205 protein-coding genes, 1 tRNA gene and 1 pseudogene are annotated in these 181163 nt (G+C 67.0%); 54 read left to right on the top strand and 153 right to left on the bottom strand.

All coding sequences use genetic code 11. From position 1 onward, the window contains the following. Nucleotides 1–395: 395 nt before the first annotated feature. The 35 genes from TL10_RS06505 to TL10_RS06345 all read right to left on the bottom strand — a co-directional run bounded on the left by TL10_RS06505 (nucleotide 396) and on the right by TL10_RS06345 (nucleotide 19211). Nucleotides 396–1088, bottom strand: coding sequence for a hypothetical protein (locus TL10_RS06505; RefSeq protein WP_043984974.1), 693 nt, complete (start codon nucleotides 1086–1088; stop codon nucleotides 396–398). After that, on the bottom strand, nucleotides 1085–1480 hold the full coding sequence (locus TL10_RS06500; RefSeq protein ID WP_131630692.1) for a hypothetical protein: 396 nt from the start codon (nucleotides 1478–1480) through the stop codon (nucleotides 1085–1087). The genes TL10_RS06505 and TL10_RS06500 overlap by 4 nt, the downstream gene beginning before the upstream one ends. A gap of 46 nt (nucleotides 1481–1526) precedes the next feature. After that, nucleotides 1527–1862 (bottom strand): hypothetical protein, encoded by a 336-nt coding sequence (locus tag TL10_RS06495; protein ID WP_131630691.1) that lies wholly within the window; start codon nucleotides 1860–1862, stop codon nucleotides 1527–1529. Then, nucleotides 1859–3244, bottom strand: coding sequence for a hypothetical protein (locus TL10_RS06490; RefSeq protein ID WP_043984971.1), 1386 nt, complete (start codon nucleotides 3242–3244; stop codon nucleotides 1859–1861). The genes TL10_RS06495 and TL10_RS06490 overlap by 4 nt, the downstream gene beginning before the upstream one ends. Next, nucleotides 3241–3615, bottom strand: a complete 375-nt coding sequence (locus TL10_RS06485) for a hypothetical protein (RefSeq protein ID WP_043984970.1) — start codon at nucleotides 3613–3615, stop codon at nucleotides 3241–3243. The genes TL10_RS06490 and TL10_RS06485 overlap by 4 nt, the downstream gene beginning before the upstream one ends. 231 nt (nucleotides 3616–3846) lie before the next feature. Beyond that, complete coding sequence (locus TL10_RS06480; RefSeq protein ID WP_234711379.1) at nucleotides 3847–4173, bottom strand: hypothetical protein; 327 nt, start codon at nucleotides 4171–4173, stop codon at nucleotides 3847–3849. Between the two features lie 198 nt (nucleotides 4174–4371). Beyond that, entirely contained in the window at nucleotides 4372–4635 is a 264-nt protein-coding gene (locus tag TL10_RS06475; RefSeq protein WP_423136058.1) for a WhiB family transcriptional regulator, read from the bottom strand. Further along, the gene (locus TL10_RS06470) at nucleotides 4632–4901 is read right to left on the bottom strand and encodes a B-box zinc finger protein (RefSeq protein WP_043984967.1); all 270 of its coding nucleotides are present in this window, start codon (nucleotides 4899–4901) and stop codon (nucleotides 4632–4634) included. The genes TL10_RS06475 and TL10_RS06470 overlap by 4 nt, the downstream gene beginning before the upstream one ends. Beyond that, the gene (locus TL10_RS06465; RefSeq protein ID WP_052506321.1) at nucleotides 4898–5221 is read right to left on the bottom strand and encodes a hypothetical protein; all 324 of its coding nucleotides are present in this window, start codon (nucleotides 5219–5221) and stop codon (nucleotides 4898–4900) included. Before TL10_RS06465 ends, TL10_RS06470 begins: the two co-directional genes overlap by 4 nt. Next, nucleotides 5218–5595 carry a hypothetical protein gene (locus TL10_RS06460; protein WP_043984966.1) on the bottom strand — a complete coding sequence of 126 codons (378 nt, stop codon included), beginning with the start codon at nucleotides 5593–5595 and terminating at the stop codon, nucleotides 5218–5220. Before TL10_RS06460 ends, TL10_RS06465 begins: the two co-directional genes overlap by 4 nt. Then, on the bottom strand, nucleotides 5592–5831 hold the full coding sequence (locus TL10_RS06455) for a glutaredoxin family protein (RefSeq protein ID WP_043985006.1): 240 nt from the start codon (nucleotides 5829–5831) through the stop codon (nucleotides 5592–5594). Before TL10_RS06455 ends, TL10_RS06460 begins: the two co-directional genes overlap by 4 nt. Nucleotides 5832–5836: 5 nt before the next feature. Further along, nucleotides 5837–6088, bottom strand: coding sequence for a hypothetical protein (locus TL10_RS06450; protein WP_043984965.1), 252 nt, complete (start codon nucleotides 6086–6088; stop codon nucleotides 5837–5839). Further along, entirely contained in the window at nucleotides 6088–6282 is a 195-nt protein-coding gene (locus TL10_RS06445; RefSeq protein ID WP_131630689.1) for a hypothetical protein, read from the bottom strand. Before TL10_RS06445 ends, TL10_RS06450 begins: the two co-directional genes overlap by 1 nt. A 64-nt stretch (nucleotides 6283–6346) precedes the next feature. Further along, entirely contained in the window at nucleotides 6347–6664 is a 318-nt protein-coding gene (locus TL10_RS06440) for a hypothetical protein (RefSeq protein ID WP_043984963.1), read from the bottom strand. Further along, nucleotides 6661–7257, bottom strand: coding sequence for a hypothetical protein (locus TL10_RS06435; RefSeq protein WP_043984962.1), 597 nt, complete (start codon nucleotides 7255–7257; stop codon nucleotides 6661–6663). The genes TL10_RS06440 and TL10_RS06435 overlap by 4 nt, the downstream gene beginning before the upstream one ends. Then, nucleotides 7254–7622, bottom strand: coding sequence for an ASCH domain-containing protein (locus tag TL10_RS06430; protein WP_043984961.1), 369 nt, complete (start codon nucleotides 7620–7622; stop codon nucleotides 7254–7256). The genes TL10_RS06435 and TL10_RS06430 overlap by 4 nt, the downstream gene beginning before the upstream one ends. After that, nucleotides 7622–10306, bottom strand: a complete 2685-nt coding sequence (locus tag TL10_RS06425) for a DNA methyltransferase (protein WP_082067861.1) — start codon at nucleotides 10304–10306, stop codon at nucleotides 7622–7624. Before TL10_RS06425 ends, TL10_RS06430 begins: the two co-directional genes overlap by 1 nt. Beyond that, complete coding sequence (locus TL10_RS06420; RefSeq protein WP_157850355.1) at nucleotides 10303–11154, bottom strand: helix-turn-helix domain-containing protein; 852 nt, start codon at nucleotides 11152–11154, stop codon at nucleotides 10303–10305. Before TL10_RS06420 ends, TL10_RS06425 begins: the two co-directional genes overlap by 4 nt. Next, nucleotides 11142–11525 carry a helix-turn-helix domain-containing protein gene (locus TL10_RS06415; protein WP_043984959.1) on the bottom strand — a complete coding sequence of 128 codons (384 nt, stop codon included), beginning with the start codon at nucleotides 11523–11525 and terminating at the stop codon, nucleotides 11142–11144. Before TL10_RS06415 ends, TL10_RS06420 begins: the two co-directional genes overlap by 13 nt. Further along, complete coding sequence (locus TL10_RS06410; RefSeq protein ID WP_043984958.1) at nucleotides 11522–11758, bottom strand: hypothetical protein; 237 nt, start codon at nucleotides 11756–11758, stop codon at nucleotides 11522–11524. Before TL10_RS06410 ends, TL10_RS06415 begins: the two co-directional genes overlap by 4 nt. Then, on the bottom strand, nucleotides 11755–11925 hold the full coding sequence (locus tag TL10_RS31185) for a hypothetical protein (RefSeq protein WP_157850354.1): 171 nt from the start codon (nucleotides 11923–11925) through the stop codon (nucleotides 11755–11757). The genes TL10_RS06410 and TL10_RS31185 overlap by 4 nt, the downstream gene beginning before the upstream one ends. A 2-nt stretch (nucleotides 11926–11927) precedes the next feature. Beyond that, nucleotides 11928–12770, bottom strand: a complete 843-nt coding sequence (locus TL10_RS06405) for a DUF2303 family protein (protein WP_043984957.1) — start codon at nucleotides 12768–12770, stop codon at nucleotides 11928–11930. Nucleotides 12771–12808: 38 nt separating this feature from the next. Then, nucleotides 12809–13147 (bottom strand): YfdP family phage-associated protein, encoded by a 339-nt coding sequence (locus tag TL10_RS06400; RefSeq protein WP_043984956.1) that lies wholly within the window; start codon nucleotides 13145–13147, stop codon nucleotides 12809–12811. Nucleotides 13148–13177: 30 nt separating this feature from the next. Further along, nucleotides 13178–14236, bottom strand: a complete 1059-nt coding sequence (locus tag TL10_RS06395; RefSeq protein ID WP_043984954.1) for a recombinase RecT — start codon at nucleotides 14234–14236, stop codon at nucleotides 13178–13180. Then, complete coding sequence (locus tag TL10_RS06390) at nucleotides 14233–15177, bottom strand: YqaJ viral recombinase family protein (RefSeq protein ID WP_043984952.1); 945 nt, start codon at nucleotides 15175–15177, stop codon at nucleotides 14233–14235. Before TL10_RS06390 ends, TL10_RS06395 begins: the two co-directional genes overlap by 4 nt. Beyond that, nucleotides 15174–15791, bottom strand: a complete 618-nt coding sequence (locus tag TL10_RS06385; protein ID WP_043984950.1) for a hypothetical protein — start codon at nucleotides 15789–15791, stop codon at nucleotides 15174–15176. The genes TL10_RS06390 and TL10_RS06385 overlap by 4 nt, the downstream gene beginning before the upstream one ends. A 140-nt stretch (nucleotides 15792–15931) precedes the next feature. Further along, entirely contained in the window at nucleotides 15932–16156 is a 225-nt protein-coding gene (locus tag TL10_RS30875) for a hypothetical protein (protein ID WP_131630688.1), read from the bottom strand. A 47-nt stretch (nucleotides 16157–16203) separates the two neighbouring features. After that, nucleotides 16204–16545 carry a hypothetical protein gene (locus TL10_RS06380; protein ID WP_052506320.1) on the bottom strand — a complete coding sequence of 114 codons (342 nt, stop codon included), beginning with the start codon at nucleotides 16543–16545 and terminating at the stop codon, nucleotides 16204–16206. After that, nucleotides 16542–16832, bottom strand: coding sequence for a hypothetical protein (locus tag TL10_RS06375; protein ID WP_043984948.1), 291 nt, complete (start codon nucleotides 16830–16832; stop codon nucleotides 16542–16544). Before TL10_RS06375 ends, TL10_RS06380 begins: the two co-directional genes overlap by 4 nt. A gap of 88 nt (nucleotides 16833–16920) precedes the next feature. Then, complete coding sequence (locus tag TL10_RS06370) at nucleotides 16921–17145, bottom strand: hypothetical protein (RefSeq protein ID WP_043984944.1); 225 nt, start codon at nucleotides 17143–17145, stop codon at nucleotides 16921–16923. Between the two features lie 24 nt (nucleotides 17146–17169). After that, the gene (locus tag TL10_RS06365) at nucleotides 17170–17460 is read right to left on the bottom strand and encodes a hypothetical protein (protein WP_043984942.1); all 291 of its coding nucleotides are present in this window, start codon (nucleotides 17458–17460) and stop codon (nucleotides 17170–17172) included. After that, nucleotides 17457–17618: a hypothetical protein gene (locus TL10_RS31180; RefSeq protein ID WP_157850353.1), complete on the bottom strand. Its 162-nt coding sequence runs from the start codon at nucleotides 17616–17618 to the stop codon at nucleotides 17457–17459. The genes TL10_RS06365 and TL10_RS31180 overlap by 4 nt, the downstream gene beginning before the upstream one ends. A gap of 25 nt (nucleotides 17619–17643) precedes the next feature. Next, a complete protein-coding gene (locus TL10_RS31540; RefSeq protein ID WP_202813116.1) occupies nucleotides 17644–17808 on the bottom strand; it encodes a hypothetical protein in 165 nt (54 codons plus the stop codon). A 223-nt stretch (nucleotides 17809–18031) separates the two neighbouring features. Next, nucleotides 18032–18889 (bottom strand): phage antirepressor KilAC domain-containing protein, encoded by an 858-nt coding sequence (locus TL10_RS29465; protein ID WP_082067860.1) that lies wholly within the window; start codon nucleotides 18887–18889, stop codon nucleotides 18032–18034. A 58-nt stretch (nucleotides 18890–18947) separates the two neighbouring features. Then, on the bottom strand, nucleotides 18948–19211 hold the full coding sequence (locus TL10_RS06345; protein ID WP_043984940.1) for a helix-turn-helix transcriptional regulator: 264 nt from the start codon (nucleotides 19209–19211) through the stop codon (nucleotides 18948–18950). A 508-nt stretch (nucleotides 19212–19719) separates the two neighbouring features. Between TL10_RS06345 and TL10_RS06340 the strand changes: the two genes are divergently transcribed. The 3 genes from TL10_RS06340 to TL10_RS06330 all read left to right on the top strand — a co-directional run bounded on the left by TL10_RS06340 (nucleotide 19720) and on the right by TL10_RS06330 (nucleotide 21699). After that, nucleotides 19720–20394 carry a hypothetical protein gene (locus TL10_RS06340; protein ID WP_043984939.1) on the top strand — a complete coding sequence of 225 codons (675 nt, stop codon included), beginning with the start codon at nucleotides 19720–19722 and terminating at the stop codon, nucleotides 20392–20394. A gap of 673 nt (nucleotides 20395–21067) precedes the next feature. Continuing rightward, nucleotides 21068–21274 carry a hypothetical protein gene (locus tag TL10_RS06335; protein ID WP_043984938.1) on the top strand — a complete coding sequence of 69 codons (207 nt, stop codon included), beginning with the start codon at nucleotides 21068–21070 and terminating at the stop codon, nucleotides 21272–21274. After that, nucleotides 21271–21699, top strand: a complete 429-nt coding sequence (locus TL10_RS06330) for a hypothetical protein (protein WP_043984937.1) — start codon at nucleotides 21271–21273, stop codon at nucleotides 21697–21699. The genes TL10_RS06335 and TL10_RS06330 overlap by 4 nt, the downstream gene beginning before the upstream one ends. A gap of 88 nt (nucleotides 21700–21787) precedes the next feature. On the opposite strand, the gene TL10_RS06325 is transcribed toward TL10_RS06330, so the two are convergent. The 4 genes from TL10_RS06325 to TL10_RS06310 form a co-directional block, all read right to left on the bottom strand. Beyond that, nucleotides 21788–22165, bottom strand: a complete 378-nt coding sequence (locus TL10_RS06325) for a hypothetical protein (RefSeq protein WP_131630686.1) — start codon at nucleotides 22163–22165, stop codon at nucleotides 21788–21790. Further along, entirely contained in the window at nucleotides 22162–22653 is a 492-nt protein-coding gene (locus TL10_RS06320; protein ID WP_043984934.1) for an ImmA/IrrE family metallo-endopeptidase, read from the bottom strand. Before TL10_RS06320 ends, TL10_RS06325 begins: the two co-directional genes overlap by 4 nt. An 85-nt stretch (nucleotides 22654–22738) precedes the next feature. Beyond that, on the bottom strand, nucleotides 22739–23908 hold the full coding sequence (locus TL10_RS06315; RefSeq protein ID WP_043984933.1) for a tyrosine-type recombinase/integrase: 1170 nt from the start codon (nucleotides 23906–23908) through the stop codon (nucleotides 22739–22741). 90 nt (nucleotides 23909–23998) lie between these two features. Next, nucleotides 23999–24081 (bottom strand) — tRNA-Tyr (locus TL10_RS06310). A 114-nt stretch (nucleotides 24082–24195) separates the two neighbouring features. Between TL10_RS06310 and TL10_RS06305 the strand changes: the two genes are divergently transcribed. Continuing rightward, complete coding sequence (locus TL10_RS06305; RefSeq protein WP_043401524.1) at nucleotides 24196–24687, top strand: YajQ family cyclic di-GMP-binding protein; 492 nt, start codon at nucleotides 24196–24198, stop codon at nucleotides 24685–24687. 3 nt (nucleotides 24688–24690) lie between these two features. Here TL10_RS06305 and TL10_RS06300 read toward each other — a convergent pair whose 3' ends face one another. Next, nucleotides 24691–25113, bottom strand: coding sequence for a lipoprotein LppJ family protein (locus TL10_RS06300; protein ID WP_231575693.1), 423 nt, complete (start codon nucleotides 25111–25113; stop codon nucleotides 24691–24693). 91 nt (nucleotides 25114–25204) lie between these two features. Beyond that, complete coding sequence (locus TL10_RS06295) at nucleotides 25205–27052, bottom strand: alpha/beta hydrolase (RefSeq protein ID WP_423136057.1); 1848 nt, start codon at nucleotides 27050–27052, stop codon at nucleotides 25205–25207. A 121-nt stretch (nucleotides 27053–27173) separates the two neighbouring features. Between TL10_RS06295 and TL10_RS06290 the strand changes: the two genes are divergently transcribed. Beyond that, nucleotides 27174–28199: an NAD(P)H-dependent glycerol-3-phosphate dehydrogenase gene (locus tag TL10_RS06290; protein ID WP_043401519.1), complete on the top strand. Its 1026-nt coding sequence runs from the start codon at nucleotides 27174–27176 to the stop codon at nucleotides 28197–28199. 25 nt (nucleotides 28200–28224) lie between these two features. Here TL10_RS06290 and TL10_RS06285 read toward each other — a convergent pair whose 3' ends face one another. From TL10_RS06285 to TL10_RS06270, 4 genes are all read right to left on the bottom strand, one after another. Then, the gene (locus TL10_RS06285) at nucleotides 28225–28782 is read right to left on the bottom strand and encodes a hypothetical protein (protein ID WP_231575692.1); all 558 of its coding nucleotides are present in this window, start codon (nucleotides 28780–28782) and stop codon (nucleotides 28225–28227) included. Between the two features lie 49 nt (nucleotides 28783–28831). After that, a complete protein-coding gene (locus tag TL10_RS06280) occupies nucleotides 28832–29128 on the bottom strand; it encodes a hypothetical protein (RefSeq protein ID WP_043984928.1) in 297 nt (98 codons plus the stop codon). A gap of 139 nt (nucleotides 29129–29267) precedes the next feature. Continuing rightward, nucleotides 29268–30839, bottom strand: coding sequence for a sensor histidine kinase (locus TL10_RS06275; protein ID WP_234711383.1), 1572 nt, complete (start codon nucleotides 30837–30839; stop codon nucleotides 29268–29270). Nucleotides 30840–30858: 19 nt separating this feature from the next. Then, nucleotides 30859–31641 (bottom strand): response regulator transcription factor, encoded by a 783-nt coding sequence (locus TL10_RS06270; protein ID WP_043984926.1) that lies wholly within the window; start codon nucleotides 31639–31641, stop codon nucleotides 30859–30861. A 464-nt stretch (nucleotides 31642–32105) separates the two neighbouring features. Between TL10_RS06270 and TL10_RS06265 the strand changes: the two genes are divergently transcribed. Then, nucleotides 32106–34283 carry a SulP family inorganic anion transporter gene (locus TL10_RS06265; protein WP_043984925.1) on the top strand — a complete coding sequence of 726 codons (2178 nt, stop codon included), beginning with the start codon at nucleotides 32106–32108 and terminating at the stop codon, nucleotides 34281–34283. An 84-nt stretch (nucleotides 34284–34367) separates the two neighbouring features. Here the strand turns inward: TL10_RS06265 and TL10_RS06260 are convergent, their stop codons facing one another. The 3 genes from TL10_RS06260 to grcC1 all read right to left on the bottom strand — a co-directional run bounded on the left by TL10_RS06260 (nucleotide 34368) and on the right by grcC1 (nucleotide 37336). After that, entirely contained in the window at nucleotides 34368–35078 is a 711-nt protein-coding gene (locus TL10_RS06260; RefSeq protein WP_082067865.1) for a DUF1326 domain-containing protein, read from the bottom strand. A 286-nt stretch (nucleotides 35079–35364) separates the two neighbouring features. Further along, nucleotides 35365–36228, bottom strand: coding sequence for a zinc metalloprotease HtpX (htpX, locus tag TL10_RS06255; protein WP_043401512.1), 864 nt, complete (start codon nucleotides 36226–36228; stop codon nucleotides 35365–35367). 100 nt (nucleotides 36229–36328) lie between these two features. Continuing rightward, entirely contained in the window at nucleotides 36329–37336 is a 1008-nt protein-coding gene (gene grcC1, locus TL10_RS06250) for a nonaprenyl/(2E,6E)-farnesyl/geranylgeranyl diphosphat synthase (protein ID WP_043401510.1), read from the bottom strand. Between the two features lie 21 nt (nucleotides 37337–37357). On the opposite strand from grcC1, the gene menJ reads away from it, so the two are divergent. Beyond that, the gene (gene menJ / locus TL10_RS06245) at nucleotides 37358–38578 is read left to right on the top strand and encodes a menaquinone reductase MenJ (protein WP_043401507.1); all 1221 of its coding nucleotides are present in this window, start codon (nucleotides 37358–37360) and stop codon (nucleotides 38576–38578) included. Here menJ and TL10_RS06240 read toward each other — a convergent pair. The 4 genes from TL10_RS06240 to TL10_RS06225 all read right to left on the bottom strand — a co-directional run bounded on the left by TL10_RS06240 (nucleotide 38571) and on the right by TL10_RS06225 (nucleotide 41685). Then, a complete protein-coding gene (locus TL10_RS06240; RefSeq protein WP_043401505.1) occupies nucleotides 38571–39629 on the bottom strand; it encodes an alpha/beta hydrolase in 1059 nt (352 codons plus the stop codon). The genes menJ and TL10_RS06240 overlap by 8 nt on opposite strands. 78 nt (nucleotides 39630–39707) lie before the next feature. Continuing rightward, nucleotides 39708–39989: a pyrimidine/purine nucleoside phosphorylase gene (ppnP, locus tag TL10_RS06235; protein ID WP_043401503.1), complete on the bottom strand. Its 282-nt coding sequence runs from the start codon at nucleotides 39987–39989 to the stop codon at nucleotides 39708–39710. 53 nt (nucleotides 39990–40042) lie between these two features. Next, nucleotides 40043–40978 (bottom strand): CobW family GTP-binding protein, encoded by a 936-nt coding sequence (locus TL10_RS06230; protein ID WP_043984923.1) that lies wholly within the window; start codon nucleotides 40976–40978, stop codon nucleotides 40043–40045. A 2-nt stretch (nucleotides 40979–40980) separates the two neighbouring features. Continuing rightward, nucleotides 40981–41685 carry a demethylmenaquinone methyltransferase gene (locus TL10_RS06225; protein ID WP_043985000.1) on the bottom strand — a complete coding sequence of 235 codons (705 nt, stop codon included), beginning with the start codon at nucleotides 41683–41685 and terminating at the stop codon, nucleotides 40981–40983. A 57-nt stretch (nucleotides 41686–41742) separates the two neighbouring features. On the opposite strand from TL10_RS06225, the gene TL10_RS06220 reads away from it, so the two are divergent. Further along, nucleotides 41743–42567, top strand: a complete 825-nt coding sequence (locus tag TL10_RS06220; RefSeq protein WP_043401500.1) for an SDR family oxidoreductase — start codon at nucleotides 41743–41745, stop codon at nucleotides 42565–42567. 13 nt (nucleotides 42568–42580) lie between these two features. Beyond that, nucleotides 42581–42859 (top strand): hypothetical protein, encoded by a 279-nt coding sequence (locus TL10_RS06215; protein ID WP_043401498.1) that lies wholly within the window; start codon nucleotides 42581–42583, stop codon nucleotides 42857–42859. Between the two features lie 180 nt (nucleotides 42860–43039). Here TL10_RS06215 and TL10_RS06210 read toward each other — a convergent pair whose 3' ends face one another. Next, nucleotides 43040–44167 carry a glycosyltransferase family 4 protein gene (locus tag TL10_RS06210; RefSeq protein ID WP_043402130.1) on the bottom strand — a complete coding sequence of 376 codons (1128 nt, stop codon included), beginning with the start codon at nucleotides 44165–44167 and terminating at the stop codon, nucleotides 43040–43042. Between the two features lie 122 nt (nucleotides 44168–44289). Here TL10_RS06210 and TL10_RS06205 point away from each other — a divergent pair, with 122 nt between their 5' ends. Next, a complete protein-coding gene (locus TL10_RS06205) occupies nucleotides 44290–44964 on the top strand; it encodes a DsbA family protein (protein WP_043984922.1) in 675 nt (224 codons plus the stop codon). Here the strand turns inward: TL10_RS06205 and TL10_RS06200 are convergent. The 12 genes from TL10_RS06200 to TL10_RS06145 all read right to left on the bottom strand — a co-directional run bounded on the left by TL10_RS06200 (nucleotide 44961) and on the right by TL10_RS06145 (nucleotide 59009). Beyond that, entirely contained in the window at nucleotides 44961–45464 is a 504-nt protein-coding gene (locus TL10_RS06200) for a DUF3592 domain-containing protein (RefSeq protein WP_377042034.1), read from the bottom strand. The two genes, TL10_RS06205 and TL10_RS06200, sit on opposite strands and share 4 nt — an antisense overlap. Further along, nucleotides 45461–47110 (bottom strand): 2-succinyl-5-enolpyruvyl-6-hydroxy-3-cyclohexene-1-carboxylic-acid synthase, encoded by a 1650-nt coding sequence (menD, locus tag TL10_RS06195; protein ID WP_043984920.1) that lies wholly within the window; start codon nucleotides 47108–47110, stop codon nucleotides 45461–45463. The genes TL10_RS06200 and menD overlap by 4 nt, the downstream gene beginning before the upstream one ends. 21 nt (nucleotides 47111–47131) lie before the next feature. Further along, nucleotides 47132–47938, bottom strand: coding sequence for an alpha/beta fold hydrolase (locus TL10_RS06190; RefSeq protein ID WP_043984919.1), 807 nt, complete (start codon nucleotides 47936–47938; stop codon nucleotides 47132–47134). Between the two features lie 22 nt (nucleotides 47939–47960). Continuing rightward, complete coding sequence (locus TL10_RS06185; RefSeq protein WP_043401491.1) at nucleotides 47961–48674, bottom strand: DJ-1/PfpI family protein; 714 nt, start codon at nucleotides 48672–48674, stop codon at nucleotides 47961–47963. A gap of 10 nt (nucleotides 48675–48684) precedes the next feature. Then, entirely contained in the window at nucleotides 48685–49662 is a 978-nt protein-coding gene (locus tag TL10_RS06180) for a GlxA family transcriptional regulator (RefSeq protein WP_110788976.1), read from the bottom strand. A gap of 59 nt (nucleotides 49663–49721) precedes the next feature. Beyond that, nucleotides 49722–50036, bottom strand: a complete 315-nt coding sequence (locus TL10_RS30565; RefSeq protein WP_052506318.1) for a heavy-metal-associated domain-containing protein — start codon at nucleotides 50034–50036, stop codon at nucleotides 49722–49724. Between the two features lie 73 nt (nucleotides 50037–50109). After that, complete coding sequence (locus TL10_RS06170) at nucleotides 50110–54261, bottom strand: AMP-binding protein (protein ID WP_043984917.1); 4152 nt, start codon at nucleotides 54259–54261, stop codon at nucleotides 50110–50112. Continuing rightward, nucleotides 54248–54493 carry an acyl carrier protein gene (locus tag TL10_RS06165; protein ID WP_043984916.1) on the bottom strand — a complete coding sequence of 82 codons (246 nt, stop codon included), beginning with the start codon at nucleotides 54491–54493 and terminating at the stop codon, nucleotides 54248–54250. The genes TL10_RS06170 and TL10_RS06165 overlap by 14 nt, the downstream gene beginning before the upstream one ends. Then, nucleotides 54486–55979 (bottom strand): fatty acid--CoA ligase FadD10, encoded by a 1494-nt coding sequence (fadD10, locus tag TL10_RS06160; RefSeq protein ID WP_192830191.1) that lies wholly within the window; start codon nucleotides 55977–55979, stop codon nucleotides 54486–54488. Before fadD10 ends, TL10_RS06165 begins: the two co-directional genes overlap by 8 nt. A 26-nt stretch (nucleotides 55980–56005) precedes the next feature. Then, complete coding sequence (locus TL10_RS06155) at nucleotides 56006–56557, bottom strand: FcoT family thioesterase (RefSeq protein ID WP_043984915.1); 552 nt, start codon at nucleotides 56555–56557, stop codon at nucleotides 56006–56008. After that, the gene (gene scoE, locus TL10_RS06150; protein ID WP_043401479.1) at nucleotides 56554–57423 is read right to left on the bottom strand and encodes a (3R)-3-[(carboxymethyl)amino]fatty acid oxygenase/decarboxylase; all 870 of its coding nucleotides are present in this window, start codon (nucleotides 57421–57423) and stop codon (nucleotides 56554–56556) included. The genes TL10_RS06155 and scoE overlap by 4 nt, the downstream gene beginning before the upstream one ends. A gap of 149 nt (nucleotides 57424–57572) precedes the next feature. Then, nucleotides 57573–59009, bottom strand: a complete 1437-nt coding sequence (locus TL10_RS06145; protein ID WP_043984997.1) for a PPE family protein — start codon at nucleotides 59007–59009, stop codon at nucleotides 57573–57575. A 170-nt stretch (nucleotides 59010–59179) separates the two neighbouring features. Between TL10_RS06145 and TL10_RS06140 the strand changes: the two genes are divergently transcribed. After that, the gene (locus TL10_RS06140; RefSeq protein ID WP_043984914.1) at nucleotides 59180–59989 is read left to right on the top strand and encodes a class I SAM-dependent methyltransferase; all 810 of its coding nucleotides are present in this window, start codon (nucleotides 59180–59182) and stop codon (nucleotides 59987–59989) included. Nucleotides 59990–59996: 7 nt separating this feature from the next. On the opposite strand, the gene TL10_RS06135 is transcribed toward TL10_RS06140, so the two are convergent. Both TL10_RS06135 and TL10_RS06130 read right to left on the bottom strand, forming a co-directional pair. Further along, nucleotides 59997–60956, bottom strand: a complete 960-nt coding sequence (locus tag TL10_RS06135; protein WP_043984913.1) for an o-succinylbenzoate synthase — start codon at nucleotides 60954–60956, stop codon at nucleotides 59997–59999. A gap of 12 nt (nucleotides 60957–60968) precedes the next feature. Continuing rightward, nucleotides 60969–61802, bottom strand: a complete 834-nt coding sequence (locus TL10_RS06130; protein WP_043984912.1) for an alpha/beta fold hydrolase — start codon at nucleotides 61800–61802, stop codon at nucleotides 60969–60971. A gap of 84 nt (nucleotides 61803–61886) precedes the next feature. Here TL10_RS06130 and TL10_RS06125 point away from each other — a divergent pair, with 84 nt between their 5' ends. After that, complete coding sequence (locus tag TL10_RS06125) at nucleotides 61887–62543, top strand: TetR family transcriptional regulator (RefSeq protein WP_043401475.1); 657 nt, start codon at nucleotides 61887–61889, stop codon at nucleotides 62541–62543. A gap of 56 nt (nucleotides 62544–62599) precedes the next feature. On the opposite strand, the gene TL10_RS06120 is transcribed toward TL10_RS06125, so the two are convergent. Beyond that, on the bottom strand, nucleotides 62600–64174 hold the full coding sequence (locus TL10_RS06120) for a long-chain-fatty-acid--CoA ligase (protein ID WP_043401474.1): 1575 nt from the start codon (nucleotides 64172–64174) through the stop codon (nucleotides 62600–62602). Nucleotides 64175–64204: 30 nt separating this feature from the next. Next, the gene (locus TL10_RS06115; RefSeq protein ID WP_043984911.1) at nucleotides 64205–65815 is read right to left on the bottom strand and encodes an amidohydrolase; all 1611 of its coding nucleotides are present in this window, start codon (nucleotides 65813–65815) and stop codon (nucleotides 64205–64207) included. 95 nt (nucleotides 65816–65910) lie between these two features. Between TL10_RS06115 and fadD8 the strand changes: the two genes are divergently transcribed. Beyond that, nucleotides 65911–67512, top strand: a complete 1602-nt coding sequence (gene fadD8 / locus TL10_RS06110; RefSeq protein WP_043401469.1) for a fatty-acid--CoA ligase FadD8 — start codon at nucleotides 65911–65913, stop codon at nucleotides 67510–67512. A 56-nt stretch (nucleotides 67513–67568) separates the two neighbouring features. On the opposite strand, the gene TL10_RS06105 is transcribed toward fadD8, so the two are convergent. Next, on the bottom strand, nucleotides 67569–68255 hold the full coding sequence (locus TL10_RS06105) for a FadR/GntR family transcriptional regulator (RefSeq protein WP_043401466.1): 687 nt from the start codon (nucleotides 68253–68255) through the stop codon (nucleotides 67569–67571). A gap of 47 nt (nucleotides 68256–68302) precedes the next feature. On the opposite strand from TL10_RS06105, the gene TL10_RS06100 reads away from it, so the two are divergent. Then, entirely contained in the window at nucleotides 68303–69571 is a 1269-nt protein-coding gene (locus tag TL10_RS06100; protein WP_043984910.1) for a CynX/NimT family MFS transporter, read from the top strand. Here TL10_RS06100 and TL10_RS29460 read toward each other — a convergent pair whose 3' ends face one another. Then, nucleotides 69572–70300, bottom strand: coding sequence for a hypothetical protein (locus TL10_RS29460; RefSeq protein ID WP_131630685.1), 729 nt, complete (start codon nucleotides 70298–70300; stop codon nucleotides 69572–69574). A gap of 71 nt (nucleotides 70301–70371) precedes the next feature. Between TL10_RS29460 and TL10_RS06090 the strand changes: the two genes are divergently transcribed. Further along, nucleotides 70372–70824, top strand: a complete 453-nt coding sequence (locus tag TL10_RS06090) for a nitroreductase family deazaflavin-dependent oxidoreductase (RefSeq protein ID WP_043401463.1) — start codon at nucleotides 70372–70374, stop codon at nucleotides 70822–70824. Nucleotides 70825–70898: 74 nt separating this feature from the next. On the opposite strand, the gene TL10_RS06085 is transcribed toward TL10_RS06090, so the two are convergent. Next, nucleotides 70899–71174, bottom strand: coding sequence for a hypothetical protein (locus TL10_RS06085; RefSeq protein WP_043401461.1), 276 nt, complete (start codon nucleotides 71172–71174; stop codon nucleotides 70899–70901). Between the two features lie 99 nt (nucleotides 71175–71273). Here TL10_RS06085 and TL10_RS06080 point away from each other — a divergent pair, with 99 nt between their 5' ends. The 5 genes from TL10_RS06080 to TL10_RS06060 all read left to right on the top strand — a co-directional run bounded on the left by TL10_RS06080 (nucleotide 71274) and on the right by TL10_RS06060 (nucleotide 74809). Next, nucleotides 71274–72191 (top strand): 1,4-dihydroxy-2-naphthoyl-CoA synthase, encoded by a 918-nt coding sequence (locus TL10_RS06080; RefSeq protein ID WP_043401459.1) that lies wholly within the window; start codon nucleotides 71274–71276, stop codon nucleotides 72189–72191. A gap of 131 nt (nucleotides 72192–72322) precedes the next feature. Then, nucleotides 72323–72784, top strand: a complete 462-nt coding sequence (locus TL10_RS06075; protein WP_043984908.1) for a DUF4383 domain-containing protein — start codon at nucleotides 72323–72325, stop codon at nucleotides 72782–72784. Nucleotides 72785–72803: 19 nt separating this feature from the next. After that, nucleotides 72804–73451, top strand: coding sequence for a 5,6-dimethylbenzimidazole synthase (gene bluB / locus TL10_RS06070; protein WP_043401454.1), 648 nt, complete (start codon nucleotides 72804–72806; stop codon nucleotides 73449–73451). A gap of 91 nt (nucleotides 73452–73542) precedes the next feature. Beyond that, nucleotides 73543–74415 carry an SDR family oxidoreductase gene (locus tag TL10_RS06065; protein ID WP_043984906.1) on the top strand — a complete coding sequence of 291 codons (873 nt, stop codon included), beginning with the start codon at nucleotides 73543–73545 and terminating at the stop codon, nucleotides 74413–74415. 4 nt (nucleotides 74416–74419) lie between these two features. After that, on the top strand, nucleotides 74420–74809 hold the full coding sequence (locus TL10_RS06060) for a VOC family protein (protein ID WP_043401450.1): 390 nt from the start codon (nucleotides 74420–74422) through the stop codon (nucleotides 74807–74809). A 38-nt stretch (nucleotides 74810–74847) separates the two neighbouring features. Here the strand turns inward: TL10_RS06060 and TL10_RS06055 are convergent, their stop codons facing one another. The 3 genes from TL10_RS06055 to TL10_RS06045 are packed head-to-tail and all read right to left on the bottom strand — an operon-like array spanning nucleotide 74848 to nucleotide 76728. Then, nucleotides 74848–75156, bottom strand: a complete 309-nt coding sequence (locus TL10_RS06055; RefSeq protein WP_043401448.1) for a DUF3349 domain-containing protein — start codon at nucleotides 75154–75156, stop codon at nucleotides 74848–74850. A gap of 10 nt (nucleotides 75157–75166) precedes the next feature. Beyond that, nucleotides 75167–75448 carry a hypothetical protein gene (locus TL10_RS06050; RefSeq protein ID WP_043401446.1) on the bottom strand — a complete coding sequence of 94 codons (282 nt, stop codon included), beginning with the start codon at nucleotides 75446–75448 and terminating at the stop codon, nucleotides 75167–75169. A gap of 32 nt (nucleotides 75449–75480) precedes the next feature. After that, a complete protein-coding gene (locus TL10_RS06045) occupies nucleotides 75481–76728 on the bottom strand; it encodes an inorganic phosphate transporter (protein WP_043401445.1) in 1248 nt (415 codons plus the stop codon). A 274-nt stretch (nucleotides 76729–77002) separates the two neighbouring features. Here TL10_RS06045 and TL10_RS06040 point away from each other — a divergent pair, with 274 nt between their 5' ends. From TL10_RS06040 to TL10_RS06030, 3 genes are all read left to right on the top strand, one after another. Then, nucleotides 77003–77341 carry a DUF3349 domain-containing protein gene (locus TL10_RS06040; RefSeq protein WP_043984905.1) on the top strand — a complete coding sequence of 113 codons (339 nt, stop codon included), beginning with the start codon at nucleotides 77003–77005 and terminating at the stop codon, nucleotides 77339–77341. Then, nucleotides 77338–78486, top strand: a complete 1149-nt coding sequence (gene menE, locus TL10_RS06035) for an o-succinylbenzoate--CoA ligase (RefSeq protein ID WP_082067857.1) — start codon at nucleotides 77338–77340, stop codon at nucleotides 78484–78486. The genes TL10_RS06040 and menE overlap by 4 nt, the downstream gene beginning before the upstream one ends. Before the next feature lie 133 nt (nucleotides 78487–78619). Continuing rightward, nucleotides 78620–80293: a DUF4407 domain-containing protein gene (locus TL10_RS06030; protein ID WP_157850351.1), complete on the top strand. Its 1674-nt coding sequence runs from the start codon at nucleotides 78620–78622 to the stop codon at nucleotides 80291–80293. A gap of 55 nt (nucleotides 80294–80348) precedes the next feature. Here TL10_RS06030 and TL10_RS06025 read toward each other — a convergent pair whose 3' ends face one another. Genes TL10_RS06025 through TL10_RS06015 form a run of 3 tightly spaced genes read right to left on the bottom strand, consistent with a single transcriptional unit; the run spans nucleotide 80349 to nucleotide 82623 of the window. After that, complete coding sequence (locus TL10_RS06025) at nucleotides 80349–81473, bottom strand: NAD(P)H-dependent flavin oxidoreductase (protein WP_043984904.1); 1125 nt, start codon at nucleotides 81471–81473, stop codon at nucleotides 80349–80351. 49 nt (nucleotides 81474–81522) lie between these two features. After that, complete coding sequence (locus tag TL10_RS06020) at nucleotides 81523–82299, bottom strand: S-methyl-5'-thioadenosine phosphorylase (protein ID WP_043984903.1); 777 nt, start codon at nucleotides 82297–82299, stop codon at nucleotides 81523–81525. Nucleotides 82300–82302: 3 nt separating this feature from the next. Continuing rightward, complete coding sequence (locus tag TL10_RS06015; RefSeq protein WP_043984902.1) at nucleotides 82303–82623, bottom strand: hypothetical protein; 321 nt, start codon at nucleotides 82621–82623, stop codon at nucleotides 82303–82305. 35 nt (nucleotides 82624–82658) lie between these two features. Between TL10_RS06015 and TL10_RS06010 the strand changes: the two genes are divergently transcribed. Next, a complete protein-coding gene (locus TL10_RS06010; protein WP_043984901.1) occupies nucleotides 82659–83531 on the top strand; it encodes a 1,4-dihydroxy-2-naphthoate polyprenyltransferase in 873 nt (290 codons plus the stop codon). A 14-nt stretch (nucleotides 83532–83545) separates the two neighbouring features. Here TL10_RS06010 and TL10_RS06005 read toward each other — a convergent pair whose 3' ends face one another. Continuing rightward, nucleotides 83546–83854: a DUF4229 domain-containing protein gene (locus TL10_RS06005; RefSeq protein WP_043401436.1), complete on the bottom strand. Its 309-nt coding sequence runs from the start codon at nucleotides 83852–83854 to the stop codon at nucleotides 83546–83548. Between the two features lie 49 nt (nucleotides 83855–83903). Here TL10_RS06005 and TL10_RS31415 point away from each other — a divergent pair, with 49 nt between their 5' ends. Then, nucleotides 83904–84047 (top strand): hypothetical protein, encoded by a 144-nt coding sequence (locus tag TL10_RS31415; protein WP_192830187.1) that lies wholly within the window; start codon nucleotides 83904–83906, stop codon nucleotides 84045–84047. Nucleotides 84048–84055: 8 nt separating this feature from the next. On the opposite strand, the gene TL10_RS06000 is transcribed toward TL10_RS31415, so the two are convergent. From TL10_RS06000 to TL10_RS05950, 11 genes are all read right to left on the bottom strand, one after another. Then, complete coding sequence (locus TL10_RS06000; protein ID WP_043984899.1) at nucleotides 84056–85117, bottom strand: MinD/ParA family ATP-binding protein; 1062 nt, start codon at nucleotides 85115–85117, stop codon at nucleotides 84056–84058. A 2-nt stretch (nucleotides 85118–85119) separates the two neighbouring features. Further along, nucleotides 85120–86088 (bottom strand): c-type cytochrome biogenesis protein CcsB, encoded by a 969-nt coding sequence (gene ccsB, locus TL10_RS05995; protein WP_043401432.1) that lies wholly within the window; start codon nucleotides 86086–86088, stop codon nucleotides 85120–85122. Beyond that, entirely contained in the window at nucleotides 86085–87695 is a 1611-nt protein-coding gene (gene resB / locus TL10_RS05990) for a cytochrome c biogenesis protein ResB (RefSeq protein WP_082067855.1), read from the bottom strand. Before resB ends, ccsB begins: the two co-directional genes overlap by 4 nt. After that, entirely contained in the window at nucleotides 87692–88480 is a 789-nt protein-coding gene (locus TL10_RS05985) for a cytochrome c biogenesis CcdA family protein (protein ID WP_043984898.1), read from the bottom strand. Before TL10_RS05985 ends, resB begins: the two co-directional genes overlap by 4 nt. Beyond that, nucleotides 88477–89055, bottom strand: a complete 579-nt coding sequence (locus TL10_RS05980) for a TlpA disulfide reductase family protein (RefSeq protein ID WP_043984897.1) — start codon at nucleotides 89053–89055, stop codon at nucleotides 88477–88479. The genes TL10_RS05985 and TL10_RS05980 overlap by 4 nt, the downstream gene beginning before the upstream one ends. 29 nt (nucleotides 89056–89084) lie before the next feature. Continuing rightward, complete coding sequence (locus tag TL10_RS05975) at nucleotides 89085–89693, bottom strand: histidine phosphatase family protein (protein ID WP_043401427.1); 609 nt, start codon at nucleotides 89691–89693, stop codon at nucleotides 89085–89087. Continuing rightward, nucleotides 89690–90994 carry a glutamate-1-semialdehyde 2,1-aminomutase gene (hemL, locus tag TL10_RS05970; RefSeq protein ID WP_043402106.1) on the bottom strand — a complete coding sequence of 435 codons (1305 nt, stop codon included), beginning with the start codon at nucleotides 90992–90994 and terminating at the stop codon, nucleotides 89690–89692. Before hemL ends, TL10_RS05975 begins: the two co-directional genes overlap by 4 nt. Before the next feature lie 74 nt (nucleotides 90995–91068). Then, a complete protein-coding gene (locus TL10_RS05965; protein WP_052506315.1) occupies nucleotides 91069–92517 on the bottom strand; it encodes a cytochrome P450 in 1449 nt (482 codons plus the stop codon). Nucleotides 92518–92536: 19 nt separating this feature from the next. Next, nucleotides 92537–93187, bottom strand: a complete 651-nt coding sequence (locus tag TL10_RS05960) for a TetR/AcrR family transcriptional regulator (protein ID WP_043984896.1) — start codon at nucleotides 93185–93187, stop codon at nucleotides 92537–92539. 82 nt (nucleotides 93188–93269) lie between these two features. Next, nucleotides 93270–93656, bottom strand: a complete 387-nt coding sequence (locus TL10_RS05955; protein WP_043401421.1) for a pyridoxamine 5'-phosphate oxidase family protein — start codon at nucleotides 93654–93656, stop codon at nucleotides 93270–93272. Nucleotides 93657–93683: 27 nt separating this feature from the next. Beyond that, nucleotides 93684–95012 carry an aspartate aminotransferase family protein gene (locus TL10_RS05950; protein ID WP_043984895.1) on the bottom strand — a complete coding sequence of 443 codons (1329 nt, stop codon included), beginning with the start codon at nucleotides 95010–95012 and terminating at the stop codon, nucleotides 93684–93686. Nucleotides 95013–95132: 120 nt separating this feature from the next. Between TL10_RS05950 and TL10_RS05945 the strand changes: the two genes are divergently transcribed. Beyond that, nucleotides 95133–95513 (top strand): nitroreductase family deazaflavin-dependent oxidoreductase, encoded by a 381-nt coding sequence (locus tag TL10_RS05945; RefSeq protein WP_043984990.1) that lies wholly within the window; start codon nucleotides 95133–95135, stop codon nucleotides 95511–95513. Between the two features lie 36 nt (nucleotides 95514–95549). Here the strand turns inward: TL10_RS05945 and TL10_RS05940 are convergent, their stop codons facing one another. Beyond that, nucleotides 95550–96041 (bottom strand): MarR family winged helix-turn-helix transcriptional regulator, encoded by a 492-nt coding sequence (locus TL10_RS05940; RefSeq protein ID WP_043984894.1) that lies wholly within the window; start codon nucleotides 96039–96041, stop codon nucleotides 95550–95552. A 172-nt stretch (nucleotides 96042–96213) separates the two neighbouring features. On the opposite strand from TL10_RS05940, the gene TL10_RS05935 reads away from it, so the two are divergent. Next, complete coding sequence (locus tag TL10_RS05935) at nucleotides 96214–96630, top strand: DUF5313 domain-containing protein (RefSeq protein ID WP_043401414.1); 417 nt, start codon at nucleotides 96214–96216, stop codon at nucleotides 96628–96630. A 98-nt stretch (nucleotides 96631–96728) separates the two neighbouring features. On the opposite strand, the gene TL10_RS05930 is transcribed toward TL10_RS05935, so the two are convergent. Then, entirely contained in the window at nucleotides 96729–97115 is a 387-nt protein-coding gene (locus tag TL10_RS05930; RefSeq protein ID WP_043984893.1) for a carboxymuconolactone decarboxylase family protein, read from the bottom strand. Between the two features lie 116 nt (nucleotides 97116–97231). Here TL10_RS05930 and TL10_RS05925 point away from each other — a divergent pair, with 116 nt between their 5' ends. Beyond that, entirely contained in the window at nucleotides 97232–97576 is a 345-nt protein-coding gene (locus TL10_RS05925; protein ID WP_043984892.1) for a DUF485 domain-containing protein, read from the top strand. Then, complete coding sequence (locus tag TL10_RS05920) at nucleotides 97573–99204, top strand: monocarboxylic acid transporter (RefSeq protein WP_043401406.1); 1632 nt, start codon at nucleotides 97573–97575, stop codon at nucleotides 99202–99204. The genes TL10_RS05925 and TL10_RS05920 overlap by 4 nt, the downstream gene beginning before the upstream one ends. An 11-nt stretch (nucleotides 99205–99215) precedes the next feature. Here TL10_RS05920 and TL10_RS05915 read toward each other — a convergent pair whose 3' ends face one another. Next, nucleotides 99216–99767, bottom strand: a complete 552-nt coding sequence (locus tag TL10_RS05915; protein WP_043401404.1) for a DUF5994 family protein — start codon at nucleotides 99765–99767, stop codon at nucleotides 99216–99218. 520 nt (nucleotides 99768–100287) lie between these two features. Between TL10_RS05915 and TL10_RS05910 the strand changes: the two genes are divergently transcribed. Further along, nucleotides 100288–101031, top strand: a complete 744-nt coding sequence (locus tag TL10_RS05910) for a TetR/AcrR family transcriptional regulator (RefSeq protein ID WP_043401402.1) — start codon at nucleotides 100288–100290, stop codon at nucleotides 101029–101031. Between the two features lie 25 nt (nucleotides 101032–101056). Next, entirely contained in the window at nucleotides 101057–102166 is a 1110-nt protein-coding gene (locus TL10_RS05905) for a fatty acid desaturase family protein (protein ID WP_043401400.1), read from the top strand. A 115-nt stretch (nucleotides 102167–102281) separates the two neighbouring features. On the opposite strand, the gene TL10_RS05900 is transcribed toward TL10_RS05905, so the two are convergent. The 13 genes from TL10_RS05900 to TL10_RS05840 form a co-directional block, all read right to left on the bottom strand. Next, a complete protein-coding gene (locus tag TL10_RS05900; RefSeq protein ID WP_043401398.1) occupies nucleotides 102282–102899 on the bottom strand; it encodes a maleylpyruvate isomerase family mycothiol-dependent enzyme in 618 nt (205 codons plus the stop codon). An 85-nt stretch (nucleotides 102900–102984) separates the two neighbouring features. Continuing rightward, the gene (locus TL10_RS05895) at nucleotides 102985–103596 is read right to left on the bottom strand and encodes a TetR/AcrR family transcriptional regulator (RefSeq protein ID WP_043401395.1); all 612 of its coding nucleotides are present in this window, start codon (nucleotides 103594–103596) and stop codon (nucleotides 102985–102987) included. After that, nucleotides 103586–104455, bottom strand: coding sequence for an oxygenase MpaB family protein (locus TL10_RS05890; RefSeq protein ID WP_043984891.1), 870 nt, complete (start codon nucleotides 104453–104455; stop codon nucleotides 103586–103588). The genes TL10_RS05895 and TL10_RS05890 overlap by 11 nt, the downstream gene beginning before the upstream one ends. Before the next feature lie 39 nt (nucleotides 104456–104494). Further along, the gene (locus TL10_RS05885; protein WP_043984890.1) at nucleotides 104495–105706 is read right to left on the bottom strand and encodes an acyl-CoA dehydrogenase family protein; all 1212 of its coding nucleotides are present in this window, start codon (nucleotides 105704–105706) and stop codon (nucleotides 104495–104497) included. A gap of 10 nt (nucleotides 105707–105716) precedes the next feature. Beyond that, nucleotides 105717–105959 (bottom strand): hypothetical protein, encoded by a 243-nt coding sequence (locus TL10_RS05880; RefSeq protein WP_043401388.1) that lies wholly within the window; start codon nucleotides 105957–105959, stop codon nucleotides 105717–105719. Further along, nucleotides 105956–106456 (bottom strand): transport-regulating membrane protein Mce1N, encoded by a 501-nt coding sequence (locus TL10_RS05875; protein ID WP_043401386.1) that lies wholly within the window; start codon nucleotides 106454–106456, stop codon nucleotides 105956–105958. The genes TL10_RS05880 and TL10_RS05875 overlap by 4 nt, the downstream gene beginning before the upstream one ends. Further along, nucleotides 106453–106854 (bottom strand): hypothetical protein, encoded by a 402-nt coding sequence (locus TL10_RS05870; protein WP_043401384.1) that lies wholly within the window; start codon nucleotides 106852–106854, stop codon nucleotides 106453–106455. The genes TL10_RS05875 and TL10_RS05870 overlap by 4 nt, the downstream gene beginning before the upstream one ends. A gap of 53 nt (nucleotides 106855–106907) precedes the next feature. Further along, nucleotides 106908–107387, bottom strand: a complete 480-nt coding sequence (locus tag TL10_RS05865) for a hypothetical protein (protein ID WP_318259845.1) — start codon at nucleotides 107385–107387, stop codon at nucleotides 106908–106910. Beyond that, entirely contained in the window at nucleotides 107384–108364 is a 981-nt protein-coding gene (gene hemB, locus TL10_RS05860; protein ID WP_043401382.1) for a porphobilinogen synthase, read from the bottom strand. The genes TL10_RS05865 and hemB overlap by 4 nt, the downstream gene beginning before the upstream one ends. A gap of 84 nt (nucleotides 108365–108448) precedes the next feature. Beyond that, entirely contained in the window at nucleotides 108449–110134 is a 1686-nt protein-coding gene (locus TL10_RS05855) for a bifunctional uroporphyrinogen-III C-methyltransferase/uroporphyrinogen-III synthase (RefSeq protein WP_043401379.1), read from the bottom strand. A gap of 3 nt (nucleotides 110135–110137) precedes the next feature. Beyond that, nucleotides 110138–111097 (bottom strand): hydroxymethylbilane synthase, encoded by a 960-nt coding sequence (gene hemC / locus TL10_RS05850; RefSeq protein ID WP_043401375.1) that lies wholly within the window; start codon nucleotides 111095–111097, stop codon nucleotides 110138–110140. 6 nt (nucleotides 111098–111103) lie between these two features. After that, entirely contained in the window at nucleotides 111104–112474 is a 1371-nt protein-coding gene (locus TL10_RS05845; protein ID WP_043401372.1) for a glutamyl-tRNA reductase, read from the bottom strand. A gap of 201 nt (nucleotides 112475–112675) precedes the next feature. Next, nucleotides 112676–112945 (bottom strand): glutaredoxin family protein, encoded by a 270-nt coding sequence (locus TL10_RS05840; protein ID WP_043401369.1) that lies wholly within the window; start codon nucleotides 112943–112945, stop codon nucleotides 112676–112678. 33 nt (nucleotides 112946–112978) lie between these two features. On the opposite strand from TL10_RS05840, the gene TL10_RS05835 reads away from it, so the two are divergent. Beyond that, entirely contained in the window at nucleotides 112979–113854 is an 876-nt protein-coding gene (locus TL10_RS05835) for an HAD family hydrolase (protein WP_043401366.1), read from the top strand. A gap of 47 nt (nucleotides 113855–113901) precedes the next feature. Beyond that, nucleotides 113902–114432, top strand: a complete 531-nt coding sequence (locus tag TL10_RS05830) for an FAS1-like dehydratase domain-containing protein (RefSeq protein WP_043401363.1) — start codon at nucleotides 113902–113904, stop codon at nucleotides 114430–114432. 21 nt (nucleotides 114433–114453) lie between these two features. On the opposite strand, the gene TL10_RS05825 is transcribed toward TL10_RS05830, so the two are convergent. From TL10_RS05825 to TL10_RS05795, 8 genes are all read right to left on the bottom strand, one after another. Next, nucleotides 114454–115512 carry a lysophospholipid acyltransferase family protein gene (locus TL10_RS05825; protein WP_043984889.1) on the bottom strand — a complete coding sequence of 353 codons (1059 nt, stop codon included), beginning with the start codon at nucleotides 115510–115512 and terminating at the stop codon, nucleotides 114454–114456. Between the two features lie 33 nt (nucleotides 115513–115545). Continuing rightward, the gene (locus tag TL10_RS05820; RefSeq protein ID WP_043401358.1) at nucleotides 115546–116664 is read right to left on the bottom strand and encodes an SDR family oxidoreductase; all 1119 of its coding nucleotides are present in this window, start codon (nucleotides 116662–116664) and stop codon (nucleotides 115546–115548) included. Between the two features lie 48 nt (nucleotides 116665–116712). After that, nucleotides 116713–116814 carry a 30S ribosomal protein bS22 gene (locus tag TL10_RS30025; protein ID WP_003402602.1) on the bottom strand — a complete coding sequence of 34 codons (102 nt, stop codon included), beginning with the start codon at nucleotides 116812–116814 and terminating at the stop codon, nucleotides 116713–116715. A 227-nt stretch (nucleotides 116815–117041) separates the two neighbouring features. Beyond that, nucleotides 117042–117266 carry a cell division/environmental response transcriptional regulator gene (locus TL10_RS05815; protein ID WP_029105159.1) on the bottom strand — a complete coding sequence of 75 codons (225 nt, stop codon included), beginning with the start codon at nucleotides 117264–117266 and terminating at the stop codon, nucleotides 117042–117044. Between the two features lie 139 nt (nucleotides 117267–117405). Further along, nucleotides 117406–118269, bottom strand: a complete 864-nt coding sequence (gene proC / locus TL10_RS05810) for a pyrroline-5-carboxylate reductase (protein ID WP_192830186.1) — start codon at nucleotides 118267–118269, stop codon at nucleotides 117406–117408. Between the two features lie 29 nt (nucleotides 118270–118298). Next, nucleotides 118299–119144, bottom strand: a complete 846-nt coding sequence (locus tag TL10_RS05805; protein ID WP_043401352.1) for a sugar phosphate isomerase/epimerase family protein — start codon at nucleotides 119142–119144, stop codon at nucleotides 118299–118301. Nucleotides 119145–119155: 11 nt separating this feature from the next. Continuing rightward, nucleotides 119156–120286 (bottom strand): Rv0497 family membrane protein, encoded by a 1131-nt coding sequence (locus TL10_RS05800; RefSeq protein WP_043984887.1) that lies wholly within the window; start codon nucleotides 120284–120286, stop codon nucleotides 119156–119158. Next, nucleotides 120283–121269, bottom strand: a complete 987-nt coding sequence (locus TL10_RS05795; protein WP_043402100.1) for a Ppx/GppA family phosphatase — start codon at nucleotides 121267–121269, stop codon at nucleotides 120283–120285. The genes TL10_RS05800 and TL10_RS05795 overlap by 4 nt, the downstream gene beginning before the upstream one ends. A gap of 49 nt (nucleotides 121270–121318) precedes the next feature. Here TL10_RS05795 and TL10_RS05790 point away from each other — a divergent pair, with 49 nt between their 5' ends. Beyond that, nucleotides 121319–122146: a DUF3109 family protein gene (locus TL10_RS05790; protein WP_043984987.1), complete on the top strand. Its 828-nt coding sequence runs from the start codon at nucleotides 121319–121321 to the stop codon at nucleotides 122144–122146. A 16-nt stretch (nucleotides 122147–122162) separates the two neighbouring features. On the opposite strand, the gene regX is transcribed toward TL10_RS05790, so the two are convergent. The 6 genes from regX to TL10_RS05760 all read right to left on the bottom strand — a co-directional run bounded on the left by regX (nucleotide 122163) and on the right by TL10_RS05760 (nucleotide 128304). Beyond that, nucleotides 122163–122849: a two-component sensory transduction protein RegX gene (gene regX, locus TL10_RS05785; protein ID WP_043401347.1), complete on the bottom strand. Its 687-nt coding sequence runs from the start codon at nucleotides 122847–122849 to the stop codon at nucleotides 122163–122165. After that, entirely contained in the window at nucleotides 122846–124063 is a 1218-nt protein-coding gene (locus tag TL10_RS05780; RefSeq protein WP_043984885.1) for a sensor histidine kinase, read from the bottom strand. The genes regX and TL10_RS05780 overlap by 4 nt, the downstream gene beginning before the upstream one ends. A 125-nt stretch (nucleotides 124064–124188) precedes the next feature. After that, nucleotides 124189–124932 carry a phosphoglyceromutase gene (locus tag TL10_RS05775; RefSeq protein WP_043984884.1) on the bottom strand — a complete coding sequence of 248 codons (744 nt, stop codon included), beginning with the start codon at nucleotides 124930–124932 and terminating at the stop codon, nucleotides 124189–124191. A gap of 166 nt (nucleotides 124933–125098) precedes the next feature. Continuing rightward, the gene (locus TL10_RS05770) at nucleotides 125099–125605 is read right to left on the bottom strand and encodes a type III secretion system chaperone family protein (RefSeq protein WP_043984883.1); all 507 of its coding nucleotides are present in this window, start codon (nucleotides 125603–125605) and stop codon (nucleotides 125099–125101) included. Then, nucleotides 125602–126888 (bottom strand): D-inositol-3-phosphate glycosyltransferase, encoded by a 1287-nt coding sequence (gene mshA, locus TL10_RS05765; protein ID WP_043401337.1) that lies wholly within the window; start codon nucleotides 126886–126888, stop codon nucleotides 125602–125604. Before mshA ends, TL10_RS05770 begins: the two co-directional genes overlap by 4 nt. A 141-nt stretch (nucleotides 126889–127029) precedes the next feature. Next, complete coding sequence (locus TL10_RS05760; RefSeq protein WP_043984882.1) at nucleotides 127030–128304, bottom strand: ROK family transcriptional regulator; 1275 nt, start codon at nucleotides 128302–128304, stop codon at nucleotides 127030–127032. A 195-nt stretch (nucleotides 128305–128499) separates the two neighbouring features. Here TL10_RS05760 and TL10_RS05755 point away from each other — a divergent pair, with 195 nt between their 5' ends. After that, nucleotides 128500–129261 carry an SDR family oxidoreductase gene (locus TL10_RS05755; protein WP_043984881.1) on the top strand — a complete coding sequence of 254 codons (762 nt, stop codon included), beginning with the start codon at nucleotides 128500–128502 and terminating at the stop codon, nucleotides 129259–129261. 103 nt (nucleotides 129262–129364) lie between these two features. On the opposite strand, the pseudogene TL10_RS05750 reads toward TL10_RS05755, so the two are convergent. Together TL10_RS05750 and TL10_RS05745 are read right to left on the bottom strand one after the other, a co-directional pair. After that, nucleotides 129365–130702 (bottom strand): annotated as a pseudogene (locus TL10_RS05750) (L,D-transpeptidase); the annotation flags it as partial. After that, a complete protein-coding gene (locus tag TL10_RS05745) occupies nucleotides 130678–131736 on the bottom strand; it encodes a UDP-N-acetylmuramate dehydrogenase (protein ID WP_043401327.1) in 1059 nt (352 codons plus the stop codon). The pseudogene TL10_RS05750 and the gene TL10_RS05745, both read right to left, overlap by 25 nt. A 26-nt stretch (nucleotides 131737–131762) precedes the next feature. On the opposite strand from TL10_RS05745, the gene TL10_RS05740 reads away from it, so the two are divergent. Genes TL10_RS05740 through TL10_RS05720 form a run of 5 tightly spaced genes read left to right on the top strand, consistent with a single transcriptional unit; the run spans nucleotide 131763 to nucleotide 136200 of the window. Next, complete coding sequence (locus tag TL10_RS05740; RefSeq protein ID WP_043401325.1) at nucleotides 131763–132269, top strand: DUF2505 domain-containing protein; 507 nt, start codon at nucleotides 131763–131765, stop codon at nucleotides 132267–132269. Between the two features lie 21 nt (nucleotides 132270–132290). Next, entirely contained in the window at nucleotides 132291–133148 is an 858-nt protein-coding gene (locus tag TL10_RS05735) for a class I SAM-dependent methyltransferase (RefSeq protein WP_234711378.1), read from the top strand. 10 nt (nucleotides 133149–133158) lie between these two features. Continuing rightward, complete coding sequence (locus tag TL10_RS05730; protein ID WP_043984880.1) at nucleotides 133159–134358, top strand: glycoside hydrolase family 3 N-terminal domain-containing protein; 1200 nt, start codon at nucleotides 133159–133161, stop codon at nucleotides 134356–134358. Nucleotides 134359–134386: 28 nt separating this feature from the next. Beyond that, complete coding sequence (locus tag TL10_RS05725) at nucleotides 134387–135217, top strand: carbon-nitrogen hydrolase family protein (protein WP_043984879.1); 831 nt, start codon at nucleotides 134387–134389, stop codon at nucleotides 135215–135217. Continuing rightward, on the top strand, nucleotides 135214–136200 hold the full coding sequence (locus TL10_RS05720; protein ID WP_043984877.1) for an LmeA family phospholipid-binding protein: 987 nt from the start codon (nucleotides 135214–135216) through the stop codon (nucleotides 136198–136200). Before TL10_RS05725 ends, TL10_RS05720 begins: the two co-directional genes overlap by 4 nt. 61 nt (nucleotides 136201–136261) lie before the next feature. On the opposite strand, the gene deoC is transcribed toward TL10_RS05720, so the two are convergent. The 6 genes from deoC to TL10_RS05690 all read right to left on the bottom strand — a co-directional run bounded on the left by deoC (nucleotide 136262) and on the right by TL10_RS05690 (nucleotide 140367). Further along, nucleotides 136262–136942, bottom strand: coding sequence for a deoxyribose-phosphate aldolase (gene deoC / locus TL10_RS05715; RefSeq protein ID WP_043401319.1), 681 nt, complete (start codon nucleotides 136940–136942; stop codon nucleotides 136262–136264). Continuing rightward, complete coding sequence (locus tag TL10_RS05710; protein ID WP_052506322.1) at nucleotides 136942–137364, bottom strand: DUF2599 domain-containing protein; 423 nt, start codon at nucleotides 137362–137364, stop codon at nucleotides 136942–136944. Before TL10_RS05710 ends, deoC begins: the two co-directional genes overlap by 1 nt. A gap of 12 nt (nucleotides 137365–137376) precedes the next feature. Beyond that, complete coding sequence (locus TL10_RS05705; protein WP_043401317.1) at nucleotides 137377–137661, bottom strand: DUF2516 family protein; 285 nt, start codon at nucleotides 137659–137661, stop codon at nucleotides 137377–137379. A 42-nt stretch (nucleotides 137662–137703) separates the two neighbouring features. After that, nucleotides 137704–138390, bottom strand: coding sequence for a heparin-binding hemagglutinin (locus tag TL10_RS05700; protein WP_043984876.1), 687 nt, complete (start codon nucleotides 138388–138390; stop codon nucleotides 137704–137706). Nucleotides 138391–138423: 33 nt separating this feature from the next. After that, nucleotides 138424–138879, bottom strand: a complete 456-nt coding sequence (locus TL10_RS05695) for a helix-turn-helix transcriptional regulator (protein ID WP_043401313.1) — start codon at nucleotides 138877–138879, stop codon at nucleotides 138424–138426. Between the two features lie 108 nt (nucleotides 138880–138987). Further along, a complete protein-coding gene (locus TL10_RS05690) occupies nucleotides 138988–140367 on the bottom strand; it encodes a DUF445 domain-containing protein (RefSeq protein ID WP_192830183.1) in 1380 nt (459 codons plus the stop codon). Between the two features lie 59 nt (nucleotides 140368–140426). Between TL10_RS05690 and TL10_RS05685 the strand changes: the two genes are divergently transcribed. The 3 genes from TL10_RS05685 (at nucleotide 140427) to TL10_RS05675 (ending at nucleotide 142970) form a co-directional block, all read left to right on the top strand. Beyond that, nucleotides 140427–141131, top strand: coding sequence for a TetR/AcrR family transcriptional regulator (locus TL10_RS05685; RefSeq protein WP_043401309.1), 705 nt, complete (start codon nucleotides 140427–140429; stop codon nucleotides 141129–141131). A 5-nt stretch (nucleotides 141132–141136) separates the two neighbouring features. Next, on the top strand, nucleotides 141137–141997 hold the full coding sequence (locus TL10_RS05680) for a polyphosphate kinase 2 family protein (RefSeq protein WP_043401307.1): 861 nt from the start codon (nucleotides 141137–141139) through the stop codon (nucleotides 141995–141997). A 109-nt stretch (nucleotides 141998–142106) separates the two neighbouring features. Continuing rightward, complete coding sequence (locus TL10_RS05675; protein WP_043984875.1) at nucleotides 142107–142970, top strand: endonuclease domain-containing protein; 864 nt, start codon at nucleotides 142107–142109, stop codon at nucleotides 142968–142970. A 100-nt stretch (nucleotides 142971–143070) separates the two neighbouring features. Here TL10_RS05675 and TL10_RS05670 read toward each other — a convergent pair whose 3' ends face one another. From TL10_RS05670 to TL10_RS05655, 4 genes are all read right to left on the bottom strand, one after another. Continuing rightward, complete coding sequence (locus TL10_RS05670; protein ID WP_043401302.1) at nucleotides 143071–143946, bottom strand: cyclopropane mycolic acid synthase family methyltransferase; 876 nt, start codon at nucleotides 143944–143946, stop codon at nucleotides 143071–143073. A 165-nt stretch (nucleotides 143947–144111) separates the two neighbouring features. Beyond that, on the bottom strand, nucleotides 144112–144972 hold the full coding sequence (locus TL10_RS05665) for a 3-hydroxybutyryl-CoA dehydrogenase (RefSeq protein WP_082067854.1): 861 nt from the start codon (nucleotides 144970–144972) through the stop codon (nucleotides 144112–144114). 161 nt (nucleotides 144973–145133) lie between these two features. Then, complete coding sequence (gene aceA / locus TL10_RS05660; RefSeq protein WP_043401298.1) at nucleotides 145134–146426, bottom strand: isocitrate lyase; 1293 nt, start codon at nucleotides 146424–146426, stop codon at nucleotides 145134–145136. A 265-nt stretch (nucleotides 146427–146691) separates the two neighbouring features. Then, nucleotides 146692–147546, bottom strand: a complete 855-nt coding sequence (locus TL10_RS05655; protein ID WP_043984873.1) for an acyl-[acyl-carrier-protein] thioesterase — start codon at nucleotides 147544–147546, stop codon at nucleotides 146692–146694. A gap of 125 nt (nucleotides 147547–147671) precedes the next feature. Between TL10_RS05655 and ramB the strand changes: the two genes are divergently transcribed. From ramB to TL10_RS05630, 5 genes are all read left to right on the top strand, one after another. Further along, a complete protein-coding gene (ramB, locus tag TL10_RS05650; RefSeq protein ID WP_043984872.1) occupies nucleotides 147672–149090 on the top strand; it encodes an acetate metabolism transcriptional regulator RamB in 1419 nt (472 codons plus the stop codon). A 38-nt stretch (nucleotides 149091–149128) separates the two neighbouring features. Next, on the top strand, nucleotides 149129–149422 hold the full coding sequence (locus tag TL10_RS05645) for a type VII secretion target (RefSeq protein WP_082067853.1): 294 nt from the start codon (nucleotides 149129–149131) through the stop codon (nucleotides 149420–149422). A 5-nt stretch (nucleotides 149423–149427) separates the two neighbouring features. Further along, on the top strand, nucleotides 149428–151020 hold the full coding sequence (locus TL10_RS05640) for a DUF4185 domain-containing protein (RefSeq protein ID WP_052506314.1): 1593 nt from the start codon (nucleotides 149428–149430) through the stop codon (nucleotides 151018–151020). 54 nt (nucleotides 151021–151074) lie between these two features. After that, nucleotides 151075–151569, top strand: a complete 495-nt coding sequence (locus TL10_RS05635) for a hypothetical protein (RefSeq protein ID WP_131630683.1) — start codon at nucleotides 151075–151077, stop codon at nucleotides 151567–151569. 126 nt (nucleotides 151570–151695) lie between these two features. Beyond that, complete coding sequence (locus TL10_RS05630) at nucleotides 151696–152121, top strand: hypothetical protein (protein WP_131630682.1); 426 nt, start codon at nucleotides 151696–151698, stop codon at nucleotides 152119–152121. On the opposite strand, the gene TL10_RS05625 is transcribed toward TL10_RS05630, so the two are convergent. Beyond that, nucleotides 152101–153432 (bottom strand): phosphatase PAP2 family protein, encoded by a 1332-nt coding sequence (locus TL10_RS05625; protein ID WP_234711377.1) that lies wholly within the window; start codon nucleotides 153430–153432, stop codon nucleotides 152101–152103. The two genes, TL10_RS05630 and TL10_RS05625, sit on opposite strands and share 21 nt — an antisense overlap. 130 nt (nucleotides 153433–153562) lie before the next feature. On the opposite strand from TL10_RS05625, the gene TL10_RS05620 reads away from it, so the two are divergent. Beyond that, the gene (locus TL10_RS05620; protein ID WP_043984868.1) at nucleotides 153563–154111 is read left to right on the top strand and encodes a carboxymuconolactone decarboxylase family protein; all 549 of its coding nucleotides are present in this window, start codon (nucleotides 153563–153565) and stop codon (nucleotides 154109–154111) included. A 14-nt stretch (nucleotides 154112–154125) separates the two neighbouring features. Here the strand turns inward: TL10_RS05620 and TL10_RS05615 are convergent, their stop codons facing one another. The 3 genes from TL10_RS05615 to TL10_RS05605 all read right to left on the bottom strand — a co-directional run bounded on the left by TL10_RS05615 (nucleotide 154126) and on the right by TL10_RS05605 (nucleotide 156337). Next, nucleotides 154126–154335, bottom strand: coding sequence for a hypothetical protein (locus TL10_RS05615; protein ID WP_308204067.1), 210 nt, complete (start codon nucleotides 154333–154335; stop codon nucleotides 154126–154128). 67 nt (nucleotides 154336–154402) lie between these two features. Beyond that, on the bottom strand, nucleotides 154403–155809 hold the full coding sequence (gene lpdA, locus TL10_RS05610) for a dihydrolipoyl dehydrogenase (RefSeq protein ID WP_043984980.1): 1407 nt from the start codon (nucleotides 155807–155809) through the stop codon (nucleotides 154403–154405). 54 nt (nucleotides 155810–155863) lie between these two features. Next, nucleotides 155864–156337, bottom strand: a complete 474-nt coding sequence (locus TL10_RS05605) for a DUF779 domain-containing protein (protein ID WP_043401279.1) — start codon at nucleotides 156335–156337, stop codon at nucleotides 155864–155866. Between the two features lie 137 nt (nucleotides 156338–156474). On the opposite strand from TL10_RS05605, the gene TL10_RS05600 reads away from it, so the two are divergent. Further along, entirely contained in the window at nucleotides 156475–158460 is a 1986-nt protein-coding gene (locus tag TL10_RS05600; protein ID WP_043402068.1) for a prolyl oligopeptidase family serine peptidase, read from the top strand. Between the two features lie 68 nt (nucleotides 158461–158528). On the opposite strand, the gene TL10_RS05595 is transcribed toward TL10_RS05600, so the two are convergent. From TL10_RS05595 to TL10_RS05565, 7 genes are all read right to left on the bottom strand, one after another. Beyond that, nucleotides 158529–159410 carry a hypothetical protein gene (locus tag TL10_RS05595; protein WP_043984866.1) on the bottom strand — a complete coding sequence of 294 codons (882 nt, stop codon included), beginning with the start codon at nucleotides 159408–159410 and terminating at the stop codon, nucleotides 158529–158531. 28 nt (nucleotides 159411–159438) lie between these two features. After that, on the bottom strand, nucleotides 159439–160305 hold the full coding sequence (gene ppk2, locus TL10_RS05590; protein ID WP_043401274.1) for a polyphosphate kinase 2: 867 nt from the start codon (nucleotides 160303–160305) through the stop codon (nucleotides 159439–159441). 58 nt (nucleotides 160306–160363) lie between these two features. Further along, nucleotides 160364–161881, bottom strand: a complete 1518-nt coding sequence (locus TL10_RS05585) for an aldehyde dehydrogenase family protein (protein WP_043984865.1) — start codon at nucleotides 161879–161881, stop codon at nucleotides 160364–160366. Between the two features lie 88 nt (nucleotides 161882–161969). Further along, the gene (locus TL10_RS05580; RefSeq protein ID WP_043401269.1) at nucleotides 161970–162533 is read right to left on the bottom strand and encodes a phosphatase PAP2 family protein; all 564 of its coding nucleotides are present in this window, start codon (nucleotides 162531–162533) and stop codon (nucleotides 161970–161972) included. Continuing rightward, complete coding sequence (locus TL10_RS05575; RefSeq protein ID WP_043984864.1) at nucleotides 162530–163063, bottom strand: mycothiol transferase; 534 nt, start codon at nucleotides 163061–163063, stop codon at nucleotides 162530–162532. The genes TL10_RS05580 and TL10_RS05575 overlap by 4 nt, the downstream gene beginning before the upstream one ends. Then, complete coding sequence (locus TL10_RS05570) at nucleotides 163064–163447, bottom strand: VOC family protein (protein WP_043984863.1); 384 nt, start codon at nucleotides 163445–163447, stop codon at nucleotides 163064–163066. Nucleotides 163448–163529: 82 nt separating this feature from the next. Further along, nucleotides 163530–164135 (bottom strand): hypothetical protein, encoded by a 606-nt coding sequence (locus TL10_RS05565; RefSeq protein ID WP_043984861.1) that lies wholly within the window; start codon nucleotides 164133–164135, stop codon nucleotides 163530–163532. 134 nt (nucleotides 164136–164269) lie between these two features. Here TL10_RS05565 and TL10_RS05560 point away from each other — a divergent pair, with 134 nt between their 5' ends. Both TL10_RS05560 and TL10_RS05555 read left to right on the top strand, forming a co-directional pair. Next, nucleotides 164270–166006 (top strand): N-acyl-D-amino-acid deacylase family protein, encoded by a 1737-nt coding sequence (locus TL10_RS05560; protein WP_043984860.1) that lies wholly within the window; start codon nucleotides 164270–164272, stop codon nucleotides 166004–166006. 25 nt (nucleotides 166007–166031) lie between these two features. Then, nucleotides 166032–166382: a pyridoxamine 5'-phosphate oxidase family protein gene (locus TL10_RS05555; protein WP_043984979.1), complete on the top strand. Its 351-nt coding sequence runs from the start codon at nucleotides 166032–166034 to the stop codon at nucleotides 166380–166382. A gap of 526 nt (nucleotides 166383–166908) precedes the next feature. On the opposite strand, the gene TL10_RS05550 is transcribed toward TL10_RS05555, so the two are convergent. From TL10_RS05550 to TL10_RS05510, 9 genes are all read right to left on the bottom strand, one after another. Next, nucleotides 166909–167898 carry a tetratricopeptide repeat protein gene (locus tag TL10_RS05550; protein ID WP_234711376.1) on the bottom strand — a complete coding sequence of 330 codons (990 nt, stop codon included), beginning with the start codon at nucleotides 167896–167898 and terminating at the stop codon, nucleotides 166909–166911. Then, the gene (locus tag TL10_RS05545) at nucleotides 167898–168941 is read right to left on the bottom strand and encodes a vWA domain-containing protein (RefSeq protein ID WP_043984858.1); all 1044 of its coding nucleotides are present in this window, start codon (nucleotides 168939–168941) and stop codon (nucleotides 167898–167900) included. The genes TL10_RS05550 and TL10_RS05545 overlap by 1 nt, the downstream gene beginning before the upstream one ends. Beyond that, nucleotides 168938–170002: a hypothetical protein gene (locus TL10_RS05540; protein WP_043984857.1), complete on the bottom strand. Its 1065-nt coding sequence runs from the start codon at nucleotides 170000–170002 to the stop codon at nucleotides 168938–168940. Before TL10_RS05540 ends, TL10_RS05545 begins: the two co-directional genes overlap by 4 nt. Then, nucleotides 169993–170466, bottom strand: coding sequence for a hypothetical protein (locus TL10_RS05535; protein ID WP_043984855.1), 474 nt, complete (start codon nucleotides 170464–170466; stop codon nucleotides 169993–169995). Before TL10_RS05535 ends, TL10_RS05540 begins: the two co-directional genes overlap by 10 nt. Further along, nucleotides 170456–171355 carry a DUF58 domain-containing protein gene (locus TL10_RS05530; protein WP_043984854.1) on the bottom strand — a complete coding sequence of 300 codons (900 nt, stop codon included), beginning with the start codon at nucleotides 171353–171355 and terminating at the stop codon, nucleotides 170456–170458. Before TL10_RS05530 ends, TL10_RS05535 begins: the two co-directional genes overlap by 11 nt. A 5-nt stretch (nucleotides 171356–171360) precedes the next feature. Beyond that, nucleotides 171361–172371, bottom strand: coding sequence for an AAA family ATPase (locus TL10_RS05525; protein WP_043984978.1), 1011 nt, complete (start codon nucleotides 172369–172371; stop codon nucleotides 171361–171363). Beyond that, nucleotides 172368–173627 carry a DUF4878 domain-containing protein gene (locus tag TL10_RS05520; protein WP_043984853.1) on the bottom strand — a complete coding sequence of 420 codons (1260 nt, stop codon included), beginning with the start codon at nucleotides 173625–173627 and terminating at the stop codon, nucleotides 172368–172370. The genes TL10_RS05525 and TL10_RS05520 overlap by 4 nt, the downstream gene beginning before the upstream one ends. A 165-nt stretch (nucleotides 173628–173792) precedes the next feature. Continuing rightward, complete coding sequence (gene groL, locus TL10_RS05515) at nucleotides 173793–175418, bottom strand: chaperonin GroEL (protein WP_043401237.1); 1626 nt, start codon at nucleotides 175416–175418, stop codon at nucleotides 173793–173795. 207 nt (nucleotides 175419–175625) lie between these two features. After that, nucleotides 175626–176186 (bottom strand): TetR/AcrR family transcriptional regulator, encoded by a 561-nt coding sequence (locus tag TL10_RS05510; protein ID WP_043402066.1) that lies wholly within the window; start codon nucleotides 176184–176186, stop codon nucleotides 175626–175628. A gap of 102 nt (nucleotides 176187–176288) precedes the next feature. Between TL10_RS05510 and TL10_RS05505 the strand changes: the two genes are divergently transcribed. After that, on the top strand, nucleotides 176289–177194 hold the full coding sequence (locus TL10_RS05505; RefSeq protein WP_043984852.1) for an SDR family NAD(P)-dependent oxidoreductase: 906 nt from the start codon (nucleotides 176289–176291) through the stop codon (nucleotides 177192–177194). A gap of 77 nt (nucleotides 177195–177271) precedes the next feature. Here TL10_RS05505 and TL10_RS31935 read toward each other — a convergent pair whose 3' ends face one another. Next, complete coding sequence (locus TL10_RS31935; RefSeq protein ID WP_267884328.1) at nucleotides 177272–177658, bottom strand: pentapeptide repeat-containing protein; 387 nt, start codon at nucleotides 177656–177658, stop codon at nucleotides 177272–177274. Between the two features lie 773 nt (nucleotides 177659–178431). On the opposite strand from TL10_RS31935, the gene TL10_RS31175 reads away from it, so the two are divergent. Then, the coding region (locus TL10_RS31175) for a PGRS repeat-containing protein (RefSeq protein WP_338048637.1) at nucleotides 178432–181163 on the top strand (2732 nt) is incomplete at its 3' end.

Raw genomic sequence — 181163 nt, 5'->3', positions numbered from 1 at the left:
ACCATCTGCCTGGCCCGCCGCCGCGTGAACGTCCTCTACGCACTCATTCGTGACAACCGGACCTGGGAACCCGACGCGCATCAAATCGCCTCTGCAGCGGCTTGACAACGTCATTGAGAGTCCTTTCGTGGTGCCGGGCTCGCGGGTTGGGCCGTGGTCGCCGTGGCCGGTGAATTGGTAGGTGACTTCGGGGCCGTGGCTGTTGGTGCGGTCGATTCGATACCAGGACCGCATTGGCCGGCCGAGGCCGAGTCCGATGAGGTCGGGGAATTCTTCGGCGGTGATTTTCTCGGCGCATTCGGTTGCGCCGTCGTGGATTCCGCCTCCTCGGAAGTGGCGGTGTCCCTTGCAGTTCGGGTTGCCTTTGGGGCAGTTGGGGGTTGGGAATGTGGCCATCAGCGCCGGCCTCTCCGGCGGGGTTCGGCGAACACTCCGTGGACCGGGTCCAGGTCGTACTTGGTGAAGTCGAATTCTGGGCGCTCCGGAAGCGGGTGCGCGGGTGCGTTGAATTCGTCCCAGTGTTGTCGGATCAGCGCTTCGGACGGGCTGGCATACCTGAAGAATGGATGTGGGCTGTGCGGGAATTGCAGTGGCGGCCGCTGCATTTCGTAGTGCCAGTTGTGCGGACCCGGCGTCCAGGTGAGATCGTGGAATGCGGCTGGCTGGGTGGGGTCTTTGCACCATCCGCGCTGGGGCGGAGTTTGTTGGTACCAGTCGCCGACAGAGAGATTCCACGACGGCCACACCTGGAGGAATGCCTGTCCGGTTGCGGCGAGCGCTGCGGCGACCTGTTCCATCTGTGCGCGGAATCGGGCTATCGCGTCCGTGTCGATGCTGGCGATGATGCGGACGAATACCTCGCGGTGTGGCCGGAGGCCCCAGGGGTCCTGCATCGGACCGATGAAGGTGGAACCCTCGCACATCACGGCGGAGTACCCCCATCGGTTGATGGGTAGGCCGTGCCAATCTCGGCCGCAGTGTGGGCATTCGGGGTATTCGGGGTCGCCGTAGTCCCATCCGTTTTCGGGTTCGCCGGCGGCGAGTTGTTCGTCGATGAGTTCGTCGATGCGGTCGATGACGTCGGTCATGAGATGAGTTCCACCCGTATGGATTGCAGGATTTCGAAGCTCTGGGCCTTGAGCTCTTCGAGTCGGACCTGTGGCGCCATGAAGGCGAGGACGTCGCGGCTGATGAACCAGCGAACGCGGCCGGAGGGTGAGACGAGGTCCCAGCCGAGGAGGTAGACGGTCTTGCCGTCCACGATGATTCGGCTGCGGCGTGCGATCCATTTGCGCCGGGCCGGGAGGTTCGGCGGCGTCGGCGGTACGGGTGGCCATCGCTTGTAGGCGATGGTGAGGGACACGTCGTCGAGGAATGCGGCGTAGGCGCGGCCGGCAGAACCTTGTCCCGATCTGCATATCGGGCACATGCAGATCCACGACAGGGTCCAGGGTGAGCTGTCGAATGGTGGATTGGTCACAGGGACAGCCCTTCTTCATAGAAGACGTAAACGCCTGTCCGCGTGGTTAACCCGGCCCTGGAGGGGTGTGGGTCGTGAATGATCTCGCCGGTCGTGGCGTCGACGAGCACTGCGTGCTGGACGTTGCGTGGGGAGCGGCCGAGGAGGATGGCGAAGCGCAGGTGAATGTCGGCGGGCAGAACACCAGGGGCAGTTCGCCTTCCTGTTCTAGCCATTGCTGTGTGGCTTCGACGTAGTCGGTGTCGTGGTCGCGCACGAAGTGCGGCACGTCGGCGATGGGCAGGGATAGTGCGTTGGCGATGCAGGCGCGCCAGCAGTCGCCGACGATGCCGGCTTCGGGGTTGCTGAGGAATTCCTGGTCTGCGAAGTTGTGGATGGTCATGCGCATTCTCCGGCGTGGATGAGTTTGCATGGCTCGCAGTACTTTTCGTTGCGACCTGCGGGTTCGATGATGGTGTCGGTGACGGTGGAGCGCGAGGACGGCGTGACGCGGTCCGCTGGCTTGGATTCGGTTTTCTTGCTGCCCTTGCGTTTTGGCTTTTCGTATCGTGGTTCGCGTTTCCATGCCCAGGCGTCTTGGTCCTGTTGGCGAAGTGTGGTGGCGTCCTTGTCGGAGGCGATTTTTCGGTCTTCGGGGGTGGCGTGGCCGGCCATCCGTGGGGTGAGTGCTCCGAGAATGAGTTTTACAGCTTCGGACTGGTTGATGACTTTGTCTGTCGCGAGGTCGTGGATGAGGTCTGTGATGCCGTCGAGGCGTGCATAGGCTTCTGCGAGTAGCCATTTCATGGTGGTGCGTGTGCGTTCTTCGTCGGTCACGAGGCCGGCGAGGAATCGGTATTCGCGTTCGGTCCATGACGATGGGCCTTTGGGTGTGCACTGGTCGTTTTCGCACGTCGAGAACGACTTTCCGGCTTCGCGGGTGATGGCCGCGCCGCAGTTCGGGCAGGGCATGGTGAGCCGGAATCGGAGTTTGGTCTGTCCGAGGTGTTGGCGGATGAGGTGGTGGGTTCGGGTGAGGCGCAGTAGTACGTCGAGGCCGGAGAGGTGCATCTCTTGGCGAGCCTGGCCGCGTGGCGCCCAGCCGCAGCATTCGTCGCAGGCGCCGGCCGCGGCGAAGGCGGCCTGCAGGCTGTTCGTGGCGTCGACGATTTCGGCATGGATGCGGGTATCGCGGGCGAGCTCGAGTGTGCGGCTGGCGGCGGCGACCTGTTCGGCGTGTGGGGCGCAGCGGCGTGGTTGGGCCCAGATCGTGACCTCCTCGGTGGGGAGGGTGGCGAGGAGTTCGATGTGGGGTTCGACGATGGCGAGGTAGGCGGCGAGGCGCTGGTGTTCGGGCGGGCGGCTGAGTTCGTGCTGGCGGTCGGCCAGGGACCCGGCCTGCGGCGGTCTGTGCGCCCCGTCGAGACGCAAACTGGGCAGTTTCCGTCCTCCGTCCGGCAGATCGGTGTTGAGGGCGTCTGAGACGCGATCAGCGGCGAATCGGGCCCACTCGACGATCTCGGTCATGAGCCGGTCGCTGGTGGAGTCGATCAGCACCACTGGTGAGGGCGTGGAGTGCACGGGTGCGCCGTCGCGGGCGCGGTGCTCGCCGAGGGTGGCGCGGAGCATCGCGTAGTCGCGTGGGAGGCGGTGGATGTCGCCGCGGTGGCCGTCGGTGCAGCCGTCGCAGAGCGCGTCGGGCTGTTCGGTGTAGGCGGGCCGGCGGGCGCCGTTCTCGATGACGGCGGCCCGGCACGCGGTGTTGGCGATGCAGGTGTGGGTCATCGGGTGGTGCCTTTCTTGGCGGCGATTTGGGCGAGTACTTCGTGGCATTTGGCCATGCCGCGGGTGTTGGTTTCGGTGTGGTCGATGTGGTCGCAGACCTGGTTGCCGCGGTAGCCCTCGTTGTTGCAGAGCGGGCAGTTGGCGATGCGGGATGCGTTGCGGCGCTTCTCGGCCTGCTCCGTCACGGTGCGCTGGTGCTGGCGGGCGGCGTTGGCTTGGTCGTTGGTCATCGGGGCATGGACAGCGCGCGTCTCGCCCAGGCGCTCGCGCTGGCGTTGCGCAGCTTCGCGCGCGGCGGCGGTGTCGCGGGCCCGGCGGTGCGAGTCGAAGTCCAGGACCGGGTCGTCGTCCTCGCCGTATCGGTCAGGCATCTGGCACCGCCTGGAGGCCGCGCGTAGCGGCGGCGGCCGGCGCCGGATTCACCTCTGCGATGGGGAGAATCTTGCTACCCCCCTGCGCGCGATTCTGAACGTGAGATCTGCTGGCAAGGTGAGTCCGTCTCCGTAAGTCCGTCCGTCCGTACGTACGTGGGAGTCCTTGGCCGGACTCCGTTTTCGCATCCGATTCGGATATCCGGTTCGGACTCCGATTCGGATATCCGGCTAGGTGGTCTTCCAGCATCCGCAGTCCTTCCCATGCCACCGAACGCAATTCGCTTTCTTCGAGGCGAGTTCGGCCCTTGACCTGCGGTCGCGGGTCTCATCATTGGATGGTTGGAACTCCATCCAGCCGTTGATCTCCCACCCGCCAGAGGGCACGGCATGCCAGAGACCGACCCTCATCAGCTCGGTCGCGTCAGCTTTGGTCGCGTGGATGAACGGCAGGCATGTCGGCGGCAGGTAGCCGTCGGTTCCGTGGGCTCCCGAGTAGCCCAGTGAGCACACGTAGGCCAGTGCAGCGCGGTGTTTCTTGCCCTCAACCAGCTGCAAAACCTTCGGATTCGAAGCGAATTGGCTGTCCAATCTGACCCATGGCAAGCCCACGTCACGTACCTCTTTCGTTGTTGGAAGCGTCTTCGGGGCAGTCGGGACGGTGGCCCTGCTCCCCTGGTGCCCAGCCGCATTCGGTGCAGCGGCCCATCGCGCGCAGCTGGGCGGGGGTAAACAGCTCGGTCATGCGCGGGTCGCTCACGATGCCTTCCTCAGCGCGCGGAGCTCGCGCTCGGTGAGGCCGCCCCAGACGCCGAACTGCTCGCAGAAGTCGAGTGCGTGGCGCAGGCATTCGGCGCGCACCGGGCAGCCGCGGCAGACCCGCTTCGCCTCCTTGGTGCTGGCCGCGTTGTTCGTGAGCGGGAACCAGACGTCAGGGTCGAGGCCTCGGCACGCCGCATACCGGCGCCAGTGCTCGCCCCGCATGGATGCTCGGCTGGGTTGTGCGACAACGGCCCTCACCCGGCGGCCTTGCGCTCGTGGTGGCGGATGCGCTGTTGTTCCTTGGCGCGCTCGTGCGCTTCGATGCACTCGTCGCAGGCCGGTTCGTTGGCCTTGATGTGCCGCCAGTAGGCGTTCTCGTGGCCGTGGGTCAGCGGCCGGCCGTTGCCCTTGCCGGGCTTGGGGCCGCTCGGCTTGGGCTTGTCGGCGTCCCGGAGTGTGGCGGCGTGCTTGTTCCAGGCGGCGCGGCGGTTGCGGCGCGCCAGGACCACCTCGAGCGTGTTCACCGTTCGGCCTCCGCCGCGGCGGCCCGCAGCAGCTGGGACACGGCATGACGCACATTGCTGCCGCCGACGTAGCTATCTGGATTGTGCTCGAACCGATCTGCCACCTGACGGAAGAACATCGCGTCGGTGTCGTGCGGGCCCTTGTGCGCGACAGTGGGCAGCTTGATTACGGCGTAGCCCGGCACCGACATCGCGGCCTCGGCCATTCGGCGCCACGCGTCGCGCTCCCGCTCGGTCAGTGTCGCCCAAGGGAACAGCTTCCCTGCGGACGTGGATTCGCAGATGGCTTGGGCGAAGGCGTCGCGGGTCTCGGTGCTCATCGGTTCTCCTCCCGCGCAAGTAGTTCCTTGGCGACCGCGTGTCCGCACGGTCCGTCGAAGAAGCCGTGTGCTTGGCAGTCGCCGTGGTGGTCGAACTGGCAGTCGTCGGGGTCGACGAGTGTCGCGAGCGCGGCGCGCAGCTGCCCGACCTCGTCGGCCTGCGCACTGGCGGGTGGGCGATGAATCGGGGTTCTCCCGTGCAGGCGGTCGCTGTCGTCTGCTGCCTTGGTGAGCAGAGCGGCCAGTCCGCGCGCCGGATCAGGTTCCAGCGTTCCTCGCGACAGGACCTGGTAGTCGCCGTTGGGTTCGGTCTTGCGACCTTCGAGGTAAACGAGGTCGTCCTGTGTGCCTACCTTCCAACCGAATTCGCTCATCGGGCACCCGCCAGTGCGTCGATGCGGTCGGGTCGGTATCCGCCCCAGGTCTGCTCGTCGCCGTCGACGGATGCGCAGACGACGGGGGCCTGGGTGATGCCGAGTTCGGCGAGCGCTTCGGCGTATTCGCCGTCGAGGATCTGAGCTTCGTGGAATTCGATGCCCAGCTTCTTCAGCCGGCGTTTGGTCGCGTCGCAGGCTGGGCACGCGGGCTTGGTGTAGACGGTTACCACCAGTGCATTCATGCTGTGGTCCCTTCGTAGTAGTCGAGTTCTGTTGCAGCGCCGGACAACTGCAGTACGTCGGCCAGCCGTCCATCGAAGACGTAGATGGGCATGTGGCTCGGGAGGCTCCACAGCGCGCCAGGACCGTTGCGAAATGAGTCCTGCCAGACAGTCGGCGGCGCGGGCCGGCAGTCGGGGCAGTCGTCGATCGCGCCGGGGTGCGCTGCCGGAAAGTGCTCAGCATCGAAGTGAAACGGCGGCCCAGCCATCAGTCGCCTTCGTTCGTGAAGTGCTGTCGGCTGCAGTTCGGGTCGTCGCAGTCGTGGCGGAAGTCCTGGCGGTGGTTGAACGACACGTCGTCGCCGCCGTCGTAGCACGAATACCGGTGGCCCGGGTCATCGTCGGTGCAGTGCGCGTCACCGGGGCCGGGGTCGCCGCATGTGTGCGGGCGGATTCTGCTCACCGGATTCTCCACGCGGTTCGGTGGTGTCGGCGTCGGTTGCGCCAGGCGACAAGGGATTCCGCGGTCATGACCGGGACTCGGCGAAGGTTCGGCAGTGGGTCCAGTGATCGGACTTGTGGCCCGATGGGAGTAGGCAAGTCCCACATTCGAATCGAACGCCGGGCTTGATCATGTTGGCGCCGTGCCACTTGTTGTCACAGGCTGCGCCGCAGACCGCCGCGTCCTCATCGAGGAACGATGCGGTCAGATCATCGCGATCGAACTGGAGCTGGCAGTCGTCGCAGGAGAAGGTGTCGCCGTCGTAGTCGGTGTCGGCGCCACATGCACCGCACACCGGGTACTGAAGCTCCGCATCGGGAAGCGCTGTCCCCGGCTCGTTCATCGGTTGCCGCCATGGATGGCGTCGTATTGGGCCATGACCCTCCGGACGTCGCCCATCGCGGTGTGCCGGTCGTACTCGTCGGGGTCGACGCCGATGGCGCGGGAGAGGTCGTTGGAGTTCCAGGGCAACGGTAGGAGCTCGTCGACCGACTTGTGGCCGAATACCGCGAACGGGGACATCAGCTCCGACACGGCACGCAGGTATCCGACGATTTGGTTCTCGATCTCGATGAGGTGGTAGTTCCAGACCTCGCCGATTCCCTTGGGGCGGAACAGTTGGTGGGCGATCCGTTCGGTGTCGAAGTTGGTGACGGCGCCGACGAGGTGCGGGCGGCCGGTGAGGAAGTTCTTCAGCACGCCGGCCGCGTCGGAGCGGGTCAGCGAGTTGTCGGTGCGGTACCGGGCGCGGTAATCGTCCTTGAACCGATCAGGGAACTTGGGGTTGCTCATCCACGGCTCGGGTTCGTGGTCGATGAAGATGTGCAGCGGGGTCTCGCTGCCGTCGGCGTGGCGGCGGATCGCGGCGAGTTCCCATATCGGGGAATCGATTTCGGTTCCGAGGGTTTCGGTGTCGAGGAAGACGATGTCGCTCATTGGGCGTTGTCCTGTCTGTCGGTTTCGATGTAGCGCCACTCGATTCGGGTGACGAGGCTGTCCGGTAGGCAGCCCTTGTGTGATGCGCAGAAGAACTCGATGAACGTGGCCGGCGACCAGTCGGGGAAGCCTTCGCGCGCGACTTCGGGCGGGGTGATGAGCCAGAGCGGTTCTCTCCGGACCGACACGATTTCGACGTCGACGATGCGGACCAGAGGCTCGCCCTTCTTGCGGCCCATCACCTTTCGACACAGGGTGAGCCGGTCGCCGTCTTTCAGGTTCAGCCAGCCCATGCGTCGGGTGACGGTCTTCGTGCGGGCGACCACCGCGGCCTCAGTGAGCGATACGGACATCAGGCGCGGCATCAGCTGGCCGCCTCGTCCAGGTCGAACAGCGACGGCATTTCCCGGTGCCGTTCCTCCGCCTGCAGGTACTTGACCGCATCGAGGAAGTAGCCCGGGTTCAGCTCGACGCCGCGCCCGCGGCGGCCATGCTTGAGGGCACGCAGCGGTACCGTGCCGAGTCCGCCGAACGGGTCGAAGACGAGGTCGCCGTCGTTGGAGTAGCGGACGATGAGCCGGTCGACGATGTCGAACTGCAGTGGGCAGATGTGCATCTGGACGTTGCGGCGCTTCTGCTCACCGTTGAGGGTGATCATTCGGTTGACGTCGTGCCACACGTCGGGCGCCCAGGAGCCGGGCGCGAGGGACATGAAGGTGGCGGGTAGCGCGCCGCGGCCGTCGAGTACTTCGCCGATCCTGATGTGCGACTCGTAGTCGTAGGTGTCCTGCAATGTGTACTGGGTGAACAGATTTGACAGCTGGTCGGGCTGCAGTTGGGTCAACTCATCCGGGGTGAGCATCCGCTCGCCGGACGACCGCCAGAATGCGTGCGCGTCGACCTGCCAGCGGGCCCGGCTGTAGTCGGCTTTGTCCTTGGAGACCGGGACGTCGGCGTAGCCGCGCGATCGGTCGGTCTGCGGCTTGTGGAACAGCAGAATGTATTCCGGTGAGCCGACGCCCATCTTGGTGGCGTCCTTGCACTGCTCGGACCAGCCGAGGCGGTAGGTCTGGTTGTTCTCGCGGACGACGTCGGTGACGACGGTGATCATGCCGAGGTAGTCGAATCCGTGCTTGCGGCCGTGGAACAGAGCTTCGGCGTGGAACGGTGAGACGGTCGGCACGCCGGCGCCGGTGACGTTTCCGAACAGGATGCGGTCCTTGACGTGGCACGCGTAGATGCGCCCGGGCCGCAGCACGCGCAGCAGTTCTGGGGTCAGGTAGTCCATCTGTGCCCAGAAGTGGTCGTTGTCGTCGGTGCAGCCCATGTCGTTGTAGCTGGGGGTGTACTCGTAGTGGTTCGAGAACGGGATGCTGGTGACGATCAGGTCGACCGAATCCGTTTCCATGGACTGTGTTTCGGGCACGCAGTCGTTGTTGGCGAACAGCCACGAGCCATCGCCGGATGATGCTTCGATGCGGTCGATACCGATGGACCGCTGCAGTGCCTCGGAGATTGCGTCGGCGTCCAGGCCGAACTCGTGGATGACGTTGGTCATGGTTCCTACCAATTCGTTGTGCTGGGACCACTTCTCTCTGATGACGCGCACGACTTCGCGTTCGGTCTCGGAGTGGATGAGATGCGCTGTGCAAGGCTCGGTTTGGCCGAACCGCTGTACCCGGTGCAGGGACTGCACGAGATCGTTGAACTTGAACGTGATGCCGATATAGGCGCAGACGTGCGCCTGCTGCAGGTTCATGCCCTGGCCGAGCATCACCGGCTTGCCGATCAGCGCGTACGTGTCTCGGTTCTTCCACTCCGACAGGCGCCGTTCCACCTCATCGGGGTCGAGTGACCCGTGCACTGACGAGAAGCTGATACCCGCTGCGCCCAGTGCCTTTTCGATCTCGCGCTGCTCGTCGTTGAGGTCGCACCAGATGACCAGCTGCCCGTCGCCGGCCGCGGCATGGTCGGTGACGATGGACATGAGCTTGTCGAGCCGGGCCGGCAGGGAGCGCCGCTTCTCGCTGGCGGCAGTGGACAGTCCGAGCGAGACCCCGCGCACCAACTGGCCCTGGCCATCGCGGTCGTAGTCGAAGTCCTCGGCCGGCGGGTCGACCTCATGCCACTGCACGTCCAGCGGCGGCAAGTCGTAGCCGGTCGCATCGTGGCCAAGATCGGCCGGCGACTGCAGGAACGCGGCCCAGGTGTTGAGCCACAACCAGAACTCCCGCTCGCGGTGCGGGTACAGAGTGAGGTTGTTGGCCTTCGTGGAGTCCCGCTGGAACCAACGAGTGAGCGCGGCGCCGGTGTCCATGATGCCGAGGTAGCCGGCGTAGTGGATCAGTTCCTTGTACCGGTTCGGAGATGGTGTCGCCGTTGCCACGAAGCGGTACGGCACCGATTCGAACAGTTCCAGGAACGACTGGTAGGTCTTGGAGCCGAACGACCGCAGCACCGATGCCTCATCGAGGCTGACGGCCGTGAACCAGTCGACGTCGACCTTGCCGTCGCGCACCGACTCGTAGTTGGTCAGGTAGATGTCGGCGTACATGTCCGGCTTGTTGAGCTCGAGCGTGGATCGGATGAACCGAACGGTGATGCCAAGCTTCTTGGCATCGTTCATGAACTCCAGCCGCACGCCGAGTGGGCAGACGATCAGCGCCCGAACGCCGGGCATGTTCGGCGAGCTCGAGCTGTGCGGCGGGTACCCCTCATGCGTGGCGTGCGCACGAAGGGTCAGCCGCAGAATCTCAAGCTGGATCACCGTCTTGCCCAGACCGAACGCGGCGAACACAGCGCGCCGGCCGCCGGCGACCGCCCACCGCACCAGATCGCGCTGATGCGGCTTCAACATCGGGTGAATGTCACCGTCAGCGATCTTGTGGCCGAACGACCGGTCCAGCTTGGCCTTGGCCGCGACGAAATGGCTGTAGGCGAGCTTGTAGCCGCGGCACCGGCACGCGACGCAATGACCGTCGACGGCGTCATGGGCGAGCTTGTTGTGGTCGCAATGGTGGCAGGGGTTGATGATGGGCCCGGTTCTCATGCGGCGCTGCCTCGTTCGCGCTTGTTGCGCTCGCCGCGGGCGAGTGACGCCAACTCGGCGCTGACGGGGAGGTCGTACCGCTGCAGTTGGCGGAGAAGGGTGTCGAACTTCATCCCCAACTTGCGGGCGATGTCGACGTCGGAAATGCCCAATTCGTGGCGCATTTCGTCATATCGGTCGAGGAACGAAACCTTCTCGCGGTCGACGGGCGCCGGCTGGGCGCCCGGGTCGTCGATGGTGTCCTCGTCCCACGCCATGGGCACGGGCCAGCGGTTGGCTGCGCCGCGCCGGCGGGACCGTGCGGACGTGCCCGGTGTGGTCTGCAGTGCGTCGAACATCGTCGCGACGTTGCGGGCAGTGACGGCCAGGACGTCGCCATCGCGAACGACGATCTTGCTCAGCGTGCTGTCGGTGATGCCGAGGCGGGCCGCGAGGTCGGATTGCGTGTACCCGTATGCGATCAGGGCCTGGAGCCGGCGGCGCGTGCCAGTCGCATCGATCGGCTGATGGTCAGCCGCGACCTCGTGCACGGCGGCCGGCGGCTGCAACGCCAGCAGCTTCTCCGCGTTCTCGACCATCGTCTTCGTGCTGCCGCGAAGGATCTTGTTGATCGACTTCCGGTTGACACCAGCTGCCGACTCCAGCGCGCGGATCGTCAGGCCAGCGGCGAGCAGCATCGTGATGTGGGCGCGGACCGGGCCGGCCGGGGTGTGCCGAGATTCGAAGCGGCCGTAGGCGGTTTGTCGGCTATGCCAGGCCATGTAGCAGGCGTGGCACATGCCGCGGCTCCGCTTCCCGTCCTTCGGCTTCTGACAGCGGGTGCAGGTGAACGTCATCAGACGCCCCACTTGTCGAGGGTCGCGATCGTCTTGCAGGGCACCACGACGTCGCATTCGCCGCACCGTTCGATGCCTGGCGGCAACACAGGCTTGTGTAGCTCCCTCAGTTTCGCTGCGTACCGGAGGGCTCGGCGGAGGCGTGCCGAGTAGGTGTCCTTGGTGATGCCGAGGCCGGCGGCGATCTCCGCCAGGGAAGCCTGGGGGTTGTCGTGTCGGGCCTTCAGCGCGTGCCAGTGGATGAACGCGGCGTCGTGGTCACGGTTGTTGGTGGGCTCGTGGCAGTTGATGACGTCGAGTGCGACACACGCCTCCGCCACGGTGCGCTCGGCCGCCGTTCTGGTGCGGGCCTGATTGGCCTTCTCGAAGTTCGGGAAATTCATCGGGGATCCTTGGGGATGAAAACTGGTCTGCGGGTGTCGGTTCGGGGCGGCCTCGTCCAGCGCACGATCGGCAGTTCGCCGGCGTAGATGACGCGGCCGCAGTGGCAGAACGTGCCCGGCCAGAGGGGGTTGAAGCAGCCGGCCGGGTGTCCGTCGTCCTGGCACCGCGCCCGGGTCTCGATGTCGGGCCCGGACGCGGGGCGCAGGGTGCGCAGCTCGAGCACCGCGGTCACGGGACCAACTCGGGTGCCGCCAGGGTGGCTCCGGTCAGGTTCCCCGCCTTGTCGCGGCAGCCGCGATACGCATGGGTGACGTTCTCGCCGGTGATGTGCCACCACTGCGAGATCGACTCCATCCAGAAGATGTCGACACCGCAGTGGCGGCAGAACTGCGCAGCCACGGTCAGCGGCCGATATTCGCGGCGTAGACCTTGGCGCCGATCTGCTCGGCGACCTGGCCGGTGACGACGTTCCAGGCGTCGCGCACGAGGTGCTCGTACGGCTGCGGGAACAGGCCCATTCGCATCTGGCCGCCGCTGATGAGCAGCCGCAGCCAGCACTTCACCGTGACCAGCGGGTAGTCCTCGAACGGCCGCGCCGCGAAGGTGATGTCTTTCGGAACCTCGAGCTCGCCGGATGACGTGGTGGACTTGCCCCGGACCGTGACCTCTTCGCTGTAGGTGAGGTTCAGGCTTCCGGTGCTGCGGTTGATCCGCGACTCGAACGATCCCTTCGAGCTGCCGCGAATGTTGTTGACGAGTTCCACCAGATCGGCGGCCGGGTGGCTGGTGATGAGGTGGCCGGCGGACTCGATGAGGTCGGCGAACTTTTCCTGGCTGTGGTATTCGCCGTCGGCAGCCTTGAAGAGGGTGTCCCAGTCGGGGTCCTTGATGAAGCGCAGGACCAGGCGGTCGTGGCGGCGGGTGTAGTCCCGCACTGCGCTGGGGTCGAGTTCGTCGTAGACCGCGGTGAATTCGCCGCGCTGGCGGTTACCCCAGACGGTCGAGACGCCTTCGATCAGCTTGCGGCGCTCGAGCTCGGCTGCGAACGAATCCTTGTCGGTGACAACGCGCTCCGGAACGGTTCTGGGCGGGAAGGCGTCCGGCGCTTCCTTGCGGATATCGATGACGCGCTGCTCGAGGTTGTGCGCGCTGTTCGCGGTCGCCAGGAACAGGGGGCCGTCGGCGCCAGTCTCGTCGATCAGTTCGACGGTGTGGTTCGGCAGTTCGATGGTGTTGTCGGGCATGGATTCGCTTTCAGTTCAGAGGGTTTGGTTGGGGGTGGTCAGCGGTTGCCGTAGAACATGCCGGCGTTGTCGCGCGAAAGGGTGCCGTCGCCGTCGGCGAAGAAGATGGTTCCGGCGGGGTCCTTGGCGGGGCTGCACGTGACGTCGGGGATGAGGGACACTGCGCCGGATTCGAGCGGCTCGACCTTGATCTTCAGGGTCACCGAGCCGCCCTTCTTCTCGGTCGCCAGCGCGGCGTCGACGACCTCGTGTAGCGCCTTGGTCAACTCGACTTGCGTTCTGCCCTTGTTCAATTGGGTGAGCACGACCAGGAATTCGGTGACATCACCGGGCTGCAGCTCGGTGCCGGTTTCCGGCTGGGCTTCGGATTCAGACATAGGTGTTGCCTTTCGGGTTGTGGCGGTTGGTTATTCGGACTGCTCGGCATTGGCCGCGGCGAGTGCTGCAGCGTTGAGGATTTCCCGGACCTGGGACTCGGTCTCGCCGGCCTTTTTCCACTCGTCGAGCTTGGTGACGACGGCCTTGAGGTCATCGTCAGAGTTGGGATCGACCGGGTGATCGAGGATCGACGCCGCGATCGTGCCGCGGTCGCCACCGTCGGCGACGTCGGCCGCGGTCCACAACTCGCCCAGGCGATCAATCCACTTCTTGCGCGCAGCGTCCGACAGTCGACCGGACGACGCCTGCGCCGCGGTGGCCGCCGCTGCAGCCGTCTCGTGCGCCACGGTGTCGGACTTCTCCGCGGCGGCGGCCTCGCGCAGCGCAGCGACACCGCCGGAGCGCTCCGACCGGACACGGACCGGCTCGACCTCACCGTCGATCACCTCATGGAACTCGGCCGGCTCATAGACCTGCGAGAAGTCTTGCGGGAACGCCGAGCGCCAGGCCGCCGCCTCGGCACACTTGCCGAGCATCGTCATTGGCTTGTCGCGCCACTGGCCGGTTGGGTCGCCGTTGCGCGTCGTCTGGACGTACTCGGCGAACTTCACGACCGACTCCGCGAATACCTCACCACCGCAGCTGATTACACACTTCGCGGCGACCGGCGGACCGTCCTCAATGAGCACGTCGCGCCAGATGCCATCCCGACCGCAGAACTGGCGATGTGCGATCGGTCGACCGACACCCTCACGCCGCGCAACTCGATGCCCAGTAACCCGGAATCCGTCGATGCCGACCTGGATCGTGTACTTGTTCTCCCAGCGCTCAGCCTCGCCGTTGTATCCGCCGACCTTGGTTCTGCGGGCGATCATGTAGATCTGCTTCTGGAATGGGTCCAGGCCAAGGCGTTTGGACGTGTGGAAGAACACGTCCAGGTCGCCGCGAGGGGCGTCGTCGATGCCGAGCTGCTTGAGGCCGGCGATCTGCGCCTCGGTGAACTCGGTCTGACTGTCGGCGATAGCGAGCGTCGTGGTCGTGGCCGTGATAATTTCCGTCGTTGCGGCGGTGGCGATTTCAGTGGTCATGCAATCTCTTCCGTTGTCGTGGACAGTTCTGGGTAGGGGTGACGCTCGAACAGCGCGTCGTAGTTCTTCTGCGCGATGACCAGAGACACGGAACCGCCGCGCCCCGGCTGACGGCCGGCAATCTTGATGCCGTCGCACACAGCGGTTTTCGCTTCGCCCATCAGCTCCAGCAGCTCCGTCTTGCGGCTGCGCGCAGTCTTCTCGGTCTGGCCCAGCTCGCGGTGCCAGTCCAGAACCTGCCGAGCCAGCGCCGGCGGGACCTCGACCTCGCTGCCGTCGATGTCCGGGTGCAGACGACGGATCGCCTCATAGCAGGACACCGAATCATCCAGCGGCGGCGGCTCATTGGCAGCCAGCGACGCAGACCAAGCAACGCAACGCTCGACGATCCAATCAGCCACGTCCTGGTCCCACTCGACGACGTAGATACGCGGCATCCCGAACTGCGGCCACAACACGAGGTCGGCCTGCTCGTGCCACCCGGTAATGAGCATCTGCGTCATCACCTGTGCCGCGTAGTCCTGCGGAACCACGCCGCTACCGTCGTCGCCCCACTCCTCAAGCGAGCGAGACTTTTTTACCTCGACGCAGCGGCGTTTGCTGCCGATCGACGCCCGCAGGTCGACCGTGGCAAGGTTGTCGAACGGCAGCGCGGTGTTGAGCATCTGCACCTCGCCGCGCGAGAGCCGCCAGCCTGTGCCGTCGGGCAGGCCACGGTTCGCCTTGTACAGCCAGTACTCGCGGGCAGCCAGCTCGACTGCGTGCCCGTAGTCGAAGTCATCCTGCTTGGCCTCGGTGATCGGCGCGGGCTCGATGATGCCGGCCATTTCGAGCCAAAGCTCGCGCTGCGACTTCCAGCGTGAAATACCCAGGATTGACGGCACTTTCGACGGCGTGATGATCTTCAGCCACTCAGGCGATCCGGGTTTGATGGCGGTCATGCCGGTACCGCCAATCCAGCGCGGGACCGCATAGTCCGCAGCGACACCTCTGAGATACCCAGGCGTTCAGCGATGTTCGCGTCTCCCCTGACCCCTATCGCGACTACGTCCTGGTATCGGTCATCGAAGGGGGCGACCGAGTTCGCCCGGTACCTCAGCTTCCGTTCGGGCTTCTCGGCCGGGTCGTCGATGTCCTCCCACGCCAACGGTGGCCACCACCCGGCGCGCTGCGCCCGCTGGCGGGATCGGCGCGCCGCCAGGGTGTCCGGCGCCGGCGTGAACATCAGCCGCCGGTACAGCGCGTCGACGTCCCGTGCGAATGCCACTGTGACAAACGGCTGGCGCATCATTCGAGGGATACGGTTCTCGTAGCAGCCGATCTCGGCCGCTAGGTCCGCTTGTGTGTGGCCCAACGCGACCAGTGCCTGGATGCGCCGCGCGGATCCGATACTTGGCACCTGACGGCCCGGACTCCACTCGAACATCGGCACCGGCTCGACGGCGAGAATCTTGCGGGCGACGTCCGACAGGACATAGGTCCGGTCTCCCCTGATGATGTGGTAGACCTCGGAAAACGCTACGTCCGCATGGTCAGCGATGCACGTCCCGCTCATCCCCGACTCACGTAGCCGATTGATGTGAGCCGCTACCAAAGCTGCTGGGACTGGCGGGTTCTGGGCGCACCAGTAATCGTGGTGCTTTTGGCACAGCCCACGCTTGGCGGCATTTCCTGAGCACTTCGGTCTGCTGCATTTCATGCCGCGGCCCCGATCAAGTGGCGCACCTTGTAGTTGGCCCAGTCGATTTCGGCGCGCCAGTCGGCCAGCTGCCGCTCGATCGCGTCTGACGCTTCTTCGCACTCTGCGTCGAAGTCGAGCAGCATGATGTCGAGGGCCACCACGGCCGAGATCACGTGATGCCGAAGTGCAACAGCCACAGCGGGATTCGAGGCAACAGCGGCGACAGCCTTCCCGAGCATCTACGACACCTCGTGCTCCCACGGCGCCATCGCCCCAGTCATCGCGCTCACCAGACCACCACCGCCGCGTTGCTGCCGCCGACGCATAGCGCCGACGTCACCACGACGCCGCTGCTGAATGCCGCCCGGTAGCCGGGCTGGCACCACATGTCGTACACGGCATCAGTGACCGGGCTGTAGGCGATGACCTCGCCATTCCCCTGGGCCAAGTACCCGCGGCGGACGTTGTCGGCGAACGCGCAACTTGTCACAGAGGTGGCCACACCAGCACGACCACTCGGGCACATCACGAACGGCGCATCAGCGCGCGCCGGGATGACCAGCAGCCCGATCATCGGGATTAGCCAGCACGTAGTCAGGCCGAGGAACAACAGCGCCTTGCGGATCATGACTGCACCGCCGCCTGGGCGACCAGTGCACGCGATCGGGCTTCACGTTCCAGCCGCTGCTGGCGCTTGGCCGGGATCGCCTCGATGCCGAGGTACACCGCACCGACCAAGGCCTTCCACTGGCCGACGGTCATCGTGACGTAGGCGAACTCGTCGAGATGGACGCGGATATTGGTCGCGTCGGAGACTGGCGAGGTGTCCTCAACGAAGTAGTTCCCACTCTCGCAGGCTTCGAACTGTTCCTCGCCGCGGGAGCCTATGGAGATTGCTACGCTGGTTGTTGACATGGGGGTTCCCTTCGATGTCGTGGCCCGTGCCGGATTCCGCCCGGCGCGGGCCTGCCTACTTCTGAAACTTGTTGTCGGCGTTGCCGAATCAGCTGGTCTTTTTGCGCGCGTCGATGACGGCTTGCCGAACGAAGCAGTCCTTGGCCTCCAGCAGCTTCCGAAGTCCGGTGGTCAGCTCGGGACCCTCGCCGAGAACGCCGACCATGAACGCAGCGACCTCGGCGAGCTCCCTACTGACGTCTTGCAGGTGCGGCGGCAGGTGGTCGAAATCGAACAGGTCGATCAGGTGCTGGGTTGACGGATGAAGTGCCACGCGTGACTCCTTGGGATTGAACCGCTACTTCTGAAACTTGTTGTCGGCCTGGACAAATCGATCCAGGTAGTACCGCTCGAAGTGGGGTTCCCCGGGGGCGGGCGCCGTAGGTAGGGGGCCGTCGCTCACCACCCCCGGGGACGGGTGCCGCCGATCGGCACCCTGCTGAAAGAACTCGAACAGCTCATCGGCCTCGCGGCCCTGCCGCTCCTCGCGGGCCAGCTGCACCCGAGCGCGCAGGTCCTCAGCTGCCGGGAGCAGGTTGTCAATGAACGCGCCGACCTGTTCAAAAGGCCACCGCAGCAGTCGGATCACAGCTGACGCCTCACCAGCTCGTCAGCGCACACCGGGGCCGGCGGCCTGATCTGGCTGCGCAGCGCGGCATGCAGATCGCGGTTCGCGCCCCACAGCAGCAGCGAAACAGCCAGCAGGACAAGAAGAGCCGCGAAGAGGAGAACAATCAGCGTCGTCACGGGCGCAGTCCGCCGATCGACGAGGTCATGCGGTCACCGGCGACTTCAACCGGCGGGCCGACCTCGCAGACAATCCGTGCAGGAAGGTGACCGGCTCGCCCGCCGCCGGCGCGGCTACAGGCTCGGACACCGGCTCCGCGACCGGGGCAGCGTCGCCCTCGAGCCACTCCTCGATGTGCTTGTCCGTCATCACAAATACGTTGCGAGACAACCGCTTACCAGGAATCTGACCTGCAGCGATACGACGCTTCAACCAACGAACACCGTCCGTCCAGCCCAACGGCTGCAGAATCTCCCGATCGACCTCTTCGAGCTGATGAACAACAATCACTTCGACCTCGGTTTCGTCTGATAGACAGGCCGTTTCGGCTTCGGAAAGTGCTGCACCTTGGGAGGCGGTGAAGAGCAGTAGGTCACGCCGCTGCCTCCCGGACGACCAGACGGGCGATAGCCTCCGCCCCGTTCGGGGTGACCTTGAGGGTGTGCATGACCTCGCCCTTGAAACGAGGCGCTTCGTGGGTCTCGATCGGCTTGAAGTACGACCGCTTGTGCGCGTACGCCGAGTAGCGTCGGCGAATCTCCACGCAGCCTTTGGATTCAGAGAACCGCCGCTCGGTCTCGACGTAGATCCAGCCCTTGTCGACGAGCAGGTCCCGAAGCCATTCCTCGCCGACGTTGTTGTTCGCGGCGACCGTGCGGAGCTTCAGGCAGTCCGTGTCCGCGACGTACAGCTCGACGTAGTTGACCTTGGGAGCGTCTTCGGCGATCTTGTCGGCCATCGCCTGGTTCTCGATGGCGAGGTTGTCGTTGCGGCGCTTGAGGATTTGGAAGGCCTCGAACAGCTTCTCGTCTTCAGTCAGGTCGCGGGCCGGCGACTCCCGCTCCGCGTCCAGGAGGTAATCACGGACCTGGCGGGCCACCTCGCTGTCGCGCAGCAACATCCCGATACGGAGCACTGCGCGCCGCGGGAACAAGCTCATCGACGGCGCGGTGCTCGGCATGCCGAGGTCTTCTGGAGTCAAGTTCAAGATGGACGTGACTTCACTGCGGCCGATCACGCGGAATCCGTCGTCGTCCAGCTCGTCGCGGTTGCGCTTGACGACCGTGAGGATGGTTTCTCGGCCTACCTCGTAGAACTCGGCGACCATCTCAGTGGTCGCGTGCGTGTCATCGGGGAGGCAGCGGAGCGCGCCGACCTTGTCGATCACGTCAGTACGGCCTGCGAGCTGATCACGCTCGTCTCTTGAGTCGGGTAGCGTCAGGTCTGACATTGGAAGCAGTTCCTTTCCGTCGGTTGGCCCTCACCCCTGGCCGGGTGGGGGCTTTCGTTTATGCCGGCTGGCGTCTGTCTGCGCAGACCGCTGACACTGCGGGCGTGCGAACTTCGTCATGGGCGATGAACAAGTCCTCCCAGTGCCGGTCGAGTCGACCGGCCAGTGCGAGCGCCAGGTCCTCGGAGATGTTCTTGAGCTGACCGGTTTCGATCTTGTGGATCGTGGTCTGCGTGCGCCGGACAAGGTGCCCGAGGTCGCGCTGCGAATAGCGCTTCTCCTTGCGGGCCCGTCTCATCGCGGCTGGGTCGCGGACTTCCATCCAGCAATCCCTCCTCAGTACGGGTGGTTTGCGTCGTGCGCGGTTCATGTTGCCTCCCAGTTTTCAACGTGTCAACTGTCTGCGCAGACGGTAGCACTGTGGTTTTCAAACCGTCAACCACTGACTTGGCTATCTGACATGCGACGATTGATCTTGTGGTTTTCACACATGAGGGCGCGTCGCTGGTACACCGAGAAACCGCTACGGAAAGTTGGCGGTCGTGAACGCACACACCCTGCGAAGCCTCCTTCTCTTAGGCCTCGACAAGCGGGCAGAGAACGGCCTGCCAACCGACTACCGAGCCGTAGAGAATGCCGTCAGGTACGAAGAAGAAGTGAGGCCCCGGGGACTATCCCTGAACCGCACAACCATCTCCCAAATCCTGGACGGCACCTACAAAAAGGCGCCCAAGGACGGAACAGTCCGAGCAATCGGGTGGCTAGCTGATGTCTCCGACGAGGTTGCGTTCACAGCTGCAGGACACCAACCGCAAAGGGTTCCATTCGCAATGGAACTCCCGCGAGGGATCGATGACCTGACAGCACCGGAACGGCGCGCGGCACTCGATGTGCTGCGCGTACTTGTGGCGCAACGACAGGAGATCAATCGACATGAGCAGTCCGAATCAGGCAACAATCATGATTCGCCCGCGGCGCCGGGAGCATCGAATGAAGCGACCGAAGACGAGAAGACATTCCTATTCAACGTGTTCCGGTACGACCCGTCCGATCCGGACGTGGTCGTCCAGGCCGCAAGCCTTGAAGCCAGTAGCGAGCGAGATGCACGCGACCAAGTGCGCTCCGGCTTGGCGCTCGCCGGCATCACCCTGCACGACAACAGCCAAGGAACAATGGTCGTCACGCACCACGGATTAGGACCGCTGCTGTTCGAAGTCGTTCGCGCAGACAAACCCGACCGGGATGAACGGGTCTTCGACAAGCTGCGCGAACTCGGGCAGGAATACGCTCGCGAACTAGACGAGAAGACCGACCCGGCTGCAGGTAGTGCTGGTTTCATCGCAACTGCGGCGGACGTGGCCGAGCAGTTCCGGAGCTACATGAATCCAGCTAACCGCGGCGCCGATTCACCGGACGAGGGTCAATCCGCGCCGGACCGGTTCCGAGACTTCAGGAGTAGGTCCAATGCCGGCCAGGTCGAACGCCCAGACAATCAGGCGCAGTAGCGGCTTCGGCCAACATTCGAATGGCTGAGCGTCGAATCTGTCCATGACGTCGTGCTGCAGGCGGGCGAGTTCGGGGTCACCGGCCACCCTTCCACCCCGTTGCTGAAGCTGCCCGGATTCGCCGGTAGAGTTTTCTTGATTCCATCGCGCGGATATATTTTCAGCGGTAACTCTGGCACCGGAGACCGGCCTGACGGTGAGCGAATATCATTGTGTTCCTACGGCTTTCGTGCGGTCGGCTTCCCCGGGGCGTAGGCGTTAATTTACCTACCTAACGTATTTATTGACAGGGAATTCCTAGCCTTTGCACAATTGTTATGAATGTTGCTGGCGCGTCGAATTTCGCTACTCAACACACCTTTATGTCCAGCCAACTTCGCAGCGTTAGCTGACCGCGCAAAACTGGGGGGGGGGTGCTCTTTTGCCGCTTTTGCCGTTCAGCAAATTCGCACGGTGCAGATCAAATCCAGGTGCGCTACCGAGTGCGCGGTAATCGCGTTCTCAGCAAGCCGGCCGTCCGCGACATCACGTTGCCACACGCAATGCCAGGAAACTCGCAACCGGAGCAGCCTATCCAGTACCGCCGGTAGCAAACTCAACCTATTGCATCCACGACGGACAGCGACCTCCTAGGATCAGCACAGATTCAGACAAGAACAAGGGGGGGGGAACCATGTTCCGCACACTCGCGCTGGCTACATCCGCTGCCGCCGCAGCAATCGCAGTTTCGGCACCCGCGCACGCCGACAACGTCGACTTCGGCACCAACCGCTCAGCTTGCCAGTCGGCAGAACAGCAGTTGCACGCCAGCGGAAACACCAGCGCGGACTGCTTCGAAACGGGACCCGGGCACTACTCCCTGTACTACAGCCGGCGATGACCGCACCGATGAAGATCGCGACCGGCGTCCTCATTGTCGCGGCAACCAGCGCCACACTGTCTCTCTCCGGATGCGGGATCGTGCGCTCGCCGGCGCCGTCGACGGTCACCGTGGTCCAGCCGGCTCCCACCACCACGACCGACCCGCAACTCGCGAAGACCGCACGCAACACCGCGCTCGGCATTCAGGTGAAGAACAGCATGCAACAGAAGTTCGACACCGACCCTCAATGGCAGCCACTGCGTCTGTCGGTCAAGTCCGTTGTCGTGGCATCGGATTCAGGCAACAGCTACAAGGCCCTCGCAACCGTCCACGCAGGCAACGGCCGCGAACAGGACGTCGCCATCCAGGTCACGTACGACGGTGACAACATGGTCTGGCAGAGCGAGCGCGGCGCATTCATTTGGGCCATCCCGGAGAACTGAGATGACCAAGGCCCCGTCCGGAGTGAAACTCCAGCGGGGCCTTCGGGTTTGATGGACTATCAGCGAGCCTGGCGTGCAACTCCGAGATCTACTTCTCATCGCCGTTCTTGGCGCCGTTCGGGAACAGGTTCCGGGTGATGACGTACAGAACGCCGATGGTCTCGACCACGACGGAAGTGAAGTAGGCAATCACTACCTTGCTGTCGATGGCATGCCACTGCGACCACATGTAGAGACCCATGCACACCGTGGCTGCGATCAGCAGGCCGGACACCGTCCGGAGGGTGAAGGTGACGATGCGGCGGCGTTGTTCCCGCGCAGTCTGCAGGTCGTGGATAGCTTCTTTGTTCTTGGCGCCATCTATATCTGGCACCGTCTCCGAGGTCACTTGGAGGTCATCGGAGCGCGTTTCATCGAACCCGTCGCCAAGGGTAGTGCCTGGCTCGTCTCCCTGCTCAATGCTCACGCCGGGCGGCGCTCCAACTTCCGAAGCCTGGTCACCATTGCGGCAGGGGACACCCCGAAGTACTTGGCCATCTGCACGTTGGAGAGTCCTTCGCGGCGTTGCCGGTCGATTTCGTCTGCCGGCATCAGGAGGTTCCCGGCGAATTCGTCGGCATAGAACTCGTGGATGTCGTACTTGGTGCCGCGCTCGTCGATGAAGGCGAAGTCGGTCTGGCCGCGGTTGATGCGTTCGACGTAGTGGCCGATCTCGTGCGCGATGGTGAAACGTTGCCGTGCTTCGTTCTCCCGCTCGTCGACGTAGATGGTCGGGATTCCCGGAGGACGCGACTGCAGCATCCCGGACACCCCGTCGCGCAGGAAGGTGCGTTCGATGAGCAGACCCATCGACTGCGCGATGCGGTCAACGTCCACGGGGAAGGAATGCAGCCAGTAGTGCTCGCCGCGCACGTCCTCCGCGTCCTTCTTGGCTTCATCGATTACAAGCGCCATCGTTGATTCACACCTCCCTCGGTGCTTCTAGTCTATCTACCTACCGGATACCCGCAGGGTACCCGGCGTGTCCGACACGAAATTTCTATGCTGGCTTCGTCGATTTGAGGATGGCGGCCATGACGTTGGCTGCGGCTTCAAACGCGGCGCGGTCGACGTCGCCGTAGAGGTTCACGGTGGTCTGAATGCTCTCGTGGCCGAGCTGCCGCGAGACGGTCGTGATCGGGACGCCGTTGGCCAGCTGCCACGAGGCGTAGGTGTGGCGCATGTCGTGCGGCGTGGGCGCCGGGTTCAGTGCCGAACGTGCGACGGCGGGGTTCCAGACGTGGTTGCGGAACGCTGGATACCGGCAGGGCCCGCCGTCGGTCTGGTTGGTGAACACCCACTCCCCCGACAGGTCCAGCTCGGCGAGGACGTCAGCGGGCACGTTGATGGTCCGCCGCGACCGCTTCGTCTTCGGCATGCCGAGCCTGTAGCCCTCTTTCGAACGCTTCCATGCCTGCCGGACCATCACGGTGTTGGTGCGCAGATCGACGTGTTTGGGCTGCAGTGCTGCGATCTCGCCCCACCGCATGCCGGAGCTGACCATGAAGGCGAGCATCGGCTGCCACGACTCGGCCGTCGCGGCGAGCAGCTGGTCGTACTCGGGCCGGGTGAGCATCCGCATGTCGTGGTCGTGGTCGACGTTGGCTTTGGGTAGCGTCCGGCCGGCGAATGGGTTCTTCGTCGCGTGCCCCTTGTCCACGGCCGCAGCGAGCGCGCCAGACATGAATCCGTGCTTGTTGGTGATCGTCTTGATCCCGTTCGGCCGTGAGCCCTTCTTGGCGGAGCCTTCGGTCTGCAGGGTCGCCACCCATGCCCTGATGTGTTCCTCGGCGAGCTTGGCTACCGGGACGGCGCCGATGGGCCGCGCTTCGATGTCACCGGCAAGGTAGGACTCGTAGTTGTCCATCACGCCCTGCTCGAGGCCGGTGAGGCTGTCGATGTAGGTGCGTACCCACTGCGCGACGGTGAGCGGCTTGCGTTCGGTGCGGGTCACCGGTTCGAGTTCGATGCCGTAGAGCTTCAGCGCCTCGTCGATGCCGCGGGCTTTCATCGCCGCGGCGAGCGCATCGGCCTCGGCCTTGTTCTCTGCGCCGACCGGGCTCCTGCTGAATGTCAGTGTGCGCTGGCGGCCATCAGTGTCGCGCCACTGCACCACGTAGCTGAAACTGCCGTCCGCGCGGGGGCGTTCACGAACCGATACGGACGCCATGACACACCCCCTGAATCGGGGGTGTGTTGGCATACGGTGTTGGCATGTGGTGCATGCTACCGAAACACCTGGTCAAACGGGTACTACTTGTGGCAGGTACAGGATTCGAACCTGTGTAGGCTTCCGCCGACGGATTTACAGTCCGCTCCCATTGGCCGCTCGGGCAACCTGCCGGGTTTGCCGCCTTCCGGGGTACCGGGTTTGGCGCGAGTAGCAGAGTACAACGAAGATGTACCGAACACGAAAACGGGACCCCCACCAGGGGCGCAGATACGGAGGGCAATCCAATGGCGGATTCATCGTTCGACATCGTCAGCAAGGTCGACCGGCAGGAAGTCGACAACGCGCTGAACCAAGCCGCCAAGGAGCTGTCCACCCGATTCGACTTCCGTGGCACCGACACCACCATCGCCTGGAAGGGCGACGAGGTCATCGAGCTGGTCAGCTCGACCGAGGAGCGCGTCAAGGCCGCGGTCGACGTGTTCAAGGAGAAGCTGGTCCGCCGCGACATCTCGATGAAGGCGTTCGACGCCGGCGACCCGCAGCCCAGCGGCAAGACCTACCGCGTCTCGGGCACGCTGCAGCAGGGCATCACCAGCGAGCAGGCCAAGAAGATCACCAAGATCATCCGCGACGAGGGCCCCAAGGGCGTCAAGGCGCAGATTCAGGGCGACGAGATCCGGGTGTCCAGCAAGAAGCGCGATGACCTGCAGGCCATCATCGCCCTGCTCAAGGGCGCCGACCTGGACGTGGCGCTGCAGTTCGTCAACTACCGGTAGCGCTCAGCCGTCGCTGTTGAGCTCTTTGGTCAAGTTGGTGCCGTTGTTCTTGCTGTCGCCATGATGGTTGGTCATGTTGCGGCATTCGCCGTAAATCTTGAACGCGAGCCGACTTTCGCCCTGGTAGTACTCGATGTTGACCGCGACGCCGTCCCGGTTGATGGTGCCGCCATACATGTGTTGGGAGGGCAGCTTGTCTGACCATCCCGACGCCAGCATGGCGGCCTTCACCTGCTCGGCATAGTCGTGACCATTGACCCCCGCCGGCAGCAACGCACTCATCTCGAGGTAGCCCTTGTTCGGCGGATCGCCGTCGTCATTGCAGAACGCGAGATAGCCGCCACCGCTAACGTCTTGCAGCCCAGCCACTTTCCGCAATTGCCGACCCGCATTGATGACCTGGGCCATGGACTCTTCATCGGTCATGGGGTGCACTGGACGATCGCTATGGGGAAGCAAGCCACATCCTCCTAACATCAGGGCACAGACGAAAGCCGCTGTACCGACGCGATATCGACTACTTGTAATCATGGTCGTTCTTCACCGTCTCACCTGGGCGATTGGATTCGGGATCCGAATATGCCGGGGTCCCGGGTATGGGGATGTCCACATGCGGCACCGGAACCTCGATACCGAACGGCAGGTTGACGTGGTCGGGTGTCGAGAAGGTCGGCCGGTGCCGGTCCTCGGCCAGTAGTCCGTCGGTCGCAAGGCGTTCGCTGTGCCCGCTGGCGATGTCGGTCATCGCGCGCAACGACTCACTGCCCATGTCGTAGTACTTCGAGTGATCATGGAAACTCCAACCGGTCTCGCCGGCCACCTCGGCCCGGAACCGGGTGGCGCCGAAGCCCTCTGCCGACGGGTCGGTCCCCAGACCGGCGACCGGCCCCAGCGGATTACCGAGCTCCGCGTTCAGCCATTGCGCCGCCCCTGGACCGCCCATACCGAGCCGGGCGACGGGATCGGTCGACGCCGCCCCGACGTACACCTGGCCGCCATTGACATGGAAGTCCGCCGCGCTGTGCGCCAAATCTGTTCCAGGACAACCGATCAACACGACATCGTTGACTTTCATGCCGCTGCCCGCACACGCGTCGGCGACGGTGGTGGATCCGTAGGAGTGCCCCATCACCGTCACATGAGAGGTGCCCAAGTGCGTGGCCGCCAGGCCGTTGACGTCGGCAGCCAGCAGGTCGCCGCCCTGCCGGGCCAGGGTCGGGTTCGCGATCCGCGGATCGGTGAAGCTGTCGGGCGCGTCGTACCCCATCCACATCATCACCGCGGTCGAGCGATTCGGGTCGGCCAGCTTCGCCTGGTCGTATACGTGGATGGCGTCGTCGTGACCGTCGGCCAACCAGCCGTCGTGGACACTGCTCCCGGTGCCCGGCACGATGACCGTGGTGTTGTTGGCAGTGTCCGGGTTGCCGAGGCAGATGGCTGCCCGCCCCTGCCCGCCGTCCGCCTCCGGTTGGTAGGCCCAGAGCATGACCGGACGTGACCTGTTGGGGTCCGTGTTCGATCCGCGCTGGTGCGCCAACCCCTCGCTGGTCCGCCGCGCGTTGTAGAACCGGGTGGCGTCGGTCTGTGTCAGCCCGTACCGGCCGGGGTCCTTGAGGACGTCGTCCTCGGAGACATGGTTGCGGTTGGCGACGTCGCGCACCCGGTTCAGGTCGTCGTTCATCACCTGCTGATTGACCGCGTCCCGAGCGCTCGCCGGGACGCCGTTGAGGTTGCCCAATTCGGGTGGGTGCCGGGCGATCAGCTGCTGCCGCTGCTCTGGAGTCAGTGCGGTCCACCATTTTTCGACGTCCTCGGGGTTGGTTCCCGGAGGCGGCATCTGGATGTCCTGCCCGCCGATGTTCACCGGCGCCGAGGGCTTCTGGCCTTGCACCGCCTGGTCGATGGCCGTCGCGGTGAGCGTGTCAGTGGTGTCGAAGGCCTTCAACTGTTCCTGGATGGACGTGGTGAAGAACTCCGCCGCCTTCTTGAGGGGCCCCAAGTCCCCGATCAACCACTGCTGCGGTGTGACCACGCCATCGTCGCTGACCGAAAACCCGAGTTGGATCGCGGTATCCACGAATTCCAGCAGGGTGCTGCGCAGCGACGTCAGCTGATTTCCGCCGTCGGTCAGCGCCTTGGTCAGCTGGTCCAGCCTGCCGCGGTAGGCCTCCTGCTCATCGATCAGCTGCTGCGCCTTGGCGACTGCGGCGTCGGCGGCCTGCCCTTGCCAGTTCGCTTTCACGTTCGCCAGCTGGCCGCGCTCGACGCCGATGACGATCTCCAGCGCGGCTGACGTGGTCCGTACCTCATCCGCGGCGTCGAGCAGAGCCTCGGGCTTGGCCGCGCGAACACGCGACACCGTCACCGTCACTGCTGCCGCACCCCCTCGGCGATCCCTCATCCGATCGTCGCACAGGTCGCGGGTACCAACCGACACAACATTCAAACCGCACCACCGACCGGACACTCCGACATAACCTGTCGCCATGGCACCAGCGCAGCGCGTACCGACCGTCGTCGTCCTCGGTGGCGGATCCTGGGGCACCACGGTGGCCTCGATCTGCGCGCGCCGAGGACCGACGCTGCAGTGGGTGCGGTCCGCGGAGACGGCGGCCGACATCAACGAAAAGCATTGCAACAGCCGCTATCTGGGCGACGGGGTGGCGCTTCCGGAATCACTGCGGGCGACCACCGACTTCTCTGAGGCCGCCAACTGCGCCGACGTCATCGTGATGGGTGTGCCGTCGCACGGCTTCCGCAACGTGCTGGGCGAGCTGGCCAAGGAACTGCGGCCGTGGGTCCCAGTGGTGTCGTTGGTCAAGGGCCTGGAGCAGGGCACCAACATGCGCATGAGCCAGATCGTCGACGAGGTGCTGCCCGGGCATCCGGCCGGGATCCTGGCCGGACCAAACATCGCCCGCGAGGTCGCCGAGGGCTATGCCGCCGCCGCCGTGCTGGCCATGCCGGATCAGCACCTGGCCGCCAATATCGCGGGCCTGTTCCGCACCAGGCGTTTTCGTACCTACACCACCGACGACGTGATCGGTGTCGAGATGGCCGGGGCGCTCAAGAACGTGTACGCCATCTCCGTCGGCATGGGGTACTCATTGGGCATCGGCGAGAACACCCGAGCGATGGTGATGGCGCGCGCGGTGGCCGAGATGTCCAAGCTGGGCGTGGCGATGGGCGGCAACCGGGACACGTTCGCGGGCCTGGCCGGCATGGGCGACCTGATCGTCACCTGTACCAGCCAGCGCAGCCGCAACCGGCACGTCGGCGAGCAGCTGGGTCAGGGCAAGAGCATCGAGGAGATCATCTCGTCGATGAACCAGGTCGCCGAGGGCGTCAAGGCCGCCAGCGTGATCATGGAGTTCGCCGAGACGCACGGGCTCAGCATGCCGATCGCCCGTGAGGTGGATCGGGTGATCAACCACGGCTGCACGGTGGCGGACGCCTATGCCGGCCTGATGCTCGAGAAGCCCGGGCACGAAGTACACGGCTCGGGCTTCTGAGTTCCACGCTCGCGCGGCCCTGCGATCAGTTCGCGTAGGGGCTGCGGTCTTTCGGCCTGTCCAGCAACGGATTCGACTCGTTGACGATGAAGCTGCCCGACGGGCTGACCACGAAACCGGACTGGTCGAAGCCGTTGACGCACGCCGTCATGGTGCCGTCGGTGCCGCAGGTGATGTTGCGGTAGCTGATCCGCGAACCGGCCGGCAATGTCTGCACCGCGCCGGGCATCTCGCCGAGGTACTTCGGGCCGTTCAGGATGTTGAACGCCGGCGCACCGAACTGACCGCCGACGACCACGTTGGAGCCTTCCGGCGCGCCCGGCAGCGGGCCGCTACAGCCGTACTCGCCTTCGTTGCGGCGCATCACGCAGGTCAGGCCGCCGGGCGCCTGGAACATGTAGAAGGAGCCGTCCTTGCTAGCGAAATTCGACGGGCTGACGGGCTTGAATCCGTTGAGGTTCGGCGCGGCGGGTCCCGGTGGCGGGGGCACCGGCTCCGGCGGCGGATCGGCCGCGGCAACGCCCGGCACCAACGAGATCGCCCACGTGGCCGCGACCGCACCGATCAGGAATCTGCTCAACACCTGATCAGAGTAGAACCCCGTCGCCATGGCTCGCAGCGCCAGCGTCAAATCACTTGCAGCCGAGGTCGACGTAAACCGTGGTGCTCTGGCCGCGCAGCTTGCCTTCCTGACTCGACAGCTCGCGGCCGTGCCGGACCGCGGTGACGGTGCATTTGTCGAGAGATCCGCTGCCGACCCGCGACTCGATCACCCGGAAGCCCTCGGTCTGCAGCCGGTGGATCGTCTGCGTCGCGGATTCCCCGGGGCCGGGCGGCACGACCGGACGAGCCGCGGCCGGTACGGCCAGCGCGACCATCAAGGCCAGGACGATTCCGGTTCCGACTGGGATCTTCGTGGGATTCTTCATGTTTTTCCCTCTCCCGCATTCAGCGCAGATTGCACTGAATCAATAACTTCGACAGTAGCCGCGAAATTGAGCGAGAAACGCATTCTCAGGTCGAACGCATACCGATACCCGCATGGATCATGCGGAATTCAGGCGAAACTCAAATAGTCGTCTCGACGGTGTGCGGGGTGTACGACTCACTCATCGTCACGTACTCGCCGACGTCCCGCAACATCGGCAACCGGACCCGGAAAGTCGTTCCCGCAGTGTTTGATTCGACTTTCACCCGGCCGCCGTGCGCTTTGACGATCGTCGACACGATCGCCAGACCGAGGCCGGTGCTACCGAGCGCGCGAGAACGCGATTTGTCGGCAACCACAAATCTGTCGAACAAATTCGGCAACAATTCTTCGGGAATTCCCGGACCGTCGTCGGCGACGGTCAGTTCCACATATCCGGGGCCCGGGGTCAAGGTCGCCGTGACCGCCGTTCCCGCCGGCGTGTGCACCCGCGCATTGGCCAGCAGGTTGCCGATCACCTGATGCAACCGCGCCGGGTCACCACGTACCCACACCGACACGTCAGGCAGGCGCGAGCGCCAGCGATGCACGGGCGACGACACCGCGGCGTCGTTGACCGCGTTGATCACCAGGTCGCACAGGTCGACATCATCGGTCTCGAGGTCCTGATGCTCCTCGAGACGCGATATCAACAGCAGGTCCTCCACCAGACCGGACATCCGCTGCGCCTCGGACTCGATGCGGGCCAGCGCGTATTCGGTGGTCTCGGGCAGTGCCGCGCTGTCCTGACGGGTCAGCTCGGCGTACCCGCGGATGGCGGCCAGCGGGGTCCGCAACTCGTGGCTGGCATCGGTGAGGAACTGCCGCGTCCGACGGTGGGAGGCGGCGAGCTCGGCCAGCGCGCTGTCGACGTTGTCCAGCAGTTTGTTGAGCGTGTCCCCCACGATGCCGACCTCGGTACGCGGATCGGTGTCCTCGGGCCGGACCCGTTCGGTGATGCGGTGGTCCTCACTACCGAACTGGCGGGTCGCGACCTTGGCCGCCGTCGAGGCCACGCGGCTCAGCGGCCGCAGCGCATAGTTCACCACCGCGATGGTGCCGACAGCCGTCAGCGCAATGGCCAGCAGCGTCATGACCGCGACCGCGACGGTCTTGCGCGCCACCACGCTGTTGGCCTCTTCCATGGACACCCCGGAGACCAGCACGTCACCGCCGCCGGCGTCCTGTCCCGCCAATCGGTACCAGCCGAGTTTCGGCAGCTTCACCGTGCGCGGTCCGAGATTCGTCCACTGCTGCCCACTGACAGCCTTGATGACGTCGGGCTGGACCGGCTTCGGTTCCCCGTCCGGGAACACCGCCGACTGCACGACGACGCCCTTGTGCACGACGGCGATGAGATTGCCCGGGGCCTGGCCACCGAAGGCCGTCAGGCCGTCCTCCCCGGCGTCGATGGGATGCGCCGGATCACCGCGCTTGATCTCCAAGCGGTCATACGAATGACCGAGAGCATCGAGCGAACGGTCCAACTCCGCGTCGCTCATCGCGGACACGTAGCTGTGCAGGCTGTACACCGACAGCACCCCGACCGCCAGCAGCACCACGGTGACCAGGGAGGTGACGCCGAGCACGAGACGCCGGCGCAGGGTCCGCGGACGCCACCACGGCACCCGAGCCGGATTTCGGGCCAGCACTCGAGTCGGGACCCGGGTCACGCGCGTCACCTCGGGCAGATTAGTCCTCCGCGTCGGCAGGGCGCAGCATGTAGCCCACGCCGCGCACTGTGTGGATCATCGGTTCACGATCGGTGTCGATCTTCTTGCGCAGATACGAGATGTAGAGATCGACGATGCTCGACTTGCCGCCGAACCCGTAGTTCCACACCCGGTCGAGAATCTCCGCGCGGGCGATGGCCCGTCGCGGGTTACGCATCAGGTACCGGAGCAGTTCGAACTCGGTGACGGTCAACGAGATCAGTTCACCGGCGCGGGTCACTTCCCGGCTGGCGCCGTTGAGCACCATGTCGCCGACCTTGAGCACTTCGTCGGACTCCGGCGCCAGGTGGCTGGACCGGCGCAGCAGTCCACGCAGCCGCGCCACGAGCTCTTCGAGGCTGAACGGCTTGGTCATGTAGTCGTCGGCACCGGCAGTCAACCCGGTGACCCGGTCCATCACGGAGTCCCGCGCGGTGAGAAATAGGGTCGGCGTGTAGCCCTCTGCCGAGCGCACCCGCTGCAGCAACTGCAGACCGTCGGTGTCGGGCAGCATGATGTCCAGCACCACGAGGTCGGGTTCCATCTCGCCGAACTTGGTCACCGCATCACGGCCGTTGTGCGCGACCTCGACTACCCAGCCCTCGTAGTGCAGGGCCATCTTGACCAGGTTGGTCAGCGCCGGCTCATCATCGACCAGCAACACCCGGATGGGGGATCCGTCGGCACGTTCCATGCGCGGCAGCTGGCCGAGCACGGCGGCCCGGGGGTGACGCTCGCGAGGTGGTACCGACATCGTCGTCATTCTTCCATTGTGTTGAGTGCACCGAAAATTGTCACTGCGTTCATACCGAGTTCAAATATTAGTCCTCGATATGACTCACGTCACTTACGCAGTCCGATGTGATGCGCGAGAATCGTTGCAATACAGCCATTTTGACTGGTCGGACCACCAATCGCCAGCATACCGGCCGCGCCGATTCCATCTGGTAGCGCAGGATTGCGAATTACTCAACCAACTGGCGCGCCAAGAAGATTTGCGTTCTCTATGGGAAGCCCCCTTCGCCTTGCGACCCCGTCCGGCGATAAATACTCTCGCACTTAGCAATTGGCGCAGACTCTCATCGGCGACCGCCAAATCAGAATGAAACATGTTGTTGCACAACATGTTTGATCGACAATGACGTCGGCGGGCGCGCGGGCCACCACTCACGCCGCGCATCTGCACATGTGTCCATCGGACAACTAACGGAGAACGGAAACCTAGGCATGCTAGAAACCGCCCCGCCGACAAAGGGACTACGCGCGATACTGCGCTACGACCTGCCGGCGTCACTCGTCGTATTCCTGGTGGCACTGCCACTGTCACTCGGCATCGCCGTCGCCTCCAACGCTCCGATCCTGGCGGGCATCATCGCCGCCGTCGTCGGTGGCATCGTCGCCGGCGCGCTCGGCGGCTCGCCGCTGCAGGTGAGCGGACCGGCCGCCGGCCTGACCGTCGTCGTCGCCGGCCTGATCGCCGAATTCGGCTGGGGCGTCACGTGCGCCATCACCGTCGGCGCCGGCATTCTGCAGATTCTGTTCGGCCTGAGCCGCGTGGCCCGGGCCGCGCTGGCGATCTCGCCGGTCGTCGTGCACGCCATGCTGGCCGGCATCGGTGTCACCATCGCGCTGCAGCAGCTGCACGTGCTGCTGGGTGGCAAGTCCAACAGCTCCGCGTGGGAGAACATCCACGAACTGCCCGCCCAGCTGACGAACATCCAGGGCGCCGGGTTCCTGCTCGGCATGCTGGTCATCGTCACGCTCGTGGCGTGGCGCTGGGTGCCGGCGCCGATCAACCGGATCCCCGGTCCGCTGGTGGCCATCGTCGGCGTCACCGCGCTGTCCGTCGCGCTGCCGTTCGACGTCAAACGCATTCAGATCAACGGCTCGCTGCTGGACTCGCTCACACTGCCGACCCTGCCCACGGGCGACTGGGACGGCATCATCGCCGGCGTGCTGACCGTCGCGCTGATCGCCAGCGTCGAGAGTCTGCTCTCTGCGGTGTCGGTGGATCGCATGCACAACGGTCCCCGCACCAACTTCGATCGTGAGCTGATCGGCCAGGGCGCGGCCAACGCCGTCTCCGGCGCCATCGGCGGCCTGCCCGTCACCGGCGTGATCGTGCGCAGCTCGACCAACGTCACCGCCGGCGCCAAGACCCGGGCTTCCGCCATCCTGCACGGTTTCTGGATCCTGTTGTTCGCGGTGCCGTTCGCCGGCCTGGCACAGCTGATCCCGACGTCGGCGCTGGCCGGCCTGCTGATCGTCATCGGCTGCCAGTTGGTCAAGAAGGCGCACATCGAAACCGCCCGGCGCACAGGCGATATCGCGGTCTACGCGATCACGATTCTCGGCGTCGTCTTCCTCAACCTGCTCGAGGGTGTGCTGATCGGTCTCGCCCTGGCCGTGGCGCTCACCGTCTGGCGCGTGATCCGGGCCAAGATCGTCACCGAGCACATCGCCGGTAACGACTGGCGCATCGTCATCGAAGGCTCCGTCAGCTTCCTGTCGCTGCCGCGCCTGACCTCGGCCCTGGCCTCGCTGCCGGCCGGCTCCGACGTCACGATCGACCTGTCGGTCGACTTCATCGACCACGCCGCGCACGAAACCATCGACGAGTGGAAGCGCCAGCACGTGGCCGGCGGTGGCTCTGTCGAGATCCACGAGCACGGCACCGTCGAAATGCACAGCGCGACTTCCGGCCCGCCCGCGCGCAGCTTCAACCCGTTCGACAAGCGGTCCGGCGTCGTCCCGTGGAAGTCGCAGACCCAGACCAACTCCGTCATGGAAGGCCTGGAGACCTACCACCGCCGCACCGCACCCGTGCTGCGTCCGCACATGGAAGAGCTGGCCCACGCCCAGAAGCCCGAGACGCTGTTCATCACCTGCGTCGACTCGCGGGTCGTGCCCAACCTCATCACCAGCAGTGGCCCCGGCGACCTGCTGACAGTGCGCAACGTCGGCAACCTGATCCCGGAGGGACGGACCGACGCGTCGATCGAGGCGGCCATTGCGTTCGCCGTCGACGTCCTGCAGGTCTCCTCGATCGTGGTGTGCGGCCACTCCAGCTGCGGCGCCATGACTGCGGTGCTGAGCAAGGATCAGGGCCAGGACGAGCACCTGCACACCTGGCTGGAGCACGGTGACGCGACGTTGCGCGCCTTCGACGAGGGCCGCCACCCCGTGGCACTGGCCGCGGCCGAGGAAGGCTTCGGCGTCATCGACCAGTTGTCGATCGTCAACGTCGCCCTCCAGGTGCAGACCCTCGCCGCCCACCCGCTGGTCCGGGACCGGCACCGCGCGGGCGAGCTCGAGGTGATCGGGCTGTTCTACGACATCGGCAGCGCGGCCGCTCTGCGGGTGACGCCGGTCGGCGTGGACCGCCTGGTCGAGGTGGCCGAGTAGTACCTGATTGATCCTGCGCCCAGGGCCGTAAACCGCGAGAGCGGCGGGCCCTGGGCGCAGTGTCATTTCCGGAACCGGTTCAGCTCAGCCGCAGCAGCACGCGCCCGACGCCTGTGCGGCGCTCGGCAATTCGACGCTGGGCAGTTCGCCGTCGGGCCGCCAGTCGAACGGGAAATGCTTGCTCGAGGCGCCGAGGTACTCGTGGGAGAAGTCGAATCCGACGGCGTCGGCCTTCTTCACCACACCCCACGTCGCCACCTGTCCCGGCCCCACTTCGGCACCCGGGGCGTTGACGGTCGTGACGCGGCGGTTCGGGTCGGCCGTCGGCCCCGTCAGCGCGTCGACCCGCACATCGACCTTGCCCGGAATCTCCGCCCGCCAGTAGGCGAGGTCGTCAGCCGCGGCGAAGTTGATCGGCGCGTACTCGATGCCCCGCAGCTCGCTGATCAGACTGCCGAACTCCCCCGGCCAACCGCCCTCGTCGCCACGGAAGATCCGCTCCAGCGCGAGGCGCTGGTCGGCGTCGGCCTTCTCGTCGATGTAGAACATCAGCTTCATGGTGGCGTCCGGGTCGCCCACCCACATATTGCCGGCGAACTCACCCAGGGCCACCACCCCGAGGCCACTCAAATCGGTTGTGCCGTAATGCCCTTCGTGCACCTGCCAGACGAGCGTGAACAGGCAGTCGCCGTACGTGGGCTCCTGCGCGAAGCTGCACGGGCAGGGCAGCTTGCAGCTGCACACATCGAACCACTCGCCGCGTAGATGCCAATCGGTCTTCGGGGTTACCGCCACCGTCATCGCTGAATCCCTTCTCGTTTCATACCCCCTGAGGGTACCTGACGCAGACGACGTTACGCAGCGATCGCAGCGCACGTCAAGTACCCCTAGGGGGTATATTGATATGAGTTTGGCGAGGCCGCGCGGAGGCCCGTTGACCCTGAAGGCACGGCGTAAAAGTGCGAGTAGCCAACGCCCCCAAGGCAAAATCAACCCGGGGTGTTCGTTGACCCTGCGGCTACGGCGTACAAGTGTGAGTAGCGACGACCCTCAGTGCGGGGTCAACGGGAGAAGCCGGGCGCTATCGCCCAGCCATGCGCTCCAGGCGCGCGATCCGGTCCTCGATGGGCGGATGGGTCGAGAACAGTTTGCCGATCTTCTCGCCGGCCCGGAACGGGTTCGCGATCATCAGGTGGGCCTGGTCGGCCAGTTGCGGCTCCGGGGGCAGCGGGGCCTGCTGCACGCCGTCGCTGATCTTGCGCAGTGCGCTCGCCAGCGCCAGCGGGTCGCCCGTCAGCTCGGCGCCCGACTGGTCGGCCTGGTACTCACGCGAGCGCGACACCGCCAGCCGGATGATCGTCGCGGCCAACGGGCCGACGATCGAAAGAACCAGCAGGACAAAGGGATTGGGACGGTCGTCACGGTCGCCACCGAACATGCCGATGAAGTAGGCGACATTGACCAGTGCGGTCACCACCGATGCCATGGCGCCCGCCACGCAGGAGATCAGGATGTCGCGGTTGTAGACATGCGACAGCTCATGCCCCAGCACCGCCCGCAGTTCGCGCTCACTGAGGAGATTCAGGATGCCCGTGGTGCAGCACACCGCGGCGTTGCGGGGATTGCGCCCGGTGGCGAAGGCATTGGGCGCGGCGGTGTCACTGATGTACAGCTGCGGCATCGGCTGCCGCGCCGTGGTGGCCAGTTCGCGGACGATCCGGTACATCGCCGGCGCCTGCATCTCGCTGACCGGCTGCGCGTGCATGGCCCGCAGCGCCATCTTGGCGCTGTTGAAGTAGACGTAGGCGTTCATGCCGATGGCGAACAGCACCGCCAGGTACATGATGTTCTTGCCGAACAGCGAACCGATCAGCACGATGAGCGTCGAGAAGCCCGCCAGCAGCGCGAACGTCTTCGCGGTGTTCGCGTGCGGATTCCACGTCATCAGCTAGCTCCTCCAGGCGCAGTCGATGCTCAGCGCAATCAACTCACTGATTTGAACGCACGGCAGCTGGTGCCTGGTTCCGCGGTGTCCCGATCGACGGTCAGCCGTGGCGGTCAGCGGTGTACTCGACCAGGTTGAGCAGCGCCAGCCGGCCGGGCAGGCCCGGCAGGTTGTTCAGCTCTGCGCGCGCGTCCGCAGCGAAGCGCTGCACGGTGCGCTTGGCCTCGACCATGCCCTCCGACGCCCGGAGCAACGCCAGCGCCTCAGCGAGGTCGGCGTCGTTGTCGATGGGCTTGGCCAGCAGCACCCGCAGCCGGTCGGCGTCGGCCCCGGTGTCGCGCAACGCGTACAGCACCGGCAGGGTGTGCACGCCTTCGCGCAGGTCGGTGCCCGGCACCTTGCCCGACTCGTCGGGGTCGCTGTCGATGTCGATGATGTCGTCGGAAATCTGGAAGACGGTGCCGACGATGCCGCCGAGCCGGCTCAGCCGCTCGATCTGCTCCTCATCGGCGCCCGAGAACGTCGCGCCGAACCGGCCGGAGGCCGCGATCAGGCACGCGGTCTTCTCGTAGACGACCTTCAGGTAGTGCTCGACGGGATCGGCACCTTCGACGGCGCCGCGGGTCTCGCGCATCTGGCCCGTCACCAGCTGGGCGAAGGTATCGGCGATGACGCGGACCGCGTCGGGCCCCAGCCGGGACACCAGACGCGAGGCGGTGGCGAACAGGTAGTCGCCGGCCAAGATCGCGATGTTGTTGCCCCAGCGGGCGTTGGCGCTGTCCGCGCCGCGTCGCACCTGGGCCTCGTCCATGACGTCGTCGTGGTACAGCGTCGCCAGGTGCACCAGCTCGATCACGGCGCCGGCGATGGAGACGTCGTCGTTGTCGGGGTTCGGCCCCAGCGACGCCGAGAGCACAGTGAACAGCGGACGGAACCGCTTGCCACCAGCCTGGAACAAGTGCTGGACCGCCTCGGCCATCAGCTCGTCGGCTTTGCCCAGCTCGGTCGACATCAGGTCTTCGATACGCGCGACCGCGTCGCGAACCTGCGCGGCAAAGGCGGCGTCACCAAAGTCCACGCCCGCGACCACTGTCGCTGGTGTCTTCATGGGTCCAACATACTGGGCGGCATGGTCGTGCACGCAGATGTGGTCGTGGTCGGAGCCGGGCCGGCAGGTTCCGCGGCTGCCGCCTGGGCAGCGCGCCGGGGCCGGGACGTCTTGGTCATCGACTCCGCGCAGTTCCCCCGGGACAAGGCCTGCGGCGACGGCCTGACTCCACGGGCCATCGCGGAGCTGCGTGAGCTCGGGCTCGGTGAGTGGCTCGAGGGCCGGGTCAGCCATCACGGTCTGCGCATGGCCGGGTTCGGCGCCCAGCGCGAGGTCCGGTGGCCCGGGCCGTCGTTCCCGGCCACCAGCAGCGCCGTGCCGCGCACCGAACTCGACGATCGGATCCGGCAGGTGGCGGCCGACTCCGGCGCGAAGATGCTGCTGGGCGTCAAAGCCGTCGACGTGGAGCACGACGCCACCGGCCGGGTGCGCACGCTGAAGCTCGACGACGGGCAAGAGATCGGCGTGGGTGAGCTCATCGTCGCCGACGGCGCCCGATCGACGCTGGGCCGGGTGCTGGGCCGGCAGTGGCATCAGGAGACGGTGTACGGGGTCGCGATCCGCGCCTACATCGAGACACCCCGGCACGCCGAACCGTGGATCACGTCGCACCTGGAGCTGCGCTCGCCCGAAGGCGAGGTGCTGCCCGGCTACGGCTGGATCTTCCCGCTGGGCAACGGCGAGGTGAACATCGGCGTGGGCGCGCTGGCCACCGAGAAGCGGCCGGCCGACGCCGCGCTGCGCCCGCTGCTCGCCCACTACACCGACCTGCGCCGCGACGAGTGGGGCTTCGAGGGTCAGCCCCGGCTGGCCAAGTCGGCGCTGCTGCCGATGGGTGGCGCGGTGTCCGGGGTGGCGGGGCCCAACTGGATGCTGATCGGCGACGCGGCGGCGTGCGTCAACCCGCTCAACGGCGAGGGCATCGACTACGGCCTGGAGACCGGGCGGCTGGCCGCCGATCTGCTGGGCTCGGGTGATCTGAGCGCGGCCTGGCCCGCGGTGCTGCAGGAGCACTACGCCGCGGGGTTCTCGGTGGCCCGCCGGCTGGCGATCCTGCTGACCGTGCCGAAGTTCCTGCCGATCACCGGACCGGTCGCGATGCGGTCGCAGTACCTGATGACGGTTGCGGTCCGGGCCATGGGCAACCTGGTGACCGAAGAGGACACCGACGCGATCGCCCGCATCTGGCGCCGAGCCGGACGGGGCTCGCGCCGGCTGGATCAGCGCAAGCCGTTCAGCTGACCGACCGCGCGAACCCGGCGATGTCGCGGATGGTGGCGGCGAAGACGTCGGGCATGGCGCCGGCCAGCAGGATGTCCCCGGCGTGGCAGGTGCCGGCCACGATCCGGCCGACGACGCTCACCCCGGCGGCCGCCAGCCTGCGGTAGTAGACCAGGCCCTCGTCGCGCAGCGGGTCGAGCTCGTTGACCGAAATGACGTGCGGCGGCAGGCCTGCCAGATCCGCGTCGGTGGCCACCCCGGCCCAGCAGGTGCCGTCCTGCGCATGCTCCTGGTTTGGGTCGTAGAGGAAACCCAGCAGGGCCAGTTGCAGACAGCTGATGAAGTACCCGTCGTTCTCGCGCAGCGACGGCAGGTCGTCGGCGTCCTCGAGCCACCGGTTGGAGATGTAGGGGCACTGGGCGTAGACGCCGGCGATCTCGTCGCCCCAGCCCTCCCGGTTGGCCTTCAGCGCCACCGTCAGTGTCAGGTTCCCGCCGCCGGACTCCCCCGACACGATCAGGTGGCTGATGCCGAGCTGGTCTTTGTTCGCCGCCGTCCACCGGACGGCCGCCGCGCAATCGCCCAGCCCGGCGGGGAACGGGTGCGGGCCGAGTGCGCCGCCGGAATTGCGGAACTCGACGCCGATGACGACGAGCCCTGCCGCCGCCAGGTTCTCGCGGAGCCGGACGTACTGGATGTCCGCGGCGCTGAGGATGGCCATCCCACCCCCGTGCAGGTGCACCACAGCGGGCAACGGACCTGCGGCCTCCGTGGGCCGGCTGATGTAGAGCGTGATCTCGTTGCCGTCGGCGCCGGTGATGGTGGTGGTCGTGCTGCTGACGCCCTCGGGCGCGGGGGCCTTCTCCCCCAACATCTTCAGGACGGCGCCGGTCCCCTGTTCGGCGAAGTTGGAGAACTCCACGAGCTGCTCGAGCGGGGAGTCGAGCGTCAGGGGCGGTTCCGGCAGTCGGCCGTCCATCCCGAACGCGGCGAGCCCTTTGACCATGCGCGGATCAGCGCGCGGGTCGGTGCCGATGGTGCAGTCAGGGTCAGCGAGGCGTCCGAAGGGCATGGGCCCATCTTGGTGCGCAAAGTGAACTTGGTCGCGATTTTGTGAAAAGTCGCGACCAAGTTCACCGTAGGCGGACGGTTACCGGTATTCGCAGAGGTACGCGGTCTCGACCTCGACGCGGACGCCGAACTTGCTGTCGGCCGGCACGGTGAATTGCGTTCCGGCGGCGAAGGTTTCCCACTCGTCGCTGCCGGGCAGCTTGACGGTCAAGCCGCCGGAGACCACGTGCATGATCTCGAGGCTGGAGGTGCCGAACTCGTATTCGCCGACGGCCATGACGCCGACAGTCGCGGGCCCCTCGGCCGGCGCGAAGGCGATCGATGCGACCTTGCCATCGAAGTACTCATTGACCTTGAACAACTGGGGCTCCTCGAACTCAGGTGAGGGGTCAGAATATCGGGCAGCCAGGCGGGCTAGTGGACCACGTATCTGTGCACCCCGAGGATCGCGTTCTCGTCGGCCGGTTCCGTGGTGCACTCGTGCAGCGCCGCGCGCACCCCGTCGATGTCCATGCCGGTGCCGATGCACACCAGCTGGGTGCCGGCGCCGCGGCGCTTCTGCAGCCGCAGCGAGCCACCGACCAGCTGCAGCAGGTACCGGTGTCCGGCCCCGAAGTCGACGAAACCCTTTGCCCGGTACAGACCTTCGGGACGGTCCCGCAGCAGGGCCAGCAGCCGGCGCGGATTCAGGTGGGCGTCGGTGGCGTATTCGACGGCCTGGTAGACGGGGTGCTCGTGGTCGTGATCGTCGTGCAGCAGCTCGTCGAACGACAGCTGGGCCTGTGGGGCGCGCTCCGGAACGTCGATGAGCAGCGTCGGGTCGATGCGCGCAAAATCGGTGAGCTGCACCGGAACTCGCGGATTTTGGGCGCGAATTCGAGCGAGCACGTCGTCGATGTCGGCGGCTTCAGAGGCACGGTTGAGCACCACCAGATCGGCCACCGGCAACCCGTGCCCGAACTCCGGTTCGCATCCGTTGACCACCAGCACCAGGCCGGCGTAGTGGAAGTCGTCCGAGCCGGCGGTCATGATGGTGCGCGCCACCGCGGGCGGCTCGGCGACGCCGCTGGCCTCCACCACGATCAGGTCGAGGGCCGGGCGCACCGCCGCCAGCTTGCCCAGCATCTCGGCGACTTCACCGTCCTCGGCGACGCAGCAGATGCAGCCGTTGGACAGCGACGCCATGGCGTCGACCTGACCGGCGACCAGCATCGCATCGATGTTGACGGAGCCGAAGTCGTTGACCAGCACACCGATTCGCGCCCCGCGGCCATTGCGCAGCAGGTGATTCAGCAGCGTGGTCTTACCGGCGCCCAGAAAGCCGGCAACAGCGAGGACGGGGATACTCAAGATCAGACGGAGAGGCCAATCGGCGGCTTCACCGCGGCGTGCAACGCGACGATCCCACCGGTCAGGTTGCGCCACTTCACCTGCGACCAGCCGGAGGCCTCGATCTGGCGCGCCAGGTCGTCCTGGTCGGGCCAGGCCCGGATCGACTCGGCGAGGTAGACGTACGCCTCGGGATTGGACGACACCGCGGTGGCCATCGTCGGGAGCGCCTTCATCAGGTACTCCTTGTAGGCCGTGGCGAACAGCTGATTGGTCGGCGTGGAGAACTCGCACACCACCAGGCGGCCGCCCGGCCGGGTCACGCGGGCCATCTCGCGCAGGCCGGCGGTGAAGTCGACGACGTTGCGCAGCCCGAAGCTGATGGTCACCGCGTCGAACACACCGTCGTCGAACGGCAGTTTGGTGGCGTCGCCGGCGACCTTCGGGACGTCCCGGGCCGCGCCGGCCGCCAGCATGCCGACCGAGAAATCGCAGGCCACGCACCACGCGCCGGACGCCGCGAGTTCGACGGTCGACACCGCGGTCCCGGCAGCCAGGTCCAGCACCTTGTCACCTGGGCCGATGCCCAGCGCCGCGCGCGTCTGCCGCCGCCAGAACCGATCCTGGCCCAGCGACAGCACCGTATTGGTGATGTCGTAGCGACGGGCCACGCCGTCGAACATCGACGCGACCTCGTGCGGATCCTTCTCCAATGACGCGCGACTCACGTGGTTGACGCTACCGGCCACGGGAATGGAACGGCCACCGCAGGGGCTGTAAGCCGCATGGGTGCAAAAGTCTGGTTCATCACGGGTACATCGCGCGGCTTCGGACGGGAGTGGACGGCTGCGGCGCTGGAGCGCGGCGACAAGGTGGCCGCGACGGCGCGGGATGTGTCGACGCTCGACGATCTGGTGGCCAAGTACGGCGACGCACTGCTGCCGATCGCGCTCGATGTCACCGACCGGAACGCCGACTTCGCCGCGGTGCAGGCCGCGCACAAGCACTTCGGCCGGCTGGACGTCGTCGTCAACAACGCGGGCTACGGCCAGTTCGGCTTCGTCGAGGAGCTGTCCGAGGCCGAGGCCCGGGATCAGATCGAAACCAACGTCTTCGGCGCGCTGTGGATCACGCAGGCGGCGCTGCCGTACCTGCGCGCACAGGGCGGCGGGCACATCATCCAGGTGTCCTCGATCGGTGGCATCAGTGCGTTCGCGGGCCTCGGCGCGTACCACGCGTCCAAGTGGGCGCTGGAGGGTTTCTCGCAGTCGCTGGCCGCCGAGGTGGAGCGGTTCGGGATTCACGTCACGCTGATCGAGCCGGGCGGCTTCTCGACGGACTGGGGCGGCGCGTCAGCGAAGCGGACCACCGAGCTCGAGGTGTATGACGGGCTGCGCGCAGACGTCGCGCGCTGGCGCGGCGAGCGCAACGCGGTTCCGGGCAACCCGGAGGCGTCGGCCGCCGCGGTGCTCAAGATCGTCGATGCCGAGAACCCGCCGCTGCGAGTCTTTTTCGGTAGTGCACCGCTGCAGATCGCCAAGGCCGACTACGAAAACCGCTTGCGCACCTGGGAAGAGTGGCAGCCCGTCTCCGAGCTCGCCCAAGGCTGAGGGGACCACCCAGATGGCGGGCCTGAAATTCGTCCGACGAGTGGACGGGTTGACCTATGAGTTCGCCGAAGACGGTGAGGCTCACGGTTTCCCGTCCTACAAGCGGGTCGATCTGGATATCTGGGTCCGACGATTGCCGCATTTTGGGTGGGCGGTGTGCTCGGAATCTGGCGCGGTGTCGAGTCGCCCGTTCGATTACGCGGGGCTCGGCTACCTACCGCCCGAGGGCGTGTGGGTGAGCCGCAAGGATGACCGCTCGTACGTCTACGACCTGGTGCGAGTGACCTCGTAGCCGGACGGCCACGGTCCGCGACGGACCCTGACCCCTCTCGCGAACGCGCGTGTCTGCGCACGGCACGCCGGTGAATGCGTGCATATTCGTCACGCTCGGCGGTCGCGAGCGTGACGCTCCCGCACACCAAATACGGCGTGTCGCAGGCAAACACGCGCGCTCGCGGGAAGAGGAAAAGCGCTAGGCAGCCAGGGCGCGGCGCTCGCCGAGGACGGCGTCGTAGTGGCCGAGGAGTTCGTCGCACACGGCGGGCCACGTGCGGCCCAGCACGCTGCGCCGCGCGGCCACCGAGTAGCGGGACCGTTCGGCCAGCAGGTGATCGACCGCGGCGGGCAGGGACGCCTCGAAATCCGGTACCGGCAACAGCAATCCGGTGTGCATGGGCGTCACCAGGTCGCGCGGACCACCCGCATCCGGGGCGATCACCGGCAGACCCGACGCCATGGCCTCCTGTACCGCCTGACAGAACGTCTCGTGCTCCCCCGGGTGCACGAAAACGTCCATGCTGGCGTACGCCGTGGCCAGCTCCTGGCCATACAGCGCGCCGGTGAAAACTGCTGTGGGCAAGAGTTTTTCGAGCTTCGCCTGGTCGATGCCGTCACCGACCACCACGAGCTGCAGGTCATTGCGGCCGGCCAGTGCGGCCAGGCGCTCGACGTGCTTCTCCGGGGCCAACCGGCCGACGAAGCCCACCACCGGCTTACCGTCGGGCGACCATTGCGCCCGCAGCGCGGCACTGCGTGCCGACGGCGCGAAGCCTGTGACGTCGACGCCGCGACCCCACTTGTGCACACGCGGAATCCGATGGGAGACAAGGTCTTCCATGGTCGCACTGGACGGCGCCAGGGTCCGGTCGGCCCGTGAGTGCAGATGCCGGTTCCAGGCCCATGCGACGTTCGTCATCACGCCGACGCCGTAGCTCTGGGCGAACCCGGCGATGTCGGTCTGGAACACCGCGACGGTCGGGATACCGAGGAAGCGCGCGGCGTGCAGTCCGCCGTAGCCCAGTAGCGCGGGCGAGGCCAGGTGCACCACGTCGGGACGAAAATCGCGCAGTACCCGCACCATTCGCGGCCGCGGCACACCCAACGGCAATGACGTCACCTTGGGGAACATGCGGGACGGGATGCGGTGCACGGGGACATCTCCGCAGAAAGCGTCGGCGGGTTCTTCGCCCCGTGGTGTGTCCGGCGCGATCACCAGCGCCTCATGGCCGTTCCGGCGGAGGTGCTCGAGCACCCGGAGCACCGAATTGGTGACGCCGTTGACATTCGGGAGAAAGGACTCCGCCACGATCGCAACTCGCACACCTGCAGGCTGGCAGCGCAGCCTGACCGTCAGGTTGCCGACAGGGGTACGCGACGCGAAGACCCGCACAACTCGGGTACCCCCGGTATCGTCTGTCGCACCGAGGCGAGAAAGGGGTCAGCATGCGTCTACCTCGGCTGATCCTCGTATTGGCCACCGTGCTGGCACTCACCGGCTGCGGCCGCACCGTCTCCGGATCGGCGTTGCAGGACCCGGATGTGCCGGGCGTCTCCCTCACCGCGGATGGCTTCGGCATCATCGCGGGCCGGCCCGACGCCCCCGCGCAGATCGAGGTGTACACCGAGCCGCAGTGCACGCACTGCGCGCACCTGCAGGACACCGACGGACCGGAGATGAAGGGCCTGATCGCCCTAGGGCTGCTGACCGTCACCTACCGCCCGGTGACCTTCTTGGACACCGCGTACGGCTATTCGGCCAAGGTGGCGGGCGCGATGTTCCTGGCCGCGGGGCACGGCACCTCGGCGCCGGCACTGCAGGCGTACGTCGCGACATTGTGGGGGCACCAGAGCCCCGGGGGTTCGGCGCCGTCCGACGGTCAGCTCGCGGGCTGGGCCGCCGACTCCGGCGTCAGCGCCGAGGCCGTGGCGAGCATCCGGTCCGGCGGACATGCCGTCGACACCGACGAGATGACACTGACCAACGAGACCCGGCTGCAGGCGATCCGCGACGGTGACGCCGGCACGCCCACGGTGTACGACCTCAGCGCCGATGCCGTGGTCGACATCCAGGAGACCGGGTGGCTGGCCAAGCTGACCGGAGGTCAGCGGACCACCTAACCCAGCCGGCGCTGTACGAGAGTCACGAGGCCGAGCAGGACCCCGGCGACCAACCAGCCCACCACGGCGATCGATCCGGCGGGGATGACGGCGAGCGACGCGTTGCGGTTCTGCACCCGCACCAGATCCGGGTTGCTGCGGTCGTATTCGACGTAGATGCGCATCCCGGTCTCCAGCTCGGACGGGTACAGCACGCCGAGTTCGGGCCGGTAGGTGACGCGGTCGGGCGTCACGAATTCGATGGTGGAGCGCCGCGGGCCGGCCGAGAGCACCTCGGCGGCCGCGGTTCCCATGTTGTGCTCGATCTGCTGATCGTTACGCCAGGCACCGAGGACCAGCAGCACCGATTGCAGGGTCACCAGGCACGCCACGATGACGATGCCGATCCGGATCCGGCGGATGGTGCGCTGCGACCGGGTCTCCTCGCCGCTGCCGACGAGCAGCGGAATCAGCTTGTCCCACAAGGTATTGGCCCGGCACCGCAGGCCCGCCCAATTCAATGGGCGCCCTTGATCGCCGCCCGTATCGAAGCGTGCAGCGACCGCAGGGAGGACCGGTCCGCCTTGACCTCAAGCACGCGCATGCCCTCGAAGGGTTCGCGCAGTACGGCGGCCAGTCCGTCGGCCTCCACCTGCCGGCACTCGACGTGGTACGCCCGGCACAGGGCCGCGATGTCGACGTCGTGCGGCGTGCCGAAGATGCGCGACGACACGTCGGAGAACCGGGGATCGCCCTGCTCCAGCAGCTCGAAGATGCCGCCGCCGTTGTCGTTGGAGACGACGATGGTCAGCGCCTTCGGCGTCGGCTCGGTGGGGCCGATCAGCAGGCCCGAGCTGTCGTGCACGAAGGTCAGGTCGCCGATGAGCGCGACGGTCCGGCCTTTGGTGTGGGCCAGCGCGGCGCCGATGGCGGTGGACACGGTGCCGTCGATCCCGGCGACACCGCGGTTGGACCGCACCGAGATGTCGTGAGAGTTCAGCCCGACGAGCGCGGCGTCACGCACCGGGTTGGAGGCGCCGAGCACCAGTTGATCGCCCGGCTGCAGGCCGTCGGCGACGGCGGCCGCCACGTGCAGGCCGGTGGTCAGTTCGTAGGCCGCGAGCTGGTCGCGCACCGCGTGCTCGGCGCGGGCGTTGGCTTCGGCGCAGCGGCGGAGCCAGTCCGGGTCCGGGGTGCCGGAGGTGATGGCCCGGGTGCCGGTGGCCTGCGAATTGCCGGACACATCGGGCCAGCGCGGCCCGGTAGTCAGGGCGTAGACGGGCACCGACGGGTCCGCGAGCAGCGCCGACACCGGCCGGTGCAGCGTGGGCCGGCCCAGCATGATCACCTGCTGCGGCCTGACCAGTGACAGGGCCAGCGGGTGCACCGGGTTGTCGGCCGGCGGTGCGGTCGGTTCAGCGACGGTCGGCAGGTGCGACAGGTTCTCGTGGCGGCCCGCACCGTGGCCGGCGATGACGAGGGTGTCGGCGGTCAGGTCGATCTCGAGCGGCTGGTCGAACGTGACCGGCGGGGTGTAGGTCCACGGCCGGCCGTCGGGACGGCCTTCAGGGCAGTACGGGGCGCCGTGCGGCACCTCGTTTTCGTCGTCGGGCACCAGCGGTTCCCGCAGCGGGATGTCGAACTGCACCGGGCCGGCATTGGCAGTGCGAGAACCCTTGGCCGCCACCAGAACTCGACAGGTGGCCGAGCGCCACTGGGCATTGGACGCGGCCACGTCGGCCGTCGGCTCGGCCAGTCCGAGGCTGATTGTCGCCCGCACCTGATTGCCGAAATAGCCCAGCTGTTCCATGGTCTGGTTGGCGCCGGTGCCCAGCAGTTCGTACGGCCGGTTGGCGCTCAGCACGATCAGCGGCACGCGGGCGTAGTTCGCCTCGATCACCGCCGGACCGAGGTTGGCGACCGCGGTGCCCGACGTCATCGCGATGCACACCGGTGCACCCTCGGCGACCGCCAGGCCGACGGCCAGGTAGCCGGCGGTGCGCTCGTCGATGCGGACGTGCAGCCGCAGGCGGCCGGCCCGGTCGGCGTCGGCCAGCGCGAATGCCAGTGGCGCGTTACGCGAGCCGGGGCACAGCACCACGTCGCGGACGCCGCCGCGAATCAATTCGTCGACGACGACCCGCGCCTGAATCGTCGACGGGTTCATTGCTACAGCGTGTCACAGGGGCTAACCGGTCGGCCCCGCCGACGTCGGGTTGGCAGCGAAGAACTCCAGCGCGGCGGCGTTCACCACATCGGGACGTTCGATGAAGCCGAGGTGGCCGGCGTCGGGGATCTCCAGGTAGCGGCCCAGCGGGATGGCGTCGGCCACCTCCTTGGACAGGTGCGGCGGCAGCACGACGTCGTCGGCGAACCCGATCACCTGAACGGGCACCGCGATCTGCCGGTAGGCCGGCAGCCGGTTGGTTTCCGGTGCGACGGCGAGTTGGGCGCGCAGGCCCGGGGTGGCCTTGGTCGGCCACATGGTGAACATCTCGATCCAGTCCTGCACGGCGCGATCGTCGTTCAGCGTCTTGGGTGAAAAGTTCTCCAGCAGGCGGTTTTTCGCGTCCACCTCGGGCGGCAGCTCGATGCCCGCGGCCAGCAACGCCCGCTCGGCTTCGCGGAAGAAGGTGCGGGCCCGGTCCTCGCGGCCACGCGTGGCCATCAGCACCGCCGAGGACACCAGCTCGGGCCGCGCGACCATGAGCTCCTGGGCGATGAACGACCCCATCGAGACCCCGACGACGCGCACCGGTCCGCCGACGACCTTGTTGATCAGCGAGGCCGTGTCGGCGACGGCCTGGTCGGTGGAGAAGCCGATGGCATTCTCGGTGGCGCCGATGCCGCGGTTGTCGAAGGTGATGCAGCGGAAGCCGGCCCGCTGGAACGCCGGCACCTGGTGCAGGTGCCAGGTGCGGCCCGCGCCGCCTCGGCCTGCGATGAACAGCACCGGCTCGCCGGTACCGCCGCGGTCGTCGAATGCCAGATTCACCCGGCCGAGGTTACTGGACCCGTCAGCGGCGGGAACGGACGCGCTTGAGGGCCTGGTCCCACAACAGCGCCGTGGTGGCCTTGAGCTGTACGGGTTTGAGCAGCTCACGCGACATCAGGGCCGTCGCGCTGGCCTTGGTGGCGGCCGATGCCTTCGACATGTGCCCGGAGTCGAACGGCGGCTGCGGGTCATATTCCATGGACAGCTGGATGGCCTTGGCCTTGTCTTCGCCGGCGATCTGGCCGGCCAGCCACAGGCCCAGGTCGATGCCGGCGGACACCCCCGCACACGTGACGATGTGCTCTCCGGCCGGCACGATCCGCTCGTCGGTGACGGGTTCGACGCCGAACGTACGTAGCAGCTGCACGGCCGCCCAGTGCGACGTCGCGCGTTTGCCGGTGAGCAGACCCGCGGAGGCCAGGATCACCGACCCCGAGCAGACCGACGCCGTCCAGGTGGAGCTCTGGTGGGCCCGCCGGACCCAGTCGAGCACCTTCTCGTCGCGGGCGTGCTCCATGGTGCTGAACCCGCCCGGAATCAGGATGATGTCGGGCGACGGGGTCTCGTCGAAGGAATGGGTGGCACCCACCAAGAGCACGCCGGAGTCCGCGGCGATGGGACCGGGCTCGTGCCAGACGAAGCGGACCTCGGTGTCGGGCAGCCAGCGCAACGACTCGTAGGGTCCGATGAAGTCGAGGGCCGTGAACCCCGGGTACAGCACGATGGCAACCTGCATGATCTCTCCTCTAGGCGAAGGTTTTGCGGTACTGGTCCGGCGAAACGCCAACGCGGCGAACGAAACTGCGGCGCAGCGTCTCGGCGCTGCCGAATCCGCAGCGGGCCGCGATGGCGGTGACGGTGTCGTCGGTCTCGGTGAGTTGCCGACGGGCCGCATCGGTGCGGACCCGCTCGACGTAGGCCGCGGGCGGCTCCCCCACCTCGGCGGTGAAGGTGCGGGTGAAGTGCCGCGGGCTCATCGCCGCGGCGCGCGCCAGCTCCGGAACACTGTGCGCGCCGGCGGGTTCGGATTCGATGAGCTCCTGCACGTCGCGAATCGGCTCGCGCTTGGCACGGGGCATCCAGACCGGCGGCGCGAACTGCGTCTGCCCGCCGGGCCGGCGCAGGTACAGCACCAGCCAGCGGGCCACGTTCTGGGCGACGTCGGTGCCGTAGTCGTCTTCGACGAGGGCCAGCGCCAGATCAATGCCGGCAGTGACGCCGGCCGCGGTCCACACCTGCTCGGAGCTGCGGACGAAGATCGGATCGGCATCGACTGCGATGCGCGGAAATTCGCGGGCCAGCTGGTCCGCCGAGGCCCAGTGTGTGGTCGCCGAGCAGCCGTCGAGCAGGCCGGCCTCCGCGGCCAGGAACGCGCCGTTGCAGACGCTGACGATCCGGCGTGCGTGCGGTGCGGCGGTACGAATCCAGTCCATGACGGCAGGGTTGCCCCGGGCCTGGTCGACCCCCATGCCGCCGGGCAGCACCACGGTGTCGATCGGTTGGCTCGGGTCCGGCGGCGGCTTCGCGACGAACTCGAGCCCAGTCAGGGTGGAGACGGGGCCGCCGTCGGCCGAGGTCAGGACCGGGGCGTAGCCCTCGTCCCCGCGTCCCATCACGGCCAGTTGCACCGTGGCCAAGGTGAACACGTCGAACGGGCCGACGACGTCGAGGGCCTGCACTCCGCGAAAGCCGAGGAGCACCACAGATCGCGTCACGCATCCCATCGTGCGCCGCCACTCCCGTGGCGTCTACGCCACGGGGCCCACAAATTAGGACAAACCGGTCAGTGGGATGAGTTCCGGCCGAGGATCCCGCCGACGAGCCGCTGCAGCGGTCCTGGAGTCGAGCTGTCGGGGGCGGCGGCGCGCGCTGCGGCGCCGTAGCCCGCTCCCACTACAACGTCACACAGCTCGGCCGCGCTGATGTCACCGTCGGTCTCGATGGTCGCGGTCTTGGTGGCGAAGCTGACCGACGCGCGCACGCCGTCGATCTTGTTGAGTGATTTCTGCACCCGCCGGGAGCACATGCCACACGACATTCCGGTGATGTCGAGATAGATGGTGCCGGTGGCCGGCGCCTCGTGCCGCGGTTCGGTCACATCGGTCAACGTCGATTCCTCACAATCTGGCGCGCGTGGCGCCCTTTCCTGATCAGTCGCCGGGCGGCGCCCATCAGTTCCTGGCAATCTCGGTGCGGTCGGATGCCAGGGCACCGCGCAGCGACGGCGGCGTGCTGATGCACTCCGCAACGGATGCGAAATCGACGTCGACAGTGGGATATTCGGCCAGATAGTCGGCATACGTCCGGCCGCGCAACCTGCTCCCCAACCCGATCCACGCATCGATCACCGCCCACCGCGACGGATTTTGGGCCGCCCACACGCTACGGTCCAGCCGGTCTTTCCACTGCGCGATATCGATGGCGTCGAACCCGAAGCCGCTGAGAAACTCTGTGTAAGGCACCTTTTCGCCGCGCAGGACCGTCAGGCCGCGTCCCAACTCGGCGGCCGGCGAGAACTCGGGCACGAGCCCGAGAATGCCGTGCGCGGCAGCCACGCCGGTGGTGACCTCTTCGGTCAAGGGCACCACCGGGCACGCACCCAACGCGGTGCAGGCATCGAGAATCGCGACCAGGATGTCGGCGGATCGCTCGAGTTGGTGGGCGTCGCCGAGTACCCTGGGCAGTCGCACGACCGCGAAGTCAAGTTCACCCGGGGTGCGTGCAACGATCAACTCCGCCAACGACTTCGAGGCGGCGTAGGGGTACGGCGCGCAGCGGGGGTCGGTCACGCGGGCCGCCGTCACGTCGGCGTTGACGACGAAGGTCGACAGCTGGACCAACCTGGTGCCGCGCCGCGCACACGCTTCGGCGATCGACGCCACCGCAGACACGTTGGCCGCTCGCAGCCGGTGATAGGGCACCAACACGTTGGTGTTGCCGATGCAGTTCACCACGGTGCCGGCACCGACGTCGTCCAGTAGGGCACCGAGTTCAGCGACGCCGAAGCCGTCTGGGCTATGCACGACGTCGACGCCGTCCACTGATCGCAGGGTGGACCACGGGTCATGTTCCGGCAGTGGCGATCTCGCGACGAATACCACGTCAGGGCAATGTTGCCCGGACTGTTTGCGGTCGAGAACCGCCCGGGCGAATCCGGTGCCCAGAATGCCCGACGCCCCGAGGACCACGAGAGTCGGTACGCCGCCACTGAGCGGGAGCCGACGGGCGGGGGCCGAACCGTGGCCCGGCTGCTGCGTCGCGGACAGATCGTGGGCGATCTCGGCCGCCGTCTCGGCGTCCATCCAGGCATCGATATCAGGCCGGGAGCCAACCACATTGGCAGCGGTGTCAGCGCTGATCAGATCGAGAATGGACAGCTGCCAATCCAGGAATCGCCGGGTGTCGGGCAGGATGCGGATCAGGTCGAGCGAACCGATACCCGCGTCCAACAGCGACCCGTCCGGCCGAATAGCGCGCCCCAGCTTCCGGCTCCACAGCTCGGCCAAGGCGGTGGCCCGGGGATCCCGATCGGCGTCGTCAGGCGCAATCTCAATTGCCGCAGTCAGTTTCGCGCGGTCCACTTTCCCGTTGGGCTGCCTCGGGATGGCCGGGACGCCGACCACCAGGAACGCCGGTACCCCGAGCGCTCTGGCGATGCTGCGGATTCGATCGGCGGCTACCCGATCGTCGTGTCCGGCACGGGTCTTTGGCGTCTGGAACCAGATGCCCAAACCGTTTCCGGCGAGTTCCACCGCAACGTCGGAAACCCCGGGGTCGGCAGACAACCGGCGCAGCAGCTCGGCGATGTCGAAGCGCTTGCCGGCGATCTTGACCACTGCGTCGCGACGCCCGGCCAGCACTGGGTAGCCGGCGCTGTCTGTGGTCACCCGGTCGCCGGTGGCGAATGCCCGGTACCGGGAGCCGTCGGGAGCCTGCACCGCGCCGAAACTCGTGCCGTCCTGGCCGAGATAGCCGGCCGATACCAACTCCCCCACCACGACGACCTCACCGAAACCGACGAACACCGAGCCAGGCACCAGCGGGTGGCCGAGCCTGGCCCGGGTGTGGTCGGGTTCATCGGCAGCGATCGGCAACTGGGTGACGACCACAGTGGTCTCGGTCGGACCATACGTCGAGATCAGGGAGATGCCCTGGCTCCCAACGGCATCCAGCCACTTGTCTACCGCGGTGGACCGGACGGCCTCGCCGCCGATGATCACCTGACGCAGTGCTGATCCACTCAGCGCCACCAGCGTCTCGTCGTCCTCACACAGCAGGTGCCAGACCGCGGTGGGCAGATCGAGAATGGTCGCGATGTGCACCGCGAGGTCGCGGGCCAGCGCCGGCAGGTCACCGGCACGCATCGCGGCGGACCGCACCACGCGCGCCCCACAAGCCAGGGCACCGAAGACTTCTTCCACGCTGATGTCCGATGTGAGCGGCGCGCACTGCAGGACGGTGTCCGCCGGCCCCCAGCCGTAGGCCTCCCGCACCGCGCCGCAGAAGGCGGCCAGCGCACCATGCGTCACCGGAACGAGTTTGGGCTGCCCCGTCGAGCCGGACGTCGGCATCACATAGGCGAGCCGGGAAGCCAGCCGGTGGTCTTGCGCGACATGGCCGATGCGGTCTTCGACGAGTTCTCTTGTCGTGCTGTCCAACTCGGCACGTTGCACACAGACGTCGACGGCGTGTGCGCGGGCACCGCAGTGCTCAGCGATGGCGTCGACCCGCAAGGTCACGTCGTCGGGCGTCGCACAGGCGCTGTAACCACAACCCGCCAAATGGCACGCGATCAGGAACTCCACCGTGCGCTGGGACTCGTCGTCGAGGAAGACCAGCACATCGCCGGGATCGGCACCGGCGCCGATGATCTCGGCGATCCACCGGTCGACGCCGGGACCCCGGCACTGCCCCAGATCCACGTCCAGGAACCAGGCGCGGGTCGCAACCGACGGGAGGAAGCGCACCCCGGTACCGGCATCGAGCCGACCGTCGGCCCTGAGGCCGAACCACTGCCCGACGGTCAACGCGAGCGGCTCGTCCCAGTGCACGTCCATCGATCGCAGTGCCGCGACGATGCGGTCAGCGATGTTCGACTCGTCGGCGCGTTCAGGTTGATCGAGTCGCGCCCAGATGGCGACGTCGATGGAGCGCTGGGCCTCATCGTGGACGCAGGCCACGGTCATCCCCTCGACCGGGCCGATATCGGTGACCACCGGAGGTTCGGACAGGTACGGCTGCAGTTCCGCCGCGCACCGGCCGCGCAGGAAATTGACCGTCAGCGCTTCGACGTGCGCGCTGCGGGTGATCGCCAGTTGCATTCGGCGATAACGCTCTTCACGAAACCAGCGGCGCCGCACAGCCTTGACGTAGCCACGATCGATCGCGGTCACCACGTCCCGGACCGAGGCGAAAGGCGGGAACCGCACCGGCTGGGCGACCGAGTTCACCAGGCAGGTGGCGACGTTCAACTCCGGAGCACCGAAGCGGTTGTCCACCGGATGCACCAGCAGGCCCTCGGTGCTCTGACGCAGGCCCGCATGCACCGCCACCGCGGCTGCGGACACCAGGATGTTCAGCGGTACCTGCTTTGCTTCGGCGAGCGCGACGATCTCGTCGTAGGCCCGCCCGGTGACCCGGCGCGATTCGCGCAAGACGCCCCGGCCGGCGGTGCCGAGTGCCGCGCCAGCCGCGCCCGGTGTGGGATTGCCGCACAACGCCTGTTCGGTCAGCTCACGATGTACCGCGGCGCCGTGGCGTTCGGTTGCCTGCGCCACCTGCGCGCTCTCGCTGCGGTGCGCCGCGTCGACTGCGTCCAAAGCCATTGCAGGACTGGGCTGTTGCCCGGGAGTACCCAGATGTCGGGCCAGGTCGGCTTCGATGATTGCCGTCGCCGCACCGTCGAGCAGGATGTGGTGGGTGTGCACGTCCATGCCCACCACCTCACCGCTGACATCGGTGTGCACGACGTAGCGCACGAGCGGCGTCTCGAGTACGCCGTCTGCCCACAGCTCCGCGGTCGCGTCGCCGACCGAGTCGGCCCGTCCTCGCACGTGAACGATATCCGGGAAACGCAGCCGGGCAGCAAATTCGGGGTACCCGTCGCCGACCACTGGTGGCATCAGGACACACAGCTGAATGGGGTTGTCCAGCACGGTTGCTTCCAGCGCGGACAGGAATGCCGCCGACGGTATCGGCCGGAACCGGTAACTCTTGCCGATCAGGTACAGCGTCGGATCCGGGTCCTGCAGCACCCCGTGGTAGATGTTCTGCTGGGAGATGCTCAGCGGAATCCGTCCGATCCGACCATCAGGCGCCGTCACGGACACCCTCCAACTCCCGGGCCCAGTCTTCGATCGTCAGCTCCTGCGCGAGGCGCTTCAACAGGTCCGATTCCCGATCCACCCCAAGGCGTTTCATCAGGAGGACGAATCGGACCGAGTCCAGCCCGAGTTCTCGCAGATCGGTGGAGTCGCCGTCGAACAGATCGGATTCGTCGATGTACAGCACGTCGGATACGGCGGCCAGCACACGTTCGCGGACGTCGTCAGCCATGGACCGCCGCTGCCAGCGCGGCCCGAATCACCTTGCCGGACTGCGTCCTCGGAATATCGGTGACCAGCGTGATGGTCGACGGTCTGGCCATCGACTCCGACTCGGCCCGATAGCGCGCCGCGATCGCTTGCTTGAGCTTACGGACCTCGCCGTCATCGAGGTCACCGGCGGGGATCACGGCCAGCCCGATCAGGGCACCGAATTCGGCATCGGGTATCTCGAAGCACGCCGCCGCGTCGACGCCGGGGACGCTCTCGGCGATCCGGTCCACCTCGTCGGGTGCGACGTTGACACCGCCGGAGATGATCATCTCCGATGACCGGCCCTTGATGTAGAAGTAACCGTCGGCACCACGGTCGAAGATGTCGCCCGTGTTGACCCAGCCGTCGACCAGCACGTCACCGGTGCGTTCGGGACTGTTCCAGTACCCCAACATGTTTGCCGGGGATTTGATCCACAGGGTGCCCGACTCACCGCCGCCGGCCAGACGCACCTCGACCCCGGGATACGGCCGCCCGACCGCGCCCGCCTCGATCCGGGCGATCGACCCCGGCGAAGTCGGCAGACACAAGGCCGTACAACCTGTTTCGCTCAGACCGAAGACCTGCGCCGTGTGAATGCCTGCGGCCTCGACGAATTGCACGTCGGCCGCGATGGCACGCGAGCCGCCGTAGCCGATCATCCGCAGCGGCGGCAGCGCCGCGCCGCTCTTCACCTCAGCCACCAGGCGCGTCAACAGAGTCGGCACCAAACAGGTCGAGGCGATCCGGTTGGTCTGGAGAATCTCTGCCAGCGACGCCGAATTCTCACCGCCGGTGACACATTCGCTGCCGTGCATCAGGCAGTTGAGGATCCACCACAGTCCGCCGATGTGACTGGCCGGCAATGGCGAGTAGGTGGCTTCGCCCGCCACCCAGCTGATCCAGGTCAGATTTTCGCGCGCCAGGATGTCGGCGACGGCGAAGAAGGTCCGGTTGGGCAGCAGCACAGCTTTCGGCTCACCGGTGGTCCCGCTGGTGAAGATCATCGCCAACGGATCATCGGCGGTGAGTTCCGGTTGGGCGACGGCGGGCAGGGTCCCGGTGTACTCGGCAATGCCATCGGTGAAGTCGACGGCGATCACCGGGACGGAGCGCAGCGTGCTCGGCAGCGCCGCGGGCGCTGTTCCCGGGGTCAGGAATGCCGCACTGGGACTGGTGATCTCACCGAAACGAGCGACCGTCACGCTCGGGACACCACGATCCACCAGCACGGCGATCGCGCCGAGTCGGGCACACGCCAACACCGCGACATAGGTCTCGGGACCGTTGTCCGACATCACCAGTACCCGGCACCCGCGAGAAACCCCGTGCGCGTGCAACTCGGCTGCCAGGCCAGTCACCAAGGCGGCGAGTTGCCCGTATTCGACGGCGCTGGTGCCGTCGCAGCGCCGCAACGCGATTGCCCGCGGCTGCTGTCGCGCTTGCGTGAAGAGCCGGCCCAGCACATTGGGCGGTTGCGTGATCATCGTGCTCACGGGATGTTGAGGATCGCGAGTTCGAACTCGCCGAAGGCGGATCCGCCGTGGTCGTCGTAAAACTCGATGGCGCAAGGGACTTTCAAGTACCGCCAAGACCGCTCGACGACCTCGATGCCCTCGCACGTCAGCCGGGCGGAGAACTTGCCCGCATCGATCTGTCGCTTGTAGCGCGACGCGGTGGACCGGATCAGCATGCTGGACAACTGGTTCTCGAAATAGTCGTCGATCGACCAGCCCCGAAACCCGTCGATCTCGCCGCGTCGCACCGCCGGCGCGAACGCGGAGTACGCAAGCTGGTTGAAGCACAGCACCAGTTCGACGGCGTTGAAATGTCCGGTGCTGCGGATGTACACCGACTCCGGAATGCTGAAATTCCCGGTCGCGTACATCGAATCGCCGGCGGCGCGGTACGTCGCGTCCGTGAGATACCGGCAACCCTTGTACGCATACGGCTCCAGCACTCTGGTCAGGAGTTCTTCCGGAATCTGCTCAGTGCCAGCCGATTCCGCCGCACCCATCGGCGAGGTCAGTTCCGTGGTGCTCATGCCGCGTGCCCCGGCGTCGCCAGACCGTCGAGCATGGTCAACCGGTACGTCGTCAGCGTCCCCGCCGCGGTGCCGTGCTTTGCCCGGTGGATCAACGCCCTGTTGTCCCACAAGATGATGTCGCCGACCTCATAGTGCTGCGCATGGATGAACGGAGATGCGAAGTCCGCGTCGAGCTGGCCGGTGGCAGCGAGGAGTTCGTGCAGTACCGACTGGTCGAGCACCTCGCCTTCGCCGTCTTCGATCTTGCTGGTGCCGGTGGAGCAGATGTAGAGGATTTCCTGGCCGGTGTGCGGGTGCCGGATCACCGTCGGCCACTTGATCGGTGGCGTCGTGCGGTTGATCTCATCCCACACCTCGCCGATCGGCTTGTAGACGTCTCCGGGGCGAATCTTGATGTGGCGCCGCGGATCATGCGTGCTGAAGGTCCCCCGCACCGGCTCCTGCTGTGCCGGCGGCAAGGATTCCCACACCTTGTTGAGGTCGATGAAGTACGTACCGCGGTCGGCTCCCGGCACCGTCAACGGCATCACCATGGAGAACGCGAACGGCTCCGGCATGAACATGTAGTCGATGTGCCAGAACGCACCCGTGCGCGGCACACCCTGACCCTCCTCCGTGGATGAGACGAAGATCTCCGGATGCTCGCTGTGGTGGTATACGGGCTCGTAGTACGTGACGATCTCACCGAGAATCCGGCCGAGCTCGATGAACTGCACCGGCGTCAGATGCAGTCCCTTCAGGACGACAAGCTTGTTCTCGTAGACGATTTCGCGGAGTTCGTCGGCCGAGATGTTGCTCAGGTTGTTCGGGTCGATTCCAACGACCTGCGCTCCGAGCCCTCGCCCCTGCACATTGAGTGTCACCGACGTACCTCCACCAAGTTTGCTGCACTGCGCTGACATGGCATTGAAATCCGTTGCCCCACAACGCAGAAGATCATTGTCGTTTCTGCCTTCAATTGATGTAGTCGCCGGGATGCGAAGAAAAGTTCCGCGCCCCTGGACAATTCGTGCTATCGCTGCTCACGCCGATCCTCCGCATCCGAGCTCCAGGTGGCCGGAAGCAGCGGGGTCGACGGGCTCCCGCCCGCCGACATCCGTTCCACCATTCCGGTCGGTGCGGCGCTCGTCGGGGTCACCACGCCGGTGAGCCCGATCGGACCGGCGCCGTGCGCACCGGCTGCGATGACGGGCGAGCCCGGCGAATTGTCTTCGGTACCAGTCATATCTGCTTTCATGTCGGGTAGTTCGTCGCGATAGCCGCGGGCTCCGCGCCGGCGTCGGCTCACCCGCCTGACCCGGTCACGGGCGACAGCTACCGCACGAGCGGCCGCCGCAGCACTGAAGCTGTCGGTGGTGATGTCGGGCGATTCGCTGCCGGATTCCGGCCCCGGCCCCACCCCGGGCCGGGGCAGCGCGGGTACCGCATAGACCACATTGGGCGCCGGCGCGGGACTACCGGCGCCAGCGGTGGTCGGCGCCGGGGCGGAAGGCCCGGTGGCCTGCGGCAATCCAACGTGGATGCCGGGGACGAGCGGGGTGGCTTGGGCACGCGCCGGGGCGGCAGGCTGGACGGCGGGGCGTTCGGCAGGCACCGGCGCGGGTTCCGCGGCCGCCGGCAGCGGCGATTTCACCAGGGCCAGCGCAGCGAGAGCACTGAGTGCCGGCGCGAAGAACGGGGCCAGCAGCAGCGCATAGGACGCGTAGTACGGGTACCAGAGCATGTCGTAGAGCGTCAGTGCCACCAGGGCCAGTACTGCGGAGGTGGCGGGGTTGAAGCCCAGCTGCTCGAAGAAGCGCGTGAAGTTCTCGAGCAGCTGGTCGACCTGGCCTGTGGTACCGAGCTGCGAGATGAATTGCCACAGGTCGCTCAGCGGTTGGCTCGGTGCGGTGGGCGGGTTCGACAGCGGGTTCCGGGCTTCCCCACCGGGCGCGACGATGCGCGGCGCCGGCTGCGCGGGCGGCACCGCCGCCGTGGCCACCTCCGTCACCGCTTGGTAGACGATCATGGTGTCGGCCGCCTGCATCCACATGCGCGCGTAGTCGGCCTCGTTGATCGCGATGGGAATTGTGTTGAGACCGAAGAAGTTCGTCGCCACCAGTGCGGCATTCGTCACATGGTTGGCCGCCAATTCCACCAGCGTCGGCATGGTCGCAACAGCGGTGCCATAGGCGGCGGCCACCGTCTCATGCTGCGCCGCTGTGGCTGCCGTCGCCACGGCAGACTCCTCCAACCAGGCCAGGTACGGCACATGCGCGGCGACGTACTGGACAGCGCTGAGCCCCTCCCAACTACTCGCGTGCACGTCGGCCAAGATGGCCGACAACTCGGCGGCCGCCTGGCTGTATTGCACGCTCAGCTGTTGCCATTGCGCGGCGGCACCCAGCAACGAACCCGGCCCCGGGCCGGCTGTCAGCAACGCCGAGTGCACTTCCGGCGGTAGCGCCAGCCAAATCGGTGCAGTCACTGATAGCTAGTCGGGCGCCGCATCGACAAAGTTCCCGGTCATCTGGTTCTGCCGAAATCTCCTATGCCACAGCCGGTATCGCGGCACTCCGGGAAATGCGGTTCTCGGGGCCGCTGCTGCCGACGCGATATCGCCGGACGTACGGTGGAGCCATGTCAGTCATCGACGCCCGCCATCTCGACGGCGTATCCGAAACCGCACTGCTCACTTTGCACCAACGCGCCACCGAGGCCTGCCGCCCCGATGGCATCATCGATGACCCGATGGCGATCGCCCTGCGCGACGGCCTCGACTACGACTACCAACATTTCGGCCGCACGCATCAGGCCACCGCGCTGCGGGCGCTGGTGTTCGACGAGATCACGCGCGACTACGTGGCGGGCCACCCGCGCGCGACCGTGGTCGCCTTGGCGGAGGGACTGCAGACCAGTTTCTGGCGCGTCGACAACGGTGAAATTACCTGGCTGTCAGTGGATTTGGAGCCGATCATCCGGCTCCGGCAGCAGTTGCTCCCGACGTCTGACCGACTCGCGCAGTGCGCTCAGTCCGCGCTGGACCACTCCTGGATGGACGTCGTCGACCCCACTGACGGCGTGCTGATCACCGCCGAAGGCTTGTTCCAGTATCTGACCGCGGACGTCGTGTTCCACCTGATCGCGGCGTGCGCCGAACGTTTCCCCAAGGGCCAGTTGGTCTTTGACAGCGTGCCCCGATTCATGAGCCGACATTCGCAGCGGCGGGGCTTCCGGCTCAGCGAGCACTACACGTCGCCCCCGATGCCCTTCTGGTTCACCGCCGACCAGTACCCGAGGCTGCGATCCATCCCCGGTGTCCGTGCGGTGCGCGAACTGCGCTATCCGGCCGGGCGGGGCAAGGTCGTGCGGTGGGTCAACCGGCAGTCCTACCGGTTGCCGGGGTTGGCCCGCTTCCGGGCACCGGTGACGCTCGTCGAATTCGGTTAGGCCGGGCCTAACCGAGCAGCGGGTAGCACTGCCGGACCCGCTCGATCCACCAGTCCCGGCGCGCGGGTGCGGCCGCCAAACCCGTCAGCCTGGCCGGGTCAGGCACCACCGGGCCGACGGGCAGGAAGCCGTCGACCGGCGGCGACACCGCGGCCACGTCTTCGACGAACAGCCCGCCGGTACCCAGCCCACACGCGTGTTGCAGCGTCGGCAGGCAGCCGGCGGCCAGCAGCCCCCGGGTCATGCCGACCCCGGAATCCAAGGCACTCGACACCACGATCGGGATGTCGATCTCCGCCGCCACCGCCAACAGTCGCGTCACGCCGCCCAGCGGCGCGACCTTGACCACCGCGACGTCGGCCGCCCGCTCACGTACGACCCGCAACGGGTCCGAGGCCTTGCGGATGGACTCGTCGGCCGCCACCGGCACGTCGACCAGACGCCGCAATTCGGCCAGTTCCGGCACCGTCGCGCACGGTTGTTCCAGGTACTCGAGTGGCCCCGAGGCGGTCAGTGCATGCGCCGCCGCCACCGCTTGCGCGACGGTCCAACCACCGTTGGCGTCCACGCGCACGACGGGCACCAGGGCGCGGACGGCTTCGACGCGCGCCACGTCGTCGGCCAACGTCTGGCCCGGTTCGGCCACCTTCACCTTGGCGGTGCGGGCGCCCGGGAAGCGGGCCAGCACCTCGGGCACCCGCGCCGCCTCGACCGCCGGCACGGTGGCGTTGATCGGGATACGGTCGCGCACCGGCACCGGCGACGGTGCGTACGCCGCCTCGATACCGGATGCGAGCCAGTGCGCCGCTTCGGCCGGGCCGTACTCGACGAACGCGCCGAACTCACCCCAGCCGCAGGGCCCGTCGATCAGCGCGACTTCACGAACGTCGATGCCGCGGAACCGGACCCGCATCGGCAGCGCGACGACGTGCAGACGCTCGAGCAGTTCGTCCAGGTCCGGCCGCATCCGCTCATTCTGTCAGTGCGCGGCCTGCCGAGAGCCGGCCGCGGCCTCGATGGCCCGGATGATCGGTTCGGGGTCCTCGATCATGGCAAGGTGCCCCGACTCGGAGAGGGTCAACGCGTGCTGCGGGGACAGCGTGGTGTTGAGCCGCGCACCTGCCGCGGCGGACAACACTCGATTCTGCGCACCCCAGATCGTGGTGATCGGCGGAAAGTCGCTGTCGGGCTCGAAGCTGTCGAGTTCGGACAGCCGGGGCAACTCGGGCAGGATCGCCGCGACGGGCCGCAGCGCGCCGGTGCTGGTCCAGCGCTGACGTAGCGGCGCGAACGTCGCGGCACTCATTCGCCGGCCCCTGACCCCGAGCTGCTCGCGAAGCACGAGCGCGGCTACCGCAGCAGGCAGGCGGATCACTCCACCAAGCGATGCAAGTGGAATCTTGCGTAGCAGCCGGGCGGCCCAGCCCGACATGGTCGGCCGCAAGGTTGCGCCAGTCAGAGGGTTCACCAGCACCAAGGCCCGGACATCCTGAGGGTTGCGGCGCGCGTAGATCAGCGCCATCGCACTGCCGAAACAATTGCCCACCAGCGTCAGGCCGCGAAGCTGGTGACTGTCGATGAATGCGGCCAGCAGCCGTTGATGGTTCTCGATCGTGTAGCCGTCGATAGGGACGTCGGACTCGCCGTAGCCCGGCCAGTCCAGGGCGTACACGCTGTTGGTCTGGGCCAACGAGTCGAACTGGGCCTGCCAGATGGTGCGGTTTCCGCCGAGGTTGTGCAGAAGAACGATCGGGTCGCCTGACCCGGCGTGGTCATATGCCATCGACAGGCCTTCCCAGCGGAACGTCGCCATGGTGTCTCCCTTGATTGAGGCTCGCGGCAGCGCTCATCAGGCCGCCATGAATGTACTTATCAGAATATTCCATGAGGTACATTTATGTCCATGGCGACCACGGATCCAGATTCCAGTCCACGCAGACGGTATGCCGCACGCCAGCCCGTCGAGGTCCGCCGAGAGCAAATCCTTGACGCCGCGTTCAGCCTCGTCGCGGAGGTCGGCTGGCCGGGTACGTCGATGGACCGGATCGCCGAACGGGCCGGCGTCGCCAAATCGGTGAGCTACAAGATCTTCGGCTCGCAGGCCGAACTGCAACTGGCCCTGATGGAACGGGCCCAACACGTCACATCGGAACGCGTGACCAATGCGATCCACGCCGCCACCGAGATCGACACCATCCCCGGGGCGGTGGCCGCCGCCTTGCACACCTACCTCGAAAGCGTCGCGAACGAGCCCGAGATTTCCCGGCTGGTGTTGCTGCCCATCGAAGGCGCGCCGAGCAATGTGCTGTCAGCCATCCGCGATGGCCGCGAACAGGTGCGGCGGCAGATCGAGTCCGCGCTCGAACATCAATTGGCCCGCATCGGCGCCGACGATATCGACGTCGAGCTGATCGCACATCTCACCCGCGACACCGCGGAGGCACTGGCCAGATTGCTGCTCGAACACCCCGAAACGTTTACGCCAGAACGCCTGATGCATTCGATTCACGCGATTGCTGAAAACGTCGGCCGCGCAGCCGGCCGCCAGGAGTGAATCCACCCGCGTCGCTTGACGTTTGACGGACCCATCCCGGTCGGCAACGCGTTGACTCACACGGTGGCGCGGTCCCGACCCTCCCAGTACGGCTTGCGGAGTTCCTTCTTCAGAATCTTGCCGGTGGGATTGCGGGGCATGTCGTCGACGAAGTCGACGGTCTTCGGGCACTTGTAGGCGGCGAGATGCTCACGGGCGAAGGCAATGAGATCCGAGTCCGACACACCTTCTCCCGAACCCTCAAGCGTCACGACGGCTTTCACGGACTCGCCCCACTTCTCGTCCGGCACACCGATGATCGCGACCTCGGACACCGCGGGGTGCTCGGCAAGCACTCGCTCCACCTCGATGGAGTAGATGTTCTCGCCGCCGGAGATGATCATGTCCTTGAGCCGGTCCTCGACGAAGATGTAGCCGTCGGCGTCGACGCGACCGATGTCACCGGTGCGGAACCAGCCCTCAGCGGTGATGGCCTCGGCGGTGGCGTCCGGCCGGTTCAGGTACTCCTTCATCAATGTCGGTGTGCGGAACCACAATTCGCCCTGCGCACCCGGCTCCACGTCTTCGAGGGTGTCGGGGTTGACCACCCGCACCTCAGCCTCGGGCACCAGCACACCGGCGCTGACCAACCGTTCCTCGTTGTCGGCGCGGTGGTCCTCGGGCATCAATCGGCTGACGACGCCGCAGACCTCGGTCAACCCGTAGGCCTGGATGAACTCGGTTTCCGGCCAGGCCTGCAACGCCTGGCGCAGCAGCGGCAGCGGCATCGGCGACGCCCCATAGGCATAGGTCTTCAAGGCGCTGAACAACTTCACCGCGTCCGGGCCGGTCTCGAGCACCTTGGCCAGCACGGCCGGCACCAGGAATGTGCGGTTGGCGCCCGCCAGGATGCCACCGGCGAGCGACGCCCCATCGGCGTCGCGCGTCATGTAACTCGGCGCCCCGTTGTGCAGCCCGTACTGCATGTACGACGAGCCGCCGACGTGGAACAGCGGCATCGCCACCAGATTCTTGTCGTCCGTGGTCATCTGCCAGCCGGAGAACGCGTTGATGGTGTGCGCGATCATGGCGGCCTGCGTGAGAGCGACGCCCTTGGGCCGGCCTGTGGTGCCCGAGGAATACATGATGATGCAGACGTCGGTCGGCTCCACGTCCGACGAGCGGCCCACCGGTGACGCGCCGGCCAGGAGCGCCTCGTACTCATCGCCGTCGCCACCCTCGGGCGTCACGCTGACGACGTGTTCGACGGTGGTCAGCTTGTCGGCGATGTTATCGACAGCTGCGCGAAGCTCAGCTCCGACGATGAGAACCTTTGCGCCGCAGTCGTTCAGCACGAAGTCGAGCTCGTCGGCGGCCAGCCGGAAATTGATGATGGCGTTGGCGGCACCCAGCGACGCCGCGGCCAGGGTCAGCTCGACGCAGGCCGGGTGGTTCTTGTCGAGGAACGCCACCACGTCACCGCGCTTGATGCCCCAGTCGGACAGCGCACCGGCCAGCCGGCGGACGCGGTCGTTCCACTGCGACCAGGTCCAGGTCCTGCCGAGGTAGGTGATCGCTTCTTCGTCTGGCTTGGTCGCTGCCCAGTGGGCAACACGTTCGTCGAGGAATCGGGGTGCCGACAATTCAGTCATGCGCTGAGCCTGCCACGTAGCGCCGTCCGGTCAGTCGGATTTGGCAAACACTTGTTGTCCCGCCAGGTAAGTCGCGAGCACGTCCAGGTCAGCGACGGCTTCGGGCGCTACCGAGCGCGGGTCGGCGGACAGCACGACCAGGTCCGCGTACTTGCCGACTTCCAGTGAACCGATCACATTGTCCGAGAACAATTGCCAGGCCGCGTCGATGGTCTGGGCCCGGATGGCCTGGTCGACGGTGAGCCGTTCCTGCGGCGCCAGCACGCGTCCGCTGGGCGCGATCCGGGTGGCCGCGACGCTGATGTTGCGCAGCGGCTCCTCGGGCGTCACCGGTGGATCGTTGTGCAGCGAGATCCGCATGCCGGTGGCCACCGCGGACCCGGCCGGCATCCACACATCGCCGCGCTCGGGGCCGAACAGCCCGTCGACGATGACGTCGCCCCAGTAGTGGATCTGGTCGACGAACACGCTGCACGTGACGCCGAGATCGTGGGCGCGCTGCAGCTGTACCGGCGTGATGGCGCCGACGTGCTCGAGCCGCAGCCGGTGATCGTCGCGCGGGCAGCGCCGCAGGGCCTCTTCGTAGATGTCCAGGATGGTGTCGACGCCGTGGTCGCCCTGCACATGGCAGGCCATCTGCCAGCCCTGTGGGAAGAACGTGTTGACGATCTCGGCGAGCTGCTCGCGCGTGTAGTTGGCGTGCCCGCACGATCCGGGCACTACGCCGATGGCGCGCGTGGCGTCGGTGTCCAGGTACGGGAAGGTCAGGTCGATGTTGCCGACCCACGGCGATCCGTCGACCCAGATCTTGATGCCGGCCTGCCGGACCATGTCGTCGCCGTTGTCGGGTGACGCATCGGTGTGCAGCGCCGCGGTGGACATCTCGTAGGTACGCAGCCGCACGGTGAGCTTGTCGCGCATCTGGTCCAGGACCGGCCGGAACATCGGGTCGAACGCCATCTCCGAACACGTCGTCAGGCCGGCCTCGTTCAACCGCGCACATTCGGCGAGCAGCAGTGCCGGGTAGTCGGTGGGCGTCATGACGCCCGTCACCAGCGGGAACACCGCGCCGGTTTCCACCGCGGTGCCATCGAGTTCGCCGTCGGCGTCGCGCCCGTACTCAGCACCGTGCGGGTCCGGTGTGTCGCGCGTCAGCCCGGCGGCCCGCGCGGCAGCGGAGTTGAAGTACGCCTTGTGCCCCGAGTTGTGCACGATCACCAGCGGACCGTCGGGCGCCGCCTCATCCAGCCAGGCGAGCGTCAGCTCCGGGAGGCCCTGCTGCAGCAGCGGGTCCCAGCCGTTCAGGTAGGCGCCGTCGGCGCCGCGGGTGGCCACCTCGGCGTGGATCGCCGCCACCACGTCGGCCGCGTTCGGCATCGTGACCGGACGGATGTCGACCATCCGCCCACCGAGGACCACCGCCTCCATCAGCGGGTGTCCGTGCGCCTCGACGAACCCGGGCAGCACGCAGCCACCGACCTCGCGGACCTCGGTGTCGGCACCGATCCACGGCTGCACGTCGGCGCGCGATCCGATGGCCACGACCCGGCCGTCGGTGACGGCGAGTGCCTCGGCGGTGGGTCGCTGCGGGTCGACGGTCAGGATGTTTCCGGCGATGACGAGATCGGCAGGGCTGGCCATGAGGTGGATGCTAGGGGGCGGCAGAGCACCCGGCACTCGATCTCAGATTTCGCGGGGCTTGACCTACGGACTAGAACACGTTCTAGTCTTAGGTCATGAGTGACGAGCTGCTTCGCCATCCCCTGCATTCCGGGCACTTGACGGTTGGCGCGTTGAAGCGCAACAAAGACAAGCCAGTCCTGTTCCTCGGCGACACCACGCTGACCGGCGGCCAGCTCGCCGACCGCATCAGCCAGTACATTCAGGCATTCGAAGCGCTCGGCGCCGGTTCCGGCGCCAGCAGCGGCCTGCTGGCCCTCAACCGGCCCGAGGTGCTGATGATCATCGGCGCCAGCCAGACGCAGGGCTACCGCCGTACGGCACTACACCCTCTCGGTTCGCTGGACGATCACGCCTACGTCCTGAGCGACGCGGGCGTCACGACCCTGATCATCGACCCCACCGAGGCGTTCGTGGAGCGCGCCATCGGGCTGCTCGAGAAGGTCCCGTCGCTCAAGCAGATCCTGACCATCGGCCCGGTGCCCGACGCACTGACCGGGTCGGCCATCGACCTGGCCGCCGAAGCCGCGAAGTACGAGCCGCAGCCGCTCAAGGCCGCCGACCTGGCCCCTGACCACGTCGGCGGGCTGACCTACACCGGCGGCACCACCGGCAAGCCCAAGGGCGTCATCGGCACGACCCAGTCCATCAGCACCATGACGACCATTCAGCTGGCCGAATGGGAGTGGCCGGAACACCCGCGGTTCCTGATGTGCACGCCGCTGTCGCATGCCGGTGCGGCGTTCTTCGTGCCGACCATCGTCAAGGGCGGCGAGCTGATCGTGCTCAAGAAGTTCGACCCCGCCGAGGTGTTGCGGGTGATCGAGGAGCAGAAGATCACCGCGACCATGCTGGTGCCGTCGATGATCTACGCGCTGATGGACCACCCCGACTCGCACACCCGGGACCTGTCCTCGCTGGAGACCGTCTACTACGGCGCCTCGGCGATGAACCCGGTGCGCCTGGCCGAGGCGATCCGCCGGTTCGGCCCGATCTTCGCGCAGTACTACGGCCAGTCCGAGGCCCCGATGGTGATCACCTACCTGGCCAAGGGCGAGCACGACGAGAAGCGGCTGACCTCGTGCGGCCGCCCGACGCTGTTCGCGCGGACCGCACTGCTCGGCGACGACGGCCAGCCGGTCAAGCAGGGCGAGGTCGGCGAGATCTGCGTGTCCGGTCCGCTGCTGTCGGGTGGCTACTGGAACCTGCCGGAGGCCACCGCCGACACCTTCAAGAACGGCTGGATGCACACCGGCGACCTGGCCCGCGAGGACGAGGACGGCTTCTGGTTCATCGTCGACCGCACCAAGGACATGATCGTCACCGGCGGCTTCAACGTCTTCCCGCGTGAGGTGGAAGACGTTGTCGCCGAACATCCTTCGATCGCGCAGGTCTGCGTGGTCGGCACCCCCGACGAGAAGTGGGGCGAGGCGGTGACGGCCGTCGTCGTGCTGCGTCCGGACGCCGACCGCTCCGACGAGGCCATCGCGAAGATGACGGCGGAGATTCAGGCCGCGGTCAAGGAGCGCAAGGGCTCGGTGCAGTCCCCGAAGCAGGTCGTCATCGTCGACGCCGTGCCGGTGACCGCCCTCGGTAAGCCCGACAAGAAGGCCGTCCGGGCGCAGTTCTGGGCCGGCTCAGAGCGCTCAGTCGGCTAGGAGTCAGTTCCGCCAGCAGACGTAAAACTGTCGTTTTCCGGAGAAAATCGACAGTTTTACGTCTGCTCGCGAGTAGATCGCAACCCGGCGAGCAGCCGGTCGAAGAGCACCGCGGCCGCGTGGGCCGCGCCTTGTGCGTCACCGGCGATGATGTGGTCGAGCAGCCGGTGATGGTCCTCGAATTCGGTCTCCACCGGCGTCTCGTTCATCACGGACACGCTCGCGGTGATGACCTCGATGAGTCCGAGGTACAGGTCGACCAGCATGGCGTTGCCCGATGCCCGCATGACGGCGCAATGGAATTCGGTGTCGGCATGGACGAATTCGTCGTGATGCCCGGCGCGCTGCTCATTGTCGCGGCCCTCCAGCAGCCGCCGCAGCGTCGTGATGTCGTCGTCGGTCCGGTTGGTGGCGGCCAGCCGGGCGCCTTCCACTTCCAGCCCGCGGCGCACCTGCAGCACGTCACGCAGTTCGTCGCTGCACAGCCGGCTCAGCGCGCCTGACATCTCGCTGGTGGCGCGGACGTAGGTGCCGTCGCCCTGCCGCACCTCGAACAGGCCGGCATGCGCCAGCGCCCGGACGGCCTCGCGCACGGTGTTGCGACCGACGCCGAGCGCTTCGACGAGGTCGGTCTCGTTCGGAATCCGATGCCCGACAGGCCATTCACCGTCGGCAACCGACGCCCGGAGCTGTTCGATGACCTGCTCGACCAAGCCGGCACGGCGAGCTGTGTTCAGCGCCACCAAATCATCCTTTCAACCAATCATAGGATGTATGTCATCATAGCAACATGAGTGCTGCCGTGAACGGATCCCAACACACCCGTTACGAAGATGAATTGGCACTCGAACTCGACGGCGCGATCGAGATCACGGATGTCCCGGCGAGCCCGAGCACCCGCGTCGCCAGCGGCGTCCTGCTGGCCCTGGCCATCGTCGTCACCGCGCTGAACCTGCGGCCGTCGGTCACCAGCGTCGCTCCCCTGCTCGGCGAGATGCGCACCGCACTCGGCGTGTCGTCGGTCTGGGCCGGCATCCTGACCACCCTGCCCGTGCTGTGCTTCGCCGCCGCCGGAGCCACCGCGCCGTGGCTGGCCAAACGACTCGGCCTGGGCCGGACCGTCACCGTCGCCCTGTTGGTCCTGGCTCTCGGCCTGGTGGTGCGCCCGTACGGCGGCGGCGGCCTGATGCTGGGCGCCACCCTGCTCGCCTCGTCCGGCGTCGCGCTGGCGAACGTGCTGATCCCGGTCGTGATCAAGAGCTCGTTCCCCGCCCGCGTCGGCCTGATGACGGGTATCTACACCAGCGCGCTGCAGGCCGGCGGTGCCTTGGGTGCCGCCGTCACCCCGGCCGTCGAACACAGCGTCGGCGGCTGGCGTCCGTCGCTGGCGCTCTGGGCGGCACTCGCGTTGGCCGCCCTGCTGCTGTGGCTCCCGGCCGCTCGCCAGCACCGCGCCGACTGGGCCGCCACCGCCGCCCAGACCACCGCGCGCCGCTCGCTGCTGCGTAACCCGCTCGCCTGGACAGTGACGCTCTACATGGGCAGCCAGTCGTTCCTGGCCTACATCATGATGGGTTGGCTCCCACAGATTTTCATCGACAACGGCATGGACAAGACCACCGCCGGCGTGATGTCCGGCGTGATGTCACTCGTCGGCGTCCCCATCGCGCTCCTGATCTCGCCGCTGGCCGCCCGCAGCACCAACCAGAGCCTGTGGAACGTCGGCCTCGGCGTGCTGGGCCTGTCCGGCGCCATCGGCTTGCTCGTCGCACCGAGCGCGGCCCCGGTCCTGTGGAGCCTGCTGGTCGGTATCGGCATGAGCGCCTTCTCGCTGGCGCTGACCGTCATCGCGCTGCGCGCCCGCAACGCCGAAGACACCGCCCAGCTCTCCGGCATGGCACAGGGCTTCGGCTACCTGTTCGCCAGCACCGGGCCGTTCCTGTTCGGACTGCTGCACGACGTCTCCGGCGGCTGGCACGTCCCGTTCGTGCTGTTCTTCAGCGTGTACGCCGTGCAGCTGACGGCCGGCTGGTTCGCCGGGCGCAACCGCTACGTGTAGCTAGTACTGCTGCGGGTAACCCGGGTAACCGGCAGGAGCGGCGGGTGTTGTCCGTCCGCTCTTCCACTGGCACCACTGCTGCGTCGAGTTCAGGGCGGCCAGCACACCGGTGACGAGCGCGAACACGATCGGCACCGCGGCGGACATCACCGACAGGCCGGCCAGGCCCTGCATCGAATCGCTGTAGCTGCCCAGCGCGGAATCCAGCCGCTTGAGAATGGTCAGCGAGGCGAACAGAGCGACCACGTTCGACAGCACCACGACCGTGCAACTGCCCATGACGATCCAGCGGCCCACCGAACGCCCGAGGATCAACAGCACACCGCCGGTCAGCAGCGCGATGGCCACGATGGTCTGCACGACGGCCATGGCACTGGTCAGGCCGATCAGACCCGACTTCATGTCGCTGGCGTAGGAACCGGACAGCGCGCTCAACGTCGCGACGCCGTACCAGCTGGAGAACGCCTGGAAAGCCGTCGACACCGCACCGAGCAGGCTCAGTACCGCGGCGATGATCGCCGTCACGCCCGACGGTCCCGACGGCCCGGCCGGCATGGGCATGCCGTAACCCGCGGGCTGCGGATACTGCGGATATTGCGGCTGCGGGTACTGCGGCTGGGGATATTGCGGGTACGGCATGCTCGGCGGCACGCCAGGAGCGCCGTACGGGTCGCCCCCATACGGTTGGCCCGGTCCGAACTGACCAGGCGGCGGCCACTGATTAGACATCGAAACCCTCCTCCAGCTGGGCGAACATAGCACGCCAGCGGGATTTCGGCGGCTCGTCTAGCCTCGAGCCCATGGCCCAGGGCAGCGACGCGAACCTCAAGCCACCATGGTGGCTCAAGCCGATGAACAAAGTGATGATGGCGGTCATGCGGGTGGTCCCGATCAAGGGTCCCGTGGTGCTGACCGTGCCGGGCCGCAAGTCCGGTGAACCGCGGTCGACGCCCATCACCCCATTCGAGGTCGATGGCCTGCGCTACGTGGTGGGCGGGTTCCCGAACGCCGACTGGGTGCAGAACGCGCGGGCCGCGGCGACTGCCACCGTCACCCAGGGCCGCCAACGCGAAGAGGTCCGCCTGTTCGAGGTACCCGCCGAGCAGGCCCGTCCGCTGTTGCGGCAGTTCCCGATCCTGGTGCCGACGGGCGTCGGGTTCATGAAGAACTCCGGCCTGGTGACCGGCCCCAACCCCGACGAATTCGAAGCGCTGGCCGGCCGCTGCGCGGTGTTCCGGTTCGATCCCGTCTAGCCACTCGACGAGCGTGGGGCTTTACGAGAAATTCTGGTCGAATTTCCTCGTAAAGCCCCACGCTCGGCGGCCGTCTAGAGGTGCGGCGCGTCCTTGATCGGGGCGTCCTGCTGGCCGAGGGTCTGGCACCACGCCAACGCTGAGGCGCGCGTGCCCGTCACCTCGAGTGACGACGGGTCGGCACCCTTGCGGTCCTTGATCATCTTGTTGACGGCCTGGTTCTGCGTCTTCTCGTCGGCTCCGACGAAGTCTTTGCACTTGGTGTCGCCGCCTTGAACGGCAGGCGAGCATCCGACCAGCACCAGTCCGGCAATGACACCTGACACCAACATTCCTGCAGACCGCTTCATCGAGGTTCTCCTATTCGGGCCGGTATCGGCCGCCTATTGTCATCTGTCTAGTACCCCTGGGTGGCGCGGCCGAAACCAGGTCGCCTCTAAGGTCGAGGCGTGAACGCAGACAATCCGTTTGACCCAGAGCTCTGGCAGCCGGTGACCGAGCTCGGTGAGCTCACCGACATCACCTACCACCGCCACGTGCTGGACGGTAAGCCGCAGCCAACGGTCCGGATCGCCTTCGACCGGCCCGACGTCCGCAACGCCTTCCGGCCGCACACCGTCGACGAGCTGTACCGCGCGCTCGACCATGCCCGGATGAGCCCCGACGTCGGCGTCATCCTGCTCACCGGCAACGGCCCGTCGTCCAAGGACGGCGGCTGGGCCTTCTGCTCCGGCGGCGACCAGCGCATCCGCGGCCGCAGCGGCTACCAGTACGCCGATGGCGAGACCGCCGAGACCGTCGACCCCGCGCGGGCCGGGCGCCTGCACATCCTCGAGGTGCAGCGGCTGATCCGGTTCATGCCGAAGCCCGTGATCTGCCTGGTCAACGGCTGGGCGGCCGGCGGCGGCCACAGCCTGCACGTGGTCTGCGACCTGACCCTGGCCAGCCGGGAACATGCCCGGTTCAAGCAGACCGACGCCGATGTCGGCAGCTTCGACGGCGGCTACGGCAGTGCGTATCTGGCGCGGCAGGCCGGGCAGAAGTTCGCCCGCGAGATTTTCTTCCTGGGCCGCGCCTACGACGCCGAGACCATGCACAAGATGGGCGCGGTGAACGAGGTCGTCGACCACAAGGACCTGGAAACCGTTGCGCTGCAATGGGCTGCCGAGATCAACGGCAAGTCGCCGCAGGCCATCCGGATGCTGAAGTACTCCTTCAACCTGATCGACGACGGCCTGGTGGGTCAGCAGATTTTCGCCGGCGAGGCCACACGGCTGGCGTACATGACCGACGAGGCGGTCGAGGGCCGGGACGCGTTCCTGCAGAAGCGCGACCCCGACTGGAGCGAGTTCCCGCGCTACTTCTGAGCCGCACCCACGGCCTCAGTGGTGCCGTGTCGGTCAGCCAGACGACACGTCGCTGTGCGCTTTCCCATGAGTGAGCTGTGTATCCGCTTGGGCGCGTATCGATGTCGGGCACCTCGCGTCAGACTGAGCACGTGAACGTCGGGGCGCGAGCGCGGATCGGCCAGTGGGCGCTGGGGGCCGAGGGCTTCGCGATGGGCGTCTTCGGCGGCGCCGGCCTGGCCTGGTCCATGGCCAACCCGCATTTCGGCGCCGCCGGCGCCCCGATCATGTGGTTGCGGGTGACTCCGCTGCACTGCTCGCTGCTGCTGGTGGTCGGCGTGCTGACGGTGTTCGCCTCGTTCGGCCGGAGAGCGGCGATGTTCAGCCGGATCGCCGCCCTCGGGTGGTTCGTCGTGACGGCGGTGTGCGTGGCGGCGACGTCCAATCACAGCCCCGGCCCACTGGGCTTCGACTCCCGCGACACCGTGCTCTACGCCGTTCTCACCGTCTACAACGTGGCGTTGGCGGCGTGGTTCGCGCTCCCCGCTCGTTCTCGCCCACGCACTCGGTCGTCCCGCCGGTTACACCACTCCGACGCCATCGGCTCCCGCTGATCCCTGTTAGCCTCCCGGGGTGAGCGAGCCGAGCTACTCCGACGTCGAACGCGCAGCCGTCTACCGGGTCATGTCCGAACGTCGGGACATGCGGCACTTCACGCCCAATTCCGAAGTGCCCGAAGATGTTCTGCGCCGCATCCTGGAGGCCGCGCACATGGCGCCGAGCGTCGGGCTGATGCAGCCGTGGCGCTTCCTGCGAATCACCGACCCGGCCATGCGGTCAGCGATCAAGGATCTCGTCGACGCCGAGCGGATCCAGACCGGCGAGGCCCTCGGGCCGCGCGAGTCTGAGTTCCTGGCGCTCAAGGTCGAGGGCATCCGCGACTGCGCCGAGCTGTTCGTGGTGGCCCTCGGCGACGATCGCGAACGCCATATCTTCGGCCGGCGCACCATGCCGCACATGGATCTGGCGTCGGTGTCCTGCGCCATCCAGAACATGTGGCTGGCCGCCCGCGCGGAAGGCCTTGGGCTGGGCTGGGTTTCACTGTTCGACCCGGCAGAGCTGGCTGTGCTCCTGGGCATGCCCGAGGGCGCCGAGCCGATCGCGGTGCTGTGCGTCGGCCCCGTGCCCGAGTTCCCGGACCGCCCCGAACTCGAGATCGTGGGCTGGACGACGGCCCGCCCGCTCGACGACCTGGTGTACACGAACATCTGGCCCGCTTGATCGCCGAGCCCCCTAAGCCAGATGTGGCGCACTCCTCAGCGCGGGCTCGTACCTCGCCCGCTTGATCGTCGTCCGCCCTAAGCTCAGGGGCGTGAGTAAGAGTCCGCTGCGCCGAGTGACCGAGGGTCTGCTGCTCGCCGGCATGCGACCACCCTTGATCGAACGATTGTCGGGCCATGGCGAGGTGGACCTGGCCGGGAAACGCATCGTGCTGACGGGGGCGTCGTCGGGCATCGGCGAGGCAGCCGCGGCCAAGCTCGCCCGATTGGGTGCGACGGTCGTCATCGTGGCCCGCCGGGCCGACCTGCTGGACAAGGTGGCCGCCCGAATCACCCACAACGGAGGCGACGCGATCGCGCGGCCGTGCGACCTCTCGGACATGGACGCCATCGACAAGCTGGTCACCGACATCGAAGCCGAACTGGGCGGCGTCGACATCCTGATCAACAACGCCGGCCGGTCGATCCGCCGGCCGCTGGCCGAATCCCTGGATCGCTGGCACGATCTCGAACGCACCATGACCCTGAACTACTACTCGCCGTTGCGCCTGGTCCGCGGCTTCGCCCCCGGCATGCTGGAGCGCGGCGACGGGCACATCATCAACGTGTCCACCTGGGGCGTGATGAACGAGTCGTCGCCGCTGTTCGCGGTGTACAACGCCTCCAAGGCGGCCCTGACCGCGGTGAGCCGCGTCATCGAAACCGAATGGGGCGCAAGCGGAGTGCACTCGACCACGCTGTTCTACCCCCTGGTCAAGACGCCGATGATCGCGCCGACCCGCGCATACGACGGGCTACCCGGGCTCTCGGCTGACGAAGCCGCCGACTGGATGATCACCGCGGCCAAGACCCGCCCGGTGCGGATCGCACCCCGGATGGCGGTGACGGCGCACGCGCTCAACAGTTTCGTGCCCGGCGTGGTCGACAAGATGATGAAACGTCAACGCGCGCAGCCGGTTGAGTGAGTCCATGGAAATCCTGGCCAGCCGCGTCCTGATCCGTCCCGTCGACTACGCGAAGTCGGTGGCCTTCTACCGCGACGCCATCGGCCTCGCCATCGCCCGCGAATACGGTGCCGGCACAGTGTTTTACGCCGGCCAGTCGCTCATCGAGCTCGCCGGCCACGGCCGCGACGGCGACGGTCCCACCGCCCCGTTCCCGGGCGCGCTGTGGCTGCAGGTGCGGGACGTCTACCAGACGCAGGCCGAACTCGAAGGCCGTGGGGTACCGATTTCCCGTGCGGCACAACAGGAACCGTGGGGCCTGCACGAGCTGCACGTCACCGACCCCGATCAGGTCACCTTGATCTTCGTCCAGGTGCCCGACACCCACCCACTACGACGAGACACCCGGAGCTAGTCGCTCCGGGTGTCTCGTGTGGTGCGTGTTGCGGCGCGTCAGCGAGCCGGCGTGGCCAGCGGCCAGCCGACCGATGCCAGCCGCGCGGACACCTGCTGGATGTCCTCTGCGCTGGGCTCCTGGTTGGTGACGTTCGCGATCGCGGCCTGAATCTCCGCCTCGGTGACCGGGTTCTCGCCGTCGTTGGTCCGCAGGATGGACCGCGCCGCGTCGACAACCTCGTCTTCGGTCAGCGAACGCTTCAGCAGCGCCAGCACCGGGTAGTAGTCCTTCGGCGGCACGCCGTCGGGGTATCCCGCCCGCAGCCACTTCAGGACATTCTCGAACAATCCGTTGGATTCGGTCATTTTCGCAGGCTCACTTCTTCAGGAAGGGGAACAGGTCGACGCCGGTGTGGTGGATGATCGTCGACCGGGTGATCCACAGGATCGCGGCCAGGACCACTGCTCCGACGAGCACGAACAGCGCCAGACCCAGGTACTTCAGGATTGGGTTGGGCGCTGCGACGGTCCCGTCGGAGTGCTCGCCGCCGGCTCCGTTGGAGTAGGCGACCAGGCCGCCCGCGAATACCGCGGGCAGGCCGGCGCCGAGGATCAGACCCACGACGAGGACCTTGAAGATGGCTTCCACGTAATTCATCAGTGATTCCTTCTCGTTCAGTTCTCGGGGAATCAGACGCCGGCGGATTCGGGCGACTTGGTGGCAGCGTCACGGACGTCGGCCGGCACCACGGAGTTGGTCGAGTCGTCCCAATCGGCGTTGACGTTGCTGCTGTCGACCTTCTGCTGCTGCGCACGCCAGTACATGAAGCCCGACAGCGCAACCAGGATGACGAAGATCGTGCCGTCGCCGATCAGAGCAGAACCGGTGGCGGACTTCAGGCCGTAGGACAGCCAGTACGACAGGGCACCGACCAGAGCCGCGGCCGGCAGCGTGATGAGCCAGGCCATGGCCATGCGGCCGGCGACAGCCCAGCGGACCGAAGCGCCCGGCTTGCCGACGCCACTACCCAGGATCGAACCCGTGGCGACGTGCGTGGTGGACAGCGCCATACCGGCGGCGCTGGAGCTCAGGATGATCGCGGCAGAGGATGCCTCGGCGGCCAGGCCCTGCGGGGACTCGATCTCGACGAGGCCCTTGCCCAGGGTGCGGATGACGCGCCAGCCGCCGATGTAGGTGCCCAGACCGATGGCGAGGGCGCAGGAGGCGATGATCCAGAACGGCAGGCCGTCCTTCTTCACGTCGCCGGTGAGGTGGCCGGTGGTGATGAGCGCCAGGGCGATGACACCCATGGTCTTCTGCGCGTCGTTGGTGCCGTGGGACAGCGCGACCAGCGACGCCGTGGCGATCTGGCCCCAGCGGAAGCCATCCTCACGGCGCTTCTTGACGACGTTGCGGGTGATTCGGTACACCAGCCAGGTGCCGACGGCGGCCACGAGGCCGGCGATGAACGGCGCCGCGACAGCCGGGATCAGCACCTTCTGGAAGACACCGGTCCAGTTGATACCCGCGGTGCCCAGCGCAGCCAGGCCGGCACCGATCAGTCCGCCGAAGAGCGCGTGCGACGAGCTGGAGGGGATACCGAACAGCCAGGTCAGGAGGTTCCACAGGATGCCGCCGATGAGGCCGGCGAAGATGATGGTGAGTCCGGTCGACGCGTCGATGGACTTGAGGAGGTGCCCGGACTTGCTGTCCTGAATCTTCAGCACCGACGTGGTGACGGTGACGGCGACCTCGACTGACAGGAACGCGCCGACCAAGTTCAGGACGCCGGCCAGCAGCACCGCGGTCTTGGGCTTCAGCGCGCCTGTGGCGATCGAGGTCGCCATGGCATTACCGGTATCGTGAAATCCATTCGTGAAGTCAAATGCCAGTGCTGTTGCGATCAACAGCCCCAGGATGACTAGCTCTGCGCTCATGTGGCTCATTCTGGTGTAACGGCCGCAATTTTGACCAGTTACGTAAGTCCCAAATTCTGACCGCGACCTGGGTGTTTCCCATGCCGCCGGAGGTGTTCATGGAGTGTTCACCTGCTAGCTTCGCCTGATTAGGCTGGCAAAGCGCTGACAGCGACGGTGCGAGTTACGGTGGCGATATGCCCACGTCACAGCCCGGGCTTAGGATTCGTTCGCGCATTTTGGGGCAACAATGCGAAAGGTTGGGCCCCTTTTCCCGAAATCTGGAGGTGACGCCATGAACGCTTTTCTCACCAAGATCGTGGCGTGGCTGCAGGCCGGATATCCCGACGGTATCCCCGCCACCGACCGGGTTCCCCTGTTGGCACTGTTGTCCCGCCGCTTGACCAACGACGAAGTCAAGTCGTTGGCACGGGTGTTGATGAATCGCGGTGAGTTCGATCAGGTCGACATCGGCGTACTGATCACGCGCATCACCGATGAGCTGCCCCGCGCCGAGGACATCGAGCGCGTGCGGGCACGGCTGGCCGCCAAGGGCTGGCCCCTCGACGACCCCCGCGATCCGAGCGATGACCGCCCCGGCGACGGAGGCCCCGGCAATGGAGACCCGACATAGGCGTCCTCCATAGCGTCGCCGTCGGTTCCGGCGATGCGGCCCTCGCCCTGATCCCCGCGTTGACGCGGGCCCTCGACGGTAGCGGCGCGCTGCTGCCGGTCCCGGCGGACGACGACCGGCAGGCCGCCCTGCTGACCGAGACGTTGCGGGCCGGCGAGCCCGTCGACGACTCCGTCGCGCTCGTGGTCTCGACATCGGGTTCGACGGGAATCCCCAAGGGCGCCTTGCTGTCCGCGTCGGCGCTGCACGCCAGCGCTGACGCCACCCACGACCGGCTCGGCGGCCCCGGCCGGTGGCTGCTCGCCCTGCCCGCCTACCACGTCGCCGGATTGCAGGTTCTGGTGCGGAGCCGGCGGGCCGGCACCACGCCGATCGCCCTGGATCCGGGATTCGACGTCAGCGAATTCCCTTCGGCAGTAAGGGCTTTGGGCTCGGTCCGGCGCTACACGTCGTTGGTCTCGGTGCAGCTGGCCAAGATTCTGGCCGACCCCGCCGCGACCGAAGCCTTGGCCGAACTGGATGCGGTCCTGATCGGGGGCGGCCCGATGCCCCCGGGACTCGGCGAAAAGGCCGCGGCCGCAGGGGTTTCCGTGGTGCGCACCTACGGGATGAGCGAGACCTGCGGTGGCTGCATATATGACGGAACACCGTTGCCCGGTGTCCGGTTGCGGATCGACGACACCGGACGGATCTCGCTCGGGGGGCCGACGGTGGCCTCCGGCTACCGCAATCCGGTCGACCCGTCTCCGTTCGTCGACGGCTGGTTCGTCACCGATGACATTGGCGCCGTGGATGATTCGGGCGTACTGCGGGTACTGGGCCGGATCGACGACGCCATCGCCACCGGCGGGCTCAAAGTCCTGCCCGCCCTCGTCGAATCGGCCTTGGCCGGCCACCCGTCCATCGCCGAATGCGCGGTGTTCGGTGTGCCCGACGAACGCCTGGGCCAGCGGGTGGCCGTGGCCGTCGTGCTCCATCCGGGTGCGGACGCCCCCACCGTCACTGACCTGCGGGAACAGGTGAGCACGGCCCTGGCCGCGACCGCCGCCCCACGGGAGGTCCATGTGCTCGATGAACTCCCCCGCCGCGGAATCGGCAAGCTCGACCGCCGCGCGCTGACGCTCAGGTACCAGAAAAACGCCTGATCGGACCGTGATGCCGGTCACAGGATCAGCGCTTGATTCGGTGACGAGCCCGGCTCTCTGGGACCCTGGAACGCGGACCGGAAGAGTTGGAGTTTCCATGCCTGCCCACAGACAGCCTGACAACCACCCTGCGGTGACCGCCCTGACTTGGTCGGGAGGTGTGCTGGCCTGGCTCGTCGCCGCCGCCGTCGCGACCCCGTCCACCGGTCTATCACTGGCCGTCGTGCTGCCTGTCACCCTGATTTTCGGCGTTCTGGTGGTCGTGGCCATCCGCAGTACGGTCGCCAGCGCCCGCGGCACGGCCGGCCGGGTGGCTCTGGCTGTCGCGATCGGCTTGCTGGTCGGCGAACTGGCCGCGATGACCCTGTTCAGCAACGCGATCTCCCAGCGCATGGACCGCGAAGCCGCGGCCCGCGCCGCGACGACACCGGCCGTCACCTCCGCTCAGGGGCAGTTGGACGCGCTGCGTGCCAGCCGCGGCACGCTCGACGCGGCCGTCGACTCCGCCCGGCAGCGTAGGGACGACGCCCAGGTCGTGGCCCGCTGCGAATACCACCCGACTCCGTCCTGCGCCCAGCAGCCGGTCACCGGCGTGCCCGGCGACGGCCAGATCACCCAGAACACCCAGGACACCCTGGCGCACGACCAGCGCGAGCTGGACGCCGCCCTCGCCGCCCGGAACGAGCAGGCCCCGACCTTCGACGCGCGGATCGCCGGTGCCGAGCACGCGGTGACGGCCGCAAGTAACGCGGCCGGTGTCGGCGCCGACCGCGGTTTCGGCGCGCGCTGGGTCGCGATGAACGGCTACACCATCGAGACGCCCGCCGCCCTGGTGGCGCGCATCGCCGTCATCGGTGTCTGTGTCCTGCTCTACCTGCTGCCGATGCTGCTGCACGCCCGGCAGGACCGGACCCTGCGCGAACGCCACGACGAGTCCCGGCTGCGGGCCGAGCTACGGGCCGAGACCGCCATCGCCGTCAAGCAGGCCGAGGTACGGGCCGAAGCCGAGATCCTGAAGGCCGAGCACCAGCTGGCCGCCATGCGTCTGGCGCTGGAATCCGATGCGGAGATCAACCGCGAATACCACCGGCAGCGCGTCGCCGAGGCCCTCACCGGCGAACCCGCACAGCACGCCCCGTCCGCCGAGGTGCTGAGGCCGGCTGCGCAGCCGCAGCCGATGTACTCGGACTGGGACGAGCTCATGGCGTTCCCCGACCCGCGGCAACGTTCGCTGGCCGCGGCGCCCGCGCCGGAGCCCGAAACCGACAGCGCCCCAGCCGAACCGATCGTCAGGGCCGAACTCGTCCCGATCGGCGACACGCCCGCCGAGAACCTGCCGGTGCCCGCGACCTCGCAGCCCGCCGGCGGCCTGTCGCTGCCGCAGCTGCCCGACCTGACCAAGGTGGCGGCCCGCCTGCTGCGTCCACTGATGGCACCCGTGGCGCCGGTCGTCGACCGCGTCATCGACACGTCGGTGCAGCAGCTGCGCTCGGCGCAGAAGGTCATCGAGGAATTCGAGGAGATCACCTTCACCCTGCGTCGCACCTCCCGCACCACCGTGAGCGACAGCGAGCAGGAGCAGTCGTCGGGCCCGCGCGTCGCCGATCAGGGCCAGGCGCTCGGACAGGGCAGCCTGCCGCGCGTCGAACCCAAGTGGGCCGCACCGCAGATGAACGCCACGTTCGCGCCGACCGCACCGCTGCGGGGCGTCGACCACACGGCGCTCAGCGGCAGCGACACCACGATCATCGACGCCGCGGACGAGCGCCGTCAGCTCCGTGAAGGTCGCCGCGCCATCGAGCCGTAACCCGCGATTTCGGCGTGATTTGTAGCGCTGACCGCAACAAATCACGCCGAAATCACTAGGGCAGGGACCGATTTAGCCGCTCGGTGGCGGTGAGGTAGTCCTCGATGAACTCGCGGACCACCTCGCGGGCGGGCTTGACCTTGTTCATCAGGCCGACGCCCTGGCCGACGAAGTAGGTCGCCAGTTGCTGGGCCCCCGGATGTCCTTGGGCGGCAAGTCGATCGATGCGTCGGATCACCGGCTCGCTCAGCATGTTCTGCAGTGGCAACGGCAGCGGTTTGCGGCCACCGTCTTTCGGCGCCCAGGCGTCGGTCCAGTCAGAAACCAGTTGGCGGGCAGGCTTTCCGGTCCGCCCCGCAGACCGCACGGTGTCGCGTGAGGTCGCGGCGAGCATCTTCTGCTTGGTGGCCGGCGCGGTCTCGGCTTCCTCGGTGGTGAGCCACACCGAACCGGTCCACGCCCCGGCGGCGCCGAGCGCGACCACGGCGGCCATCTGCCGACCGGTGACGATGCCGCCCGCCGCCAGCACGGGAGTTTCATCGCCAATGGCCGCCAACGCTTCCAAAACTTCCGGCACCACTACAAGCGTCGACACCTCGCCGCAGTGGCCGCCCGCTTCGGTGCCCTGCGCGACGATGATGTCCACCCCGGCCGCGACCTGCTTGACGGCGTGCTCCTTGGCCCCGACCAGCGCCGCCACCGGAATCCCGCGCTCGCGGCCCGCGTCGATCATGTAATCCGGCGGCACCCCAAGGGCGTTCGCGATCAGCTTGATGGGGTGGCTCATCGCCACGTCGAGCAATTCGTGCCCGGTGCTGCCGGACAGCACCGACCCGCCGGTGCGGACCCGCTCCTCGGGCTCGATGCCGTGGTCGACGAGCAACTGAGAGACGAATTCCCGGTATTCCGAAGGGATTCGGTCGGCCAGCTGGCCGTCGGAGAGGTTCTCGCCCTTGCCCTCGAATTTCGCCGGCACGATGATGTCCGCACCGTAGGGCCGGCCGCCGACGTGATCGTCGATCCAGGCCAACTCGCGGTCCAACTGCTCGGGCGTATACGCCGTCGCGCCCAGCACGCCGAAACCGCCGGCGTTGGTGACCGCGGCGACCACGTCGCGGCAGTGGCTGAAGGCGAAGAGCGGGAAATCGATGCCGAGCTGTTCGCAGATGCGGGAAGTCACCCCGTCAGTTCTGCCACCCCGACTTGACGGGTGTCAATAGCCGGTCCGATCAGGGCAGCTCAAACGGCAACGCCACCCCGGCATGGGCCAGGCAGTGGGTGCAGGTCCGTTCGGCGGGGACCGTGGCGAGAGCCTGCTGCACCAACGCCTTGAACATGGGGGTGTTCCGCTCGAACTCTGCGAAGACGTCGACCGTGGTGACGCCGGCACCGGACTCGATACCGGCGTCCAGATCGGTCACCAAAGCTATTGCCGCGTAACACATCTCGAGTTCGCGAGCCAGCACCGCCTCGGGATATCCGGTCATGTTCACCAGGGTGAACCCCTGCGTCGCGAACCACTGACTCTCGGCCCGGGTGGAGAAGCGAGGCCCCTGAATGACCACCATGGTGCCGCCGTCGACGACGCCGGGCTGCTCGGCCGCCACGGCACGCAGCGTCGGACAATACGGATCGGCGAAGCCGACGTGGATGCCACCGCCATCGAAGTAGGTGTCCTCGCGGCTGCGGGTGCGGTCCACCAGCTGATCAGGCACGACCACGGCGCCGGGGCCGAGGTCCGCGGTCAGGCTGCCGACGGCGCACGGCGCGAAAATCCGGCGCACCCCCAGAGACCGCAGCGCCCACATGTTGGCCCGGTACGGCACGGTGTGCGGCGAGTATTCGTGCTTGAGCCCGTGCCGCGGCAGAAACGCCACCTCGTGCCCGCCGACGAACCCGACGGTGATCGGCGCGCTCGGCGCGCCGTAGGGCGTGTCCACGCTGACGGTGCGCGCGTCATCCCCGAAGAACGTGTAGAAACCGCTACCGCCGATGACTCCCAGCATCCGTTATTCGGCGTCGGTCGCGGGAGCCTTGGGCGCGTCCTCGGTTTCCGGCTGCACGGCCGTGACCGGCGTCGGCGCGGGCGCCTCCGCGTCGTCGGCCTCCTCCGTGCTGTCCTCACGGTCCAGTCCCAGTTCCGCGCGGGCCCGACGGGCGCCGTCGCGGATCTCGAACGCGTCGGTGGCCAGGGCACCGATGGAACTCGCCACGTCCTTGACCGCGGTGACGACGATGTTCATGACCTCGCCGACGGTGCCGGCAACCGCTTCGACGGATTCCTGAACGACGTCTTTGCGAATCTCGTTCTTGCTGAGCCGATCCTTCATGCCGATAAGTGTAGGGGCGTGGGACGATTGCGCGCGTGGCCAGTCTTTCGCAGTGGATTGAGGGTGCCCGACCACGGACCCTCCCGAATGCCGTCGCTCCGGTGCTGGCAGGTACCGGCGCCGCGGCCTGGGTCGGCGGCGCGGTGTGGTGGAAAGCCGCTCTGGCCCTTGTGGTTTCGGTGGCATTGATCATCGGTGTCAACTACGCCAACGACTATTCCGACGGCATCCGCGGCACCGATGACGACCGGTCCGGGCCGGTCCGCCTGGTCGGCGCCAAGTTGGCTTCGCCACAGGCGGTGCTGGCCGCGGCGGTGATCAGCCTGTGCGTCGGCGCGGGAACCGGCCTGGCGCTGGCCCTGGTGAGCCAGCCGTGGCTGATCGCCATCGGCGCGGCATGTATCGCCGGGGCCTGGTTGTACACCGGCGGCACCAACCCGTACGGCTATCGGGGACTCGGCGAGGTCGCGGTCTTCGTGTTCTTCGGTCTGGTCGCCGTGCTCGGCACGCAGTACACCCAGGCCCTGCGGATCGACTGGGTGGGACTGGTGCTCGCGGTCGCGGTCGGGTCGTTGTCATCGGCGGTCCTGGTGGCCAACAACCTTCGCGATATTCCCACCGATCAGGTGTCCGGCAAGATCACCCTCGCGGTGCGGCTCGGCGATGCACGCACCCGCCGGCTGTTCCAGGTGCTGACGGCGCTGCCGTTCGTACTGACCGCGGTCCTGGCGCTCGCCACACCCTGGTGCCTGGTCGGCTTCGCGGCGGCTCCGCTGGCGGTGCGCGCGGCCAAGCCGGTGCGTTCCGGGCTCGGCGGCCGCGAACTGATCCCGGTGCTGCGCGACACCGGGCTGACGATGCTGGTGTGGGCTGCCCTGGTGACCGCGGTGCTGGTGATCAAACCGTAGGAACCGGGGCGGGGTCAGTCGCCGGAGGAATCCTCGCCGTGCAGGCGGGCCCGCAGCTGCTCGCGCTCGGCGCGGCGGCGCTCGTCGACGGCGGCGATCCCTGCAGTGGCCCGGCGGCGCAGCGGCGCGAACAGCCAGATGCCCAGCGGCATTCCCAGGACCAGCGCGAACAGCAACGCCACCATCGCCGGGAAGTTGCGGATGCCCAGCAACTGAACAACACCGAAGATCGCTCCCGCAATCGCCGCTACCAGCAGCAGGCGGGCAAGCGCGTAGAGAAAGACATCGAGCAGCAAACGTGGCCAGGATGGCGTTTCAGACACCGCACGAGTTTACCGACGGACGCGTATATTCGAACAAAGGAGGTTTTACGTGCAGTTCCTGCTCCTGATCACGCTGCTGGCGCTGTTGGTCTACGTCGGTTGGCGCGCCACTCGCGCTACCGCCGCGCGCCCGACGACCCGCGTCATCGGCCCCGACGACGATCCTGAATTCCTGCGTCGGCTCGGTTCTTAGCGCACGCGCTACAGCGACAGCGGAAATCCGTCGGCGACGGCCACGGCCAATTCCAGCAACGCATCCCGGGTGTCCAGCCGGAGCCGGTCGAGACTGATCTCCGCACCCTCCTCCAGGTGCGGATCGAACGGCACGACCTGTACCGCCCGGCACCGGCGGCCGAAGTGATCGACCACCTTGCGCAGATCGACCTTGCCGGATCGCGGACGCACCGCGTTGACCACCGCGACGGCGTTGCGCACCAACTCCTGATGGCCGTGGGCGTCGAGCCAGTCGAGCGTCGCCGCCGCGCTGCGTGCCCCATCGACCGAGCCTGAACTGATCACGACCAGCACGTCGGCGTGATCGAGCACCGCGCCCATCGCCGAATGCAGCATGCCGGTGCCACAGTCGGTCAGCACCAGCCGGTAGTACGGCTGCAGCACCGCCAGCGTGCGGGCGTAGTCCTCCGAACTGAACGCTTCCGACACCGCCGGATCGCTCTCCGAGGCCAGCACCTCGAGCTCGCTCTCGCCGCGCGAGGTGTAATTGCGGACGTCGCTGTAGCTGGAGATGCCCTCGGCGTCGCGCAGGAGGTGACGGACCGTCGCCGGCGTTTCCAGCGGCACCTTCTGGCTGAGGGTGCCGCGGTCCGGGTTGGCGTCCACCGCGATGACCCGGTCGCCGCGGATCGACGCGAACGTCGCGCCCAGCGTTGCGGTGATGGTCGTCTTACCGACGCCGCCCTTCAGGGACAGCACCGCGATCCGGTAGCAGTCCCGCAGCGGCCGGTTGATCTGCGCGGTGAGGGCGTTGCGGCGCAGGGTCAGGGGGCTCTCGCCGGGGTTGAGCAGGGTGCCCGTCGCGTAGTACAGCGCTTTACGCCAGCCGGTCGACGGCGCGCGGCTCGGCCGGCTCAGCAGTGCGACAGTGGCAGGGTCCAGGCTCCGCGGCTTGGCGGGCTTCACCGGCAGAACGGGCGTGACCGCGTGCGCGATGACGATCCGGGACTCCGGCGCCGCGGCGGGCGCGGGCACACCGACTGAATCGGCCGGATCCTTGAACCGGCCCTGAGCGCGGAACGAAGGCAAGCTCAGCCGACCCCTGCGTACGAGTGCAGGCCGACGGTCACCAGGTTGATGAAGAACAGGTTGAACACCATCGCGACGAAGCCGACGACGTTGATCCAGGCGGCCTTCTTGTCGCGCCAGCCGGCGGTGGAGCGGGCGTGCAGGTACGCGGCGTAGACCACCCAGGCGACGAACGACACCGTCTCCTTGGGGTCCCAGCCCCAGTAGCGGCCCCACGCTTCTTCCGCCCAGATGGCCCCGAAGATGACGCCGAACCCGAAGATCGGGAACGCGAAGATGGTGGTCCGGTACGCGATGCGGTCCAGGGTCTGGGCATCGGGCAGGCGCTGGATCATCCGGCCGAAGCCATTGTCGCGGTCGGCCAGCGGCGACATCTTCAGCAGGAACAGGATGCTCGCCACACCGGCGACCAGGAACACGCCGGAGCCGATGCTGACCACCGAGACGTGGATGGGCAGCCAGTACGACTGCAGCGCGGGCATCACCGGGGCGGCGTTGGTGTACAGCCACTTTCCGGAGACGGACAGCAGGATCAGTTCGGGCACCAGCACGAAGACCCACAGCGCGCGGAACTGCGGCTTGCGCAGCACAACCGCGGCGGCGATCAACCCGCAGAAGCTGGTCAGGTTGATGAACTCGTACATATTGCCCCACGGCACGCGCGTGGTGGCCAGGCCGCGCAGCACGATGCAGGCGAACAGCATCGCGATCCCGACGTACACCAGGGCGAGCCCGACGCGGCCGATGCGCTCGTCAGCCGTCCGCTCCGGCGCGTCGATCACGACACCCGGCGTCATGCTGTCGGCGCCGACGCCGGCGGCGACCAGTTCCCGATTCTCGACCTTGCGGCCACGGCTGTACGCCAGCTCGACGGCCAGCAGCAGCAGGGCACCGACCAGCACCACTACGGACGTGGTGAACGCCCAGTCCGAGTACCGGGCCAGGTCGACGTCGATGTGCTCTGTGTTCATGCTTCCGTTCCTCCCACCAGCCGCGCGGTGAGTCGCTCGAACTCGTCACCCCACCCCGAGTTGTCCGTCCGGGCCAGGCCGCCGAGCTCGACGTTGACGGTACCCGGCTGGGCCGACACGATCCGAATCCAAACGCGGTGGCGGCGCACCACCAAAGACACCAACAGCCCGGCCATCATGGTCAGCGCGAACACCAGCACCCACACCTGCGCCGGGTCGTGCGAGACCTGCACGTTGATGAACGGCACCGCGCCGTCGAACTTCACGACGGTGCCGTCGTCCAGCTTGGTCTGCTCGCCGGCCTTCAGGTTGACGCGCGCCTGCTTGGTGAGCCGCTTCTGCTCGATGAGGCTGGGGTCCAGCGAGAACAAGGATTGCGGCTTACCGCTGTCCAGGCCGCTGTCGCCGCGGTAGATGTCGATGGCCACCGCGGGCGCGTTCATCGCCGGGAAGCTCGAGGACAGCAGCTTGCCGTCGAGTTCGGCGGTCGGGGCGAACAGCCCCTGGATGGCGATCTGGTGCTTGCGCCGCTCGCGGTCGTCAGGATAGGTACCGCCCGGCGGGTCGACGCGCATGACGCCCGAGGACAGCATGGTCAGCGCGTTCTCGGGCTTCCACTGCACCGTCGACGTACGGGTCTGCCCATTCGGGAAGGTGACGGTGAAGGTCGGCGCGTAGCCGTGTCCCTGCAGGTAGATGCGCTCGCCACCGATACGCAGCGGGTGGTTGACCTCCAGCCGGTACGGCCGCCAGGTGCCGCTGACCAGGTCAGCGCCGTCCTGGTAGTCGATGTTGGCCGCGAATGCGGTGGCCTGCCCGCTGGGCAGGTACCGGGCGTCGAAGTCGTGCACGCGCAGGCAGCTGGGGTGCAGTGCGGTGCCGTCGACGACGTTGCCGGCGCGGAACGAGTCGAATGCGGCAGGCGAGGCCGAGCAGAACCCGGGCCCGCCGTCGGCGATGACGATGACGTTGCCCTCGTAGCCGAACAGCTTGCCGAACGCGATGGCGACCAGCAGGCCCAGCAGCGAGAAGTGGAAGACGATGTTGCCGAACTCGCGCAGGTAGCCCTTCTCGGCGGAAATCTCGCGAGTGCCGTCCTCCAGGGTGCGCGTGGTCTGCCGCCAGCCTTTGAGCCGCTTGGCCATCTGCTCGGCGACGGCATCAGGCTCACCGGGGACGATGGCCTCGGCGTGCTTGGGCAGCCGCGTCAGGTTCCGCGGGGCGGGCACGGGGACGGCGCGCAGGCTGCGAACGTGCTCGAGCATGCGTGGCGTCAGGCAGCCCACGAGCGAGATGAACAGCAGCACGTAGATCGAGGTGAACCAGAAGCTCGAGAACACCGAGAAGGCCTGCACCTTGTCCAGCCACGGGCCGATCGTCGGGTGCTGCGCCAGGTATTCGTCGACCTTGCTGGCGTTGAGCGAGCGCTGCGGCAGTAGTGCGCCCGGGACGGCGCCGAGGGCCAGCAGGAACAGCAGCACCAGCGCGGTGCCCATCGACGTCAGGTTGCGCCAGGTGTTGCGGAACAGCGCGACCACCCGCGAGATGGGGCCGGGGCGCCGGGTGTCGGTGCCCTGCACATCTTCGGGCGAGGAAACGTCGGTCATATCGGGAGCCTCACGTTGCTGACGAAGGCGTCGCGCACCCACGAGGTGAAGTCGTTCCACACGCCGGTGACCAGCGCGGTGCCCACCACGATCAGCAGCAGCCCGCCGAAGATCTGGATGGCGCGGGTGTGCCGGCGCAGCCAGCCCAGTCCCTGCACGGCGCGGGCCGAGCCGAAGGCCAACAGCACGAACGGAATTCCGAGACCCAGGCAGTACGCGATCACCAGGGCGATGCCGCGGGCGACGCTGGCGCCGTCACTGGCCGAGGCCACGGCGATGACGCCGGTGAGCGTCGGGCCCAGGCACGGCGTCCAGCCGAGACCGAACACCGCCCCGAGCAGCGGGGCACCCAGGACCGTCGACACCTGGCGCGGCGTGAACCGCACCTGACGCTGCAGCGCGGGCACCAGACCGATGAACACCAGGCCCATCAGCACCGTGACGACGCCGCCGATGCGTTGCAGCAGAAGCTGATTGGCGATCAGCGTGGTGGTCAGACCGAGCACCGCGACCGCGCCCATGAGGAACACCGCGGTGAAGCCCGCGACGAACAGCGCCGCCGCGCCGGCGACCCGCCAGCGCGCGGTGCGCACCTTCACCGGGCCGGTCGCGCCCGCGTCGTCCGAGTTGTCATCGACCCCGACCACCGCGGCCAGATAGGACAGATACCCGGGCACCAGCGGCACCACACACGGCGAAGCGAACGACACCAGGCCGGCCAGCACGCTCACCCCGATGGCCACCAACAGCGGTCCTGCCGCCGCGGTCTCTGCGAAGGAGGTCATGCCTTGCCCTCTTTGGCCAGCCGTTCGACGACGGGCTTGAGGTCGTCGGCCAGCAGTTCCCGCAGGAACACCGCGGCCACCCGGTGTTCGCGGTCGAGCACCAGCGTCGACGGGATGACCGTCGTCGGGTACTTGCCGCCGAACGCGATCATGGTGCGCATCGCCGGGTCGTAGATGGACGGGAACGTCACCTTGTGGTCGACGACGAAGTCGACCGCGGACTGCCGGTTGTTGTCCCGCACGTCGATGCCCAGAAAAGCCACGCCGAGACCCCTTGTGGCCTCGTACACCTTCTCCAGTTCGGAGATCTCCGAACGGCACGGGCCACACCACTGACCCCAGACGTTGATCACCACGACCTGACCCGAAAAGTCGTCCAGGGACAGGGTTTTCGACGGATCCGCGAGCGACGGCCCACGCACCGCGCCGGGCTTGCCACGGTTGGCGGGCGGGTCGTAGAAGATGTCGGTCTTGCCGCCGGGCGCCACGAATTCGAAGGTGCCGCCCTGGGCGACGGCGTCGTCACCGGTGGAGCAGCCGACGAGCAGCATGGCCGCCGTCACGACGGCCGCCATCACTCCCCCGGCACGGGCCACCAGCGAAGTCACTGTCCGGCCAGCTCCGCGTATCCCCAGCCGACCATCTCGTCGTCGTGGAAGTAGAACGACGTCACCGACGCCAGGTTGCACATCCGCCGGGTCGGGAAGTGATGCAGGTTCTTGCCCAGCATTGCCCGCCGCAGCGTCTCCACCGGCAGCTGATGACTGACGCACACCGCCTCGTGTCCGGCACCCTTGACTCGGGCCCGGTCCATCGCGGCGGTCATGCGTGCTGCGATGTGCTTGTACGGCTCACCCCAGGACGGGGTCTTCGGGTCGCGCAGATGCCACCAGTTGCGCGGGTCGCGCAGCGCGCCGTCACCGGGTGAAACTCGTTGCCCCTCAAAGACATTTTCCGACTCGATGAGTTCGTGATCGGTATCGATGGCCAGGCCGTGCCGAGCCGCGATGGGCGTCGCGGTCTCCTGCGCGCGCTCCAGCGGTGAGGCCACGACGTAGACGATGTCACGTTCGGCCAGCCAGCCCGCGACCGCTTCGGCCTGGGCCCGGCCGCGGTCAGACAGGTGGAAATCGGGCTTGCGGCCGTAGAGGATCTTGTCGGGGTTGTGCACTTCGCCGTGACGCATCACGTGCACGATCGTCTTGTCGGTCATGCGGGCTCCTGAGCTTGGGCGGCGGCGCGCGCGGCGGCGGGCAGCGCGTCGGCGATCCGGTCGAACGCAGCGTCGTCGAGTGCGGCCGAGACGAACCAGGTTTCGAAGGCACTGCACGGCGGGTACACCCCGGCGTCCAGCAGAGCGTGGAAGAAGGCCGGGTAGCGCCAGGTCTCGGTGGCCTTGGCGGACGCGAAGTTCGTGACGGGCGCATCGCCGAAGAACACCGTCAGGAAGTTCCCGGCCCGCGAAATCCGATGCGCCACAGACGCTTCGGTCAGCGCGTCACCGATGAGCCCGGAGAGCCGGTCGGCGTTCACGTCCAGCGCTCGATAGACGGCGTCGTCGGCCGCGCGCAGCGTGGCCAGGCCGGCGGCCATCGCCACAGGGTTCCCGGACAGCGTGCCGGCCTGGTACACCGGCCCCAGCGGAGCCAGGCGTTCCATCACCTCGGCGCGGCCGCCGAAGGCCGCGGCGGGCAGGCCGCCGCTCATCACCTTGCCGAAGGTGAACAGGTCGGCGGCGACGGGATCGAGGCCGTACCAACCGCCGCGGCTCACGCGGAAACCCGTCATCACCTCATCGATGATGAGCAGCGCGCCGTGCTCGGCGGTGATCTGGCGCAGCGCGGCGTTGTAGCCCTCGGCCGGCGGGACGGTGCCCATGTTGCCGGGGCTGGCCTCGGTGATCACGCAGGCGATCTGGTCACCGACGGCGGCGAAGGTCTGGCGCACGGCCTCCAGGTCGTTGTAGGGCAGCACGATTGTGTCGGCCGCGGCCGCACCCGTGACACCGGGCGACGACGGCAGGCCCAGGGTCGCGACGCCAGAGCCGGCGTCGGCCAGCAGCGCGTCGCTGTGGCCGTGGTAGCAGCCGGAGAACTTGATGATCTTGGGCCGGCCGGTGAAGCCGCGGGCCAGCCGGATGGCGCTCATCGTCGCTTCGGTGCCGGAGTTGACGAAGCGGATGCGCTCGACGGGAGCGACCCGGTCGATGATCTCGCGCGCCAGCTCCGTCTCCGCGGGCGTCGGGGCACCGAAGGACAGGCCGTTGACCGCGGTGGTCTGCACAGCCTCGACCACCGCCGGGTGGGCGTGGCCCAGGATCATCGGTCCCCAGGAGCACACCAGGTCGACGTAGCGGTTGCCGTCGGCGTCGGTCAGCCAGTAACCGTTGGCCGAGGTGATGAAGCGAGGGGTGCCGCCGACCGAGCTGAAGGCCCGCACGGGCGAGTTGACCCCGCCCGGGATCACGGTCGACGCGTCGGCGAACAGTTTCGCGGAGACGTCGGTAGAGCGCATGACCACCAGTGTCCCAGCCCCGCGCGAATGGACCAACTACAGGGTGTAGTGGTCTGGGTTCCGGGCGGGCATCGTCAGGGTGCGAGCGGCCGCAGGGTCACCGGGAAGTCATCGGTGGGCACCACGAGCGAGGTGTGGTCCCATTCGAGCTCGTAGTCCGCCGGGATCTCGAACCGATAGCGGAGCAGCATCTTGTGCAGCAGCGCCTTCACCTCGGCAGATCCGAACGTCATGCCGATGCATTTGTGGGCGCCGCCACCGAATGGCACGTACCCGAAGCGGTGTTCCTTGTGCTCGCTGCGTGGCTCTGCGAACCGGAGTGGATCGAATTCGCGCGAGTTGGTCCAGAAGTCCCCCAGCTCGTGGGTGGCGCCCGGTGCGACGGAGATCATGGTGCCTGCCGGCACGTAGTAACCGGCCAGGTCGATGTCCTCGGTGGTCTTGCGCACCATGGCGGGCACGGGTGCGACCAGCCTCATCGACTCCTTGAAGACCAGCTCCAGCGTCTCGAGCGTTTCCAGATCGTCGATCCCGATGTGGCCGGGGTCGCCGAGCACCAGCGATTCCGCGCGGCACTTGTCCTGCCACTCGGGGTGCTTGGCCAGGTAGTAGACCATCGCGGTGGCGGTGATGGTCGAGGTGTCGTGCGCCGCCATCATCAGGAAGATCATGTGGTTCACGATGTCGTCGTCGGTGAACTTCTCACCGTCCTCGGTCTCGACCCGACACAGCGTGGCGAACAGGTCGTCGTCGGCAGACGCCCGCTTGGCCGGGATCAGCTCGCGGAAGTACTTCTCGAGTTTCTGCCTGCCGATCAGCCCGCGGTTCCACCGGGTGGGCAGCAAGGGCACCGGTCGGCGGAGGTAACCCGTGCCGGCCCGCACCGCATCCTCGAAAGCTTCGATCAGCTCCTGGGATTCCGCGCTGGGCTCGGCGCCCATGAACACCCGGGTGGCGATCTCGAGCGAGGTGTTCTTGATCGCCGGATACATCAGCATCGGCCGGTCGGTCGGCCAACTGGGCAAAGTGGCGTCGATGACCGCCTGAACCTGCTCCTGGTACGCCACCAGACGGGTCCGGGTGAACGCCACCTGCATGATCCGCCGATGCAGCAGGTGTTCCTGGCCGTCGAGCAGCATCAAGCCCCGGGTGAAGAACGGGCCGATGAAGTACTCCCATCCGGCCTGGGACATGGCCTTGCTGCGGTTGGTGAGCACCTCCTGCACCGCGTCCGGGCCGAGCGCCCACACCAACCGCGTCGCGAAGGTGTGACTCCAGGTGACGGGGCCGTATTTGGCGTAGTACCGGAGTGCCGACTCCTGGCCATGCAGCAGCACCTCGACGGTCTTGCCCAGCCCTGGCAGTCCGCGCTCCCCCATCACCGGCTTCAGCCCGCTGCCCGGCGGCGGCTCGGCCAGCGGTTCCCCGGTGGTGCCGATCCGTTCGGTGAGCTCGTCCAGAAGACCAAATACCTTTGTGCCCAAAGCTTTCCGGGCATTGCCCAGGATTCCTGCCGAGGTCATGTCGCTTGTTCCTTAGGGGTTAATTGGCCATACCGAAGCGAGCGCGGGGCGAGCTGTGCAGCACGTCCGCGGTGATGCTCAAGAAGAAGTGAGTGCAGTCGTCGAGCAGTTCTTCGCAGTTCGTGGCAGGGTCGGCCATCCAGGCGGTGAGCAGTTCGACGAACCCGCCGACGAAGAAGCGCGAGATGGTCAGCAACCGGCCCGGGTCGGTACCCGGCCGCAGGTAGTCGCCGCCCAGATTCGCGATGATGGCGGCGATGCGCTCACTGGTGTCGCGACGACGTTCGGCCAGCCCGGGGCTGGCCAGCGAAAGATTGAGCACGACCCGCCCCTTGCGCGGATCCGCCGCGAAAAGGTCCACCGCGCAACGCAATCCCGCATTGACCTGACGGGACAGCTCTGACGGCGCCTGCGCGACCCTATCGAGCCCCAGCTGAATCATTTCTTCGACGATCGAGTCGTAGACGGCCACGGTGAGCGCGTCGGTATCGGCGAAGGTCTCGTAGAAATACCGCGATGACAGGTTGGCGGTCTTGCAGACCCCGCGCAGGGTGACGGCCGTCAGCCCGCCGGTGCCCAGAAGTTCCAGGCCGACATCGAGGAAACGGGCGCGACGTTCGGAGCTTCGCTCACTGGCGCTACGTCCGCCATAGCTGCGAGCTTCGGCCATTTCGCCATCTTGGCACAAGTGTGTGCAGATGGATAGACCATCTGCACACACTCGTACACAGAAACTGACGTCGGCGCGGACCCTACTGCTGCGGAGCCAGCTTGAACACCGGGTGGTCGGCGTCGTCGGGCAGTTCTTTCCAGTAGCCCTCGACGACCTTGCCGGCCAGCGGCCGGTACGCCGCGATGATCGGCGCCCGGTCCGCGACCGGAATCTCGGTGGCCAGGTAGTTCGCCTTGCCGAGCGCCACCACGGGGTTCTCCCGGACGTTCTTCACCCACGCCGACTCACCCCGGGTGGACACCAGGTACTTCACCCCGTCCACCTCCGGCACCACGACCGGGATGCGCTGCGGCAAATGGTTGGAGCTGCGGGTGACGGTCAGCGTTTCGCTGCCGCCGATGCCCGTCAGCCGCGCAATCGGGTTGAAGACGTTGACTACGAACCACGGCGGCTTGAGGTAGGCCATGAGAAAAGCGTAGAGCCAAAGCTCCAACTACACCGCGCTCAGCGCATCGTCCAGAATGTCCAGCCCGCGCTTGGCGTCGTCGATGCTGATGTTGCACGGCGGCACCAGGTGGAAGCGGTTGTAGTTCATGAACAGCAGCAGGCCGTTCTGGCGGGCGCGCGCATTGATGGCGCCCATCTCCGGCGAGCTGCCGCCGTACGGTGCCAACGGCTCCTTGGTGGCCCGGTCCTTGACCAGCTCCACCGCCCAGAACACGCCCAGACCGCGGACGTCGCCGATGATGTCGTGCTTCTCGGCCAGCGCCGCGAGGCCGGGACCGAAGACGTCGGTGCCGATCAGCTCGGCGTTCTCGACGATCTTCTCGTCGTGCATCGCGGTGATGGTCGCCACGGATGCCGCACACGCCAGCGGGTGGCCGGAGTACGTCAGGCCGCCCGGGTAGGGCTGCTCGAGGAAGCGCTCCAGGATCTTGTCGCTGACAATGACGCCGCCGAGCGGCACATAGCCGGAGTTGACGCCCTTGGCGAAGGTGATGAGGTCCGGCGTGACGCCGTAGTTGTCCAGCGCGAACCACTTGCCGGTACGGCCGAAGCCGGCCATGACCTCGTCGAGGATCATCACGATGCCGTGCTGGTCGCACAGCTCGCGCACGCCCTGCAGGTAGCCGGGCGGCGGCGGCATGATGCCGACCGTGCCGGGCACCGACTCCAGGATGATCGCGGCGAAGGCACCCGGGCCTTCGAACTCGATGACCGACTGCAGGTGCGCCAGGGCGCGCTCGGACTCTTCCTCCTGCGTCTGCGAACCGAACTGGCTGCGGTACTGGAACGGCCCGAAGAAGTGCGTGGTGCCTTCGCTGCCGTAGTCGTTGCCCCAGCGGCGGACGTCGCCGGTCAGGTTGATCGTCAGCGCGGTGCCGCCGTGGTAGCTGCGGTAGGTCGACAGCGTCTTGTAGCGGCCGGTGTACACGCGGGCCATGCGGATGGCGTGCTCGACGGCGTCGGCGCCACCGTTGGTGAAGAACACCCGGTTGAAGCCTTCGGGGGCCACCTGGCAGATCAGGTCGGCGGCGGTGGCCCGGGCCTCGTTGGCGTGCTGCGGCGCGATGGTGCACAGCTTGGCGGCCTGCTCGGCGATGGCCGCGACGACCTTGGGGTGCTGGTGGCCGATGTTGGTGTAGACCAGCTGGCTAGAGAAATCGAGCAGCCGGTTGCCGTCACCGTCGATGAGGTAGCTGCCCTCGGCGCCGGTGAAGACCAGCGGGTCGAGCTTCCCCTGGGCCGACCACGAGTGGAATACGCGGCTGCGCTCCAGGTCATAGATCCGGCGGGCGTCAGCGTTGGCGGGCGCAGGCATGCATTCCTCCTCGAAAATGAATCAGCGGGCTGGTGTGCGGCACGGCGGCATCGCCGCTACCGATCGGTAACATTACTCGCTTCCCTGGCCGCCTCCGTCACGATGGCGCACGATGAGGACATGCAGATTCCGCAATCGGTCGCCCGTTTCAACCGTCGGGTCACCAATCCCATCCAACGGCTGTGGGCCGGCCGCGCGCCGACGTTCGGCATCCTCGAGCACGTCGGGCGTAAGTCCGGCAAGACGTTCCGCACGCCGCTGACGGTGTTCACCACCGCCGACGGCTTCGCCATCCTGCTGACCTATGGTCCCGACCGCGACTGGCTCAAGAACATCACCACGTCCGGTGGCGGGCGGATAACCCGGCGCGGTCACACCGTCGACGTGGTCGATCCGCGCGTGGTGAGCAAGGAGGAAGCCGCCCCGCTCATCACCGGGTCGTTACGTAAGGTGTTTCCGCGCTTGCCTTTTGAGCAGGCGGTGCTGCTGCGGCGTGGGTAGCTACCCGGTCGGACACACCTCGACAACGATCGCCGGCTAATCCGCCGATCGTTCTGCCGGCTCGCCGGCAGCAACGGCAGCTGCGTTGATCTTGGTGAGCACAGCGTGGAGGTGCTCCAGTTCGGTCAGATCAACGCCCAGTTGCTTGACGACTGCCGGCGGGATTTTCAGTGCGCGGCGTCGTAGCGCGGCCCCTTTTGGCGTCAGTGTTATGTGTGTGGTGCGTTCGTCGGTGGCGCTGCGGGTGCGGTGGATCAGCTCAAGGGTTTCGAGGCGTTTGAGCATCGGCGAGACGGTGGCCGAATCCATCTGCAGCAACGCGGCGATCTGCTTGACGGTCAACGGATCTTGCTTGGATTTTGCGTTGTCCCACAACGCCAGCAAGACCAGGTATTGCGGATGCGTCAGCCCGAGCGGTTCGAGCAGTGGCCGGTAGATGGCAAGTACCGCACGGTTGGTGATGGCCAGCGCGAAGCAGACCTGACGCTCCAGGGCGAGAGGGTCGACGTCTTCGGAGACAGTGGACATGCCGCCCAGTTTATTACCAGTTAGGGCCCTAACATTTTGTGCCCGCTGCGTCTGCCGGAGGTCGTCATCGGCGACGCCTCCCCTAGCGGAATAATGGACTAACAGTTAGTGTACTAACTATTAGGGTGCAAATCGGATGGCACCCATCGATCTGATCGACAAAGGAGTCGTCATGGCCGCCGATCGTCCGACGTTCTGGCAGCACATCACCTACGCCTACGGGCGCCGCTTGCCGGATCACCTGCAGGACTGGGTTCGTCGCGACCTCACCGACGACGGGGCGGTACGCCGGCACATGATCCGATACGCAATCCCACCGGTCTTTGTGCTGGCTCCGCTGTGGCTGCTGCCGGCATCGGTGTATGTCCACTCCGAGATGACGCTGCCGATTTACTTCTGGGCCTTGGTGATGGCGTTCGTCCTCAACAAAGTGTGGCGCCGATACCGCCTCGCCCAACATGGCATGGACCCCAATCTGATCGACGAGATTCAGCGGCAGCAGCAGGCACAGATGCACGAGCGCTACGTCGAGCGCTACGGCCAGCGACCGGAATCGGCCAAATGGCAGGCCAACAGCCGGCCGTTCTGACGCCAGCGCGGCATCGGCCGCCCATCAGGCGATGGGCGGCCGATGCGTTTTGCTTTCGGCCACTTACCTTTTGAGTACGTGGCGCTGTTGCGCCGGGCCTAGGCAGACTCGTCCAGCACCTGCTGGACCACCCGCATCGCGCTCAGCGCCGCGGGCGCCCCGCAGTATCCCGTCGCGTGGATGATCGCTTCGACGATCTCCTCGCGGGTGAGTCCATTGTTCAGACCGCCCCGGACGTGGCCGGCGAGTTCCTCGTGGGCGCGCAGGGCCGTCAGCATGCCGAGGTTGAGCAGGCTGCGGTCACGGCGGCTCAGACCCGGCCGGTTCCACACCGCGTCCCACACGTGTTCGGTGACGAAGCGCTGGATCGGTTCCGATTCGGTGCCGCTGGTGCGGGCCAGTGCCCGGTCGACGAACTCGTCGCCCATCACCTGACGGCGGGTGGTGATTCCGGATTCGAATGCCGAAGCTGTCTCGCTACTCATCCTTGGACCGTACTTCCATCTGTTCATGCAGCGGTCCGGCGATACCGGTCGCGGGTGACCCAGCTCTCAATTAGGTTCTGCGCTATCTACTCACAGTCAACTGTCAGGAGCCCTCGGTGCCAGAAACCGACCGTCCCGAGAGGGTTGCCCCCACCGGGGAGCAGTTTCTCGCCATGCAGGCCAGCCCCGAATTCCAGGAGCTGCGTACTCGGTTGCGCCGCTTCGTGTTTCCGATGACCGCGTTCTTCCTGCTCTGGTATGCCCTTTACGTCGCGCTCGGGGCCTTCGCCCACGACTTCATGGCCACCCGGGTGTTCGGCAACATCAACGTCGGCCTGTTGATCGGGTTAGGCCAGTTCCTGACCACGTTCGTGATCACCGGGCTGTACGTGCGCTTCGCCAACCGGGAACTCGACCCACGGGCCGCCGCCATTCGCGAAGAACTCGAGGGCGTCCGATGACCACCACCGTCCTGGCCGCCCAGACCGTCGGCAATCCGGCCGCCAACATCGGCATCTTCAGCGTGTTCGTCGTCGTCACGATGATCGTGGTGATCAAGGCCAGCAAGCGCAACGCCACCGCCGACGAGTTCTTCACCGGTGGCCGCGGCTTCTCGGGCCCGCAGAACGGCATCGCCATCGCCGGCGACTACCTGTCCGCGGCCAGCTTCCTCGGGATCGCGGGCGCCATCGCGGTCTACGGCTACGACGGCTTCCTGTACTCCATCGGCTTCCTGGTCGCCTGGCTGGTGGCCCTGCTCCTGGTGGCCGAATTACTGCGCAACACAGGCAAATTCACCATGGCCGACGTGCTGAGTTTCCGGCTCAGGCAGCGGCCGGTCCGCCTGGCCGCAGCCACCTCGACGCTGACGGTGTCTCTGTTCTACCTACTGGCCCAGATGGCCGGTGCCGGCGGCCTGGTCGCCCTGCTGCTCGACGTCAACAGCCGCGCCGGGCAGTCGCTGGTGATCGCCGTCGTCGGCGTCCTGATGATCGTCTACGTCCTGGTCGGCGGCATGAAGGGCACCACCTGGGTGCAGATCATCAAGGCCGTGCTGCTGATCGTCGGCGCCGCGTGCATGACGGTCATGGTGCTGGCCAAGTTCGGCTTGAACTTCTCCGACATCCTGGGCTCGGCCCAGTCGGCGATCTCCCACGCCACCACCAAGGGCGTCTCCAGCCGCGACGTCTTGGCGCCCGGCGCGCAGTACGGCGGGTCGCTCACCTCGAAGATCAACTTCATCTCGCTGGCGCTGGCGCTGGTGCTCGGCACCGCGGGCCTGCCGCATGTGTTGATGCGCTTCTACACCGTGCCGACGGCGAAAGAGGCGCGGCGATCGGTGGTGTGGGCCATCGCGCTGATCGGCGCCTTCTACCTGTTCACCCTGGTGCTCGGGTACGGCGCGGCCGCGTTGGTCGGCCCGGACCGGATTCTCAAGGCGGCCGGCGGCGTGAACTCCGCGGCCCCGCTGCTGGCCTTCGAACTCGGCGGCGTCATCCTGCTCGGCGTCATCTCGGCGGTCGCGTTCGCGACGATCCTCGCGGTCGTCGCCGGCCTTACCATCACGGCGTCGGCCTCGTTCGCGCATGACATCTACGCCTCGGTTCTCAAGTCCCACAAGGTGACCGAACAGGAACAGGTGCGGGTCTCGCGCATCACCGCGGTCGTGCTCGGGGTGTTCGCGATCGGGCTCGGCATCCTGGCCAACGGTCAGAACGTGGCGTTCCTGGTGGCCCTGGCATTCGCCGTGGCGGCCGCGGCCAACCTGCCGACGATCCTGTACTCGCTGTACTGGAAGCGGTTCAACACCCGCGGCGCACTGTGGAGCATGTACGGCGGCCTGCTCTCGACCATCGTGCTGATCGTGTTCTCCCCCGCCGTATCCGGCAGCAAGACCGCGATGATCCCCGGCGCCGACTTCGCGTTCTTCCCGCTGGCCAACCCGGGCATCGTGTCCATCCCGCTGGCCTTCGCGCTCGGCATCATCGGCACGCTCACCTCGTCCGACACCGGGGACCCGGAGCGCACCGCCGAGATGGAGGTGCGGTCACTGACCGGGGTGGGCGCCGAGAAGGCGGTCGCGCACTGACGGCACGGAGGTTAGGCGAGAACCTGCTCAACCTGTCGGGACGCCGCGGTTCCGCCTTCTGACTCCCAACGATCTTGAGCGCCCGCCGCCTGGGTGCGCCGTTCGCGGTCGCGTGGACTGATCATGAGCAGCCCGTCGGCGGAGGCAGCGTTGCCGGTCTGGGCCGCCGCCATCATCGTGGCGTGGGCGTCGTCGGGGTCGGTGCGTGGCGGGATCACCAGCAGTATCAGCCGGTCCCGGGCGTCATCGAGGCCGAGAACTTCGATGGTGTTGACCGGCTGACGCCGATACCCGTCGAGGCGTACCGCGCGGCCACCGGTGGTGAGCTTGCGGGGCGCATTCGTCCAGGCGTTGAGGCGGTACGACACGCGGTCGATCCGGCCCAGCCGCACCGAAAGCACCGCCAACAGGTCCGGCAGCTCGACGGCCAGGTCATCGCTGTGCGGCCACCATGCCCCGTCGACGTATCCGCCATGCGGCGCTTTGGCTTTCAACCGCAGCCGCGGCGTGTTCGCCGGCACGGTGCCGTTCTGGTCATTCTTGCGAGTCGGTTGTGGCGTCATGGCGACGCTCCCTTCGTTACATCTCTGGTGTCAGCGCGATCCCATTGGGTCGTTGAGCTGTCGAGCGCGGACCAGTGCCTCGGTGTGATGACTGCCGGCCGGTCATCTCCGACTTCAGCCGGAGTCGGTACCGGCTGCTGGATGGGTGGCGCAGCGCGGTGCTGGTTGCGGTTGTTGCCCGCCGTCCACGCGAAAACCGCGGTGAGCGCCATCGCTAGCAGGACCATGAGGGACAGGAAAACTGTGTTGCTGGTAGCCATTTCGGCTCCTAGGGGTTATCGGACGAGACGTGAATGCGTCCCCGCATCACCGCCGACCGGCCGTTGACCGCGCCGGACCCCTCGGCCAGCGCGACGAGCACAGTGGCCGATCCGACGATCACGATCATGACGGCGCCTCATCCGGTGCTACGACTCCAGTGAACTCCCAGATCAGAGCTATGTCAACAGCGTAGACCTACGAGATAGGGCTACACTGAAGCGATGCCGGAGAGACGCGCACGAAGGGCGGTGCTTCACTCATGACCCCACCCTCGAGAGGGCCATCACGTCCGGGGCGAGACGCGCCCGGCGCCGACTCGCCCGCGGAGGACGGCGCGAACCGGCCGATCACCCGCGCGGCGGTCCTGAGCAGCGCCCTGCAGATCATCGACCGCGAGGGCGTTGACGCGCTGTCGATGCGCCGCCTCGGCGAGGCGGTGGGTCGCGACCCGATGGCGCTCTACCGTCATGTGCCGAACAAGGCGGCCGTGCTCGACGGGGTGGTCGAGATGGTCTTCGAGCAGCTTGCGCTCGACACCCTGGCGACGGACTGGGCTGCCGCATTACGCAAACTCGGCCACGGCTTCCGCGAATTGGCGCGCGCGCATCCCCACGTGGTGCCGCTGTTGGTCACCCGTCCCCTTGCCACACCACTCGGGATGCGGCCCCCCGGCATCCTGCGGCACCTCGAACAGGTGCTCGCACTCCTGACCCGTGCCGGGTTCAGCGGGGATGACGCACTCCACGTCTACCGGACGTTGTTCGGATTCCTGTACGGCCACGTCCTGACCGAACTGCAGGAGATCGTCGAACGTCCCGAGGAAACCGATCATGTGCTGCGGCTCGGGCTGTACCGGCTGCCGCTCGACCAATTCCCGCACTTGCGTGACCTCGCCCCGATCTGGGCCAGTTACGACGGGCGCGCCGAACTCGACCGGGGACTCGACATCCTGCTCAGCGGCCTGGGCACCCGATTCGGCGTGCCTGCGGCCGGACCCCCATAAATCACCACGAACGGAGGTGATCCCCATGGCAATCACCGAAGTAGCCGAATATGCCCATCTCAGCGAGTCGGACCTGGACGCGCTCGGAGCCGCCCTGGAGTCCATTCGTCGCGACGTCGAGAATTCGCGGGGCGCATCGGACCGGGCATACATCCAGCGCACCATCGTGTTTCAGCGCTGCCTCGAGGTCACCGCGCGGCTGGTCATCGCGGCCACCCGGGGCAAGCTGGGGTGCGCACTCGGCACCACCGCATTGGCCACGGCCAAGACCATCGAGAACATGGAACTCGGCCACAACATCTGCCACGGTCAATGGGATTGGATGAACGACCCGGAAATCCACTCCAGCACCTGGGAGTGGGACATGGCGGGCGTCTCCTCGCAGTGGCGATATGCCCACAACTACCGCCACCACGTCTTCACCAACGTCATCGGGATGGACGACGACCTCGGGTACGGCATCATGCGGGTCACCCCGGACCAGCCGTGGGGCGCCGGCAATCTGCTGCAGCCGCTACGAAATGCCTTGCTGGGCATCATGTTCGAATGGGGCATCGCGCTGCAGGGCTGGGAGTCCGAGCAACGAGGTGCGGCGACTCGCGCCGAGAAATCCGCCCTCACCCGGGCGCTGGCCCGCAAGGTCGCCCGGCAGGCCGGCAAGGACTACGTGTTCTTCCCCGCGCTGAGCCTTCGCCGATGGCGCCGCACCCTCACCGCCAACGCGGTCGCCAATCTGGCGCGCAACGTCTGGGCCTACGTGGTGATCTGTTGCGGTCATTTCGCCGACGGCACACAGAAATTCACCCCAGCGGCCTTGGACGCCGAGACCAAATCCGAATGGTATCTACGACAAATGTTGGGTACCGCGAACTTCCACGCCGGGCCGGTGCTGGCGTTCCTCAGCGGCAACCTCTGCTACCAGATCGAGCACCATCTGTTCCCCGACCTGCCGAGTAACCGCTACGCCCAGATCGCCGTACAGGTCCAGGCCGTGTGCGCCCGCTTCGGCCTGCCGTACACGACCGGTCCGCTCGCGCGCCAGTATCTCCGCACCCTGCGCACCATCGTCGCACTCGCGCTGCCGGATCGTGTTGTGTCGGGCCGTGATTGCGTGTACGCCGTCGCGCCGGGCTAACTCGCCAGGGGGTCGGTGCGATGCAGATCGCACTCGGCGTGATCGCACCGGCGTTGGTATGCCAGTCGGTTGTCCCAGCAGCAATCGGCGGCGCGGCTCGCCGCGGGCTCTCCGGCTAGTGCGCACCCAGGTTCCGGCATAACCGGTCCACACCGGGGCCGGTGAGATCAGCGAGCGCACAAGGCCGCGCGACCATCACCATCAGGAGGGCTTCCGCGGGTCCGGACGCTTCCGGCCCGCGGCCGAACGACCAGTCCAGATCGGTGGCGACCAACCGCACTCCCCTGGCCCGCCAGGCGCCGCGCAGCAGCGCCGCGTAGCGCGCGAAGTCCAGCACCGTCACCAGCCGGTCGTGCGGTATCTGGCGGGGCAGACCCAACGGTCGACGGATGTCCTGCTGGTGAATCATCCCGTCCGACAAGGCGATCCGGCCGCCGAAGCCGGTCGTCAGACCACGTGGGACGACATGCTCAGCCAACGTGGCACAGAGTTCGTCGGCGCTGCGGCCCGCGTGCCGCGCCAGCACGGCGGCATTGATCCGGGGCGGGTACAGCCCACCGCGCAGGAACTCCCGGACGGTCTCCGCGCCGCTCAACTCGTCGTAGCCGATGAGGTGGCCGACGACGTCGCGCACCCGCCACCCGGTGCACAACGACGGTTGTTCCCACTGCTCGGGCGTCAGCTGCGCCAGGAACTCGACGAGGTCCTCGCGCTCGGCACGGGCCAGCTCCATTGTCGACACGACTTACCCACTTCCCAGCGAAGGACCGGCCGAAACTGATCCAAGCATGAGATCCCGCGGTCTCCTACCGCCTGCGCTACCGCATCGACCCCGCGGCCGACTTGCCCGCCTGACCCTGCAGCGCCGGCGGCAGACTCGGCACGAAATGCCGTGCGGCAAAAGCGCGGATCTCCTCGGCGCTCTCCAGCGCCTCGACACTCGGCAACAGCAGCACCATCGCGGCGTAGCGCAGGATGGTGTCGGCCAGGTCGTTGACGGCCTGCTCGCCGATCCGGTCGGCGAACCCCTCCGGGAAGATGACGCGCAGCGCCGCCGCCATCCGGCCCACCGCAGCACCGTAGTGCTGCTGCATGAGTGCGATCACGAGCGACGGTTCATCGGTCATCATCCGGTTCAGCACCCGGTGCCGGCGGAACCGCAGGATCGACAGCGTGAACGCCTCGACATACAAATCAGATTGCGGCCCAGCGTTTTTCAGCTCGCTGGCGATATCGTCGAACAGCACGACGTTCTCGCGCTCGACGACCGCGGCCACCAGCTCATCGCGGCCCGCGAACCGCCGGTAGATCGTGGTGCGGCTGACCCCGGCCCGGCGCGCCACGTCGTCGAGCGCAACGCGGCGGAAGCCGTGCTGCTCGAATTCGATGAGCGCCGCGTCGAGGATCGCTTGCGTCGCGTCAGCGGGCACGTGCGTAACCGCTTTGCGCAAAGCTGTTGTACCGCACCGACATCGGCAATCGGTCCCACACCCAGTTCACCGGCTTGGTGCGCCAGGCGGCGGCGAACAGTTGATATGCGCGTTCCTGCCGGTCGGTCCACGGCAGCTCCAGCAGGTCCCGCGTCCGCGGCGGCATGCCGCCGGTGGTCAGGAACGCCGCGACCGGGTTGAACGCCACCGCGATCACGCGCCACACCGCCGGGTTGACGCCCTTGGGCGCCGGAAAGCCTTTGGTCACATAGCCGACGCCGTACCGCGCCGTCTTGTGCGGCACCGCGACGTCATTGATCATCCGGTCCCAGTACTCCTCGAATTCGGCGTAGGTGGCCGGCATCGGCCTGTCACTGACGCCATAGCGGCGGTACCACGTCTTGGACTCGAGGTAGATCTGTTCCTTCTCTGCGTAGCTCAGCCGCTTGACGAAGGTGTCCGCGAAGTACAGCACCTGGTCGACGAACGTCGCGTGCGCCCAGTAGTAGGTGTCGGGGTCGAGCGCGTGGTAGCGGCTGCCGTCGGGCATGTCGCCCTTGATCTCGCGGTGGTAGTCGCGGACCTGCGTTCCGGTATTGGCGTCATCGGTGCCGTACACGGTGCGAAAGATCGGCGGCAGCGAGCGCTTGACCCGCGCCGAGGTATCGGCGAAGAACACCGAATGGTCCAGCACACCCTGGCCGAGCTGGGCCAGCATGTTCTGCAGGACCGCCGGCCGGGGACCGATCAGGTACATCCGGTTGTCGCCGAAGTACTTCCACACCAGTGAGTCGGGCCCCAGAGGCAGGGCATCAACCGGTTCCGAGACCAGCTCGGACTGTTCCGCAAGTTCGGTCATGCGGAACAGTGTTACAAATTTTGCACTCTGTAACAAGAGCTACTTGAGCGGCAGCCCCGTGATCGCGCGGGACATCACGAGCCGCTGGATCTCACTGGTGCCCTCGAAAATCGTGAAGATCTTGGCGTCGCGGTGCCACCGCTCCACCGGATAGTCGCGGGTGTAGCCGTTACCGCCCAGAATCTGGATGGCCTCGTCGGTGACGTAGACCGCCGTCTCACTGGCGACCAGCTTGGCCATGGAACCTTCGGCGTTCTCGAACGGCATGTTGTTGCGCGCCATCCAGCCGGCCCGCCACACCAGCAGCCGCGCCGCGTCGACGCGGGCCTTCATGTCGGCCAGCTTGAACGCGACGGCCTGGAAGTCACCGATCTTGCGGCCGAATTGCTCGCGCTCCTGCGCGTATCCCAGCGCGTACTCGTAGGCAGCGCGGGACACGCCCAACGCCATCGCCCCCACCGTCGGCCGCGTGCGCTCGAACGTCTTCATGGCCACCTGGCCCGCCGAACTCTTGCCTTCGCGGGTGCGGGCGATCCGCTCCTCGAACTTCTCCCGGCCGCCGACGATCAGCCGGCCCGGCAGCCGGACGTCGTCGAGCACGACCTCAGCGGTGTGAGACGCCCGGATGCCGTGCTTCTTGAACTTCTGACCCTGGCTGAAACCCTTTGTGCCAGGCGGGATGATGAAGCTGGCCTGGCCGCGCGAGCCGAGCTCCGGGTACACCGAGGCGACGACGATGTGCACGTTGGCGATGCCGCCGTTGGAGGCCCAGGTCTTGGTGCCGCCCAGCACCCATTCGTCGGTGGCCTCGTCGTACCGCGCCCGGGTGATGATCGACGAAACATCCGATCCCGCACCGGGTTCCGACGAACAGAATGCGGCCAGCTTGGGTTCGTTGATGTCGCCGTACATCTGCGGCAGCCACTCGCCCAGCTGTTCCATGGTGCCGTTGGCCGCCAGTGACGCGGCAGCCAGACCGGTGCCCATGATCGACATCGAAATGCCGGCGTCACCCCAGAACAGCTCTTCGACGGCGACGGGCATGCCGAGCCCGGTCTCCTCGGCAGTCTGAGCAGCAAAGAACTCCATGGAGTACAGGCCGACCTTGGCCGCCTCCTGAAGGATCGGCCAGGGCGTCTCTTCGCGCTCGTCCCACTCCTCGGCGGCCGGACGGATCACGTCAGCAGCGAACTCGTGGACCCAGTCCCGGACCTGTACGACGTCAGCGGACAGTTCAAGCGAAAAAGACATGGGCGACACACTACTGGGCGCGCCGCCACCTCGCCGTACCTACTACGGCGAGCACCCCGGCCAGGGTCGCCAGCAACAGCGACAACGTGATGAACGACGGGTCATAGAGCACCGACGTCTTCACCGGCTCGCCGGGAATCACCGGCGCCACGTCGGCGATCGACGATGCGGCCAGCCAACTCAGCACCGAGCCGACGGCCGCCAGTACCGCCACTATCAGCGCGCCGGCCGCCACGATCCTGCCGGTGCTCATTCGTCGTCGTCCTCGCCGAATTCGCGTACACCCAGCGCCTCCAGCTGGGCACGCAGCCCGCGATGGCGCCGCGCCCACGCCTGCGCGGTCCGGTCACCGGTCATCTTGAGCCCGATCCCGGTGCGTCCCCGCGGAACACCGGTCAGCTCTCCGAGCGCCCGGTCGGACTGCCAGCGCGGCGCCTCGGCGCCGCGCGCCTCCGGGTAGATCCCGAGCATGTCCGCGACGCGGACCGACTCGGTGCCCTGGCGCAGGTATTCCGGCGTCAGCTCGACCGAGGTGTGCAGGCGTGCGGCCTTGATCTGCAGCCCGATGAACCCCGTCACCAGCACCAGGAACACCAGCGGCACCAGCGGGTCCAGCCGGTGGGCCGACCACAACTGCATCGCGGCGATGGAACCGCCGGAGAACGGCCCCAGCAGCAGCCACCACCAGCTGGCACCGACCTCGTGGAAGAGGACCTGTTCGGCGTCGGTGTCTGTCGGCGCGTCTGTCATGCGTTGGCCTTTCCATCGAACCAGGACTGCGCCGCAGGCCGGGTGATCGAGACCGTCCCACCGATCGCCAACGCCATGACAATCGTCAGCACCAGGAATCCCAGCGGATCCGCCCCGAACACCAGCAGCAGAAACGCAATCAGCAGCACGATCGCCATCGCCAGCGCGGTGGCGGCCCGGCGAAACCGGGCATCGCCGCGTCGCGCCCGGCCGGCGAGAAAGCCCAGAGCGAGTCCGACCGCCGCCAGCAGCCCACCGATGGCCCGGAACGAAGCGGGCAGGCTCAGGCTGAGCTGCCAGGTACCGATCGCGGTGAGGAGACCCCCGGCCACCACCCAGCACCAGAAAGCAACGGTCACGGCCTGCGGTCGGGCGGGTGAGGGCGTGGGCTCAGTCATATCCGGGCCAGCCTAGCGGGCGACGTGTGCATCGACGTCGACGTGGGCGCGGCTCAGCGGACGAAGTAGGCGTTCGAGTCGGGGCGGTGCAGGAGGTACACGCCGCCGCCGATCAGCACCGTGCCGCCGATGCCGCACACCGCGTAGCCCAGCGCCGCGGCCGCGCCGTGGTAGTCGGCGAAGAGATTGGTGGTCAGGTACAGAATCGTCGCCGCGGACCCACCGGTGAGGATGCTGCGCGCCCACCGGTAACCCTGCCGCAGCAGCACCAGGAACGTGGCCACCAGGACCGCGATGATGAACAGCATCAGACCGGACACCGCGTATGCGTAGCCCGACACCGAGCGCTCGGGCGTGGTCAGCAGGTTGACGACGTAGCCGATCACCGACACCGGCAGCGCGGCCGTCCACAGCCAGAAGCCGGTGACGACGTCCTGCGGCATCTCGTGCGGCTCGGCACCGGAACCGTCCGGGGCCGCGCCCTGATACGGCGGGTACTGCGGATGCGGGTTCTGCGGGTTTTGGGGGTTCACCGGAGCCAGCCCGCGACGTCCGTCGCCCAGTACGTGAGCACGATGTCGGCGCCGGCGCGCCGAATGCTGACGAGCGACTCGAGGACCGAGGCCCGCAGGTCGATCCAGCCGTTGGCCGCGGCCGCGCTGATCATCGCGTACTCACCCGAAATCTGGTACGCCGCAACGGGGACCGGCGAGATGTCGGCAGCGGCGCGCACCACGTCCAGGTAGCTCATCGCCGGCTTGACCATCACCATGTCGGCGCCTTCGGCGAGATCCAGTTCGATCTCGCGGACCGCTTCGCGGGCGTTGCCCGGATCCTGTTGATAGGTACGACGATCGCCCTGCAGGCTCGAGCCCACCGCCTCGCGGAACGGGCCGTAGAACGCCGACGCGAACTTGGCGGCGTAGGCCAGGATCGCGACATCGCTGTGCCCGGCATGGTCCAGCCCATCGCGGATCGCGGCCACCTGACCGTCCATCATGCCGCTCGGACTGACCACGTGCGCACCCGAATGCGCTTGGGCCACAGCAAGTTTGATGTACTGCTCGTTGGTGGCGTCGTTATCGACCCGGCCGTGCACATCGAGCACACCGCAGTGCCCGTGATCGGTGAACTCGTCCAGACAGGTGTCGGCCATCAGCACCGTCGCGTCGCCGAGGTCCGAATTCAGGTCGCGCAGTGCCACATTGAGGATGCCGTCGGGGTTGACTCCCTCGGAACCGGTCGCATCCTTGTCACCGTCGCACGGAACGCCGAACAGCATCAGCCCACCGACACCGGCCTCGACTGCCTCCGCGGCGGCGCGGCGCACCGACTCCCGGGTGTGCTGGACGACCCCGGGCATCGAGCTGATGGGACGCGGCTCGGAGAGCCCGTCCGCGACGAACAGCGGCAGCACCAGATGCCGTGGCTCCAGCGAGGTTTCGGACACCAGACGCCGCAGCGCCGGGGTCGTACGCAGTCGCCGCGGCCGATGCCTCGGATACGACACAGCAATGCCTCCTAGTTCGCCGAAGCCGCATTCCGGCAGACAAAGTGCGAGTGCACGCCTGCTGGAATGCCGTTTCGATCGAGTTTAGCGGCGCCGGCTCTTCTTACGCGGCGGCGGCAGGGCACCCTCGGCGCGCAGGCGAGCGGCGTGCTCGGCCAGCGCCTCGACCAGCGGGCCCACCGCGGCGGTCTCCGGCTGCACGTCCACCCGCAGGCCGAATTCGGCTGCGGTCTCAGCGGTTTTCGGGCCGATGCAGGCGACGATGGTCCGGGCGTGCGGCTTGCCGGCGATGCCGACCAGGTTGCGCACCGTGGAGCTCGAGGTGAAGCAGACGGCGTCGAAACCACCGGTCTTGATCATCTCGCGGGTGTGCGCCGGCGGCGGAGCGGCGCGGACGGTGCGGTAGGCCGTGACGTCCTCGATCTCCCAGCCACGCTCGCGCAGGCCCTCGGCCAGCGTCTCGGTGGCGATGTCGGCACGCGGCAGCAGCACCCGGTTCACCGGGTCGAAAATCTCGTCGTAGTCCGGGAATTCGTCGAGCAGGCCCAGCGACGACTGCTCACCGGCAGGCACCAGCTCGGGGTTGATACCGAACGCGCGCACCTTGTCCGCGGTGGCCTGACCGACGCAGGCGATCTTCACACCGGAGAACGCCCGGGCGTCCAGACCGAACTCGTTGAACTTCTCCCACACCGCACGCACCGCGTTGGTGGAGGTGAACACGACCCACTGGAAGCGGCCGTCGACCAGACCCTTGACCGCACGCTCCATCTGGGCGGGGCTGCGCGGCGGCTCGACGGCGATGGTCGGCACCTCGATGGGCAGCGCGCCGTGGCCCACGAGGCGATCGCTCATCTCGCCGGCCTGGTCCTTGGTGCGCGGCACCAGCACGGTCCAGCCGTACAGCGAGCGGCTCTCCCACCAGTTCAGCTTGGCCCGGTGCGCCACCGTCTTGCCGATGGTGACGACCAGCGGGCCCGCCAGCGGTCCGACCGGCTCGGGGCCGACCGGCTTCTCCAGCACGGCCTTGTCCAGCAGTCCGGCCAGCGTGGTCTCGATGGACCGCTGCTGGCAGGTGGTGCCGTTGGCGGTCACGACGCACGGGGTGCTTTCGGTGAGGCCGTATTCGATCAGGGTGCGGGCGGCGTCCGGCAGGTGCGACACCGTCGCGTGCAGGATCAGCGGCCCGGGGGCGGCGGCCAGCGCGGCCCAGTCCACGTCACCGCGGACGTCGGCCACGGTGTGCGACGACCCGACGGGCAGGCCCGCGTAGGTCGGCACAGCCGTCGACGACGGCAGGCCCGGCACCAACTCGAAGTGCGCCGCGGTCTTGGCCAGGGCGTTCACCTCGGTGATGACGGAGTCGACCGACAGCGGGTCGCCGGCGACCAGGCGCACCACGTCGACACCGGTCTTGGCCTCGGCCATCAGCAGCTTGGCCACCTCGGTCGGGTCACCCAGAGCGGGGCGCACGTCGACGCCATGCGGGAACGTCATCGTGGGCGCGGCAGCCGGCGCCTTCTCGGGCGTGGCCTCGTCGGTCTTGGTCTCGGCAGCCGGCTCCACCTCGGCCGGGTGCGGCCCGGACGTCGGCGGCAGATCGGTACCGATCAGCGCCAGCACCGCCTCGGGCACGTCAGGATCGGTGAAAACCAATGCCGCATGCGCCAAAACGTTCCGCGCACGCGTCGTCAACAGGCCCGGGTCACCGGGGCCGGAACCGACAAAGGTGATGCGGCCGGGCTTGTGCTTACGCACTCGGGTCGTCATCTCTCACTCCCGCTCTACAGTCCGCTGATCCAACACGTCGCGTGCACCCAGGTCGAACAACTCCGCGGCCAGCGAGAGCCCCAGCTCTCGTGCCCGTTCGGGTGTCCCGATCCCGGACGCCCGGATCACGTCGGATCCGTCCAGCGCCGCCACGCAACCGCGCAACGACAGCTCTTCGAAGACTCGGCCGTCCTCGTCGATGGACTCGACCACTTCAGCGATCGCACCCACCGGCGCGGAACAACCCGCCTCCAGTTCGGCCAACAGGACTCGTTCGGCAGTGACCGCGGCACGCGTGTCGGGATGGTCCAGCTTTCCCAGCAGCGTCGCCAACTCGGTGTCCCCCACTCGGCACTCGACCGCGAGGGCGCCTTGCGCCGGCGCTGGCAACATCTGCACCGGCTCGAGGCTCTCGGTGACGACATCGAGCCGTCCGATACGGGCCAGACCCGCTCGGGCGACGACAACAGCGTCGAGATCACCACTACTTACCCTGTTCAACCTGGTATCTAGGTTGCCTCGTAGGGGGCGGATTTCCAAACCGAGACCCAGTGCTCTAAGCTGCGCCGCCCGTCGCGGGCTCGACGTGCCGATCACCGAGCCGGCCGGCAACTCCCCCAGCACCATTCCGTCGCGCGCCACCAAGGCATCCCGCGGATCTTCGCGCGGCGGGACGGCGGCGATGACGAAGCGCTCGTCGGGCGCCGTCGGCAAATCCTTGTACGAGTGCACCGCGACGTCGATGCGGCCGTCGGCCATCGCGTGCCGCAGCTCGGCGGTGAACACACCGATGCCGATTTCGGCGACGGGCGCCTGGGAGCGGTCACCGTCGGTGCTGATGATGACCAGCTCCGCGGGCTGCCCCAGAGCTACCAGGGCGTCACGGATGGTGCCGGCCTGCGTGGTAGCCAACAGGCTGCCCCTGGTGCCGATCCGGACAACGTTATCGAGGGTAGTTACCAAGTGAGATTACTCAGCCTTGTCGTGGTGGGAATGCGGCTCGCCTGCCGCCAAATCTGGTGCCATCAAGGGCAGTTCGCCGGCGGACACGGCGTCGATGGCCTGCGGGTCGAGCTCGAACAGCTCCCGCAGCGCCTCGGCGTAGGTGTCGCCGCCGGGCGCGCTGGCCAACTGCTTGACCCGCACCGTCGGTGCGTGCAGCAACTTGTCGACGACCCGTCGGACGGTCTTCGCGACCTCGTCGCGGTGGGCGGCGTCGAGCCCGGGGACCCGGTTGTCGAGCCGCAGCAATTCCGCCTCGACGACGTCGGCGGCGCGCTGACGCAGGGCGGTGACGGTCGGGGTGACCTCGGCCATCCGCTGGCCGGCCAGGTAGCTGGCGACCTCCGCGGCGACGATCGAGCGGGCCGCTTCGGCATCCGAGGCAGCGGCCCGGGCCGACGGCTCCCGCTGGATGCGGTCCATGTCGATCATGTGCACGCCGGGTAGGCCAGCAATCGCGCTGTCCACGTCGCGGGGCATGCCCAGGTCGCAGATCACCAGTTGGTGATGCTCCGGGCGGTTCATCAGTCCACGGTGCGCATCGGCCAACGACACCACCGGACGCACCGCGCCGGTACACGCGACGACGACGTCTGAGTTGCCCAGCGCGACGGCGATGTCGTCCAGGGTGTGCGCGGCCGCGTCGACGCCCTGTGCCTTCAAATTCTCGACCATGCGCTCGGCTCTCGGCAGCGAGCGGTTGACCACCTCGATGCGGGCGATCCCGGCGCGCGTCAGATGCGCGGCGGCCAGGGCACCCATGGAGCCGGCGCCGATCACGGCGGCCGTCAGCCCGGTCAGCGACGTCAGCTTGGACGTGGCCATGTCCAGCGCCACCGAAACCACGGACGCACCCGCCGAATCGATCCCGGTCTCGGAATGGACCCGCTTACCGACCGACAGTGCCCGCTGCGACAGTTCGTGCAGGGTGCGGCCGACGGTCTGGTGCGCTTCCGCGGAGGTGTAGGCCCGGCGCACCTGGCCCAGCACCTGCGCCTCACCGATGACCGCCGAATCGAGGCCGCTGGCCACGGCGAACAGATGCTCGACAGCCGCCTCGGCGTACCGCACGTAGGCGTACTTCGTGAGGTCGTGCAGCGACATGCCCGATCGCTCGGAGAGCACCGAACCGATCACGGAGAGCCCGCCGTGGAAGGCGTCGACCACCGCGTACACCTCGACCCGGTTACAGGTGGAGAGCACCATCGCCTCGGTGACCAGAGAGGACTGCAGCAGCAGCTCGATGATCTTGGCCTGTTCGGCCTCGTCGGTGCTGAGCTGTTCCAGCACGGAAACCGGTGCACTGCGGTGCGAAACCCCGAACAGCAGTACGCTCACGGCCTCTTCACCTCGTCGCACCTCCGTCGCGCAGGCATGTTTCCTGGGCCTCGAGTGGCCGCAGGAACGTATTCAAAGCTAGCCGCTCACCAGCCCGCCGACCAAATTTGCTATACGCACACCGAATCCCACGACGGCCGAGCCGTCAATAGAGCCCTGCATGCGCCTTGAGCGCCCTGGCCTGACGGTCAACCCACTGCGTCAACCTGCCAAGTCGGCCCGCAACTGCTCCTCGTCGACCTCCCAGTAGCTGTGCTCAACGTCATCGAGGAGCACCACGGGCAGCCGATCGCCGAATTCCGCGCGCAACGCGGTATCCCCGGCAGCAGCAAGTACATCGACATCCGTGCTCGTCAGGGTGAAGCCGAGCTCGTCGGACAGCTCAGCGAGCTGAGCCGCCGCGCGCGCACACATGCTGCAGCCGGTTCGGGTGAGCAACGTCACGCGGTGGCTGTTCCCTGATCGATCCACGCGCAACAGTATGGCGTGACCTACTGTTGAACCGTGTCCGAATCCAGCCCCGTGACTGCCGACGAGCCCGTGCCCGCCGACACTGTCGACGGCCAGGATTCCGGAGCCGACGAACCCGCCGCCCCTGCGCTCCCGCCGCCGCCCGACCTCACCGCGGCCGCGTTCTTCGACGTCGACAACACGCTGGTGCACGGTTCATCGCTGGTGCACTTCGCCCGTGGCCTCGCCGCCCGCGACTACTTCAAATACTCCGACTTGGCCCGCTTCGCCTACGCGCAGGCCAAGTTCCAGGTGACCGGCAAGGAGAACAGCGACGACGTCGCCGCCGGCCGGCGCAAGGCCCTGTCGTTCATCGAGGGCCGGCAGACCGCGGAACTGGAAGCCCTCGGCGACGAGATCTACGACGAGATCATCGCCGACAAGATCTGGCAGGGCACGCGGGCGCTGGCACAGATGCACCTCGACGCGGGCCAGCAGGTCTGGCTCGTCACCGCCACGCCCATGGAGCTGGCCCAGACCATCGCCAACAAGCTGGGGCTGACCGGGGCGCTGGGCACCGTCGCCGAGTCGGTCGACGGGGTCTTCACCGGCCGCCTGGTCGGCGACATCCTGCACGGGGTCGGCAAGGCGCATGCGGTTCGCCAACTTGCCATCAGGGAGGGCCTGAACCTGCGCCGCTGCACCGCGTACTCGGACAGCTTCAACGACGTGCCGATGCTGTCGCTGGTCGGCACGGCCGTCGCGATCAACCCCGACGCCGCGCTGCGCGACGTGGCCCGCGAACGGGGTTGGGAAATCCGCGATTTCCGGACCGCCCGCAAGGCCGCCCGCATCGGCGTGCCGTCGGCGCTGGCCCTGGGCGCCGTCGGCGGGGCACTGGCCGCCATGGCATCCCGCAAGGGCAACTAGCTTCGCCGCGCCGGTCAGAGGCGCGGACGCTGATAGGCTCACCCGCCATGGGCATCGCGGACAACATCATCGGCACCCACTACCGGTACCCCGATTACTTCGAGGTCGGCCGCGAGAAGGTCAAGGAATTCGCGCTGGCGGTGCAGGACGATCACCCCGCCCATTTCACCGACGAAGCCGCAGCTGAGTGCGGTTCGGACACCCTGATCGCGTCGCTGACGTTCATCGCGGTGGCGGGCCGACGCGTGCAGCTCGAGATCTTCAACCAGTTCGACGTGCCGATCAATCTGGAGCGCGTGCTGCACCGCGACCAGAAGCTGATCTTCCACCGCCCGATCAAGGTCGGCGACCGGCTGTGGTTCGACTCGTACCTGGATTCGGTGATCGAGTCGCACGGCACCGTGATCAGTGAAGTCCGCGCCGAGGTCACCGACGACGACGGCCAGCCGGTGATGACGAGCGTCGTCACCATGCTCGGCGAGGCGCAGCACGACGGCGAGACTGATGAGATCAGCGCGCAGATCGCGGCAGCCCGCGACGCCGCCATCGCGAAAATGGTTGCGGCACAAAAGGGTTGATTCACCCTCGCGGGGAACGAACTACAGGAACGTGCCGCGGCGATTCGCCAGCAGCTGGTACAGCGTCTGCTGAATGGTGGCGCGCACCTGGTCGGTCAGCTCGAAGGTGACCATCGGGTCGTCGGCCGCGCCATCCTCGTAATCGGCCGTCGAGATGGGCTCGCCGAACTGGATGTACCACTTCGACGGCAACGGCAGCAGTCCGAGCGGGCCGGCGAGCGGGAACAACGGCGTCAGCGGGAAGTACGGCAACCCGAGCAGCCGGGCGAGCAGCTTCACGTCGCCGATCTTCGGGTAAATCTCCTCGGAGCCGACGATCGAGCACGGCACGATGGGCGCGCCGGTGCGCAGTGCTGCCGAGACGAAGCCGCCACGGCCGAACCGCTGCAGCTTGTACCGGTCCTTGAACGGCTTGCCCAGGCCCTTGTACCCCTCGGGGAACACGGCGGTCAGCTCGCCGGCCTCGAGCAGCCGGTGCGCGTCGGCGGTGCAGGCCATGGTGTGCCCGGCCTTGCGCGCGGCCTGGCCGACCACCGGCAGGTCGAAGACGAGGTCGGCAGCCAGCAACCGCAAGTCGCGGTGCTTCGGGTGCTTGTCGTGCACGGCGACCGACGTCATCAGCCCGTCGAACGGCAACACGCCCGCATGATTTGCCACGACCAATGCGGCGCCGTCATCCGGGAGGTGCTCGATACCGGACACCTCGACGCGGAACCAGGAATTGAAAAGCGTTCGGAGCAAAGGAAGAAACATCGCATCGTTGAGATGCGGGTCGAAACCGAATTCGTCGACCACGTAATCGCCGGTCATCCGCTTGCGAATGAAATCCGAAGCAGCACCGATACGTTGGGCCAGTTCATTGGGACCGTCAGCGGCAGGAGAGCCGGACGCAGCAAACCTATGCTGGTCGATCTCGCGGACCACCGCGGCGATCTGTTCAGCCGATGCGCGGGTCCCGGGGTCGGTCAACAGCGAAGGATGTCGCAGCGCCGCATCCCGTCTCGACGCACGACGTTGCGCACCAGCGCGTGTCGAATTCGAATGTAGCGGAATGACTTTGGCTTTGGATTCGCCCGCCACGTCAATATCTCCCACCATCAAAAACTTGCGAAATCAGCGTCCCCACCGCTGCGCTGCGGCCACTGCACGACGCTCCACTGAGCCTACCCACCCTGGACTGATAATGGGCGTCAGCGCGCGGCCTGAAACGTAATCGTCAAAAGCCTCCATGGTCGTCCACTTTGGGGTATAGCCGAGTTCCCTCGTCATCCGTGTGGTGTCCATGACCCGGCCGTAGCGCATGTAGTCGGACTGTTCGCGGTCCAATTCGACGCCCGCGGTCGCTCGTCGCCACGCGTCCAGGGCCCACATCGTGGGCCCGGCGAGTGGCAGCCCGATCCGGCCAGACCGGCGAATGGCCTGGCTCATCAGGATGACGCCCGACGCCCCGATGTTGAAGGTGCCGGCCCGTCCGACCAAGGTGGCGCGTTCCAGCGCCCCGAGGGCGTCCTGCTCGTGCAGGAGCTGCAACCGTGCGTCGTGCCCGAAGGCGGTCGGCACCAACGGACCCGCCAGATACCGCGACAGCGCGGTGTCCATGGCCGGACCGATCATGTTGGCGAGCCGCAGGATGGTGACCGCGATGTCGGGCCGCCGTCGCGCGAGACCGCGGACGTAGCCCTCGATGTCGATGCTGTCCCGGGCGAAGCCCTCCCCCGGTGGCCGGCGGGCGCTGCTGTCCTCGGTGAACATCACCGGATCACGCGGGCTGGCCCCGTAGATCTCCGATGTCGACTTGAGGATCACCCGACGCACCGACGGCGCCTTCTGACAGGCGGCGAACAACTGCATCGCACCCATCACGTTGAGCTCTTTGAGCGCAGCGCGACCGGATTGCGGCACGTACGACGCCGCCGCCGCGTGGACGACGGTGTCGACGTTGCCGTTCCGGATCACCTTGGCGATGAAGGGATTGCGGATGTCCGCGCGGACGAACTCCGCGCGGCCCATGCGCCGCAGCATGTCCTTGCTCGGCGTGATCGCGTCGACCGCGATCACATGCTCGATGAGCTGGTTCTGCGCGAGCCTGGCTGTGAGATAGCCGCCCAGGAACCGGCACGCCCCCGTGACCAGCACCACCTTGGGGTGGTGCAGGGTCTCGGGGATGTCCGGGCCGGAATCGCTTCCGCCCGGCGCGGTGGGCCGGCTTCCAGGGCGTCCGTCGGCATCCATTTGGTCAGCCTAGAGGGCGTCGATGGATGGCACAGGTCGGCGTCGCGGTTACTTACCGAGTTTTCTGCGCTGAACCCGGGTGCGACGAAGCAGCTTGCGGTGCTTCTTCTTCGACATGCGCTTGCGCCGCTTCTTGATGACTGAACCCATAGACTTTGAAGTCTCCGCTACTAGACGTCGATCCGTGAAGATCGGTGTGAAACCAACCCCGCCACTTTACCCGGCGGGGTTTCCGGTCACGAAAACGCCTGCTGGATACGCCCGCTCATCAGCGATTTCGGAGTGCCCGGTAGCGCTGACCGATACCAATCACACCGAATACGCGGATTCGGTGCTGCGCACCCAAGGTACGCAGCACTCAGCCGGGCGCGCGGTGACTAACCCGCGTCGTGGTACGAGGACTCGAGGAGGTCGTGCACCGCCTTGGCGTGCACCCGAAATGATCGGCCGACACGCACCGCGGGCAACTCCCCGTTGTGCACCAGCCGGTATACCGTCATCTTGCTTACCCGCATCAGACTCGCAACCTCGGCAACAGTCAGGAACTGCGTTCGTGGCTGATCGCCACCGTCACGCGCCGATGGCCCGTTCATAGACGTCATCGCAACCCAATCAATCAGGCACGGCCAGCTCCAGCGGCTTCCCCTCCGCTGGCACCAACGCGTGCTTACGAGAAGGAGAATAGCGTGGCCAATGTGGTTATTGCGACGGGTGTGGGGTAATCAATCTGAAATCTTAGAACTACTCAGATGTAATTCTTAGCTGCTCAGACCGTGTTTTTGCGGCTTCGACCGCACTTGCGACCGCGGAGCGCAGGCCGCCCCGTTCGAGTTCCCGCAGCCCAGCGGCGGTAGTGCCCCCCGGAGAGGTCACAGAGGCCCGCAATTCGGCGGCGCTGGTATCCAGCGGACCGACCGCAGAACCGGTTCCCGAATCACCCATCCGATTGAGCAACATGGCCGCCGAACCGGCCATCGTCTGGACCGCCAACTCGGTCGCCACGGCCCGCGGCAGGCCCGCCGCGACGCCCGCGTCCACCACGGCCTCGACCATCAGGAAGAAGTACGCGGGGCCCGAACCGGACACCGCGGTCACCGCGTCCATCTGCTTCTCCGGCACGGTCAGCACCGCGCCGACGGCCGAGAAGATCTCGGACACCTCGGCGAGTTGGGCTTCGTTCGCGAACCGGCCACGCGACAGCGCGGTGACGCCCGCGCCCACCAGCATCGGCGTATTCGGCATCACCCGCACCACCGGCGCGCCGGCCGGCAGCTTGGCCTCGTAGAAGGCCGTCGGGACGCCCGCAGCCACCGACACCACGACCTGCTCGACGCTGCTGCTGTCGGCGTCGGAGGCCAGTTCGGCCAGCACCTCGACGACGCCCTCGACGGCGTCGGGTTTGACGGCCACGATCACGTAAGCCGCGTTCTCGGCGGCGTCGGCGACGTCGGTGACCCGGACGGAGTACTTCTCGGCGAGCTGCGCGGCACGCGCCGGATAAGCCTCGGCGACGACCAGATCCTTGACCTGCCGCCCTGCCTGCAACAGCCCCGCCAGCAAGGCCTCTCCGATATTTCCGCCACCGATGATCGCAATTCTCGCCACGGAAGACAGCATGCCAGGACGGCGCAGGGTCAGCGCAGCAGGTGCCGACGGGCGAATTCGAGCGACTCGACGAGTAGCGCCTCACGCTCGGCGTTGTTGCGCGCCGCCGACGTGGTGACCTCCAGGATCACGTGACCGGAGAATTCACTGGCGGCGAGCATCTGACAGACCTGTACGGTCGGCTGGCTGCCGCGCCCCGGCACCAGATGTTCGTCGGTGGACGCACCGTTGCCGTCGCACAGATGCAGGTGCACCAGCCCCTTGCCCATCCGGCGGGCCATGTCGATGGCATCGGTCCCGGCCGTCGCCGAATGCGACAGGTCCAGGGTGTAGTGCGCGTGATTGCCGTCCAGCGGGTCGTAGGACGGCGCGAACGCCGAGATCCCAGGTCCCGGGGCCCCGCCACGCTTGCGCATCCGCTCGATGGACGGCTGGCCGGTGCCGAAGAACCGGTCCGTGCGGAACGGGAACATGTTCTCGACCGCGACCAGCACGTCGCTGGACGCCTCCAGCTCGAGCACCTGATCCGAGAAACCCTCGGCGTAGCGGCGCTGCCACCGGAACGGCGGGTGCACGACGACCGTCTGCGCACCCAGCTGCTCAGCGGCCCGCACGCTGCGTTCCAGCTTCGGGATGGGGTTGGAGCCCCACACCCGCTGCGAGATCAGCAGACACGGCGCATGCACGCTGAGCACCGGCACGCCCCAGCGCTCCGACATCCGCTCGATGGCGTCGATGTCCTGGCTGACGGGCTCGGCCCACACCATCAGCTCGACACCGTCGTAGCCCAGGCGTGCGGCGTACTCGAAGGCAGCCTCGGTCCGCAGTGGATAGACCGAGGCGGTGGACAGGCCGACCTTGATGGCGGGACGCACAGGGCTCCGGCTCAGGCCGAGTAGAGCAGTGCGAGGGGCCCGAACGTGACCAGGCCGCCGACCAGGATCGCGATCAGTGTGCTGGCCAGGTCGTGGTCCTTGCGGATCACCCGGATACCGGCGACCAGGCCGAGGATGACCAGCATCGACAGCATCAGCGCCACGATCTGGTTCCAGCGCCACAACTGGTCGAACGCGAAGAACATGCCGGCACCGAACGCGACGGCCAACAGGCTCTGGCCGACCACCCAGGCGCCGCGCTTCAGGCCCGAACCGGCCTGTTCGTCCTCGTGATCGGCTTCGTCGCGGTCGTAGTCGTGGTCGTCGCGTTCCGCTTCGTCATGGAACGCGGCCTCGACGTCGTCGCGGCGGGTGTCCTCGTCGGCGGCGAAGCCACCGAACAGGGCGTCGTAGCGCGAACTCCGGCCTTCCCGCGACGTATCGCGCACGCCGGCGGCGTCGTCAGTGGCGTCAGCAGCCGCGGCGGCGTCGGCGTCGACGGGGAGCTTGGCGACGGGCTCCGCATCCTTGAACGACAGCAGATCGTCGTCGACGTCCGCGTCGGCGGGCACGTCCTCGTCGACCAGGTCGGGGCTCATCTCCTCGGCGCCGCGCACCGGCTTGAACGACCAGCGGAACGCGGGCTTGCGCGACGACGGCGCCACGAACTCCAGCGGATCGGCCTCGGCGTCGCGGCGGCGCAAGTGGTCCTCGTAGTCGTCGGCCGCGGCGTCTGCGGGCGCCGGGTCGACGAGGTCGGTGTGCAGCATCGCCTCGTCGACGACGTAGTGGGCGCCGGTGTCGTCGGGCTCCATCTCGTCGGCGGCGGACGGCGTCTCGTCCTCGACGGCGACGGCTGTGGCTTCAGCCGGGGCCTCAGGCTCGACGACGGCTTCGGGTTCGGACTCGGGCTCCGCGATGGGCTCCGGAACTTCCGGGGCCTGCGCGGGCTCTGCGTGCAGCGTCTCCGGCCGGATGATCGGGATTTCGCCGGTCAGTTCGGCGACCGTCACCGCGTCGCTGTTCCCCCGCCGCCGGCGGCGGCGGCCGCCGACGGGCGGTGCACCGATGGTGCCGTTCTTGGCCAGCAGCTCGGCGACCGAGATCGGTCGCGTCGCGGAGAAGTCGTCTGAATCTGTCATCGTGTCTCGCCTTTGGCGGGAGCTAAGCCCGCGAACGTTTCCACCAAGTCGGTTCCATCGGCTTCACTGTCGAGTTTCCGCAGAATCACACCCTCCCGCAATGCCCACGGGCAGATGTCCACCGCGTCGAGCGACAGCGCCCTCATGGTCGCCTCGGCCACCAACGCACCGGCCACGATCTGTGGCGCGCGGTCGGCACTCACCCCTTCCAACTCGGCTCTGTCAGCCGTGGTCATCCTAGAGATGAAAGATATGAGCTGTCTGAGGCCAGCGGCGGTCAACGTGCGCTTCACGCGCGGCCCCGCCCCGGACGGCGCCGCACCGGTGAGCCGGGCCAGCGACCGGAACGTCTTCGAGGTCGCGACCGCCAGCTCCGGGGTGCCCGCAGAGAGCACCTTGGCCGCCGAGGCGGACAGCTCGTTGTCCAGCCAGTCCCGCAGCACGGCCACGCGCCGACGGCCCGGCGGATCCTCCTGCAGCCATTCCCGCGTCAATCGGCCCGCACCCAGCGGCATTGACAGCGCGACGTCGGGTTCTTCGTCGATACCGCCCGACAATTCCAGCGAACCCCCGCCGATGTCGAGGTTGATGATGCGGCCCGCGCTCCAGCCGTACCAGCGGCGCACCGCCAGGAAGGTGAGCCGGGATTCGTCGACCCCGGACAGGACCTGCAGCTGGACGCCGGTCTCGGCCCGGACGCGGGCCAGCACCGCTTCGGAGTTGGTGGCGTCCCGGACCGCGGATGTGGCGAACGCCATAAACTCCGCACAGCCCGAGCTGGTGGCGATCTTGGCGAACTCGTCGACGGTCGCGACCAGGCTGTCAGCGCCCTTGCGGGTCAATTTGCCGGTGTCGTCAATGGCCTCCGCAAGGCGCAGTGAGGCCTTGGTCGAACTCATCGGTGTCGGGTGCCCGCCGCGGCGCGCGTCGACTACCAACAGATGAACGGTGTTACTGCCCACGTCGAGGACGCCCAATCGCACGGAAACCACGGTAACGGGTCTACGGTTGCGTGCTGTGACCGCATCACAGATCAGTGCCGGTGGCGCTGGTGCGCCCAAGAACGAGGCGCCGCCGAAGCCCGGTTCCCACGAGGTCGGACTGGACTTTGCCCGCGAGTGGGTGGAGTTCTTCGATCCGGACAATTCGGAGCATCTGATCGCCGCGGATATGACGTGGCTGCTGTCGAAATGGACCTGTGTCTTCGGGACACCGGCATGCCAGGGCACCGTCGAGGGACGGCCCGATGACGGCTGCTGCAGCCACGGCGCCTTCATGGCCGATGACGACGATGTCGCGCAGCTCGAGGAGTCGGTCAAGCTGCTGACCGACGAGGACTGGCAGTTCCGGGAGAAGGGCCTGGGCCGCAAGGGCTACCTCGAGATGGACGAGTACGACGACAAGCCCAACCTGCGGACCCGCAAATACAAGGGTGCGTGCATCTTCCTGAACCGCCCGGGTTTCGCCGGCGGCGTCGGCTGCGCACTGCACAGCAAGGCGCTCAAGCTCGGTGTCGAACCGCTGACCATGAAGCCCGAGGTGTGCTGGCAGCTACCGATCCGCCGGACCCAGGACTGGGTGACCCGCCCGGACGGCACCGAAATCCTGCGGACCGTCGTCACCGAATACGACCGGCGCGGCTGGGGCGAGGGCGGCCACGACCTCGTCTGGTACTGCACCGGCGACCCGGCCGCGCACGTCGGCGCCAAGGCCGTGTGGGAGTCCTACGGGCCCGAGCTGACCGAGCTGCTGGGCAAGAAGGTGTACGCCGAGCTGGCGGCCCTGTGCAAGCGCCGGGCCGGGCTGGGGCTCATCGCCGTCCACCCGGCCACGGAGGCTGCGAAGGCCGCCAAGAAGTAACCGCCAGCGCGGGAAACTAGCCCTCGAGCTTGTAGCCCAACCCACGAACGGTGACGAGGTGCACCGGGTTGGCCGGGTCCGCCTCGATCTTGGAGCGCAGCCGCTTCACGTGGACGTCGAGGGTCTTGGTGTCACCGACGTAGTCGGCGCCCCACACGCGGTCGATCAACTGGCCACGGGTCAGCACGCGCCCGCTGTTGCGCATCAGGTACTCGAGCAGGTCGAACTCCTTGAGCGGCAGCGTGATGGCGTCGCCGTTGACCGACACGATGTGCCGCTCGACGTCCATCCGGACCGGCCCGGCCTCCAGCACCCCGTCGGCGCCGACGACGTCGTCGGACTCGCCGCCGCGACGCAGCACGGCCCGGATCCGGGCGATGAGCTCACGGGCCGAGTACGGCTTGGTGACGTAGTCGTCGGCGCCCAGTTCCAGGCCGACGACCTTGTCGATCTCGCTGTCCCGGGCGGTCACCATGATGACCGGGACGCCCGACCGTGAGCGCAACTGCTTACACACGTCGGTGCCGCTCATACCGGGCAGCATCAGGTCCAAGAGGACGATGTCGGCACCGGCCCGGTCGAACTCGGCCAACGCCGACGGACCATCGGTCACGACGGTGGCTTCGAAACCTTCCTTGCGCAACAAGAACGCCAAGGGATCGGCCAGGGACTCCTCGTCCTCCACGATCAGCACACTGGTCATTGGTTCGGTCGCCCTCCTTGTGATGGCATCGAGTGATCATCCCCCTCGTCGACGTCAGCGTCGTCCGAATCGAGATAAGCCGGAATCGACAACGTGAACGTCGATCCCGTTCCCGGCTGACTCCACAGCCGGATGGTTCCGTTGTGGTTGGCCGCCACATGCTTGACGATGGCCAACCCAAGCCCGGTGCCGCCCGTGGCCCGGGACCGCGCCTTGTCGACGCGGAAGAATCGTTCGAAAACCCGCTCCTGGTCGGCTTTTTCGATGCCGATGCCGCGGTCTGTCACCGCGATCTCGATGTTGTCGCCGTAGCAGCGCCGGCTGATCGACACCTGAGAACCCTTGGGCGAGTAAGAGATTGCGTTGGACACCAGGTTCGCCAGCGCGGTCGCCAACAGGGTCTCACTGCCCAGCACCTGGTAACCGCGGGGCGCGTCGGTGGTGATCGCGATGTCGGCGTTGTCGGCGGCCACCTTGTGCCGGGAAACCACTTCGGCGACAACCGAATCCACGTCCACCGCATCCAGGTGCGGCAGCGGCTCGGCGCCCTGCAGCCTTGACAGCTCGATCAGTTCACCGACCATGTTGGCCAGCCGGGTGGATTCGGTGACGATCTTCTCGGCGAAGCGGTTGACCATCTCCTGGTCCTCGGAGGACGCCAGCAGCGCCTCGGCCAGCAGCCCCATGGCACCGACCGGGGTCTTGAGCTCGTGGCTGACGTTGGCGACGAAGTCGCGGCGACTGGCCTCCATACGGGCCTGTTCGGACTGGTCGTTGACGTAGACCACCGCGAAGCGGCCGTCCTCTTCGGTCAGCTGACGGGCCAGGCCACGCACGGCCACCCGGGACCGGCCCGGGTTCGCCCGTTTGGCCGGAGACAGGTCGAACTCGACGTCTTCCCCGGTGGCCAGGGTCCGCTGCGCGGCCTCCCAGGCCCGGTCGTCCAGCAGCCGGTCGCTCACCAGACCGAGATCTTTGGCCAGGGCGTTGGTGTAGACGACGTCGCGGTAGGTGTCGACCACCGCCATCCCCAGCGGTGACATGGACACGATGTGGGCGAACATCTCCGACACCGTGAGCCCGGACTGCTCCGCGGTGCGACGTTCGCGGCGGTCGCTGCGCCGCACCACCCACCGCATGCCGATCGCGATGCCCAGGGCCAACGCGAGCAGCGCCGTGGCGGCCACCAGAGGCAGCGCGGACGACAAGCTCACGCAGAAATCGTACGCATCAGGTGAACGTCATCCCAGCAGCGAGCGGCCAGAACGGTGCAAGTCACATGAACAAATCCAGGTGTTCGGCCGGCGTTCACCGGAGTTCACCGACTGTTCTGATGCGATCAGTTCTTTTTCGCACCCTGCGCGGCGACGGCGGCGGCGCCGGCCGCAGCGGCCTCGGGGTCGAGGTACTCGCCACCGGGCACCGTCGGCTTCAGATTCTCGTCCAGCTCGTACTTCAGCGGGATGCCCGTCGGGATGTTCAGGCCCGTGATCTCGTCGTCGGACATGCCGTCGAGGTACTTCACCAGAGCGCGCAGCGAATTACCGTGCGCGGCGATCAGGACGGTCTTGCCGGCCTTGAGGTCGGGCACGATGGTCTGCTCGTAGTACGGCACGAACCGCTTGACGACGTCGGCGAGGCATTCGGTGAGCGGCGCGTCGATGCCGGCGTACCGCGGGTCGCTGTCCTGGCTGTAGGTGCTGCCCTGCTCGATCGGGGGCGGCGGGGTGTCGTAGCTGCGGCGCCACGACATGAACTGCTCCTGGCCGTACTTGGCCAGGGTCTCGGCCTTGTCGAGGCCCTGCAGCGCGCCGTAGTGCCGCTCGTTGAGGCGCCAGTCGCGATGCACGGGAATCCAGTGCCGGTCGGCGGCGTCGAGCGCCAGGTTGGCGGTGGTGATCGCGCGGCGCAGCAGCGACGTGTACAGCACGTCCGGCAGCACGCCCTGTTCGACCAGCAGCTTGCCGCCGCGAACGGCTTCGGCCCGGCCCTTGTCTGTGAGGTCGACATCGACCCAACCGGTGAACAGGTTCTTCTCGTTCCACTGGCTCTCGCCGTGGCGCAGCAGGATCAAGGTCGGCATCGGCTGATCTTCTCACGTGCGGGTTTGTGGTCTTCGCCGCACCCGGGAGCTGTGGCTGCGCCGTCCCGCGCAGGCCTGTCCCCCACATGTTTCGCCCGGTGCCGTCAGATCGGACATGTCCCCAGCAGCCCGACACGCCCGGCAACGACACGCCGGTACCGTCCGCCTACTCCGGCCGCAGGTGCTCGAACGCCTGCAGGTTCTTCAGCGACTCCCCGCGGGCCAGCCGCCACTTCCACTCTTTCTCGATCGACGAGCGGAAGCCCAGCTCCAGCAGGGTGTTGAAGTCGAAGTCGACGGCCTCGATCACCTGGCCGAGCAGCCGGTCGATCTCGTCGGCGGTCACCGAGTGCAGCGACATGCGCCCCACCAGGTAGATGTCGCCGATGTTGTCGAGCGTGTACGCCATGCCGTAGAGCCGCCGGTTGCGGCGCAGCAGGTACTTGTAGACGCCCTCGAAATTCTCGTCGGGCTTGCGGCAGACGAAGGCCTCCAGACGTACACCGTGGTCGCCGACGCTCAGCAGCGTGTTGGTGGTCAGCCGACGCTCGCCGGGCAGCGCCACGACGATCCCCGGTCGCCCGCCCGTTCCCCCGTCGTGGTGCGAGAAATCGAGTTCGTGCGCCCGCAGGGTGGCTTCGATCAACTCGGTGACGGTCGTCGAGGACGTCACGCGCGCACGCCCCGACGGATCATGAACCGGCGGCTGCGGCGCGCCGCGGCGTCACGTCGAGGCCGACGGCCGCGATAGTCGGCGATGGCCCGCGTGTAGCCGGCCAGCAGCGCATCGACGGTATGTGCCCAGGAGAACGTCGCGGCGTGCTGCAGCGCGCCCTCGCGCAGTGTCTCCGGCCCCAGCTCCAGCGTCCGCCCGATGGCGTTTGCCCAGTCGCCGGGATCGTGGCCTTCGACCAGGACACCGCTCACGCCGTCGCGCACCGCGACGGGCAGCCCGCCCACCGCGGCGGCCACCACGGGCGTGCCGCAAGCCTGGGCCTCTACCGCGACCAATCCGAAAGATTCCGAATAGCTCGGCACCGCAACCAGATCCGCGGCGCGGTAGACATTGACCAGCTGTTCGCGGGACTGCGGCGGCAGGAACGTCACCCGGTCGGTGATACCCAGCTCGTCGGCCAGGGAAACCAGCCCGTCGGGCACGGCCAGGCCACTGCCCGACGGACCACCCGCGACGACGACGCGCACGTCGGGCAGCTTGGCGGCCGCCCGCAACAGCACGTCGGGGGCCTTCAGCGGCTGGATGCGGCCGATGAACGCGACCACTTGCTCGTCAAGCGAAAGGCCCAGTGCCGCACGGGCTTCGGCTTTGTCTCCGGGAGTGAAGGTCGCCAGGTCGACGCCGGGGTATGCCACGTCGATGCGGGCCGGGTCCGCGTGGTGCAGCGAAACGAGTTGCCGCGCTTCGTCTTCGGTGTTGACGATGAGCCGGTCGGCGGCATCGACGACCTGCTGCTCGCCGACTGCGCGCAGCGCCGGCTCCGGGGTGTCGCCTTCGGCCAGCGCCAGGTTCTTCACGGCGGCCAGCGTGTGGGAGGTGTGCACCAACGGCACGGCCCACCGGTCCGACGCCAGCCAGCCCACCTGTCCGGAGAGCCAGTAGTGCGAATGCACGATGTCGTAGTACCCCGGCTCGTGGTTGGCCTCGACGCGCAGGACGCCCGCGGTGAACGCGCACAGCTGCGTCGGCAGGTCGTACTTGTCCAGGCCCTCGAACGGGCCGGCGACCACGTTGCGCACCAGCACGCCGGGCGCCACGCGCACCACCGGGGCGTCGGTCGACGACGTGGCCCGGGTGAAGATTTCCACCTCGACGCCGCGGCGGGCCAACTCGAGGGCACTCTGCAGGACGTAGACGTTCATACCGCCCGCATCGCCGGTACCCGGTTGGGCCAGCGGCGAGGTATGGACCGACAGGACGGCGACACGCACGCCCTCCATCCTTACACCGTCGCGCCGGTGGCTTTCTGTCCGGGCGTCACAGCTGGGCATTCTGCGCACGCTCAACACCATCGATCGGCCGCAGAATGCACACCCGACACGGAGTGTCGGCGTGCAGACACGGCCGCTCGCGGAAGTGGCTCAGGCGGCGCGCAGCGCGCGGCGCATGGCGCCGATCGGGTCGGCGTAGAGCCCACCGAGGGACACCACCCCGGCGCCGGCTTCCTGCACCCGGTTACCGAACGTGGTGACCCGAATGTCCCTGACGCCCAACACCGTTCGCTCCGCGAAGGCCTGCTCGACCAGCGGCAGCCCCTCGGGGTACTCGGAGAAGGCCTGACCGCCGACGACGAGGTCGTCGGGGTTGAGCAGGTCGCGCAGCAGCGCCACCGCGGACCCGAGCACGCGGGCCCGCTCGGCCAGCAGCTCGACGGCCGCGGCATTGCCGGACCGCGCCGCACGCAGCACCGCGGCGATGGTCGACGACGGACCGTCCGCCGGCACAATCCGCTGCTTGCGGGCAGCGGCCAGTACGGCCTCGTCGCTGACGGTGGTCTCGAGCCGACCGGTGCCGCCGAGCAATTCCGACTGCGCCGGCAGTCCCGAGATGGTGCCCGGGCCACTGGCCGGCGAGTGCACCTTGCCGCCGATCGACAGCGCGTAGCCGACGGTCTCGCGGGCGTACACATACAGGCTGGTAGAGGACTCGGACGCGGCCGACGAGCGGCGTGCACCCAGCAGCAGTTCGGCACCGGCCATCGCGTCGACGTGCGACGCCAGCGACACCGGCAGCCCCAGCGTCTGAGCCAGCACGGGACCGACGGGCGCGTCCACCCAGCCCAGGCGCGGGTGGTCGACGTGACCGGTGGCGCTGTCCACCACACCACCGGCGGCGACGCCGACCCACAGCGGGCGGCGCCGGTGCCAGCGGCTCAGGTAGCGCTGCGCGCTGCCGGCCAGCGATGCCAGCGCGGCGTTCTGGTCGCCGCGCGGCGTGGGCGTCTCCACCACGTCGAGGGTGCGGCCGAACAGGTCGGTCGCCACGATCGCGGTGGTGCGGGCGCCGACGTGCAGCCCCAGAGTGAGGAACGGTTCGTGGTTCACCTCGACCGGAATGCGCGGGCGGCCGATGGCACCGGCGACGGCCAGGTCGGCCCGCTCCCGCAGCATCCCGGCGTCCAGCAGGGCCGTGACCTGGCGGTTGACCGTGGCGATGCTCAAACCGGTGGCCTGCGCGATCACGTCCCGGGCGATGGGGCCGCGCAGCCGGGCCGCGCTGAAGACCGAGCCGGCGGCGGCGTCGGCGACCCGCAGCGACGGCGCGACGATGTGGTGCCGGGCCAGCAGGGTGCGCTTGGCGTGGGCGGCGGAACGAACACCGGAGGCGGTGGCAACGGTGGAAACAGAAGCAGGCATTTGAGGGTCCTAGGGAAGAAGTCGGGCTGGTGGGTCCTGAGGCCACACCTGCCGACAGCTAGGACGAAGAGATCCGTGTCGTGAGTCAGGCGCAGCGCGAAGCGCGACAACAACAACACGAACGCCGCACAGCGACGCCGGATGCCTGACTGATGATCACGGAAGGAACTTAGCACGCCCACTAAGGTCGGTCATATGCCAACTGACGAACGCTCCGTGCGCGTCGCGGTGGTCACCGGCGCCAGCTCCGGAATCGGCGCCGCCACCGCGAAAACCCTTGCCGCCCTTGGTTTTCACGTCGTTTGTGCGGCCCGCCGCGCGGACCGGATCACCGCGCTCGCGGCCGAGATCGGCGGCACTGCCATTGTGACGGACGTCACCGACCAGGCGTCGGTGAACGCGCTTTCGGCCCAGGTCAGCGGCCTGGGACCGGTGCACATCCTGGTCAACAACGCCGGCGGCGCCAAGGGTCTGGCCCCGGTCGCGGAGGCCGATCTGGAGCACTGGGACTGGATGTGGCAGACGAACGTGCTGGGCACCCTGCGGGTCACGCGCGCGCTGCTGCCCGCGCTCATCGACTCGGGCGACGGACTGATCGTCACCGTCACGTCCATCGCGGCGCTGGAGACCTACGACAACGGCGCGGGGTACATCGCCGCCAAGCACGGCCAGGGCGCGCTGCACCGCACCCTGCGCGGTGAACTGCTCGGAAAACCGGTGCGGCTCACCGAGATTGCGCCCGGCGCCGTCGAGACAGAGTTCTCCCTGGTGCGATTCGACGGGGATGCCGATCGCGCCGACGCGGTGTATCAGGGCATCACGCCACTGGTCGCCGAGGATGTCGCCGAAGTGATCGGTTTCGTGGCGTCACGGCCGCCGCACGTCGATCTGGACCAGATCGTCATGCGGCCGCGCGACCAGGCGCCCTACAGCCGGTTCAGCCGCCGGCAGACGTAGTCGCCGGCGCCGAGGAGGTCGGTGCGGCGGTCGCGGTCGACGTTGACGTCGTCGTCGCGGCCGTCGTCGACGACGTTGAAGTCGACGTTGACGTCGAAGTCGAGGTGGCCGGCCCCTGCGGCGGCGGTGTCGTCGTGGTGGTCGGGGTACCCGAGTACGTCGGCGCATCGGTCGGGGTGGCCGGCGCGCTCTGCGGGATCGACGTCTCCGCCGGTGCCGCATTCGCCGGCGGCAGTGCGGACATCGACACCCAGGTGGCCCAGTCGACCGCCCAGTCCCAGATGTCGCCGTCGGCGTAGGACAGCTGGATCGACGTGCCCGTCACCTCGACCGGGTCGCCGTAGATGGCGGTCTGGAAATACTCCTGGGCATTGTCGGTCGACAGGTTGATACACCCGTTGGTGACGTTGGTGTTGCCCTGCGCGCCCGAGCTGGCCGGGTTGGCGTGGATGAACTCGCCGTTGTTCGAGATTCGCACCGCCCAGCGTTCGTGGACGTTCGAGTACCCGGCGGCGGGGTTGGACATCCAGAAGTCCGCGTACTTCTCGGTGACGACGTGCGTACCGCTGCGGGTCACGTTGCGCGGCTTGTCTGCCTCGCCGTAGCTGCAGGGGAAATCGAAGAGCACGCCGCTGTCGGTGAATACCTGGATGCGGTGGCTGGTCGCGTCGGCCTTGACCACCTGGCGGCGGCCGATGGTGATCTCCAGCGTGCTGTCCTGCGCGCCGTAGGCGTCGTCACCGAACGGGACGCCGTACAACTTGGCCGACACGCTGACCTTGGTGCCCGGCGGGTAGTACTCGCGGGTCCGCCAGTGCATGCGGGCGCCCTCGCGCTCGTCGGGCAGCCAGGCCCAACTGCCCTCGACCGGCGGATCGGTGACGACCTTGACGTTGCGCTCGACCGAGGCCTTGTCGGTGACCGAAGAGTCGAACTGCAGGATGATCGGCGCCGCCACCCCGACGGTCTGCCCGTCGGCGAGCTGGAACTGCCCGTGGACCTGCTTGGTCGGGTTCACGGTGGTGAACGTCGCGGACACCGGTACGGCCTTGCCGTCCCGGCCGACGACAGAACCGGCGAACGTGTACGTGGCGCCGAAGCCGAGCGGCTCGGCGGTGTTGAACGACGTGCGGTCCTTGTTGAACACCCCGGCGACGACCTTGCCCTCGCCGTTGGTGAGGGTCAGCTTCTGGAACCAGCCGTCGGTGACGTCGACCCCGATGCTGCTGGTCGGCACGACACCGGTGGCTCCGTTGGTGGGCCGGTAGGTGATGACGGGCGCCGCGGACTCCTTGGCAGGGGCCGAGGAGGATGAAGTGCCCGATGAATCCGAGCACGCGGCGAGCACGCCGGAAGTGCCGACGGCAATCGCAGTCAGCATCTGTCGCCGGTTCACACTCACAGGTTTGAATTTACCTACAGCGAACAGCCGATTAAGCATGGTTCCGGTGTGAGATCTATCCCGAAAGCGGCCTTGACGCCGTCCCGAACCGCTCTGGCCAGCGCTAATACGTCCGCGCTTCCAGCAAATCCCCGGTTCGTCAGAGCCAGCGCATGCTTGGTCGACAGCCGCGCAGGTGCCCCGTCACCGGGGTAACCCTTGCCGAAACCGGCCTGTTCCACCAGCCAACCGGCGGCCAGTTTGACCCCGTTCGGCGACGGGTAATTGGGCACCGGCCCGTCCGTGGCGGCCCGGATGCGCTCGAAGACGTCCTGCGGAACCACGGGGTTGGTGAAGAACGATCCGGCACTCCAGGTGTCGTGGTCGGCGGCATCGGACACCATGCCCTTGCCGCGCCGCAACGCCAGCACCGCGTCGCGGACCGCGAGCGCGTCGACGCGGGTGCCCGGCTCGGCGCCGAGCCGGGTTGCCAGTTCGCCGTACCGCAGTGGTGCGCTCAGGCCGTCGGCATCGAGGGTGAACTCCACCTCCAGCACGACGGCGTGGTCGGAGTTCTTCAGCACGCTGTGCCGGTAGCCGAAATCCAGGGTGTCGGGGCTGACCCAGCTGTCCGTACCGGTCTGGCGGTCGAACAGCCGGACCCGGCTGATGGTGTCGGCCACCTCGGCCCCATAAGCGCCGACGTTCTGCACCGGCGTCGCCCCGGCCGAGCCCGGGATCCCAGACAGGCATTCCAGGCCGCCGAGCCCGTGCGCCAGCGAGGCCACGACCACGTCGTCCCACAGCGCGCCCGCCTCGGCCCGCACCACAGTGCCCTCGATGGTGATCTCGGTGTTCGCCAGCAGGACGACCGTCAGATCACTCAGATCGTCGGCGACCAGCACATTCGACCCGCCCGCCAGCACCAGCAGCGGCCCCGCGTGATCCTTCAGCGCGGTCAGCGCCGCCACCACCTTTTCGGTGGTATCGCAGGTGATCAGACGGGCTGCCACCGGTCCGACACGGAACGACGTCAGCGGTGCCAGCGGCACGTCAAAGTCGACCGCAACGCCCCCGATATCCGAACTGACCACGGCCGCTAACGGTAGCGTGGCCGATTATGGCCCGCTCCTTCGACATGGTTGCCGAGTACCTCGGCAGCGTGGCGCAGGTGCATCAGGCCTTCTGCAGCAAGGACTACTGGCTGGACCGGCTCGCCGAGGGCCGCGCCGACGTGTCGACGCTCGACTCGTTTGCCGAGGACGGCCAGGGCGGGACGGACATCACCACCACCCAGACCATGCGTGCCGCGGGCCTGCCGGGCGTCGTCACCCAGTTCCACCTCGGTGACCTCAGCTTGGTGCGGGAAGAGCATTGGGGCCCGCTGACCGACGGACGCGCCGTCGGGACGGTGCGCAGCCGGGTTCCCGGTGCGCCGGCCACCATCACGGGCTCCGGTGTCCTGACGCCCACCGCTGGCGGTGCGCGACTCGAATTCTCCGCGCTGGTCGAGGTCCGCATCCCCCTGGTCGGCGGCAAGCTCGAGGCGATGCTGGGGCAGCAGCTCAGATATCTGATCGAGCTGGAACAGAAATTCACCACCGACTGGATCGCCGCCCGCTGGTGACCCGCCCATAAACTCGGGCCCATGAATTCGCCCGTCGGCCAGCCGCGGGGTTCAATTGTCGGCCAGCCGCGGGGTTCAATTGTCGGCCAGCCACGGGGTTCAATTGTCGGCCAGCCGACGCGCGGCACCACCGGATACAACCGCCTGCGCCGCAGCGACCGCTGGCTGGTGCACTCCCCGCGGGTCCGGGCACTGCTGCGCGACGCCGCCGAGCCACTCGTCGTCGACCTCGGTTACGGCGCGCTTCCGGTCACCACCGTCGAGCTGGCCGCGCGGCTGCGCACGGTCCGGGCCGACGTGCGGGTCGTCGGGCTGGAGATTCACCCGGAGCGGGTGCGGCTGGCGCGTGAGTTGGCCGGCGACATCGTCGAATTCGGCCTCGGCGGCTTCGAATTGGCCGGTCACACACCGGTTTTGGTCCGCGCGTTCAACGTGCTGCGGCAGTACGACGTCGCCGACGTGCCCGCCGCCTGGGCGGAGATGACGGGGCGGCTGGCTCCCGGCGGGCTGCTGGTCGACGGCACCTGCGACGAGTTGGGACGACGCTGCTGTTGGGTGCTGCTCGATGCCGCCGGACCGGTGAGCCTGACGTTGTCGTGCGACCCGTTCGCGATCGAACGCCCCTCTGATCTGGCGGAGCGTTTGCCGAAAGTGCTTATCCACCACAATGTTCCGGGCCAGCCGATCCACCGGCTACTGCAGGCCGCGGACCGCGCCTGGGCCACCACGGCCGGGCACGGCGTGTTCGGGCCACGTGTCCGGTGGCGGGCCATGCTCGACCTGCTGGTCGACGAGGGCCATCCCCTCGAGCCGCCGCGCCGCCGGCTGCGCGACGGCGTGCTGACCGTGCCGTGGTCCGCCGTCGCGCCGAACGAATAGGGTTCGCCGTATGCCGCCACCCCGCAGCCGACTGCAATCGCCGGTCGTCCTGGCTTCGGCCGCGGCAGTGATCGTCGTCGGCCTGATCATCGCGGCCGTCATGAGCAAGCCCCGGCCCGCCTCGACGCCGGCCGAACACCCGCCGACGGCATCCACGGTTGCCGTGGCGGCGCCGCCCCCATGCCAGCGACTCGACGCCACGGTGGCCGCGCTCACGCCACGCCAGAAGCTGGCCCAGCTGCTGATGGTCGGGGTCAAGAACCTGGCCGACGCGCAGGCGGTGGTGCGGGAGCAAGAGGTCGGCGGCATCTTCATCACCAGCTGGACCGACTATTCGATGCTCGGCGCGCCCCTCGCCGCCCTGTCGCAGGAACCGCGGCCGCTGCCGCTGGCCGTCAGCGTCGACGAAGAGGGCGGCCGGGTGCAGCGGCTGAAGAACCTCATCGGCAGCCAGCCGTCACCGCGCGAGCTGGTCGCCGCCGGGAAGACCCCGGAACAGATTCGCGAGATCGCGCGGCTCCGCGGCCAGGCGATGAAAGAACTCGGCATCACCATCGACTTCGCGCCCGTCGTCGACATCACGGCCGCAGCCGACGGCACCGTCATCGGCGACCGGGCCTGGGGCGACACCGCCGAAGCCGTCACCGCCTACGCCGGCGCGTACGCGGACGGCCTGCGCGACGCCGGGCTGCTGCCGGTGCTCAAACACTTCCCCGGCCACGGCCACGCGTCCGGCGACTCACACAAGGGCGGCGTCGTCACCCCGCCCTTGGCTCAGCTGGAGACCCTCGACCTGGTCCCCTACCAGTCCTTGACGACGCAGCTGCCCGTCGCCGTGATGGTCGGCCACATGCAGGTGCCCGGGCTCACCGACACCGATCCGGCCAGCCTGTCCAAGGCCGCCTACGACCTGCTGCGCAGCGGCAAATATGGCGGACAGCCATCGCGCCCATTCCAAGGCGCCGTGTTCACCGACGACCTGTCCAGCATGGGCGCCATCACCCAGCGCTACAGCGTGCCCGAGGCCGTGCTCAAAGCCCTGCAGGCCGGTGCCGACACCGCGCTGTGGATCACCACCAAGGAGGTCCCGGACGTCCTGGACCGCCTGCAGCAGGCCGTCGACGCCCACGAACTGGCGCAGGAACGCGTCGACGACGCCGTGCGCCACATGGCGGTGACCAAGGATCCGTCGCTGGCCTGCACCCGCTGAGACCACGGCGATAACTACGCTGATTCGCATGCGCATCGCACTGGCCCAGATCGGTACGGGAACCGACCCCGCAGCCAACCTGGAACTGGTCGCCGACCACACCGCGCGCGCCGCCCACGCCGGCGCCGACCTGGTGTTGTTCCCCGAGGCCACGATGTGCCGGTTCGGCGTGCCGCTGGCGCCCGTGGCCCAGCCACTCGACGGACCGTGGGCGAACGCGGTACGGGACATCGCCGCGCGATCGGGCATCACCGTCGTCGCCGGGATGTTCTGTCCGGCGCTCGGCGACGCCGACAGCCGAGTGACCAACACCCTCATCGCCACCGGCCCGGGCCTGGATGCCCACTATCACAAGATGCACCTGTACGACGCCTTCGGATTCGCCGAATCCGACACTGTCGCACCGGGTTTCGAGCCCGTCGTGATCGACGTGCAGACCGCCGACGCCACCGTTCCCGTCGGCCTGACCACGTGCTACGACGTCCGGTTCCCCGAGCTGCACCTGGAGCTCGCCGAACGCGGCGCCAAGCTGCTGACCGTCCACGCGTCGTGGGCGTCGGGTCCGGGCAAGCTGGAGCAGTGGACGCTGCTGGCCCGCGCCCGCGCGCTCGACACCAGCTGCGTCGTCGCCGCCGTCGACCAGCCGTATCCGGGCGACGAACTCGCCAAGAAGGGCCCGACCGGCAGCGGCGGCAGCCTGGTGACCTCCCCCACGGGCGACATCGTCGCGCAGGCCGGCCTCGACCCGGAACTGCTGGTCACGGACATCGACCTAGCTGCGGTCGAGCGGGCCCGCGAGACCATCGCTGTGCTGCGCAACCGCACCACGATTGCGCGTAAGGCACAATCGCAAGGGTGACTGACCCCTGGGCCCGCCCCGCCAATGAGGACGCCGCACCATCTGCCGAGCCCGCGCCGGAGGCTCCGGGTGCCCAGCCCGCCGAGGTGCTGACGGCCGACAACGCGTCAGTGCCGCCGGCGACCGACATCCCCGCTTACGGCGCCGACGCGCCGGCCGCGCCGGCCTACGGCACCGATGTACCGCCGACGTCGTACCCGGCTCCCCAGCAGGTGCCCGCCACCGATCCGCCGAAGAAGCGCCGCGGTGTCATGGAACTGCTGCGCGACCCGATGTCGCTGATCCTGATCATCGTGATCGCGCTCGCGCTGTCGGCGGCCGGTGTCGTCGGCGGTGAGTTCTACGCCCGCAGCCGCGGCAACAGCGTCGTCTCCTCGGCCGTCCAGTGCGTGGTCCAGGACAAGGTCGACGTGCAGTTCGGCGCCACCCCGTTCCTGTGGCAGGTCGCCAACAGCAACTACGACAAGATCACCGTGACCACCGCCGGCAACCAGCTGCGGTTCGCCAAGGGCATGAAGGCCCAGATCGAGATCGACGACGTCAAGCTCGACAAGACGGCCAAGTCGGCCGGCACCATCGGGTCGCTCGAGGCCACCGTCACCTGGTCGGCCGACGGCATCAAGCAGACCATCGCCGACACCGTCCCCGTGCTGGGTGGCCTGGTCTCCGACGTCACCACCGACCCGTCGTCGGGCACCATCGTGCTGGACGCGCCGATGACCCAGATCATCGCCAAGCCGACGCTGTCCGACGGCACCATCTCGCTCAAGGTGGAGCAGCTGACCGGGCTCGGCTTCTTGCTGCCGCGTGAGTCGATCCAGCCGGCGCTGGATTTGTTCGCCGCGCAGCTGACCAAGGACTACCCGATGGGCATCCGCCCGGAAGCCCTGCAGGTGACCGGTACCGGCGTGACCGCGAAGTTCGGCACCAAGAACGCGACCATCCCGCTGGCCCAGCAGGACTCCTGCTTCTCCGGCCTCTGATCCGCGTGATTTGTGCACGTTTTTCCGCGGTCACCGCGGAAAAACGTGCACAAATCGCTGACTAACCCAGCCCGTCGAGGACGGCGCGGGTACCGGACAGACCGAGCCGGGTGGCGCCGGCAGCCAACATGGCCAGCGCGTCTTCAGCGGTACGGATGCCGCCGCTGGCCTTGACGCCGAGGGCCGGGACGGTCTGCGCCATGATCTCCACGGCCTGCACGGACGCACCGCCCGCGGGGTGGAATCCGGTGGAGGTCTTCACGAAATCGGCGCCCGCGTCGGCCGCCGCGCGGCAGACGTCGGCCAGCGTCGGTGCGCCGGCGAGGTTCAACAGCGCCGCGGACTCGACGATCACCTTCAGCACCGCCGTCGGGGCGGCCCCGCGGACCGCGGAGATGTCGGCGAACACCGCCGAGATGTCCCCTGAGATGGCGGCACCCACGTCGATCACCATGTCGACCTCGTCGGCGCCGCGCCGGCCGTCGGCACCGACGACCGACAGTGCCGCCTCGCGGGCCTTGATCTGCGAATCATGCTTGCCCGACGGGAATCCCACGACGGTGGCGATCTTGACGCGCTCGGGCACCTCGACGGCGGCCAGCATCGACGGGGACACACAGACCGCGCAGACGCCCAGATCGGCGGCCTCCCAGCACAGGCTCGCGACGTCCGCGGCGGTCGCCTCGGGCTTGAGCAGGGTGTGGTCGACCAGTGCGGCCACCTGCTCGCGGGTCCAACTCATCAGAACGGCTCCTCTGTGCCACCGGGATTGCAACGCGCTTTCACCATCTGTCTGTCGTCGACCACCGGGCGCCACGGCTCGAGGTTCCAGCTGGCCTTGCCGGGCGCGGCGGCTTCGGCGAAGTACCAGTGGCACATGAACTGGGCACGCATCCCCGGGGTGTCGGCGTCAGGCGCCGAGTTCAGGACCTCGGACCAGGCCTCGTCTCCCGGCGCCGTGGCGCCCAGGCCGGACGCGTGCCGGCCGGCCCACGTCGGATACACCCGCAGGCTCGACGCGCCGTCCCACTGCGTCCACCGGGTGTGGTCGACGTAGGGCGGCGGCGGAACAGGTTGTGGAGTCGGTTCGGCGGGATCAACTGGGTCGGCCAAAGCCTGCGGGGCCAGCGCCAACGCGGCGGCTACCAGGACCGCGAACCGGATCGAACGCACCGATTACCGGGATTTCCCTTGGACCTCAAGGAGTTTGGGCTTCACGTCGACCAGGTAGACACCGGCGGCACAGGCCGCGATGGCCGCGCCCACCGGCGGGCCGATGATCCAGCCCAGGACCGCGCCGCCGCCCAGGATCGCCAGCCATACCGGCTTGGTCAGTTTGTCGACGGCGGTATAGGCATCCGGACGCTGCATGGCGGCATGCACGAACGCGTAGACAGTCGTGGCGAGCACCGCGATCTGCAACGCGAAAAGGACGTAACCCACCAGGCTTCCGAGGTACACGCCCTCAGCCTATGTGGGTTACGTCCTTGACGTCGAACCTGATTACTTCTGGGTGACCTTCTTGGCCGGAGCGGCCTTCTTGGCCGGAACCTTGGCAGCAGCCTTGGCCGGGGCGGCCTTGGTCGCAGCAGCCTTGGCCGGAGCGGCCTTCTTGGCAGCCGGAGCCTTCTTGGCCGGGGCGGCCTTCTTGGCGGCCGGAGCCTCGTCCTTCTCGGGCAGCTCGACGCCGACCAGCTTGGCGGCGCGCTCGCCGACCGCGCGGGTCTGGCTGGCAACGTTGCCCAGGGCATCCTGGGTCAGCTCGGTGACCTGCTCGCGCACGTCCTCGACACGCTCACGGACGTCCTCGACGCGCTCACGAACGCTCTCGATGGACGACTGGGCGCGCAGGCGCTCCAGGGCGGCCTCGCCGCGCTCGACCAGCTTGTTGTAGGTGTTCTGAGCGTTCTCGGCGTAGGTCTCGGCGGCCTTGCGCAGCTCTTCGGTGCTGAACTTCTCGCGCAGCTCCTCAACCTGGCCCGGCAGTTCTTCCTGCAGCTTGGTCAGGCGGGCACGGCCCTCTTCGACGCGCGCGTTGGCATCGGTGCGGGCCTCTTCGGCACGCTCACGCAGGCTCGCGACGATCTCGTTGACGGTGGCCAGCGCCAGGTCCGCAGCGCCGACGGCGGCGAACAGGGGGGCCTTGAGGTCCTCGATGGTGGGCTGGGCGGTCTCTTTGTTCTCTGCCATGTTCGTTGTTTCCTTTCTCGGGTACTGCGTTGGTCAGTTCGCTACTTGGTGAGTCTCAGTCGTCGTTGTCTGCTCCTCACTGGCGGCTTCCAATTCAGGCTGATCAGGAAGCGGTTTGGATTCGGCATCGTTCTGCTGCCGGAAGGATGTGTAGATATCGAGCAGCACCTGCTTCTGCCGCTCGGTGATCGAGAGGTCGGCGATGATGGCGTCACGCACCTCGCCGGCGGCACTGGGCTCCAGGATTCCGGCCCGTACGTAGAGCACCTCGGCCGAAACCCTGAGCGCCTTGGCGATCTGGTTCAGCACATCGGCCGACGGCTTGCGCAGGCCACGCTCGATCTGGCTCAGGTAGGGGTTGCTGACGCCCGCCTTCTCAGCGAGCTGGCGGACCGAGACCTGCGCAGCCTCCCGCTGGGTGCGGATGAAGCTGCCGATGTCCTGTGCTGCATTCGACATGACGGCGGCGATGTCTGCATCCTGCGCCATGTCGTTCCCCTGTCTTCGTCGACCGCTTTTGGTGGGCGATCTGTACGAAAACAACGGTAAAAGAGGGTGCTAACTATTGCAAGCGCTTGCAAGCGCTTGCTAGCACGATCAGAGGAACAGCTCGGCGACCGTGTATATGACCAGTCCGGCCAACGATCCGACGACCGTGCCGTTGATCCGAATAAACTGCAGGTCACGGCCCACATGGAGCTCGATCCGCCGGCTCGCCTCGTCGGCGTCCCAACGTTCGATGGTCTCCGTGATGATCGCTGTGATCTCCGTCCCATATTGCGCAACAAGGTGTTTTGCGCCCCTGACGAGCCAGTCGTCAACTTTGTCCCGCAGCTCCGCGTCGTCCCGCAGAGACTCCCCGATCCGCACCACCGAATCTGCAATCCGGGTGCGCAAAACTGACGATGGATCGTCCACCGATTCGAGGATGATGCGCTTGGCGGTGCTCCACGCCGTCTCCGCAGCCCGCGCCACCTCGTCGCGTGCCAGGATCTGTTCCTTGATCCGTTCGGCCCGCGCGATCGTGTCCTCGTCGTTCTGCAGATCGTCGGCGAAGTCGAAGAGGAACTTCGTGGCCGACATCCGCAGCTCGTGCTCGGGGTTGCGCCGCACCTTGTCGGTGAAGTCCATCAGCTCGCGGTGGATGCGGTCGCCCACCAGGTGGTCGACCCAGCGCGGCGACCACGTCGGCGAATCCCGCTCGATGACCCGCTCGATGATCTCGCCGGCATTGAGTGACCATTGGAACGCGCGGTCGGCCAACAGCTGCAGCAGCGCCTCCTGCCGCCGCTCGGCCAGCAGGCTCTCCAGCACCCGGCCGATCGGCGGGCCCCACTGCGGTTCCGCGATCCGCTTGACGATCATCCGGTCCAGCACGTGCTGCACGTCTTCGTCGCGCAGTAGCTCCACCAGCACCCGCAGCACCGTCGACGCCTCGGCGGCCACCCGTGCCGCATGCACCGGTTCCGACAGCCACTTTCCCAGCCGGCTGGCCACCTGGGCGTCGCGCAGCTTCGTCTCGACCACTTCCTGCGACATGAAGTTCTCGCGCACAAAGGTGCCCAGGCCCTCGCCGAGCTGGTCCTTCTTGCGCGGAATGATCGCGGTGTGCGGGATGGGGATGCCCAGCGGATGACGGAACAGCGCCGTCACCGCGAACCAGTCCGCCAACGCACCGACCATGCCCGCCTCGGCACCGGCCCGGACATATCCCACCCACGGACCGGTCCAGCTGTACGCGCCGCCCCGGGCCTGCAACCATGTACACACGGCAAACAACACCGTCGCACCCAGCAGGAAGCTCAGCGCGACCGCTTTCATCCGGCGCAGGTTACGGCGCCGCTCTTCGTCGGCCGTCCGGTCGGCGCCGGCAAACGACTCCGCGAGGCTGACGTGCGGTTCGAGGGATGCCTGGTGCCTTGAATGGGGTCCAGGTCCCGGCCTGGGTCGGTGTGCCACGCTTCCATCATCCTGCATGCCCGCAACAGGCGCCCCGTATTATCAAGCTGATCTAGCGGAATGGACATACTGCGACCGTGGCACAGCAAAACGCACCGTCGTCGGCAAAAGCCGACGGGCGCAAACGACGCTGGCACCAACACAAGGTCGATCGCCGCAATGAACTGGTCGACGGCACACTCGAAGCCGTCCGGCGCCGCGGCAGCAACGTCAGCATGGACGAGATCGCGGCCGAGATCGGCGTGTCGAAGACCGTGCTGTACCGCTACTTCGTCGACAAGAACGATCTGACCACCGCGGTGATGATGCGCTTCGCGCAAACCACACTGATCCCCAATATGGCGTCAGCGCTGTCGTCGAACCTCGACGGCTTCGAACTCACCCGGGAGATCATCCGGGTGTACGTCGACACCGTCGCCGCCGAGCCGGAGATCTATCCGTTCGTGTTCGCCAACAGTTCGGCGAGCAAGAGCAAGGCCATCGCCGACTCCGAACAGATCATCGCGCGCATGCTCGCCGTTGTGCTGCGCCGACGCATGGCGCACGCCGGGATGGACACCGGCGGCGTCGACGCCTTCGCGTTCCACACCGTCGGCGGCGTGCAGCTGGCCACCCACTCCTGGATGTCCAATCGCCGGATGACCGCTGAACAACTCATCGACTACCTGACCTTGCTGTCCTGGGGCGCGCTGCGGGGCGCCGTCGAAGTCGGCGGGTCATTGCAGGAATTCAACGCGCAACCGCATCCGTCCCCGACCATCCCGCCACATCTGATTCACTGAGCGGCGTGACCTCCGATCTGCCGTCGCTGTGGACCCACGAACCGCACAAGCACCTTGAGTTCAAACCCGGTCACCGGGTGGCCGACATCGACCCGGACGCCACCCCCGGGTTCCGCGGCAGCAAGGCCGACGCCCCCGAGCTGCAGACCGAACGCAACGAGCGGTTCGCCGAGCTGCAGGAGCGGCTGTACGCGAACAGCCGCTCCGGGGACCGCCGGTCCGTGCTGCTGGTCCTGCAGGGCATGGACACCGCCGGCAAAGGCGGAATCGTCAAACATGTTGTGGGAGCCGGTAATCCGCAAGGGATCTGGTACTCAGCCTTCGGCAAGCCCACCCCGGAAGAGCTGTCGCATCACTACCTTTGGCGCATCCAGAAGGCGGTACCGCCGGCCGGGCACATCGGTGTCTTCGACCGGTCGCACTACGAGGACGTGCTGATCGTGCGGGTGCACGACCTGGTGCCGCCGTCGGTATGGGAAGGCCGGTACGACGAGATCAACGCCTTCGAGCGCGAACTGACCGACGCCGGGACGACGATCATCAAGGTCGCGATGTTCGTCTCGCTCGACGAGCAGAAGAAGCGGCTCGCGGAGCGGCTCGACCGGCCGGACAAGTACTGGAAGTACAACCCCGCCGACATCGATGAGCGCCTGCTGTGGCCGAAGTATCAAGAGGCGTATCAGGCCGTGCTGGACCGCACCTCCACCGCGCATGCGCCGTGGCACGTCGTGCCGTGCAACCGCAAGTGGTACTCCCGGCTGGCCATCACCGAGCTACTGATCGAGGCGCTCGAACAGCTCGAACTATCTTGGCCCCCAGCCGATTTCGACGTCGAGGCGGAGAAGAAGCGACTGGCGTCCTGTTAGCCCGCCGAGATGACGGTTGATGACGGAATTTGGCGAAATTTCGTCATCAACCGTCATCTCGTCAGAGCGATATGGAACCGAATGACCGCGCGGCGCGTCTGACCAATGTGTGGGGGAACTTTTTCTCGGCACCGAAGCCCTGGAATCGGGTGCGGTCACGCGGCAAATGCTGCGCGCCCGATATCGCATGGTCCACAGAAATGTCTACGCGCCAAATGAATTCACGCTCACGCCACGCGATCACGCCGAAGCCGCGTGGCTGTGGTCAGGTCGGGAGGCCACACTGGCGGGATTTTCCGCCGCGGCCGCACTCGGCAGCCGTTGGATACCAAGCCAAGCCCCGGCAGAACTAGCGAGGACCCGCAAACCGGCACCAAAGGGCATCGTCGTTCACATCGGCACGATCGCCGACGACGAATTGACGATCGTTGATGCGATGTCGTGCACCACACCCGCCCGCACCGGCTATGACCTGGGCCGACGGCTGCCGTTCGAGACTGCCGTCATCCGCATCGATGCGCTGCTCAACGCTAGCGGCGCTGCGGTCACCGATGTGGCAGCGATTGCCGAGCGATACGCCGGGGCCCGCGGTATCCGCCGCCTGCGCGACGCCCTGACTGTTGCCGATGCGGGTGCAGAGTCACCACAGGAGACGAGGCTGAGGTTGTTGCTCATGCAGTCCGGCCTGCCCCGACCCGTCACGCAGATACCGGTGGCCGACCAATGGGGCCGCGTGCGACGCCGAATCGACATGGGATACCCGCAATGGATGGTTGGAGTCGAGTACGACGGCCTACAGCACTGGACCGATGCGCGGCAGCACGAAGCGGACATCGAGCGGCTGGAGTTCCTGGCGGCTCAAGGCTGGACGATCATTCGGGTCAGCCGCAATCAGCTGCGTTTTCGACAGACGGAGGTAGTGGCACGGGCTCGAAAAGCCCTGTACGCCAACGGCTATCCCTCGTCGAGATGACGGTTGGTGACGCAATCTCGCCAAATTTCGTCACCAACCGTCATCTCGACACAAAGCAAGGAGCCCCCGGACGGCGTCCGGGGGCTCCTTGCTAGAAAAGCTACTTGACCAGTGTGAACTGGCCGATGTTGGTGATGCCGCGACGGAAGAAGTCGGCGCAACCGGTCAGATACTTCATGTACCGGTCGTAGATCTCCTGGCCCTGCATGGCGATGGCCTCGTCCTTGTTGGCGGCGAGGTTGGCGGCCCACATGTCCAGCGTGCGCGCGTAGTGCGGACGCAGCAGGTGGGTGCGCTCCAGGGTGAAGCCCGAGTTCGCGGCGAGCACCTCGATGTCCTCGACCGCCGGCAGCTGCCCGCCGGGGAAGATCACGTCGCCGATGAACTTCATGAACTTCAGGTCGCTGATCGTCAGCTTGATGCCGTTCTCACGGAAGAACTGCTGGGTGTGCGCCAGGATGGTGTGCAGCAGCATCCGGCCGCCGTTCTCCGGCAGGATGTTGTACGCCCGCTCGAAGAAGATCGGGTAGCGCTCCTGCTTGAAGGCCTCGAAAGCGCCGATCGACACGATACGGTCGACCGGCTCGTCGAACTCTTCCCAGCCCTGCATCCGGATCTCGATGCTGCGGTTGGTGTCGATCTTTGCCAGCCGCTCGCGGGCCCACTCCGACTGTTCCTTGCTCAGGGTGATGCCGATGACGTTGACGTCGAACTGGGTGATGGCGCGCTCGAGGCAACCGCCCCAGCCACAGCCAATGTCGAGGAGGGTCATGCCCGGCTTCAGGTCCAGCTTGCCCAGCGCCAGGTCGAACTTGGCGTTCTGCGACTCCTCGAGCGTCATGTCCTCGCGCTCGTAGTAGCCGCAGGTGTAGCCCATCGTGGGGCCGAGCCACAGCGCGAAGAACTCGTTCGAGATGTCGTAGATCGACTGCGACTCCTCGTAATGGGGGGTCAAATCGATATCGGCTTGTGACATATCGGTATCTATCCTTTGCGGTTACGTTCGCTGTCGCGGGAGGCGCCATGGCCTGGTGCGGCCGGATGACATATCCGTGCGTGCGCATGCCCTAACGGGCCCAGCGAAAAACGACCCGCACGCAAGGTTAACGAAAATTACTGTCAGGCTCCAACCCGGCGTCTGTCAGTAGGTGTAGAAGCCTTTGCCAGACTTCTTACCGAGCTGCCCGGCCTCGACCATGCGCAGCAGCAACGGCGGGGCCGCGTACAGCGGCTCTTTGTACTCGTCGTACATGGAGTCGGCGATCAGCTTCATGGTGTCCAGGCCTACCAGGTCGGCAAGCTTCAGCGGGCCCATCGGATGCGACAACCCGGCGACGACCGCGGTGTCGATGTCCTCGACGGTGGCGAAGCCCGACTCGGCCATCCGGATGGCTGCCAGCAGGTAGGGAACCAGCAGGAAGTTGACAACGAAGCCCGAGCGATCCGCCGCCCGAACGACCTTCTTGCCCAGCACCTCGCCGGCGAAGGTCTCGACGCGCGCGGCGGCTTCGGGGGCGGTCGTCACCGATGAGATGAGCTCGACCAGCGGCAGCACCGGCACCGGGTTGAAGAAATGCAGACCGAGCACGCGGCTCGGGTTCTTGGTCGCAGCGGCGATGCGCATGATCGGGATGGACGACGTGTTCGACGCCAGCACTGCCTCGGGGTCGGTGATGATCTCGTCAAGCTGAGAAAAAACCTTCGCCTTGACGTTGACGTCTTCGACGATGGCCTCGATGACGAGCTGGCGATCGGCCATGTCAGCCAGGTCGTTCGTGAAGCTCAGCCGACCCAGGGCGGCGTCGCGGTCGGCGTCGGACAGCTTGCCCTTCTTGACCGCGTTGTCCAGCGACTTGGTGATCCGCTCCCGGCCGGCGGTGGTCAGCGCCTCGGTCGGCTCGAACGCCAGGACCTGTGCGCCTGCCTTGATGCAGACCTCGGCGATACCGCCGCCCATCTGCCCGGCCCCGATGACCCCGACTCGTTCGATTGCGTTGCTCACCGCTGTCCTCTCCTCATGATTACTTCTGAAGATATGCGACAGGCCCCGCCCAGATCCTGAGCGGGGCCTGCCATATCAAAACCAAACGGCTCAGTGACTCAAGCCCTCGGTTCCACTTCGCAAGCTCAGTGGCTCCGGCTTTCCGGTTCCACTTCGCAAGCTCAGTGGAACTGGCCCTCTTCGGTCGAGCCCTTCAGAGCTGCGGTCGAGGTGTTCGGGTCCACGGTGGTGGCGATCTTGTCGAAGTAACCGGCGCCGACCTCACGCTGGTGCTTGGTGGCGGTGTAGCCGCGCTCCTCGGCCGCGAACTCGCGCTCCTGCAGGTCGACGTAGGCGGTCATGCCCTCGCGGGCGTAGCCGTAGGCCAGGTCGAACATGGAGTAGTTCAGGGCGTGGAAGCCGGCCAGGGTGATGAACTGGAACGTGAAGCCCATGGCACCCAGTTCCTTCTGGAACTTGGCGATGGTCGAGTCGTCCAGCGCCTGCTTCCAGTTGAACGACGGGCTGCAGTTGTAGGACAGCAGCTGGTCCGGGAAGTCAGCCTTGACGGCCTCGGCGAACTTGCGGGCGACCTCGAGGTCCGGCACGCCGGTCTCCATCCAGATCATGTCGGCGTACGGGGCGTAGGCCTTGGCACGCGCGATGCAGGGCTCGATGCCCTTCTGGATGTTGTAGAAGCCCTCAGCGGTGCGCTCACCGGTGACGAACGGCTTGTCGCGGTCGTCCACGTCCGAGGTGATCAGGGTGGCGGCCTCGGCGTCGGTCCGGGCGATGACGACGGTCGGGGTGCCCGCGACGTCGGCGGCCAGACGGGCCGAGGTCAGGGTGCGGATGTGCTGCTGGGTCGGGATCAGCACCTTGCCACCGAGGTGGCCACACTTCTTCTCAGACGCCAGCTGGTCCTCCCAGTGGGTACCGGCGGCACCCGCGGCGATCATGGCCTTCTGCAGTTCGTAGACGTTCAGGGCGCCACCGAAGCCGGCTTCACCGTCGGCGACGATCGGAACCAGCCAGTTGTCGACGCTCTTGTCACCCTCGACGCGGGCGATCTCGTCGGCGCGCAGCAGGGCGTTGTTGATGCGGCGGACGACGGCCGGCACCGAGTTGGCGGGGTACAGGCTCTGGTCCGGGTAGGTGTGGCCGGAGAGGTTCGCGTCACCGGCGACCTGCCAACCCGACAGGTAGATGGCCTTCAGGCCGGCGCGGACCTGCTGAACGGCCATGTTGCCGGTCAGGGCGCCCAGCGCGTTGATGTAGGAGCCGTCGCCCTTGGTGACGCCGTCCCACAGGATCTCGGCGCCACGACGCGCGAGGGTGTTCTCCTCGACGACGCTGCCCTGCAGCTCCTCAACCTGAGCTGCGGTGTAGTCGCGGGTGATGCCCTTCCAGCGGGGGTTGGTGTCCCAGTCCTGCTGAATCTCAGCGGCGGTACGTGGCTTTCCGACGTTGGACATTGTGCTCCTTCGTGAGGCCGCGTCGCCGTGGGCGCCAAGATTCAAACTGATTGTTAACGCTTCGGCGACTTCGCTTGTGTGCTGATAACGACGATGACACAGCACATACCCGCAGGTCCAGCGGTTACAGGTGCCAACTTTCGCCAACAGTCGTAGCCAAGTTGCGAAGATTGCGAATTTGCTGCGTTGCTTAACCGGTTCAGTAGCTACTGACTGGTAACCGAAATGCGCTGGTCAGTACGCTCGTACTGTTAAATCGGCGCACTCAGAGCGCGAACAGGCAGGCGACCGCTTTGACCTCGTCACCGACCACATATGTGAGCGTTGTAACACCGCGGTCACATAGCTCCGGACCGAATTTGTCCGTCGATCCGGCCGGGAACTCGTGCGTGAGGATCTCCAACCGCTCCCCCAGGGCCACCGCGGCGTCGTGCTCGATGGTGACCCGCAGCGGTGCCTCCAGCAGCTCGGGGCGATAGGTCTGCAGGTGGTCCTCGACCACCGACCAGTAGACGGAGTTGTTCATGTGGTCGAACAGGTCGATGTCGCTGACGCGGACCGGGTAGTCCACGATCCGGGTGGCATCGTCACGGCCGCCGGCCTTGAGGTAGCCCTTCCACCGCAGCCGATCGGTGGTGGCGGTCCGCTTCAAACCGGCCAGGAAGTCGTCCGAGATCCGCGCCGGCCCCTGCGTCTCCAGGTTCATGTTGATCCAGAACGCCTCGGATTCCATCAGGCCGCCCTTGCGGCCGTCGATGCGCACCCGCATCTCACACCACCGGTTCGAGGTTCCCGAACACCAGCGCCGCAGACGCAGGATGTCGCCGCGCTCGATGGGGCGGATCAAATCCACCATGGTGCGCCGGACGACCCAGGCGGGGTGGACGTCCTCGTAGCCCATCTGGCGCAGCTGGTCCTGGCCGATGTCCTGGATGTGCCGGCAGGCGCCGTCGAACCGCAGTCGGCCGTCCCGATCGACGTCGGCCATCCGCAGCGGCCAGCTGGTGTCGAACACGTCGGGGTGACCTTCAGGGACCGGCATCAGGACCTTGGCCAGCCCCGTTGCCAGTGTGGCCGTGGCCTTTTCGACGGTCTTTTCGGCGGTCTCCGCGGTGGTCATGGTGTCCCTTTCCCGGCGGGTCCACTCGGCTGGATCGCCCAACTCACCCGCGGGCCCGATCCTGCCACAGCGCCAATTTGCCAATTCTGCGAAGGTGGTATTCACATCATTGTTAGGCTGCTTTCATGGCGAAGACTTTCGTTGGCTCTCGGGTGCGTCAGCTCCGCGGCGAACGCGGCTTCAGCCAGGCCGCGCTGGCGCAGATGCTCGACATCTCGCCCAGCTATCTCAACCAGATCGAGCACGACGTGCGACCACTGAGCGTCTCCGTACTGCTCCGGATCACCGAGGTGTTCGGCGTCGACGCGACGTTCTTCGCCTCCCAGGACGACACCCGGCTGGTCGCCGAACTACGCGAAGCACTGATGGATCGGGATCTGGGCGTCGACGTCGACATCCCCGAGATCGCCGACCTGGTCAGCACCCACCCGACGATGGCCCGCGCGATGGTCGATCTGCACCGCCGCTACCGGTTGTCCACCGCACAGCTCGCCGCCGCCACCGAGGACCGGTTCTCCGACGGCAGCGGCAGTGGCGCCATCACCATGCCGCACGAAGAGGTCCGCGACTACTTCTACACGCGGCAGAACTACCTGCACGAACTCGACACCGCGGCCGAGGAATTCATCCTCCGCATGCACATGCGCCGGTCCGAACTGTCCCGCGAGCTGGCCGAGCGGCTGAGCCGCGTACACCACGTGCGCATCGTGCAGCGGCTCGAACTCGGCGACAACGTGCTGCACCGCTACGACCCGGAGACCAGGACGCTGGAGATCGGCGGCCACCTGTCGTCGGGACAGTACGTGTTCAAGCTGGCCGCCGAGCTCGCCTACCTGGAATTCGGCGACCTGCTGGAAAGCCTGGTGGCCGAAGGCAATTTCACCAGCGAGGAGTCGGTGAAGCTGGCCCGCATGGGGCTGGCCAACTACTTCGCCGCGGCCGCGGTGCTGCCCTACGGCCAATTCCACGCTGTCGCAGAGGAATTCCGCTACGACGTCGAGCGGCTGTCGGCCTACCACTCGGTGAGCTACGAGACCATCGCGCACCGGCTGTCGACGTTGCAGCGGCCGTCTATGCGCGGCGTGCCGCTGTCGTTCGTCCGGGTCGACCGGGCCGGCAACATGTCGAAACGCCAGTCCGCCACCGGCTTTCACTTCTCCTCGTCGGGCGGCACCTGCCCGCTGTGGAACGTCTACGAGACCTTCGCGAACCCCGGCAAGATGCTGGTGCAGATCGCCCAGATGCCCGACGGCCGCAACTACATGTGGGTGGCGCGCACCGTGGAACGACGCGCCGCGCGGTACGGCCAGCCCGGTAAGACCTTCGCCATCGGGCTGGGTTGCGAACTGCGCCATGCCAATCGGCTCGTCTACTCCGAAGGGCTGGACCTGTCCGGCGGGGCCGCGACGCCCATCGGCTCGGGGTGCCGGGTGTGCGAACGAGACAACTGCCCGCAGCGGGCCTTCCCCGCGTTGGGCCGGGCACTGGACCTCGACGAACACCGCAGCACCGTGACGCCGTATGTGGTGAAGCGCGCGAATTAGTGACCGGCAGTGTGCCGGCGCGGGCATAGGCTGGATGCGTGGCTCCCTCAGCATTGAAGGTCGATCCCGACGGCCTGCGGTCGCTCGCCAGAGAATTGAGCGACGCCGCCGCCGGCTTGAAACCTGCTCCCGCACAGGCCGCAGCCGGGCCCGTGTGGCAGCCGAGTGCTGCCGCGGTGGGTGACGTGTCGGCCGGGATCGATCATGTCGATGGTGAGTGCTCGAAAGCCCTGACCGAATTCGGCAGCAACCTGACCAAGGCCGCCGCCGCCTACGAAGCCACCGACGCCGCAGGCGGCGCAGCCGTGTCACGGTCAATGCCGGGTCGGTAGGGGTCTTGACCGCACCGGTGTCGATGCCGACGAAGTCGCAGGTCCAGTCATGGAACACGGATTCGCTGGAGGCTGCCGCAAAGACGTGGGGCCAGCGCGCCACAAAGCTGAAAGACGCATACGACAAAGCGCAGCACGGACTCGAGAATGCCGACTGGAGCGGCACCGCGGGTGAGCAGGCCCGGGCACGGCTGAAAGCTGATGCGACCAAGGTCCATACGGTTCTGGAGCGGGTCGAGCACGCTCAAACGACGGCTACCAAGGGTGCGCAGACGATTGGCAACGCGAAGCACGACGCGGTCAAGACGATTGACGACGCCGAGGACGAGATGTTCTCCGTCAGCGAGGATCTGACGGTCACCGATCGGCTGCCGAAAATTCTCGTGGCCCCAATGCTGCTGCTGCGCGAACTGGCCAGGCACGCATACCAGGCAGCGATCCGAGGGCGGGCCATGAAATTGGCCACCCTCGACGCACAGGTAGCCGCGGCGTTGAAGCTGATCGGTACCCAGTTGAACGGATTCAAGCTGGGCCCTGGCGGTGGTCCTGGGCCTGACGGATCGGTGCCTCCGGGCGGAGTGAAGAACCTCGGACCCATCGCCGGCACCGGTGCTCAGCCCGGTATCCCGGGCATCGGCGCCGCCGACCTGGGGGAGATCGTCGAGTTGCCGGACGGCCGTTTGGTGGCTGTGTTCGGCGACTCCTTCAAGGGCGACAAGGTCGGCGGCCCTGACAACGAGCACTACCGGTCAGTGGCCGTGCCGATCGTGGGCTGGGACAAAGACGGCAGGCCCATCTTCGGCCAGCCGCTCAACAGTCCGGGCGGCCCCGGTACCCCGGGCGTCCTGTTCCCTCCCCCGCCGGAAGCACTGGCGATCGACCCGAATACCAATCCCCTGCCCGCCGGCTCGTTTCAGGCCAACGGCAAGACGTACATGATGGTCAGCGGTACCTCGGGCCTGAAACCAACGGCCGGTTCCTGGCTGGTCGAGGTCTCAGACGATCCGTCCAAAGGCTGGCAACCCGTGCCCGGCTCATGGCGCCCCTCGGCCCCTGGCTTGCCCGGAAACCCGCCGACCCAAGTCAGCGGCTACCAAGGCAAAGACGGAATGGTGTACATCGCGGGAGACTCGTTCGACCGCAGCCAGGGCGTCACGATGTACCGAGTTGATCCGGCGCATGTCACAGATCGAAATGCCTGGCAGCCGTGGACGGGAAGTAGCTGGGGGCAGCACAGCGACACCCCCGCCGTATTGAGCCGAGGCCAGAATTTCGGAGAATTGAGCTTCCGCGAGATTGATGGCCACCCAGTGTTGTCCGGCTTCAACAGCACTCCTGGGGTCAACCAAGTCGAGGTCCGCGTGGCCGATGACCCCACCAAGATATTCGCCCCTCCGCCCATCGTCGCAGCCCAGCAGAACTCGCCTGCAGCTCCTGGCTACGTCTTCCAGCCGTACGGCGGCTACATCATGCCAGGATCATCGCTCGATGAACTGAATATCCTTGTCAGCCAATGGAATACCCAGAATGGTTCGGACGGCAAGCCTCTGGGAGCTCCGTACGACACTCAGCAGGTGCAGGTCAATGCATCCAAGTAACACGAATTGGCCGGGACACGATTGCCGATCTAGTGAGTCTGGGAAGGAACTGACATGAGAGCACTCCCCAGAGCTTCGTTCGTCGTCACGGCAATGATGTTGGTCGGCATGGCCTCGCAACCCAGCGCCTGGGCAGACCCACCGACGTTTCCGGACATGAGCCGATACACGCCTGTCAACTCTGTCGACTACGAAGTCGACGCGTCGACGCCGGGCATCCACGCCAGACAAGTTGTTTTCCTGACTCCTGACGGAATCACCTGTGATTTCATGATGCCGCCGGCAGCGATCTGCACGGGCAACAACTTTCCGTCAGTTCCCCCGGCCACGACTGGCCTCAATTCGATCGGGACAGACTACGGGTTGGCCCCGATCGGTTCTGGCATCCCGCAGACGAACAACCTCAGAACTCTTCCACCGTTTCACACCCTCACCGTCAACGGCGTGACCTGCGGTGTCGACGACAAACGCACCACCGCGTGCAAGGACTCCCAAGGACACGGCTTCGTCTTGTCCCCCAACGGGTCTGGCTGGCTGCCGCAGGTCTGAAACATGAGAGAAGTTGCAGGAACAGCTTTCATGATCGCGGGACTCACATTGAGCGCCGCCTGCACAAGTCACCCGACCAGCCCGGCGCCGACCACCTCCCGCGCTGAGCTGACCAGCTTCCCGAACTTGGACAGCTACGTGTTGGTCAAGAGACACGACTACGACGTCGTGGGGCACACCGGGACGTCCGAGGAGTTCTCCACAGCCGACGGGATCCGTTGCAGCATCAACGGATACACCTCGATGAGCTGTTCGACACCGTTCGCCCTGCCGGGTACCACGTCGGGCAGTACCGATACGAGCTGCACCTCGGTCGGGCCGAATAGTGTGCCGTTGCGCGACCGAGACCCGCATCCCTATCAGTTCCGACAGTCCAACAATTCATGCACTTCGGGCGCGCCGGAAAAACAGCTCCCGAACGGAAGCAAGATCAACTACGACGCCCAGGGGGTCACATATTTCACGTGCGCCGCCGATGTCAATCTCGTCGCCTGCATTGATCACAACAAGCATGGCTTCGTCCTGCAGCAGTCACGCAGCTGGACTTTCTGACTCCTCGCCGGTCAGCCGCTCGATCGCCGGCGCTGAAGTGCCCGGATGCGAGAAGAACGTGGCGTAGAAGCCGTAGGCCAGTGTTGCGAACGCGCCAATGATGAGCAACCCGAACATGATCGGGTACGCCGCCATCCAGTCGGATAGGTGACGGACGCACAGCATCAGGCCGACGATGACGGACACGCCACCGGCGATCAGCCGTAGTCGGGCACGCGCAGTTGGCCGGACCGGTTCCCGCAGCGCCGATTCGACCGTCAGGCACAACGCCGCACCGACCACGAGGTCGACGCCGTAGTGGAAGCCGAAGCCCAGGGTCGCGGCCAGGGTGCCCACCAGCCAGCAGGTGCCGCCGATGCGCAACCACCGCGGTCCCGACCGAGAGTGGATGAACACAGCCAGCGCCCACGCCGTGTGCAGTGACGGCATGCAGTTACGCGGGGTCGACGTGTCGAACGCGATGGGCACAGCGGTGCCGTCGACCGGCGGTAGCAGCGCCGGCCAGAAGTCGCCGACCTGGAATCCGCCACCGGCCGGGCCGAAAGCGTAGGTGGGTCCCACCAACGGGAACATCAGATAGATCAGCGGGCCGATCAGACCGAGCACGAGGAAGGTCCGGACGACGAAGTGCCGGGGCCACCGCCCACCCGTGGTCACGTTCCGCAGCTGATAGATGGCCACCACGGTCGCGGCGGCCGAGAGTTCGAGATACACCCAGTGCAGCAGGAAGTAGAGCACCGAATGGTGCTGGACCAGCTGCCCCAGCACCCACGACGGCTGCCCCAGCGCGTGATCGGCGCGGGCCGCGAACTCATCGAGCACGGTGGGGCGCGTCAGCGACGTGATGGTCAGCCAGGCGTCACCGGCCTTGGTGGCGAGCACGAGCAACAGGCCGGTGGCGACGCCTTTCAGCGCGGTGTCGCGTCGCGAGCCGGTCCACCGCATCAGCGCAAACACACCCAGCCCGGTGAGCACGACCAACGCGCCGCTGCCCATCGCCGCCGGAAGACCGACGTACTCCCGGCCGACGACAAAGAGCACGTCGAGCCCAAGTGCGGTGCCCGCAATCGGCAGCCGGTAGTCGCGCGGCACTGCGACCAGAGCCACCACCAGCGCCGCCCAGGGCACCGTGAATCCCGCCGGGGTTCCGACGTAATCGCCGATCAGGCGCTCGAGCGGACCCCGGAAACCGCACAGCATCGCCGTGGCCTGCAGCGCGCACATGAACGTCGCGACCAGCGCAATGCCGATCGCGACCTTCGTCCGGGGCGGTACACCCTCCTTAAGAAAGGGTGAATGCTCAATGAACACGTGATAGACGATAGGTCGTCAGACGCCGCTACCAGCAATTTGCGACCAATTTGCGACTCAGCACATTTTCATTGCGGCCGCTGCATGGCTGGACCCTACGACCGCCTCGCCTGTGCCAGACTCGGGAATTGTGAACACCATCGAGCCGGCCCGCATCGAACCCGGCGGCTTCCGTGAGCTGGGCCCGCTCAACTGGGTCATCGCCAAGATCGGCGCCAAGACCATCCGGGCTCCGCGGTTCACCCTCTTCAACGTCCTCGGCCAGCACCATCTGCTGTTCCTGACGTTCCTCCCCTACTCCGGCATGCTGCTGGGCCGCAGCAAGCTGGGGCTCAGGGATGCCGAACTGGTGATCCTGCGCGTCGCTCATCTGCGCGGCAGCGAGTACGAACTGCAGCAGCACCGTCGCCTCGCCCGCAGCCGCGGCGTCGACGCCGAGACGCAGGCCCGCATTTTCGAAGGGCCGGACGCCGAGGGCCTCACCGACCGGCAACGCGTCCTGATCACCGCGACGGACGAGTTCGTCATCACCCGGTCGGTGTCCGACCAGACGTGGAAGTCGCTGGCGGCGTACCTGGACCGCAAGCAGCTCATCGACTTCTGCCTGCTGGCAGCGCAATACGACGGGCTGGCAGCGACCATCGCCACCCTGCGCGTGCCGCTGGACTTCCCGGACTAGCGCGCTCGAACCGGCTAGAGGTAGGTGACCCCGAGAACCGCCAGCGTCATCAACACTGGCGCGACGGGCAGGCACCACAGGAACGCGGACTTCGCAAAAGCCTTGCGCTCCTGAAACTTTCGAGCGAAGAACACGGCGGCGCCGGCCACCACGAAGACCACGCCGGACATCACCAGTACCCAGAAGCTGATCCTGGTGGTGTCCATCGCGAGTGAGATGGCCACCAGCCACAACATGTGGCCGACGACCAAACCGCCTATCGCGGCAACAACATTCGCGCGCAAGACCGACTCAGAAGTTGATCATGTGGCCGGCTAGGCCGTGGATGGCCTCCTGCAGCGCCTCCGACAGCGTCGGGTGGGTGTGCACGTTGCGGGCCAGCTCGTTGACGGTCAGATCCCACTTCTGGGCCAGCGTCAGCTCGGGCAGCAGCTCGGACACATCAGGCCCGATCAGGTGCCCGCCGATCAGCTCGCCGTACTTGGCATCGGCGATCAGCTTCACGAAGCCGGTCGGGTCGGCCAGGCCGTGCGCCTTGCCGTTCGCGGTGAACGGGAACTTGGCGACCTTAATATCGGAGCCTCGTCGTATCGCTTCTTCTCTGGCCTGCTCCTCGGTGAGACCGAAGCTCGCGACCTGCGGCTGGCAGAACGTGGCGCGCGGCATCATGCGGTAGTCACCGAACGCCATGGTCTCAGCGCCGGCGATGGTCTCGGCGGCCACCACGCCCATCGCCTCGGCCACGTGCGCCAGCATCAGCTTGGCTGTCACATCACCGATCGCGTAGATGTGCGGGACGTTGGTGTGCATGTAGTCATCGATCGCGATGGCGCCGCGGTCGGTGAGCGCGACGCCCGTCGTCTCGAGGCCGTAGCCGTCGACGTTGGGGCCGAAACCGATGGCCTGCAACACCTTGTCGGCCTTGAGCTCCTGGGTGCCGCCGTCCTTGCTCACCACGACGGTCACGTCCGAGCCATTGTCGGTGATCGACTCGACCTTGGTGCCGGTGAGGATCTTGACGCCCAGCTTCTTGTACTGCTTCTCGATCTCCTTGGAGACCTCGGCGTCTTCGTTGGGCAACGCGCGCGGCAGGAACTCGACGATCGTCACGTCGACGCCGTAGTTCTTCAGCACGTACGCGAACTCCATGCCGATGGCGCCGGCGCCGGCGATGATGATCGAGCCGGGCAGCTCCCGCGTCAGAATCTGCTTCTCGTAGGTGACGACGTTCTCGCTCAGCGAGGTGCCGGGCACCAGCCGCACCGACGAACCGGTCGCGATGATCGCGTTGTCGAAGGTGAGCTCCTCGGTGCCACCCTCGTTGAGCTTGACCGACATCGACTTGGGTCCGGTGAAGGTGCCGTAGCCGTGAACCTCGGTGATCTTGTTCTTCTTCATCAGGAAGTGCACGCCCGCGACGCGGCCCTCGGCGACCTTGCGGCTGCGGTCGAACGCCGCACCGAAGTCGAAGCTGGCCTCGCCACTGATGCCGAAGGTCTTGGCTTCCTTGTTGAAGATGTGCGCCAGCTCCGCGTTGCGCAGCAGGGCCTTGGATGGGATACACCCCACGTTGAGACAGACGCCGCCCCAGTACTTCGGTTCGACGATGGCGGTGGTCAGCCCCAGCTGGGCTGCGCGAATAGCGGCGACATATCCGCCGGGACCGGCTCCGAGAACGACGACGTCATAGTGAGTCACATGCACACCTTATAGGCGAGCGGTGCTTGGCAGGCGGGAGACCGATTCAACCGGCTACGTTCCCGGCAGTGGGCACGCTTCCTCGGCACGGTCGACGATCAGCGTGCCGTCCCGGACGGGCCGCGCGCCTTGCGCGTACTGGGCGCCGACGATGGGCGGCTGGGCCGCGAGCTCGGCGTTCTCCGCCTCGCTGAACACCCGCCCGCGCGACAGGAAGCGTTTGCCTTCAGGCGCCTCCACGCTGAACCCGCTGCCCCGGCCCGCGACCACGTCGATGATCAGTTGCGTGTGCTGCCAGGCCTCGAACTGCGGGCCCGAAATCCACACCGGTACGCCGTCGGCTCCGACGTCGAGCACCGCAAGCAGCACGTCCCGGTCCCCCACGATGAAATCGCCGTCGGGATAACACATCGGCGACGACCCGTCGCAGCATCCGCCGGACTGATGAAACATCAACGGCCCGTGCTGGTTCTGCAGACTGCGCAGCAGTTCGGCGGCATCGGCGGTGATCAGTGCCCGTGATGGCATGCAGCCACCCTACGCCGGAGGGTAAGAATGTCCGGGTGACTTCTGATTCCCTCGGCCCCGCCACTGGCGATCCCGTCGCTCCGCTCGCCCCAGAAGCCGATCCCGTCGCTCCGCTCGCCCCAGAAGCCGATCCCTACCTGTGGCTCGAGGACATCACCGGCGACGACGCGCTGAACTGGGTGCGCGAGCACAACGACCCGACGATCGCCGAGTTCGGCGGCGAGCGTTTCGAGCAGATGCGCGCCGACGCCCTCGAGGTGATGGACACCGATGCCCGCATTCCGTACGTCCGGCGGCGCGGCGAGCTGCTCTACAACTACTGGCGCGACGCCGAGAACCCCCGTGGGCTGTGGCGGCGCACCACGCTCGACAGCTACCGCACCGACGCGCCCGAGTGGGACGTGCTGATCGACCTCGACAAGCTCGCGGCCGACGAAGACGAGAACTGGGTGTGGGCCGGTGCCGATGTCATCGAACCCGGCCTGAACCTCGCCCTGATCGCGCTGTCCCGCGGCGGGGCCGACGCGTCGGTGGTCCGCGAGTTCGACATGGAGGCAAGGCAATTCGTCGACGACGGATTCAACTTGCCGGAAGCCAAGTCCAGCGTCTCCTGGGAGACACCCGACACGGTATTGGTTGGCACCGATTTCGGGCCCGGCGCCATGACCGAGTCCGGGTACCCGCGGATCGTCAAGCGGTGGCACCGTGGACAGCCGCTCTCCGAGGCCGTGACGATCTTCGAAGGCGCGGCGTCCGACGTCAGCGTCGGCGCGGGCTACGACAGCACACCGGGTTTCGAGCGGTTGATGGTGTCGCAGTCCACCGACTTCTTCAACCGCGAACGCTACGAAGTCCGCGGCGGCGAGCTCATCCGCATCGACGTCCCCACCGATGCCGCGATCTCCATCCACCGGGAATGGCTGCTGATCCGGCCGCGCGGCGAGTGGACCGTCGGTGAGACGACGTACGAGGCGGGAACGCTGCTGGCCGCCCGCTATGACGATTACCTGGCCGGAAACCGGGATCTGAGTGTGGTTTTCGAACCCGACGAGCACAGCAGTATGCAGAACTTCGCGTGGACCCGCGACCGGCTGCTGCTGCAGACGTTGGTCGACGTCATCGGCCACATCGAACTGGTTACCCCCGGAACCTGGGTGCGCGAGGACATTCCGGGCGTGCCGAAGCACGCCACCACCGTCATCGTCGATGTCGACGAGTACGGCGACGAGATCTTCCTGGACTCAAGCGGATTCGACAGTCCGTCGCGCCTGCTGTGGGGACACGCCGGCGGCGCGGTGACCGAGATCAAGCGCGCGCCGGGATTCTTCGACGCCTCCGAGGTCGAGGTGTCGCAGCATTTCGCGACGTCGGCCGACGGCACCCGCATCCCGTATTTCGTTGTGGGACAACGGGGTGTCACCGAGCCGCGCAAGACGCTGCTGAGCGGGTATGGCGGCTTCGAGTCGTCGATGCTGCCCGGTTACGCCGGAGTGCTCGGCCGGCTGTGGCTGACCCAGGGCGGCACCTACGTCGAGGCCAACATCCGCGGCGGCGGTGAGTACGGGCCACGCTGGCACACCCAGGCGATGCGCGAGGGGCGCCACCTGGTCTACGAGGACTTCGCCGCCGTCGCAGCCGATCTCGTGCGCCGCGGCATCACCACCGTCGAACAACTCGCCGCCGAGGGCGGCAGCAACGGCGGGCTGCTCATGGGCGTCATGCTGACGCGGTATCCGGAGTTGTTCGGTGCTCTGGTGTGCAGCGTGCCACTGCTGGACATGAAGCGGTATCACCTGTTGCTCGCCGGAGCCTCGTGGGTGGCCGAGTACGGCGACCCGGACAACCCCGACGACTGGGAGTTCATCTCGAAGTACTCGCCGTACCAGAACATTTCGGCCGAGCGGACCTACCCGGCGCTACTGATGACCACTTCGACGCGCGACGATCGGGTGCATCCGGGCCACGCCCGGAAGATGACGGCAGCACTCGAGGCCGTCGGCCACCGCGTCAACTACTACGAGAACATCGAGGGCGGACACGGCGGGGCCGCCGACAACTCGCAGGCAGCGTTCAAAGCCGCGCTCGTCTACTCGTTCCTCGAACGCACCGTCGGCTCCGCTTAACTCGCGAGCAGACGCAAAACTGTCGAAATCACTGGGAAATCGACAGTTTTACGTCTGCTCGCGGGCAATCAGGAGGCCGGGGCTGCCGCGGGCTTGGGCTTGCGCACCACCCGACGGCCGAGATTGCCCAGCAGCGTCACGAGCACGCCGAGCACCACCAGTCCGCCACCGACGGCCAGGGTGATGTTGAGCCACTCATGAGCGTTGGCGATGGCGGTATCGACCATGACATCGGCCACCTGGCGGACGTTGCCGGTGGTGCGGTTCAGCCCGTCGTTGATGTAGCGCCGTCCCGCCTCGATCCCGGCCCAGCCGGCGGCGCCGACGATCATGGTCGAGATGCCGAGGGCAGCAACGGTTTTTCCGCGGGAGCGAGTCACCGCGAGTGTCAGCAGGGCGAAGATGCCCGTCAGCACGCAGATGCCGATCCGCGCCCACGGTCCCCACGTCGTCGCGGCCCGGAACTGGCCCGGCCGTACCGACTGGGCCGAATCGGTAATCGGCACTTCGATTTTCGACGGCACGCGGATGCCCAGCGCCGACAACGTCGCCTTGAACGACCGGTCCGACAGCATCGGCGACAGGTCGATGGTCCAGCGACCGGACGCATCCGAATGCGCCATGGTGTCGGTGAACAGCCAGTCGTGCGCAAACCCGTTGGCGGTGCCGAACTGGCCCGGGAACACCGAGCTGGAGGTGTAGAGCCCGGCGGCACTCGACATGGTGCTGGTGCTCAGGTCATATCCCGCGCTGGTGGCCAGCTTGTTGATCTGGATGCCCAGCTCGCTGGCAGTGGCCTTCTGCAGCTCATGGTTCTTGGCTGCCGTGGTCGCCAGGGCGACGTAGCCGCCCCGGTCGACAAGTGTGTGCTGCGCCCAGCAGACCGGCACAGCCACCGCCACAGCGACGGTGGTGACCAGCCACAACAGCAGTGTCGCGACGAATCGCAAGCGCCCTCCTACGTTGGTGGGCGCCGCCTCAGTCCGACAGCGCCCGTCCCACTATCAGCGGGTCGGCGTGCCCGACCACCTCATGGTCCTTGTTGTCGTAATCGAACTTACCGAGAACATGGCGCATGGCGTTGATCCGGGCACGCTTCTTGTCGTTGCTCTTCACCACAGTCCACGGCGCGACCTCGGTGTCCGTCCAGGCGAACATCTCTTCCTTGGCCGCGGTGTAGGCATCCCACTTGTCCAGCGAGGCCAGGTCCGTCGGGGACAGCTTCCACTGCCGCACCGGGTCGACCTGGCGGATGGTGAACCGGGTGCGCTGCTCGGCCTGGGTCACCGAGAACCACAGCTTGGTGAGGCTGATGCCGTCGTTGGCCAGCATCTGTTCGAAAAGCGGTGCCTGGCGGACGAATTCAGCGTGCTGCTTGGGCGTGCAGTAACCCATGACGCGTTCCACACCGGCCCGGTTGTACCAGGAGCGGTCGAACAACACGATCTCGCCGGCGGCCGGCAGGTGCGTGACGTACCGCTGGAAGTACCACTGGGTGCGTTCCCGCTCCGTCGGCTTCTCCAGCGCGACGACGCGGGCGCCGCGCGGGTTGAGGTGCTCCATGAACCGCTTGATGGTGCCGCCCTTGCCGGCGGCGTCGCGGCCTTCGAAGACGATGACGTGCCGCAGCCCGTTGGCCTGGCTCCACTTCTGCAGCTTCAGCAGCTCGATCTGCAGCAGACGCTTCTGCTCCTCGTACTCCTGCCGGTTCATCCGGTCGTCGTACGGGTAGCCCTCACGCCAGGTGTCGACCACTTCTCCGCTGTGCACCAGCACCAGTTCGGGATCGTCGTCGTCATCATCGCGGACTGCGTAGCCGTCAACGGCAGCGGTGTCGAGGGTCACCGGCTGAAGGTAACCGCCGGGCCGAACCTGGCGGTGACGTCAGGGTGAACACCAGGTGCTACTTGGCGGTGCGCTTCGACCGGATCAGCGACACCTTGGTCAGCACGTTGTTCATGCGGGCCAGGGCCTTCATCGAGTTGTGGTAGTAGTTGCCGCCGGTGCCCTTGCTGGTGCGCGGCTCCACCACGGTCTCCTGGCGGCAGAACTTACGGATGCCCTCGGCCCCGCCGAAGCGCGCGCCGATGCCCGACGTCTTCCAGCCACCCATCGGGGCGGTGGTGCACATCAGGTTGGCCAGCACGTCGTTGATGTTCACCGCACCGCAGTCGAGTTGCAGTGCAACATCTTTGGCCCGCTGCACGTCGCCGGAGAACACGGTGGCGCTCAACCCGTACTGGCTGTCGTTGGCCAGGCGGACCGCGTCACCGACCGTGGCGACCTTCATGATCGGCAGTGTCGGGCCGAATGTCTCCTCGGTCATGCACGCCATCGAATGATCGACGTCGACGAGCACCGTCGGCGGGTAGAAGCTGCCAGGTCCGTCGGGGCGCTTGCCACCGGTCAGCGCCCGGGCGCCGGCAGCCACGGCCTCGTTGACGTGCCGCTCGGTGATGTCCACCTGGTTGGCGTCGATCTGGGCGCCCAGGTGGTAGCCCTCGCCGGCACCCACCTTGAGGTTCTGCACGGCCTTGACGACGGCGTCGACGAACGCGTCGTAGGCCGGCTCCAGCACGTAGACGCGCTCGACGGACACACAGGTCTGCCCCGCGTTGAACATCGCGCCCCAGACCGCGGCGTTGGCGGCCAGCTCCACGTCGGCGTCCTCGAGGACGATCATGGGGTCCTTGCCACCGAGTTCGAGGCTGACGGGGGTGAGACGACGGGCCGCGCGCTCCATGACCTTGCGGCCGGTGGCCGTCGAGCCGGTGAACTGGATGAAGTCGGAGTTGTCGATGACGGCCTCGGATATCTCGCGGGCACCCTGTGCCAGGGCCAGCACCTCGGGTGCACCGGAGTCGGTCCAGCCGCGCAGCAGCAGTTCGGCGGTCAGCGGGGTCCGCTCGGACGGCTTGAGCAGCACGGCACAGCCGGCCGCGAGTGCCCCGACGGCATCCATCAGCGCGTTGGCCACCGGGTAGTTCCACGGCGCGATGACACCGACGACCGCACGCGGGCGGTAGTGCACGGTGATCTTCTTGACCGACAGCATCGGCATGGGGGCCGGCCGCGTATCGGGCGCCAGCGCCTTCTCCATGATCTTGACCACGTACGAGATGATCAGGATCGCCAGCGGGATTTCGGCCTTGGCGTCGACCATCGACTTGCCGGTCTCACGGACCAGCAGGGTCTCGATCTCATCGCGGTGGTCGCCCAGCCACACCGCGAAACGTGCCAGCACCTTCGCGCGGCCCTGCGGCCCGCGGGCCTCCCACTCTCGCTGCGCGGCTCGCAGGCCCGCGGCGATCCGTGGTACGTCAGCCGGGTCCGTCCAGCGCACGGTCCCAGCGATGGCCCCGGTCGCGGGGTCGTAGATGGTGCCGGAACCGGGCGATTGGACGTCAGACGTAGCGGTCATACGGCCATGGTAACGACCAGGTGTGACACGGGTCGCACCCGGCTTGACGCGTGTCAAAAAATCGCCCCGGCGGCGTCGCGGCCGCGCCTCAATAGACCGCGGGCGGAGCTTTCGCCGTGGCCAGGCGCGCGGCCAGGCACACCACACTGGACCCGAACAGCAGCGCGCCGAGGGTGTCCGTGAAGTAGTGATAGGTGAAGGCCTGGCCGAGCATGCCCAGCGGGACGAAGACGCCCGCCAGCACCCGGGTCCACAGCACCGCCCCGGCCGCCACGACGATCACGCCCAACACGGTCACCATCAACACCGTGTGCCCACTGGGGTAGGCCAGTGCCCCGCCCTTGTGCCGGCCGAACAGCTCCTTGAGTCCGCGCTCGATGAACACCGCCAACTGCGGCGTCAGCGCGATGACCGCGGCGAGGCGCCAGCGCTTCTGCCACAACGTGATTCCCACCGCGATCACCAGCATCACCATGAGCACGCGCGGATCCGTGAAGAACAGCAGCCAGCCCGAATACGGCTGACCGGCCCGGCCCGCGTGCTGGAAGACGTCGTCGACGGGCGTGGAGCCCGTGCCGACGCCCCACCCCAACAGGGCCATCATCGCCAGCCCGACCGGCGGCCACCAGCGGACGAACTTCTCGACCGTCATCTGTGCGCGGCGATGCCCCGCACGTACGCGGCCTGACCCAGGTGCTGCGCACAGTCGTCGATGATGCTGACCAGTCGCGCGCTCGCGGTGACCGGTGGATTCCAGCGTCGGTCGACGATGCGCTCGAGCTCCTCCGACTCCACGGTCGCGACGTACTCCAGCGTGACCTTGTGCACCGCGCGGTAGTAGCCGACCAACAACTCGACCGGCGGCCGCACCTTGCCGACATCTTCAGGAGCGTGGCCGTACCCGATGTCGTAGCCGGGCGCATCGCTGTGCGGCAGGTCGAGCGCGAACCGCTGTTCCCAGCCTTCACTCGTCCACACCTGCTCGACACCCGCGACGTCGCACAGCTGCATGTCCTGGCACCGCGCGCTGTGCCACAGCAGCCACGCAATGCTGTTGGCCTCCGGAGTCGGGCGCCAGCACGACACCTCTTCAGAGAGGCCGTCGGTGACCTCGCCGACGTGCTCGATGAGGCGAGTGAACGAGTCGCGCAACAGTTCTCGCGCCGCCGCGGTGTCAGACATCTATCCGGCCGCGCCGTGGAAGACCGCCTCGACGTTGTTGCCGTCGGGGTCACGGACGAACGCACCGAAGTAACCGGGGTGGTATTCGGGCCAGAGCCGGGGCGCGTGCAAGGACTCGGCACCGAGTGCGACTGCCGCGTCGTGGAATGCGCTCACCGCATCGACATCGGCGGCCTGAAAAGCAAAGTGCACCTCGCGGTTCGGGCCCGAAGCCTCCCCAGCGCTGGCATCGGCGATCCAAAAGTCCGGCTTGCCGTCGCGGCCGTAGCCGATGGCGATTCCGAAGTCCATCTGCCGGCTGAACCCGAGCACACCGAGTACACCGTCGTAGAACTGCTGAGATTTGGCCCAGTCACTGCAGTTGATACCGAAATGGTCGATCATGCCCCGATCGTGCCACGGGGCACCGACAACATCGCCAGCGACGAACCCGAGGGCCCGCCGCTGGCGATTGTTCAGTCGTCGGTCAGTTGTCGGCCAAGGTGCGGTAGAGCGCCTTCTTGGCCTCGGCGACCGCCGCGGACAGCGTCGTGACAGCTGCCGACAGGTCGGCCTTCTGCGCATCGTTGCCGGTGAACTTGATCGTGCGCGCCAGCCCGGCGAGTTCGAACAAATCCTTGCGCAGCTTGATCACGTCGCCGAACTTCCCGGCCTGCCCGAGGAACGCCTGCACCGTCTCGCTGCTGACGCCACGCCAGGCGAGCAGCTGCTCACCGAACTCGGTCAGCGTCGCGACGCCGTCCTCGACCGTGGCCACGCCACGAGCCGCGAGCAGAGAGAGGACGAACTCGACCTTGTCGACCGGCGGGGTGAATGCGCCGTCGGTGATCTCCGAAACCCGCTGCGCGAGCTGCTCGGCCGTGGCCGGGCCTTCCTGTAGTAGCGCGGCCGCCGCGATCGCGGCACGCTTGATACGACCCCGGAAGAAGTGGTGTCCGGCGCCCGGCCCGAAGCCGCCGCCGAAACCACCGCCGAAGCCCGGGCCGCCGGGGCCACCCGCGCCGGGACCGAAGCCCCCGAATCCCGGGCCGAAGCCCCCACCGAATCCGGGACCAAAACCACCTGAGAACATCGCAATTCCTTTCGTTGATTCGATGCATCTTGTACCTATCACGATACATCGGTTTTGCAATGCCTAGCCGTTCTAATCTTCAACTCAAAGCCAACTCACAGATCTGACGAGGGCCTGAGTCGTACGTTGTTCACATGAATGCAGCGGGCGCGGCCTACGACATCGTCATTCGCAACGGACTCATCGCCGACGGGCTCGGCGGCGCACCGTTCCGGGGCGACGTCGCAGTTCAAGATGGGTTTATCGCCGCGGTGGGCACCGTCGACGGATCCGGTGCCCGCGAGATCGACGCCACCGGCCTGCTCGTCACGCCCGGCTTCGTGGACCTGCACACCCACTACGACGGACAGGCGATCTGGTCGGATCGAATGACCCCGTCTTCCGCTCACGGCGTAACCACCGCGGTCATGGGCAACTGCGGCGTGGGCTTCGCGCCGTGCCGGCCCGACGACCACGATGTGCTCGTCGACGTGATGGCCGGGGTAGAGGACATCCCCGGCGTGGTGATGGTCGACGGCCTGCCCTGGACCTGGGAGACCTTCCCCGAATTCCTCGACGCGGTCGATGCGGGACGCCGCGATATCGATGTGGCCGCGTTCCTGCCACACTCCCCGCTGCGGGTGTACGTGATGGGCCGGCGCGGCGTAAATCGAGAGCCCGCGAACGCGGAAGATCTGGCCCTGATGCGCAAGCTGGCGGCCGAGGCCGTGGAGTGCGGCGCCCTGGGGTTCGCGTCGTCGCGGCTCACGCTGCACAAGACCTCCGGCGGGCAACCCATCCCGAGCCACGACGCGGCGCAGGTCGAAATCGAGGCCATCGCCCGCGGCGTGGAAGACGGCGGCGGCGGACTGATCCAGTTCGTGCCCGATCTACTTGCCGGCGACTACGAGGTCGCCCTGAAAACCGTCTTCGACGTGGCCGCCGACGTCGGCCTGCCCGTCACGTTCACCCTGGCCGTCGGCAACGCCGGGCCGGCCACGTTCGAGGACGCCTTGCGGATGGTTGAAAAGGCCAACACCGACGGCGGTTCGATCTCGGCACAGATCTTCCCGCGCCCCATCGGTCTGGTCATCGGCCTGGAGCTGTCCGGCAATCCGTTCGTGCTGTATCCGTCGTACCGCGAGATCGCCGATCTGCCGTTGGCCGAACGCGTCGCCGAGATGCGCAAACCCGAAGTACGCCAACGCATTCTGAACGACACCGCGGCCGCCGACGGCCATCCACTGATGTTCGCGGCGCAGGCGTGGGACTACATGTTCCCGCTGGGCACTCCCCCGAATTATGAACCGGCACCGTCGGATTCGATCGCCGCACGGGCCGCTGCCCGCGGCGTCAGCCCGCTCGAAGAGGCGTATGACCGGGTGCTCGATGACGACGGCCACGCGATGCTGCTGGTGACGCTCGCCAACTTCCGCGACGGGTCACTCAACACGGTGGCCGAACTGATCCAGCGCGACGACGTCATCCTCGGCCTCGGCGACGGCGGCGCCCACTACGGAATGATCTGCGACGCTTCATTTCCCACGTACCTGCTGACGCACTGGGTGCGTGACCGCGCGGCCGGCCGACTGGACCTGGCACACGCCGTGAAGGAGCTGACGTCGATCCCGGCTCGCGTTGCGGGCCTGGCCGACCGCGGCCGAATCGCGGTGGGCTACAAGGCTGATCTCAACGTGATCGACCATGACGCACTGACGCTGCACAAGCCGACCATCGCGCACGACCTGCCCGCCGGTGGGCGCCGCTTGGACCAGACCGCCGACGGTTACGTCGCGACCATCGTGTCCGGCGAGATCATCGCGGAGAACGGTGTGCCGACCGCGGCGCGGCCAGGCCGGTTGGTCCGCGGCCGGCAAGCGGCGCCGGCCTGAGGCTGCGGCGACCTATCCTGACGTCATGAGCGTGAAGGTGGATCTCGACAAGCTCGGCGATACCCTGGCCGACTTCCCGTTCGGCTTCCTGATCACCGTCGGTGACGATTTTCGCCCGCACACGGTGGCCGTCACCCCGAGGTTCGGCGGCGGCGCACTGACGATCGAACCCGTCGGGAACACCACCCGAGGCAACGCCGGCGCCCACCCGGTCGTGACGGTGCTGTGGCCGCCGCGCGAACCCACGGGCTACTCGCTGATCGTCGACGGGACCGCCGAAGCCACGGACGCGGGCCTGCGCGTGATGCCCACGCGAGCGGTGTTGCATCGCAGCCCCGAAGGTGTGCACGACTGCGTTTCGCTCAAACAGACCTGAGTTATCCACCGGCTGACGCCCCAGGGACTGTCGTCGACGACATCCGTCGGCTGCTATTGAGCGATGGGGGAAATCGAACTACTGCTTGCCGCGAACGGCGGGGTGGCAGCCGCGGTGCAACTGCGGGAGATGGGCTGGTCGCACCGGCAGATCAAGAAGCAGGGGTGGCAGCCGTTGCGGCGTGGCTGGTACGCCACCCCGTCCGCCGACCCGCAAGTTGGAGATGGACACCTAGGCCCGGTCACAACGTCAGCCGTCGCGAAGGTCAGGCAGCTGCGCTCGAGTGATCCAATCCCGAGTCCGCCCCGCTCGAATCGGCAAGGGCACCGCCGGCGGGCTGGCCGGCTCCGCCAGACGCGAGAACCGTCGACTTGTCGGGGTGGCCCGCAACCTTCGTAATTGCTTCAGCAACCAACGCGCCCACCCACCCGTCTTGGGCTCACATTCTGACCACCGGGCGATGGATCGGCCGATTCGTCGCCACCCGGTCAGGCTCGCGGCCACCCCTGGGCGGTGACGCGACAGCTCACTCACGGTCGATACCGGTGGCGCCGGAATCCTCCAGCAACCGTTTGAGCACATCACCCGGATCCCCCTGATTCGGATGTAGCTCATGCGTCGCAACGCCACCGGATTCGGTCGCTACCCGGTCTGCGCCGACGGTATCCGGAGCCTGTTCGGCAGGTCCGCCAGGAGCCTGGCCGCCCTGCCCACCCGGTCCAGGCTGCTGGCCGGGCGGCTGCGGCTGCGACTGCGGCTGGCCATCCTGCCCAGGCTGCGGTGGCGGCTGTTGCTGGGGCTGGCCGTCCTGCCCCTGCCCAGGCGGCTGCTGATCAGGCTGACCCTGACCACTGGCACCGCCTGCTCCACCTTGGTCACCACCACCGCCACCACCACCGCCGCCTTGCCCATCCGAGGACTTCGGCTCCGGGTCCTTCAGCTTGTCCTGCAGCCGCTTCGCCGTTTCGTTGCGGTGCTTGCGCTGCTCTACATCGGGCTCGGTCGAGTTGTCGAAGCAGCCGCCGGGCGCCTGCTGTACGACTGTCAGCGCCTCTTGCCACAGCGGTTTCGCCTGGTCGCGGTGCTTCTCGGCGTTCTTCACATCACCGCGGGCTTCCAGCACCACCACGAGATTGACACGCACCGGGCACGAATCCTCTGGGCTGACCAGTGCCAGCGATTTCTTGAACTCCGCCTCCGCGTCCGCCAGTTTGCCTTCCAGTAGATAGCGGTCACCCTCGGCGAAATAGGCCTTGTAGGAGTCGATCATGTTGAAGGACTTGAGTTTCCGCACGTCACCGGCCATGCCGTAGGAGTTGTACGCGACGAAGTCCGACCGGGCGGACTGCCCGTAAGCCACCATCGTCACCAACTTGACGGCGATCCCCAACGCCAGCAGTGCCGGCAGCATCGAGATCAGCAGCAGCTTGCGCCGCAATATCTTTCGATGCGGACCGGACGAAAAGTACCGGCCGACGGCCGCGACCGTCCCCTGCCACACCGCTGACATCGGCATCATTCGCTCCGTACCTTTGTTATGCGGGACACCCGGTACTCACGCGCCATCGCGAACAGTTCATAGCCCATCAACAGCATCGCGATGGCCGTGAAGATCCAGTAGAACTCGGTGCGCTCGCCCGGCAGCGAAACCTGTTGCCGCTCCGCGGACGCCTTCACATCGATCGCCGGGATGATGGTGGCCGTCGAATCGCCGGGCGCGCGGTGGTAGTACGGCAGCTTCAGCTGACCGGCGAGTGTCTTCAACGACGCGTCGTCCAACACCGAGAGGAACTGTCCGCCACTCGCGTCCGGGAAGTAGGACATCTCGCCCCCCGCCGCCAGCCTGCTGGCGACCCGGCCACCGCCGGGGGTGCCGTAGCCGAGTACCGCGCCGCCGGCGATCAGCCCGGCGGGGATGTCGAATTTCGTTGCCGACCGCTTCGAAACACCCGCTCCCTCACCGAGATAGAAGACGACGTTGCTCGAACCGGGGTACTGCCGGTGGGCCAACTCCAACTGGCGCTTGAGTTGCTCGTCGGCCGCGCCGACATCAACCTGGTACACCGAGTCGAAATCCGACGTGTAGGCCGAATAGCCCTTGAGCAGTGCCCGCAGACTCCAGACGTCGTCCGACAACGGCCAGTCGACACGGGCTTTCGTCGCGAACGACGTGATCGAGAATCGCCCCGACGGGTACTGGTCGACTATCGACTGCATGTCGGCCCGAATCCCGGCCATCCGGAACTGGTTGTTTCCGTAGTCCTCGGCCTTGGAATTGAGGGAGCGGTCGACGACAAAGAACACGTTGACGTTGCGCCCGGCGGCTGCCGCGACCGACTGCTCCGAAACCCGCTTGTCCCCTTCAATTCCCGGCCGCGCGGCCGCCGCGAACAGGCAGACGATCACCAGGGTCAACAAGCTCCACCGCAGCACCACTTTGCGTTGGCTGCCTTTACCGACCACCACCAGCACCCGGTAGAGCGTGAACATGCGCAGTACCAGGGTCAGTCCGGCCAGCAGGAGGAACACCCACCAGGCCACCACGGGTTCGAATGTCATCGCCGCACCCCCGCGAGGCTGATCGAGAAGACGATCACCATGGTCAGCGCCACGGCCAATACCGTGTTGGGCCGGTCGCGTACCTGCTCGACGAGAATCGTTCCGTCAGGTCGGGTGAGCCCCGGTGGATGGGCGCGGATGTCATCGAGATGGCTGCGCAGTGCCGCGTCCATCGCGTCCTGCTGCGTTCCGCTGTTGCCGCCCTTGGGATCTGCCGCGACATAACTGATGAACCGTCCGCCGGTGGTCTCCGTGATGCCACTGAGGGTGCCGGCGGCATCACGGGTTGTCGGGGTCAGCACGTTCAGCTGAACACCTGAGGACTTGGCCAGCGCCCGCAGCGCGGCGTCGGAGTAAATGGGTGCGTTCGATCCACCGGCCGGACCCAGGTAAATCACCGACCGACGGGCATCCGATGTCTTGCCCGCGCCCGGAAAGCCCTTCATACACAAGGCGAGAGCGTCATTGACCGTCAACCGGTAGTCGGAATAGTTGACGGCCCGGCCGAACTCCTGTTGCGCGCGTTGCAGCGCGGCGGCACTCTCCGGCGAGGGCTTCTGCTCGGCCTTCAGCCGCTCCAGGCCGGCATAGCGGCCCAGTTGATCCTGGAGATAGGGATAGTCCCGCGTCAGCGGGATCACCCGCAGTGTGCGGGAAGTCAGTCCGAGACGCTGCGTCTCGAACTTGGCGACCTGATCGCGGAAGTACGCCAGCAGCACGGATGCGTCATGGGAGACCGGATCGTCCTCCATGCACAGCACGATTTCCTCCGGGTGCGCCCGGTTGATCTCCGCGGCGGTCGCCTGTGCGCTGACGGGCCGCGCGGTGGCGATGATCGCGCACAGCGACACGGCGACCGTCGTTGCGGCAATGGCCGCCAGCAGGATTCGGTACCGACGGTAGGCACGTGCGTACTCGGGCAGCTGGGTCAAACGACCGACCCACGCGAGTGGACGTAACCGGCGCTGCTGTTGCCGCAGGGGCCAGACGAACGCGACGGCCACGATGGCCACCAAGGCCGTCAGCCCCACGACGACGACCCACCACCATCTCAGTTCCATGACCGGATCGCGCTCCGTACCTGTGCTGCCGCGGCAGCGACATCGGGGTTGTCGACAACGTCGAATTGCCGGGTGTAGAGGGCCTTCACGACGGGCGCGGCCGCGGCCGCGGGCCCGCGTTCAACTTCCCCCAACGTCATGTACTGGGCCCGCACCCCGGTGCGGTAGAACACGAAATTCCGCAGTATTCGGCTCATTTCGGCGTACGCCTGGCGGCTGCTCAGCTCACCGGCACGGTGCCGGTCGGCCACGTGCCCGACCGCGGCACTGAACTTGCGCTGTAGCACCCGGGCGCTGACATCGCGGATCACCGGGATGGTTCGCAGTCGTTCGACGGGCAGTGTCCACACCACGACGCCGCCGAACCATCCGATCACCGCGAGGATCAGCAGGATGCCGAGCACCACCCAGAGCACCGAGTACGGCAACGGCGCCACAATCCATTTCAGGAAGTCATTTGCCACGGCCGGCCTTCTTCAACATCAAGGTGACGGCGTTGAACAACTCACCGCTGCCGGAGACCCGGGCACAGGGAATCGCCGAGCTGTTGACGTACTGCTCGAATGCCGCCTCGCGCTGGGCCTCGGCCCGCCGGTATGCCTGCAGCACCCGATGCCCCAGAATCTCTTCGCGCAGTAGGGTTCTGCCGCTGTCGACGTCGTACCCCTCGCCGCCGAATCCCGGCGCGCCGATCAACGGTGCATCACGCACCGTTACCCAGTACACGTCGTGACGCGCGGACACTTTGCGGAACTGCTCGTCCAACGCCGCGCCGACATCGGGTTCGTCGGAGATCGCGAAAACGATGTGCCTGCGCCGGAAGTGGTGCTGCACGTACTCCAGTTGCGTACAGAGGTCACTGCGGCCACTGCCGGCGACGTCATGGCGGTTGACCCGTTCCAGGATGTGCTCCAGGTGCGCCTCGCCGCGCCGGTTGGGCATGTGCGCCGAGCCGGTCGCGTCGCCGTACACCAAGCCCATCTCGTCGCCCTTGCTGATGGCGATGAGCCCAACCAGGCCAACGGCATTGAGCACCACCCGTTGTTTGACCTCGCCACCGGCCGCCAGCGCCAGCATGTTCCGGCCGAGGTCGGTGACCATCAGGATTCGCTGTTGCCGGTACGAGACGAATCGTTTGACCAGCACCTCGGGCGAGCGCGCCGATGCCTTCCAGTCGATGTCGCGGACATCGTCGCCCGGGACATACGGGCGCAGATCGTCGAATTCCAGGCTGCGGCCCTGGAACATAGAGCGATGCTCCCCTTCCAGCAGCCCGCGGGACACCCCGTTCGGACCCGAGAGCCGGTTCCCGGCCAGGGTCTGCGCCTTGACCTCCTGCAGTAATACGCCCATTGCGGCTAAGGAGTTCGCACTGCCTGAATGACGTTGTCTATCAACACTTCCGGAGTGACATTCTGGGCCACCGCCTCGAAGCCGAGGATCAGCCGGTGCCGCAATACCCGGTGCGCCAGTGCCTTCACATCGTCAGGGAGCACGTGGTTGCGGCCCGACAACAACGCCAACGCCCGAGCTGCCTTGCAAAAGGCGATGGTGGCACGCGGACTGGCGCCGTACTCGATGAGCCGGGCCAGATTCGCCGGCAGGTACTGCTGCGGGGTACGGGTCACCGCGACGATCTGGGTGATGTAGTTGACGATCGCCGGATCGAGGTAGACCCGTCGCGCTACGTCCCGGATGTAGAGGATGTCGTCGAGCGACGCCACCGGAGGGGTCCGATGATTGGTGTAGACACCGGCGTCGATCCGGAAGACCATCTCCGCCTCTTCGCGCGGATTCGGATAGGCCAGGATCTCCTTGAACATGAACCGGTCCATCTGCGCCTCGGGCAGCGGATAGGTGCCCTCCTGGTCGACCGGGTTCTGCGTGGCGAGCACCAGGAACGGCTCGGGAATCTTGTAGACGTCGCCGGCGATACTGGTCTGGCGTTCCTCCATCGCTTCCAGCATGGCGCTCTGGGTTTTCGCGCTCGACCGGTTGATCTCGTCCAGCAGCACGATATTGGCGTGCACCGGACCCAACTGCGTGTGGAAGACGCCCTTGGATGCGTCGAAGATCTGGGTGCCGATGATGTCGCTGGGCAGCAGGTCAGGTGTGCACTGGATGCGCCGGAACTTGGCCTGCACCGCGTCGGCGACCGCGCGGGCCGCTGTCGTCTTGGCAAGTCCCGGAACGCTTTCCAGCAGCACGTGGCCGCCGGTGAACAGTCCGATCAGCAGACTCTGTTGCAGCCCGGCCTGGCCCACCACCTTGGCCGAAAAGGCCCCGGACACCGCGTGCACCACCGCGCGGGCCCGGTCGAGTTCTTCCCGTGTCGGCTGCGGCTGCATCGTGTTCGTCGGGGCGCTCATCGGCCGAACCACTTCACGGTCAACGGCTCCTGCGTCATGTCGATCTGGCCCATCAGCGGGACGAACTGCTTGCCCTGCACCGTCGCACCGCTGGTGCTCGTCGCGGTGATGGTCCACTGCGACGTCCCCATGGTGCGCACCGTCAGATCGAACGGGGTGAACGTGTACTTGACCTGGCTCAGATCGGCCGGCGGCTCCCAGTGCACGGTCCCGTCGACCAGTGTCGGATTCGGCATGGCGTTGGGGCAGCCCGGCGTCGACAGCGCTGTGGACTTGGCACATTCGGCGACGGAGGCCGCCACCGCCTGCTTGGCCGCCTCGGCGCCGGCCTCGCTGAGCTGCGTCTGCGCGCCGACGCTGAGGCCGACACCTGATGCGACCAACCCGTCGAGCAACACCGGCCGAGCCGTCGACACCGTCAGATACTTGCTGGCCGAGCCCAGGTCGAGCCAGCCGGGAAACACGTACACCGGGGCATTGCTGGGCGCCGGTTTGCCGAACAGCGTGAGCGGCGCGGCCGGAAGCGGCTGGCCGGTGGCCGGGTTGTTCATCTGAATACCGCCCGCGGCACCGAGATTCACCTTGACGCTGGCTGTGGCGAGCTTCCAGCCGCTGTCGTCCTTCTTGACCATCAACGTCTGGTCGGCGGTCTGGTCGCCGAAGTTGACCGATACGTGCACCTGGCCCATGGGACCGGTCTCGTTGGCGCTCAGGATCCGGATGTTGGTGATGGGCCACTTCGCCGTCTGCTGCTTCAGGACGTCGTCGGTGAGGAAGTCCTTGGATGCGGGCTGATCGGTGCCGAATGCCAACGCGGCGTTGGCATCTCCCTTCGACAGCGCCTCCAGGTATCCCTTGACCGCGGCCTCCGCCGAACTCGCCCCGCCACCGCCGGGACCGCCTGCTCCACCACCGGAGAACGACACGATCGCCACCACGATGCCGACGACCAGGAGCACCGCAAGCGTGGCCCCGCCGGTGATGAACAAGGCTTTCTTGTTCTTGGCCGGACGCGTCGGCGGGGCGTAACCGGGCTGCGGAAAGTTCTGGAACTGCTGCTGCGGCGCACCTGGCCAGCCCCCATGCGGCGCGGCCTGCGACGGCGACCCCTGCGGCACTGTCGACTGCGGCGCACCAACCGGCGCCGGTCCACCCCACTGCGGCGCGAGCGGCGGCTGCCCGTGGCCGGGACGCTGCGGCGTCGGTCCGTCAACCGGGTTGGGACCGCCAAAAGGCGACTGCGGTGGCTGCGTCACGAGGTGAATCCACCCTCAAGAACCGTCACCAATTGAACCTCCCCCTCTCCCCATGCCGACCTACGCCGGCGACCCGACGCTATCACTAACCCCGGTGGATGCCGCGCACACGAAAAAGCCCCGACTCGCCAAGCGAGCCGGGGCTTTCCCGCAAAAGAGCTGGACTTAGAAGTCCATACCGCCCATGCCACCGGTCGGGTCGCCCGCGGGCGCTCCGGCCTTCTCCGGCTTGTCGGCGACGACGGCCTCGGTGGTGAGGAACAGCGCCGCGATGGACGCCGCGTTCTGCAGCGCCGAGCGGGTGACCTTGACCGGGTCGGCAACGCCGGCGGCCAGCAGGTCCTCGTACACGTTGGTCGCGGCGTTCAGGCCGTGACCGGCGGGCAGGTTCGACACCTTCTCGGCGACGACGCCCGGCTCCAGACCACCGTTGAAGGCGATCTGCTTCAGCGGAGCCGACAGCGCGACGCGCACGATGTTGGCACCGGTGGCCTCGTCACCCTCGAGCGACAGGGCGTCCAGGGCCGGAGCCGACTGCAGCAGGGCCACGCCACCACCGGCGACGATGCCCTCTTCGACGGCAGCCTTCGCGTTGCGAACGGCGTCCTCGATGCGGTGCTTGCGCTCCTTGAGCTCCACCTCGGTGGCAGCGCCGGCCTTGATGACTGCAACGCCACCGGCCAGCTTGGCCAGGCGCTCCTGCAGCTTCTCGCGGTCGTAGTCGGAGTCGCTGTTCTCGATCTCGGCGCGGATCTGGGCGACACGGCCCTGGATCGCGTCGGCGTCGCCGGCACCCTCGACGATGGTGGTCTCGTCCTTGGTGACCACGATCTTGCGGGCGGTGCCCAGCAGGCTGACGTCAGCGGTGTCCAGCGACAGGCCGACCTCTTCGCTGATGACCTGGCCACCGGTGAGGATCGCCATGTCCTGCAGCATCGCCTTGCGACGGTCACCGAAGCCCGGGGCCTTGACGGCGACGGACTTGAAGGTGCCGCGGATCTTGTTGACGACCAGGGTCGACAGGGCTTCGCCCTCGACGTCCTCGGCGATGATCAGCAGCGGCTTGCCGGACTGGATGACCTTCTCCAGCAGCGGCAGCAGGTCCTTGACGGTCGAGATCTTCGAGCTGACCAGCAGGATGTAGGGATCCTCCAGGACGGCTTCCTGGCGCTCGGCGTCAGTCACGAAGTAGCCCGAGATGTAGCCCTTGTCGAAGCGCATGCCCTCGGTGAGCTCCAGCTGCAGGCCGAAGGTGTTGCTCTCCTCGACGGTGATGACACCCTCGTTGCCGACCTTGTCCATGGCCTCGGCGATCAGGTCACCGATGGACTGGTCGCCGGCCGAGATACCGGCGGTGGCAGCGATCTGCTCCTTGGTCTCGATGGCCTTGGCGGAAGCCAGCAGCGACGCGGTCACGGCCTCGACGGCCTTCTCGATGCCGCGCTTCAGGCCGAGCGGGTTGGCGCCGGCAGCGACGTTGCGCAGGCCTTCGCGAACCAGGGCCTGGGCCAGCACGGTGGCGGTGGTGGTGCCGTCGCCCGCGACGTCGTCGGTCTTCTTGGCGACCTCTTTGACCAGCTCAGCGCCGATCTTCTCGTACGGGTCCTCCAGCTCGATCTCCTTGGCGATGGACACGCCATCGTTGGTGATCGTGGGGGCGCCCCACTTCTTCTCCAGGACGACGTTGCGACCCTTGGGGCCCAGCGTCACCTTTACCGCGTCGGCGAGGCTGTTCAGGCCACGCTCGAGGCCGCGACGGGCCTCTTCGTCGTACGCAATTGTCTTGGCCATTGCGAAGTAATTCCTCCGGTTGGGAATTGCACGTCGTTGGTCAGGCGCAGCGCCCGCGACGGACGACCTGGGGCTGTGCTCGCAGATGCGGCCCCGGCCTCACTGTCCCGACCTAGCACTCACCTATCGAGAGTGCCAAGGTTGTTTTTAGCACTCAGGTAGGGCGAGTGCAAGGTCGTTCACCGTCCGCGAACCGCGGTTTCCGCCTCAGCGCGGTCGCAATCCGTCCATCATCAACTCGACAACCCGCTCAGCAGCGTCGGCGTTGTAGCGCTGCGCGGCCTGCGCCGCCACGAGCAGCGTCTTGATCTCGGGCACCGAGACGTCAGTGCGGACGGCGCCGGCGCGCTGTGCCGCCGTCAACAATTCACCGAGCAACGCCAGGAATTCATCCTCGACATGGGGCACCAGGGCGTTGACGTCGATCCCGAGGCCGGCGAGCGCGTCGACGAGGCCCTGATCGGTCTCTCCCCACTGGACCAGTGACCGCAAGAAATCGAACAGCGCGTCATTCGGAGCGTCCGACGCCAAACATGCCCGACCGACATCCATGACCGACTGCAACCGATCCTCGATCACCGCACGGTAGAGATCGTCCTTGGTCGGGAAGTGTCGGTAGACGGTGCCGGCACCGACGCCCGCCCGCCGGGCGATCTCGTCGATGGGCACCGAAAGCCCCTCGTCAGCGAAGGTTTGATAGGCGACTTCCAGCACGCGCGCCCGGTTCCGGGCCGCGTCAGCACGCAGCGGCCGCTTCGGTTTGCAGATCATCACGCTCCCGGGAACAAATGAAACGGGGCGACCGTTCCGGATATGTGAAACATGCGGGGCGCTCGCCCCGGATGAGGCCCAGGCTACCGAGGAACCGTCATGACCAAGTGGACAACCGCCAGCATTCCCGACCAGACCGGACGCACCGCCGTCATCACCGGCGCCAACACCGGGCTCGGCTACGAGACCGCAGCCGCACTCGCCGCCAAGGGTGCGCACGTCGTACTCGCCGTCCGCAACCTCGACAAGGGCAAGGACGCCGTCGACCGCATCTTGCAGGCCACCCCGGACGCCGACGTCGTCCTCCAGGAGCTGGACCTCAGCTCACTGGCATCGGTCCGCGAAGCCGCCGAAGAGCTGAAGTCGGAGTACCCGGCGATCGACCTGCTGATCAACAACGCCGGCGTGATGTGGACGCCGAAGCAGACCACCGCCGACGGTTTCGAGATGCAGTTCGGCACCAACCACCTGGGCCACTTCGCGTTCACCGGACTCCTGCTCGACCAGCTGCTGACGGTGCCCGGGTCGCGTGTTGTGACGGTCAGCAGCCTGGGCCACCGGATTCGTGCCGCCATCCATTTCGACGATCTGCAGTGGGAACGCAGCTACAACCGGGTGGCCGCCTACGGCCAGTCCAAGCTCGCCAACCTGCTCTTCACCTATGAACTGCAGCGGCGGCTGACCGGCGCGGAGACCGTCGCCCTCGCCGCACACCCGGGCGGATCGAGCACCGAACTGGCACGGCACGTGCCACTGCCACCCGCCATCGTCGGGCCCGTCGTCGAGAGGCTCTTCCAGAGTGCCGCGATGGGCGCCCTGCCCACGCTGCGCGCCGCGACCGACCCGGCCGCATACGGCGGTCAGTACTACGGGCCGGACGGACTGTTCCAGCAGACGGGCCACCCGAAGGTCGTCGGCTCAAGCGACCAGTCACATGACACCGCGCTGCAGCAGCGGCTGTGGGCGGCGTCCGAAGAACTGACCGGGGTGACGTTCCCGGTCTGACCACGACAAAGCCCTGTGGGTTTGCGCGACAAGGGGTTTCGCGCAGACCCACAGGGCTCCAGGACGCCGAAAGGCTGCTAGTGGGGGTAGCCGATATTCAGCAGACCGTTGCGCCCATCACCCACGGTGACGACGCCGCCGCTCCCGTTGCCGATGTTCACGATGCCGGTGTTCAGGTTGCCCATGTTGGCAACGCCGGTGTTGCCGTTGCCCAGGTTGAGGATGCCTTTGTTCCCGAAACCGAAATTGAGAACGCCGGTGTTGCCGGCGCCGCCGTTGAGCACACCGTCGTTACTGCCGGGCCCGAGGTTGATGCCGGAGTCGGCGGACGCAGCGCCTGCGCCGAGCAGCGCGATTGCGCCGGCACCTGCTACTGCCGCTCCCAGCAGGACGGTTGAACGGATCATCGACATGACGTCTCCTTCGCTAGCCCGAATATGAATAAACCAAGGGTAGACAGTCATCCAGTGATCGCGAAGGATTTTGGCAAATATCGCTACTTAATTAATCGTATCCCAAGAACAATTGCCCAATCACAGCTCCTCCGGCAGATCAGCCGCACGGTGCAACTAGAAGATCAGCCAATCTCATTAATTGCCAACAGTATTCATAACCGTTCCAAGAGCGCTCGATATTGACGATGCGAGTCAATTTCCAACGGAATCATCACGCACCTCGCGCGCGAACGTCATAAATACAACTGATGTGGCAAATTTTGATCCATGCAGAGTATTTACGCGACCGGGCAATTATGTAATCCAATGACGCCGAGTATCTATTTGCTGTCAGATCCCTGCAGAGCCACCTCGCGCCAGGTCCAACCGCTCGTCACAGAACCCGTCGGACCTCAGGCTGAACAAGTGCGCCCACGGCACGACCGCAGGCCCGCCAGGCGCCATTGAACGACCGTTCCCAGCGGCCCAAAGACGCCCAATCGGTTGACCACAACCGAAATGAACGTGTTCTAAATATATTCTCCGCACCATCCCGCCACCCCCTTCAGTCACAGCCACGGGGACTGCAGCCACAGGCCCGGCAACCCGCCAAAATATGCACGACAGCCGACTTTCCGCAGGTGAGAATGCCTTTTTCAGATTGATCCCAGTACCCGCGGTCCGCCGATATGAACGGACACACACTTTCCGCAAGATGTTCACAGCTTTCGATTACGGGTGTTAGTCTCCTCACGTTTATTTACTGGGGTGTCATATCTCACACCCGACGCGCGAGGAGGATCGTGGGCAAGCACAGGGCAGTGGGCACGAACAGCTGGTGGAGTGCGGCAGGGCCGCTCGCGGCTGCGGGATTGACGAGCGCGGCATTCGCCAGCGCGGGTGTGATGCTGCTGCTGGGTCCTGATTCCCCGACGATGCAGTCGGTGACCGCGGACATCAGGCTCGTCAACACCGAGAGCTCCAGCGGCGACAGCGGCGCCAAGTCTGGCAGCTCAAGCCCCGCCAAGGCCACGGACGGCAAGACCAAGAGCCCGACGAAGCCCAAGCCGCCGACCAAGCCCAAGCCCCAGCCCGGTGAGGCGCCGGCCTCCGGCGGCACCGGCAGCACGACCGACACCCCGCGAACCCCACGCCAGCAGGCGCAGGACCGCATGCGCCAGTACGCGGACGATGCCAGAAAAGCTCTCAGCGACCTGGCGAAGGGTCCCAAGGTAAAGCCTGCTCCGGGCACCAAGCCAAAACACGCCAGCACCGCCGGCGACAACTCGAGCGCCACGACCGGCAGCTCCAACACGGGCACCCCGGGTACCCGCCCCGCGCGGGGTCCGCGGTCGACGGCCGGTGTGGTCACCGACGGCCCAACTGGCGGGCACAAAGCCACCGAATCGGGCCCCAAGCCGACGACACCGAAAACCACGACCAACCCGGCCGGCGCGACCGGTCCGAGCGGCCCGTCAGCCCCGTCCGCACCGGGAACCGGGGCGGTCATCACCGCCCCGACGACCAAGGCGTTCAACCCGATCAGCAGCCTGCTGTCCGCGGTCAACCTGGGCGCCATGCTGGTCCCCCACACACCGACCAACCCTGACCAGATGCCCGGCGTCTGGGCCGTGATGGCCTGGGTGCGCCGCCAGGTCGAGTACGGCGGCGCCAACAAGCGAATGCACCCGGCAGCCCCGGCCTCTTCGGTCGCCACGGCCCCACCGGTCACCAACCCGCTGGCCAAGCCCACTCCCCTGGGCGCCGTCAACCCGTTGGCCGCGCCCGCTCCTCTGGCAGCTGTCGGCCCCCTCGCCGTCCCCACCATCGTCCTACCCACGTTCGTCGACCCGACTGTGCTGGTCGCCAACTGGATCTATGGGAACGTGCACTTCGGCGTGCAGAGCTGGATCAACAGCCCCATCGGCTGGGTGGTCGACACCGGGATCAACCTGTTGGCCGGCCAGTACCTGATCGGCAACGGCTCCAACGGCAACGTGATCAACCCCAACGGCGGCAACGGCGGCCTGTGGTTCGGTGACGGTGGTAAGGGCTACTCGAGTGGCCTTCCCGGAGTAACCGGCGGCAACGGAGGCAACGCCCGAGGCTTCGGCAACGGCGGCTCGGGCGGCAACGGCTACTCGGGTTTCGGCATCTTCACTCCGACTGCCGGTGGTAACGGTGGCAACGCCGGCGGTATCGGCAACGGCGGCAAGGGCGGCGCGGGCGGCAACGGTGCCAACGGCGCCGATGGCCTTGCCGCACTGGGCCAGAACGGTGGCAACGGCCAGACCGGCGGCAACGGCGGCATCGGCGGCAACGGCGGCCACATCTTCGGCATCGGCGGCACGGGCGGCGCCGGCGGCAAGGCCGGCAACGGCGGTCACGGCGGCTCGGGTGTCCTCGGCGGCGGCGCCCTCGGAGGTGGCGGGAACGGCGGCAACGGCGGTAACGGCGGCGTCGGCGGAAAGGGTGGCAAGAAGGTCGGGTTCATCGGCACGGTCGGCGCCGGTGGCACCGGTGGCGCTGCCGGATACGCCGGCAACGGTGGCAACGGCTCCGACGGCAGCTCCTCGTTGATCCCTGACGGCGGCAAGGGCGGTGACGGCGGCAATGCCGGCACCGCTGGCGCCGGCGGCTTCAACGGCAGCGGCAAGAAGCAGGCCGCGACCGGCAACGCCAGCGCTACTGGTGGCAACGGCGGCAAGGGCGGCAACGGCTTCGACACCATCACCGCGATCGGCGTCGCAGGCAACGGCGGTGCCGGCGGTAACGGTGGCTCCGGCGGCACTGCCGGTAACGGTGGTAGCGGCGGTGCCGGTGGCACCGGCGGTAACGGCGCCAATGGTCTTGCCGCGCTTGGCGAAAACGGGCCGAATGGCGGCCACGGTGGTGCCGGCGGCAACGGTGGCGCCGGTGGTACCAACTCCGGCAACGGCGGTAAGGGCGGCGTCGGCGGCGACGCGGGCAACGGTGGTTCCGGTGGTTCCGGTGTCCTCGGCGGCGGAGCCCTCGGCGGCGGCGGTAACGGCGGCAGCGGCGGTAACGGTGGTGGCGGCGGCAAGGGTGGCGCCGCAGCGCACGGCACCGTCGGGGCCGGCGGCCAGGGCGGCGCGGCCGGGTTCGGCGGAAATGGCGGCAACGGCTCGGACGGCAGCTCGTCGCTGATCCCCGACGGCGGCAAGGGCGGTGACGGCGGCAACGCGGGCACCTCGGGTTCCGGCGGCTTCAACGGCGCGGGCGTCAACCAGGCCGCCAACGGCGCGGGCGGCAACGGCGGCAGCGGCGGCAAGGGCGGTAACGGGTTCAACACGATCACCGCGATCGGCGTCGCAGGCAACGGTGGCGCCGGAGGTAACGGTGGTTCCGGCGGATCCAACGGCAACGGTGGTACCGGCGGCGCGGGCGGCATCGGCGGTAACGGCGCCGATGGCCTTGCCGCGCTTGGCCAGAACGGTCCGAACGGTGGCCACGGTGGTGCCGGCGGCACCGGTGGCGCCGGTGGCACCCAGGCCGGCAACGGCGGCAGCGGCGG

It is taken from the genome of Mycolicibacterium llatzerense (genome assembly GCF_000878195.1).
Lineage (GTDB): Bacteria > Actinomycetota > Actinomycetes > Mycobacteriales > Mycobacteriaceae > Mycobacterium > Mycobacterium llatzerense.
The sequence above is the reverse complement of the archived record's forward strand: the minus strand, read 5'-3'. Positions and strand labels throughout refer to the sequence as shown.

Excerpts from the sequence above, each read along its gene's own strand:
- TL10_RS06505 (WP_043984974.1), bottom strand. The coding sequence starts at position 1,088 with ATGACCGACGTCATCGACCGCATCGACGAACTCATCGACGAACAACTC.
- TL10_RS06495 (WP_131630691.1), bottom strand. The coding sequence starts at position 1,862 with ATGACCATCCACAACTTCGCAGACCAGGAATTCCTCAGCAACCCCGAA.
- TL10_RS06490 (WP_043984971.1), bottom strand. The coding sequence starts at position 3,244 with ATGACCCACACCTGCATCGCCAACACCGCGTGCCGGGCCGCCGTCATC.
- TL10_RS06485 (WP_043984970.1), bottom strand. The coding sequence starts at position 3,615 with ATGCCTGACCGATACGGCGAGGACGACGACCCGGTCCTGGACTTCGAC.
- TL10_RS06465 (WP_052506321.1), bottom strand. The coding sequence starts at position 5,221 with ATGAGCACCGAGACCCGCGACGCCTTCGCCCAAGCCATCTGCGAATCC.
- TL10_RS06460 (WP_043984966.1), bottom strand. The coding sequence starts at position 5,595 with ATGAGCGAATTCGGTTGGAAGGTAGGCACACAGGACGACCTCGTTTAC.
- TL10_RS06450 (WP_043984965.1), bottom strand. The coding sequence starts at position 6,088 with ATGGCTGGGCCGCCGTTTCACTTCGATGCTGAGCACTTTCCGGCAGCG.
- TL10_RS06440 (WP_043984963.1), bottom strand. The coding sequence starts at position 6,664 with ATGAACGAGCCGGGGACAGCGCTTCCCGATGCGGAGCTTCAGTACCCG.
- TL10_RS06435 (WP_043984962.1), bottom strand. The coding sequence starts at position 7,257 with ATGAGCGACATCGTCTTCCTCGACACCGAAACCCTCGGAACCGAAATC.
- TL10_RS06430 (WP_043984961.1), bottom strand. The coding sequence starts at position 7,622 with ATGCCGCGCCTGATGTCCGTATCGCTCACTGAGGCCGCGGTGGTCGCC.
- TL10_RS06425 (WP_082067861.1), bottom strand. The coding sequence starts at position 10,306 with ATGAGAACCGGGCCCATCATCAACCCCTGCCACCATTGCGACCACAAC.
- TL10_RS06415 (WP_043984959.1), bottom strand. The coding sequence starts at position 11,525 with ATGAATTTCCCGAACTTCGAGAAGGCCAATCAGGCCCGCACCAGAACG.
- TL10_RS06405 (WP_043984957.1), bottom strand. The coding sequence starts at position 12,770 with ATGCCCGACAACACCATCGAACTGCCGAACCACACCGTCGAACTGATC.
- TL10_RS06400 (WP_043984956.1), bottom strand. The coding sequence starts at position 13,147 with ATGTCTGAATCCGAAGCCCAGCCGGAAACCGGCACCGAGCTGCAGCCC.
- TL10_RS06395 (WP_043984954.1), bottom strand. The coding sequence starts at position 14,236 with ATGACCACTGAAATCGCCACCGCCGCAACGACGGAAATTATCACGGCC.
- TL10_RS06390 (WP_043984952.1), bottom strand. The coding sequence starts at position 15,177 with ATGACCGCCATCAAACCCGGATCGCCTGAGTGGCTGAAGATCATCACG.
- TL10_RS06385 (WP_043984950.1), bottom strand. The coding sequence starts at position 15,791 with ATGAGCGGGACGTGCATCGCTGACCATGCGGACGTAGCGTTTTCCGAG.
- TL10_RS30875 (WP_131630688.1), bottom strand. The coding sequence starts at position 16,156 with ATGCTCGGGAAGGCTGTCGCCGCTGTTGCCTCGAATCCCGCTGTGGCT.
- TL10_RS06380 (WP_052506320.1), bottom strand. The coding sequence starts at position 16,545 with ATGATCCGCAAGGCGCTGTTGTTCCTCGGCCTGACTACGTGCTGGCTA.
- TL10_RS06375 (WP_043984948.1), bottom strand. The coding sequence starts at position 16,832 with ATGTCAACAACCAGCGTAGCAATCTCCATAGGCTCCCGCGGCGAGGAA.
- TL10_RS31540 (WP_202813116.1), bottom strand. The coding sequence starts at position 17,808 with ATGACGGACAAGCACATCGAGGAGTGGCTCGAGGGCGACGCTGCCCCG.
- TL10_RS29465 (WP_082067860.1), bottom strand. The coding sequence starts at position 18,889 with ATGTCAGACCTGACGCTACCCGACTCAAGAGACGAGCGTGATCAGCTC.
- TL10_RS06345 (WP_043984940.1), bottom strand. The coding sequence starts at position 19,211 with ATGGAAGTCCGCGACCCAGCCGCGATGAGACGGGCCCGCAAGGAGAAG.
- TL10_RS06340 (WP_043984939.1), top strand. The coding sequence starts at position 19,720 with ATGGAACTCCCGCGAGGGATCGATGACCTGACAGCACCGGAACGGCGC.
- TL10_RS06335 (WP_043984938.1), top strand. The coding sequence starts at position 21,068 with ATGTTCCGCACACTCGCGCTGGCTACATCCGCTGCCGCCGCAGCAATC.
- TL10_RS06330 (WP_043984937.1), top strand. The coding sequence starts at position 21,271 with ATGACCGCACCGATGAAGATCGCGACCGGCGTCCTCATTGTCGCGGCA.
- TL10_RS06320 (WP_043984934.1), bottom strand. The coding sequence starts at position 22,653 with ATGGCGCTTGTAATCGATGAAGCCAAGAAGGACGCGGAGGACGTGCGC.
- TL10_RS06315 (WP_043984933.1), bottom strand. The coding sequence starts at position 23,908 with ATGGCGTCCGTATCGGTTCGTGAACGCCCCCGCGCGGACGGCAGTTTC.
- TL10_RS06305 (WP_043401524.1), top strand. The coding sequence starts at position 24,196 with ATGGCGGATTCATCGTTCGACATCGTCAGCAAGGTCGACCGGCAGGAA.
- TL10_RS06300 (WP_231575693.1), bottom strand. The coding sequence starts at position 25,113 with ATGACCGATGAAGAGTCCATGGCCCAGGTCATCAATGCGGGTCGGCAA.
- TL10_RS06290 (WP_043401519.1), top strand. The coding sequence starts at position 27,174 with ATGGCACCAGCGCAGCGCGTACCGACCGTCGTCGTCCTCGGTGGCGGA.
- TL10_RS06280 (WP_043984928.1), bottom strand. The coding sequence starts at position 29,128 with ATGAAGAATCCCACGAAGATCCCAGTCGGAACCGGAATCGTCCTGGCC.
- TL10_RS06270 (WP_043984926.1), bottom strand. The coding sequence starts at position 31,641 with ATGACGACGATGTCGGTACCACCTCGCGAGCGTCACCCCCGGGCCGCC.
- TL10_RS06265 (WP_043984925.1), top strand. The coding sequence starts at position 32,106 with ATGCTAGAAACCGCCCCGCCGACAAAGGGACTACGCGCGATACTGCGC.
- htpX (WP_043401512.1), bottom strand. The coding sequence starts at position 36,228 with ATGACGTGGAATCCGCACGCGAACACCGCGAAGACGTTCGCGCTGCTG.
- grcC1 (WP_043401510.1), bottom strand. The coding sequence starts at position 37,336 with ATGAAGACACCAGCGACAGTGGTCGCGGGCGTGGACTTTGGTGACGCC.
- menJ (WP_043401507.1), top strand. The coding sequence starts at position 37,358 with ATGGTCGTGCACGCAGATGTGGTCGTGGTCGGAGCCGGGCCGGCAGGT.
- TL10_RS06240 (WP_043401505.1), bottom strand. The coding sequence starts at position 39,629 with ATGCCCTTCGGACGCCTCGCTGACCCTGACTGCACCATCGGCACCGAC.
- TL10_RS06220 (WP_043401500.1), top strand. The coding sequence starts at position 41,743 with ATGGGTGCAAAAGTCTGGTTCATCACGGGTACATCGCGCGGCTTCGGA.
- TL10_RS06215 (WP_043401498.1), top strand. The coding sequence starts at position 42,581 with ATGGCGGGCCTGAAATTCGTCCGACGAGTGGACGGGTTGACCTATGAG.
- TL10_RS06205 (WP_043984922.1), top strand. The coding sequence starts at position 44,290 with ATGCGTCTACCTCGGCTGATCCTCGTATTGGCCACCGTGCTGGCACTC.
- menD (WP_043984920.1), bottom strand. The coding sequence starts at position 47,110 with ATGAACCCGTCGACGATTCAGGCGCGGGTCGTCGTCGACGAATTGATT.
- TL10_RS06185 (WP_043401491.1), bottom strand. The coding sequence starts at position 48,674 with ATGCAGGTTGCCATCGTGCTGTACCCGGGGTTCACGGCCCTCGACTTC.
- TL10_RS06180 (WP_110788976.1), bottom strand. The coding sequence starts at position 49,662 with ATGGGATGCGTGACGCGATCTGTGGTGCTCCTCGGCTTTCGCGGAGTG.
- TL10_RS06165 (WP_043984916.1), bottom strand. The coding sequence starts at position 54,493 with ATGGCTGACGACGTCCGCGAACGTGTGCTGGCCGCCGTATCCGACGTG.
- TL10_RS06155 (WP_043984915.1), bottom strand. The coding sequence starts at position 56,557 with ATGAGCACCACGGAACTGACCTCGCCGATGGGTGCGGCGGAATCGGCT.
- TL10_RS06140 (WP_043984914.1), top strand. The coding sequence starts at position 59,180 with ATGTCAGTCATCGACGCCCGCCATCTCGACGGCGTATCCGAAACCGCA.
- TL10_RS06135 (WP_043984913.1), bottom strand. The coding sequence starts at position 60,956 with ATGCGGCCGGACCTGGACGAACTGCTCGAGCGTCTGCACGTCGTCGCG.
- TL10_RS06130 (WP_043984912.1), bottom strand. The coding sequence starts at position 61,802 with ATGGCGACGTTCCGCTGGGAAGGCCTGTCGATGGCATATGACCACGCC.
- TL10_RS06125 (WP_043401475.1), top strand. The coding sequence starts at position 61,887 with ATGTCCATGGCGACCACGGATCCAGATTCCAGTCCACGCAGACGGTAT.
- TL10_RS06120 (WP_043401474.1), bottom strand. The coding sequence starts at position 64,174 with ATGACTGAATTGTCGGCACCCCGATTCCTCGACGAACGTGTTGCCCAC.
- TL10_RS06115 (WP_043984911.1), bottom strand. The coding sequence starts at position 65,815 with ATGGCCAGCCCTGCCGATCTCGTCATCGCCGGAAACATCCTGACCGTC.
- fadD8 (WP_043401469.1), top strand. The coding sequence starts at position 65,911 with ATGAGTGACGAGCTGCTTCGCCATCCCCTGCATTCCGGGCACTTGACG.
- TL10_RS06100 (WP_043984910.1), top strand. The coding sequence starts at position 68,303 with ATGAGTGCTGCCGTGAACGGATCCCAACACACCCGTTACGAAGATGAA.
- TL10_RS29460 (WP_131630685.1), bottom strand. The coding sequence starts at position 70,300 with ATGTCTAATCAGTGGCCGCCGCCTGGTCAGTTCGGACCGGGCCAACCG.
- TL10_RS06090 (WP_043401463.1), top strand. The coding sequence starts at position 70,372 with ATGGCCCAGGGCAGCGACGCGAACCTCAAGCCACCATGGTGGCTCAAG.
- TL10_RS06085 (WP_043401461.1), bottom strand. The coding sequence starts at position 71,174 with ATGAAGCGGTCTGCAGGAATGTTGGTGTCAGGTGTCATTGCCGGACTG.
- TL10_RS06060 (WP_043401450.1), top strand. The coding sequence starts at position 74,420 with ATGGAAATCCTGGCCAGCCGCGTCCTGATCCGTCCCGTCGACTACGCG.
- TL10_RS06055 (WP_043401448.1), bottom strand. The coding sequence starts at position 75,156 with ATGACCGAATCCAACGGATTGTTCGAGAATGTCCTGAAGTGGCTGCGG.
- TL10_RS06050 (WP_043401446.1), bottom strand. The coding sequence starts at position 75,448 with ATGAATTACGTGGAAGCCATCTTCAAGGTCCTCGTCGTGGGTCTGATC.
- TL10_RS06045 (WP_043401445.1), bottom strand. The coding sequence starts at position 76,728 with ATGAGCGCAGAGCTAGTCATCCTGGGGCTGTTGATCGCAACAGCACTG.
- TL10_RS06040 (WP_043984905.1), top strand. The coding sequence starts at position 77,003 with ATGAACGCTTTTCTCACCAAGATCGTGGCGTGGCTGCAGGCCGGATAT.
- TL10_RS06020 (WP_043984903.1), bottom strand. The coding sequence starts at position 82,299 with ATGCTGGGAGTCATCGGCGGTAGCGGTTTCTACACGTTCTTCGGGGAT.
- TL10_RS06015 (WP_043984902.1), bottom strand. The coding sequence starts at position 82,623 with ATGAAGGATCGGCTCAGCAAGAACGAGATTCGCAAAGACGTCGTTCAG.
- ccsB (WP_043401432.1), bottom strand. The coding sequence starts at position 86,088 with ATGAACACAGAGCACATCGACGTCGACCTGGCCCGGTACTCGGACTGG.
- resB (WP_082067855.1), bottom strand. The coding sequence starts at position 87,695 with ATGACCGACGTTTCCTCGCCCGAAGATGTGCAGGGCACCGACACCCGG.
- TL10_RS05985 (WP_043984898.1), bottom strand. The coding sequence starts at position 88,480 with ATGACCTCCTTCGCAGAGACCGCGGCGGCAGGACCGCTGTTGGTGGCC.
- TL10_RS05980 (WP_043984897.1), bottom strand. The coding sequence starts at position 89,055 with ATGGCGGCCGTCGTGACGGCGGCCATGCTGCTCGTCGGCTGCTCCACC.
- TL10_RS05975 (WP_043401427.1), bottom strand. The coding sequence starts at position 89,693 with ATGACCGACAAGACGATCGTGCACGTGATGCGTCACGGCGAAGTGCAC.
- hemL (WP_043402106.1), bottom strand. The coding sequence starts at position 90,994 with ATGCGCTCTACCGACGTCTCCGCGAAACTGTTCGCCGACGCGTCGACC.
- TL10_RS05965 (WP_052506315.1), bottom strand. The coding sequence starts at position 92,517 with ATGACCTCGGCAGGAATCCTGGGCAATGCCCGGAAAGCTTTGGGCACA.
- TL10_RS05960 (WP_043984896.1), bottom strand. The coding sequence starts at position 93,187 with ATGGCCGAAGCTCGCAGCTATGGCGGACGTAGCGCCAGTGAGCGAAGC.
- TL10_RS05955 (WP_043401421.1), bottom strand. The coding sequence starts at position 93,656 with ATGGCCTACCTCAAGCCGCCGTGGTTCGTAGTCAACGTCTTCAACCCG.
- TL10_RS05950 (WP_043984895.1), bottom strand. The coding sequence starts at position 95,012 with ATGCCTGCGCCCGCCAACGCTGACGCCCGCCGGATCTATGACCTGGAG.
- TL10_RS05945 (WP_043984990.1), top strand. The coding sequence starts at position 95,133 with ATGCAGATTCCGCAATCGGTCGCCCGTTTCAACCGTCGGGTCACCAAT.
- TL10_RS05940 (WP_043984894.1), bottom strand. The coding sequence starts at position 96,041 with ATGTCCACTGTCTCCGAAGACGTCGACCCTCTCGCCCTGGAGCGTCAG.
- TL10_RS05935 (WP_043401414.1), top strand. The coding sequence starts at position 96,214 with ATGGCCGCCGATCGTCCGACGTTCTGGCAGCACATCACCTACGCCTAC.
- TL10_RS05930 (WP_043984893.1), bottom strand. The coding sequence starts at position 97,115 with ATGAGTAGCGAGACAGCTTCGGCATTCGAATCCGGAATCACCACCCGC.
- TL10_RS05920 (WP_043401406.1), top strand. The coding sequence starts at position 97,573 with ATGACCACCACCGTCCTGGCCGCCCAGACCGTCGGCAATCCGGCCGCC.
- TL10_RS05915 (WP_043401404.1), bottom strand. The coding sequence starts at position 99,767 with ATGACGCCACAACCGACTCGCAAGAATGACCAGAACGGCACCGTGCCG.
- TL10_RS05910 (WP_043401402.1), top strand. The coding sequence starts at position 100,288 with ATGACCCCACCCTCGAGAGGGCCATCACGTCCGGGGCGAGACGCGCCC.
- TL10_RS05905 (WP_043401400.1), top strand. The coding sequence starts at position 101,057 with ATGGCAATCACCGAAGTAGCCGAATATGCCCATCTCAGCGAGTCGGAC.
- TL10_RS05900 (WP_043401398.1), bottom strand. The coding sequence starts at position 102,899 with ATGGAGCTGGCCCGTGCCGAGCGCGAGGACCTCGTCGAGTTCCTGGCG.
- TL10_RS05890 (WP_043984891.1), bottom strand. The coding sequence starts at position 104,455 with ATGACCGAACTTGCGGAACAGTCCGAGCTGGTCTCGGAACCGGTTGAT.
- TL10_RS05885 (WP_043984890.1), bottom strand. The coding sequence starts at position 105,706 with ATGTCTTTTTCGCTTGAACTGTCCGCTGACGTCGTACAGGTCCGGGAC.
- TL10_RS05880 (WP_043401388.1), bottom strand. The coding sequence starts at position 105,959 with ATGAGCACCGGCAGGATCGTGGCGGCCGGCGCGCTGATAGTGGCGGTA.
- TL10_RS05875 (WP_043401386.1), bottom strand. The coding sequence starts at position 106,456 with ATGACAGACGCGCCGACAGACACCGACGCCGAACAGGTCCTCTTCCAC.
- TL10_RS05870 (WP_043401384.1), bottom strand. The coding sequence starts at position 106,854 with ATGACTGAGCCCACGCCCTCACCCGCCCGACCGCAGGCCGTGACCGTT.
- TL10_RS05855 (WP_043401379.1), bottom strand. The coding sequence starts at position 110,134 with ATGACGACCCGAGTGCGTAAGCACAAGCCCGGCCGCATCACCTTTGTC.
- TL10_RS05830 (WP_043401363.1), top strand. The coding sequence starts at position 113,902 with ATGGGCATCGCGGACAACATCATCGGCACCCACTACCGGTACCCCGAT.
- TL10_RS05820 (WP_043401358.1), bottom strand. The coding sequence starts at position 116,664 with ATGGATGCCGACGGACGCCCTGGAAGCCGGCCCACCGCGCCGGGCGGA.
- TL10_RS30025 (WP_003402602.1), bottom strand. The coding sequence starts at position 116,814 with ATGGGTTCAGTCATCAAGAAGCGGCGCAAGCGCATGTCGAAGAAGAAG.
- TL10_RS05815 (WP_029105159.1), bottom strand. The coding sequence starts at position 117,266 with ATGACGTCTATGAACGGGCCATCGGCGCGTGACGGTGGCGATCAGCCA.
- TL10_RS05800 (WP_043984887.1), bottom strand. The coding sequence starts at position 120,286 with ATGACAGATTCAGACGACTTCTCCGCGACGCGACCGATCTCGGTCGCC.
- regX (WP_043401347.1), bottom strand. The coding sequence starts at position 122,849 with ATGACCAGTGTGCTGATCGTGGAGGACGAGGAGTCCCTGGCCGATCCC.
- TL10_RS05775 (WP_043984884.1), bottom strand. The coding sequence starts at position 124,932 with ATGCCGACCTTGATCCTGCTGCGCCACGGCGAGAGCCAGTGGAACGAG.
- mshA (WP_043401337.1), bottom strand. The coding sequence starts at position 126,888 with ATGGAGGGCGTGCGTGTCGCCGTCCTGTCGGTCCATACCTCGCCGCTG.
- TL10_RS05760 (WP_043984882.1), bottom strand. The coding sequence starts at position 128,304 with ATGCCTGCTTCTGTTTCCACCGTTGCCACCGCCTCCGGTGTTCGTTCC.
- TL10_RS05755 (WP_043984881.1), top strand. The coding sequence starts at position 128,500 with ATGCCAACTGACGAACGCTCCGTGCGCGTCGCGGTGGTCACCGGCGCC.
- TL10_RS05740 (WP_043401325.1), top strand. The coding sequence starts at position 131,763 with ATGGCCCGCTCCTTCGACATGGTTGCCGAGTACCTCGGCAGCGTGGCG.
- TL10_RS05735 (WP_234711378.1), top strand. The coding sequence starts at position 132,291 with ATGAATTCGCCCGTCGGCCAGCCGCGGGGTTCAATTGTCGGCCAGCCG.
- TL10_RS05730 (WP_043984880.1), top strand. The coding sequence starts at position 133,159 with ATGCCGCCACCCCGCAGCCGACTGCAATCGCCGGTCGTCCTGGCTTCG.
- TL10_RS05725 (WP_043984879.1), top strand. The coding sequence starts at position 134,387 with ATGCGCATCGCACTGGCCCAGATCGGTACGGGAACCGACCCCGCAGCC.
- deoC (WP_043401319.1), bottom strand. The coding sequence starts at position 136,942 with ATGAGTTGGACCCGCGAGCAGGTGGCCGCACTGGTCGACCACACCCTG.
- TL10_RS05700 (WP_043984876.1), bottom strand. The coding sequence starts at position 138,390 with ATGGCAGAGAACAAAGAGACCGCCCAGCCCACCATCGAGGACCTCAAG.
- TL10_RS05695 (WP_043401313.1), bottom strand. The coding sequence starts at position 138,879 with ATGGCGCAGGATGCAGACATCGCCGCCGTCATGTCGAATGCAGCACAG.
- TL10_RS05690 (WP_192830183.1), bottom strand. The coding sequence starts at position 140,367 with ATGCAGGATGATGGAAGCGTGGCACACCGACCCAGGCCGGGACCTGGA.
- TL10_RS05670 (WP_043401302.1), bottom strand. The coding sequence starts at position 143,946 with ATGTCACAAGCCGATATCGATTTGACCCCCCATTACGAGGAGTCGCAG.
- aceA (WP_043401298.1), bottom strand. The coding sequence starts at position 146,426 with ATGTCCAACGTCGGAAAGCCACGTACCGCCGCTGAGATTCAGCAGGAC.
- TL10_RS05655 (WP_043984873.1), bottom strand. The coding sequence starts at position 147,546 with ATGACCACCGCGGAGACCGCCGAAAAGACCGTCGAAAAGGCCACGGCC.
- ramB (WP_043984872.1), top strand. The coding sequence starts at position 147,672 with ATGGCGAAGACTTTCGTTGGCTCTCGGGTGCGTCAGCTCCGCGGCGAA.
- TL10_RS05635 (WP_131630683.1), top strand. The coding sequence starts at position 151,075 with ATGAGAGCACTCCCCAGAGCTTCGTTCGTCGTCACGGCAATGATGTTG.
- TL10_RS05605 (WP_043401279.1), bottom strand. The coding sequence starts at position 156,337 with ATGCCATCACGGGCACTGATCACCGCCGATGCCGCCGAACTGCTGCGC.
- TL10_RS05585 (WP_043984865.1), bottom strand. The coding sequence starts at position 161,881 with ATGACCGCTACGTCTGACGTCCAATCGCCCGGTTCCGGCACCATCTAC.
- TL10_RS05580 (WP_043401269.1), bottom strand. The coding sequence starts at position 162,533 with ATGACGGTCGAGAAGTTCGTCCGCTGGTGGCCGCCGGTCGGGCTGGCG.
- TL10_RS05575 (WP_043984864.1), bottom strand. The coding sequence starts at position 163,063 with ATGTCTGACACCGCGGCGGCGCGAGAACTGTTGCGCGACTCGTTCACT.
- TL10_RS05570 (WP_043984863.1), bottom strand. The coding sequence starts at position 163,447 with ATGATCGACCATTTCGGTATCAACTGCAGTGACTGGGCCAAATCTCAG.
- TL10_RS05565 (WP_043984861.1), bottom strand. The coding sequence starts at position 164,135 with ATGTTCTCAGGTGGTTTTGGTCCCGGATTCGGTGGGGGCTTCGGCCCG.
- TL10_RS05560 (WP_043984860.1), top strand. The coding sequence starts at position 164,270 with ATGAATGCAGCGGGCGCGGCCTACGACATCGTCATTCGCAACGGACTC.
- TL10_RS05555 (WP_043984979.1), top strand. The coding sequence starts at position 166,032 with ATGAGCGTGAAGGTGGATCTCGACAAGCTCGGCGATACCCTGGCCGAC.
- TL10_RS05550 (WP_234711376.1), bottom strand. The coding sequence starts at position 167,898 with ATGCCGATGTCAGCGGTGTGGCAGGGGACGGTCGCGGCCGTCGGCCGG.
- TL10_RS05545 (WP_043984858.1), bottom strand. The coding sequence starts at position 168,941 with ATGACATTCGAACCCGTGGTGGCCTGGTGGGTGTTCCTCCTGCTGGCC.
- TL10_RS05540 (WP_043984857.1), bottom strand. The coding sequence starts at position 170,002 with ATGGAACTGAGATGGTGGTGGGTCGTCGTCGTGGGGCTGACGGCCTTG.
- TL10_RS05530 (WP_043984854.1), bottom strand. The coding sequence starts at position 171,355 with ATGGGCGTATTACTGCAGGAGGTCAAGGCGCAGACCCTGGCCGGGAAC.
- TL10_RS05525 (WP_043984978.1), bottom strand. The coding sequence starts at position 172,371 with ATGAGCGCCCCGACGAACACGATGCAGCCGCAGCCGACACGGGAAGAA.
- groL (WP_043401237.1), bottom strand. The coding sequence starts at position 175,418 with ATGGCCAAGACAATTGCGTACGACGAAGAGGCCCGTCGCGGCCTCGAG.
- TL10_RS05505 (WP_043984852.1), top strand. The coding sequence starts at position 176,289 with ATGACCAAGTGGACAACCGCCAGCATTCCCGACCAGACCGGACGCACC.
- TL10_RS31935 (WP_267884328.1), bottom strand. The coding sequence starts at position 177,658 with ATGACTGTCTACCCTTGGTTTATTCATATTCGGGCTAGCGAAGGAGAC.